This window comes from Rathayibacter iranicus NCPPB 2253 = VKM Ac-1602 (assembly GCF_003149025.1).
In the GTDB taxonomy this organism is placed as follows: Bacteria; Actinomycetota; Actinomycetes; order Actinomycetales; family Microbacteriaceae; genus Rathayibacter; species Rathayibacter iranicus.
Genome location: NZ_QGDV01000006.1, coordinates 1 through 170,188, shown reverse-complemented (window position 1 = coordinate 170,188; position 170,188 = coordinate 1). Strand labels below are relative to the sequence as shown.

The window sequence follows — 170,188 nt, the reverse complement described above, 5'->3', positions numbered from 1 at the left end:
GTTGTATGCTTCATGCGCGGCCGTTCTTTCTGTGAATTCAGTCTGGTAACTAAATTCTTACAAGAAAGAGCGGCCGCCCTCGTGAGGCGCGCCGACATCGCTCAACATGGCGCCTGAATAACCCTCCGTGTATGCAATCCCGGTGGGAAGGGTCATCGACTGCAGCAGAGCTCGATAACACAATGAGATTGCACGATATCGACTGGTGGTGTCCCAGAAGTGAGCACCAAACAGGCGGGCAGGCCTCGCGACGCATTGATCAGCCGTGCGCTGGTGCGTACGTCTGAGAGGCGAATGGAGTCCGGCGGGTTCAACAAGCTGATCGTGGACGGGATCGTCAACGAAGTCGGGACAACAAGGCAGACCGTCTACCGCAGGTACAAGAGTGTGTCGATCCTGGCGCTAGAAGTGTTGCTCGCACGGATCGGCGGCCAGGAGGAGATCGACACCGGCAACCTGGAGTCCGATCTTTTGGAGCTGCAGCGCAGCGATGTGGCGATGATGACCACCGCTCTCGTCCAGAAGAACCTGCCCGGCTTGTTCGAGGTGATTCGCACGGATACCGAAGTTCGTCAGCTCTACTTTGAGAAGATGATCCGCCCGCGTCGGGAGAACGTCCGGCTCATGCTGATGCGCGCTCGAGAACGGGGCGAGATTACATGCGACGAGGTCGACTCTGAGTACATCTGCGATCTGCTCTTCGGACCCCTCCTCGCTCGTGTTCTCTTGCCGACGGATTTGCTGATCGACGATCGCTTGGCGGGACAGACCGTTGCTTCTGTTCTCAAGGACCTCTGTTGAGACCGCGGGTCCTTGAGGCTGGCCCGGGGTCTTCGTGCGCATACTGCCGGGCGTCGCTTGTCATGGTCGTTCGGCAACTATGGCGAGATGGCGCCGGCTCCCGACGATGGAGCGTGTATGCGCCTCGATCGTGCGAAAGCCCACAGCTTCGAGTGCGCTCGACAGTCCGCTTTCCGACCAGAAATATGCTGTAGTAATCGCATGGTCGAATTGCACACTCTGAGCACCTAAAAACGCGCCGATCAAAAGCGTGCCTCCTGGTCTCAACACTCTCGCGAATTCCTCAAATGTCGAACCCGTCTGATCGGGTTGCATATGGATGATCGAGTACCAGGACAGCACGCCGCCGAAATTACCGGCCTCGACGGGTAACGCTCGAAAGTCGCCGACTTCGTAGTCTGAGTCCGGGAATCTTTGCCGTGCAGAATCTACGAATGCCGGAACGACCTCGACTCCGCGAATCTCAGATCCAAGGGTACGAAGGTGCTCGGTCCAGTGCCCTGGCCCGGATCCCGCGTCGACGATCGGACCCCTTACGCTTCGCCCCCATCTAGATATGAGCGCGATATCGGCGTCGTCCATGTCGTCTATTGAACCAAGGGCGGAGATATATTCCGACGCTCGTTCCGAATAAGTTCGTCTAATCACTTCGGACATTCTTCCTCAATTGTTGAGTTTCGTACGGGCGTCCATCATGCGAGCGCCGTCTCTTCGGATGACGAACTCTCGGAGTATCACCACCACCGCGGCTGCAATAACCAAGAGGAATGCAACCATGAGAGTGAGCCGTAGCCCGTCAACGTATGCGACGCAGAGATCATCCATCATGCCGAAGACGTCCGCTGTATCAGTGCTTCGACAGCTCGATGCGCCCGCTATGAGACTGTTTGCGCTGAGCGAGGGATCTGCTCTCGACACGGTAAGCGACACGATGCTTCCGGCGATTGCCGCACCACCGGCGTTCGACGCGAGCCGAAGAGAGTTCACGAAGCCGGAACCAATCCCTCGCTGGGCGGGAGGGAAGGCGCTCACGGCAGTTTGGAGAGCGGCAGGCTGTCCGAGACCGACGCCGATACCAATGCAGACGAGCCCAACGAAGACAATAAGGGAGGGTCTTGCCGGGTCGAGAAACATTAAGATGATCAGTCCGATTGCGGTGGTTCCCAGACTCCAACACATCGTCATCCATGCGGGGAGTTTGTGGAGGAAATGACCCCCGAAGATTGCGGCGACGGCAATGCTGAGCGGCAGAGCCAAGATGTGCAGCGAAGCACTGAACGGATCTTGGCCCAAGGCGAGCTCGAACGACGACGGCAGCAGGAACAGCAGCACCGCCATCACCGTGAAGAGAGCTATGAGGACGAAGAGCGGAACGAGCATCGTTCCGCTCGTTAGGACTCCGGGATCAAGTAACCTCGGCCCCTTACCTCTCTGGCGGGTAAGGAATAGCCCACCAGAAACTACACAACAGGCCGTCAGGATCAGCGCGGAGAAGACGCGCTCGGCCCCAAACTCGATGAGGCCCGCTACACCCGACAGAAGCACCAGGCTGAGAAGAGAGATGCTCAAGACGTCGATCTTGTTCTTGTGCACTTCGCTTGATGCGGGGACGGTACGAGCGATGAAGATCACGGCGAGAGCACAGAAAGGAACGTTGATCAGAAAGATCACCTCCCAATCCGCCACGCTGAGCAGCCAGCCGCCCACCAGAGGTCCGACCGACAGACCGATGGCAGCACACGCCGACCATATTCCGAAGACTCGCTGCCTTCTAGATCCTTGGTAGTAAAGGGTGAGTGTTGCGATGCTTCCGGTGAGGATCGCCGCGCTCCCTAGTCCCATGATTACACGGGCGACGATGAGCGCTGTTGCGCTCGGGGACAGGGCTGCGAGAAGCGAGGACACCCCGAAGAGGAGTGCCGCACAAGACAGGACGCGCCGCGGTCCGTACTTGTCAAGCAGAGCACCCGAGGGGATAACGGCGACCGCCGCCGAGAGAGCATATGCGGCGATCACCCACTGCAGCTTGTCGTTCGTCGCATCGGGAACTCGTCCTAGACGCGGAAGCGCGATGTTCACAATCGTGATGTCCAGGTTCAGGATGAACACGAGGGCACATAAGGTCGAGGTTGCACACTTTCCGGTATCGTTTTGCACTTCTGCCTCCTGAGGACTTCAACAATGTGATGGATCTGGTGGAGCTGGACTTCATTCAGTTCTTTTGTGGAGTCCGGTGTCGATGCTTTGCTGCCAGTTCCGTCCGTCGAAGTCCGCCCATTTAATATCTTCCGCGAAATCGAGATCCAGACATCTCGCGTTCACGCTGAAGAAGCCCTCTGGGTGCGATCGAGGGCGGTAAAAGGGCATGATCCCGCAGACGACGCAGAACGTGTGGTCTGCTTTTCGATCGCCGAACCGGTATTCCTTGAGATAAATTCGGTCGGTCAGTAGCTCGAAGCGTTCCTCGGGGACGAGAAGTTCCTGATGCCCCGCACGGTGACAGATTCCACAGTTGCAGACGGTGATGAGCAAGCGTCGGGTAATAGCGACACGGAACAAGACGTTGCCACAGTGACACGACCCTTCATGCCACTCCAATTCCGTCTGAACGATGGGTTTCACGGTTTATGACCTCCTCGTATTCGAGTTTTCGCTGGGTGGGGTGATCGACACGGACGGCACAACTTGCTCGAGAGTCGAAGTGAACCGGGAGACCTCGGCGACCGACATGTTCGCGCGAAGTCGGACACGAAGACCTGCGTGCCCCCACATGACGACGGGATAAAAATCCGGTTCAACGTAGTAGCCCCGGTTCATCAGTGCCCTGGACAGACGAATGGTCTGCTTCTCGTCTCCGATGGGAATGAAGCGGACGGGGCTTGCAGCGTTGGCCGACTGGAGCGGATAATTTGTATCGAACGCCTCTCGCGCGACCCTTAGCTGGTCTTGTAGCGCCGGCAGCACGGCGCTCTCATGTAATGCGCATGACGCGATGATCGCCCCGAGCCCCGCGGTGTTGATCCGTTGTGACCACATAAACGGACCACCGTTTCTGAGAGCGCGTTCTCGTCTGCTCTTATCAGCTGTCGGGCCGAAGACGATCGCCCCGCCACTAGCCCCGAATCCCTTGTTGAGCGATGTGACGAGGATCGTTCGTCGATTGATTTCCCCCATCGCGTCAAGTGCCAGTCCTCTTCCCTTCGCACCGAGGACGGACGTGGAGTGAGCCTCATCGAGAAACAGGAAGAGCCCGTACTTGTCTTGGAGCTCGATCAGCTTCTCCATTGGCGCAGTCGTTCCGCCGGTACTGTAAACACTGTCCCCCACGTAGACGACCACCTTGTTGCTCTTGCAAATTTCCTCGAGTCGTTCCATGTCGTTGTGCCCGATTGTTTGGACTTCGGTCTCGACGGCGCAGAGGCCACGTATCGACTGAAGACAGAAATGGGCGAATCTGTCGAACACGACGATGGGACGGACATCGTCCGTCAAAAGGCCTGAAGCGATCAACGGCAACATTGCCCAGACCCCGGCAGCGCAGGATGTGACCGTCCCGACATCTGCGCGAAACAAGGAGGATAGTCGGTCTTCTGCTTCGCTCAGGGTCTTGAGGCGAACTCGTACTCGAGAAAGAGAACTGTTGAGCACGCCGGACTTAGCGATCTGTGTCTTCGCCGCTTCGATGATGTCGGCGTTCTCGTCCAGCCCGAGATAGGAGTAAGATGACATGTTCGAGAGTTCACGTCCACTGATCGTAAACATGGCATGTGAACCCGTCCGCGAGAGGTCGAGACCATGCACTTTAGCGGCAAGTGCTTCATCCCAAAAGGGATCGGCCATTCCTGCTCCGCGCGCCATAGGGGAAAACTTGGGGACAGGTTTCATTTTGGGACATCACTTTCGATGATCATTGATTGGGGAGCCGAATGTGGTCGTCCCTCGGCTTTGGGCTGACCACTCGGGCAAGAGATCGAAAACGGGTTCGTCAGCAATGTCATTCAGAATCCGTGCGCTTCTCCATGAGACGAGCCCGAGCGTTTGGCCGCCGACCCCTGCAGACATGCTGGGTCCCGAATGGAGGTAGAGACCGTTCGACGCGGGCCCGTCGAAACCGACACGACCGATGCTGTTAGCGACCAGCGCACCGTCGGAAGAGTCCAGTTTTGGCATGAGCGATGACAGATAGGGCGGAATGCTCTTTCTGTACCCCGTCGCGAGGATGACAGCGTCCATTCTTGTGCTCGACAGCTGTCCGCAGTCAACCTCGCGGATCACGACGTCGACTGTGCCGTCGGGCGCGGGCGTTAGATCGACTGCTTCCGAGCCAGCAAGAATTCCCTGATTCATCAGCGTTGGCTCGAACGCGTCGAGCGCATACACTCTGGCATAGAGTTCCTGAAGAACTTCGCGGCTGATTCCGGAGATCGCAGTATGCTGTCGCGCCACGATCTCTGGCTTCCGTTCGGCGGGGAGAGCTGAAAAGTACATGCCGTAGGACGGTTGGAAGAACTCGTCGGTAAAGGCGCTCTGGTCCAGTGGCAGGAGTCCACCGCGGCCGGTCAGCCAGATCAACTCCCGTGGACGTTCTTCTGGCGTGTCGACAAGATGCAGGAAGAGTTCCGCGGCGCTTTGCCCTCCGCCGACGATCGCCACCCTGTTGCCACTGGTTTGACGCGGCATCGATAGGTGCTCGCTCGCGTGCCAGACGTTCTTGATGGTGAGCCATTTATCGTTCGGTACAAAACGGATTGCCCCTGACCCCGAGACGATGTTCTTGGCACGCAGGGTTTGATGAGCGGATTCAATGATGAAACTGTCGCCGTCGAACGCGATGTCGACAACTTCCTCGGAGAACGATGTGTGTACTTGCTGTGCGACCCATTCGAAGTATCCGCTGAAGTCCACACGGAGCGAACTGTCCCGGTGAGCTGTGAGGAACCCATTGAGCCTTTTCATCACATGCAGGTAGTTGATGAACGAGTACTCGCTCCTGGGGTCCACCGGTGTCACGAGGTCGCGCAGGAAACTCCCTTGGAGACGCGAACGAGGAAGCAGTAAGCCGGGATGCCATGCTGCTGAGGATCGTGATTCGAGAACGCGGACGCGAGGCTCGAACATCGACACCGCCAGAGCAGCAAGGCTCAAGTTCGATGGGCCAGCCCCGACGGCCACGATTAGGCCTTCGGCCGATGGGTACTGGACGTCGGACCGCTTTCCGGACCGCGATATCGGCTGTGTCATTCGCCGATCCCCGGCCGGAGCACGAGCCTATTATTTGACCTATCCTGATCCATCGTCTTTCGCCAGGAGAGTTCTATAGGGACGGGAATCACAAGCAGAGCTGCGAGTTCCGAGTTCCGGATGGCTTGGCTGATGATCTCGGCAATGAGCTCGTCCGACCCTCGCGGCGCAATGATGCGGCAGTCGACATCCTGCAGTCCCACGGTGACGCCTGAACCTACGCCCAAGAACCCCCTGACGTCCTCGACCCCAGTCGACACAACGTCCCATGCCTGTCCCTCAATCGGTGTGCCGACCGAGTTCGTGAAGAGCAATCCCGCCATCTCTGCTGCGAGGCCGGCTAACAGGTACTCCTGCGGATTCGGACCCCAGTCAACACCCGTCAGCTGCTTCGGCGCGTCCGCGCGCAATGACGTACCCTCATCCCTTCCGCCGGTGATCACGAGACATTGCGGCCCGCTAATCCAGGATGTAGTGACGGGCTCGACGTGCGAGATCGGATTTGCAAGCGGTTCCCAGTGCTCCACGCGAGATCGAACGTGCGGCGGTAGATCAGTGACGATGTCAACGGGGGTTCCCGAGATCACACTCACGTAGTTCGGACTCTGTTCGGCCACGCGATCGACGAGCTGCTGGCACTGGCTGTCGTCGGACGACGTCGTGAGATTGAATTGAGCCGAGACGATGGCCTCGGCGAATCCTGACGTTGTGCTATCGCGAGAGGACAAGGTTAGAACCACGTCTGCACCCTCCAAATCCAGGTGGCGAGCGCTGGCACCGCCGACGAGTGTTGTCATCATGCAGGATCCGATGCCGGTGAGGAACAGGTCCTGTGGGGTGGGCAAGTGGACTTCTCCGAGCGGCACCTCCGCCCAGCTCTCTCTCAGTGAAAAGTTGAATCGCCGAGGTGACTTGACCGTACCCAGCAGGGCCGGCAGCACGTGGACGGATAACCCCGTCAATTTGCTGCGACGTCCTCTGACTGCGTAGACGAACTTCGCCTCTTTCGAATCGTTCGTGATCTCATGGACCACTTCACTGAATCCCGCGGTATTGAAGCCGTTACGCATCGGTTTCCTCTTTCTCCGAGGCGAGAGCCTTCTCGAGGTCCCGCAGGATGTCGGTCGTCCCCTCAATTCCGATCGACAGTCGGACTAACCCAGGTTGGATTCCTACGAGCTGCTTCTGACCGCTAGTAAGAGAGCTGTGCGAAGTGTTCGTGGGCATACTCACCAGCGATTCGACGCCTCCGAGGCTGGTGGCCGTCCGAGGGATCTCCAGCCTTTTCATTACGGCTAGAGCTGCCCGGTCACCACCCGATGCACGGAAGCTGACCACCCCGCCGAATCCTGGTGCTTCGCGTAGGAACGGCGGAATCGTCTCGGGATGGAGGGTCGGATAAGCCACCTCCAGCACAGCCGGATGCGTGTTCAGGTACTTAGAGATCTCCCCGGCTGATCGGTTCTGTTGCGCAACGCGGAGCGCGAGTGTCTTCATCCCCCTTTCGACGAGATAGCACGTCATCGCCTCCGCGCTGCCTCCAAACCTCAGGGCCTGTGCCCAGATTCGGTCCAGGTACTTCCTCGATCCGACGACAACACCCGCCGTGACATCGCTATGCCCGCTCAGGTACTTCGTCGCGCTATGCACGACGATGTCGGCACCGACGCGAAGTGGTCGGCAATTGATTGGGGTCAAGAACGTGTTGTCCACGACGAGAAGAATGTTGCTGCGTTTGGCAAGTTCCCCTATGGCCTCAATATCCGGGATCTTCAGTAGCGGGTTGGTCAGGGTCTCCAGCAGGATCATCTGGGTCTCTGGTCGAATCGCCGCCTGAATGGCGTCGAGGTCCAGGGGATCGATGAAGGTCACATCTCGCCCCGATCCGGATATATCCTCTCGGAGGAAGTTGTAGGTCCCGCCGTACACGTCGTACGCCGAAATGATGTGTCCCCCTTCGTTCGTCAAAGCGAAGACCGTGCTGGCCACGGCAGCCATTCCGGACGACGTGATCAGTCCACTCTCCGCTCCTTCGAGGGATGCGATCTTCTCTTGCACAGACCATTGGCTCGGGTTGCCGTATCTCGTATAGATCGGGACGTCTCGAAGCGCGCCGTCGGAGAACGCGCTGTAGCTGTCTGATCCGAGGTCAAACGTCGTGGTCGCGAAGATCGGCGTTCCCACTGCACCCGTGACAGGATCCTCGTACGTTCCGGCCTGCACCGCGAGCGTCTCCTGGGACATCTCGGCGCTGAGCGTGCGGTGATGGGGCGAGACGGGGCCGGTGCTGCGTCGACGTGTGAGATCTCCAAACCAGTCGACGTCATCTTGCAGTCCTTCGGTGAAACCCCGTGCGGCTCTATTGTTGCTTGACATGGGCACTCCCGTCGATATCCAGAGCGCAGCCGGAGATTCCGGTCTGCTCACATTGCGGATCTTCTTCTGAGCCGGCATCGGCGATGAGGGACAAGCACCTTTCGACCACGTCAGGGGCGCTGCCGAAGTTGAGGCGGAAGAAGCCCGCTCGTGGAGAGTCGAAATCGGCCGCCCCTAGCACGCCGAGCCGGGAGCGCCGGAGCAGGAGCTGAGCTGCCGACTCGTGGCTCGTATTCACAGCCAGCTCCATCCATGCGACGAACGATGATCTGGGCGGGACATAATCGCCTATTACCGATGACTGATCCACGAAGCGGTCCACGAGCTCCCGATTGGCCCTGAGTCTTGCGCGAAGAGCTTCCAGCCAGGGGCCGCCTTGATCGTATGCGACGATGGACGCCTGAACGCCGAGGGCAGTCACAGCGCCCTCGAGAAGCACGCGTCGTGCCTTCTCCTGCTCGTGTCGTGCCCGCCGATCGGTGGGCACGATGAGTTGCGTCACCCGTGCACCAGAAACTCCCCAAGTCTTGGAAGTGGACACCGCGGTCGTTGTGTGCTGACGGGCGAGGTTGGAAGAAGCGGCATACGGCAGATGCGGTTCGTCCTCGAGCCAAAGCGGGGCGTGAACCTCATCTGAGAAGACGGTGGCTCGATACTTGTCTACTACTGTTGCGAGCTTCTCGAGCTCTGCTTTTGAGGCAAGGTGACCCGTCGGGATATGAGGGTGAAGTAGAACTACGACGCAACCGCGGTTTTCTCGCAGGTGCGTTTCGATGTCACTTAGTGAGTACGCATATCCACCTTGGATGCGATCCACAGAGTAGTTCAGGGTCTCGAATCCGAGTGCGGATGCGACCCGCTTGAGCTTTGGGTATCCGGGGTTTGGAACAAGCACCCGGCTGTCTGCGGACGCCATCGTCAACAAGAAGTAGGCGAAAGCGCTCGCGATATCAGGAGCGGCGATGAAGTCTTCCGGCTGCGGTGCCCAGCTTAGGGTGCGCCTGTGCCACGAGGCTGCGGCATGCTTTAGCTCGACGAGATCCTCCGGCAGAGCGTATCCAAGTTGTCCGCGCCGTACGATGCTCCCCAGCCTTTCGGAGATCTCCTGTGCCGGCGCATAGTCGAGCTCAGCGGAGCCCGCGCCTAACACTCCGTGCTCGAACTCGCTCGCCTTCAGCCTTGCCGGACGAAACCTGAGCAAGGGCCGTTCCTGTCCTTGCCGGATCACAGGGCTCATCAGGCAAGCGCCGATCGGACTGCCGACTCGAGTTCGTCCATATCGTTCTCTGTCGCGGTGATCAGGAGTATCTCGGATCCATCCGCCAGATCGGATCTGGTTCCAAGGATCAGTGCTCCCGACCCGCGTTCGTGGGAGTAGTGCACGTCCGCTGCGATCAATCGGTCGTGAAGCACGGCGAAGTCTGCTTTCGGAGTGTCCAGCAGTGAGCGGAGCAGATGGGAACGAGAGTAGGAAGCACCTACGAGCCGCCGGCCGATGACGTCGTAGACGAGGCCGCCTCCCCAACGTGCGTTGATCTCCTGAAACACGGGTTCGCCGACCGGAGTCACTATGCCGTCGACGTTGAGCATTCCCTTGTACCCGAGTGCATGCACGGCGCTTACGATCAGCTGACCTTGGCTCACCGCGTTCGTTCCGTCGGTAGCTCCCAGACCGAAAGGGATGTCGAGTCCAATCCATTGCGGCGGGATTTCGGCGGACGGTTCGCCGTAGCGTATCGATCCGGTGGACACGAGTCGAGGTGCCTGATCACCGAGGTCGTACTCCAAATAGAAGCGTGCGATCGCCTCTTCGTAGACCTCGAGCGTCACCGTCGAGTAGGAACTGTCGGTGAGCTCTGACCAGAGCAGATTGGCGAGTTCTTCAACCGGTCGTCCGAGGCTGATGAACTCTCGTGCTCCTGGGAATTCTGATCGCACCGCATTTTCCGTAGACAAGATGAGGTTGCCGTGTCCACCGCCTGCGTGATCATGCTTCGCGATGAGCGGTCGATCGAGTTTCTGGAGTCGGATCAGTTCGGTGCAGAGCTCGCGCTTCGATCGGACTGCGCATCCCTGCGCGATCGGGACTCCGACTCCTGCCGCAAGCTTGCGGAATGTCGCCTTTGAGTTCAGCATGTCGACACCGTTCTCGTGGGCGAAATGGAGCCCCGGCTCTGCCACCGCTCCGAGAGCGCTTGCCAACGCCACTGTTCCACGCGTCTGTACGAAGGGCTGGACGCGAAGCACATTATTGCGATCAATGCTGTGCTTCAGGGTCTCGAGCATTCTGGGCCGAAGAAGGACGTCGTCGGTCAGCAATTCATTGACCTCGACGACGTGCAGCGTGTGGTGCGGCAATGCGAGCGTCTCTTCGACATAGGAAACGTATCGGGGATCGACTATTTCCGGGAGGACGATAATGTCGCCCGCGGACGCATGCCAGAGGAAACGCGATGTCGTATCCGATCCATCAGCAGTGCCTTTGACCAAGTCCGCTCGCGTGCGCACGCTGTCCGGGTAGTCAGCTCGCACATTAGCTATGAACAACGTGGTCATGTTCACTCCTGATCCTTGTGTTGGCGTTCATCCCGACGGACATCGATGTCACGACTCAGCCGATGCGTTTGCACTCGAACACTCCGTGCAAATGACGAACGCCATCGATGGTCATGTGCACTCGATTCCGAAAATGGTGGTCGTGATCGCTGGAAATCTCATCTTCGAAGAGCACAGGCCCTGTATCAGCTAGAACCGTCTCACCCACGAACGTGAGTGCTTCCGGGTGAAGGGGCTGCGCTGTGTGTTCGATCAGTGTGTTCCCGCGATCGTCGAAGTAGATAGCCGAGTACGCTTGACGCACCGGGTCCCAGCCGAATAGGTATCTTCCCCGTTGTCTTCGTGTGACCACTTCGTTCGGAGTCTGTTCGAAGGACCATTGGATCCAAGCGCCGTCCAAGATCGCGATTGCTTCGCCATGAATACGACCAGGTACAGTGCGCCCATCGCTTGCGTGCACTACCGTTTCGCCTTCCCAGCGACCAATGAGAAAAGCGAGGCGTTCCATCTCCTTGCCCGCAATTTTCGTTCCGTTGTTCGTCATCGGCCACGTTCTCTAAGTCGTCGTCAGTAAAGGCAGGTGGACAGTGAGTGGAACATCGAAGTTGGTCTCGTCGGAGTCGTACTCATGCGAGATATGCGTTGAAACGACCGGCTTGCGCGTGAACAGGATCAACATGTCTCGTACGGCCGGGGTATCCGGATCAGACGCCCTAACAGCCGAGACGCTGTGTTTACGTTCGTGGTCGACCACGATGAGGGTGTCCAGGGGATCTTGGTGCTGATGAGTGCCGAGGATATAGGCCGGATTCTCGTCCTGCCACTGCGTTCCGCTGACTTCGGCGTTGCAATGGAGCCGAGTTGTGGCACTCTCCCGAACCATGTTCGCGGATCCGAGGAAGATGGTCATCGTGTGATCCACTCCGTCTTGGTGTACACCTTCCAAGGCGGGTTCGCCGACGATCTCGGGAGTCGTGATGGTTCGGAGATGGAATGCAGTGGTGATCCACTTCGGCGATGTGTAGTCCAGCCCTGCGCGGTGTTCGACTTCACTTCTCTCGGTGATGAGAGCGTTGATCGCCAAGAGAGCTTGAAATGCAGGATTCGCCTGAGTGCTGGGGGTGACGCTCGCGAACTTCCTGACCTTCCCTGAGTCGTGCCGGACGAAGTCTTCCTCCGCCGTCAGCACGAATGACTGTTGTACGGTCCTGTAGATTCGTCGATCCTTCGGAACGAAGCAGTACCTTCCGTTGCGAGAACGCCGGAACGGCAAGGTCGGATCCGGTTGAAGTCGGTCGCTCTCTTTCTGAAGAGCTTGAAGATCTGAGGGAGTCGCTCCCAAGGAAAACACGAGCTCTTTCATCTCCGCGCTGGGGATAAAAATGCATCTATCTCGCAAGTAGCGATCACGGATCTCCACGATTCGCTCCAGCGCATTCTCGAATGTGAGCTGCGATTCCATCGCACGTCCTCCGAACCGATTGGGTATGTATGTGTATTGATAGTCCGCGTCTCGGGCGGCAGCATCGCCGACGGTTCTAACTGCTGCATCGGGGCGTCCCCGTCGCCCCTGAGGCACCCTATGCCAGCCGCGACGAGAGAAGGTCGACGTCGACGGCATGCGCGACGAAGTACCTCGCGACGGCCTCAGGCTCGCCGACAGGCTGTCCGTCCGCCTCGACCCATGCGTGGGCGATGAACGGCTCGGTGCCGAAGCCGGTACGCCAGTTCGGCGAGCTGCTGCGCATCCGGCACAGGACGACCACGGCGATGGAGCGCTGCACGCACCCCTGGCCGGCGCAGCGGCGGCTAGGGGCACAGACGATGTCCCGCGCCTTCTGCGTCTGCGCGATGGTGGCCGGTCGTGCGCCGCGGCTGATCCCGCGCATAAGAAGCTGCATGCGGTCGGGCGGAAGCCATGAGATCACACGCGCTGCCGCGATCGCGTCCCGAGCATCGAGCCCGAAAAATGGATATGAGCGATGCTGCATGGGCCCCCCCGTCACGCCTGCTCGACGAGCTGTGCATCGACGAGGGATGCGAGAAGATTCTCGAAGTCGCGCCGCACGAGCTCGACATCGAAATTCGCGCGCGACCTCCTGTGTGACCGTGTCCTCGGTTCGCCCCGCCAGCAGGCCCTGGATGAGCGTATCGGCGTCCGGCGCGAGCACCGTCCAGCGATCCGCGACGTCGGAGAACAGCCATGCGCGGCCGGAGGGGTGGGAGGCGACTTGTGCGAGACCGATGCCGCGAAGCGCGTCTAACAAGGCGTCCGGCGTCGCGAGCTCCGGCAGGACGGCGAACTCCATCTCATCTCCCAGGGGTGGTCGTGGTTGCTGTGCGGGGGCGGAGAGGGCGCGGGTTGGGGATCGCTCCCTCCACCCGCGCCGGTTCTCATCGATCAGGAGGGACCGATGAACGTGCGTCCGCCGAAGATGTCGCGGTAGTCCCATCAGGGGTAACCGTTCGTCATCTCACGGAAGGTGCCCATCCGCTCGAGCGCGGGGGCCGTGTAGATCTTCTTCATGATTCACCTGCTCTGCTGGCGTGGTGCGGACCAGCGGACAGCGGACCGCCAACAACGATGTGCCGGCGCAACCCGCTCGCTCCTAGCCTGCTCGGTCATAGTAGCAGTACCGTTACACCCCTGTCTATATTGAATCTTGCAATGGGCTTACTTGGACCCGTTCTGATGACTGATCACAGTGCAGGCGGCGTAACGTAATATCTGGAGAGCAGGATCGTACGGCGAAGATGAGCGATCTGCTCCGGATGCTCCGGGGCAGCGGACGGGTGATCGCGGTCGCGGCCGTCATCAGCGTTCTGGGGGCTGTGGTCTCTCTCGCTCTCCCGCTGGTGGTCAACCGTCTCGTGTCGGGCGTGAGCGACAAAGCGGACTCTGGGGGCCTCTTCGCTCCGACGGTGCTTGCGTGCGCACTGCTGCTCGCGTCAGGCCTGCTCAACGCCGCGCAACAGTACGTGCTCAGCCGGGTCGGTGTAAATCTCGTGATCACCGCGCGGCGGACCATGATCCGCGCGGTATTGCGCCCGCCGATCCGCGAGTTCGACGCGCGGCCCAGCGGCGATCTCGTCTCCCGGGTCGCCAGCGACACATCGGTGCTCCGGCAGGCGCTGACCCAGGGCGTGCTCGCAGCGGCCGGCGGCCTGGCCACGATGGTGGGCGCGCTCGTCGCCGTGTTCGTCATCGATCCGGTGCTGACGGCTCTCACGCTGGCCATCTCTGCAGTGTTTGCGCTCCTAACGTTCGTCCTATCCATCGTCGTGCGAGGGGCGAGCCGGACCCTGCAGCATCGGATTGGTCAACTGTCCGCGGCCGTGAGCCGCGCAGTGCTGGGCATCCGCACCATTCGCGCGGGCACTGCAACCGATCGCGAGGAACGCGCACTCGTGTCGGCCGCGGATCAGGCACGGATCGGGGGACTGCGCGTCGCGAAGTTCACCGCGCTCATCGAGCCCATGTCACTGCTGGCCGTGCAGGGTGCGGTGCTCGCCGTCCTCGCCGTCGGCGGCTACCGCGTCGCCGCCGACGAGCTCTCGATCGCCGATTTGATCTCGTTCATCATGTATGTCTTCCTGCTGATCGCCCCGCTCGGGGAGATTTTCTCCTCGCTGATCTCACTGAACGCCGCACTTGGCGTCATCGATCGGATGCGAGAACTCACGAATATCACACCTGAAACGGATCCTGCGGACGATCACGGGCGACCCAGGGGAGGAGGCGGCCCGATCGCCCTTGAATTCGAGGGCGTGAGCTTCGAGTATCCCTCCTCGGATCGGGCCCAACCCCTCGCCGCCCTCGAGCAGGCGTCATTCTCCGTCCCCGCGGGGCAGCGCCTTGCGATCGTGGGCCCGACGGGCGCGGGGAAGAGCACGATCCTCAGCCTGATTGTCCGCTTCTACGAGCCAACCTCGGGTCGGATCCTGATCGACGGCGTCGACACGTCGACCGTCTCGCGAGCCGGCCTCGCCTATGTCGAGCAGGATTCGCCGGTCCTGCCGGGCACCGTCCGAGAGTACCTGGTCATGCTGGCACCGGACGCGACGGACGACGAATGCTGGACGGCGCTGGAAGCGATGCGCCTCGACGACACGGTGCGCGCACTTCCTCGTCAACTCGAGGCGGAGGTCGGCGAACTCGGTGCGATGCTCTCAGGCGGAGAGCGGCAGCGCATCGCGATCGCCCGCGCTCTGCTCGTGGATCCGCGGCTGTTGCTACTCGACGAGTCCACGGCAAACCTGGACGGGCGGACGGAAGCTGTCATCCGCACGGTGCCGGACGAAGCCTATCGACGCTGCACGACTGTGATCGTCGCGCATCGCCTGGCCACCGTGCGTGACGCCGACGCGATCCTCGTCGTGGACCACGGCCGCATCGTCGCGCAGGGTACGCACGACGAGCTGATGACGAGTAGCCCTCTGTACCAGGAGCTCGCGCGTAATCGGTTGATTTCGCAGTAGTCACGGAGATGGCACCCACCTGGCCGGATCACAATCGAGCACTGCGCGGAGCGGGCACGATGAGCCTGCTCTCGTAGGCGGCGATGACGAGCTGGGCGCGGTCGCGGGCAGCGAGCTTGGCGAGCAGGCTGCTGATATGGGTCTTGACGGTGTTGTGGGAGAGGGTGAGCTCGGCGGCGATCTCGTCGTTCGGCAGGCCCCGGCCGATCAGCGCGAGGACCGCCCTTTTCGCGCGCGGTGAGCTGGGCGAGCGTCTCTGCTCCGTTCGACGACCCATCGGCTCGGTGGTCGAGGTAGTGCTCGACGAGAGCCGTGAGGATCGATGGCGCGAACAGCGACTCGCCGCGGTGAACGCGGCGGATCGCGTCGACGAGTTCCCCGGGGTGGGCGTCTTTCAGGACGAATCCGCTCGCGCCTGCCCGCAGGGCCCGTAGAGGTACTCGTCGAGCTCGAACATGCTGAGCACCAGGACGCGGGTCCCGGAGAGCGCAGGGTTGGCGGTGATCTGCCGGGTGGCCTCGATGCCGTCCACCTCGGGCATACGGATGTCCATGAGCACGAGGTCCGGGCGGAGCTCGCGGGCCCAGCGGATCGCGTCCGCGCCGCTGTCGGCTTCGCCGACGACGGTCAGGTCCTTCTCGCGATCAATGGCGATACGGAGGCTGTGGCGCAGCAGCGTCTGGTCATCGACCAGCAGTAGCCGCACGGGCGCGGTCTCGGTCGTCTCGGTGCCCTGCTTCTCGGCGACGGTCGGGATCTCGGTCATGCGGTCTCCCCGGGGACGTGCGTGACAAGGTGGAACCCCGAAGGCGCAGGCCCCGCTTCGAGGGTGCCGCGGTGGACGGCCAGGCGCTCACGGAGCCCGCGCAACCCGGTCCCGGGACGGGGTGACCAGCCCGGGGCGGGCCCCTCGTCCTGGACCTCCACGTCGATGCCCGTTCCTCTGCGTTCGATCACGATCCGGGCGCGGGTGGGTCCGGCGTGCCGCAGCGCGTTGGTCAGAGCTTCGCGAACGACAGCGCAGACGGTCAGCTGCGCGGTGGCGCTCACCTGCCCGAGGTCGCTCTGCTCGAAGGCGACGGCGAGCCCGGCGCGGCGGGCCGCCTCGACGATGCCCGGCAGGTCGGCGAGGGAGCTCGCAGGGCACAGCGGCGCAGGAGTGTCCGCGCCGCCGCGGAGCAGGGCGAGCATGCTGCGCAGCTCGGCGGTCGTCTCGCGGCTGATCCGTTCGATGTCTTTCAGCGCCTGACGGCGCTCAGCGTCTCCTGCGCCGTACTCGTCGTCGTCCACGAGGTTCGCGGTGGCCGCGCGGACCGTCATCAGCCCGAGGCCATGGGAGGCGAGGTCGTGCAGGTCACGGGCGATCCGCAGCCGCTCGGTCTGCACGGCATTGTCGGCGGCCCATCGAGACAGCTGCTGCTCATAGGCTCGGCGCGCCCGGCGCGAGCTCAGCAGCGCCCAGGTCGTAACTCCGACCGCCGAAGCAACGATGAGCACGATCGCGATCATCACGTAGGGCGCGTCCTGCCCGAGCGCGAGCAAGGAAAGCACGAGCACGACGACGGCGCACGCGGCGATCAGCCAGGCGCGCGAGATGGTCGGGCGTTCGACGTGCTCCACGGTCTCATTCTAGAAATCGAGGACGACGATGTCCTCACCCCCTGGTACGAGTCGCTGCCGAAAGACCACCCCTGGCTCCGGTGCGCTCGATCGAGCCGCCTGCTGGCATAGGAGCATGCTGACTTTCCAGAACGTGAGCAAGCGCCGCGGTTCGCGCGCGATCCTCACAGATATCACCTTCACCGTCCGTCCGGGACGCGTCACCGGGTTCTTGGGACCCAACGGCGCAGGCAAGTCCTCGACGCTGCGCATCCTGCTCGGACTTGACCGGCCCACCTCCGGGGAGGCTCTGGTGGATGGGCAGCGGTTCGCCACGCTGCCCGACCCGCTGCCCGACCCGCTGCCCGACCCGCTGCGCAGCGTCGGTGCGCTGCTGGACGGCTCCGGCGCGCACCGCTCGCGTACCGGACGCGCCCATCTGCGATGGGTCGCGAGGGCTGCGGGGATCAGCAACGCCCGCGTCGAGGAGCTGCTGGAGACCGTGGGAATCGCCGACGCCGCCGGCAAGCGCGTGAGCACCTATTCCCTGGCCATGGGGCGAAGGCTGGGACTGGCCGCCGCGCTGCTGGCCGACCGCGCGGCGCTCGTGCTCGACGAGCTGGTCAACGGACTGGACCCTGAGGGCATCCGCTGGATGCGGGAGTTCCTGCGCGCGCAAGCTGCGGAGGGGCGCACCGTACTGCTGTCCTCGCACCTGATGGGAGAGCTCGCCGAGACGGTCGACGACGTGGTCGTGATCGCCGACGGGCGGATCGTCGCCGACGGCGCGCTCGCAGAGGGAAGACCGCCGACAAGGTGCCCCAATCAGCTGTGCGCAAACGAACGGTTGCGAACAGCTCAGGAACGGGGCAGTTCGAGCAGCCTGCGATATGACTTTTCGTCGGTGCCAAAGAACCGCGCCGCGAAGGAGAAATCATGGCCAAGATCCGCCTCAAGAGACCGAGTGCTCGGAAGAAGCAGCCGACCACCGACGAGCAGACTCAGCTCTTGCTCGATTCCGGCATGTTCGACGATGGGCAATACGACACGCACCAAGTTCCGATTCAACGTCTGACCAACGCGTCGGTCCACGCCGTTACGAGGGCGCGTAGTCCCTCGTTACTTACGGAGTCGGCTGGAACAGCGCGCGCCAAACGAATTTCCTCTCGGTCACGTTAGACGACGCAGCTGCCGTGGAGGGGAGCCGGTATCGGCCGATTCAGCAGCACTTTCCGGAGGCATATACTTCCGCCCATGCCGACGGAACCTCACGACACCGTGTGGCACCTGCCTCCGCGTGAAGAGTGCGACGAAGATCGCATCTCGATTCCGCTCGATGAGTTCTAGATGCTTTATTAGCGTCGCGTGACGTGGCACGGGCGACTCGTTGAATATGCGCGCGTACTCTCGACACGCGGATCGACCGACAACCCGCGGACGAAAGTGCCGTCGATCGACACGCAGCATCATGGATGTGTCCCTCGCCACGACGGCCCCGACCACGCCCAGCCGTTCACCCATCTGAGGGATATCGACTCGCAGGCGGACGTGCAAAAATCGTTCGATTCCTCGTACGACACCGTCTACAACGAGTATCTCCGCAGAACTGGACAGGATCCTCTGAGATGAACCGCCACGAAGCGACGCGACGTGTCATGAAGACGATGGCCATGCAGCCGGCAGGTGGCTTGCCGATCGTCTCGGACGACGGAAGCCGGCCACTCGTGGTGACGACGCCGAGCGAGTACCTGAGCGACGTTCTGAAGCGCATCGAAGCCGTGGGTGGTAGCGCGAGCGTGGCTCTCGCTGAGACGAAGCAGTTCGTCGTTTTCACTATCGAGGGAACCGGAACGAACGCCGGGGACGACCAATCCGAACCCAGCGATCCCCTCAGCGATGACATGTCGATGGGGATGTTTCACCTCCGTTACTCGCAGGCGAAGAAGCAGGGGCGAAGCTTCCACCTGAAGGGCTCGGGTCTGACGGTCTCGCTCGAGGCGAACGAAGTCCAGTACGCGTAGGCAGATCTGACTGGTTCAGCTCGTACCGCAGAGAAGCGCGTGGTCGAGCAGCACGCTGCTGGCAAGAGCACCGAGCAGATCGTCTGCAATGTCTCGTCCAGTCGTGCGCTACCTCCGCCGGAGTTCTGACCAGCGACGGGCCTCACTCGACCCGCCGCTGAGCGTCACGGCGGTGCGCCCGCAACCTGGCGCTGCCAGGCTGGAGTGTCAGGACGGTGTCGGGACAGAGTTCCGCTTCACTGTGTGAGGTGACTGAGGACCAGGAGGCGTGAACGAGCGTGCAGGGCAGCGATGACGAGCAGCAGCGGATCCTCCGATTCTGGTGGATGCTTGAGTTGTTCAGTCCGCAGGGAGTGCCACGTCTCACGCCTCGTGCGACGCGGGTGGCCGACCGGCAGGTGATCGCCTGGAAGCCAGGGGACCGGTTGCCGTGGGAAGTACTGCCGCGTCCCGGGCGACTGGGTGGCACTGATCGGACGTGGCAGCACACCGTGTACCTCGGTGTCTACGATCTCGAATCGACGCACGGGAGCCTGCATCGCGCGTTCGGGAGCGACGAGGACGCGTACGACGAACGCCCGGCAGGGAGGAGCGCCGGGGCGGGGGTGCTCGTCGACGGCAAGGGTCGGCTGGTGGCTGAATCCGCCATCCTGTCCTCGGCTCTCTGGGCCGTCGGTCGGATCGAAACGTCTGGCGTGGGCGCTTCCGGCTGGGCCGACGGCTTCCCCGACGCGGCGAAAGCCTTCCAAGAGGCGGTCGATGAACACGAAGGAGACCGACGGGACGCCTGCGGCGATGCTGCGGCTCCTGCGCAAGACGGGGAATCACTCACGGCGCTCTCTCGTCTCGCACACGAACTGACGGGAGTGGTCGGAAAAGCCGATCTCGCGACGCAGGTGATCGTCATCCGGTCGGTTGCCGTGTCGCTGCGACGCCAGGAGGGCGCCGGCGATATCGACTTCCTCAACAGCTTTTTCCTCGACGATTTGAAGGCCGTCCGCGTCGCCCTCGCAGAGGGGCTTGGTGGCGGCGCCGCGTTGGCGAGCTATTTGACCAGTGACGACGTGCTCGACGACAGCGCGCGGGTCGACGTGATGCGGAGAGATGAGGAGGTGAACAGCGGCGTCGCCGTGGAGCGTCTTCCGCGTGGGCGCTGGCCGTCCAATCCCAAGCACAGTCTGTCTCTGCGTCAGCAGTTCGCGGTGAATCGCGCGCTCGTCGATCTCGGTGGCGGGAGCGGGCTCATGGGGGTGAATGGGCCGCCTGGCACGGGGAAGACGACGATGCTCCGCGACATTCTGGCGGGCAACGTCGTGGAGCGGGCACGGCGCCTGGCGGGACTGGAGCGAGCCGAGGACGCGTTCATATCTACGCCCCTTACCTGGTCGGCTGGAGACGGGTATCGGCGGAAATTGTGGCAGTTGCGTCCGGAGTTGACCGGGTTCGAGATGGTGGTCGCGTCTGCGAACAACGCGGCTGTCGAGAACGTGACCACGGAAATTCCGGTACGCAAGGAGATCGACTCGCGATGGAGCGACGAAGCTGACTACTTCGCCGACATCGCTCGAGAGGTGCTCGCCGCTACAGATGCGCGGAAGGACCGCGAGAAGGTCATCGACGCATGGGGTCTGGTCGCCGCGCGACTCGGCAATAAGCGCAATCGGGGTGCCTTTCAGTCCGCTTTCTGGTTCGACAAGAAGGAGCCGACCGAGGAAGCGACGCAGGGCGCCGTTCCGCGGATGAAGACCCGTCTCGCGCAGTGGCGTGACGGCGAGGTCCCGCATCGGACATGGCGAGAAGCACGGGACGTGTTCACACGCGCCGAAAAGCGTGTCGACCTGCTAATCGCGCAACGGAAACGGATGCAGGAGCGCCTGGTTGGTTTCCCGCACGCTGTCGAGGCCGAGCGTCGTTGGGCGGGAGCCGTTGCTCGGCTCGGTTCCGATCTGGGCGCCGCGGAGAAGGACCTGCGCGTTGGCCGGACTGCCAACGACTCGGCGTGCCGGGCGTCGGAGCGTGCGGCCACCGCTCGTGATCGCCATGTGGCAGAGAAGCCGGGTGTGCTGGAGATGATCCTCACCCTCGGTGGTGCGATACGCGACTGGCGCGCAGCTCTCAAGCCATTGGACGATGCTCTGAATGCGGCGACTACCGCCCAGAACCTCGCGCAGGCGCAGCTCTCGCAAAGGCAGGAGAGGTACGTGGCGCTCACAAGCGAACTCGCCGGGGCGGAGGGTGATCGGGCGCGGGCGGCGGCATCCGTTTCGGACCTCAGACAGGGAATCGTTGCCGACGAGAAACTGCTGGGGTCGGGATATCCGGGCGAGGCGTGGACGGGACGTGCTCGCGAGTTGTACGCGCCCTGGCTCGACGAGCGCCTCGACGAAGCACGGTCCGGGTTGTTCTTGGCTGCGCTGACGCTTCACCAGGATTTCTTCGCGAATACGGCGGACGAGATGTCGCACGGGTTGCGGGCGGCCCTCGAGATCGTCGTCGGTGGTGGACCGCAGGGCCTCGAACCGCACAAGCGACGCGCTGCGTGGCAGCTGTTCTTCCTCGTTGTCCCCCTCGTGTCGACGACCTTTGCCTCGCTAGGTCGGATGTTCGGGGATATCGGTCCAGAGAGCATCGGTTGGCTTCTCATCGACGAGGCCGGCCAGGCCTCTCCGCAGTATGCCGCAGGAGCGATATGGCGTGCCCGTCGAGTCGTGGCGGTCGGCGATCCCCTCCAGCTCCAGCCTGTGGTTACCATTCCCAGAAAGGTGCAGCGCGATATCGCGTCCGCCTACGGCGTGAGTGACACGTGGATACCGCCACAGGCGTCGGTGCAGACTCTCGCGGATAGGGTCTCCGTCTACGGCACGATGCTTCGACAGGCCGACCGCAAGGTGTGGGTGAGCGCACCACTCACCGTGCACCGCCGTTGCGACGATCCGATGTTCAGTCTCTGCAATGAAATCGCTTACGGCGGCATCATGGTCAATGGCGTGAAGCGGGAGCGGAACAATTCGGAGCATCCCGATCTCTTTGACAGCGAAGCCGGTCCGCGTATCGTCTCGAGCCGCTGGGTCGATGAACCCGCTCCAACACCGGGTACTCACCTCCAGGAGAATCAGATTGCCCGCCTCGAGAGTGCACTTGCTTACCTTGATGCGAAGGGCGTGCCTGCGTCACAGGTGATCGCGATCTCGCCCTTCCGGGCCGTCGCCGACCGCCTTGCGGCGTTGTCGGCGAGTTATCCGGAACTCACCGCGGGTACGATCCATACGGCCCAGGGGAAAGAAGCGCCGGTGGTGTTCCTCATCCTCGGAGGAGACCCGAGTTCGCCCGGTGCGAAGGCATGGGCGGCATCCTCCGTCAATCTCGTCAATGTCGCGGCGAGCCGAGCGAGTCGTCGGTTGTTCGTCATTGGCGACCGCGACGCGTGGAAGCAGTACGACTACTTCCACGATCTCGCTATCTTCCTGTCGACGGGCGCGGCGGCCGAGGGGTGACGGAGACGGCCTGCGGTGGGTGTCCAGATGTGCCCTCTAATCACCAAACGAGCGTGCAGTGCGGCGGACGGCGTGCGCAGCAGCGCTGAGGCGGAGAGCCGGGCGGTCACGGCACGCCGGTCCGGAGTGCGGCCGCCGCGCAGCCAGCGGACATGCTGATAACCGGCGCGTCTAGGCTCGATCCATGACTCGTCTCGACGGTGCCGTCGTCCTTGTTCTCGGTGCCTCTGGCGGGCTCGGGCGCCTTCTTGCCGACGGGCTGGATGCGCGGGGCGCGATGGCGGTGCGTTCGGGGCGTCGTCCGGCTGGTCTCGGGGAGGCTCCGCTCGTTGCCGACCTACGCGGGGAGGACGCCGGGCGTCGTCTCGTCGCGGAAGTCATGAAGCGCCACGGGCGCCTGGACGGGGTCGTCGTTGCGGCGGGCGTCGTCGCGTTCGGTCCCTCCGCCGAACTCGATCCGGCCGTGCTGGAGGAGCTGGTCGAGGTGAATGCGCTGGCGCCGATCCGGGTGCTGACGGCGGCCCTTCCTGCGCTGACCGGCTCGGCGAGCGAGGGCCGGCAGCCGTTCGCGCTGACGATCAGTGGAGTTGTGGCCCAGGCACCGACCGCCGGGCTCGCCGCCTATTCCGCCTCGAAGGCCGCTCTGCACGCCTTCGTGCGGGCCACGGCGCGCGAGTACCGGCGTGCGGGCGTTCTGCTGCTCGATGCGCGCCCCGGTCACACCGAGACGGAACTCTCCCGGCACCCGATTGCGGGGGAGGCGCCGCGCTTCGGTGCTGGTCTGGCTCCGCAGTCGGTTGTCGACCGACTCCTTGCCGGGATCGAGGATGGGGAAAGCGATCTGGCTCCCACAGCTTTCGGTGAGTGAGGACGTGCGCACTCGAGGCTGAGGCGCGCGGAACGGTTCGCTTTCCTCGCGGCGCTTGACCGTGGTGGCGCTCCTCGATGGCTGGTTACCGCCCGTTCACCTGCGCGTCGCTCGGTCGTTCTAGCGTTCCCGCATGCTCGCCACCGGCGACGCGATTTTCCGCCGTGACGAGGCGCAACTCCGTGTGCTCATTTGGGACGACTCCGGGGTTGTGATGCGCTACGAGCATGTCGCCGTCTGCTAACCGGGGGAAGAACAAGGGGGGAAGAGAATGGGAGAGCAGGAGATTGGCGCCGATCTGCCGGGTGTACACCTGCGCTGGTTGTCGCTGAACGAGCAGAGCTTGGACGCGGAGCGACTGCTGCCGATGCTGAGCCGTGAGGAGCGTGAGCGCTACGCGCGTACGGCGGCCGCGCCGACGGCCGAACGCTTCGTGTTCGGCCGGGTGCTGCTGCGGATGCTCGCCTCCGAACTGACGGGCGTGTCTCCCGCGGCGGTTCGGGTCCTCGCCTGCTGCGCGCGCTGCGGAGGATCCCACGGCCGTCCCCGCCTGGAGGGCCCCGACGACAGACTGGCGCTGCTGTCGGTGAGCATCGCGCACTGCGCCGGGGCTGTGGTTGTCGCGGTGAGCAGCGCCGGGGTGGTCGGAGTGGACATCGAGCCAGTTGCCGGGTCCACGGCGCACGACGAGCGGCTCGCGGTCGTCCCATTCGCTACCGGAGCGGTCCGCCCCGCCGATCCGGTCCTGCAGTGGACGCGAATCGGAGCAGCGCTGAAGGCGGATGGACGCGGATTGGAGAGGGACCCGCGGCGTGTTCACGTCCACGAGTCGCGCTTCGCGGCCGAGGCGCGGATCGACGGCGTGCGCTTCCGTCTTGCTGAGCCGACCCTCGATCCGGCGCTGCGCGTGAGTGTGGCGCTGGGGCCGATGGTCGAGGAGGGTGCCGGGCCGATCATCGGCTGGCGTCGCGAGCACGGCAACGCACTTGCCGATTCGGTGGAGTCGGCGGGCCGACGATAACCGTTCGCCTTCGCGGTGAGGTGGAGGGGAACCGTACGTCAGGCCCGCCGGGACGCTCAGTGCGCCATCGGCAGTGGCGCGTCGGACTCGGCGGGGCGTCGCACGAGGAACGCGGCGACGATCGCGACGGAGGCGATCGAGGCTCCCCAGAGGAATGCCGAGTGGATGCCGCCGGCCGACGCGGTCACCTGGTCGGCGCCGCCCTGTGCGAGCGCCGCCGACTGGATCGAGAGGACGGTGACGAACAGAGCAGTGCCCGCCGCGCCTCCAAGCTGCTGCACCGTGCCGATGATGGCACTGCCGTGGGAGTAGAGCGCGGGTCGGACCGAGCCGAGACCGGCCGTGAACAGCGGAGTGAAGACGAAGGCGAGCCCGAGGCTGAGGATCACGTGCAGCGAGAGCACGAACCAGGGCGATGAGTCGGCGGCGAGCAGGGTGTACCCCCAGAGCGCACCGGCAACGATGATCGAGCCGGGTACGAGCAGCACTCGCGGACCGAAGCGGTCGTAGCCGCGGCCGACGAACGGCGCGAGCAGGCCCATCAGCAGCCCGCCCGGGAGCAGTAGCAGGCCGGTCTCGAGCGGGGTGAGGCCGAGCACGTTCTGGGTGTAGAGCGGCAAGAGGATGAGCGTGCCGAAGAGGGCCGACATGCTGACGGCCATCATGACGATGACGATCGTGAAGTTCGCGGAGGAGAAGGTTCGCAAATCGAGCAGGGCGCGGTCGGTTCGCTGCAGCAAGAGCTGGCGGCCGATGAAGCCCGCGAGGCCAAGGCCCGCCACGACGAACGGTACCCACGGCGCGACCACGGCCTCGCCGCCCTCGCCGAGGCTCGACAGGCCGTAGACCAGGCCGCCGAAGCCGAAGACGGAGAGAACCACCGAGAGGGAGTCGATCGGGATCGAGCGCGGCTCGGTCACGTTCTCGACCTTGCGTAGCCCGAGCAGCAGGGCGCCGATCGCAATCGGCAGGACGATCCAGAACATCCAACGCCAGCTGAGGAAGTTCAGGATGACGCCCGAGATGGTTGGGCCGACTGCGGGAGCGACGGAGATGACGATGGAGATGTTGCCCATCATCCGGCCGCGAATTGCCGGCGGCACCAGCGTCATGACGGTCGTCATGAGGAGCGGCATCATGATGGCCGTGCCGCTGGCCTGCACGACGCGCGCGGCGAGGAGGACGGCGAACGTCGGCGCCAGAGCGGCGGCGAGCGTGCCGAGGCTGAACAGGGTCATCGCGGCGGCGAACAGAGTGCGGGTGTGCAGCCGCTGGATCAGGTACCCGGTGATCGGGATGACGACGGCCATCGTCAGCATGAACGCGGTCGAGAGCCACTGGCCGACGTGCGCCTCGACGCCAAAATCGCGCATGAGGTCGGGCAGCGCCACGCTCATGATCGTCTCGTTGAGGATGACGACGAACGCCGACACCAGCAGCAGGCTGATGACGAGGCGGCTGCGCGGCTCCAGGGTCGCGGCGGCGGCGGGAGCGGCGGGCCGCGTGCCGGGAAGGGTGCTGCGATCGGTCACGGGGGGACTCCGGTCGTGAAGGGGATGGGGGTGGCTTGGCGCGGGGGGCGGGGCGGGGTGCTACGAGGGCGCGTGGCTTGGGGCGCATCGTCTGCTTGCGTCTGGGGCACAGTTGCGCGGCACCACAGTTGCGGTGCACCACAGATGCGGGTTCGGACGAAAGAACGATGGCAGGCACCTCCGACATTCCCAATCGTCGAGAATCCGCTGCGAGTCCGTTCAGAAGTGTGCGAGGAGCGCGGCGGACCCGGCTGCCGCAGCGTGTGCTTCCGGAAGCGCCGCGCCCGGCCCGTGATGAGGGGCGGGAGTCCCGACCGCCCGCACGTCGTCCGCCCGCTAGGCTGACCGGACAACCGAATACCGGGCCGCATTACGCGACGCGGGAGAGCCGACTCCGGTCGGCACCGAAGGAGCAAGCCTCCCCGCCAATCTCTCAGGTCTTTGTACCGCGTCGAACTGGCCACTCTGGAAAGCGATCCGCTCGGATCCGCCCACGGTGAAAGCGCACGACCCTCCAGGGCGGCGCGAATCTCTCAGGCACCACGACAGAGGGGGAGTTCCCACGGCACTGCTGTGCTCTGCCGCCGTGAGCGGCGCGAGAGACGCATTGCGACGAATTGGAGAACTCATGTCCGAGACCCCGACGACCCCGTCGACCAGCCCCGAGGCCCGCTACTCGCCCCTGCACGAGGTGCATGTTGCCGCCGGCGCGAGCTTTACCGACTTCGCGGGTTGGCAGATGCCGGTCCGCTACTCCGGTGACCTCGCCGAGCACCACGCCGTGCGCACCGCTGCCGGCCTCTTCGACCTCTCGCACATGGCCGAGATCCTCCTGGTCGGCCCCGAGGCGGTCGATGCCCTCGACTACGCCCTCGCGAGCGACCTCTCCGCTGTCGCCGTCGGGCGCGCCAAGTACACGCTCCTCCTGGAGCGCACTGGCGGCGTCATTGACGATCTGGTCGTTTACCGCACCGGCGAGGACCGCTTCATGGTGGTCGCGAACGCCGCGAACCGCCACATCGTCGTCGAGACGCTGCGCGACCGCACCGCGATGTTCGAGTGCGAGCTCTTTGACGAGAGCGACGACATCGCGCTCATCGCGCTCCAGGGTCCCCGCTCGCTCGAGATCCTGCAGAACGTGCAGGGCCTCGCGGTGGAACACGGTGAGGAGCCGGTGCTCGACACCGACGCGGCGGCGCGTCTGCTTGCCGAGCTGCGCTACTACCGTGCCGTGCCCGCGACCTTCGAGGCGCATCCGCTCCTCATCGCCCGCACCGGCTACACGGGCGAGGACGGCTTCGAGATCTACGTCGCGCCCGAGACGGCTCCCGCTCTCTGGCAGGCGCTCGCCGAGACCGGCGCAGGAGCGGGCCTTGTCCCCGCCGGGCTCGCCGCGCGCGACACGCTGCGCCTCGAGGCCGGCATGCCGCTCTATGGCCACGAGCTCTCCCTCGATGTGTTCCCTGCGCAGGCTGGCCTTGGCCGCGTCGTTGCGCTCGGCAAGTCGATCGACTTCGTCGGCCGCGCCGCGAGTGAGGAGGGTCCCGCAGGCGAGGCGCCCGTGCTGGTGGGCCTTGTCGGCGAGGGTCGCCGCGCCGCCCGCGCCGACTACCGCGTCCTCTCCGGTGACGACGAGGTCGGAGTGATCACCAGCGGCGTCCTCTCGCCGACCCTCGGCGTGCCGATCGCGATGGCCTACGTTGCCCCCTCCTCCGCGCAGCCCGGGACGACGCTCACCGTCGATGTTCGCGGCAGCAGCCTTGCGATGACCGTCACCGAGCTTCCCTTTTACTCGAGAAAGAAGAACTGACATGGCCGTGCCCTCCGAACTGCAGTACACCTCCGACCACGAGTGGATCCGTGTCGACGGCGACGTTGCGACCGTCGGTATCACCGCTTACGCCGCTGACAAGCTCGGCGACGTCGTCTTCGTCGAACTCCCCGAGGCGGGCTCCCGCGTCGAGGGTGGCAGCATCGTCGGCGAGATCGAGTCGACCAAGTCGGTCGGTGAACTCTTCGCGCCGGTCGATGGCGAGGTCGTGGAGGTGAACCCGGCCGTCGTCGAGAGTCCCGAGCTGGTCAACTCCGACCCGTTCGGCGAGGGCTGGCTGATCCAGGTCCGCGTCGAGGCGCTGCCGGACGGGCTGCTCGACGCCGCCGCCTACGCCGAGCTGGTCGGCGAGTAGATGGCCGCCCCTCGGACCCCCGGCGCTTTCGAGTCTCGCCACATCGGGACCGACGCCGACGCCCAGCGCACCATGCTCGCGACCCTCGGCTACGACTCGGTCGATCAGCTCGTCACTGCGGCCGTCCCCGAGTCGATCCGGATGCGGGATCTCGACCCGGTTCTCCCCGCACCGGCCACCGAGACAGAAGCCCTCGCCGAGCTGCGGGCCCTCGCTGCGCGCAACACGGTGCGCCGCCCGCTGATCGGCCTCGGCTACTACGGCACGCACACGCCCGCTGTGATAAAGCGGAATGTGCTCGAGAACCCCAGCTGGTACACGGCCTACACGCCGTACCAGCCCGAAATCTCGCAGGGGCGCCTCGAAGCGCTGATCAACTTCCAGACGATGGTCGCGGACCTCACAGGGCTCGACACCGCGGGTGCGTCGATGCTCGATGAGGGCACTGCGGTCGTCGAGGCGATGCTGCTGGCGCGCCGCGTCTCCAAGGCCCGCACCGATGCGTTCGTCGTGGACTCTGACGCGCTCCCACAGACACTCGCGCTGCTCCGCGGCCGGGCGGAGGCGGTCGGGATCCGCATCGTGGAGGTGCCGCTCTCGCGCACTGCACCGGAGGAGGTGCCGGAAGCGTTCGGCGCTCTCGTGCAGTATCCCGGCGCGTCGGGTCACCTGTGGGACCCCTCCGCGGTGCTCGCCGCAGTGAAGGCGCGTGGCGGGCTCGCCGTGGTTGCTGCCGACCTGCTCGCGCTCACCCTCGTCCGCTCGCCGGGCGAACTCGGCGCCGACGTCGCGGTAGGCACCACGCAGCGCTTCGGTGTGCCGCTGGGCTTCGGCGGACCGCACGCGGGCTACCTCGCCGTCCGCACGGGGTTGGAGCGCCAGCTGCCCGGGCGCCTCGTCGGCGTCAGCCAGGATGCCCAGGGCCACCCCGCCTACCGTCTGTCGCTGCAGGCGCGCGAGCAGCACATCCGCCGCGAGAAGGCGACCTCGAACATCTGCACCGCGCAGGTGCTCTTGGCCGTCATGGCCGCGATGTATGCCGTGTACCACGGGCCGGAGGGGCTTGCGGCGATCGCCGAGCGCGTGCACACGCGGGCCGCGCTGCTGGCGCGCCTCCTGCTTGACCGCGGCCACTCCCTCCGGCACGCCGACTTCTTCGATACGGTCGCGGTCATCGTCCCCGGGGGAGCGGCGGCGGCGGTCGCCCGCGCCCGGGAGGCCGGATTCGACGTGCGCCTGGTCGACGCGGACACCGTCTCGGTGTCGATGGACGAGACAGTCACCGACCTCGAGGTGATCGCCGTCGCGACCGCGGTCGGGCAGCTGGATTCGTCCTTCGGCTTCATCGGCGGCGCAGCGCGAAGCATCCCTGCCGAACTCGACCGGCGGACTCCCTTCCTCGTGCACCCCGTTTTCAACTCCCACCGCAGTGAGACGTCGATGATGCGCTACCTCAAGCGCCTCGCCGACCTCGATTACGCGCTGGATCGCGGCATGATCCCGCTCGGCTCCTGCACCATGAAGCTCAACGCCGCCACCGAGATGGAGGCGGTCAGCTGGCCCGAATTCGCGAATGTGCACCCCTTCGCCCCCGAGTCCGATGTGCAGGGCTCGCTCGCGCTGATCGACCAGTTGGAGGGGTGGCTCGCGCACCTCACCGGTTACGACTCGGTGTCGCTGCAGCCCAACGCGGGCTCGCAGGGCGAACTCGCGGGGCTCCTTGCGATTCGCGGCTGGCATCGCTCGAACGGCGAGGCTCACCGCACGGTCTGCCTGATCCCCTCCAGCGCGCACGGCACGAACGCGGCGAGCGCGGTCCTCGCGGGCATGCGGGTCGTGGTGGTGGCCTGCGACGAGCTCGGCGACGTCGACCTCGACGACCTGCGCGCGAAGATCGCCGAGCACGCCGGCTCGCTCGCCGCACTGATGATCACCTATCCGTCCACGCACGGTGTGTACGAGCACGAGGTCGCCGCGATCTGCCAACTCGTCCACGGGGCTGGCGGTCAGGTATATGTGGACGGCGCGAACCTCAACGCGCTACTGGGCTTCGCCCGCTTCGGCGACTTCGGCGGCGACGTCTCGCACCTCAACCTGCACAAGACGTTCTGCATCCCGCACGGTGGCGGAGGGCCGGGCGTCGGCCCCGTCGCCGCGAAGGCGCACCTCGCTCCGTTCCTGCCCGGGCATCCGCTCGCCCAGCGGCTCGAACACAGCCTCGGGCAGCACGGTGATCGGATTGTCCACGGCGGCGCCCCGGTCTCGGCGGCCCCCTACGGCAGCCCGGGCATCCTGCCGATCTCGTGGGCGTATGCCCGGATGATGGGCGAGGAGGGGCTGCGGGCTGCGACCGGGGCCGCCGTCCTCTCGGCGAACTACGTGGCTGCGCGGCTCCGCGAGCACTACCCGGTGCTGTACACGGGCGAGAACGGACTGGTCGCGCACGAGTGCATCCTCGATATCCGGCCACTGACGGCGGCGACCGGAGTGAGCGTGGACGACGTGGCCAAGCGGCTCGTCGACTACGGCTTTCATGCGCCGACCATGAGCTTCCCCGTCGCGGGGACGCTGATGGTCGAGCCGACCGAGAGCGAGGACCTCGCCGAGATTGACCGGTTCATCGACGCGATGATCGGGATCAAGGCCGAGGCCGACCGCGTCGGCGCGGGGGAGTGGCCGGCGGACGACAATCCGCTACGCGGCGCCCCGCACACGGCCGAGTGCCTGGTGGCCGAGGAGTGGACGCACCCGTATTCCCGTGCGGAGGCCGTCTACCCGGTCCGCTCGCTCGTGCGCGGGAAATACTGGCCGCCAGTTCGCCGGATCGACCAGGCCTACGGCGACCGCAACCTCGTCTGCGCCTGTCCGCCGATCGACGCCTTCGCCTGATCGTGTTCGCAACCGAGGTTGAGTCGGCCGCTGGAGTGGTTTTCTGCCTTTCCGCCGAGTCTGGACCTCGGTTGCGAACATCGGAGCCTCCTCCACAGCCCCGCTGAGGCCTCCGAGTGTCGCGGAGGAGGGCTTCGGCGCGTTCGCGCGGCCTGTCGGTGGCCATCGTGGAGTGATGGATCGGTTGTGGCAGGTGCTCCTCGAGCAGCACGGGGTGGCGACGACGGCGCAGTTCGCCGCGTCAGGAGTGTCGGTGCGGACGTTGCAGGGCGCGGTCCGGGAGGGTGCCGTCCTGCGGCTGCGGCGCGGCTGGTTCGCTCTGCCGTCGGTATCCGAGGACGAGCGTCGTGCCGTGTCGCTGGGCGGAGTGCTCACCTGCGGGTCGGCTCTCTCCGCGCGGGGCCTGTGGGTGCTCGATACGGGGCGGCTGCACGTCGCTGTCCCTTCGCATTCGTCCGAGCGCCGTGGAGGTCCGGGTGTGACGCTGCACTGGCGCCGGTTCGAGGGCTGCGGTGTCGAGACGGCGTCGCTTGACGGCGTGCGCACCTCTCTTCTGCACCTGGTGAGTTGCGTCGACGGTGAGGACGCGCTGATGACCCTGGACAGTGCGGTGAACTCGGGGACCATCCCTCTCGACGATCTCCTCGCCCTGCGCCCGCTCGCTTCCGCCGGGAGGCAGTGGGTCTTCGGCGAGATCGATCCGCTCTGCCAGTCCGGACTCGAGACGCGGATCCGCCGGTGTGGTCGGCGACTGGGCGTCCGGGTGCGCACGCAGGTCGTCATCCGCGACGTCGGGAGGGTCGATGTGATTCTCGGGGATCGGCTGGTCGTCGAACCGGACGGGCGCCGCTTCCACTCCGGGTCAGTGCAGATCGAGGAGGACTACCGACGCAGCCTCGAGCTGACGGCGCAGGGCTACCTCTGTCTCAGGCTGTCCTACCGGCAGGTGGTGTCGTCGTGGGAGCGGACGGAGGCGGCCATCGCGGCGATGCTTGCGCGCGGGGAGCACCTCTGGCCGGCTCGCAGACGGGTCGACCGTGAGTAACCGAGGTCAGACTGCTCCAGGAAGCGTGTTGGGGGCCGCTGCGCGCGGTTCAACCTCGGTTGCGAACAGTCAACCGGCCAGAGCGGTCCGGCGGCGCACCCGGATCATCCGTTCGAGATCATCGATGGACTCGATCAGCAGACGCGTTCCGGGCGCAGGCAGCACCCCGCGCCCGAGCAGGGCCCGGCTCCGGGCGAGGACGTCGTGCCCGTCGGTTGCGCCGAAGGGGAACAGCTGCTTCATCATCTGTCGGCCGATCTCGAACGAGCCGGCCCGCCAGATCTCGGGCAGCCGCTCGAAGAATGGGTCGACGAACGGATCGAGGAGAGCCGAGTCCCAGGCGATTCGGAACCCGCGGATCAGCCAGGCGCTCTCGGCGTTCGAGAGCTGTCCGGAGTCAACCGCGCGCCAGGCGTCAGCCTTCGCGTCCGGATGGGCCACCGCGGCGAGAGCCTGCCGCCCGCGCACGGCGGCGAGCGCCGACGGGACGCTCCGCCGCTCCGTCTCCACCCGGCGCGCTGTCTCGTCTCGGTCGGAGCTGCCCGCCGCGAGCCCGACGATCACGTCCCAGCGCAGCTCGGCATCGTCCGAAAGCGCACCCGCTCCGCCGTCGAGCAGGTCGGCTGCCCAGGCGCGGGCGGCGGGCGAGAGACAGAGATCGGCTGCGGCGTGCGCGAGCTGACGACGGTGGTCGCCGTCGGGCGGCGCGGCCGAGACCAGCCGGAGGAGGAGGTCGCCGCCCGATTGCGCGGTGTGGCGTCGCGCGGTCGAGGGCACCAGCTCGCGAAACGCCGGCCGGAGGACGTAGGTCAGCGCCGAGAGTGTGGCGCTCGTCTCGTGGAGGATGTTGCGTTCGAACAGATGGACAAAGGTCGCCAGATCCAGATCCGCGTCGCGGGTGGCGTCCCAGAGCGCGTTCCAGGTCACCGCCCGCTCGAGCGCCGACTCCACGCTCGAGAGGGCGGGCACGAGCGCCGCGATGCTCCTCTCGTCGAGGCGCAGGCGGAGGTAGGCGGCGTCGTCGCCGTTGAGGAGGACGGCGGCCGTCTCGGGCGGGAGCGGGGCGGAGTGCACGGCAGCCGCGCCAATCTCTAGCTGTTCGGTGCGCACAGGCCGTAGCCGGCCGGTGTCGAGCCGGTACGCGGTCGCCGTGAGGCTCTGCGGCGCGCGCACGGTGAGGCTGACCGGGAACGCCTGATCGAGCTGGAGGACGTCGCCCTCGTCCGTCGTGACGCGGCGCGCGCGCACGGTCCCGATCCCCGCCTGATGGAGCCAGGCGCCGGTCCACTGGTCGAGGTCGTGTGACGTCTGCTCCTGCATCGCGGCGACCAGATCGGCGAGTTCTGCGGAGCCCCAGGCGTGGCGCACGAAGTAGGTGCGCAGCGCCCGGTTGAACGCCTCGCGTCCGATTAGGGCTTCGAGGGAGCGGAGCACGCTCGCCCCCTTGGCGTAGGTGATGCCGTCGAAGCTGGTCTCGGCGTCGACGGCGGTCTCGACGGCGGTCGCGATCGGATGGGTGGTGGGGTATTGGTCCTGCCAGCTCGCCCACGACTTGTCCATCGTCGCGAAGCCGACCCAGCCGTCCCGCCACGCCGTGGCCTCGCTGAGCGCCTCGTAACTGAGCAGTTCGGCAAACGCCTCGTTCAGCCACAGGTCGTCCCACCAGCGCATCGTGACGAGGTCGCCGAACCACATGTGTGCCAGCTCGTGCAGCAGCACTTGCGCGCGGCTCTGCCGTCCGGCTTGGGAGACCGCGGAGGGGGAGAGGTGCTCGTCCTCGTCGAACGCGATCGCGGCCGCGTTCTCCATCGCGCCAGCGTTGAACTCGGGGAGGAAGACGAGGTCGAGTTTCGTGAAGGGATACGGCTGCCCGAACCGCCCCTCGTAGTAGGCGATGCCCTGCTCGACGGTGCTGCGCAGGTCCTCCAGGGGCGCGAAGGCGTGGAGATCGGGCCGGCTGATGATGCGCAGTGGGAGGTGGCGGGCGCCGCTGCGGATCGGATCGAGTTCGGTGACCGCGAGGTCTCCGGCGGCGATGGACACGACGGAGGTCGGCAGCGCAGGAGTCGGCTCGAAGATCCGCACGCGCGGGTCGTTGTTGGCGAGTGGCGTGTTCGACACCACGGTCCACGCGGGCGGCGTTCGGAGCGTCCACTGGAACCGTGCCTTCAGGTCCGGCTGGTCGAAGGCGGCGAAGACGTGGTGCGCATACGCGGGCTGGAGTTGGGTGTACAGCGTCACTCCGCGCTCGTCCTCCACGCGGTGCAGGCCCTCCCCATTTCGGCTGTAGGCGCAGCGACCGACGACGCGAACGACGTTCTGCTCGCGGAGGTTGTCGAGCGGGAGCCTGCCGCCGGTCAGGGTCTCTGGCGCGAGCGGCACGCCGTTCACCTCGACCTCGCGCACCTCGTCGGTGCGGAACTCGAGGAATGTGGCCTCGCCGGGCCGCCTGCAAGAGAAGGAGATCGTGCACGAGGAGACGAACCAGTCGGGACCGCACGAGACGTCGAGTTCGATCCGATAGCGGACGTCGTGGACGAGGTCAGCCCGCTCCCGCGCCTCGCCGCGAGTCAGTGGAGGCGGCGCGTCAGTCATCGCCGCCTCCCGACGTAGTGAGAAGTGCTGCGTCTCGGTGCCGCCGCTCGGCGCGCGCGGCGAGGATGATCGGCCCGGCAAACGACTGCGAGTCGAGTGTGGGGTCGAGTGACTTCACCTGCCCTTCAATGGCGAGCAGGGCCGTGAGCGGGAGGATGAACCCCGTATCGGCGTACGCGCCATAGCGCCGCTGGAGCGCGAAGAGGCGTCCCGCGAACGCGACGAGCGAGAAGTCCCGGGCCCGCAGCCCGGTCATCTCTGAGACGAGGACCGCCATCTCGCGCCGGAACGCGGCTTCGGCGTCCGGGGTCAGAGTGCGGGAGGAGGCGCTGAGCGCGCGGTCGGCGCACAGCTCGGGATCGTCCGAGACGACTCCGTAGAAGAAATCGGCGAAGCCGAGCCGGGTCTCGTCGTCGATCCTGTACGAGAATCCGGCGTCGACGATAGCCAGGCGGCCGTCGGGCAGGAGCCACCAGTTTCCCGGGTGCAGATCGCAGTGCACGAGGCCCGAGCGGAAGACCATCTCGAACACCGCCCGGGTCAGCGTCTGCGCCTGGTGCCGCCGCTGGGCGAAGGTCTCCTCGACCGGATCGTCCTGGCCCTCCAGCCACTCCATCACCAGGTGCTCGTCGTCCGACTCCGCCTCGATCACTCGGGGCAGCCGGACGGGCAGTCCCTCCTCGAGCCGCTGCAGCTCGGTCAGGGTGCGACCCTCCCGACGCAGATCGAGCTGGCCGAGGACGATGACGCAGAGGTCCTGGAGGAGTTCGAGGACCGGCGCGCGCAGCCAGGGCATCGCTGTCCGGGCCGCGCGGGCGAGCGAGGAGACGAGGTGGACATCGGTACGCAGCGCCTGGGCGGCGTCGGCTCGCAGCGTCTTGATGGCACGGGGGCCGTCGGGATGCTCCCGCTTCACGACCGTTGCCACCGAGCCGTGCTCGATGCCCGGCGAGTCGGCACCGGAGGCGGCTCCTCCGCGGGCGAGTGCTCGCTCTAGAGCCGCGCAGACGACGTCCGGGAGAACATCCCGGCGGGTGGACGCGAGCTGGCCCAGCTTGACGAACGCGGGGCCCGCCTCCCAGAGCACGAGGGCGAGAGCGTCGGTCGCTCCGCTGCGCCGGCGGACGGCGAGCACTCCCGACGCCACGAGCACACGGGCACAGGAGACGAGTAGCCCGACGGAGCGTCGCGCGAGCCGACCGCGGGAGGGGGTGGCGCCGCTCATGCTCGGGCTCTCCGGTACTCCTCGGTCGCGACGCGGATCGCGGAGCGCAGCGAGTCGGGCACCGGAAGCGGCTTCGGGACGTCGTTGTGGTGGCTCCGGGACAGCCAGGCGACGGTCTGCTCGGAGGTCGCGACGAGTTCCTCGATCTCGCCGCCGACCCGCCAATAGTCAAAGCGCATCCGCATCCGGTTCTGCACCGGATCGTCCGCCTTGAGCCGGATCGCGACCCGGTCGAACGGCCAGAGTTCCGCGAGGAACTGCGCGCTCGCCGACACGGTGACCAAACTGACCTCGGCGCCGAGCGCGGCCAGGACCTCCGGCGCGTGCCCGACGAGGAAGAGTTCGCGCACGGTGCCCTGCCACTCAAATAGCCGCGCGAAGTAGACGTTGCCCGTCGCGTTCGTGTCACCGAAGGTCACCGTGTGCACGTGCTCGAAGGCCGGCGCGTCGAAACGATTCACGAGACTTCCAGCCGAGACGCCCGCAGGGGAGCGAGGTCGGCCGCCGACGGAGTCGGGACGGTCACGGCGAAGAGATGCTCCTCACGCTCGCGGAGGCGGACGGGTCGGGTGACGACGAGGTGGCTGCCGAGATCGACGACGACCACGTTCCCGTCCTCGCCGACCGAGGCGAGCGTCGCCGGCGCGTCGCGCTCGAGACCGAGCTTGATCCGGCACTCCTCGACCGCCCAGGCGCGGCTGCGGCTGGTCCGCCCCGGTTCTCCCGTCGCCGCGGCGATCTCTCGGGCGAGCTGCTGGAGCGCGGGCGCGAGCACATCCGTCGGCGCCTCGGAGCGCAGCGGGGTGACATCGACGCCGACCGCCCACGGAGCGTGGGCCACGAGGGACAGGCCCTCCGCGTGGGCGATGCTCACGCGCCCGCCGGCGGCGGTCAGGAGGGGCGCACCGTCGACTCTGCGGGTGAGCCCGGGCGCTGACCCGTCCAGGATCTCGTTCTCCACCCCGTCCGGGAGCAGTCGCTCCAGCGCCGTCTCGACGCGCGCCTCACGATCGGCGCCCGTCGTCACGACGACCCGCGTCAGGATCGACCCGGTCACTTCCTCCACACCGCGCTCCAGGAGCGGCCCCACCAGCGAGGGCGACCAGGCGGCGGGAACAGGAGTCGCGCCGACGGCGATGAGCCGCAGACCCTGCCAACTCTCGATCAGCCGACCATCCGCCGTGCTGCGGGTGAGGTCGACCACGAGCACACCGTCGCGATGTGAGCGTTGACGCGTGGTCAGCACGGTGGGCTCTGTCCCCTCGTCGCGGGCGGGGCCGATGCGGATGCTCTCGATGGCAGTCGGCAGCATCCTCGCCTCGGGAACGGATGCCTGGGAGGCGTGGATCATCGCATCGCGGATCCCGGGGTCGCCCAGGATCAGGCGGCTTGGGAGGTATGCGGAGAACCACGAGGGCGCCCCGCCGGCCGCGATTCGTGCGGTCGTGACGTCGGCGTGGATCCCGGCGAATCCGGTGACGTGCCGGAACCGTGGGCCGTGGAAGAGGAGGTCCTCGTAGAACTCGTCCGGGACGTCCTGCGCTGCTCGCGGCACTGTCCCGAGTGGGCGCGCCGCTCCCGTCCCCTCGTCGCGTGTCGAGCCGCGCACCAGGACTCGGGCGCCGGCGTGGTCAACGGCGAAGCCCGTCTCGTCGGTACGGATGCGGATGTCCACCAAACCGTCCGCGCCGGCGAGAGCGGCGACGCGCAGGCGGCGGCGCTCGCCGTCGGCCACCGTTACTGCGCGGCTGAAGCGGACGTCGGCGAATCCAGTGGGGCGCTCGCCGGTGAGCCCGAGCACAGCCTGAGCCATCGCCTCGAGGAGCAGTACCCCCGGCACGACGGCCGTGCCGTCCGGCGTGTGCTCGGCGAGGTAGGGGTCGGTGCCCCAGGAGAGTTCCGCCTCCGTGACGAGTTCGAGACCGGCGGTGTGCACGAGGGGCTGTTCGAGGAAGCGCAGGACGGGGAGCGAGGCGCTGGGATCCGGAAGAGTGGGCGGCGTGCCGAAGCGCGAGGCGAGGACGACCGGGGGTCGGTGGCCGGTCTCGAACCGCCGCAGCTCATCGAGGAAGGCCTCGACGCCGTGCTCGACGCTCAGCGGAGTCACGCCCGCGCGGGCGAGCTGATCGAGCACCAGCAGCGACGAGCCCATTCCGTCTCCGGACCACGCGCTCCACTCGATCGTGCCGATGCCGGCTTCGGGCCAGGCCGCCGAGAGCGTGGCGAGAGAACTCTCCAGCCAGCCGTTCGCGAGCGCGTAGTGCGCCTCGCCGTGCAAACCGATGCGCTGGATGATCGAGCCGAATCCGACGATCACCGAAGGCGCCCGCGTGAGCATGCCCGGCAGCAGGTCGAGGGCGCCGCACTTCGCGGCCACGGTGCGCTCGACCTCGTCGCGGCGCAGGCCGTCCAGGGCGGTGGGCGTGTTGACTCCGCTCGCCCAGACGATCCCGGCGACGCGGCCCAGCTCGGACTCGATCCGCTGCATTGCGTGCTGAAGGTGCGCCGCCTCGGCGACATCGGCGCGGTAGTAGTGCGCCTGCAGGCCCTCTGCGCGGGCACTCGCAAGCACGGCGGCAATGTCGGGATCGTCGGGGTTGGTGCGCCCGATCATCGCAAGCACCACGCCCAGGCTGCGCGCGGCGGCGAGCCCGCACGCGAGTCCGATGCCGCGAGCGCCTCCTGTGACGACGAGGACGTCGCCCGGAGCGAGTCGTCCCCTCCCCGGGGCGGGCCGGTCGCTGCCGATCCAGCGCAGGTCCGACTCCTCCAGGCTGCCCGCAGCATCCGCTCGCAGCTCGACGAACCCTGTCGCCGATTCCACGCGGTGGCGGGCGGCCGTGAGCGCGTCGCGCACGACGCTGGCGCTCGCGCCTTCGAGCGCGGAGACGTCGAGCGTCGCGGCCACGATGTCCGGATACTCGTGCTGGAGCGACTTCACCGCTCCTGCGCCGTCGCCCGGATGCAGGACGAGTAGCCGCGACGGGCGGGCCGCAGCGGCGCGCGTGAGAGCGGAGAGGTACGCCCAGGCCGCGGCCGGGGTGTGCTCGGAGGGGGCGGAGAGGACGATGGCAGTGCGCCCGGCGGAGCGGGAGCCGCTGAACACGGAGGTGAGGGCGCCGGCAAGGGGACCTGTGGCGTCACGTCCGCTCTGCTGGATCGTCCAACCCTGGTCCCCGCTGGCCATCGGGGTCGACGGCGTCCAGCGCGCGGCGAACGGCTCCACCCAGGAGCGGACGCCGCTGACCGTCTGCACGACCTCCGCTCCCGCCGCTCCGGCGAGCAGATCGGCGAGTTCGGCGACGCTCGCTCCGACGACCTCTCCCGGAGCGAGCGCCGACGCGACGCCGAGCCGACGCGCGGCTGTTGCGGCGATGGAGGCCGCTGTCAGCGAGTTCAGGCCAAGGTCGGCGAGGAGGCGGGAGCCCGGCGTGATTGCGGATCCGGGCAGTTCGGCGATCTCGGCGATGACCTCGGTCACCACGCGCAGCGGATCCGCCGCCTCTGCCGCCGCGGGCAGGGGAGCGTCAGCGACAGGCGCGAGCCGCGGGAGAAGAGGAGCCTGGGCCACCGGGGCGTCCACGACAGGAACCTCGAACACGGGCGCGTCGAGCACCGGCGCGAGCGGCACCGGAGCATCCCGCGCGGCACCCGGAGCGTCGAGCACCGGCGGGTGCTCCGCAGCGACAACCGGAGCCGCCGCAGCGGCGCCCACGCGCGACTCGCACGGGTTGACGAGGTACTCGTGGGCGCGCAGCGGATCGACGGCGCTCGCCCGACGGAGGGGAAGCAGCTGCGACCAGTCCACGTCGGATCCGACGACGTAGGCCGCGGCGGCGACGACGAGCAGTTCCCGCGCCGATTCGCTCCCGATGTCGGTGCTCACGACCGGCACGCCGACCACACCCTCGGCTAGGCGGCCAAAGACGCTCCCCGGCCCCGCCTCGATCACGAGATCGGCGGAGCGAGCAGCCTGCTCCAGCGCAGCCTCGAACAGCACCGGAGCGCTCACCTGGCGTGCGAGCAAGTCCACGAGATCGGTGTCCTGCGCCAGGTCGTCGCCGGTGACGCTCGAGACGACTCGCCGGTCGAGTGCCGCAAAGGGGATCTCGGCGAGCGCGGCGGTAAAGGGGGCGACCGCCGGAGCCATCAGCGGCGAGTGGAAAGCATTCGACACACCGAGCCGCGTGGTCCCGATGCTGCGGCCCCTGGCCCGCATCTCGAGCGCGTCGAGCGCCTCGGGCGGGCCGGCGAGCACCGTGCGTCGGCGTCCGTTGCGCGCGGCGACGGTCAGCGGGAGGTCGCCCGCGAGGGTCAGAGCCGTGGCCGCATCGGTCTGCACGTCGGTCATTCCGCCGGGCTCCGTGCAGAATTCGGCCATTGCCGCCCCGCGGCGTGCGGCAAGTGTGACGGCCTCCTCGTCGCCGAGCGCTCCCGCCCACGCGAGTGCCGCGACTTCGCCGATGGAGTGCCCGACCGCGCTCGACGCCGCGATGCGGAGTCGTTCGAGGATCCGTGCCGCGCGCAGACTCTGCCGGACGATCGCCGGCTGAGCGACGGCAGTGCTGGCGCCGGGGAAGGAGGGGGAGGCCAGCCCCTCGACGCGAGGCCCGCCGAAGCGACGCCCGGCGAAACCATCACTGCTGCGCACCGGTGCCGCCTGCCCGGGGAACAGAAGGACGATCTCCGGGTCGGGCCGGGCCACGCCGAGGAAGACTCCGCCGACCGGATCGATGAGTGTGGGGCTCTCGAGAGTTGCGACATCGGCCAGTGCGGCGAGTCGGTCCAGCGCGGCGCCCGTGTCCATCGGTCCGCTCACGAGGACGGCACCGCGGACGAAGCCGCCGCCGGGGCCTCCTGAACGCACCAAGAAATCGTGTACCTCCGCCATGCTGCGATCGGCGAGGCGTCGAGCGGTCTCGCGGGCATGCACCGCGAGGTTAGCGAACGAGACGGCGCCGAAGGCGATCACCTCGACGTCCTGCGGGTCGATCCGGCGGCGGCGGGGCGCGGGAGTGCGTGACCCGGCCGAGCGCAGGGCCACGTGCGCATTGATCCCGCCGAAGCCCATCGAGCTCACTCCCGCCCGAATCTCCCGGTCCTCTGGCGCGGGCCGAGGCTCGCGCGTGATGCTCAGGGCCGACCGCGGGTCGGTGAGGATCGGCAGCGGATCGACGCAGGCGGTGGCCGGCGGGATAGTGGCCGAGTCCAGCGCCGCGATGGTCTTCATCATGCTGGCGATTCCAGCCGCCGCTTTGGTGTGTCCGATGTTGGCCTTTACCGAGCTGATCCAGGCCGGCCGTGCCCCGTCACCGCGCGCGTTGGCGATGGCCCGCAGCTCGGTGGCGTCACCGACGGCGGTCCCCGTGCCGTGCCCCTCGTAGAAGTCGACGGATGCCGGCTCCCAGCCCGCGCGGGCGCAGGCCTGCTCGATGGCGCGGGTATGGCCCTCGTCTTCTGGACGGGTGGTGCCGCCCGCGCCGTCGGAAGTCACTCCCCAGCCCGAGATGATCGCGAGCGGACGCACGCCCGCGCGTTCGGCGTCCTCCGCTCGCATCAGCGCGAGAAAGCCCGAGCCCTCCCCGGGCCAGAAACCCTGCGAGCGCCGGTCGTAGACGCGCATCAGCTCCGGAGCCAGCGCTGTCGCGCGCGAGAAGCCCACCAGCTCGTATGGGTCGATGCTCAGGTCGACGCCGCCGACCAGGGCGATGTCCATCTCGCCACGGACCAGGGCTGTGGCGCCCGTGGTGACCGCCAGCAAAGAGGAGGAGCAGGCGCCGTCGACGGTGTAGCCGCCGCCGCCGAAGTCGAACACGTTGCAGATGCGACCAGCGATCACATTGGCCATACCGCCCGCGAGAGTGTCGCTCGTCGGCTCGGCGAACGACTGCTTGTAGGTTGCCTCCGTCGCCGCCACGAGCCGCTCGCGCTCGGCGGCTCCCACTCCCTCGGCCGCGAGCGCGGTCGCCAGCGACCGGGCGACGTACGGCCAGCGCAGCCGCAGCGTGTTCGCCCGCGCGAACTCGCCGCCCATGCTGTTGCCGACGATGACGCCCACGCGCTCCTTCGGCACCGTGCCGAGGACGCCGTCCAGCTTCGCGACGACCCGGCCGACGACGTCGAGCGCCAGCCACTGCGTCATATCCGTGCTTCGGAACGTCTGCCCGCTCACCTGCTGGGCGAGGCGGTCGAAGGAGTAGCCGGTCAGTAGGGCCGCCACGGGGGACGAGATCAGATCCGCGTCCTCGGCCGTGCCGAAGTACTCCGGAGCGAGGCGCTGCGGCGGGATGCGTCGGAACGAGCGCCGCTGCTCCAGCGCGTTCGTCCACAGCTCGGCCGGCGAGGAGGCGTCCGGGTACTCGCAGTCCATGGCGACAACGGCGATCTCGTCTCGGTGCATGCTCTCTCCTTCGGGGGTGGGCACGGGCTGGTCGGTCAGCGCCGCGTGCGGGTCGGCTCGGCGGTGCGGGTCGGGGCGCTGCCGCTCTGGCCGCTCCGCTCGGCGTGCAGGAGCGCCTGGCGCACCCGAAGCTGCCAGCGGCGATAGGCACCCGGATCGTTTTCGGGATCCAGCCCCTCGAGCGCGCGATCGTGCAGCGCGAGTGCGTCCTCAAGAGGCAGGCCGATGAGCGCTGCGCCCGTCCCCTCCATCGCGGCCGAGCCGACGCCGCCAAAGGAGCGCGCGCGGGCGGCGCGGAGAGATCCGACCGCCACGTCCACGCCGTGCTCTCCTGCGGCGAGGCGCAGCGAGGACGCGGTCGCGACCGGGCAGCCCGCGTATGTCAGGGCGAGGCCGAGTCCGGTCCAGAGTTCGCCGCGCCGCTCGGGAGCGACGGAGGCGATGGCGGCGGGAATCTCGTCGCCGTCGAGGACGAACCACAGTGCCCGGCCCACCCCCTGGTCGACGTGGATCCGTCGCAGATCGGAGGCAGAGCGCGGGGCGCGGACGCTCGACCAGTGCTCGGCGCCCCGGGCGAAGACGCGGGAGAAGCCCCAGCCGTCGTCGATCAGCGCGCGCAGCAGCGGGTCCCAGCCCCGCCCGGGCTCGGGCGGACGGCGGCGCAGGCGGTCGTAGGCCCAGCCGACACCGGCGTGGAGCGTGTAGGGATGGGAGGAGCCGAACTCCTCCAAAAGCGCCCGTGCCCGCGGCCCGGCACCGGCCGTCAGGGTCGAGCGGGGGTCGAGCAGGTCGAGCATCGTCCGAGCCATGGCCGCGCCCTCGACGGCAAAACCGAGGTTCTCGCTGGCGACGACGGCCTCGAGCCGCGAGTGCAGGCCGCCCGGGCGTGCGCCGAGAGCGGCCGTGTAGCCGGCGGCGAACGAGACGGCGGCGGTGTCCGCGGCGGCGATCTGCGTCGGGTTCCGCAGCGTCGTCGAGCGTCCAGAGACCCGGACGGATTCTGGTCGGAGAGTGAGAGCGTCAGAGAGCTTTCGAGCGCCAAAGACCTTTCGAACCCCAGAAACTTGTCGCACAAAGACGGAGTCCGAAGAGAAAATTCTCGCGACAGCCGATGTTCCTCTGCGCCGAGTAGTCGACGAATAACTCACGGACATCCCCCGATCTACTGTCCGAAGGCATCCCCATTCGGCTTGTTTCGGCCTATGTCTATCGGCGCTCTCTCGGCCTGTCAAGACGACGGCCATGTCCTGTCTCTTTTCTTCGAGAGGCGGGGGAGTGGCTGTCTTCACAGTGGAGGGAGATCAATGTTTCGGCCCTGTGAACAATCTATGCGAACGAATAGAACGGCAAAAAAGTTCTTGACTCTGGACTCGATGTCCCAGCACTCTGGAGCCCACGCTGAGCGCAGAGGGGTGCTCTAGGGGGGAATGGTCGAAATGGTCGGACTGCTACGCCGCAATACTGCTCGGCTCGTCGCTGTCGGGACCTGCGCTCTTCTGGTTTCCGCGGTGGTTGCACAGCAGGCTCCGGCCGCGGTCTCCTCCGACTTCGCCTTCTCCGCCCAAGACCTCCAACCGATCCGTCACGGCATCTGGCAGAGCGTTCGCGAAGTGCCGCCCGCCTTCGACCACGTCGCGGGCTGGGTCTCGGCAATCGGAGCGGCCGTCAGCCTCTCGGACGCCGACGGCGACGGGCAGGACAACGACTCCTGCCTGGTCGACCCGCGCACGGACACCGTCACTCTCGCGCCCGTCCCGGGCACGGCGCAGCGATTCGCGCCCCTGGAGCTGCGCCCCGGCGGCGCCGTCCCCTACGAGCCGGTCGAAATGGCCCCCACCGGCTGCCTCCCCGGCGACTTCGACGAGGACGGCAGGATCGACTATCTCGTCTCGTACTGGGGCCGCTCGCCCGTCCTCTTCCTCCGGGCCGCCGCAGAACTCGGCCCTGAGGCCTTCGTCGCTCAGGACCTCGTGTCTCCGGCCGAGGGCTGGGCGACCGAGACGGCGACCTCGGCCGATCTGGACGGTGACGGTCACCTCGATCTCGTCATCGGCAACTACTTCCCGGACGACGTCGACCTCCTGGGTCGTACCGGGAGCGGGCCCGAGGAGGCGGCGCACGCGATGCCGACCTCAATGTCCGCGGCATCGAACGGAGGCGTCAACCGGGTCTTCCGCTTCACCGGAGCCACCCCGGCGACCGAGTCGACCCCGCCGTCGGTGGCTTTCGAGGAGCAATCGGACGCGTTCACCGAGCAGGAGGCCAGCGGATGGACGCTCGCTCTCGGCGCCCAGGACCTCACCGGCGATGCGCTCCCGGAGCTCTATGTCGCCAACGACTTCGGGCGCGACTACCTGCTGCACAACGTCTCCACCGTGGGCCGGATCGACTTCGACTCGGTGGAGGGAGCCCGTACCGTGGACGACCCCAAGTCGACGATCCTCGGCCACGACTCCTTCAAGGGGATGGGCGTCGACTTCGGCGACCTCAACGGCGACTCCTGGACCGACCTGTTCGTCAGTAGCCTCGGCTCGCCCTACGGGCTGGTCGAAACGCACCTAGCCTGGGTCAACGACGGCGAACCGGAGCGGATGGCCCAGGGCGCCGCCCCGTTCACCGACCGGGCGACACAGCTCGGGCTGGCCAACTCGGGTTGGGCGTGGGACGCGAAGTTCGGCGACTTCAACAACGACGGCCCGCAGGAGCTCCTGCAGAGCACGGGCTTTGTCCGCGGGGACAAGCGCAGCGGCTGGCCGCAGCTCCAGGAACTCGGGACTGCGCAGGACGGCCGGTTCGAGGACGTAGCCAACTGGCCGGACTTTAGCGCCGGTGTCGACATTTCGGGGAACGAGCCGGATGCCTTCTTTACGAGGAGCAGCGATGGCATGTGGGCGAATGTCGCCGCGGCCGCAGGCCTGGACAGCCGCGTCCCCAGCCGGGGCGTCGCCACCGCAGACGTGGACGGCGACGGCGATCTGGACGTGGCGGTTGCCAAGCAGTTCGCCCCCTCGACTTTCCACCTCAACGAGTGCCCGAACTGCGGGTCGGGCCTGAACCTGCGCGTCGTGCTCGAGCCAGGCTCGGTCGGAGACAGTGTCCGCGCGGTGCCGCGGGCCGACGCGGGCGGCATCCTCGCCTCCCCGGCGGTCGGCGCCGTCGTCTCGGTCCCGGATCGCGCCCCCCAGCAGATCGACGGCGGGAACGGACACGCGAGCGTCCGCGCCCCGCAAGCGCACTTCGGGCAGGGCGATGCCGATGGCGACACCGAGGTCACCCTGTCCTGGCGGGATCGCGACGGCAGCCGGCAGACGGGGACGATCACGCTCCCGCCCGGCTCCTGGACGCTCGTACTCGGATCGGAGACAGGACGATGACCACTCTCGATGACTCCCGCGTCGACGCGGCACCTCGCGCCGCAGCCGCGCCGCCCGCACCGGTCGCCCAACGCCCGCCCGCTGCCGCCCCCGCGAAGGACCTCCGCGTCGCCGCGCTGGTGCGATTCGCGGTCTCGATCACCGTGCTCACGGTCGTCGGGCGGGCCTTCCTCGGCTTCGAGCAGTCCTGGACGCAGTGGCTGGTGTCCCTCGCCTCCGCCTACGCATTCGAGCTGGCTTTCGAGGCGATCGACGCGAAGGCGACAGGGAGGCGACCGGCGTTCGCGGGCGGTGGCCGTGCCCTCGTCGTCTTTCTCCTCCCCGCGCACATCATGGGCTCGGCGATCGCCCTACTGATCTATCCCGGTGACCGCTACCTCGAATTCGTCCTCGCGAACGCTGTTGCGGCGGCCTCGAAGCTTCTCTTCCGCGTGCCCGTGGGAGGTCGCTGGCGCCACGTCCTCAACCCCTCCAACGCCGCGATCTCCGTCATGCTGCTCTTCTTCAGCTGGGTCGGACCGGCGCCCCCGTACCACTTCACCGAGAACGTCTCGGGGATCTGGGACTGGATCGTGCCGGCGATCCTGCTCAGCACCGGCCTGCTGCTCAACATCAAGCTGACCCGGAAGTGGCCGCTGATGCTCGCCTGGTTCGTGGGTTTCGTGCTCCAGGCCCTCGTGCGCGACGTATTCCTCGGCGACCGCTTCGCGTCGATCATGTCGGTGCCGATGGGCACGGCATTCGTGCTCTTCACCTGCTACATGATTACCGACCCGGGGACGACACCCACGAAGCCGGGACGGCAGTGGCTGTTCGGGCTCTCGATCGCGGCGGTCTACGGCGTGCTCGCGGCACTCGGAGTGCCGTACGGGCTGTTCTACTCGCTCACGCTGGTCTGCCTGGGTCGGGGGATCGGGCTCGGAGTCCTCGCGCTCGTGCGTCGCCGACAGGCGGTTCCCACCCCCGCCGCGACGTCCGTGCTCGCCGTTCCCTCGGCCCGCCCCACACCCCTTCTGGTCCGCGAGTGAGCGTGCACCCGAGGGTCCGCCGGCTCCCGATGCGCGAGCTGCCGACGACGATCCGCAGGATGCGCGGGGATCTCCCCGCGGCGTTTCGTGACCTCTCTTCGCGCTTCCCCGAGGGAGTTGCTCTGCCGCTTCCCGGCAAGGACATCGTGGTACTCGGCTCGGCAGGCGCGCAGCGGCGAGTGCTGATCGAGAACGCCGCCAACTACGTCAAAGGGCTGGGCCAGGCCGAGATCGGCGCGCATCTCGGCCCGGGTGTGCTGACCGCCGACGGCGAGGTGTGGCAGCGGCACCGCTCGCCGGTCGTCGCGCGGCTGCGCTCCCGGCGCGTCGCCGAGATGAGTGGGACCGTGCTCGCCCTCGCCGAGCGCTCCATCAGCAGCCTGGTTCCCGAGGGGGAGGCGGAGGCGGTCGTCGACCTCACCCTGCCCCTCGCGCAGTACACGCTGGACTGCCTCAGCGCAGCCTTTGATCTCCCGCCCATCCCCGCTGCCGAGGTCGTCGAGGCTCTCGATGTGTTCCAGGACGCGGCCATGTTCGAGAGTTTCACTCTCGCGGCGGTCCCGGCTCGCTGGCGCCGGCGCGCAGACGCTCGACTGCGCGAGGCGGACGCCGCGCTGCACGCTCTCTGCTCCGACCTGCTCGCGGGGCTGGGACCACAGGCGCGGAACGAGGGCTGGGCCGACGAGCCGGGCCTGCGCTCACTACTGCTGGCCGGCTACGAGACCACGGCCACCTCGCTCGCGTGGGCGGTCCTCGAGCTTGCACAAGCGCCAGAGACCCGTCACGCGATTGCTCAGGAGGCGCAGTCCGCAGTTCCCGTGCTGGAGCGTCGTGTCGCGGCGAGGTTCTTCGCCGAGTCGGTGCGGGCGCGACCGCCGGTCTGGCTGATCTCGCGGCGGGCGATGGCGGATGACGTGGTCGACGGGCACACAATCCGCGCGGGCGACGAGGTGGTCCTCCCGGTCGGCACGCCGCAGCACGAGGCCCAGGCCATCGGTCAACCAAGCGATCTGACGTTCGGCCTCGGTCCGCGCGGCTGCCCAGGAAAGCGCCTCGCCGACGTCGAGGGAACAGCATGGCTGTCCGTCCTCCTCGGGCGCTACGAGATCGAGGACCTCTCCTCGAATCCTCTCCGCGTGCAGGCTCGAATGACCCAGATACCTCGTGGAGGAGTCCGAGTACGACTCCGCGGAAAAGAAGTGCCGGGACTTATCAGCGATTCCGTGAATGGCATTGACGGAAGAAAGGATTGTCCTCGACACTGACAGCCGAAGAAGCATCCGCACTGGAGGGGGAGGGCCCCTGCGGACGACGACTTCTTCGACGGCGGATGATGCACTCTCGCATCACTCCGCTTGCGCCTCCCCGTCGGCAATGACCAGGCAACGACGAGAAGACAGGAATGAATTCATGGCAAAGACGATGATCGACAGGCTGCTCGAAATGGCGGCCCATCAACTCCCGCGGCGACGCATCTCGGACGGCACCTTTGGGTACTTCCTTGAGGCGAAGACCGTGCTCGATGTTCGAATGGGGGCGGACCCGTTCGATGAGACCGCGCCCACCGAGACCTTGGAGCTGTACACGACCGAGTGCGAGGTGCGTGTTCCCGATCCGACCATGACGGCCGACGGAACGCTCCGCTACGACCTCGAGATCTACCGGCTGATCACGGTCGGCCGCAGCCGGACCCTCTTCGGCAAGGACGTGCCAGTGAAGCTACTGGTCGGCCGCGGTGTCGACCCGATGATCCGCCCGACGTTCGGCCGACTCGAGGTGGCCGAGGACGTCGCCTTCGGCACCGAGCCCGTGACGAGCACCCAGCTGGTCAACCTGGTCCTCGAGACGCCGATGGGCTACATCCACAACCGGGAGGCGGCGGTGATGCAGTCGCAGGTCACCCACATCCCGCCGGTGAAGCTGCCCTATGTACAGCAGGGCATGGTCCCCCTCTACCTCGAGGGGAACGAGACCACGCCGGTCGCCGTCAAGCGCAAGGCCTCGAGCACGCTGGCGAGCACGATAGAGCCGGCAGAGGGGATCATCTCGGAGATCGAGGAGTTCGCCCACGCCTCTGCGGTACAGGGGGTCTGACATGGTGGACCACGCGCAGTCCCCGGTCGTCGGGTCCTTCATCGCCGGAGCGGTCACCGTCGGGATCCCCGTGCGGGATCTCGAGGCTGCCGTCACCTGGCATCAGCGCTGGATCGGACGCGAGCCCGACCTCGTGCCGATGCCCGGCATGGTGGAGTGGCGGATCAACGACGGGTGCTACCTCCAGTTCTTCGAGTCAGCGGAGGCTGCGGGGGCTGCGGTGGTCCGCCTCTCCGTCACGGATGCGCAGGTCGCCCACGAGGCGGCCCTCGCCGGCGGACTGGATATCGATCCGATCGAGGACTACGGCTTCGTGAAGTTCACGGAGTTCCGCGACCACGAGGGCAACCGCTTCGGCCTGGTCCAGGAGGACCCGAGCGAATGAGCGCCCCGGCGGCCACGGCCTCCCTCTGGTCCGACCGGCGCATCGCGGGGCTGCGGCCCGGCGGTGCGCCGGCGGCTGCCCCGGCACTGCCGGCGGAGGCGGCGGTCGTGGTCGTCGGGTCGGGCCTCGCGGGGAGTAGCACGGCGCTCGCGCTGGCTCGGCTCGGCGTCGATGTCCTGCTGCTGGAGGCGGCGGCCGACTCCTCGCCGGCGGAGGCGGGAGCAGGGATGCTCGTCCCAGCTCCCGAGGGCTGGGTGCACGCCCTGCTCCAGGGCGACGAGGAGCGCGCCGCCCGCGTGCTCGCCGTCGTCGGCGAGTCGATCCGCGCGCTCGCCGCCGAGCCGAGCGCGAGCGCCGCCCCGGCCCTGCACGTGGCCACCTCCGATCGCGAGCACGAGTTCGGGCCGATGCTCGCCGCGGCGCTGCGGCAGGAGGGGTGGCCGGCCGAGATCCTGGACCGGTCGGGTCTGCGCCGCTACGTCGACTCCCCGCCGTCCGCTCTCGTGCGCGGAGGGCTCCTGCTTCCCTCGGCCGTCGCCGTCGATCCGGCCGCGCTGCTGGCCCGTCTGCAGCTCCTCGCACGGGCGCAGGGAGCCCGGATCGCATACTCGGCCCGGGTCGAATCCCTCCGCGTGGGGGAGGAGAACGTCATGCTGACGACCACCGCGGGGACGGTGCTGGCCCGGCAGTGCGTCATCGCCGCAGGAGCGCGCAGCGCGGCCCTCCTGCCCGATGCAATGCTGCCGGTGACCGTGGCCTCCGCGCAGATGCTCGCGACCGTGCCCGCCAGGCCCGTCCTGGGGGCTCTGGTCACCAGCTCGCTCGGCGAGAACGGCGAGTACCTCCGCCAGCTCGCGTCCGGCGAGATCCTCATCGGCGGCTGCCGACGGCCCGAGGACACCCTCTCAGCCGACGAAACAGCCTCGGTCACGGCGCCCACCCAGGAGGCCATCGAGCAGGTCCTCCCGCGTCTCTTCCCCGACATCCAACTTCCGCCCGTGCGCTCGCGCTGGGCCGGCGCAATGTCCTGGCTCCCCGACGGCCTCCCGGTCGTTGACCGCGTCAGACCCGGGCTCTGGCTCAGCGCGGGCCACTCCGACGGGCTCGCCTTCGCGCCGGCACTGGCGCGCTCTCTCGCCGACGCCGTCGCCGCCGAGGACCCGGCCCTGCTCACTCCCGACTTCCGCCTCGACCGCTTTGCAGCCGTCGCGCCCGCCGTCCCGTCCGCCGAGGAGATCCTGCGATGACCAGACCCACCAGTCCGTTCGCCTACCCCGCCTACCGCAACCTCTGGTTCTCGCGGTCCGTGTCGATGCTCGGAACCGGCCTGGTGAGCATCGCGATGGTCTTCGCCGTCCTCCAGATCGGCGGCGGGCCGGCCGACATCGGGATCGTCCTCGCCGCACGCATCCTGCCGACCGGTGTCATGCTCCTCTTCGGCGGCGTCTTCGCCGACCGCCTCAACCGCCGGACGCTGATGGTCTCCGCCGACACGGCGCGCGCTCTCGTGCAAGCGACCGCGGGAATCCTGCTACTCACGGGGTCCGCGACGGTCCTCTCCCTCGCCCTGTTGAACGTGCTGTTCGGGGTGGCGACCGCGTTCTTCAACCCCTCCGCCACCGGCATCCTCCCGCATACCGTCCCGCGCGAGGTCCTGCAGAAGGCGAACGGGATGATCGTGCTCACCACCGGCGTCACCGACATCGTGAGCCCCGTCGTCTCCGCCACCGCGCTCGCCCTCGCCTCGCCCGGCGTCGTGTTCCTCGCCGACGCAGCCACCTTCGCCCTCAGCGCGCTCGCCCTCTCCCGGATGCGGATCGCCCAGGCACAGGCGCGGGGCGACCGGCCCACCTTCGGCCGCGACATCCTCGCCGGCTGGCGCCTGGTCTCCGGGACCCGCTGGCTGTGGGCCGGCATCCTCACCGGATCCGGGTACTTCATGCTCGTGGTCGCTCCGCTCTACGTCCTCGGCCCGGTCATCAGCACGACCCGCTTCGACGGTCCGTGGAGCTGGGCCGCGATCGCCGCCGCCCTGTCCGCGGGCATCCTGATCGGAGCGGTCTCGTCGATGGCCGTGCCCACCCGACGGCCCCTCCTCATCGGCACGGCAGGGCTGCTGCTCCAGGCGGTGCCCTCCGCGCTGCTCGCACTCGGCGCCGACCTGCCGCTCGTGCTCGGGGCGCAGGTGCTCGGCGGCATCGGCATCGGCTACTTCGCGACGATCTGGGACACCCTCCTGCAGAGCCAGGTGCCCGAGGGCTCGCGCTCGAAGGTCGGCGCCTACGACTGGGCGGGAAACCTCGTGGCGATGCCGATTGGTTTGGCGCTGGCCGGCCCGGTCGCCGATCTGATTGGCGTCGAGTCGGTCTTCTGGCTTGCCGCCGCCTTCGCCCTCGTGCTGATCGTTCCCCTGCTTTTCCTTGTCGAATTCCGCACCCTGAACACGGAGTCGCCACCGCTGCCCGAGGCCGAGGTGCTCCTGGAGCAGGCAGAGCGGAGCCACGCATGAGCGCCCACCGCCCCCGCCGCATCCCGCGGGTGATCCTGGTCAACGGCCTCCTCGCGCTCGTCGTGTGGTCGATCTGGAGCGTCTTCTTCGGCCCCCGCTACGCCGACCTCCTCGGCGAACACTGGCCCGTCGCCCTGACGATGGCGTTCGGCTCGCTCGTCGGCGGCGGCACGAGCGAGGGCGGGGGAGCCATCGCGTTCCCCGTGCTGACCAAGCTCCTCGCGGTGCCGGCGGACACCGCACGCACCTTCTCCTTCGCCATCCAGAGCATCGGGATGACCGCGGCCTCGCTCTCGATCCTGCTCTGCCGGATCCCCATCGAGCGCAGAGTGCTCGGCTGGGGTGCCGTGCCGGGAGTGGCCGGCGTCCTGGTCAGCACGACGCTGATCGCCCCGCTGATTCCGCTGCCGGTGGTGCGCGTCCTGTTCACGATGCTCCTTGTCTCGCTCGCCGTCGCGCTGATCCTGCAACTGCGCTCCCGGACCTACCGTCGCCACCTCGAGATCCCCGTCTGGGGAGCGCGGGAGCGGATGCTCGTCGCCGCCGTCGGCCTCGCCGGCGGACTGCTGAGCGGAGTCGCGGGCGTGGGCGAGAACACCGTGATGTTCGTCCTCCTGGTCCTGCTGTTCCGCGTCTCCGAGAAAATCACGACGCCAACGACCGTGGTGCTGATGACGATCGTCTCGATTGCCGCGTTCCTCTCCCACGTCTTCCTCGTGCAGGACTTCGAGGGCGTCGTGGTGGAGTACTGGATCGTCGCGGCGCCCGTCGTTGCCCTCGGGGCACCGCTCGGCGCGTACCTGTGCACGCTGATGTCGCCGACGACCGTCCGTGGAGTGCTCATCGTGCTCATCGCCGCCGAACTCGTCAGCACCGTCGTCTTCGTTCCCTTCACGCCGGTGCTCGCCCTGGTGAGTGCGGCAAGTCTCGCGGTGCTCTGCACCTGGTTCGCCGTCCTGCTCCGCTCGGAACGCTATGCGCGCTCGGGTGGGAGCGAATCCGTGTTCGTAACCGAGGTCGAGAGAGCCGATCGGGCGCTGTCGAGCCCTCCAGTGGCTTCTCCACCTCGGTTACGAACGCGCGGGAGCGCTGAACAGCTCCGGCCACAGGCCGACCGCCAGCGGATACCCCACGAACGAGACGATGTCGATGATCGAGTGCGCGATCACCAGGGGTAGCGTGCGCCCAAAGCGCTGATACACCAGGCCGAACACCACGCCCATCACCACGTTGCCAACGAACGGCCCGATGCCCTGGTAGAGGTGATAGCTGCCCCGCAGCAGCGCGCTGGTGACGAGGATCTGCCAGCGTCCCCAGCCGAGGTCTCCTAGCCGGGCATACAGGTAGCCGATGACGATCACCTCCTCCTGCACCCCCGCGCGGATCGCCGAGAGCACGAGGACAGGGACCGTCCACCACCGCCAGTGCTCGGGCGCGGCATTCACCGCCACGGTGATGCCGAGCGCGCGGCCGACGACGTACAGTCCGATCCCGGGCGCGCCGATGGCGACGGCCAAGAGGGTCCCGGCGCGAAGGTCGCGCAGCGGACGCGTCACGTCCAGCCCCAGCCGCCCGAGCGGCCGCGCCGAACTCTGCCACAGCAAGAACGCGCAGAGCGCCACCGGCACGAGGTCGAAGAAGAGCGCCAGGAGCTGGTAGATCAGGTCGAACGTCGGCCGATCACTCAGGGAGCCGTTGAGCGTCGCGGTCTGGTCGGCCAGCGAGGTGGAGCGGGTCAGCCGATTCGTGATCGACACGATCGAGTACACGGCGGAGGCTCCCAGCGAGAGCCCCAGCACGAGCAGGATCTCCAGGCTGAGTCTCCGCCGTGCGTCTGCGGACCCTGCGTCGTGAGCGGACACTCCGTGGGTCTCCTTCATGTCGATCTGTTGCGCATTCTGGTCCTCCGCGCAGGTTTTGTGCGGAAGAGCGCCAGGATTCCGCCGCACTGTTACCGCTGTGTAACGGTTTCTCCACGCTTTTGTGCAGATAGCAAGTCAATACATAGTGTCGTTCTCGGCATCCGCGCGACGGCCACCAGTCTCGTGTGCCGACGCCGTCGCCACGCGCACGGCACTCCACGCGTCAGAGAAATCATTTCTCGCGCGCCCCCCCACCACTGGAGGAATAGTGAACATCAGACGTTACGGACTCGGGGCTCTGGCGCTCGTCGCCGCGAGCGCGCTGGTCCTGGCCGGCTGCAGCAGCTCGAACGACTCGGGCGGGGGTTCTTCGGGAGGCGACGCCGCCGCGATCATCTCCACGAACGGCTCCGAGCCGCAGAACCCGCTGGTCCCGACCAACACCAACGAGACCGGCGGCGGGAAGATCCTCGATGAGATCTTCGCCGGTCTGGTCTACTTCGACGCCAAGGGCGCCCCCAAGAACGATGTGGCGGAGTCGATCCAGTCCGACGACGCGCAGAACTACACCATCACGATCAAGCCGGGCCTGACCTTCACCAACGGTGACCCGGTGACCTCCAGCTCGTTCGTGGACGCCTGGAACTATGGCGCGAAGTTCTCGAACACGCAGATCAGCTCCTCCTTCTTCGCGAACATCGAAGGCTTCAGCGACACCGAGGACAGCGAGCTCACTGGCCTGAAGGTCGTCGACGACAGCACCTTCACGGTGGCCCTCAAGACCCCGCAGTCGGACTTCCCGATCAGCCTCGGCTACTCGGCGTTCTACCCGCTGCCCGCCGCAGCGTTCGCAGATATGGCCGCCTTCGGCGAGAGCCCGATCGGCAACGGCCCGTACAAGCTCGCGGGCGACAACGCCTGGCAGCACGACGTCCAGATCGACCTGGTCAAGAACGAGGGCTACACCGGTCCCCGTGCGGCCCAGAACGGTGGCCTGAAGATCGTCTTCTACGCCACCCAGGACGCCTCCTACGCCGACCTGCTCGCCGGCAACGTCGACGTGATCGACCAGATCCCCGACTCGGCATTCGGCACCTTCGAGAACGACCTCGGCGATCGTGCGGTTAACCAGCCTGCCGCGATCTTCCAGTCCTTCACCATCCCGGGGCGCCTCGCGCACTTCAGCGGTGAAGAGGGCACGCTCCGTCGCCAGGCCATCTCGATGGCCTTTGACCGCAAGGAGATCACGGACGTGATCTTCGAGGGCACCCGCACCCCCGCCTCCGACTTCACCTCCCCGGTGATCGACGGCTACAGCGACGCCCTCACCGGCGCCGACGTGCTCCAGTACAACCCCGACAAGGCCAAGGAACTCTGGGCTCAGGCCGACGCCATCAGCCCCTGGGATGGCACCTTCACCATCGGCTATAACGCCGACGGCGGACACCAGGGCTGGGTCGACGCGGTGACCAACTCGCTCAAGAACACCCTCGGGATCGAGGCTGCGGGCGAGGCCTACCCGACCTTCGCCGAGGCGCGCACCAAGATCGTCGACCGCTCCATCCAGACCGCGTTCCGCACCGCCTGGCAGGCCGACTACCCGAGCCTGAACAACTTCCTCGGCCCGCTGTATGTGACCGGCGGCTCCTCGAACGATGGCGATTACACGAACCCCGAGTTCGACGCCCTCGTGCAGAAGGGCCTCTCGGACGCCAACGCCGACTCGGCGAACCAGACGTTCCAGCAGGCGCAGGAGATCCTTCTCCAGGACCTCCCGTCCCTGCCCCTCTGGTACGCCAACGTGACCGGTGGCTTCAGCGAGAACGTGTCGAACGTCGCGTTCGGCTGGAACTCGGTGCCGCTCTACTACGAGATCACCAAGAAGTAAGCTCGATCCATCGGGGCGCTTCGCCCGTGCCATCGGCCTTGTGGTCGCGGCACGGGCGGGGCGCCCTGTTTCGGTCACAATCGAATGAGGTCTCCATCCATGCGACTCCGGAACCGGCTGGGCTGACATGCTCGCTTACATCGTCCGACGCATTCTGCAAGCCGTCCCCGTGCTCATCGGCACCACGTTCCTCATCTACTTCATGGTCTTCTCCATGCCGGGGAACCCGCTCCTGTCGCTCTTCGGCGACAAGACTCCGAGCCCCGCCCTCCTCGCCCGCCTGGAGGAGCAGTACCACCTGAACGAGCCGTTCTTCGTCCAGTACCTCTACTACCTGGGCGGCGTCGTCCGCGGCGACTTCGGCATCTCGTTCTCGGGCCAGTCGGTCAACGAGATCCTGGCGCGCACCTTCCCGGTGACCCTGACGTTGGCGATGATGGCGATCATCATCGAGATCGTTCTCGCGCTGACCATCGGTCTGATCAGCGGTCTGCGCAAGGGCAGCTTCTTCGACGCGAGTGCGCTGGTCGTCAGCCTCCTTCTCGTCTCGGTGCCGATCTTCGTGCTCTGCTTCATCGCGCAGTCGTTCTTTGCCGTGCAGCTCGGCTGGTTCCCGCCGACGGTCGGATCCGATGCTTCGTTCCAGAGGTTGCTCCTGCCGGCGATCGTGCTCGCGTTGTTCGTGGTCGCCTCCGCGATCCGCCTGACCCGCGGCTCGATCATCGAGACCGCCGGCTCCGATTTCGTCCGCACCGCATACAGCAAGGGGCTCCCTCGCCGCCGCGTGATCCCCGTGCACATCCTGCGCAACTCGCTCATCCCGGTCACCACGCAGTTCGGAGCCGACTTCGGCCTCCTGATCGTGGGCGCGACGGTGACCGAGGGCATCTTCAACGTTCCCGGAGTTGGGAACACGCTCTACCAGGCGATCATTCGAGGAGAGCGACCCACCGTCGTCTCCTTCGTCACGGTCATGGTGCTGTTCTACCTCGTGGTGAACATCCTCATCGACCTGCTCTACGCCGTACTCGACCCGAGGATCCGCTATGCCCACTGACATTCCCGGCGGCGCGCAGAAGGCCCGCCGCATCGACCACTTCGTGGCACCGCTCGAGGAGACGCCGATCGCGTCCATTGATGCCGTCAGCCTCGACGACAAGCCCAGCAACCTCTGGACCGACGCCTGGCGCGACCTCCGCACGCGCCCGATGTTCTGGATCTCGGGTGTCCTGATCCTCGTGGTCATCGCGGTCGCGCTCTTCCCCGGCCTTTTTACCTCGGTCGATCCCCGGCAGTGCGCACTCTCGTTCAGCAACCGGGGCCCGGGGGACGGCAGCGTGCTCGGCTACACGAAGCAGGGCTGCGACGTCTACTCGCGGATCATCCACGGCACGTCGACCTCGCTGACCGTCGGCCTGATCGTGATCATGATCACCACCGTGTCCGGAGTCATCGGCGGCGCGCTGGCCGGCTTCTTCGGCGGCTGGGTCGACACCGTCATCATGCGCCTCGGCGATATCTTCTTCTCGATCCCGTACATCCTCGCCGCGGTCGTCATCATGTCCGTCTTCTCCGAGCACCGAAACGTCTTCGTGATCGCCCTGGCTATTGGCGCCTTCGCCTGGCCGACGACAGCCCGCGTGCTGCGCTCCGAGGTCCTCCGCGTGAAGCAGTCCGACTTCGTCGGCGCGGCCACGGCGACCGGCCTCTCGCGGATGGCAATCCTGTTCCGGCACGTGCTACCTAACTCGATCGCTCCCGTCATCGTCGTCACGACCATCTCGCTCGGTGCGGCCATCACGGCGGAGGCGACCCTGTCGTTCCTGGGCGTCGGCCTACCTGGTTCGGTCATGTCGTGGGGCAACGACATCAGCCAGGCGCAGCGCGACCTCCGCACCAATCCGCAGACGCTGATCTACCCGTCGATCGCCCTGACGGTGACGGTTCTGAGCTTCATCCTCCTCGGCGAATCGCTCCGCGACGCGCTCGATCCGAAGGCGAGGGCTCTTCGATGAGCGCCACCACACCGAACGCCCCGCGTGGTCCCCTGCTCGCGGTCACCGACCTCGAGGTCGGCTTCCAGACCGGCAGCGGGCTGGTCCCCGCCCTGCGCGGCGTGAGCCTCACCATCGAGCACGGCCAGACCGTGGCGATCGTGGGGGAGTCGGGCTCCGGCAAGTCGACGACCGCCGCGGCGATCATCGGCCTGCTCCCCGGCACCGGCACTGTCACGGGCGGCTCCGTCCTCTTCGATGGTAAGGATCTCGCGAAGGCGACGAGGACCGAGCTGGAGGACATCCGCGGCCGCCGTATCGGCTACGTCCCCCAGGACCCGATGTCGAACCTCAACCCGGTCTGGTCGGTCGGCTTCCAGGTCGAGGAGACGATCAGGGCCAACGGACTCGCTTCCGGCCGCAAGGAGGTTCGCGCCAAGGCGATCGAGGTGCTGCAGAACGCGGGCCTCGCCGACGCCGAGAAGCGGCTCAAGCAGTTCCCGCACCAGTTCTCCGGAGGTATGCGCCAGCGCGTGCTGATCGGTATCGGCCTGGCCGCCGCCCCTCAGCTGCTGATCGCCGACGAGCCCACGTCGGCGCTCGACGTCACCGTCCAGCGCCGCATCCTCGACCACCTCGAGACGCTGACCAAGACCGACGGCACCGCGCTGCTCTTCATCACCCACGACCTCGGCCTCGCTGCCGAGCGCGCCGAGAAGCTGATCGTGATGTACAAGGGCCGGATTGTGGAATCCGGGGCCTCGGTGGAGGTGCTGCAGAACCCGCAGCACCCCTACACGCAGCGCCTGATCGCGGCTGCGCCGAGCCTAGCCTCGCGTCGCATCCAGTCCAGCGCGGGCATGGCGACGGAGGCGGTGCCCGGCGAGTCCGCTGCCGTCCGCGAGGTCGACCTGGTCGGCGCCGCGGGCGTGCACCAGGCCGCGGGAGTGGTCTCCGGCGCACCAATGATCGAGGTCGACGGCCTGACCAAGGTCTTCAAGATCCGCCGCGGCGGGCTCAAGGCCGAGGACTTCACCGCGGTCGACAGCGTTTCGTTCTCGATTCCGAAGGGCACTACTACGGCGCTCGTCGGCGAGTCCGGCTCGGGCAAATCGACCATCGCGCGCCTCGTGCTCGGCCTCGACACGGCGACCTCCGGAGCGATCTCGATTGCCGGCCGACGCACCGAAAAGCTCAGGGGCCGCGACATGCTGGCGCTGCGCCGCTCCATGCAGCCCGTGTTCCAGGACCCGTACGGTTCACTCGACCCGCTGCACAACATCGGCAACACGATTTCGGAGCCGCTGCGCGTGCACAAAGTGGGCGACCGCACCTCGCAGCGCGAGCGAGTCCTCGAATTACTCGATCAGGTGTCCCTGCCGCGCGTAATCGCGAGCCGGTACCCGAACGAACTCTCCGGCGGCCAGCGCCAGCGGGTGGCGATCGCGCGCGCGCTCGCGCTCAAGCCCGAGATCGTGGTGCTCGATGAGGCGGTCTCGGCGCTGGACGTGCTGGTCCAGGCGCAGATCCTTCGCCTACTCGCCGATCTGCAGGCCGAGCTCGGGCTCACCTACCTCTTCATTACGCACGATCTGGCGGTGGTCCGCGTGATCGCCGACGACGTCTGCGTGATGCAGAAGGGGCGGATCGTCGAGCACGCGCCGACCGACACCGTGTTCGATTCGCCGCAGCAGGAGTACACCCGCGAACTCCTGGCCGCCATCCCCGGCGCGGGCATCGAGTTCGCGGTCTGATCCGCGGGCCCCGGCCCGTGCGCGATGCCCCTGCGCAGGACATCGCGCACGGGGATCCGGGGCCCTTCGCCGTCCGGACGCTCCGCTGCGGTACGATAGACAGTCCCCTTTCTGCACGAGAACACGAGACGAGTCCGTATCCATGGCAAGTGCCACCCGCTCCGACCTGCGCAACGTCGCGATCGTCGCCCACGTCGACCACGGCAAGACCACGCTGGTCGACGCCATGCTCAAGCAGACGAACTCCTTCGATGCGCACGCCCATGTGGACGAGCGCGCGATGGACTCGAATGAACTCGAGCGCGAGAAGGGCATCACCATCCTCGCGAAGAACACCGCAGTCTCCTACAGCGGCAAGCACGCGACCGAGGGTCCCATCACCATCAACGTGATCGACACCCCGGGCCACGCCGACTTCGGCGGCGAGGTCGAGCGCGGCCTATCCATGGTCGACGGCGTCTGCCTCCTGGTGGATGCGTCCGAGGGCCCGCTCCCGCAGACCCGATTCGTCCTGCGCAAGGCGCTCGAAGCGAAGCTCCCCGTCATCCTGCTGGTCAACAAGACCGACCGCCCCGACGCCCGCATCGACGAGGTCGTCGCCGAAAGCCAAGACCTGCTGCTCGGCCTCGCCTCAGACCTCGCGGACGACGTCCCCGACCTCGACCTGGACGCGATCCTCGACGTCCCCGTCGTCTACGCCTCCGGCAAGGCCGGCCGCGCCTCCGCGAACAAGCCAGAAGACGGCTCGCTGCCCGACGCCGAAGACCTCGAGCCGCTCTTCGAAGCGATCCTCAAGCACATCCCGGCGCCGACCTACGACGACGATGCCCCCCTCCAGGCTCACGTCACCAACCTCGACGCCTCGCCGTTCCTTGGCCGCCTCGCGCTCCTGCGCGTCTTCAACGGCACCATCAAGAAGGGCCAGACCGTCGCCTGGGTCCACCACGACGGCACGCACACCAACGCCCGCATCACCGAGCTGCTCATCACCAAGGCGCTCGACCGCTACCCGGCCGAGTCGGCCGGCCCCGGCGACATCGTCGCGATCGCGGGCTTCCCCGAGATCACTATCGGCGAGACCATCGCCGACCCTGAAGACATCCGTCCCCTGCCGGCCATCACGGTCGATGACCCTGCGATCTCGATGACGATCGGCACCAACACCTCTCCGCTGGTCGGCAAGGTCAAGGGCCACAAGCTCACCGCACGGATGGTCAAGGATCGTCTCGACCGCGAACTCATCGGAAACGTGTCGCTCAAGATTCTCGACATCGGGCGCCCGGATGCCTGGGAGGTTCAGGGCCGCGGCGAACTTGCGCTGGCGATCCTGGTCGAGCAGATGCGTCGTGAGGGCTTCGAGCTCACCGTCGGCAAGCCCCAGGTAGTCACCCGCCAGGTCGATGGCAAGACGCACGAGCCCTTCGAGCACCTGACCATCGACGCTCCGGAGGAGTACCTCGGCGCGATCACGCAGCTCCTCGCCGCCCGCAAGGGCCGCATGGACGGCATGTCCAACCACGGCACCGGCTGGGTCCGGATGGAGTTCATCGTTCCCTCCCGCGGGCTGATCGGCTTCCGCACCGAGTTCCTCACCACCACTCGCGGCACCGGCATCGCGAACGCGATCCTGCACGGCTACGAGCCGTGGGCCGGCGCGATCGTCACGCGCAACAACGGCTCGATCGTGGCCGACCGCTCGGGCGTCGTGACGCCGTTCGCGATCATCGCGCTCCAGGAGCGGATGACCTTCTTCGTGAACCCCACCGAGGAGGTGTACGAGGGCATGGTCATCGGCGAGAACTCGCGCAACGACGACATGGATGTCAACATCACCAAAGAGAAGAAGCTGACGAACATGCGTCAGTCGACCGCGGACAACTTCGAGTCGATGACGCCGTCCCGCCAGTTGACCCTCGAAGAATGCCTGGAGTTCGCCCGCGAGGACGAGTGCGTCGAGGTGACTCCCGAGGTCGTCCGCATCCGAAAGGTCGAACTCGACGCGAACGCCCGCGCGCGCATGACGAGCCGTCTGAAAAAGCAGGGCTGATCTCGTCAGGGCGCTGCACGACGGGAACGGCCGGAGCACTGCTCCGGCCGTTCCCGTCTGTGCCGTTCCCGTGTGGGAACAGCGGCGACGGGCGTCAGCCGGCAGGGGCCGGCGACTCCGCCGCGAGCGTCGAGGTGACGAAGGTCGCGAACGCCGACGCGTCATTGGGCGCGCCCGTGTACTGCTGCCCGTTCACCAGCACGGTCGGCGTCGATGCGAGCTTGGGGAGGGACGAGTTCGGCAGCGGTCCACCCGTCGCCCGCTGCGTAGCCGCCGCCACCCAGGGCCGGAACTCGCCGCTCGTGATACAGGCGCGCACAGCGTCGTTCGTCACTCCCGCGTCGACGACGAGAGAGCGCAGTGCGTCATCGTCCAGCCCTGGCGTCCTCTCCGCCGGTTGCCGCGCGAACAGTGCCGCATTCACCGCGAGGAAGCGGTCCGGATCCTCGTCCGCGACGCAGGCCGCGGTGTTCGCGGCGCGGCTGGAGTAGGCGGATCCGGCGGAGGACGCGTCGAGGATGGCCACCGGGTGGAACTCGAGGGTGATCGACCCCTGCGTCAGCCAGCTCTGCAGCTGCTCGGCATTCGCCTTCTCAAACTCGCTGCAATAGGGGCAGAGGTAGTCGGCATAGACGTCGATGGTCGCGACTCCGGCCGCGCGCGGGCCGCTCTCGTCCGTCGGCTGGGGTGACGCCTCCGGAGCGAGGGCCGCGGTGGTCTGCACGGCCGCGGCCGACCCGTCGCCGGCGAGCACGATGCCGTCGCTGAGCATGTTGGCGGGACCGGCACTCGCCACTTCCTGCTGCGACCAGACGTTCCAACAGACCAGCGCCACGACCGCGAGAACGCCGAGTACCGCCCCGCCCTGGCCGAGCAGCCGATTCCGCTTCCGTCGCCTCCGCTCGGCCTCCCGGCGCTCCCGCGCTTCGGCTCGGGCGCGCTCTTGACGCTCGCGCTTGGTCAGACCGCTTTTCGCACTGTTTCCGGACATCGCGACCGAGGGTAGGAGTGCCTCCTCTGCGCCCGCTCTGCACGTCCGGCGAGGACGCTCTCACGCGCCTGGGACCGGCTGCGCATATCCTCAGACAAGCCGACCGTCTCAGGCGAAAAGCCCCGAGCCGAAAAAATCGTTGTCATCCCGCACGCCGGGCGGCACCGCGAAGACTGCCGAGCCGACATGCTTCACGTACTCGTTGAGCGCATCCTTCGCGAGGCTGCGCTGGACCGTGATGAACTGCTCCGGCGATCGCTGGAACGACAGAAAGAACAGTCCCGCGTTCAGACGCCCCAGCTCGTCATTGCCATCGACGAAGTTGTAGCCGCGCCGCAGTAGCCGGGCCTCGCCGTTCACGTGCGGGTGCGCGAGGCGTACGTGCGCCGCCTTATCGATGAGCGGAGCGCCGGTGGCGCCAGCCGCGGTGAAGTCCGGCTCGGCGAACTCCGCGCCGCCCGAGAGGGGTGCGCCGGAGCCCTTGCTGCGGCCGATCACCCGCTCCTGCTCGCCGAGCTGGCTGCGGTCCCAGGTCTCGATGATCATCCGGATCTTGCGGGCCACGAGGTAGCTGCCGCCGACCAGCCACGCGGGGCCGTCGGAGTCGGGGACCCACACCTGCTCCTGCACGGCGTCGGCCTCCTCGGACTTGATGTTGGCCGTGCCGTCCTTGAAGCCGAAGAGGTTCCGCGGCGTCGCCTGCGCGGTCGAGGTCGAGGACGTGCGGCCGAAGCCGAGCTGTGACCAGCGGATCGAGGCGCGGCCGAAGGCGATCCGGCTGAGGTTGCGAATGGCGTGCACGGCGACCTGGGGGTCGTCGGCGCAGGCCTGGATGCAGAGGTCGCCTCCGCTCGCCGCGGGCACGAGCGCGTCGCCACGGAAGCGCGGCAACGCCTGGAGTTGTGGGGGTCGACGGTCGGCTAGGCCGAAGCGGTCGGCACCGGTCCCGTCGACGAAGAGCGTCGGGCCGAAGCCGACGGTGATCGTCAGTGCCGCCGCGTCGAGCCCGAGTGCTTCGCCGGTGTCCTCGGGAGGCGCGGTCTCCGGCCCATCGACGGCTCCGGTCTCGCCCACCTCGAGTCCCTGCGTCATTCGGGAGGCGGCGATCGTCCAGTCCTGCAGCAGCTCGATCAGCTCGGCTCGGGTGGTGCCTGCGGCAAGGTCGAAGGCCGCGAAGTGGAGGCGGTCCTGGGCCGCAGTCGTGATCCCGGCCTGGTTCGCGCCGAAGAACGGCACGGTGCGCACGGGGGAGGAGGCGGTTGCGCTCGAGAGGGCGAGCGTCCCTCCGATGCCGGCCGCGAGCCCCGCAGTGCCGGCCGAGACGAGGCCGAGCAGCCCGCGTCGCGAGAGGCGGCGGGGCTGCTCGGCGGGCGTTTTGCCCTCGGAGTCCGGCGACGGCCCCGTGCGCTCCTCGTCGGCCACTATGCGGTCGGCTTCTCGACGCCGAGCACCGTGTGGGTGAGCTGCGAGAGTGGCTCCGAGAGGGCGTTGACCTGGTCCGAGAGCTCCTTCTTCTGCTCGGCCGTCAGCGTCGAGTAGGCCACGAAGCCGGAGTCGATCGAGCCGTACTTCGCGAGCAGGGCGTCGAGCTCACCGAAGCGCTGGGTGATCTGCGTCGTCAGGTCGGCTCCCTCGGTGCCGCGGGCCGTTGCGATGGGCTCGACGTTGCCGAAGGCGACCTCCGCGCCCTGCACATTGGCGGCGAAGTCCGTGAGGTCGGTGCTCGACCACCAGTCCTCCTCACCGGTGATCTTGCCGGCGGCGACCTCGTCGAGCAGGCCGATGGCGCCGTTCGAGATGTCGCCGACCGAGACCGTGAAGTTGGGTGTGTTCACGAGGTCGTACAGGCTCTGCACGTCGGTCACGAGTCCCTGGCCGAACTGTGCGCGCTGCTCGGGAGTGGAGGGCGCCCAGTCGAGGACGGCGCTGGTGCCGTCGGAGTTGAGGGCGCCGTCCGCGGGCAGCCACAGGTCCTTTTCGATCCGGTGGAAGCCGGTCCAGTTCAGACCCTCGGCGACCGCGTCGACCTCGCGGTAGTCGATCTTCGGATCGAGGTCGCCGAACGCCTCGGCCGTGGGCTCGATCCGCTCGTAGAACACTCGGGTCGACGCGAACAGGCCGCGTGCCTTCTCGTCGTCCCCCGACTCGTAGGCCTGCGCGAACTCTTTCACGGCGGGAAGCAGCTCACCGGCCTGCGACTTCACGTAGGAGACGTAGTTGGTCACGGCCGCATCGGTTGCCGCCTTCTCGTCGGCCGACTGAGCCGTCGCTTCGCCGGTGACGGTGAACTCGCTCATGCCGACCGGGGCGCCGACCTGCTGGAACTTGCAGGCGGTGTAGTAGGTGCCCGGCTCGAGCTGCGCCACGTACGACACGCTCTGGCCCGGCGTCACGTTCTCCTTCTCGCCGACGATGCGCAGCTTGTCCGCCGCAAGGATCTCGAACTCGTTCACGTCGGTGCCACCGTTGGTGAGCGAGAACCGCACGGCTCCGGCCTCCGTCGTGGCCGCGGACACCTCGCACGCGTCGTCGCTGATCGCCACGTCGAGGGCGGCGGCCGAGGACGACGCCGCAGTGTTCGGTACGCATCCCGCGAGAAGCAGTGCGAAGGCACCGGCCCCGGCGAGGCCGAGGGTGACGCGGGGGAGGCGGACAGGACGAGCGCTCACGGACATGGTTCTCCTGGAATCGAGGGCGGTTGCGCGGCGGCGCGGATCAGACGGATGAGGACGTGGTGACGGTTACCGGGGCCGCGCTGCCCCGTCCCGGGCCACGGAGGCGGACCTGGCGGATAAAGAGCACGCCGACGACGACGAGGTAGACCAACCAGGCCGCGAACTGCAAAGCGGTCGGCTCTGGCGTGTAGTTGAACAGGCCTCCGACCACCGCGGTGAGGGTCGGCGGGAGGATCGGGCCGAGCGAGAACAGCGGCGCGCCCCAGCCCGGCAGCAGCGCGGCCTCCTGCAGGTCGCCGATCCCGTACGAGAGGACCCCCGCCGCGACAAGGATGAGAAATCCGCCCGTCCAGGTGAAGAAGCGCCCGAGGTCGATTCGGACGAAGCCGCGGAAGATCAGGTACGAGACGACGACCGCGCTCAGGATGCCCAGCAGTGCGTGGACGGTGCCCTCCCAGGCGTTAGAGCCGGAGGCTGCGCTGCTCGAAGAGACGCTCGCCCAGACGAACAGGGCCGTCTCGATCCCCTCGCGCCCCACGCTGATGAAGCCGAGGAGGACGATGCCCAGGGCCGAGCCGGCGACCGCGCCGTCGAGCTTGGACTCGAGTTCTCCCTTGAGGCTGCGGGCGTTCGCGCCCATCCAGAAGATCATCCAGGTGACCAGTCCGACCGCAAGGATCGAGAGGCCACCGCCGAGGATCTCCTGCGCCTGGAAGGAGAGCGTGGACGGACCCCAGGTCAGGATCGCGCCGATCGTCAGCGAGATGACGATGGCAGCGGCGATGCCGATCCAGAGCCTCGGCAGCACGTCGCGTCGGCCGAGCTTGGTCAGGTACGCCACGAGAATGCCGATCACGAGGCCGGCTTCGAGGCCTTCGCGGAGGCCGATGAGGTAGTTTGCGAGCACGCGTGTTCTCTTGGTCGACGGTGGACGAGGAGGGGGCGGCTCCCGCCCCGAGCCGACCGGGACGGCGGGCCCGAATGGTTCGGTAAGCCTTGCCTTACCTCGGTCGACTGTAGTGTGCCGCGCGGCCGCTGTCCAGAAGCGCCGCGCGTCGTACGCCACGCCGGACGAGAGGCGAAGAGTGGACGCGGGCCGAGACGCAGCAGTCGAGCGGGTGGTGGCGGTGCATGCGCACCCCGACGACGAATCAATCACCATGGGCGGCACCCTGGCGCGACTTGTTGCGCAGGGCGCTTCGGTCACTGTCGTCACGGCCACCCGCGGCGAATGCGGCGAGGTGATTCCGGAAGACCTTCGCGCGCTCGAGGGCTCGGCGGAGCTGGCGGCACACCGGACGACCGAGCTGGTCGTCGCCCTCACCGCGCTCGGAGTCGCCGATCACCGCTTCCTCGGCGAGAGCAGCGCCCGTGCGCCCGGTCTCGCCCCGCGCATCTACCGCGACTCCGGGATGCAGTGGGGCCCCGCTCGGGTGCCCGTACCGCTCGAGCCGGTGCACCCCGACTCCCTCACCGCCGCCGCGGAGAACGAAGAAGTCGCCGATCTCGTCGCTGTCCTCCGTCAGGTCGACGCCGGCATCGTCCTCTCCTACGACGCCGGAGGCGGCTACGGTCATCCCGATCACGTGCGCACCGCCCGGATCGCGGAACGCTCCGCCGAGCTGCTCGGCCTCCGCTTCCTCGCCGTCCTGCCCGAGTCTGCGCCGCCGCTGCCCGAGGACATCGTGATCGAACTCTCACCCGCCGATTACTCCCGCAAACGTGCCGCCCTCCAGGCGCACGCCACTCAGCTCGTCGTCGATGGCGACGAGGCGCGGCTCTCCAGTGGCCCGGCATTCCCTGTCGGGCGCATCGAGCGTTTCCGTCCGGCCGATAATTCCCGGGCCACCGACGCGGTCGTCCTCGAACGGCCGACCCTCGGCTCCCGCGCGCTCTCGGGGGTGGTCGGCGTGCTCCTCGGGGCGGTCGTCGGAGCCATCACCACTGTCGCGCATCAGAGCACCGTGACGATCGCGGGGATGCCGCTGCCGATCGGTCTCGTCGCCGCGCTCGCCGGCGTCCTCCTCCTCCTGCTCGGTCTGCGGCTCGTGCTCATCGACCGCTTCGTGGCGTTCTGCACGGCGATGGGCCTGCTCGGGATGATCGGGCTGCTCGCCCTGCGCAGCGCCGGTGGCTCCGTGCTCGTGCCGGCCAACGGTCTCGGTGTCGCGTGGACCTTTCTCCCTGCTCTGATCGCCCTCGTCGTGATCGCGTGGCCGCGGCTGCGCGACCCGGCGCCCGCCGCCGTGCCCGACGCCGCCGTACCGCCCGCCCCCGTACGATAGAGACACTGTTCGAAGGGACCTGGAGCACCGTGACCTACGTGATCGCACTTCCGTGCGTCGATGTCAAAGACCGTGCCTGCATCGACGAGTGCCCGGTCGACTGCATCTACGAAGGCGAGCGCTCGCTCTACATCCACCCCGACGAGTGCGTCGACTGCGGCGCCTGCGAGCCGGTCTGCCCCGTCGAGGCCATCTATTACGAGGACGACCTGCCCGAGAAGTGGTCGGACTACTACAGGGCCAACGTCGAGTTCTTCGACGAGATCGGCTCCCCGGGCGGAGCCGCGAAGGTCGGCGTGATCGCGAAAGACCACCCGGTCATTTCCGCGCTCCCTCCCCAGAGCCACTGAGGCGCTCCCCGTGGCCCTCGGCACGCTGCCGGATTACCCCTGGGACCTGATGGCACCGTTCGCCCGCGTGGCGGCCGAGCATCCGGACGGTCTTGTCGACCTCTCGATCGGCTCGCCGGTCGACTCCACCCCGGGTCCGATTCGCGAGGCGCTGGCCCGCGCGACCGACGCGCACTCCTACCCGACCACGGTCGGCACGCCGGCGCTGCGCGAGGCGATCGCCGCCTGGTACGCCCGTCGCCGCGGCGTCCCCGGGCTACGCCCCGACGAGGTGCTGCCGACGATCGGCTCGAAGGAGTTGGTCGCCTGGCTGCCCTTCCTTCTGGGCCTTGGCGACGGTGATGTGGTCGTGCATCCGCGCGCCGCCTACCCGACGTACGCGATGGGAGCGGCAATCGCGGGGGCACAGGCATTCGCCTCGGACGATCCCTCCGAGTGGCCCGAGCGGACCCGACTCGTCTGGCTCAACTCGCCCGGCAATCCCGATGGCGCTGTTCTTGACGTCGCCGCCCTGCAGCGCGCCGTGGCTCGCGCACGCGAGCTGGGCGCTGTGATCGCCGGGGACGAGTGCTATGCCGAGCTCGGGTGGGAGGAGCCCTGGGCCACCGAGCCGATCCCGAGCATCCTCGATCAGCGGGTCGTCGGTGAGGAGCGCCGCAGCGTCCTCGGTGTCTACTCGTTGAGCAAGCAGTCGAACCTCGCGGGCTACCGCGCCGCCTTCATCGCCGGAGACGCGGCCCTCATCTCGCGGCTCGTCACCGTGCGCAAGCATGCGGGCATGATCGTCCCCGCGCCGCTGCAGGAGGCGATGGTCGCGGCTCTCGGCGACGACCATCATGTCGCCGAGCAGAAGGAGCGCTATCGCTCCCGTCGCGCCCGCCTCCGCCCGGCGCTCGAGGCGGCTGGCTTCCGCATCGACCGCAGCGAGGCCGGCCTCTACCTGTGGGCGACCGAGGGTCGCCCCGCCTGGGAGTCGATCGAGCGCCTCGCGGGTCTCGGAATCCTCGCCGGCCCCGGCGTCTTCTACGGCGACGGCTTCCCCGAGCACGTCCGCCTGTCCCTGACCGCCTCCGATGAGCGGATCGCCGCCGCCGCCAAGCGCCTGTCCGCCGGTCTCTGACCCCCGTCCGTGCGGGTTTTAGCGGGTCTGAACAAGGGTGGGGCGCTAGTCCTGAACGATGTCACAGTGCCCAGCCTTTGCCCATAGGCTGTATGCGGTTCGGTCGACGGCGCCTCATACGACCTCGGCCGTACCGCGATCCAGACCCGGTGCAGCTCGTTCCGCGAGCGCCTCCGGGTGCGACGGCGACGACCTGGGAGGCGTTGTGACTGAATCCGGCACGCAGAGCGAGGGAACCACGACGGCAGGTTCCTCGGAGCCCGCCACCGAGGAAGCGACGCGGCCGGCCGCAGCGACGGCGAAGCAGCAGCTCCCCGAGAAGGTCACCCTGACCTTTGGCGAACGAACCGTGGAGTTCCCGGTCCTGCGCAGCGCCGACGGCGCCTCGAGCATCGACTTCTCGACCCTGACGAAGCAGACCGGCTTCATGTCGCTCGACTACGGCTTCGTCAACACCGCGGCCACGAAGTCGCAGATTACCTATATCGACGGTGATCAGGGGATCCTGCGCTATCGCGGCTACCCGATCGAGGAGGTCGCCACCAACGCGACGTACCTGGAGGTCGCCTGGCTCCTCATCTACGGCGAGCTGCCGACGGCCGATGAACTCGCGGAGTTCGACGAGCGGATCCGCCGTCACACCCTGCTCCACGAGGACCTCAAGCGTTTCTTCGATGCGCTGCCGCACAGTGCCCACCCCATGTCGGTGCTCTCGGCCGGAGTCTCCGCTCTCTCGACTTACTACGAAGACAGCTCCAATCCCAAGGATCCGCAGGCGGTGGAACTGTCCACCATCCGTCTCCTCGCAAAGCTGCCGGTCATGGCCGCCTATGCGCATAAGAAGAGCATCGGCCAGGCATTCCTCTACCCGGACAATTCGCTGAGCTTCGTCGACAACTTCCTGAGGCTGAACTTCGGCACGATGGCCGAGCAGTACCAGGTCGACCCCGTGCTCTCGAAAGCCCTCGATCGCCTCCTCATCCTGCATGAGGACCACGAGCAGAACGCGTCGACCTCTACTGTTCGCCTCGTCGGCTCGACCGAGGCGAACCTGTACGCCTCGATTTCGGCGGGCATCAACGCCCTCTTCGGCCCACTGCACGGCGGCGCGAACGAGGCCGTGCTCACCATGCTCGGACGCATCCGTGAGTCGGGCGAGAGCGTCTCGACCTTCGTCGAGCGCGTGAAGAACAAAGAAGAGGGCGTGCGCCTGATGGGCTTCGGCCACCGGGTGTACAAGAACTACGACCCGCGCGCCAAGCTCGTCAAGGAGAGCGCATCCGAGGTGCTTCAGGCTCTCGGAGTGAAGGATCCGCTGCTCGACATCGCCATGGAACTCGAGGCCCTTGCGCTCGAGGACGACTACTTCAAGGAGCGCCGTCTCTATCCCAACGTCGACTTCTACACGGGCGTCATCTACAAGGCGATGGGTTTCCCGACGCGGATGTTCACCGTTCTCTTCGCCATCGGCCGTCTCCCCGGCTGGATCGCGCACTGGCGCGAGATGAACATCGACAAGCAGACGAAGATCGGCCGCCCCCAACAGCTCTACACGGGCTCGCCCGAACGTCCCTGGCCGTCAGTCCGCTAATCCCCACCGTCTGGACTCCCGCGAGCGTCGAGGCGGGCCGAGGGTCAGGCGTGGAGGGTGGCGTTCAGCTCGATGCCGGCACCGGTGCGGGGGAGGACCTCGACCGCACCGGTCAGCGAATTGCGGCGAAAGAGTAGGTTCGGCACGCCAGAGAGCTGCACGGCCTTGAGCGTCTGCGGTCCACCGTCGGCACGCGGAGCACCTCCGACCACCACGACCTTGGTGCCCGCCGTCACGTAGAGGCCCGCCTCGACCACCGTGTCGTCGCCGAGAGAGATGCCGATGCCCGAGTTCGCACCGAGAAGCGCTCGTGCGCCGATCGAGATGCGCTGCACTCCTCCGCCCGAGAGCGTCCCCATGATCGAGGCTCCGCCGCCGATGTCCGAGCCGTCGCCGACGACGACGCCCTGGGAGATCCGTCCCTCGACCATCGAGCTGCCGAGTGTGCCGGCGTTGAAGTTCACGAATCCCTCGTGCATCACCGTCGTGCCCGGCGCGAGATGCGCACCGAGACGAACGCGCGAGGTGTCCGCGATCCGCACCTTCTCGGGAGTGACGTAGTCAGTGAGCCGGGGGAACTTGTCGATGCCGGTTGCCTGGATGCCGTGGCGCCGGAGCGAGGGGCGCAGGCGCGTGAACGACTCCGGTGAGACGGGACCCGCGTTGGTCCAGACGACGGTCGGCAGGTGGGCGAAGACTCCGTCGAGATTCACCTCGTTCGGCCGCACCAGCAGATGCGAGAGCAGGTGCAGGCGCAGGTAGGCGTCCGAGGTGGAGGCAGGGGGCGCCTGGATGTCGATCTGCAAGGTGACGATGTCAATACGGACGTCGCGCCGCGGGTCCTCTCCTGCCTGCGCCTCGAACTCCGCCGGGACGATCCACGGGTCCCGTCCCGCGGGGATCGTGCCGAGACGCGGCTCCGGGAACCACGTGTCGAGAACGGTGCCGTCTGCGGCGATCGTGGCGAGTCCGTATCCCCAGGCGGAGGCGGGCGTGGGGGAGTCACCGGAGGGATCAAGGGTCATGCCTTTCAGGGTATCGCGGAGGATGTCGCCGCTACCCTGGGGCGCATGTTCGATGCGACCGCTGCCCCTCCGCTCGATCTCGGCACCGATCCGGTCGCCCTCACCCGAGCGCTCTGCGACATCCCGTCGGTCTCGGGCGACGAGCGTGCGATCGCCGACGCCGTCCAGTGGGCGCTCGAGCAGTACGAGCACCTCGAGGTGATTCGGGATGGCGACACCATTGTCGCCCGGACGAATCTCGGCCGCCCGCAGCGAGTCGTGATCGCCGGGCATCTCGACACGGTGCCGATCAACGGCAACCTCCCGGTGGTTGCCGAGACGATCGACGGCGTCGATTATCTGGTCGGCCGCGGCACGGTCGACATGAAGGCCGGAGTCGCCGTCCAGCTCGTGCTCGCCGCCGAACTCGTCGACCCCGCAGTTGATATCACCTGGATGTGGTATGACAACGAAGAAGTCGACTCTGACCTCAACGGCCTCGGTCGCCTCTCCCGCCATCGCCCCGATCTCTTCAGCGCCGATTTTGCGGTCCTCGGAGAGCCGACGCACGGCGACGTCGAGGGCGGCTGCAACGGCACCCTCCGCGTGGACGTCGTCACCCGCGGGCTCCGCGCCCACTCGGCACGCAGCTGGGTCGGCGAGAACGCCATCCACGCGGTGGCTCCCGCCCTCGAGCGCCTCGCGGCCTACGAGCCGCGCGAGGTCGAGGTCGAAGGTCTGATCTACCGTGAGGGCGTCAATGCTGTTCGCATCTCGGGCGGAGTCGCCGGCAACGTCATCCCGGACCTCTGCATCGTGCAAGTGAACTACCGTTTCGCGCCTGACCGCACCGGCGAGGAAGCCGTCGCGCACATCCGCGAGCTCTTCGACGGCTTCGAGGTCGAGGTCGCTGATCTAGCGGAGGGGGCCCGCCCCGGCCTCGACGCCCCGCTCGCCCGCGCCTTCCTGACTGCCGTCGGGGCCGCGGTCAAGCCGAAGTACGGCTGGACCGACGTCGCCCGCTTCTCGGCGATGGGCATCCCGGCCGTCAACTACGGACCCGGCGATCCCCTCCGCGCCCATGCTGACGACGAGCGGGTGGCCGTTGACGAGATCACGGACTGCGCCGCGGGACTGCGCCGCTGGCTCTCCGTGTCCGCATGAGCGCCACCACGGCCGTTGCGCCGCGGGGCTCCGTTCTCCGGCGGATCCCGTGGTGGGCGCAGGTTCTCTCCGTCTACCTCGCCACCCGCGTCGTTACGACGGTGATCCTGCTGCGGTTCGCTGCGGCTCAGGCCGCCAATCCCTGGACTGGCCCGTCACCCTCCTATTCGGCTTTCGCCACGCTCTGGGATAGCCGCTGGTACGAGATCATCGCCGTCGGCGGCTATCCGCAGGTCCTGCCGATCACCCAGGCAGGGCACGTCGCCGAGAATGCCTGGGCTTTCATGCCGCTGTACCCGGGAGTGGTGCGGCTGCTCATGGAGGCCACGGGTCTCGCTTGGGCACCTGCTTCCGTTGTCGTGTCGGTGCTCTGCGGAGCGGGCGCCTGCCTCGCGCTGTTCCGCCTACTCCGGCACTCCCTCAGTGGGTCGCAGTCGCTGGTCGCCGTTCTGTTCTTCTGCGTGGCGCCGACGTCGCCGCTCCTGCAGCTCGGCTATGCGGAGTCGATGGCGATGATGCTGACCGCGATCCTGCTGCTGCTGCTTGTTACAGGGCACTGGCTGTTCGCTGTTCCCGTCGTGCTCCTGCTCGGCCTCACCCGGCCGAGTGGCCTTGCCTTCGCCGCCGCCCTGGGTCTGTACGTCGTGGTTCGGGTCCTGCGTCGCTCGAGCACGCCGTTCCCGCGGAGTCAATGGCTGCCCGCTGTCCTGCTGACCGCCTGGGGGCTGGTCGTGGGCCTCCTCTGGCCGGTCATCGCCTGGGCCGTGACGGGATCGATGACTGCTTACACCGACACCGAACTTGCCTGGCGCTCGGTGTACATCGGCTACCAGGAGCTTTTCCCGTTCACCCCGTGGTTTCAGGGCGGCACCTGGTGGGGCTTGTGGTGGTTCGGCGAGCCGGTATTCGGGATGATGGTGGTCGGGCTGCTCGTGGCAGTTTTCATCGCGATCCTCGCGGCACCGTGGACGAGGCGCCTCGACCTTTTCAGCCGCGTCTGGATCGCCGGATACGGGGTGTACCTGTTCGCGTTCTTCTTCCCTCAGTCGAGCACGTTCCGCCTGCTCGCGCCGATGTTCCCGCTCGTGGGAGCGCTTGCCGTGCCGCGCTCCCCGGTATTTCGGGTCTTCTCGGTCCTGCTCGGGATCGGCGGTCAGATCGCCTGGATCTCGATCTGCTGGGCGGTCAACGGCTCCGACTGGACACCACCGTGATCCCTCGCGGACGCGGCTCCTCCACCGGCGAAGGGATGGTCGGTGGCTCGCTCCCTGGGGCTACGCTCGGATGGGGGGCAATCCGCGGCGGCTTCCTCCTCTCTCACGCGGGTACAGTAAATTCAATGTGTCTCCTCACACCAGCCGGTGAGCCGCGACGACGATGGTCGTTCCTTCAAAGGTTGATCCGATCGTCCGATCCCCGTTCTGTGGCCGGTCCGTACGTCCATGGCTCGGTGCGCTGCTGGCTCTCCGCGTGAGTGCCGCTGAGATTGTGACGCGGCCAACAGAGACTGCCGGTGCGCGCTCGCTCTGGAGGTGGCTGGGGGCACTGCCCTGGTGGATCCGAGTGCTCGCGATCTTCGCGGTATCCCGCGTGATCACGACCGCAATCATGCTCCGCCTCACACCCCTGTCGGGGGAGTCGACGGACCTGCGCGACATCTACGTCCGCTTCGCGACGACGTGGGACAGCGCGTGGTATAAGAGGATTGGCATGACCGGCTACCCGTCGGTGCTGCCGCTCTCGCCCTCAGGCGGGGTCGAACAAAACCCGTGGGCATTCATGCCGGTCTACCCCTTCACGGTCCGCGGTCTCATGTCCGTCACTGGCCTTGATTGGTCGAGCGCCGCGGTGCTGGTCGCGGTTCTGTGCAGCGCGGCCGCTTGCCTGGTGATCTACCGCCTGCTCAGCGTCTCGCTCAGCGAGAGCCAAGCGCTGATGGGCATCGTCTTCTTCTGCGTCGCTCCCACGTCGCCGATCCTGCAGATCGGGTACGCCGAGTCAGCCGCGATCCTTCTGACGGCCGTTCTGCTTCTGCTTCTGCTACGGCGCCGGTGGGCTTGGGCCTTCCCCGTCGTGCTCGTTCTCGCGTTGCTGCGCCCGAGCGGTCTCGCCATCGCGGCGATGATGGGCCTCTACTTCCTTTACCGGGTCTGGCGGCACGTCCGCGGAACCGAGACGTTTCCCCGCTCGGAGTGCATTCCCGTGGTCGCCCTGACGGTCTGGGGTCTCGCGGTGGGCTTCGCCTGGCTCCTCATCGCCTGGGCGGTCACCGGCTCCCCGAGCGCCTACACCGACACCGAACTCGCCTGGCGCGCTGTGTTCCTCGGTAAACACGACCTCATCCCCTTTACCTCGTGGTTCGCCGGCGGAGCCTGGTGGGGCGACCTGTGGTTCGGCTCGCCGATCGTCGGCATGGGCGTCACCGTCATCGTGGTGCTCGGATTCCTCGTCGTCCTGCTGTCCCGAGCCACGCGGAGTCTCGACATCTTTTCGCGCCTGTGGGTGAGTGGTTACGCGATCTACCTCTTCGCCTTCTTCTACCCGCAGTCGAGCACCTTCCGCATCCTGATGCCGATGTTCCCGCTAGCAGGTGCGCTCGCTGTACCGCGATCGGCTCTCTTCCGGGTGTTCGTCGTGGCGGCGTCGATCGTCGGTCAGGTCGCCTGGCTGCTGCTGTGCTGGGTCTTCACGCCCGGCGACTGGACTCCGCCGTGATGCCGTGGGCAGGTCGGCTCACCTCGCGGTTCTGAACGACTCCGCGGATACGGGATAATAAGAGGCATACGTCACGAAAGGGGAACTCTATGGCGGCCATGAAGCCGAGGACCGGAGACGGACCGATGGAGGCTGTTAAGGAGGGGCGACTCATCGTCGTGCGTGTTCCGCTCGAAGGAGGCGGACGCCTCGTCGTCTCAGTCAACGATGCAGAGGCGAAAGAGCTGCACGATGCGCTCGCGTCGGTGGTGTCTCCCGCCTGAATCGCACCGTCGAGAACGCCCGTCGCGCACCGTGCGGCGGGCGTTCCCTCATTCGTGGAAGTCGGCCGTGTCGCGTGGCTCGTTCCGCCGACGGGTCAGGCGCGGCGTTTGTTGGCCTGCAGCAGGCCGTCGCCGATAGGCGAGAGCACGCTGACCACGGCGGGCGAGGCGCAGACCTCGGCGACCAGAGTGCGGAAGGCGGTCGCGCTCTCGTCGCGCTGCGCGGGATTGGCTACACGACCGCGCCAGAGGGCGTGCGGAATGAGGACGGTTCCGCCCGGTCGAACCATGCGCAGCGCATGCTCGACGTTTTCGATGACCTGGAGCGGGTCGCCGTCGACGAAGACGATGTCGTAGGAGTTCTCGTTCATCCTCGGGAGCACCTCGAGGGCGCGGCCCGGGATGAGGCGGAGGCGGCCAGGCGAGATTCCCGCCTCGTGGAACTGGGCGCGTGCGTGCTGCTGGTGCACCGCCTCCGAGTCGATGGAGGTGAGCATCGCCTCCGGCGCGCCATCGAGGAGCCACAGGCCGCTCACTCCGGTACCGGTGCCGATCTCGATGATCGATGTCGCGCGCGCGGCGGCGGCGACCAGCGCCGATTGCGCGCCGATCGAAGGAGAGACGGCATCGATGCCCAGCTCGACCGAGAGCCGGCGGGCCGAGGCGATGGCCTCTGACTCGACGATCGCGTCCTCGGCGTACTTCCAGTTGGCATCCTTATCGGACACAGGTGGGCTCCTCTGATCGGTGCGCCGGACGGGTCGCGTGCGGCACGGTCAGGCTACGGTGGCGCGCGGGCTCCGCCGCGCAGGCGCGGCGGGTTAGTGTTGTCCTCGTGTTCGGTTTGACGTTCGACAAGCTCCTCATCATCGGCGTCATCGCCGTCTTCGTGCTGGGGCCAGATCGCCTTCCGTACTACGCAGCCCAGCTCGGGCAGCTCGTGCGCAGGGTTCGCGGATTCGCCTCGCAGGCACGCGAACGCGTCAAGGACGAGATGGGCGACGAGTTCAACGAGGTCGACTGGCGCAAGCTCGATCCGCGACAGTACGATCCTCGGCGCATCATCCGTGACGCCCTCCTCGATGACGAGCCGACGCCGGCCGTCAAACCACCCTCGACGGTCGCGGCCCCGGTCTCGCCCGGCGGCACTGGCGCGGCGCAGGACAGCTACTACACCACGATGCAGCGCTCCGTCGGAGCGGGCTCGCTCGCGAACGTGCCCCCGCCGCCTATTGATTCCGAAGCCACTTGAGTTCCACGTCCCGTGAGACTCAGCCGCGCGCGATCGGCAGTCGCTTGCCCGTGAGTCCACGGGGCCTTGCGGCAAGAGTTGTGGCCAGCTCATCGATCGCCTGAGCGGCCGGATCCGCGGGATCGCTGACCACGACGGGGATCCCGTCGTCACCGCCGGATCGGAGCGCCACGCTGATCGGCAGCGAGGCCAGGAGCGGAACCGTCTCTCCCGATGCACTCAATCGTCGGGCCACCTCGGCTCCACCGCCGCTGCCGAAGAGGTCGAGCACCGAACCGTCGGCCTGCAGCAGCCCCGACATGTTCTCGACGACTCCGATGATGCGCTGACCGGACTGACGTGCGAGGGCTCCGCTTCGTTCCGCAACGTCGGCCGCGGCCGGTTGCGGGGTAGTCACGATCAGAACCTCGGCGTGGGGGAGCAGCTGCCCGATCGAGATGGCGACGTCCCCGGTACCGGGGGGCAGGTCGAGCAGGAGGACGTCGAGATCGCCGAAGTACACGTCGGTGAGGAACTGCGAGATCGTACGGTGCAGCATGGGGCCGCGCCACGAGACGGCGGCGCCTCGGGTGTCGCCCTCGAGGAACATCCCGATGGAGATCACCTTCACGCCGTGCGCGACGGGCGGGAGCATCAGTTCACCCACCCGGGTCGGGCCCGCGACACGTCCGTCGTGCATCAGGCCCAACAGCCCCGGGATCGAGAAGCCGTGCACGTCGGCATCGACCAGCCCGACCGCCAGGCCGCGGCGGGCGAGGGCGACCGCGAGGTTGGCGGTGACGGTGGACTTGCCGACGCCGCCTTTGCCGCTGGTTACGGCGTATACGCGGGTCAGCGAGTCGGGGCCGAAGGGCATGGCGCGCCGGCCCCCCTGCAGGCGCTCGGTGAGCGCAGTCCGCTGCGCCGGTGTCATCACGCCGACCACCACGTCCACCGAGGTCACCCCGCGCACTGCCGCGGTGGCCTCCCGGACGTCGCGCTCGATTGCCGAGGCGGCCGGGCAGCCGACGATCGTCAAGCAGATGGCGACGCGTACAGCACCGTCGTCCGACGCCGTCACAGACTCCACCATGTCGAGCTCGGTGATCGGCGTGCGGATCTCGGGGTCGGCCACGCGCGCGAGTGCTGCGCGCACTGCCGCCTCGAGAGCGGCGAGTTCAGGCATCGCGGCGCTCAGGCTCCTGGGCGCGATCCTTCTCCAGCTCCTCGAGCAGGCCGCGCAGCTCCGAGCGGATGAAGTCCTTACTGGCCATGTCGCGGATCGCCAGACGGAGCGCCACGACCTCCCGCGCGAGGTACTCGGTGTCGGCGAGGTTGCGTTCGGCGCGTTGGCGATCCTGCTCGATCTGCACGCGGTCGCGGTCGTCCTGTCGGTTTTGAGCGAGCAACAGCAGCGGGGCGGCGTAGGACGCTTGCAGCGACAGGATCAGCGTCAGGACCGTGAAGCCGAGCGCTTGCGAGTCAAAGCGCGCGTCGTCCGGTCCGTAGGTGTTGAACATGAGCCAAAAGACGCAGAAAATCGTCATCCCGACCAGGAACCACGGGGTGCCCATTCCGCGAGCGAACGACTCCGTGAGCCTGCCGAAGCGGTCGCTGCTCTGGCGGTTGCGGCGCGAGAGCACCCGGGTGCGCAGGCCCTTCGGCGCGTCGAGTCGGCGATCCTGCTTGCGGTCCCTAGCCACGCGCACCTCTAAGTCCTCGTCGTGCTCTCCTTGTCGCGGCCACCGCTGGCGGCGCGAGCGGGATGCCGTGCGTCGCCGTATTGACCGGTGTCCGCGGTTCGTCGTCGTCGCCGTGGCTGCGCCAGTCGTCGGGGAGGAGGTAGTCGAGCACGTCGTCGATGGTCACCACTCCGACGAGGCGGTGAGCGGCGTCCACGACGGGGACCGAGACGAGGTTGTAGCTCGCGAGGATGCGCGCGACCTCGGCGGCGGAGGTCTCGGGGGTGATCGGATCCATGCTCGCGTCGAGGAGGGTGCCGAGGCGTTCGTGCGGCGGATAGCGGAGCATCCGCTGGAAGTGCACCATGCCGAGGAAGCGGCCGGTCGGCGGCTCGTAGGGCGGCAGGGTGACGCAGACGGCGGCTCCCAGCGCGGGCGCGAGTTCATGCCGTCGGATGAGCGCGAGCCCCTCGGCGACGGTCGCCTCGGCCGAGACGATGATGGGTTCGGTGGTCATCAGGCCGCCCGCTGACTCCGGCGCGTAGCTGAGGAGCATGCGGACGTCGTCCGCCTCCTCCGGCTCCATCAGTTCGAGCAGCGCCTCGCCGCGCTCGGCCGAGAGCTGCGCGATCAGGTCGGCCGCGTCGTCGGGCTGCATCTGGTCGAGCACGTCGGCGGCGCGGTCGTCGTCGAGCTGACCGAGGATCTCGACCTGCTCGCTCTCGGGCATTTCTTCGAGCACGTCCGCCAGGCGGTCGTCCGAGAGTTCGCCGGCGACTTCGAGCATCCGCTGCTGCGGGAGATCGAGGAGAGTGCTCGCGAGGTCGGCTGGCTTGAGTTCGGAGAGGCTGGCAACGTACTGCTCGGCCGACTGCGCCTGCGTCGAGACGCTCTCGCGGACCTCGCGCCAGCCTGCGAATGCGGTCGCGCCTTTGGCGAAGGGGGAGGGGCTGGTCTTGGGGCGGCGGACGAAGAGCTGTGCCAGTTCCCACTCACTGGGCGCCGCTTCCTCGATGGCGACGTCTTCGACCGTCGCATCGCCCGAGCCATCGACGAAGCTGACGCGGCGGCCGAGGAGTTCGGCGATGACCCGCACCTCGCCGCCGCGCTGTTCGAAGCGGCGCACGTTGATCAAGCCGGTCGTGATGATCTGCCCGCTGCCGATGCTGGTCACCCGCCCGATCGAGACGAATACGCGGCGCCGACCGGGGATCTCGACAACGAGTCCGACGACGCGAGGCGCGTCGTTCTGCCGATAGACCAGGAGAACGTCGCGGACCTTGCCGACTCTGTCGCCGGCGGGATCGAAAACGCTGCATCCGGCCAAACGCGCGACGAAGACTCTGGCGGAACTCACGGCTATAAACCTAGACCCGTGGGGGCGGATGGACGCCGAGCCCTCCCGTCTCGGCACGCTTCCAGGAGCGCTCAGAGACCGTCAAGCCGGCTGTGCGACCCTAAAAGGGTGACTCAGCAAACGCCGTTCAACGGTCGAGGGCCAGCCTTCCCGACAATTCCGCGTGGCGAGATCCTCGCGACTTTCGAGACGTATCAGGAGGCGCAGGCCGCGGTCGACGCCCTCGCGCGGGCCGATTTCCCGGTGCGTCAGCTCGCCATCATCGGCAACGAGCTGAAAAGCGTCGAGCGGGTCACCGGCAAGCTGACCTGGGGCCGCGTCGCCCTCGCGGGTGCCGCGTCCGGAGCCTGGCTCGGCGTATTCCTGGGGCTTCTGCTCATCATTTTCTCGCCGACGACCGAATTCTCGTTCCTTTTTGCTGCTGTGCTCCTAGGGGCGGGCTTCGGGATGCTGTTCGGTCTCGCCTCCTACGCCGTGAACCGGCGCCGTCGCGACTTCACCTCGACGATGCAGGTCATCGCGACGAGTTACTCCGTGCTCGTCGACCCTGAGGTCGTGAACCGGGCGCGTAACCTGCTCGACGGCGCGCCGGCCGAGGCTCCGCAGGCCGTGTGGGCGCCGCCGCCTATCGGCGAGCCGCAGCCCGTCCGGCCCGAGGACGACCCGCGCTGACGCTCCGCCTTCTTCTTCGGCGTTGGCGAGATGGTCCTGAACGGACGAGGAAGAACTTTTCGGCGGTGTGTCTCGACCAGGCGGAGGGATCTCGCGACATTTCGCGGCTGAACGTCGGGCGGGTGAATGTCAGGCGGAGCCCGTGGGTGGAAGCACGATGTCGACGGCAAGGCCATGGGGTGTGCGATTGCTGAGGGTGACGGAGCCACCGGCCGAGAGCACGGTGGTGTGCACGAGCGCCAGCCCTAGGCCGCTGCCGCCCGACGCGAGGGCGCGCGAGTGATCCGGGCGTGAAAAGCGGTCGAAGGCGACCGGAATGAACGAGGCGGGCATGCCGGGTCCGTCGTCCGAGACTGTCAGGAACAGTCGCCCGTCGAGTTGGTTCAGCGCGACGACGACCATGCCTCCGCCGTGCAGTGCCTGGATCGCGTTTCGCACGAGATTGTCGATGACGCGGCCGAAGTCCTGGGTGGCCACCGCGTAGAGGCGGGCAGGCTCGCGCTCGTCAATCTCGTAGTCGATCTCCACTCCCGACTCCGAGGTGATCAGACGCGTACGATCGACGGCCGCGACCAGCTCGTCCACGAGTTCGGCGAACGTCGCGGCGGGCCGGACGGTCCGGCTTTCGATGCGCGAGATGTCGAGCAGGGCGGACGCGAGTCTGACCAGTCGGTCGACGCTTTTTTGCGCATCGAGGATCACCCGATCCACGGCTGCAGCGTCTTCGACCCGGTGATGTGCAATCTCGAGCTGGGCCGAGAGAGCCGCCAGGGGTGTCCGTAACTCGTGGCTCGCATCCGACACCATCTGCTTCTCGCGGGCGAGGGAGGCGGTCTGTTTGGTCAGGAACGCGTTGAGCGTCACTGCCAGCTCGTCGATCTCGTCCCGGGTGCCGACGACCGGGAGCTGGTCCCCCTGCCCGGGATCGGCGGCGATCTCATCGGCGCGTGCGCGCATCCTCCGCACTGGCGCCAGGGCGGCGCCCGTCAGGATCCACGACGCGAGACCGAAGGTGACCACCAGGAAGATCGCGGCGTAGACCAGGACGTGCGCGAAGTCGTCCAGGACGAGTTGCGAGGCAGCCTGGTCGCGCGCGGTCGCGACCTGCCAGACGCCCTGCTCGCCCTCGACCTCCGCGATGCGCACGAGGTAGCGAGCGTCGGACGTCGACACCTCGCTGTAGCGCGGAGTCGTCTCCGCGGGGGAGGTCCTGAGGGTGAGGAGGACGTCCCCGCCGAGTCGCGAGGGCATCGTCGAGGTGCGCACGCTCTGATCGGGCGCCAGAGCAAGGAACAGACCGGACGAGGACCCTTGCGCGCGTGGGGAATTGCCCATCGAGATATCGCGGCGCACCTCCTCCTCGACAGATGCCAGGATGGTGCGCTCGCTCCGATCAACGATGCCCGTGACCACCTGATAGAAGAGCAGAGCCGAGAGTCCGAAGAGCACGGTGGCGACCGCGACCGTGCCAGCGGTGATCCGCGCACGGATCGAGAAGGCTCCGCTCCGACGGGGTTGGGGGCGCGCCTGCGTCACCGGCTACTCGACCGGTCGGAGGAAGTAGCCCTTGCCGCGCACCGTGACAATGCTGACGCCGGTGTGCTCCGTCGGCAGCTTCTTGCGGAGGTAGCTGACGTACTGGTCGACGATGTTGTTGTCGACGATCTCGCCGCCACCCCAGATCTCCGCGAGGATGCGCTGACGAGTGACGACGGAGCCGACGGGCGTAATCAGCAGCTTCAGGAGTTCGAGTTCCTTAGGGCTGACGTGGATGCGGGATCCGTCGGCGGTGCGGCGGATGCTCGATCCATCGACCGTGACCAACCCGACGTCGATCGATGTCGACATCAAGGAGGGGCTGCGCCGCAACAGGGCCCGGAGGCGAGCGTTGAGTTCGGTGAACGCGAACGGCTTCGTGAGGTAGTCGTCCGCGCCGGCGTCGAGGCCGAACACGCGGTCCTCGATCGCGTCGCGCGCGGTGAGCAGCATGATCGGCGTCGGTCTGCCCAGCTCGCGAATCCGCCGACAGATCTCAAAGCCGGACATCGCCGGCAGCATCACGTCGACTATGGCGGCCGAAAAGTCGGCGTTGGTGAACGCGACGAGCGCGTCAATGCCGTTTGTGGTGAGCACGGACTCGTATCCGGCGTCTTCGAGGCCGCCGACGAGGGCCTCTCCCATGGCTGGATCGTCTTCGACTAGCAGGATCTTCACGCGCTCACCCTACGTGGCGGCATTCGGAATCACCGCCTCGAGACAAGCATTTCCGCAAGACTGCGAGTCACGTCAAACGTAAGAGAGGAACGTCTCAGCGCATTCCTGCAAGGCTTCCCATCCTGCAAATAGGCGTCGTCGCGGACATCGTCCGTTCTCTCCGCGGTATCCGTTCGGTGCGTCCGCGGTCTGCATTCCTCGCAGAGGGGATGGCTGCTACACAGGAGTTGCGACCGGTCAGACGAGTCGCACATCGTGCTCGGCAGCTCCGGCGGGAAGAGAGACAACCGGGCCGAAAAGAAATGGTGCCCCCAGTAGGATTCGAACCTACGCCCCTGCCTCCGGAGGGCAGTGCTCTATCCCCTGAGCTATGGGGGCCAGGAGTGCCTGACAACATTAGCACCCGGATGCGGCGGCTCCCGACGGCGAGAGCGCGCTCCGTGCGTGCCACGATGGAGCCATGCTGCGCACTGTCTCCACGTCGCTGGACCTGCGTCTGAGTGGGCCGACGGACCTGGTGTTCCTCGTGGCGGCGACGCCGACGGGCGAGGCGATTGACGACTCTTTCGTGGTGTACCTCGATGATCGGCCGGTTTCCGTGCGGGAGTTCTCCGGGCGGCACGGGGCGCGGATCCACCGCGTCGCCGGCACCGAGGGCGACATGCGAGTCGACTATCGCGCGAGCGTCCGCGGCCACGGCGGGCCGGACGAGCCCAGCGAACTCGAGCTGGTCGAGTACCTTCGGCCCAGCCGTTACGCCGAGGCGGACGTGCTCAGCGGGATCGCACGGCGCGAGTTCGGGCGTGCTCGCGAGTTCGAGGCGCTGACGGCGGTGGAGGAGTGGGTGCACGGTCACCTCTCTTACGTCGTCGGATCGACGGTCGCGACGGGAGGGGCGGCGCAGGTCATCGAGAGCGGGCAGGGCGTCTGCCGAGACTTCGCGCATACCGTTGCCGGGCTCCTGCGCGCCCTTGACATTCCCGCGCGGGTGACCGCGGTCTATGCGCCGGGCCTGGCGCCGCGGGACTTCCACGCGGTGGCGGAGGCGTGGTTGGGCGGTGCCTGGCACATCGTCGACGCGACGCGGCTTGCTCCGCGCGGGTCGATGCTCCGGATCTCGTCGGGGCGGGACACAGCGGACACCGCGTTTCTCAGCAGCTACGTGACGACCCTGGAGCTGACGGGCCTCAGCGTCGAGGCGACGTGCGACATCGCGCTCACCGACGATCACGTCTCGCCCGTCCGCCTGGGCTGACCGATCGCGGCTGAGAGGCCCGGCTGGCCGGCGGCTTAGCCCGCGAGCGCTGCCAGAGCAGAGCGCACGAGCGGTTCGGGGTCACCCGGCTCGATGAAGGAGGCGCTGGACGTCTCGATCCAGTAGTCACCGACGAAGGCATCCGCGACTCCGCGGCCGTCGGTGACCTGGTAATAGCCTTCGATCTCGGGCGGCCTCCCATAGGTCGGGACGGCCTTACTCGTCGTGAAGTACTCGTTCTTCAGAGCCTCGATCACGTTCGGAGCGAGGTGGGCGACCGCGAGCTGTAGCTGCGTTCCGGAGTCGTCGCTCCAGCCGCAGACACGACCGTCGTACTGAGCGATCTCGGTGGAAACAGCGGTCCGCTCGACATCGTCGGTGGGAGAAAACCCGGCCCACGCGCCCTGGAGCGCAGAGGCGGGCACGAGCTGCTCGCACGCCAGCGGGACGGGAGTCCCGGCGACATCGTCGCTCGCGGCCGGTGCCGGGTCTGCGGTCGGAGCGCACCCCGCGAGGGCGAGGACAGCGGCGGCGAGCAGGAGGACGGCAGGACGGCGCATGCGACGCACCCTAGCAACGGCTGCCTGCTGAGCAAGCCCGCGGCGCGAGGGGGGAGAGGAACGACGGCCGGTAGAATCGCCTTCCGTGACTCCCGAACAACTCGCCTCGTCCCTGCACGCCCTCGTCCTCGACGCCGTGCAGCGCCGAGGGAGTGACGTGGGCGTGGAGCTGACCGACGTGGTCCTCGAGCGACCGAAGAATCGCGACCACGGCGACTGGGCCTCGAACATTGCGATGAAACTCGCCAAAAAGGCGGGCGCGAACCCGCGCGAACTCGCGGCCGAACTCGCCGAGGGGCTGGGCGAGGTCGAGGGCGTCGCCTCGGTCGAGGTCGCCGGGCCGGGCTTTCTCAACGTGCGTCTCGATGCCGCCGCCGCGGGCGCGCTCGCCGGCGTGATCGTCGAGGCGGGCGCTGCATACGGCACCGGTACCGCTTACTCGGGCGTACGGATGAACCTCGAATTCGTCTCGGCGAATCCCACCGGCCCCATTCATATCGGTGGCACCCGCTGGGCCGCGGTCGGCGACAGCTTGGCGCGGATGCTGATTTCTCAGGGCGCCGAGGTCACCCGCGAGTACTACTTCAACGACCACGGCGCGCAGATCGACCGCTTCACCCGGAGCCTGCTCGCGGCGTACCGCAGCGAGGCGACCCCCGAGGACGGCTACGGCGGCGCCTACATCGGCGACATCGCCAACCGGGTCGTGGCCGTCTACCCCGGCGACCTCACTGTCCTCCCCGAAGACGAGCTCGCCGAGACGTTCCGCTCGATCGGCGTCGAGTTGATGTTCGGGGAGATCAAGCAGAGCCTGCACGAATTCGGCGTCGACTTCGATGTCTACTTCCACGAGAACGCGCTGCACGAGTCGCGGGCGGTCGACCGAGCGATCACGCGCTTGCGCGAACTCGGCCACATCTTCGAGGCGGATGGTGCGACCTGGCTGCGTACCACCTCCTTCGGTGACGACCGCGACCGCGTGATCATCAAGAGCGATGGCGAGGCTGCGTACATCGCGGGAGACCTCGCCTACTACCTCGACAAACGCGAGCGCGGCTTCGATCGCGCAATCATCATGCTCGGGGCCGACCATCACGGCTACATCGGCCGAATGATGGCGATGTGCGCGGCGTTCGGCGATACCCCGGGGGTGAACCTCGAGATCCTGATCGGCCAGCTGGTCAACCTGCTCCGCGACGGGGAGGCGGTGCGGATGTCCAAACGCGCCGGCACTGTCGTGACGATGGAGGATCTGGTCGAGGCTGTCGGTGTCGATGCCGCCCGGTACTCCCTGGTGCGCTCCTCCGCCGATTCGACTCTCGACATCGACCTTGACCTGCTGACCAAGCGCAGCAACGACAATCCCGTGTATTACGTGCAGTACGCCCACGCCCGCACCCGCCAGGTCGCGGCGAAAGCGACGGCGTCAGGAGTGCCCGCTGAGCCGTTCGCGCCCGAGACGCTGGTGCACCCGACCGAGTCGGCGCTGCTGGGTGGCCTCCAGGAGTTCCCGCGGATTGTCGCGCACGCCGCCGAGCTGCGCGAGCCTCACCGCGTCGCCCGCTACCTCGAAGAGATCGCCGGGCTGTATCACCGCTGGTACGACAACTGTCGCGTGGTGCCCCAGGGCGAGGATCCGATCGAGATGGTGCACTCGACTCGACTCCGTCTGAACGAGGCGACCGGGCAGGTGCTCCGCACCGGCCTCTCTCTGCTGGGCGTCGCCGCTCCGGATCGGATGTGAGCACGACGGAGGTGCCACCTCGGCGTCGGCGCGGAGGGCGAGTGCTCGTCGCCCTCGTGGTCGTGCTCGCGCTGCTCGTCGTCGCCGCCGTGGTTGGCGACGGTGTCGCCCGTCGCGCTGTGGCCGACCGGGCAGCGGCGAGCCTCCGCGAGGCACTCGCGCTGCCCGCCGACCGCGCCGTCGACGTCGACGTGGTCGGCTGGGCCGTGCTGCCGCAGCTCATCGCGGGTCGGCTGGACCGGCTCGACCTGCGCAGCTCGGACGTTTCGTTCGGTGAACTCGACGGCGACGTCGCGGTGACGCTGGTGGGTGTGCCGGTCAGCGGGGAGGGACCGGTGGACGCCGGTACCGCAAGCGTCGCTCTCGACGCCGACTCCGTCTCGCGGCTGGTGATCGAGCGCAGTACCGTTCCTGTCGACGCGGTGACGCTCAATCCACCCCTCGTCCGGGTGCATGCGAACGTGGGCGTGCTGGGCCTCTCGATCGGGGCCGGAGTCGGCATGCGTCTCGCGGCTGTCGACGGCGACATCCTGCTGACGCCGGACGAGATCTCGGTGGCAGGCGCCACCTTCTCGGCGAGCGACTTCCGCGAGCGCTTCGGTGCGGGCGTGGGTAGTGTGCTGGCGCCAACTTCGATCTGCATCGCCGACTCCGTGCCGCGCGGCCTGACCCTCACCGCCGTCGAGGTCACCGACGCGTCCCTGAACGCCTCCTTCGTGCTCGCGTCAACCTTCCTGAGCGATTCCTTGGAGCAACAGACCGGTTCCTGCTCCTGAATCGGCACGGACCCCGAGGGCGCGACCGGTAAGATCGGAGCCCTGTGCCGGCGTCTTCCGCGGGCAGGATCACTCGCATCGCCGGCTTCAGGGGTCAATCCGGACCCGCTCGCCCCGCAGCGAGGCTCCGACTCTCTTCTGTGCTCCGAAACTTCTGTGCTCCGAAACGTCTGTGCTCCGAAGCTCTTCTGGGCTCCCAGTCTCTTCTGTGAGGTCTCATCCGTGGACACTGACGTCGCCCGCGCCCCCCGCCATCCGCTCGCTCCCGAGTGGCTGCGCACGCCCGACGACGCGAATGCGCTCGCCGAGGGCGTCTGGTCGGACGGCGTCCGGCGTGATGAGCACGGCACGCTCAGCGTGGCCGGTGTGTCGGTCGACGCGCTTGTCCGCGACTACGGCACTCCTCTCTATGTGGTCGACGAGACGGATGCGCGCCGCCGGGCTGCCGAGATGCGTGAGGCCTTCGCCCGCGAGTTCGGCCGCATTGGGACGGGCGTCACCGTCTACTACGCGGGCAAGGCGTTCCTCTCGACCGAGGTTGCCCGTTGGATGCGTGACGAGGGCTTGAACCTCGATCTCTCGAGCGGAGGTGAGCTGGCCGTCGCGCTGGCCGCGGGCATCGAGCCTGCGCGCTTCGGCCTGCACGGCAACAACAAGTCGCTCGCCGAGATCGATCGGGCCGTCGAGGTGGGCGCGGGCACGATCGTGCTGGACAGCCTCATCGAGATCGAGCGCGTCGCGGCCGCGGCCGAGCGGCACGGCCGGGTGCAGGCCGTCCGCCTCCGCGTGAACAGCGGAGTGCACGCGCACACCCACGAGTTCCTCGCCACCGCGCACGAGGACCAAAAGTTCGGCCTCACGCTCGGCGATTGCCCGGCCGCGGTTGCGCGCATCCGCTCGCTCCCCTCGCTCAGACTGCTCGGCCTGCACTGCCACATCGGGTCGCAGATTTTCGGCGCCGCCGGGTTCGCGGAGTCGGCATCCCGCCTCCTCGACGTGCACGCGGCTCTGCTTGCCGACGGGCCAGTGCCTGAACTTAACCTCGGCGGTGGCTTCGGCATCGCCTACACGAGCGCCGACGACCCGACGCCGATCGGTGAGATCGCAGCGGCCGTGGCCGACGCGGTGGCCGAGCAGTGCGCGGCGCGCGGGATCCCGGTGCCGCACATCGCGATCGAGCCGGGGCGCTCCGTCATCGGACCCGCGGGCTTGACCCTCTACGAGGTCGGCACGGTGAAGGATGTGGTGGTCGGCGCGGCGGGGGCGACCGCGGTGCGCCGCTACGTCAGCGTCGACGGCGGCATGAGCGATAACGCCCGTCCCGCCCTCTACGGAGCCGACTACACGGCGCGGATCGCGAATCGCTGTTCTCCCGCACAGCCCGCGCTGGTGCGAGTCGCCGGCAAGCACTGTGAGTCGGGCGACATCGTCGTTCACGACGACTTCCTGCCGGCCGATGTGCGGCCCGGCGACCTGCTCGCGGTCGCGGCGACCGGCGCCTACTGCTGGTCGCTCGCGAGCAACTACAACTACCTCGGCCGACCCCCGGTCGTTGCTGTCCGCGGCGGTCGCGCCCGCGTCCTGGTCCGCGGCGAGACCGAGGAGGATCTCCTCCGCCGCGATGCCGGCATCGAACGAAAGGGCACCTCCCGATGATCGAGTACCGAAGCCTCCGCGTCGCCCTCCTGGGTGCCGGGTCCGTCGGTGCCCAGGTGGCGCGCCTCCTCCTCGATCACGGCGACGAACTCGCCCAGCGCGTGGGGGCACCGCTGGAACTCGTCGGCGTCGCCGTGCGCACTCTTGACGCTCCCCGCAGCGCCGACATACCGCGCCATCTGCTGACCACCGACGCCGAATCGCTGATCCTCGGCGCCGACATCGTCGTCGAGTTGATCGGCGGCCTCGAGCCGGCCAGGAGCCACATCCTCGCCGCGATCTCGTCCGGAGCGGACGTCATCACCGCCAACAAGGCGCTGCTCGCTGCGCACGGCAACGAACTCTTCGAGGCGGCCGACCAGGTGGGGGCGCAGCTGAACTACGAGGCGGCCGTCGCGGGGGCGATCCCGATCATCCGCCCGCTGCGCGACAGCCTCGCGGGCGACCGGGTGCATCGGATCCTGGGCATCGTGAACGGTACGACCAACTACATCCTCGACCGGATGGATACCGAGCACTCGAGCCTCGAGGACGCGCTCGCCCGCGCCACCGAGCTCGGCTACGCGGAGGCTGACCCGACCGCCGATATCGAGGGTTTCGATGCCGCACAGAAGGCCGCGATTCTCGCCCGCCTCGCCTTTCATACCGATGTGCCGGTGACCCTGGTGCATCGCGAGGGCATCACCGGCATCACCCGCGCGCAGGTCGACCAGGCGCGCGAGTCCGGATACGTCATCAAGCTGCTCGCGATCTGCGAGCGGCTGACCGATGCGAAGACAGGGGAGGAGGGCGTCTCGGCCCGCGTCTATCCGGCGCTGGTGCACCGTTCACATCCGCTCGCCGCGGTGCATGGCGCGAACAACGCTGTCTTTGTCGAGGCCGAGGCGGCCGGTGACCTGATGTTCTACGGAGCAGGAGCCGGCGGCATCGAGACTGCCTCGGCCGTTCTCGGCGACGTCGTGTCGGCCGCTCGCAGGCACGTCGTGGGCGGTCCGGGTCTGGTCACGAGCGCCAGCTCGGGTCTACGTGTCCTGCCCATCGGCCGCGTGATGACGCGCTATCAGGTCACCCTAGAGGTGCTTGATCGGCCCGGCGTGCTGGCGCAGATCGCCGGCATCTTCGCTGAGCACGGTGTTTCGGTCGAGACGCTGGTGCAGACCCCGCCGAGCGCCGATCCGCTACAGGTGGCGGGCGGTGCTGAGGGGCACGAGCCGACCGCTACCCTGGTCATCGGCACGCACACGGCAGCGGAATCCGATCTGGCGGCCACCGTCACCGCCCTCGATTCTCACGGGTTCGTCGGCGCCGTGACGTCCGTCCTACGAGTTGAAGGAGCCTGAGATGGCCAAGCAGTGGCGCGGAGTCCTGCACGAGTACGCGGACCGCCTCGATGTCACCGAGGCGACTCCGGTCATCACTCTCGGCGAGGGCGGCACGCCGCTCATCCCCGCCGCGGCCCTCTCGGCACGCACGGGCGCGAAGGTATGGGTCAAGTACGAGGGGATGAACCCGACCGGCTCCTTCAAAGACCGCGGCATGACCATGGCGATCTCGAAGGCCGTTGAGCACGGCGCGAAGGCCGTCATCTGCGCCTCGACCGGCAACACCTCGGCGTCGGCCGCCGCCTATGCCACCCACGCCGGCATTACCGCTGCTGTGCTCGTGCCCGAGGGCAAGATCGCCCTCGGCAAGCTCAGCCAAGCGATCGCGCACAACGCGCAGCTCCTCCAGGTGCAAGGCAACTTCGACGACTGCCTCGACATCGCCCGCGACCTTGCGAAGAACTACCCGGTACACCTCGTCAACTCGGTGAACCCCGATCGCATCGCCGGCCAGAAGACCGCGGCGTTCGAAATCGTCGAGGTCCTCGGCGACGCTCCCGACTTTCACATCGTGCCCGTCGGCAACGCGGGCAACTACACCGCTTACTTCCGCGGCTACTCGGAGGAGTTGGAGCGTGGTGGGTCGACCCGTCTCCCGCGCATGTTCGGCTTCCAGGCCGAGGGCTCCGCTCCGATCGTGCACGGCGCGCCCGTACGCCACCCTGAGACGATTGCCAGCGCCATCCGCATCGGCAACCCCGCCTCGTGGGAACTCGCGCTGAACGCGCGCAGCGTCAGCGACGGCTATTTTGGCGCGATCAGCGATGAGAAGATCCTCGAGGCATACCGCATCCTTGCGGGCGAGGTCGGCGTCTTCGTCGAGCCGGCGTCCGCAATCAGTGTCGCCGGGCTGCTCGAGCGCGCCGAGGCGGGGGCGATCCCGAGGGACGCCACCGTCGTGCTCACGGTCACGGGTCACGGACTCAAGGACCCGCAGTGGGCACTGCGCACTGCTGACGGCGCCGACATCACTCCCACCGTCGTCCCCGTCGACACCGCCGCCATCGCGGGCGTGTTGGGGCTGGCCGGCGCATGACCTCGGCGGTTCCCGTCGGCCGCACCGTCCACGTCAAGGTCCCCGCCACCTCGGCGAACCTCGGTCCGGGTTTCGACACGCTCGGCCTCGCGCTCTCGTTCTACGACGAACTCGACGTGACGGCAGTCTCGGCTACGGGTGCCCGGGTCACCGTCCACGGGGTGGGGGAGGGGGAGGTGGCGACCGACGAGACGAACCTCGTCGTGCAGGCCATCGCCTACACCTTCGCCGACCAGCGCCAGGAGATGCCGGGCATCGAGGTGATCGCACGCAACATCATTCCGCACGGCCGCGGGATGGGCTCCTCTGGGGCGGCGATCGTTTCAGGGATCATGGCGGCGAAAGGGCTGCTCGAGGGGATCGTCGAGCTCGACTCCGATGACCTCCTCCGCATCGCCACCGAGATGGAGGGCCACCCCGATAACGTGGCCCCCGCTCTCTTCGGCGGACTCACTATCGCCTGGGTGGAGCCGGATGTCGGTGGCACCGACGACGCTCCGCTGCGTCCGCGCTCCAAAAAGCTGATGGTGCACCGCGGAGTATCGCCCGTGGTGTTCGTCCCTGAACACACGATGTCGACGCGGCTCGCCCGCTCGCTTCAGCCGCAGAGCGTCCCGCACGAGGATGCGGTCTTCAACGTCTCGCGCTCCTCGCTCCTGATCGCCGCCCTCATCCAGAGCCCCGAGCTGCTGTTCGCAGCGACCGAGGACAAGCTGCACCAGAACTACCGTGCGGCGGCGATGCCGGAGACCTCCGTGCTGATCGCGCTGTTGCGCTCGCACGGCTACGCGGCTGTCGTGTCGGGGGCCGGACCGAGCGTCCTGGTGCTGTGCAGCGACCCTGCCCAGCGCCTCGCTGCAGCCGATCTGGTCGAGAAGGAGGCGCCGACACCGTGGCGGGCGCACATGCTGGCCGTTGACTTCAAGGGTGCTACAGTGGGGACCGCATCCCGAGGAACCGCGTAACGAGCGGACTCTGTCCGACGGATCGTCCCGACAACCACGGCCATCACATCGTGCGAAGGGTGCCCCTGCACTTCTTGCAGACCGGCGCCTGGTTTCCGGGCCTTCTCTGCGCTTTCTTCGGCAGTCGGCCTCGGTGGCCGAGAGCATCGCGTGGATCAGAACACGCGATGGCACCGCACGGTCGATGTGCTCTCCCGGTGAGCAGTCGTTCCCGGGGGGAAGGAACCCTCTCCAGTGACAGATGTCAACACCCACGGCTCGACCGTGGATCTCACGGCCGATCTTTCGGTCCTCCGCGTCGCCGAGCTTCAGACGCTCGCGACGCGACTCGGCCTCGGCGGTGCCTCCAAGCTCCGCAAGGGCGAACTTGTGCAAGCCATTTCGGACCTCCGGGCCTGGACGGCGGCCGAAGCGGCGGCCAAGCCCGACGCCGTCGCTTCGGAGACCGAGACGACGAGCAGCGCTGTGGAGCCTGACGCCGGCAGCGTCGCTCCAGAGATCGATGCCACGACTGTCGAGGCCGAGCCGGCCGACATGGCCGAGCAGGCGACTCCCGAGCCCGAGGCGCCGGCCGATCTGCCGACGTCCGTCGAGAGCACGGAGGCCGAGACTGCCGACGTCCTCGAGCAGGCCGCGCCGACCGTCGAGGAGACGGCTGCATCGGTCGCTGAGTCGGCTCCGGTCGAACTCGAACTCCCCGCGGCCGCCGAGCTTGTCGGTGAGCCCGCGGAGCGCACCCCGCGCCGCCGCAGTTCGCGTCGCGCCTCCAGCGGCACCGTCGCCGCCGGTGAGCACCTCAACGTTCCCGGAGGGTCTGGCGTCGAGTCGCTGATCCCCGACCTCCCCGTCATCGAGCAGGACCGTGACGCTGAGCCGGCCGCGAAGCCGGTCATCGAGATCGAGTTGCCAAACGGGCCCGAGTCCGACGACTCGTCTCGCGACGGCGGCCAGCGCGAGCGCCGCGGACGCCGACGCAGCCGCGGCGGCAGTGCCGAGCAGAACGGTGACGGCGAGTCTTCACCGGCCGAGTCCGAGCCCGAGGCCGATACCTCCGAGCAGCAGGAGCAGCAGGGCGGCGACCAGCAGGGCACCGGCCGCGGTCGCAATCGCCGCAACCGTAACCGCAACCGCGGGGACGATCGCCAGAACGACGCTCCCCAGAACGGCGCCGCGCAGAACCAGCCGCAGAACGGCCAGGGCTCGCGGACCGCACAGGCCGAGGGCCAGCAGACCCCGCAGCAGGGCGGATCTGGGCCTCAGCAGAATGCTCAGCAGGCCGAGGGCGAGGACGGCCGTCGCAGCCGTTACCGCGACCGCAAGCGCCGCGGCGGAGCTGTCGGCGATGACATCGAGCCCGAAATCAGCGAGGATGACGTCCTCATTCCGGCTGCCGGCATCCTCGATGTCCTCGACAACTACGCCTTCGTGCGCACCACCGGTTACTTGCCCGGCGTCAGCGACGTCTACGTCTCGCTCGGCCAGGTCAAGAAGTACAACCTGCGTAAGGGGGACGCGGTTGTCGGCGCCATCCGCCAGCCCCGCGAGAGCGAAGGCGGGGGACGCCAGAAGTACAACGCGATCGTCCGGGTCGACTCGATCAACGGCCAGAGCGTCGACGAGGCGGCAACGCGCGTGGAGTTCCAGAACCTCACTCCGCTCTACCCGACCGAGCGCCTGCGCCTCGAGACGGAGCCGGGCAAGTTGACCCAGCGGATCATCGACCTGGTCGCCCCGATCGGGAAGGGCCAGCGCGGCCTGATCGTCGCTCCGCCCAAGGCCGGCAAGACGATCGTCCTGCAGCAGATCGCCAACGCGATCGTCCAGAACAACCCCGAGGTGCACCTCATGGTCGTCCTGGTCGACGAGCGTCCGGAGGAGGTCACCGACATGCAGCGCACCGTGCGCGGCGAGGTCGTCGCCTCCACCTTCGACCGCCCGGCCGAGGACCACACCACCGTCGCCGAACTCGCCATCGAGCGCGCCAAGCGCCTGGTCGAGCTGGGCCACGACGTGGTCGTGCTTCTCGACTCCATCACTCGCCTGGGTCGCGCCTACAACGTGACCGCGCCCGCCTCGGGCCGCGTGCTCTCGGGCGGCGTGGACGCCTCGGCGCTCTACCCGCCCAAGAAGTTCTTCGGCGCCGCGCGCAACATCGAGAATGGCGGCTCCCTCACCATCCTCGCCACGGCGCTCATCGAGACCGGTTCGAAGATGGACGAGGTGATCTTCGAGGAGTTCAAGGGCACCGGCAATATGGAGTTGCGTCTGTCGCGTCACCTCGCCGACAAGCGCATTTTCCCCGCGGTCGATGTGAACGCCTCGGGTACTCGTCGGGAGGAGATGCTGCTCAGCGCGGACGAGGTCAAGATCACCTGGAAGCTGCGTCGCGCCCTCGCCGGGCTCGACCAGCAGCAGGCGCTCGAGATCATCCTGTCGCGCTTGAAGGAGACGACCTCGAACGTCGAGTTCCTGATGCAGGTCTCGAAGTCGGCCGTCGGCCCCACCACGGCCGGTCACACCAACGGCCACCACTAGCGCCCCGACGTCCGCGGTCGCCCCTTGAGCAGGGGTGGCCGCGGACGTTTTCGCGTCCCGGGGCCACCGTGCCCGTGTCATTACTCCGGAAGCCAGGCCACCTCATGTTCGAATCCGTCAGCGTCCTTTTCGCCGAGCACGAGGATCTGCAGACGCAGCTCTCCGATCCGGCTCTGCACGCCGATGCCGCCCGCGCTAAGAAGGTGAACCGTCGGTATGCCGAGCTGAGCCAGATCAAGTCGGCGCACTCTGCATGGATCCAAGCCGGCGAAGACCTCGAGGCCGCACGAGAGCTTGCCCGCGAGGACGCCGCATTCGCTGAGGAGGTCCCCGAGCTGGAGGAGTCGCTGCGCGTGGCGCAGGAGAAGCTGCGTCGGCTGCTTATCCCGCGCGACCCCGACGACGGCCGCGACGTGATCATGGAGATCAAGGGCGGCGAGGGCGGAGCCGAGAGCGCACTGTTCGCGGCTGACCTGCTCCGGATGTACCTCCACTACGCCGAGGCGAAGGGCTGGAAGACCGAGATCCTCGACCGCGACGAGTCCGACCTCGGCGGTTATAAGAACGTGCAGGTCGCGATCAAGAGCACCGCCACCGACCCGTCGCAGGGCGTCTGGGCGCACCTGAAGTACGAGGGTGGCGTGCACCGCGTGCAGCGCGTCCCCGTCACGGAGTCGCAGGGCCGGATCCACACGTCGACCACCGGCGTCCTGGTGTTCCCCGAGGTGGACGCGCCCGAGGAGGTCGCAATTAACCAGAATGACCTCAAGATCGACGTCTATCGCTCCTCCGGACCCGGTGGACAGTCGGTCAATACGACCGACTCCGCAGTGCGGATCACCCATCTCCCGACCGGGATCGTCGTCTCAATGCAGAACGAGAAGAGCCAGCTGCAGAACCGCGAGGCGGGCATGCGCGTCCTGCGCGCCCGGATTCTCGCCCGTCAGCAGGAGGAGATCGCGGCGGCCGCCTCCGACGCGCGCAAGACGCAGATCCGCACGATGGACCGCTCCGAGCGGATTCGCACCTACAACTTCCCCGAGAACCGGATCGCCGATCATCGCACCGGCTATAAGGCCTACAATTTGGACGGCGTGATGAATGGGGCGCTCGATCCGGTCGTCGAGAGCGCTATCCAGGCCGATGAAGAGGCGCGCCTGGCCGACATCGGCTCAGAGGAGTCGTGAGCGGCGACGCCTGCGCCGTGCTCGCCGAGGCTGCCGACCGGCTGAGGGCGTCTCGCGTACCGTCTCCGGAGGTCGATGCGGAGCTGCTCCTCGGGCACCTGCTCGGGCTCGGCCGCGGTGAGCTGCAGGCCCGCCTCATTGCCGGCCTTACGGTGCAGGAGGAGGTACGGGACGCCTTCGACCAGGCCGTCGAGCGTCGGGCCGCGCGCGAGCCGCTGCAACACATCACCGGAATCGCGCCGTTCCGCACGCTCGAACTCGCTGTTGGGCCCGGGGTCTTCGTGCCGCGCCCCGAGACCGAGGGCGTCGCGCAGATCGCCATCGACGCTCTGCGGGCCGTCGCCGATCCGGCACCCGTCGCAGTCGACCTCGGCACCGGCAGCGGGGCGCTCGCCCTGGCGCTTGCGCACGAGGTCCCGCATGCGTCGGTAATTGGCGTCGAGAACTCACCCGAAGCATTTATCTGGGCGCGGGGAAATCGCGACCGCCTTGGTCTTCAGAACGCGCGCATCGTCTTCGACGACCTCGCTCGCGCGCTGCCTGAGCTCGACGGCACCGTCTCCGTGGTCGTGTCGAACCCGCCCTACATTCCCGCCGCCGCGATTCCGCGCGACCCGGAAGTGCGTTTCTACGATCCGCCCGCGGCCCTTTACGGCGGTGAGGACGGGCTCGACGTCGTCCGTGCGCTCTCGACAACCGCGAGGCGGTTGCTGCGGTCCGGGGGAGTGCTCATCATCGAGCACGGCGAGCTACAGGGCGCCTCGATGCGTGAGCTGCTGACGTCCGACGGCTGGCGCGGTGCGACGACCCAGCGTGATCTCGTGGGCCGGGACCGGGCGACGGTCGCGGTGCGCTGAACGGCGCGGCGCTTCGCGACAGGAACTCCGAGTCGCGAGCGACAAGGACTACCACGGAGTCAGTGACGGGCTCTCAGAACAATTCGTGCCCAACTGCGTCGCGTTGGGGATTCCTTGCAGAGGTTGGAGCCACGCTCGCAGCCGGAACCTGGAGTGCGTCAGATGAAGTGGCGCTGAACGACACCTCCGAGGCCGCTGCGAGGTCAGAATGGCCGCCGCACTCTCGTGCCCAACGAACTCTTCGATCCCGGCTGCGAATCGTGCGAAGTCTCGTGCGCCCCGAATCGGCAAGGTGCTGCGACCGTGGTTGACGATGCCGCGCCTGAGCCGAGCGTCGCCGCTTCCGGCGGTGAGGCCGGCGCCCGTCGCTACGGGCGCCGGCCTCACCAAAGTTCGCGGCAGCTTCGCTTGTGGTAGCAACTCGGAGCGGACCGGTCGCCAGCGTGCCCCTCGGGCGCGCCTACGACTCGGTGTCCTCCGTCGTGCTAACTCCGGTCGACGCCAAGACGCAAGCGCTCGGCCTCTCCGTGTCTGCCTCACAGACGGGTTTCACCGTCGGAGCGACGAACCCGACAGCGGCTTCCGTGTCGGTACCCAGCGGAGCGATCGGCGAGGCTGACCCGGTCACCTCCATCGTCCTTGCGAAAGAGATCGGTGAAGCCCCGCGTCCCTGCCGAGGGAGCCCGTCACGCGACGGGGACGGGCCGTGGACGGGTGATCCTGGCCGACAGGTCACCCGTCCCGAACTCGACATTCGCGAAGTCGAGATCCACCTTGTTCGTCTCAGGGTCTGCAACGTCCCCGTTCGTGCCGGATGTGTAGGCGCCGTACATAAAGCCGAGACCCTCGGTCCGGGAGTAGCCGACCGGAATCTGGGCGTTCGGATCAGAGATCTCGACGCCGTTCAGCCACCAGCGGACGGAGCCACCACCTGATCTCGAGAAGGTCGAGGAAATGACGACGTTGTACCAGGAACCCGTCTCCAGCGGCGTGGGGGCGCCGATATTGTTCTCGATCAGCGTCGGCGGCTTCGAATTCGATGAGTAGTCCGCAAACCCTCCGTCACTCCGGGCCGTGACCTGCGCCCACGTGCCTGTCGGGTGCTTCGCGAGGACGAGGCTCAGGTCAGGCGAATAGTGCGAGCTATCGCCCTTGTCGCCAACGCAGTGCCATTGGCCGGTGATGCAGAAACCCCTCTGCATCTGCTTGTTGAGCCGGATTGAGAACGATGTCCAGATCGGGGTGGAGTAGGGACCCAGTGGCAGGTCCGCTCTGATCTCGGCCCGCCGCTGGTCGACGGCATTGTCCCGAGGTGCGACATCGCCCTGAACCAGTGTGAAGTTCGTGAAGTTCCGGTCGAGAGCCGTCCGGATGGAGCTGGGCTGCGCGGAGCCGACCTGGGAGAACGTGTTGACCATGACGTGGCGTGCAGTCCGGAGCGCACCGACGGGGTTGTCGTTGGGCACGTTCGTGAGCGCGGGCGTCCCGAGCCCGCGAATCTGCTTCGCGACCTCTGCCTTATCGCTCGAAGGAATAGCCGTGACTTGCCACACTCTCCAACTGCCCTCGAGTGCCTTCGAGAGATCAATCCCGTTTCCACCGACGGCGTCCACCTCGGCGGTGATCCACTCGTTCTGATCGTCAGAAGACGTGCCGACGTTCTTGCGCACTTTGGCGAAGAAGGTGTACTGGCCGTCTGGGCACCGTAGTGAGGGCGCCGTGCGACTCCACGATGTCTTCGTATACGGGCCCTGGTAGTTACTCTCCCACCCGGACATCGGTGAGGCAGTCATTGTCAGGTCCTTGACCCGCATCTCAACGGTCGCGTCGGGCAGCGCGGACTGGTCGCGGGACTCCACGAAAAGGACCAGCGTCCTCTGCCCTTCGGGGGCAGGAAGAGTTGCGGCGCACGGCCACTCGGAGGGGGTGTCGATGTTTGATGACTGCGGCTTCGTCCTTACTGCGGACGCTGCGAACAGAGGGGTCTTAACGCTGATGGTGTTCGTTCCGGCATCCCACCACCCGGCCATGATGGTCGCGTCGCTGGAGGCGGGCACTCCGTTCAGCGCGACGCGCGCCTGCACGAGGACAGCCGACTGAGGGTCGAAGGGCGACGTCCCGCGTAGCCCGCCGAAGGAGGTGGGGACAGTTGTGCTGCGTTTCGATGCGACCGTAAAAGAAGTCGAGTCGAACTTGGTCACGTGAGCAGAGGCGTTCGGGTCGTGGACCGTCCATCCAGTCGGCGAGCCTGTCCCATCGTCGACAAACCGAGGGTTAGGTAATTGCTCGGCCCTGGTGACCATGAGGTTGGCAACCGACAGATACGGCTCAGAGTCGAGGGAGACTTCTCTGTGATTCGGGTAAATGCCGATGACCAGGCGCCTCGGACCACCAGGCTTGTTCATGCGCATACTGATCCGTGTAGAGGCTTCCTCGTCCTTCGTGCGGTAGACCGTACACGGGTCTGAGAAGGAGCCGTTCGTGGGGTCAAACCACGCGAAGAATGCCTCGTACACCTCTCCTGCCGCCACGTTGGACATACCGATGGTAGCGGTGACGTCGACCCTTCCGTCGATCGTCTCCACGCTCCTGAAACCGCCGTAGCCTCCCGGGTCCTTGGTCACGGCCTTCATTCCGAAGGTGATAGCTGAGCCATCGCCACTGATGGAGATCACGCGCTTGGTACTGCTCGAATGGCTCTGCCAACTGCGGGTAGTCGGGGTGAGGGAGTTGGTGAAGGTGGCGCTGTCGCGAAGGATGTTCGCGCTGGATCGGAAGACCTTGAGGCCGGTCCCTCCACCGAGGATGTTCGGATCGGATGTCGAAATCCACGGTTCGTACGGCGTGGCGACATCGTTGACCCAGCACATCGGCGTGGCGTCGTTGAAAGTCATCGTGACCGACGGCAGGGCAGCGGCGCTAGCGGGGGAGCCGCCACCGGTCACCGCGGAGGTCGCTGCGACCGCGGCGGCACCCGTGAGCGCGCCACGGACGAGCGTTCTGCGAGAGATCGGGGAGCGGAGGTGGGGGAGGTTCTCCACAGGAGACTCCTTCTGTGTAAAAGTGGTGGAAAGGTGTCGTTTGAAGTGAGGATGCTACGAATCACCGGAGAGCGTCGGCCTTGGCGCGATATCGACAGCGGCTCGGCTCGTCGTCGGCGGACACATGTCCGCGGGCGACAAAGGTGCTAAAGGCACCGTCGTCGATCGCTGTTCTTGAGCCCTGCCCGAACTTGGCGTAGTTCGGATCGCTTCCGCGCGGTGAGCGGCGACAAAATGGCGTGCTTGGACGCGGAGGCCTAAAAGGCTACGCCGATGGGAGAGCTGTTGACGGCAGACCGCTGGCACGAGACGATACCTGGTGGCGCGGAACCCGTTGAGGACATCGACGCGCTGACCAGGTCGCGTGACCCGCTCCTAACAACGGACAATTCTGCGACAGAATCACGTGCCCTCCGCCGCCGCGAAGCAATGATCCGAGAATGAAGCTTGTTCACTGTGGCGCGATTCGGCGTCATTTCCCCTTTCGAGAGGTCCCTGGCGGTCGGATGGGATATTGTCGGCGTGCCGGAACGGTTCGGCGTGCCTCGTCGAAGTGGTCTAACTCCGTCACGGCGGTGGCTGCGAACGGTGCCCGTTCCTTCGTCCGGAGTTGGGATGACTTCACTTCCTGCCTTCGCTCACCGCGCAGGTCCCGGAGAAGTACGCGCCGCCCAGTCCCGTGTCCACTGATGAGGATAAGAACGAAGGAAGTGCCGACGTGCGCCTGGATTTCGTGCTGACGGGATGGGCAAGACGCCCGAAGGGCGGATACAAGGTCATCTACGAGTACGCCAACGAACTCGCGCGAGGCGGAGACGAGGTCACGATTCATCACTGCGCGGGGCTACTCGCGTCCGTCCCTGGTAAGTCGTTACCGAGTCTGTTCTGGCTTCGGGCCATCCGAGCGACCGTGGAGCCATGGGCACGTCGGCTCGTCGGGAGAGCGCCGATCCCCTGGATGGAGATTGACTCGCGCGTGCGCCTGCGCTTTCACCTGCGAGCGCCGCACCGCTTGAGAACGGATTTGGTGATCGCAACCGCGGTCGACACTGCGCCGACCGTCGAGAGACTTGCTCGTCGAGCGAGTGCACCCGGTGTCTACTTCATTCAACACTTTGAGGATTGGGCTGCGCCGAAGGAGTGGGTCGAGCAGACCTGGAGGCTGCCGCTGAAGAAAATTGTCATCTCCGACTGGCTGTCGTCGATCGGAGACGATTTGGGCGTGAAAACCACTTTGGTACACAACGGTTTCGCTGCCGAACGTTTCCCACGCGGCGCTCCGATCGCCGAACGGCCTCGGCTCGTCCTTTGCCTCCTGTCGACGACTCCCTACAAACGTCCGGACCTTGTCCGAGCAATCTTCGAACGGTTGCACACCACTGACCCCTCCATCGTATGCGCCGCATTCGGCGTCTCTGAGAGGCCGTCCGACCTCCCCCCACATGTTGTCTACCGCCGAAACCCGGCCCAAGCCGAGCTTCAGCGGCTCTACCAAGATGCACGGGTCTTTATCTGCACGAGCGACTATGAGGGATTCGGTCTTCCACCCGCTGAGGCGTTGCTGTCGGGCGCGTCGGTCGTGTCGACGGACATCGGCGGCGTGCGGTCTTATGCGCGTAACATCTTTATTTTTGCTCCTGTTGGCTCGGCGGAGGCGCTCTCCGCAGCCGCACTTGATCTGCTCGGCGATCCCGAGCGGGCGCAGAGCATGGTGGATGCAGGCTACCCAGTGCTCGCGGCTAGGACTATTGAAGCGGCTGCGAGAGAGTTCCGTGCCGCGCTGGTCGAAGCTGTATCCTCGGCGACGACCGAGACGAGCGTCCAATGACGGGCCGTCGAACGCGCAAAGACCGGACCGAATCAAACGCGCTTATCCGCCGGCTTTCAGGATTTACAATCCTTCCGCTCATCTCGGCGCTCTCACCGTTCTTGCTGTTGCCGATCGTCGCGAGGCTCTCCACACAATCCGAATGGACGGTCATCGCAGTCGGTCAGTCCGTTGGGGCCTTCTGCGGGACTCTGGTGTACTTTGGCTGGAACATTGTGGGACCTTCTCAAATAACACTCGCCCGATCATCCGAGGAACAGGTCGCTATCTATTCGTCCAGCTTCTGGTCGCGGATTGTGATCCTCGTGCCCAGCGCCTTGGCGGGTTGTGCGGTGACGGCTCTTCTCTCGGGTGGTCAGCACCTCGAACTGGGCTCGCTGATGTGTCTCTCCACCCTTCTCGTCGGTATGAGCGGCGCCTGGTATGCGATCGGCGTCGGATCGCCTCGTCTCGTCGCAACATACGAGGTCCTTCCTCGAGTCGCCGGAATCCTCGCTGCAGTGCCGACGATCTTGCTCCTTCGAAATGCAATTCCCTATCCGGTGATCCTTCTCCTTACGACTCTCATCGGTCTCGTCCTGCTCAACCGACACCTTGTCGGCCGTGCCTTTCCTCGGTGGGTGGGATGGCGTTCGGCCGGCCAGAGCATCGCATCGAACGTTGTCCCCACGCTCGTCACATCTTTCGGGTCGGTTTACACATCCGCGCCCGTGCCCCTTGCAACCGGACTATTCGGCGCAACTGCGGTCGCATCGGTGACCTCCGCCGATAAATTGTATCGCTATTCTCTTTTTGTGGTGGCCGCCCTCGCGAATGGTCTACAGAGCTGGGTAGTAGGGTCGAGCAAAGGGATGTTCGATCGACGATTCCGCGCGAGCCTCCTCGCTCATGTGGTTCTCGGCCTGCTTGGAGCGGGAGGTCTGGTGGTGCTCGGTGACCTCGCAACCTCAATTCTCTTCGGTAATGAACTTCGATCAGGGCTAGCGCCCATGATCGGTCTTGCGCTCGCGTTCCTATCGGTGTGCACGGCGACACCATTTGTACGCTATGTACTTATTCCGCTCAACAAGAACACTTCTGTGCTCATCGCGAATGTCTGCGGCCTCGGTATCGGAGTTCTGTCCTTGTTGGTGACTCTTCCGGCCTTGGGGCCCGCGGGTGTGACAATGAGCCTCGGAGTGACCGAGTTCGGCACGCTGGTCGGATCCATGTTCCTGGCTGTTCAGGCAGTTCGTAGGGCTCAGCGAGTTGGCTCGCTCATCAACATCCCAATCGATACGGACGAGGATCTCGATGCGGTGCGCTGAGGTCTCTCCAAATTTCTTTTCGACAACCGACTGCGAGGGTCCTGCATGAATCTCATAGCGATCGCGCTCGCCGCTAGCGGCATTTTATACATCATTTTCGGCAAGCGCGAGGCCGTCTTGAAGAGGGCGAACGTTTACGTGCTCGTCTTGATCTCGATCGTACCGCTATATGCTGCGCCTAATAACGTAGTTGTCATCACCTTCGGAATAGCGAGCCTGGTGCTCTTGCTTGTGTGCGTGCAGGCCAGCGTGCGAATTCGGATTGACTTCACCATTCTCCCCATTCTCATTTTGCTTTCATTGGAACTTTTTTCGAGATTGCGAGGTGGATCGCCTCAGCTTGCTCTATTCAACACGGTCATCATCGTTTTCGCATTCCTGGCAATCTTGGTATGCGCCACTGCCGTGCGTGAGTCGGGTTGGTTCACATTCGCGATGACTCTCGCGGTTCTGTTGCCCTTTCATCTTGTCGTCTCGGTTCTCGAACAGGGGGGCGTCGTCTCGACTCTTTGGCCGAGGGGTACAGAAATAGACGACATTTCCCACCGGCCGAACCGCCTTCTCGAGATTCTGCCTGGACGTTCGATGTCGACGCTCGGGCATCCCATCGTTCTCGGCTTTATCTGTGGTGTGACGGCGATCCTCGCTCTGCACTATTTCTTAAATTCGAGCAGGTGGTGGGGCGTCGTCTTTCTCCTCGCTGTCGTGATCTCCGGGTTGTCGGGAGCGCGCAGTGCTTTCTTCGCAACTGTGGTCGCTTGCCTTTACTTGTTCCTACGCTCGCGAAAATCGGGAACGCGCGTCGTGATCATGGGCTTAGCGCTAGCAGTGGGTGTTCTGTTATACCAGGGTGGCTACTTCGCTGAGGACACATTCTCCGAGGTGGAAACACAGTCGTCCTACACTCATCGACTCAGCGTTACGACCGGCGTCCAGGACTACATCGGGCAGGCCTCTCCCGAAAGCCTCGCGTTCGGCCGCGGAATCTACGATTACCTACAATTCCTTACTAATGGAATCTTCGGCTCTCGTGAAGACTTGACATCCTTCGACAATCAAATAGTACGTTCTCTTGTTGTAAGTGGCCTCGTCGGAGTCGCGGCCGTCGTTCTGACCATGGTAGTCGGATGGGTACGCGGGAGCGGAGTGGCCCGCGCTACGCTCGTCTACTCAGCGGTTCTAATGTTCAGCTTCGACATGTTTACGTGGATCATCTCCCTTGTCATTTTTGGAATCGCCACGACCGCTGGCACACAGCAACGGGACGATAATTCCCCGTCACCTTCTCCGCTGAAAACGTCGACTCGGCGGACAGCAGTATCCCGAGCTAGATCCTGATGCGGGTCGCGTTGGTAACTCCGTCTCGATTGAGCAACTCACTGGGAAGGACTTACGTGCATTGGGAATTGTGCCGGATGGCGAAGTGGGAAGTCTTGACGATCGCCGCTGACAGCGAGGAAATCTGGCCACCCCTGCGTTCATCGGAGTTTGGGCAGTCGGTCCTACCTGCGGATTCGTTTGCCGAAATCATTACCTTCCGACCGGACGTCGTCATCTGCGTGAAGCCGCTCATCGAATCGATGGATCTCGCTCGAAGAATCAGTGACATTGTCTCCGCGCCCGTCATCGTCGACATTGATGACCCGGATCTCTCCGCGTCACTCGCCATCGGTTCTCCCTTTCGCGCTGCTGTGAAGTGGATGTTGTATCCAGCATTCATGCGGGCTACCTCCGCTCGCCGTCGCCTTGCAGAGGCTGGCTCAGTGATCGTCAGTAATCCCACGCTTCGTGCGGCCCATGGAGGGGTGATGATCCCTCACGCAAGGGAGATCGGGGTGACGGGGAATGCGCACGAGACGTCAGCGCCTCTGATTGCCTTCATTGGGACCAATCGCGATCACAAGGGCATCCCTGAGCTGAGAAAGGTTGTGGAACGCCTCCATGCGGAGGCCGGATTCCGACTGATCGTCACGGACGACCCCCCGACCGATGCGAAGGACTGGGAGAGCTGGATCGGTCAGACTTCTTTCTCTGATGGGATGGCCCTCCTTCGTTCAGCAGATATTGTCGCCCTCCCTAGCCGGAGAGTACCGTTCGCGCGGGGCCAGCTTCCGGCTAAGCTCATGGATGCAATGTTCGCAGGACGCGCGATCATTGTCTCTGATGTTGCTCCGCTACCCTGGGCAGTTGGAGATGCGGGACTCGTCTTTCGCGCAGGTCGGACCGATGAGCTGTACGAGCGGTTGAGTCGCTTTAGAGACCCGCAGACTCGAGCCGAGTACGGCCGTCGTGCACGCAATCGCGCTATCAGCATGTTCTCCTTCGAGGCGCTCCTTCCGGCCTATACCGAGGCGCTCAAGGCGGCTCGACTCTAGACGCCGCCGCAAACTTCATTCATTTCCTAAAGAAAGAGTGTCCAGTGAAAGTCCTATTTGTCGATCATTCCGGGCATCTCGGAGGTGGCCAACTCGGTCTTCTTCGGTACCTCGAGCAACCCGCGCCCTTCGAGCGGGAGCTGCTTGTCCTCGAAGACGGTGAGCTCGTACGGCGGGCGCGGGCTCTCGGCATACACGTTGTCGTACTCGGTGCCGCCGACTCGTATCTCTCGAAGATCGCGATTGCTCCGAAGGTGCGGCGAGCGATCGAGGCCCTCCGTCCGGACATTGTCGTGGCCAATAGTTTGACGGCGGCAAATGTAGTGGGACTTAGCCCGTGGCGCGGTGCTGTCAACATCGCCTATCTCCGCGAAACTTTATCCGTCGATTCGGTACCGTCGGGCCCCAAGAGGGCGCTGATGCTGTACCGGACTTTTGCGGCGTTCGACGGCTTCATCGCGAATAGTGCGGCTACTCGAGCATCGATTCCGGCGCCGCTTGCTCGGATCCCTGTGAAAGTCGCCTACCCAGTGTCGGGAATCGGAACGGTCGTCGATGGAGCACCTTTAGGCTCTACTCATCGTTTTAGAGTGCTCACCCTAAGCCGACTGGAGCACTGGAAGGGCGTTCATGTTGTGGTGGACGCCTATGAGGAGCTGCAGCGTCGGGGCGTTCAGGACGATTTCGAACTTCGAATCGCCGGCGATGCGACTCTGGGAGACCCTGCATATCTCGCGCGAATTGCCACACAAGTGGCACGTCTCGGGCCTTCCGCCATCCTGCTGGGCCGCCTTGACGACGTACAGAGCGCTCTCGATGACGTTGATGCTGTGGTGATCCCGACGCTGCGACCTGAACCGTTCGGTCAGGTGATGGCTCAAGGTATTGCGAGGGGTCGCTTAATCATCAGCTCCGGGGGAGGAGGGCCGACGGAGATTCTTGGCCCGACTGCTGCCGCGGTTTTCGTGCAAGCCGGAGACATTGAGGCGCTGGCCGACGCGCTCCAATTTGCGCACGCAGATCTAGCTGCGTCGGGGGCCATCGCTCATCGGGGGCAGGCTCGGGCAGAGCTGTTCCTTGACCATCGGACGACCGCGGCGCTTTCTGACGCGATCCTGGCGCTCGGATCCGGGGTACAGCGGTGACGAGACATGTCGGGCTGACCACCGGCGCCAACAGCGGTCAGAGGTCCGGAATGGCCGACAGAACGCCAAGTTTCGCAACGTCCCGCAGTACGGATCGCACGTCGGAGTCGATGTCCTCCGGACGGACCTTGTATGCGTCGCTCAGCTTCGCGACGGTCGCCTCCACCGAACCCGTATGGTTGAAAGCCTGGATGATCGCGAAGGCGGTCTCATTGAACATGCGAGGTGTCAGAGCGTGCGGTCCATCGAGTGGCATGACATATACATCGTGACCGTGGCGTTCAACCGCAAATCGAGACATAATCATCCTTCCGATTCGTCATTACCTGCGGATCGTCAGTCGCAAGGGGGGAGCCTCTGATGGTATCAGAGGGACCAGTCGACGTCCTTCCTCTCGCAGTAGCAACTCGGCTTGCGCACGTGCTCGTGCACGAGGTCGGCGCGGCGAAGCGGGCAAGGGTGTTGTCCATCAAGGGACCGGTGAATCTGCACTACGAACTTACGCCGCCGTATTCTCCGAGCGACGCCGATGTGCTCGTCTCGCCTGACGACTTCGAGGTAGTAAAGGAAGCGCTTCTCGAGAGAGGATGGGTCGAAAGGGACTCGGATGATGATCTGCCCAGAATGATGCGCGCCCATGCCGTCACTTTGATCAATCCCGAGTGGCCATGTGACATCGATCTGCACAACAGCTTTCCCGGTCTGCTCGTCGCGCCTGCAACCGCGTTCGATGCGCTGTGGGAGCGCCGGACTGCCATGGAGTGCGCCGGCGTAGATATCACGGTTCCCGACTACGACGGCGCCTTCATCCTTTGTCTTCTCCACGCCTACAGGGACAGGCACGAGTGGTCGAAGAGAAACCTCATTCAGAGCCTTCTGGCGATCGGAGACGCGGGACCGTTCTTCGATCGAACGAAAGGTGGTCTCCCAGAACTCACCGTACGGACCGGTGCTTCGGTCGCCATGCGGGACTTGCTAGCGAGCCGGATTGAGGGAATCGACGGTCCTACCCCTCCGATTGACGAGGATCTGCTGCTCGCCTGGAGAGTTCGGGTGTCCGCGGGTATTGGTATGCTTCCGCCCATTCTCTGGACGGCGCTCTCGGGTCGGCCGCTCGTCGCTGCGCGAATGTTCGCCGTGGCGCTTTCGCACCGCGTCGAGCACGCGGGGATGAATGAACGCCCGACGGTGCGAACTATCGTCGCCGGGCTCCTCCCTTCCGTCCGACGAGCCCCCGGCGTGGTTTTCAGGACGATAGCAGAACTACGAGCTGTCGCACTCGAACGCCGCCGCCGCCGCGGCCGGCGGAACGCGTAGGGTCTCCTGCAAGAACGTCAATCATTTCTCAGCACGTGGTGCGGCCGGAGAAGCCGGGTTCTCACTCTGCGGGCGGAGTAAGAGCCGACTTGGTGACTTTGACCACGAAGAGATCCTGCGGCGAGGTCGGCTTCCCGTTGTCACGGTCGTTGTTTCCCGGATAGCTGGTCCACACGAGCATCCAGTCTGCCGCATCTCCAGTGCTTGAGCCGTCGACGAAATTCCATTGGTAGGTAGAATCCGGCAGCAATGGAAGCATCGGAAGGCGACTCGCGCGCTCTGTCTCGAAGAGGACATCGAGCGACGCTCCGTCGAGAATAAAGTACCTCCCCGTCTTTCCATACCGATACGACACGGCGAGGTAGTTCGTGCCGCGTGGCACTACTGGTGTGTCGATGGACATCTGGAACTCAACGCTCGACGTCCCGGAGGGTTGCCAGTGTCCGTACCAATCCGAGACCTGCTTGTTCAGCCAGCTTCCGTTAGACCATCGACTCACATAGAGCTGATTGCTTCCATCTGGGCCGCAGGAGTCGAGCTTGGAGTAGACCACGATTGGTGCAGAGGCGCTGTCGAAGCCGAGCTGTACCAGCCCATTGGCTAGGCCGCAGCCCTCAGGGACGTCGTCAACGATTGCCTTTGTATCGTCGTAGGAGATCGGTGACGATAGTGTGCTGCCGTCGGCGGCGCGCCAGGTTTGCAGGTCGTTGCTGACCGCGAACGAGACGCGAGATGACTGCGAAACATCGGTCGATGTTCTCCAGTTCCAGGCGACGTAGTAGCGTCCGTCCGGCCCCTTCACCGGCCCGTCCGGGTAGGCGCTCACGGTGCGGCCGGCAAGCGTTCGGTCGCCGAAGATCCTGCTCAACCGGGTCCACGATGATCCGTCGAACTGGAAATACACCCAGCTACCGTCACCGCTGCCTCCTGCTCGGAAGCCGAAGACGAGTGGGGAGGAAGGACCATCAGCCGCCGATGAAATGAAGCGAGGGTACGTGATGTAACTCTCATCTTCTGGAAACCCAAGGGATTTGACTTGACTAAAGCTGGTCAGACTACCGCTCGTATCGGTCATGAAATAGAGGAGGGAGCGTCCGTGCATGTTCCCGCTAACGTGTATCCGACCGTCTTTGTCGACGGCTATAGCAATCAGGTTATGCGTGTCGCTCGCCGTGCGCAGGTCGGATGGATTTCCGGGAAGTCGCCGCTTCTCGCCCTCATCGAAAGTCTTATCCAGTGGTCGTACCGCCACGGACATGTAGCCCTCGGAGTCATAGTATGCGACGTACTGTTTACTCGCTGTGGTAAGGAGGGCCTGTGGCACGGGAGAGCGAGCGAAAGTCTTGTCCACGACGAGTCGCTCATCGACGGTCGGGCGATTGTCGACGAGCGGACTCATAATCGTCGCGGTCTTCGGCTCCCAGGCGAGAGTGGACGTCGGAATCGGTGCAGACGCTCCGGCTTTCGTGTCGTAAGTGTAATTGTCGAAGGAAGCCCCACCAGTGCGTGTCCACAGCCCTGGCTTTCCAGTGTCGAAGAGGCTAGCATCGACCGAGCCGGCTCCCGTTGCCTGTGATCCTCCGGCGCCGATCACAACTGCCTCTACAGTATCAGAGTCCTTCTTGTGCATCATTCTCAGCGTCAGAGATGCGGTCCCTGCGACAGGGATCGTTCCCTGCTGAATGAGGGTCTCCTTGTTCTCGATGATCTGAACGAGCCGCCAGGCGGCGGAGGGCGACGTCGTGCTGGGAAGAGATGCGAATAATCCGATCTGGTTGTAATTCCAGGCAGCGGTTCTGATAGAATTAGAGACAAGCCCGGACTCACCGAGAGGGTTTGCAGAGCGGTCCAGCAGGATATCGGTGCTAGTGTTCCAGTCGGTATCTGTCGTTGCTGGACGCGTGACGACGGCGATGGCGCGTTTGCTGCCAGCGGGATCCATCGCAGCCGGAACGAGCCGTCCATTCTCGATCTTCCATCGTCCTCGCTGCGCCTGCATATTCGGCCCCGGAGTGCCTTTATCCGGAGTTGAGAATGATGAAACCACGGAGAAGGGACGATCGGTGCCGACATTTTTCCGTACGAAGGCAGTGACTGTCGGCTTTGAGTCGACTGCATAGATTCCCGCAACTCCTCCGCGCGGGATGATCGATGAAAGCCCATTAAGGGAAAGTCGAGTTAATTCTCTATTAGTGTCCAATCGGGTGACTCTTGCAACCATCGATGACGAATCGGTGACGGCTAGCGAGAGGCGGAACTGGGTTCCTGCGTTGGCTCCCGAAAACGTTCCCGAGTTGAGCAGGGTCGCGCTCGTCAGTGCCGGGGCACTGCGGTGAAGCTGCCAGCGCCCGATTTCTCCCGACGCATCGAAAGAGATTCTAAAGACGAAGCCTTTCGGTGAGTCCTCTGCCCTATCGTTGGTGGCAAGGCCGAGCCACTGACTTGACGCCCCAGACCGGTGACGCCCGTCAAGGGAGATTTCGTACGACGCAGCGAGAGAGTCAGAGACCTCGTACGCGGTAGCAGACTTTCGCGAGTTCGGCGCAAGTGATACGCCACCACTGGCATTGGATGTCCACGCGGAGTCGGACCAAGCTCCGCCGAGAACGGCCGCAGTATCAGGCAAAGCGTTCGCTGTCGTGAAGCTGCTAAAGGTGGCGGTGGTGTCTCGGACGATTAAGCCCCCTCGGGTCCCAATACCACTCGCGCGCGATGTCCAGTCGACGGCGGTTGAAAGAACTGGCTTGTCGTCAGCAGCGACCATCACAGAAAGCTGTGTGCCAACAAGGTTAAGGCCTAGTGTGAATGTGGAGGCGGTTGTAGGGACCTGTTCCGTTCCTCCGCGGACCATCGTGGTCCCATCAAGGGGGAGACCCCTTCCGTCATGAACTTGCCAGGACAGTGAGTTCGAGGCCACGCGTATTCGCAGTGCTCTTACGTCACCGTCTACGTCCTTTTGACTGATACCCACCCAAGACGTGGCGTCCCATTTCGATACGGAAAACGTCGACTCTATCGACGCGCCGCTGTCAATAGGGGCGTCGCTGTATCCATTAGCGGCCTGTGCTTGAGCGACCATTTTGCCCTCCGAGGCCGACCAGGAACCGGCGCCAACCGTCCACTGAAGACCCGCGAAAACGATGGCCGTGGTCGTACCGCTGACGAACCCACCGAGGGACAAAGCTGTTGCAATAGATAGCGCAACCATTTTAGATGGCATGAGCGTCTCGCCTCCCTGCGATAGGTCAAGATCGACCGCTATCGCCCTCGCAAGGGTAGTTGGAGACGAGACTATCAATGCCCCCCGCAAGGGAGTCACCGGTAACGAATAATGCTCGATCGAAAGCGCTACTTCGCTGAGAGCAGTTCCTCGATAAGATTGTTGAGCTGACGTGCAGAGCTGGACCACGAGTACCGACGGACGTTCGAGTAACCCTTGTTTGTCAATTCGGTGCGGAGTGAGCTGTCGGTGGCGATGTCTTCGATCCGAGACACCATGTCTCCCGCCCTCGACGGGTCAAAGTAAAGTGCGCTGTCCCCCAGAGCCTCTGGAATCGCCGCGGCATATGCGGCGAGGACTGGTGTGCCAACGGCCTGGGCTTCGAGCGGCGGAATACCAAATCCCTCGTAAAGTGAAGGGAAGAGGAATGCGGTGGCGCTTCTATATACCTCGACAAGTTCATCGTCGGACAGGCGACCGAGATAGTGGACTCGAGCCAAATTGTGCGATTGAGCCGCGCGCGAAAATGATGCTGACTGAGTGCCGACAATCTTTAGTGAGAAGTCGGCGGGAATATTGGCCTGCTCGAAAGCGTGAACCATCGCGTCAAAATTCTTATGTTTGTTCGGTGATGAGACGGCGAGGAGGAAACGCTCCGTTGAACGCGTGGAGCCGGGCGTGAAGATCCCACTTACCGCATTAGGTACGACGGTGATTTTTTCAGAAGCAATGCCGTAGTGACCGCTGATCTCTTGCCGTGAGAATTCACTGACAGTCACGATAGCCCGAGATGATCTCAGTGACGCAGGAGTCAGAACTCCGTAGAGGGTTCGAAAAGACCACGAAAAGCTGTCTGGATGACGCACGTAGGTGATGTCGTGGTGAGTCATGATCTGGTTGCGATAAAGGGCGGGCGCAGTACTCATGAGGTTCACGAGCAGAGGATGCCCACGGGCATTAAGGAAGAGGGGTAACTCTACCTGCTCCCAAAGGTGTCCCCGGAGTCGCCCGATCTGAAGGACTGGAAAACTCGATTCTTGAAGATCACCTTGAGGAGCCACGAACACCACATCTTGCCTTAGCTCGCTGAGGCGCTCGCAAATCTGGTGGGCGAAGCGTTGCACGCCTGTCGTCGCCTGGGTCAGGTGTCGGGCGTTGACCACGACCAAAGGCTTTGATCTCATTGGTTGACGGCAATCTTGTAGGCGTGCTGAAGACGGGCGGTCTGTACATCCGATCGGTTGTCGGCGAGCGCCGACCGAAGGTGCCAAATCCGCTCCTGCCACGCCTGATCACTTGCGAGAAGAGCGATGACCTCGGCTGCAGCGTGATGCGGGGTCGCCACTCGACCCGGAATATCGATTCCGCGATAGAGCGGTAGCTCCCGGATCACGGCGGGCACACCGGCCTTCGCCGCCTCGAGGATCGAGAGGGGGAAGCCCTCCCAGAGCGCGGTGTGAAGGTAAATAGACGGCGCCGAATTGTATGCTGCGCGCGCCTGTGCGAACGTGAGCCACCCTGTGACGTGTACTCCTGCGAGTTCGAGCTGGCGACGGAGCTTTGGTTCGCCGTCGCCGATCCATGTAGCTGTGATGTGAGAGTGCCGAGCGCGAAGGGCCATGACAGTGTCGGCGAAAAATTGTGGGTCTTTCTGCGGTGCGATGCGCCCTATACCTAGGATCCGCACCGCCTTGTCCTGCCCCGGATGGGGCTGTGCTAGACGCACGTCGCCGGCGCTCACGTTGGGGACGTACACGGCTCGTGCCGATGATCCGCCAATAAAATTCGAGGTGACAATCGTCTCGTAGGGGGAGCAGCCGGCGAAGACTGTCGTATTGACGGCAAGGAGGTTTTCAAGGATCCGAATTGCGGCACGAACGGAGCGAGACAGGTCGCGCCGCTCGAATGCGAGGCAGTGTGGAGTGTAGACGATTGGCACCGAGCGCCGGGTTCTCGCCAGGCGCACATAGGTGCCTGCATACGAGGAGTGCGCGTGCACGAGGTCGAAGCGGCCACCGGCCGTCAAAGTCCGAATGGCGCGGATTCGACGGAAGTGACCCACCGGAAGCCGCTCGATGCCCGTGAAGAGAGCAAGCGCGGATTCATCGATTGGAGCCTCCGCTCGTTCACTGAACGCGAGGGAGTGCTCATGCTCGGGAAGTGCGGAGACATACTGCTTAATGGCTCCCGCAGTGCCGGCGCCAAATGCTTCTGTGACGTGCAAAACACGCATTGTCTTGCCGTCTCCCTGTATCGCTTGTCGATGGAATCCTCTTATGCGGCGCTCGTCAGTCCGTTGCCGCTGTGTACTACGCAGTCTGGGCCGAGTACTTCGCTTCGGTCGCCGCCTTTTGTGGCCGCCACCACGCCTCGTTCTCGCGGTACCACTGCATTGTCGCGGCCAGGCCCGACTCGAAGTCGGTGTAGCGCGGGGTCCAGCCGAGTTCGGTGCGCAGGCGCGTCGAGTCGATCGCGTAGCGGAGGTCATGCCCGGGGCGGTCGGTGATGTGATCGAAGGCGTCCTCGGCCTGGCCGAACTGGGCAAGGATCAGTTTCACTACCTCGAGGTTGTTTTTCTCGCCGTCTGCTCCGATGAGGTAAGTCTCGCCGATCTCGCCGCCGTCGATTATTGCCCAGACACCGCTGTTGTGGTCATCGACGTGAATCCAGTCGCGCACGTTTTCCCCGGCTCCGTAAAGCTTCGGACGAAGCCCATCAATGAGGTTGGTAATCTGGCGGGGGATGAACTTTTCGACGTGCTGGTAGGGGCCGTAGTTGTTAGAGCAGTTCGACAAGGTTGCCTTCACGTTGAACGAGCGAACCCAGGCACGAACCAGCAGGTCGCTACTGGCCTTGGTCGACGAGTAGGGGCTTGATGGGTTGTAGGCGGTCTGCTCGGTGAATTTTGCCGGGTCATCCAATTCGAGGTCGCCGTAGACCTCGTCGGTCGAGATGTGGTGGTAGCGGACGTCGTGCGCGCGCACCGCCTGGAGAAGCGTGAAGGTGCCGATGACGTTCGTCTTGAGGAACGGGGTTGGATCGTCTAACGAGTTATCGTTGTGCGACTCTGCGGCGAAATGCACGACGAGATCGCTCTCGGCGACCAGGCGATTGACGAGTTCGGCGTCGGCCACGTCTCCCTTGACGACAGTGATGCGGTCGGCAACAGAAGCCAGCGATGCGAGATTGCCGGCATACGTGAGTTTGTCGAGCACGGTGATGTGCGCATCCGGACGTTCGCGAAGTGTGAGGTGAACGAAGTTGCTTCCGATGAAGCCGGCGCCACCGGTGACGAGAATCCGCACGTGTGCTCCTACAGTGTCGAGAAGAGAAGAGAAGAAAAGGGGGCGAGGAGGGGAGTGCTCGCCCGGACGACGCTAGCGCACGCTTGGAGTGCGCTAATTGTCAGCGTCCTAGTGACATCGTGGACAGGGCGAGTAGGCGTTGGAGGTATGCGCCGTATCCGCTCTTGGCGAGCGGAGTCGCCAGCTCGGCGAGGCGGGTGTCGTTGATCCAGGAGTTACGCCAAGCGATCTCCTCGATGCAGCCGATTTTAAGGCCTTGGCGCTGCTCGACGACTCTCACGAACTCCGTCGCCTCGATCATCGAGTCAAAGGTGCCGGTGTCCAGCCAAGCGGTACCGCGATCGAGGACCTGCACGTTAAGCGTGCCGGCCTCCAGGTAGCGCTCGTTGATCGTCGAAATCTCCAGCTCGCCACGGGCGGAAGGAAGAATCGTTTTCGCAATTCCTACGACGTCGTTATCGTAAAAGTAAAGTCCGGGGATCGCGTAGGTGCTCCGAGGATGTTCCGGCTTTTCCTCGATAGACACGGCGCGGAACTCATCGTCGAACTCGACGACGCCGTACGCTCGAGGATCGGCGACCTGGTAGGCGAAGATCACGGCTCCCTCGACGGACGTGTTGGCCGTGAGGGCCGTGCCGAGCGCGGTGCCGTGGAAGATGTTGTCACCCAGGATCAGCGCGACCGAGTCGTCGCCGATGAAGTGCTCCCCGATCAGGAACGCCTGCGCCAGCCCGTCGGGCGAGGGCTGCACTGCATACGTGATGCGCATCCCCAGGCTCGATCCGTCGCCCAGCAGTGCACGGAACTGGGCATTGTACTCGGGGGTGGTGATCACGAGGACCTCGTCAATGCCCGCCATCATCAGTGTCGACAGAGGGTAGTAGACCATCGGCTTGTCGTAGATCGGCATCAGCTGCTTCGAGATGCCCTTGGTGATGGGCCAGAGCCGCGACCCGGAGCCGCCGGCCAGAATGATCCCCTTCATGCGCCGACTCGGCCTGCGCGCGCTGCAGCAGTCAGGGCGGCGAGGACTCTCTTGCGGGCGATAGGTAACGGAAGGATCTGCACGGTGCAAAACCCTAACCGCTGCCCGTGTCTGGTGAGGTGGCGCAGTCGCGAAGGGACGTCTTTCCAGGCGCGAATGTGCCCCCCTTTCGGATGACACGCGACAATCATCCGCCGCGCGGGTGGTGCGCCGGTATCATCGTTTCGTTATGGCACGCATCTACGACTGCTCCGTCGACACGGACCTCCTGACCGGCACCCGTCTCGCTCGGACGGCCATCGCCCGCGGCGAGCTCGTCGTGATCCCCACTGACACTGTCTACGGTGTCGCGGCCAACGCATTCGATGCTTCCGCGGTGCAGCGCCTGCTCGATGCGAAGGGTAGGACCCGGCAGTCGCCGCCGCCCGTCCTCATCGGCGACGTGGCCGCGCTCGATGCGCTGGCTGAGAACGTGCCGGAGGCGGTGCGCGATCTTGCCCGAGCCTTTTGGCCGGGCGGCCTGACCATCGTGCTGCATGCGCAGCCGTCCTTGATCTGGGACCTCGGGGAGACCCGAGGCACCGTTGCCCTGAGAATGCCCGACAACCCGGTGACGATCGAGCTGCTCGCAGAGACCGGCCCCCTCGCAGTCTCGTCCGCGAACCGGACGGGGCAGCCCTCAGCAACCACGGCGCAGGATGCGCTGGATCAGCTCGGCGACTCCGTCGACGTCTACCTCGACGCAGGCACCACGGGTTCTCGCTACTCCGAGCGCTCGACGGGCGCGAGCGAGGCGTCGACGATCGTCGACGCCACCGCGCTCAGCTTCGATGGTGGCACGCTGCGCATTCTGCGCCAGGGCGTCGTCTCAGCCGAGCGAATCCGCGAGGTCGTCGGTGAGTTGCTCGCCGACCCGGATGTCGCTTCGACCGAGGCTGGCGCTGCGTCGACCGATCAAGGCGCTGCTTCGACGGATCAGGAGATCGAGGAGACGGGTGGATCCATCTCCGATTCCGCGCAGCCCGCCGCCGCCCGCCCGGACTGGGCCTCGGGAGCGCGCCTGCAGGACGCGACGACGACGGACGGCGCCCCGCGCAGCGACTCCGCCCCGGGTGAGTAACCCGTGATCACCTTTGCGCTCGTCTCGCTCGCCGTCGCGCTCGTGACCGGAGCGCTGTCGTGGGTCATCTGGAAGCTCAGCTTGAAGTACCGGCTGTACCCGAAGATCAGGGTGCGCGACATGCACACCCGGCCGACCCCGCGCCTCGGCGGCATCGCGATGTTCCTCGGGATGCTCGTTGGTTTCGGGATCGCCTCTCAGCTGCCCTACTTCCGTTTGGTTTTCGCAAACCCCACGCCGATCCTCGCGATCCTCGGGGCGAGTCTGCTGATCGTGATGATCGGTGTCGCCGACGACATCTGGGATTTGGACTGGACGACCAAGCTCGCCGGCCAGATGATCGCCGCGGGGCTCATCGCCTGGAAGGGCGTGCAGATCGTGTCGCTGCCGATCAGCGGTCTCACCGTCGGCTCGCCGTGGATGTCGCTCATCATCACCGTGCTGGCGATCGTCCTGGTGACCAATGCCCTGAATTTCATCGACGGCCTCGACGGTCTCGTGGCTGGCGTCGCGCTGATCGCCAACGGCGTCTTCTTCCTTTACAGCTATCTGCTGGTGAAGCAGACCTCGCCGACCGACTACTTCAACCTCGCGTCGCTGATCGCCGTGGTCCTCGTCGGGGCGTGCGCCGGTTTTCTGCCGATCAATTGGCGTCCCGCGAAAATGTTCATGGGGGACGGCGGCGCACTGCTGGTCGGGATGCTGATGGCGACGTCAGCGATCGCGGTCACGGGCCAGATCGATCCGGCGCAGCTGAAGGCGAAGGAGCTGCTGCCCGCCTTCATCCCGATCATCCTGCCGTTCGCGATCCTCGTGGTTCCCCTTATGGATTTCGGACTCGCGGTGATTCGCCGCCTGCGCGCCGGCAAGTCGCCGTTCAGTGCCGATCGCAAGCATTTGCACCACCGCCTGCTCGATATGGGGCACTCGCACCTGCACGCCGTGTTGATCTTCTACGCCTGGACCGCTGTGGTCGCGGTCAGCTGTCTGCTGATGTTCGTGGCCGATGTCCTCTGGGTCCCACTGGTCTTTCTCGGCGTCGGACTTCTGGTGTGTACCGTCGTCACGCTCGCTCCGCTCAGCCGCCGCAAGAAGCTCGAAGCGGCCGCGCAGTCCGCGGAGGCGTCTCCTGTGCTCGATCCCCTCGACCGCGCGTCCTCGACGGAGCGGCATCGTCCGTCCGTTGACCTCCAAGACGACCGGCCCACGACAGCGTCGCCCGTGGCGCGGAAGGAAGCATCATGACCGGAGCCTCCCCGGCCACTCCCCGCCCGCAGCTCGCCTCCGTGCCTGTGCTGCGGCGCACTCTCGTCGTCGGAGGGCTTTTCGTGCTTGCCCTCGCGGTTGTCGGCACCATTGTTGGCGGGCTCGCCGCCGGGGGAGAAGGCGCTGTCGGAGCGCTCGTCGGCGCGATCGTGGGCGGCGCGATGGTCTTGCTCACTGCGGCGAGCATCCTCGTTGCTAACCGGCTCGACATCGGCGGCTTCTTCGCCGTTGTCCTCGGCACCTGGCTCGCTAAGTTCGTACTGTTCGTCATCGCCGCGCTGGTGCTGAGGAATCAGCCCTGGTTGAACAGCACGGCGATGTTCGTCACGATCATCGTCGCCGTGCTTGGATCGCTGGTCATCGACGTCGTCGTGGTCTCGCGTTCGCGCCTCCCACATGTCAGTGACATCGCTCGATGAGCACGCGCCGAACGCTCCCTGAGAGAATCACGATTCGGCTCCCAGGCCGTTCTGTTGCTACAGTAGAACAAATCCCGCAGGCGAACGTGCCGCCAGGTCGTCTCATCGGTGATGTCGGTCGTCGAGCACGAACGCCGTCCGAGCGGAAACCCCACCTTTCGTCGTCGCGAGAGCGTTGCATCCAAACGATTCGATTCGTTCGGTTGCACCGTGCCACGCCCCGAATTCCAGGAGCTAGCGCTGTTTGCTAACGCTGTGAACCTGTTGGTCTCGTCCTCGACCGGTGAGAGTGACTTCCACACCCCGTCGATCTCCGAGTTCTTCCCGCCCGGTTTCCTCTTCGAGGGGACCCCCTTCGAGATCAATCGCGTCATGCTGGTCCGCTTCATCGCGGTCATCGCGCTGATGCTGTTCTTCTGGCTCGGAACGCGCAAGCTGCGCCTCGTGCCTGGCCGTTTTCAGAGCGTCGTCGAGATGGCCTTCGATTTTGTGCGCATCACGATCGCGAAGGACATCCTCGGCGAGAAGGATGCTCGGCGGTTCCTCCCCATCCTCGTGACGATCTTCTTCGCGATCATCTCGATGAATCTCACCGGCGTCGTGCCATTCCTGAACATCGCGGGGACGTCCGTGGTGGGCATGCCGCTCTTCCTCGGACTGGTTGCGTATGTGACGTTCATCTACGCCGGCATCAAGGACCGCGGGATGGGCTTCTTCAAGAACGCGCTGTTCCCGCCCGGAGCGCCGTTCTTGATCTACTTCATCCTCACGCCGATCGAGCTGCTGCAGACCTTCATCATCCGTCCGCTGTCGCTCGCTCTGCGGCTCGTGATGAACATGATCGTCGGGCACCTGCTTCTGGTGCTGTGCTTCTCGGCCACGCAGTTCTTCCTCTTCAGTTCTCAGATCGACCCGGGCTTCAAGCTCTTCGGCGTCGTGACCTTCGCCTTCGGCGGTGCGTTCACGCTGTTCGAGCTCCTCGTCGCCGTCCTTCAGGCCTACATTTTCACGCTCCTCACCGCGGTCTACATCCAGTTGGCCGTCGCCGAGGAGCACTGACCCCACTACTCACGGGCTCCCGCCCGTTCTCACGACCACCCCACTGAAAGGACCCACTCGTGGACTCAGTCACCGTTCTCGCCGAACTCACCGGCAACATCGCGACGGTCGGTTACGGCCTCGCAGCGATCGGCCCCGGTATCGGTGTCGGCATCGTCGCGGGCAAGACCGTCGAGGCCATGGCGCGCCAGCCCGAGATGGCCGGCCGCCTCCAGACCACGATGTTCCTTGGCATCGCGTTCACCGAGGTGCTCGCGCTCATCGGCCTCGCCACCTACTTCATCTTCGCGGCGTAGTCGTGTTCGGCACCGCTGTGAACATCGCTGCGGAAGAAGGTGACGTCCCCGCGGTCATTTTGATCCCGGAGTTCTACGACTTCTTCTGGTCGGGGGTGATCTTCCTCATCCTGCTGTTCTTCTTCTGGAGGCTGGTCCTGCCGCGCTTGCAGAAGATGCTGGATGCTCGCTCCGCCGCGATTGAGGGGAACATCGCGAAGGCCGACGAGGCCCAGCGACAGGCCGAGGCCGCCCTCGAGAAGTACACCGCTCAGTTGGCCGAGGCACGCGCCGAGGCCGGAGTCATTCGCGAGAAGGCGAACGCCGACGGCAACGCGATCGTGGCGGCGAAGAAGGAGCAGGCGCAAGTCGAGGCCGAGCGCATCCTCCAGAACGCGCACGCCCAGATCGAGGCGGACCGTCAGGCCGCCGTGGTCTCGCTCCGCTCCGAAGTCGGAACCCTCGCGATCGATCTCGCCTCGGGCGTGATCGGCGAGAGCCTCAGTGACGACGCGAAGGCGTCCGCAATCGTGGACCGATTCCTCGCCGACCTTGAGGCCTCGGAGAAGGCGAGCAACTGATGGGTAGCGCGTCCAGACAGGCGCTCGCGGCCGCGAAGGCGGAAGTCTCCGCTTTCTACGGCTCCGTGCCGCTTGAGGCGGCGCAGCAGCTCTTTGAGGCGGCCCGAGTCATCGACGGGCAGGCGCAGCTCCGCTCCGCCCTCGTCGATCCGAGCGTCGAAGCAGGTACCAAACGTGCTCTCGTCGCCCGCGTCTTTGGGCGCTTCGATACTTCGGCAATTCGACTGCTGACCGTCATCGCGGGTCATCGCTGGTCGAGCGCCGACGAGCTCATCGCTGGCATCGAGGAGGTCGGGATCCGCGCGATCGTATCCTCCGTCACCCCTGGAGTCTCGCTCGATACGGAGTTGCACTCGTTCGGCGCTGTGGTCGCGTCGGACGCGCAGCTCGAGCTTGCACTCGGGAGCAAGCTGGCCTCGGCCGACTCAAAGCTTGCCCTCGTGCAGCGCCTGCTCGAGGGCAAGGCGTCCGCGGAGTCGTTGGCGATCCTCCGTCAGGTGATCGCGCACCCGCGCGGTCGACGGGTGCCGGAACTCATCCGGTTCGCTGCAGGCCTCGTCGCTGACCAGGGCGGGTACATTCTCGCGACGGTCTCGGTCGCGGGGCCGCTCTCGTCACACCAACTGGACCGGCTCCGCACGGCCCTCACGCGTCAGTACGGTCGTCCGGTCTCCGTCACCGTCGTGATCGAGCCTGACCTTCTCGGCGGGATGCGCCTGCATGTCGGCGACGAGGTCATCGACGGCACCGTCTCCGCACGGCTGTCCGACCTGAAACGTCAACTCGCGTCCTAGCGGGCGCACGTATCCTCAGAGGGCGCTGCCCTCGACCCTCCGCACCATCCAGGTCAGGCCCCGACGACCTCTTCGGCTCGCACGGACCCAACGAATAGGAATTCCCATGGCAGATATCACCATCAGCCCGGATGAGATCCGCGACGCTCTGAAGGACTTCGTCTCGTCGTACGAGCCGGGCAAGGCTTCCACCACTGAGGTCGGCTACGTCATTGACGCCGCCGACGGCATCGCACACGTCGAGGGCCTCCCCGGCGTCATGGCCAACGAGCTCATCCGCTTCTCCAACGGTGTCCTGGGCCTGGCCCAAAACCTTGACGAGAACGAGATCGGCGTCGTCGTCCTCGGCGAGTTCTCCGGTATCGAGGAGGGTATGGAGGTCACTCGCACGGGCGAAGTCCTCTCTGTCCCCGTCGGCGACGGTTACCTCGGCCGCGTCGTTGACCCCCTCGGAAACCCGATCGATGGGCTTGGCGAGATCGTCTCCGTCGGGCGCCGCGCTCTTGAGCTCCAGGCCCCCGGCGTGATGTCGCGCAAGTCGGTCCACGAGCCGCTGCAGACCGGCATCAAGGCCATCGATGCGATGATTCCCGTTGGTCGTGGCCAGCGTCAGCTCATTATCGGCGACCGGCAGACCGGCAAGACGGCGATCGCGATCGACACGATCATCAACCAGAAGGCCAACTGGGAGTCGGGCGACACGAACAAGCAGGTCCGCTGCATCTATGTCGCTATCGGCCAGAAGGGCTCGACCATCGCTTCGGTGAAGGGTGCGCTCGAGGATGCCGGAGCGATGGAGTATACGACGATCGTCGCGTCCCCCGCGTCCGACCCCGCCGGCTTCAAGTACCTCGCTCCCTACACCGGCTCGGCCATCGGCCAGCACTGGATGTACGGCGGCAAGCACGTTCTGATCATCTTCGATGACCTCTCCAAGCAGGCCGAGGCCTACCGCGCAGTTTCGCTCCTTCTGCGCCGCCCGCCGGGACGCGAGGCGTACCCGGGTGACGTCTTCTACCTGCACTCCCGCCTGCTGGAGCGTTGCGCGAAGCTGTCCGACGAGCTCGGTGCCGGCTCGATGACGGGTCTCCCGATCATCGAGACCAAGGCGAACGACGTCTCGGCGTACATCCCGACCAACGTGATCTCGATCACCGATGGCCAGATCTTCCTCCAGTCCGACCTCTTCAACGCCAACCAGCGTCCGGCGGTCGACGTGGGCATCTCGGTCTCCCGGGTCGGCGGCGACGCTCAGGTCAAGTCGATCAAGAAGGTGTCGGGCACGCTCAAGCTCGAGCTGGCGCAGTATCGCTCGCTCGAAGCCTTCGCGATGTTCGCCTCGGACCTTGACGCTGCCTCGCGCCGTCAGCTTGCCCGCGGAGCCCGCCTCACAGAACTGCTCAAGCAGCCGCAATACTCGCCGTACCCGGTGGAGGAGCAGGTCGTCTCGATTTGGGCCGGCACCAACGGCAAGCTCGACGAGGTGCCGGTGCCTGACGTCCTGCGCTTCGAGCGCGAGCTCCTCGACTATCTGGGCCGTAACACCCAGGTCCTCAGCACCCTCCGCGACACAAATGTGCTCTCCGACGACACCGTCGCCGAACTCAACCGTGCCGTCGATGGCTTCAAGCTCGAGTTCCAGACCGGTGAGGGCAAGCCGCTCGCCTCGGTCGGACGCGAGGAGCACCAGGCGATCGCGGCCGACCAGGTCGGCCAGGAAAAGATTGTCAAGGGTCGTCGCTGACCAGCGCCATCCCGACGATTCGCCACTTTAGGACAACAGGAGACACATGGGAGCGCAACTTCGGGTCTACCGGTCGAAGATTCGTTCGGCCCAGACGACCAAGAAGATCACTCGGGCCATGGAGCTGATCTCGGCCTCGCGCATTCAGAAGGCGCAGAACCGCGTCGCTGCCGCGGCGCCGTACTCGAACGCGATTACGCGTGCTGTGTCCGCCGTCGCGACCTACTCGAACGTCGAGCATCCGCTTACGACCGAGCGGGAGAAGCTGGACACAGCCGCGATCGTGATCTTCACGTCTGATCGCGGCCTGGCTGGCGCGTTCTCGTCGAGTGTGCTGAAGGAGGCCGAGGAGCTGGCCGCCCTGCTGCGCAGTGAGGGCAAGGAGGTCGTCTTCTACCTCGTCGGCCGGAAGGCGAATGCATACTTCTCTTTCCGGAAGCGGGCCAGCGTCCGCGTTTGGACGGGCGGCACCGACCAGCCCGTGTTCGAGACGGCGAAGGAAATTGCGGACGCGGTCGTTGACTCGTACAACCTCGATGACGAGGAGGGGGGCGTGGATGAAATTCATCTCGTCTACAACCGCTTCGTCAGCATGGTCACCCAGCAGCCGACCGTCGTCCGACTCCTTCCGCTCGAGGTCGTCGAGGGGGCGGAGGAGCAGAACAGCGAGCTTTATCCGCTGTACGAGTTTGAGCCCGACCCCGAGACGGTCCTCGACCGCCTCCTGCCCGTGTACGTCGAGAGCCGGGTCTTCAACGCGATGCTGCAATCGGCAGCCTCGGAGCACGCTGCTCGCCAGAAGGCGATGAAGTCGGCGAGCGACAACGCGGACACGCTCATCAAGACGTACACGCGACTGGCTAACAACGCCCGCCAGACCGAGATCACGCAGCAGATCGCCGAGATCGTCGGCGGCGCCGACGCCCTGTCCTCCTCCAAGTAGGACGACTCCCCGCAGTTTCGACTCCGCCCTCCGGGTGCGGTGAGACCACAGAAGGAAGAAGCAATGACACTGACCGCACCTGAGGCGGCGACCGGGACGTCGGGCGGGGCCGTTGGCCGTATCGCCCGCGTCACCGGCCCCGTCGTTGACATCGAGTTCCCCCACGACGCTATTCCCGAGGTATACAACGCCCTGTATACGCATGTCGCGGTCGAGGGCGTCTCGAGCAAGCTGACCTTCGAGGTCGCACAGCATCTGGGCGATGACCTCGTCCGCGCCATCTCGCTGAACCCCACCGACGGACTCGTCCGCGGCCAGGAGGTCCACGACACCGGCCTACCGATTTCGGTCCCGGTCGGCGACGTGACCAAGGGCAAGGTCTTCAACGTGATCGGCGAGGTGCTCAACGCCGATGCTGACGGCAAGATCAATGGCGAATCGTTCGAGATTACCGAGCGCTGGCCCATCCACCGCAAGCCGCCCGCGTTCGACCAGCTCGAGTCCAAGACCGAACTCTTCGAGACCGGCATTAAGGTCATCGACCTCCTCACTCCGTACGTCCAGGGCGGCAAAATCGGCCTGTTCGGTGGCGCAGGTGTGGGCAAGACCGTCCTCATCCAGGAGATGATCCAGCGCGTCGCGCAGGACCACGGTGGTGTCTCGGTGTTCGCCGGCGTCGGCGAGCGCACGCGTGAGGGCAACGATCTCATTGCCGAGATGGAAGAGGCGGGCGTCTTCGACAAGACGGCTCTCGTCTTCGGCCAGATGGACGAGCCGCCGGGAACGCGTTTGCGCGTCGCTCTGTCTGCGTTGACCATGGCGGAGTATTTCCGCGATGTGCAGAAGCAGGATGTGCTGCTCTTCATCGACAACATCTTCCGTTTCACGCAGGCCGGCTCGGAAGTCTCGACCCTGCTGGGCCGCATGCCCTCCGCGGTGGGTTACCAGCCGAACCTCGCCGACGAGATGGGCGTGCTCCAGGAGCGCATCACCTCGACGCGCGGACACTCGATCACCTCGCTGCAGGCGATTTACGTTCCTGCCGACGACTACACCGACCCGGCGCCGGCGACCACGTTCGCGCACCTCGATGCAACGACCGAGCTCTCGCGCGAGATCGCGTCCAAGGGCCTCTACCCGGCCGTCGATCCGCTGACGTCGACCTCGCGCATCCTCGACCCCCGTTACCTGGGCGCCGATCATTACCGGGTGGCGACGAATGTGAAGCAGATCCTGCAGAAGAACAAGGAGCTGCAGGAGATCATCGCGATCCTCGGTGTCGATGAGCTCTCGGAAGAGGACAAGATCACGGTGTCCCGCGCGCGCCGAATCCAGCAGTTCCTCTCGCAGAACACTTACATGGCGAAGAAGTTCACCGGCGTCGAGGGCTCCACGGTCCCGCTCAAGGACACGATCGAGTCGTTCGACGCGATCACGAAGGGTGAGTTCGACCAGGTGGCCGAGCAGGCGTTCTTCAACGTCGGCTCGATCTCGGACGTCGAGGAGAAGTGGTCGCAGATCCAGAAGGAGAACGGCTGATCATGGCCGGGATTCTCAAGGTCAGCGTGGTCTCTGCCAATGCGGAGGTGTGGTCGGGGGAGGCGAAGCAGCTCACGGCCCGCACCGTCGAGGGCGAGATTGGCATCCTTGCCGGCCATGAGCCGCTGCTCGCGATCCTCGCCTCGGGCGAAGTCCGGGTCACGGCCGCGGACGGCACCCGCTTCACTGCGCGGGCGGAGGACGGATTCCTCTCTGTCGAGAACGATGTCGTGACCGTCGTTGCTCGCGAGGCGGCGCTCGCCTGACGACTAGCCGCTCATCGCGGCGACGGAGGGACCGGGCGATCGACGCGATCGTCGGGTCCCTCCGTCGTGTGTCCTGTTGTTGCTCGAAGGAATTCCGTGCAGATTCTGCTCCCTCCGTCGGAGACGAAGCGAGACGGTGGCACCGTGCCGTTCGCGCTCGAGGCGCTCGCCTTTCCTGAGCTGGTGGAAAAGCGGCGTGCCCTGCGGGACGCGCTTATCACACTCTCCTCCGATCGAGAGCTTTCGGCCACGGCGTTGAAGCTGGGGCCACGGCAGCTCGGCGAGGTCGATCGCAATGCGGCGCTGGCATCTGCACCGGGACTGGCGGCGGCAGACCGCTTCGATGGCGTCCTCTTCGATGCCCTTGACGCCGCGAGTCTTGACGCGGGCGGGCGCGAGGCGCTCGGACGAAGCGTCGTCATCCAGTCTGCTCTCTGGGGACCGGTCGGGGCTCTTGACCTGATCCCGGCTTATCGGCTGTCGCACGACTCCCGAGTGCCCGGGATGCCGCTGCGACGGTGGTGGGCGGCGGAGGCGGGGCGGGCCCTGTCGGCGCACTCCGGGCTCGTCCTCGATCTGCGGAGTGAGGCGTACGCCGCGTTGGGACCCCTCGAGGCGGGGGAGCGCCGCTTCTTCGTTCGGGTCTGCACACGGGATGGAGATGGACGATTGCGTTCGCTCAATCACTTCAATAAGCGCGGTAAGGGCTGTTTCGTCCGGGCTCTGGCGCAGGACCGCGTCTCTACTGAGTCGCTCGACGAACTGTCGGAGTGGGCTTCGTCTCGCGGATTCACGCTTGCCCGCCAGCGCGACTCGGGTGAACTCGATCTCGAGGTTCCGGAGGTTGAAAGTCTCCGAGGCTGAGGAGGGATCACCGACGGCGTGCGCAGCCCGTGAGGTGATTGTCGACGACCCCCGTGGCCTGCATCAGCGCGTAGGCCGTGGTCGGCCCGACGAAGCGGAATCCCTCCTGTTTAAGAGCCCGGGCGAGAGCGACCGAGGCGGGTGTTGTGGACGGGACATCGCCGAGGCGGACGATGTGGTCCTCCTCGCCGTCCTGGTGGAAGGACCAGACGAGACGGTCGAGCGCTCCGACGCCGTCGCGCTCGATGAGCGCGAGGGTCGCGCGCGCGTTGTCACGGGTGGCCAGGATCTTCGCGCGATTGCGAATAATTCCACTGTCGTCCATGAGCCGTTCGACATCCTGCGCATCAATCGCGGCGACCACCTTCGGATCGAAGCCAGCGAAGGCCTCGCGGAAGCGCGGCCGTTTGCGCAGGATCGTGAGCCAGGACAGCCCCGATTGGAATCCTTCGAGGCAGATCTTTTCGAGAAGCGGCCGATCGCCGTGCAGTGGAGTGCCCCACTCTTCGTCGTGATAACGGATGTACTCCGGGTCCGTGCCACTCCAGGCGCAACGCACGATCCCGTCCTCGCCGAGGCGTAGGCCGTCGACGGAACTCATCGGTGCGCAATTCCCTCATGATCGAGCAGCCACGCCTTGGTCGTGATGCCCTCACCTGCGCTAAAGCCGGTGATGCGGCCGTCGCCGGCGAGCACTCGGTGGCAGCCGATGATGATCGGCACCGGATTCGCGCCCACTGCTCCGCCGATCGGGCGGCCCGAGTGCTGGCGGCCGGTCGCTGCGCCGAGTTCGCCGTAGGAGGTGATCTCGCCGAAGCCGAGCCTTTGAAGCTGGTGCCAGATCTCGAGCTGGAAGGGTGTTCCCTGCAACGCCACCGGAAGGTCGAAGGAGCGTCGCACCCCGCCGAAATACTCACCCAACTGTTCGATCGCCCGGTCCAGCACCGAGAGCCGCGACTCCGGGAGGTGTTCGTGCGGGAGCCGACCGGCTTGCTCGATGAAGAGCGAGACGATCGACTCGCCATCACTGCCGACCTCGATGCGGCCGAGCGGGCTGGAGGCACGTTGCACCTGGAGTGGAGTGGTTCTCATGCGTCGAGAGTAACGGCGGCGCCGCGGCCTGACCGATGGAAATCGGACTCTGGTGGAGAGAGTGCCGAATTCTTACCTGTGGAGGGACGATTAGCCGTTGAGGACGGCCACTGCGGCGTTGAGGGTTGCGGCAAAGAGTACCCAGGCGAGATAGGGCACGAGCAGTGCGGCAGCCGGCCTGGAGTGCCGCGCAAAGGCCACCAGCGTGAGGAACACGAGCACGTCGAGGGCCACGATGACCACGAGGCCGATCCAGAGCGCCGACGGGCCGATCAAGGGATAGGCGCCGAAGAAAATCGGCGTCCACAAACAGTTCACGACGAGCTGCGCGACGTAGAGCGCAAGGGCCCGACCCGCGCCCCGCTCATCACGTCGTCGCCAGACAAGCCAGGCGGCGACGGACATCAGGGTGTAGAGAACTGTCCAGACGGGCCCGAATAACACGTTCGGGGGAGACCAGGGAGCCTTCTCGGCAGTGGCGTACCAGCCGTCGACGTTGGAGAGGGTGGACACTGTGCCGAATCCCGCGACCGCGAAGGAGATCGCGAGGAAGGCGATGAGGACCAGGCCAGATGTGAGGCTGCTCGTCCTGTCCTTCGACCTCAGGGGTGTGGTCTGGTGGCTCATGAACGCTCCTGTCGTCGTCTCTCGACGGTACGCGGCGGCGCGACCGCTCCCCAGGAGTTGCTTCACGACAACCGGTGGGTTAGCTCCCTCCACAACCGGCGAATAGGGCACTTTCTCCGACGACCGCGTCACCGCTTTCGCACGGGCCTCTTCTTCCTGGGCAGGATCGGCACATGACTCCATCACTGCTGCGCTCCTCGTCTCCGTTCGCCCACTTCCGCACTGGCCTGCCGTTTCGGTCAGGCGATCCCTGTGTGTCGTCGGTCGTCCTCCTCTCGGAGGAGAAACGCGTCCTCTGCACTCGTCTCGCAGCGCTCGGGCGGTTCGACTACGTTGACTGGAGGCCGTCGGCTTTCCGCCCTGGCATCGAACCGGAGGATGTGTGCGGGCGCCGGACTGCTTCCTCTGAGAGGCAGGGACGCTTTTCTTCTGGGCCGTCGGATCCGCGGGCGGCGCAGCGGAGGGGCGGTGAAGCGAGCGACACCCTCGAGGGCGGAGCGACGCTGCTGGTTCCCGAGGTCGATCGCGAGGAGTCCCTTGCGGTTGCCGCCGCGGTGGACCGACTCCTCGACCGGCATCCGCGAGCCGAGCTGCCGAAGGCGATCCTCGCGGGCGTGGACGACTTGGTTCGACGCGCCGTCGAGGGGCCGACGGGGCCGGTGCAGACAGCGAGCTCGGCCGCTCTCATCGTCGCGGTTCAGCGCGGCGCAGGAGCCGATCGAGTGCTGCTCCTGAGCCGCGCCGCAAGCCCTCGTTTCTCGCGGGCCGAACCCTCACTGGTCGAACTGCTCGCTCGTACGGCGGCACTCGCGCCGGAGACAGAGCGTGCCGCCGTGCTTGTTGTGCTCGCCCGCCTACTCGCGGGGGACGGACGCGCCGACGAGGCACGGAGGCTCGCGCACGACGCAGTGCGATTGGACCCGCACCATGTCGGCGCTCGGCGCCTCGCCGCTGCCCTTGGCGGGAATCTCCCGGAGACGCAAGCGGTTCGAGCCCTACCGCCCCGTTACGCCGCATGATCGGCGGCCCTCCCCAGTGCCTACAAGCGCGTCCATGCCTCGGTGAGAACGCTCCGCAGGATCTGCTCGATCTCATCGAACTCGTTCTGCCCGATGGTCAATGGAGGAGCGAGTTGCACCACCGGGTCTCCACGGTCATCCGCCCGGCAGTACAGGCCCGCGTCGAACAGCGCCTTCGAAAGGAAGCCCCGCAACAGCCGCTCAGACTCGTCTTCGTCGAAGGTTTCCTTCGTCACCTTGTCTTTGACGAGTTCAATTCCGAAAAAGTAGCCGGCGCCGCGTACGTCGCCCACGATCGGCAGGTCGAGGAGCTTCTCGAGCGTGGAGCGGAAGCGAGGCGAATTCTCTCGCACCCTCTCGTTGAGACCTTCCTCTTCGAAAAGGTCGAGGTTCTCGAGGGCGACCGCAGCCGAGACGGGGTGCCCGCCGAAGGTGTACCCGTGCGGGAAGACGACCTGACCGTGGCGGAAGGGCTCGTAGATCCGATCGCTGACGATGGTCGCGCCTATGGGGGAGTAGCCGCTCGTCATGCCTTTGGCGCAGGTGATCATGTCTGGCACGTAGCCGTACTCGTCGCAGGCGAACATATGCCCGATGCGCCCGAAAGCGCAGATGACCTCGTCCGAGACGAGGAGCACATCGTGCTTGTCGCAGATGTCGCGCACTCTTTGGAAATAGCCGGGCGGAGGCGGAAAGCAACCGCCGGAATTCTGTACCGGCTCGAGGAATACGGCAGCGACAGTGTCGGGGCCCTCGAACTCGATCATTTCCTCGATGCGGTTCGCCGCCCAGAGTCCGAAGGCCTCGAGGTCGTCGGCGTGCTCGGGCGCGCGGTAGAAATTCGTATTCGGCACCCGGAACCCCCCGGGGACGATCGGCTCGAACATCGACTTCATGCCGGGGATGCCGGTAATAGCGAGCGCGCCCTGCGGGGTGCCGTGGTAGGCGACAGAGCGGGAGATCACTTTGTGCTTAGTTGGCTTGCCCTGCAACTTCCAGTAATGCTTGGCGAGCTTGAACGCCGTCTCGACGGCCTCTCCTCCTCCGGTCGAGAAGAAGACGCGGTTCAGGTCGCCGGGAGCGTGATGAGCGAGGCGGTCGGCCAGCTCGATGGCCGAGGGTGTGGCGTACGACCAGAGCGGGAAAAAGGAGAGCTCGGAGGCTTGCTTCGCTGCTGCCTCCGCCAGACGTTTGCGTCCGTGGCCCGCATTCACGACGAAGAGGCCGGAGAGCCCGTCGATGTACTTCCGGCCAGTGCTGTCCCAAATATGGTGACCCTCGCCGCGGGTGATGATTGGCACTCCCGCACCGGAGTCCATTGTGGACTGCCGGGTGAAGTGCATCCAGAGATGGTCTCGTGCCTTCTTTTGCAGCGAGGTGTCGTCGATCCCGCTCGGTGCATCGGCACCGCGGATGGGCTCGCCCGACGCAAGGCCGGAAGTCGAGAAGGCTGTCTCGGTGGTCATCGGTTACCGCGTTCCCCAGTTATAGAACTGCTTGTGGAGCTTGAGATAGACGAACGTCTCGGTCGAGAGGATGCCCGGGAGCGAGCGAATCTCCTCGTTGAGCAGGGCGATCAGGTCGTCGTCGTTCTCGCAGACGACCTCGGCGAGGATGTCAAAGGAGCCGGCCGTCAGCACGACATAGTCGACCGCAGGCATCGACGCGAGCCGGTCGGCAACGTCGCGGGTGTCTCCCGTGACTCGCACCCCGATCATCGCCTGACGATAAAAGCCGAGCTGCATCGGATCGGTCACCGCGACGATTTGCATGACACCCGACTCCGTGAGCTTTTGGACCCGCTGCCGAACGGCCGCCTCGCTCAATCCGACCGCTTTTCCGATCTCGGCGTACGAGCGCCGACCGTCGGCCTGCAGCTGCTCGATGATCGCCTTCGAGACCTCGTCGAGCTGAGCCGGGCGCTGAGAGGAAGGGCGGGAAGGCGTCATGTGGTGATTCTGGCAGTCGTCAGAGGGTCGGGCAAGTGAATCCGCACGAAAGGACCGCTCCGGATGTTGGAATCGGCTGTCGCGGACCCGTCAATGCGAGTGCCGTTCTGCACTGTCATACCCGCTTCACTTCGCGACGACGGGCACGAACCAGCCGATACGATCAGGAGCAGGCGAGGACCCGGGGCGCCTGGGTGAGAGCGAGGAGACGCGATGACGCAGATCGGCCGCAGCCGAGCGTCCATCACCGTCCCCGTCTCGGCCTGGACCTCGGACGCCCCCTCAGCGGAGGTGACTCTCGGCTGGGCAGCCCGAACCGAGACAGGGTTCGTCCGCAGCGCCAACGAGGACAGTTACCTGGCCAAAAGCCCCCTCTTCGCGGTCGCCGACGGGATGGGCGGGCACGCGGCCGGCGAGGTCGCGAGCGAGGCTGTCGTTTCACGACTCTCGACGGCGGCACTCGGGGCAACGGTCGGGGCGGAGGAGATCGACCGCGCATTGCGCGAAGCGGTCGGCGACATCGCCCGGCAGTCACACACGGCGGATGGCGGCACCGGGACAACCGTCACTGGAATCGCGCTCACCGTCGTGGGAGGCGAACCCTACTGGTCCGTCTTCAATATCGGCGATTCGCGGGTCTACCTCAGCTTCTCCGGAGCGCTGGTCCAGCTCACGGTCGACCACTCGATCGTCCAGGAACTCGTCGACGCCGGCCTGATCACTCGGGACGAGGCCGACGTGCATCCGCACAGCAATGTCATCACCCGAGCGGTCGGATTCCACGAGGCGCCGATTCCCGACTACCGGCTCGTCCCCGTGCTCGCCGGCTCACGGCTCCTCGTCTGCTCGGATGGACTGACGAAAGAGCTCACCGACAATGGGCTCGGGCACCTCCTCGCTGTCGGTGGCTCGGCTCAAGAGACGGCGGACGCGCTCGTCGACGCGGCGCTCGAGAACGGAGGTCGCGACAACATCACGGTGATCGTCGTCGATGTGCTCGCGGTAAGCGGCGACGAGGACCCCGACTCGACGGTATGAGAGGGCTCGGTAGGAGCCGCACGCGCCCACTTCACGATGTCGGTTCGCGTCGGGAGAGGCGCCCCCGGCAGTCGGCTGCACCGCGCTGGGTACGATGGGGAGAGGAAGGGCGTTCTCGGTGATCTGCAGTACGTGTGGCTCCACCCTCGCTCCCGGAGCAATCCTCTGCGGCGAGTGCGGAGCATCGGTGGCCGCGCATGCGGCTCACGGCGCCTCGCGCCCGGCCTCCTCCGGGGACACCACCGTCCTCGACCCCTCCCGTCGAGCCTGGCTGCCGGGTCTCGCGCCGGGCCGTCACCGCACGCCGGCACCGGGAGCCCCGATCGCTCCGCCGTCGGAGGGCCTCGCACGCCTGAGCTTCGCCACGGGTCAGCGCGCCGTCGTCACGGGCAGCGGGCTCATCGGGCGCGAGCCGCTGCCGGATCCGAACGAGACGTTCCGCCACATCCTCTCCGTTCCCGACCCGTCGCGGTCACTGTCCAAGACGCACCTGGAGTTCGGCTTCGACGAGGTCGGGCTCTGGGTGCGCGATCGCTGGTCCGCGAACGGCTCGGTGCTCGTCGCGCCGACCCAGGCGCCCCTCCCGCTTGAGGCAGGCCGCCGCTACCGTGCGAAAATCGGCAGCCGCCTCCTCCTGGCCTCGATCGAGATGGCGGTCGACCGGGTCGACGACTCCGCCGACCGTTCCGGACGTTCGCCAACCGGACGCTGAGCCCGCGTCCCATCACTCGGGCCTCGTAGGCCCGGCTCCCTTCTGTTCGAAGTGGCCGAATCGACCGTCATCGCATCCACTGAACACGGATTCCGTGACGATTATGTTTCTGGATGACTGTTTTCCTCCGTTTGCCGTGACAGGCGGACGAACGCTGTGCCAGTATTTCCCCACGTTCACGCCGGTGGGCACGAGCACCGACGCAGTCAGGAGTTCCCGCCATGACCCGTCCCCTCCCGAGAGATCCCGTCCTCCGCGACGCTATCGCCGTCGCCCGCTCGCACGAGCGTGGGCGCCGGGGGGTCCTGTCGCGGCGAGCGGTCCTCGGAGGCGTCGGGCTTGGCGTCGGTGCACTGGCCCTGTCCGCGTGTGCGCCGATGACTCGGGCCGCTCCGACCGCGGCCGCCGATCGCTCTGCGACGGATCCGCGTCTCGTCTGGGACAACTGGCCCGCCTACATGGACGAGGACGACGACGGGAACTACCCCTCTCTGAGGAGCTTTGAGGAGCAGAGCGGCATCTCGGTGACCTATAACGTCGCTGTCGATGACAACAACTCCTACTACGGCAAGGTCAAGGACCAGCTCGCGCTCGGACAATACATCGGCTCCGACACTGTCTGCCTCACAGAGTGGATGGTCTCGCGCCTCGTCCGTCGTGGCTACGTCCAGGAACTCGATCACGCGAATATCCCGAACATCGCCAATCTCACCCCCTCGCTCGCGAATCCCGATTTCGATCCGGGCCGCACGATGTCCCTCCCGTACCAGGCCGGATTTTCGGGCATCTGCTGGAACAGGGAGAGGCTGCCGAACGGGATCGCCAGCATCGAGGACCTGTGGGATCCATCGCTGCGCGGTCGAGTCGGCGTCCTGAGCGAGATGCGTGACACTATCGGGCTGATCATGCTGGCGCAGGGCACAGATATCGCCGGGCCATGGGGCGATGACGAGTTCATGACCGCGATCGACGTCTTCCGCGAGCAGGTCGATGCCGGCCAGATTCGCACGATCAAGGGCAATGCCTACCTCAACGACCTACAAAACGAAGACACCCTTGCGGCTATCTGCTGGTCGGGCGACATCACGCTCATCAACGCGGAGGCGGGCGACAAATGGGAGTTTGCCTTTCCCGATTCGGGCGGCACGCTCTGGAACGACACCTTCGTCGTGCCGATGGGCTCGCAGCGCAAGGCCAATGCGGAGGCACTGATGAACTATTACTACGAGCCCGAGGTCGCCGCCGAGGTCGCCGCCTGGGTCAACTACGTCACGCCTGTCGACGGAGCGAAGGACGTGATGGCGAGTATCGATCCGGAGCTCGCCGAGAACCAGCTCATTTTTCCCGACGAGGAAACTCTCGCGCAGACGCGCGTCTTCCGGACCCTGACGGCTGCGGAGGAGAAGGAGTACCAGGCCGAGTTTCAGAAGGTGCTTCTGGGTATCTAATGGCTACCGGAACCTTCGCCGAGAGCGGCGCCGACCTGCAACTGGTCGGGATCAGCAAACAGTACCCGGGCTTCACGGCCATCGACTCGCTCGATCTCACTATCCCCGCGGGCTCGTTCTTCGCTCTCCTCGGCCCCTCGGGCTGCGGCAAGACGACGACACTCCGCCTGATCGCTGGGCTGGAAGCGCCCTCGGCCGGGCGGATTCTTGTGGGTGGCCGCGACGTCACCGCGACCAAGACCTATCAGCGTCCCCTCAACACGGTCTTCCAGTCGTACGCGCTGTTTCCGCACATGTCGATCCTCGAGAACGTCGCTTTCGGGTTGAAGCGGCGCAGGATCGCCGACCCGGTCGGCAAGGCACACGAGGCCCTCCGACTGGTCGAGCTCGATCACCTGGCCCAGCGCCGGCCAGCCCAACTCTCGGGCGGACAGCAGCAGCGGGTTGCTCTCGCCCGCGCCCTGGTCAATCGTCCGGCGCTCCTTCTGCTCGATGAGCCGCTGGGAGCCCTCGATCTCAAGCTGCGCCGGCAGATGCAGCTCGAGCTCACGTCGATCCAGGAGGAGGTCGGGCTCACCTTCCTGCATGTCACCCACGACCAGGAGGAGGCCATGACGATGGCCGACACCGTTGCGGTGATGAACAAGGGCCGTATCGAGCAGATGGGCGCCCCCGAAGCGCTGTATGAGCTGCCACGCACGGCCTTCGTAGCCAACTTCCTCGGGCAGTCGAACCTCTTTACTGGCGAGGTCGTCAGCGTCACCGATCACGCGCTTACCGTCGCCGCGGGCGGCCATCGCATCATCGTTCCGACCGCGCGCTGCGCCCGCACGAGTGGCGAGATCACGGTCGGTGTGCGTCCCGAGAAGCTCCTGCTTCTCACCGAGGAGCCGCCGGCGAGCTCGGACCGCAACGTCCTCGGCCCCGGCCGGGTGACCGGCGTCTCCTTCAGCGGAGTCAGCACGCAGTACACCATTCAGATCCCGGCGCTCGGGCCCGTGGTCGTCTTCGCGCAGAACATGGTCTTCGGACCGGTCGTCTCGGAGGGTGCCGAGGTGTGGGTGGGCTTCAGCACCGAGCACGGCTTCGGTCTCGCTGACGAACCGGGGACGGTGTCGCGCTTCGAGGCCGACGACTCGACCAGCGCGATCGCGCTCCAGCGCCGGGGCCTGTTCGCCGGCCGTCGGGCGGGGGCGTAGGCGTGGCCTTCGCTGCCTTCGCCTCCGGAACGGCACCGGCGCCGATTACTTCCATCCGCAGGCGTTCCACGGTCGCCCTCGTCCTGTTGTTGCCGGGCATTGCGTACATGCTGCTGTTCTTCCTGGCTCCGCTGATCTCGCTCGTGCTGACCTCATTCCAGGTTGAGATGTCGGACGGCGATATCGGCGAGTACGCGCCCGGCTTCGCTTGGCAGAACTACCTGGTCGTGATGGCCGACTATTGGCCGCACGCGGTGCGCTCCTTCGGCTATGCGCTGAGTGCAACAGTTCTCGCGCTGCTCATCAGCTATCCGCTGGCGTATGTCATCGGGGTGAAGGCCCGGCCGTGGCCGCTCCTGCAGAATCTGCTGCTCACGCTGGTCATTGCCCCGTTTTTCATCAGCTTCCTGCTGCGCACGTTGGCTTGGAAGCAGATCCTTGCCGACGAGAGCCCGCTGGTGCAGGCGCTCAAGACGGTGTCCCTTCTGCCCGGCGACGGTCATCTCACCGGGACGCCGATCGCAGTGGTATTCGGCATCACTTACAACTTCATTCCCTTCATGACCCTGCCGCTCTACACGACGCTCGAGCGGTTGGACGTGCGCTTGCTCGAGGCCGGCTCGGACCTCTACGCCCATCCGATTTCGGTGTTCTGGAGCGTGACGGTTCCGCTCTCGATGCCGGGTATCGTCTCGGGGACACTGCTCACCTTCATTCCCGCCGCCGGTGACTACATCAATGCGAGCCGCGACTTCCTCGGGTCGTCACAGACCTCAATGCTGGGCAACGCAATCGAGGCCAACTTTCTCACGCTCGAGAACTACCCGGCTGCCGCCGCCCTCTCGATCGTCTTGATGGCCGTGATCCTGGTTATCGTCGGCTTCTACGTGAAGCGCAGTGGAACGGAGGACCTCCTGTGACCGCTACCGCCGACCGTCCGGTTGCGAGCGCCCAGGAAGCGCTCGGCGCACCCGCTCCATCTCCCGGGACCAGGCCTCGGCGCTTTCCGGGACTGGGCCTCGGTGTCTACACGGTGCTGGCGCTGATTTTCCTGCTGATTCCTATTGGCTACACGGTCGCCTTCTCGTTCAATGACTCGGGCAAGAGCAATCTCGCCTGGCGCGGCTTCACCTTCGATAAGTGGGTGTCAGCCTGGACTAGCGAGGAGGTGATGACGGCCTTCGGCACCAGCCTGCTCGTCGGCGTGATCGCGACTGTGCTCGCCACGGCGTTGGGCACGATGATCGCCATCGCCTTGGTGCGGTTTCGCTTCCGGTTCCGCTCGGCGATCAGCCTGCTGCTGTTTCTTCCGATGGCGACGCCGGAGGTGGTGCTCGGCGCGGGTCTGGCCGCGCAGTTCCTCACCGTGGGAGCGGAGAAGGGACTCGTCACGATCGTGCTGGCGCACACGATGTTCTGCATCAGCTTCGTCGTGGTGACGGTGAAAGCGCGGGTGGCGAGTCTGGATCCGGCGCTCGAGGAGGCGGGCCGCGACCTCTATGCGTCGCCTGCCCAGGTGTTCTGGCGGATCACCTTTCCGCTGCTGCTGCCGGGCATTTTCGCCGCGGCGCTACTCTCGTTCGCGCTGAGCTTCGATGATTTCATCATCACGAACTTCACGTCCGGATCCGTCACCACGTTTCCGAAGTACGTCTACATCGCCGCGGCGCGTGGCATCCCAGCGGAGGCCAATGTGATCGCGTCGGCGGTGTTCATGCTGGCGATCGTCGTCGTCGTGCTGACGCAGGTGGCCTCGGCGTCGCGGGCGAGGCGCCTCGCGCGGAATCGGGAGGGCTAGACGTAGGAGGCGCGGATCGCACCGACCGGGCGCCCGCCGCCCATGACGACCGGATCGAGGCGCACGAGGACGTCGTTGGCGGCGGCGCGATCGACGATCTCGGCCTCGACGAGGAGCTTGAGCGCCACGACCGTCGCCGCACGCAGGCTCCCGTCGAGCATCTTCAACGCGACGGTCGTGCCGTCGGGTGCGGCCATGACCAGCACGCCCTCGGCGCCGAGCTTGGCGACGAGACCGAGTCGCTCAATGACGACCGTGTTGTCGCGGCCCGGACCGTCGATGGCCCAAGCGTTCTCGAGGATCGCGGTCGTCAGCACGCCGGCATGCCGGTACAGGCCAAACGGCGAGGCGGGGGAGGAGGAGACGATTCGCGAGATCCCCTTCGCAAGTGCCGTCAGCGGGAGAGCATGCACCGGGGCGCCGCAGCCGTCGATCCCGCTGGCAACGACGCGCTCGCCGATTAGCCGCTCAATCGTGTCGACGATGTGCTGCTGCAGCGGATGCGTTCTCTCGAGGTAGTCCTCGGTGCTCCAGCCGTTCTGCACGCACGCGAGCAGCATCGCTGCGTGCTTGCCAGAGCAGTTCATGTAGAGCGGGTTCGGGGTCGCGCCTGCGCGAAGGAGCTGAGCCCGGGTCGCGGAGTCGCCAGGCCAGTCGGCTGGGCACTGCAACGCTGTGTGGTCGAGGCCGGCGCGCATCAACAAGTTCTGCACCAGGGCCACCTGCTGCGGGATGCCGGCATGGCACGCGGTGGCGATGACCGCCTCCGACCCGCTCAGCTCGACGCCCGCGGTCATCACCGCGAGGGCCTGGAAGGGCTTGAGGCAGGAGCGCGGGAAAACTGGTGCAGTCGGGGTGCCAAGGCTGCGGGCGACGCGTCCGTCGGCGTCGAGGAGTACGGCCGACCCTGCGTGTCGGGACTCGATGAAGCCGGAGCGCTCGACGACCGCTAGCTCGACGGACTCGGCAACGGTGAAGGTTCCTGCGGACATCCCTCCATCTTGCCCGACGCGCCGCCCCTCCCGATCCGCCCCGTCGGCCACCGCGAGAGGGCCAGACCTGGGTTCGTGCGGGACGGACGAAAGACGAAGTGGCTAGAGGGTGGCGAAAGCCTCGGCGATGACCGAGAGGGCGTCATCGAGCAGGTCATCGGTGAGGACAAGGCTCGGCAAAAACCGGACGACGTTGCCGTAGGTGCCGGCGCTCAGCACGAGGACGCCGTGCTGAGCGGCGTAGTCGATGATCGCCTGGACGGCAGCGGTGTTGGGCTCCTTGGTCGAGCCGGCGGTGCCGGGCTGGACGAGTTCGATCGCCATCATGGCGCCGATCCCGCGAACGTCGCCGATGATCTCGTACCGCTCCTGCAGTCGGTGCAGGGCCGCTCCGAGGCGGGCACCGATCCGGTCGGCCTCGGCGAGCAGGCCCTCACGCTCGATGCGTTCGAAGACTGCGACGGCGGCCGCAGCGGCAACGGGGTTGCCACCGAAGGTGCCGCCGAGCCCGCCGGCCTGAGCGGAGTCCATGATCTCGGCTCGGCCGGTGACGCCCGCGAGCGGGAGGCCACCCGCGATGCCCTTGGCGGAGAGGACGAGGTCGGGAACCAACCCGAGGTGCTCGCTGGCGAACCAGGCGCCGGTTCGGGCCATGCCCGACTGGATTTCATCGGCGACGAAGACGATGCCGTTCGCCGTACACCACTCCTGCAACGCGGGGAGGAAACCCTGCGCGGGGACCATGAAGCCGCCCTCGCCCTGAATCGGCTCGACAACAAGGCAGGCCAGAGCGGAGGCGCCGACGGTTTTCTCGAGGTAGGAGATCGCGCGGTCGGCGGCCTCGGCTCCCGAGAGGCCGTCGTGGTAGGGGTACGAACTCGGCGCGCGGTGCACATCGCTGGCGAACGGGCCGAAGCCCAGGCCGTAGGGGAGGGCCTTGAAGTTCATCGCCATGGTGAGGTTGGTGCGGCCGTGGTAGGCGTGGTCGAGGACCGCCACTCCGGGGCGGCCGGTGTACTTGCGGGCGATCTTAACGGCGTTCTCGACGGCCTCGGCACCGGAGTTGACCAGCACGGTCTTTTTGGCGAAGTCGCCCGGAGTGTGCTTGGCGAGGAGCTCTGCCACGCGGATGTACGGCTCGTAGGGAGTGACCGTGAAGAGAGTGTGGGTGAGTCGCCCGAGCTGCTCGGTGGCGGCGGCGACGACCGAGTCGTCGGTGTGGCCGATCGTCGTCACACCGATGCCGGCGCCAAGGTCGATGAAGCGGTTGCCGTCGACATCGACAAGGATCGCGCCGTGCGCGCGGTCGATATAGACGGGGAGCGCGGTGCCGACTCCGGTGGGGACGACGGCGAGGCGACGCTCGTGCAGGGCCCGGGATCGCGGTCCGGGGATCTCAGTCGTGACCAGCCGCTCTTGGGGGACTGCGGGCGTGGGAAGCTGGGGGGCGAGCGTGTCCGTCATGGTCCTCGGAGTCTAGCCGCGGGGGGTCAGCCGCCCAGAGGTCCAGACCGGCTCGACCGGCCTGATCCATCGCCTTCGAGAAGGAGCCACGATGAAGTCCGAGCACGAGTATGCGGTGTCCGTCGTGTGGGAGGGGAACCGCGGGACAGGAACGAGCGGCTACCGCGAGTATGGGCGCCAACTCGTGGTCTCGGCGGGGGCGCCTACGCCGATCCTCGGCTCGGCCGATGTGCCTTTTCGCGGCGACGCGGACCGCTGGAATCCGGAGCAGCTGCTCCTCGCGGCACTCGCGCAGTGCCACCTCCTCTCGTACCTCCACGTTGCCGTGAAGAACGCAGTGGTCGTGACCGGGTACACCGACGACGCGATCGGCCGCATGGTGCAGCAGGGCGAAGGTGGCCGCTTCACGTCGGTGACGCTGCGGCCCCGCGTCACGGTAGCGGACGAGTCGATGCTCGCCCTCGCGCAGACGTTGCATGCGGAAGCCTCGCGACTGTGCTTCATCGCCAACTCGGTGAACTTTCCCGTGGCGCACGAGCCTGAGGCGTTCGCACGCTGACCCTCAGCGGCGTTCGTGCGGAAATGCTCGGCGGATGCGTTCGGCCGTCGTGGTCGGCGGCGACTCGTTGTAGGCGCCCGCGAGTTCCTGCTCCGAGAGCGCGTGGATGGCGCCCATCACCTCGTCAGTGGCGCGGCGCCTGGCGCGGCCGGAGTCGGCGGAGCCATGCGATGAGAGATCCAGCGGCGCACCGAAGCGCACGGTAATCCGGTGCAGACGGGGGACACGCGTGCCGACCGGCTGTAGCTCCTGTGTGCCGATCAGGCCGACCGGCACGACGGGTGCGCCGGTCGTCAGGGCCAGCCACGCGACTCCCGTTCGCCCCTTGTAGAGGCGCCCGTCGCGCGAGCGCGTGCCCTCTGGATAGACGGCGAACGCCTCGTCGCGTTCCAGGATCGCGCGGCCGAGGTCGAGCGCCTCCTGCGCGGCCTGCCCGGCGCCACGCTCGACTGCCACCGCGCCGACCGCTGTGAAGAAGGCGCGCGAGAAGGCTCCGCGTGCGCCCGTGCCCGTGAAGTACTCCGACTTCGCCAGGAACTGCACTGGCCTTGGTGCGAGAAGAGTGAGCACGGGGGAGTCGATGAACGAGAGGTGGTTGCTCGCGAGGATCACGCGGCCCGAGGCCGGGACGTTCTCGCGTCCCTCCACGACGGGCCGGTAGATCAGACGACCCACGCCGCCGATGCTGAGGCGCGCGAGACGCGCGGAGAGGCCGATCCCCGGGGGAGTCGGCCTCTCATCGTCGCCATTGATCCGCATTTCGACGAAGATACCGGCGCGTTCATGCCGCACCGGCTATGGCTCAACCGAACTGAGCGAGCGCTTCCTCGATCACGCTCGCGGCGTCGTCGAGGAGTTCCTCGCTGATGACGACGCTCGGCATGATCCGCAGCACGCTGTCCCAGCTGCCCGCGTCGAGCACGATTACGCCATTCGTCGTGGCGTGCTTCAGGATCGCGGTCAGCGCCTCCGGATACTGCCTCGTCGTGCCGGGATGGACGAGTTCGACGCCCCACATGGCGCCCTTGCCGCGCACCTCGCCCACGACGGCGAAACGTTCGGCCCAGTTGCCGATCCGCGCCTGGAGCAGGCGCTCGACGCGCTGCGCCTCCTCGAGGAGGCCCTCGGATTCGATGGCCTCGAAGGTCGCGAGCGCCGCCGCGGTCGAGACAGGGTTGCCGCCGAAGGTGCCGCCGATGCCGCCGGGCTGCACGGCATCCATGATCTCGGCGCGGCCGGTGACAGCCGCGAGCGGGAAACCGCCGGCGATGCCCTTGGCGGTCGTGATGAGGTCGGGGACGACTCCGTGGTGCTCGATCGAGTACCAGGTGCCGGTGCGGGCGATACCGGCCTGGATCTCGTCGGCGACGAAGACGATGCCATTCTCAGTGCAGAACTCGGAGAGGCGACGGAAGTAGCCCGGCGCCGGGATGATGATGCCACCGTCGCCCTGGATCGGTTCGACGAACAGCGCCGCGAGTTCCTGCGCACCGATGTGGGTAGTGATGTAGTCGATGGTGCGCTCGGCCGCCTCCTCGCCCGTCATCCCCTGCGGGTCGCGGAAGGGATAGCTGGTTGGGACGCTGTAGATCTCGCCCGGGAAAGGGCCCATGCCGGCGCGCTCGGGCCAGGGGCGGTAGGTCATCGCCATCGTGAGGTTGGTGCGGCCGTGGAAGGCGTGGTCGAGCGTCGCCACCGCGCGGCGGCCAGTGTATTTCCGGGCAATTTTGACAGCGTTCTCGACCGCCTCGGCACCGGAGTTCACCAGGATCGAATGCTTGTCGAAGTCACCGGGAGTGATCTCGGCGAGCTTCTCGGCGACCCTCACGTAGTTCTCGTAGGGAGTCACCGTGAAGAGGGTGTGCGTCAGCTTCTCGGCCTGCGCGGCCGCGGCGGCGGCGACCGCGGGGTGCGCGTGGCCGATGGTGGTCACTCCGATGCCGCAGCCGAGGTCGATCAGGCGGTTGCCGTCGACGTCGACCAGGACGGCGCCCGAGGCATGGTCCATGTAGATGTTCGCGAGCGTCCCTGCGCCGCGGGAGACGCTAGCGACGCGGCGCTCCTGCAGGGCGATGGAGCGCGGGCCGGGGAGCTCAGTGACGAGCTCTCGGGACTGGGGGACCGAGAAATCACGCATGCCCCCGATGGTAGGCGAACCGGGCCTGAGCAGGCGCGCTCGGCGTCCAGCACCCCCCGAGGCGCGTCCGCCAGGATGGGTTCATCCCCCGAACACTCTCGGCCGCTGCCGGTCAGGAAAGGTGCCCCTGTGCGCAGAACTCTCGCGATCCTCGCCGTCCTCGGCGCCTCCCTCAGCCTCGGGGCGTGCACCGCTGCAGCACCGGACGCAGCGGCCACCGCCTCTTCCGCTCCGCTCGACTGCGCCAGCGCGGGTGACGCGACTGCCGCGGTGCAGACCAGCGGCGAGTTCGCCTCGAAGCCGGTCACCGTCTTTCCGAGTCCGCTGACCGTCGAGGCGACCGAGCGCTCGGTCGCGATCGAGGGCAGTGGAGACGAGGTCGCGGAGGGCGACACGGTGCTCGTCGACTACACGCTGTACAACGGGACGAGCGGCTCCGAGTTCTCGGCCAGCAGCTACGCCTCGGGTGGGCGCGCGGCCTTCAAGGTCGACACCGACCAGTACCTCGCCGGGCTGGTCAAGGCCGTGAACTGCGCGACCGTCGGCTCCCGCGTGATCGCCGTCGTGCCGCCGTCCGACGCATTCGGCGACGCCGGGCAGAGCCAATTCGGCATCACCGCCGCCGATTCGATCGTCATGGTCATCGACGTCGAGCGGATCGTCCCCACTGCGGCGGACGGCGAGCCTCAGACTCCCCTTGACGGGCTGCCGACGGTGGCGCTCGCTGAGGATGGCGCTCCGACCGTCACCATTCCGGCGTCCGACCCGCCCGCCGACCTCCAGCTCGCGGTCCTCAAGAAGGGCTCAGGGGCGACCGTCGCCGACGGCGACCAGCTGATCGTGCAGTACCAGGGCGTGGTCTGGGGCACCGGTACGGTCTTCGACCAGAGCTGGGGCAAGCCTGCTCCCGCATCGCTTGGCACCGGCGGGGTAATCGAGGGTTTCAAAGAGGCAGTGGTCGGCCAGACCGTCGGCTCTCAGGTGCTCGTGACCATCCCACCGGCGAAGGGCTACGGCGACGCCGGCAATCAGAAAGCCGGGATCAGCGGCACCGACACCCTCGTGTTCGTGATCGATATCCTCGCGGTGACCTGACCCCGGAAGTGCCCGTCCACCGTGCCAGTATGAGCAAATGCGCAGGGTCATCATCCTCGGTTCGACCGGGTCCATCGGCACGCAGGCCCTCGACGTCATCGGGGCCCATCGTGAGCGGTTCGACGTGGTCGGACTGGCGGCCGGCTCCAACCGTGCTGTGGTCGCCGAGCAGGCGGCGACATTCGGAGTCGAGCACACCGCGTTCGGGGTCGAGGAGGCGGAGCAGCTGATTCGCTCCGTCGAGGCGGACGTGGTGCTGAACGGCATCACCGGCTCGGTCGGCCTCGGCCCCACGCTCGCCGCCCTCGAGGAGGGACGGACGCTCGCGCTCGCGAACAAGGAGTCGCTGATCGTCGGCGGCGAGCTGGTCACCTCACTCGCCGCGCCCGGGCAGATCGTGCCCGTCGACTCCGAGCACTCCGCTCTCGCGCAGGCGCTGCTGGCCGGCGAACACCGCGAGGTACGGCGTCTCGTGCTCACCGCCTCCGGAGGACCGTTCCGCGGGCGCGATCGCGCCTCCCTCCGCGACGTCACCCCTGCGCAGGCCCTCGCTCACCCGACCTGGGACATGGGTCTGGTCGTCACCACGAACTCGTCGACGCTCGTGAACAAGGGTCTCGAGGTGGTCGAGGCGCACCTGCTCTTCGACGTGCCCTACGAGCGGATCGACGTGACCGTGCACCCGCAGTCGGTGATCCATTCGATGGTCGAGTACGTCGATGGGTCGACCATCGCGCAGGCATCGCCGCCGGACATGCGGCTCCCGATCTCGCTCGGCCTCGACTGGCCGCACCGGGTCGCCGAAGTCGGGGTGCCGCTGGACTGGACCCGCTCGCACGCCTGGACCTTCGAGCCGCTTGACGAGCAGACGTTCCCCTCCGTTCGTCTCGCGAAACGCGTCGGTGTTGCGGGCGGGTCCTACCCGGCCGTTTTCAATGCCGCCAACGAGCAGGCGGTGCAGGCGTTCCACGGTGGCCGGATCGGCTTTCTCGACATCCTCGCGACCGTGGAGGCGGTGGTTGACGCGCACAGCGCTGAGGGTGCGCTGACTCGGGAGTCGCTGGCCGCGGCGGAGGAATGGGCACGGCGCGCGGCGGACGCGTGGATCGCGAGGGCGTGAGCGGCCGACGCATCGTCAGCTGAGACGTGGTCTTCTCCGCCCGCATGGATGGAAGAAGACTCTTAGCCGACAACGCGCGCGACTCATCGCGATTGTGCAGGCGCACTCCAGCGTGGATGGCCAGGCCCGGCCTACAGTGTGTCGGTGGAATCCGTACTGCTCTTCGTCCTCGGCGTCGTCATCATCGCCGTTGGGGTCGCCCTCTCGATCGCGCTGCACGAGGTCGGACACCTCGTTCCGGCCAAGCTCTTCGGAGTCAAGGTCACCCAGTACATGATCGGCTTCGGCCCGACGCTTTTTTCTCGGCGCCGGGGTGAGACGGAGTACGGGGTGAAGGCGATCCCGCTCGGCGGTTACATCGCGATGATCGGGATGTATCCGCCCAAGCACCCGGGGGACCCCGTCACGGAGTCGCCCGTCGGCATCTTCCAGGGGATCGGCTACGAATCGACGCAGAAGCGTGAGGCGAAGCGACTCTCGATGATCGATGAGGCGCGGGCTGCGAGCGCCGAGACCATCGGCGAGGGCGAGGACCACCGCGCCTTTTACCGCCTCCCGGTTTGGAAGCGGGTGATCGTGATGATCGGCGGACCGGTCATGAACCTCGTGATCGCGACGGCCCTCTTCGCAGTGCTGCTCTGTGGCATCGGTATTCCGCAGAGCACGAGCACACTCGCCGCCGTCTCGCAGTGCGTGGTCCCGGAGTCGCAGCGAGCCACCGCGACCTGCACCGCCGACGATCCGCTCGCCCCGGGCGCCGCGGCCGGTCTACTTCCTGGCGATACGATCACCGCGATCGACGGGACGCAGGTCAGCACCTGGAGCGACCTCACGCCGATCATCCAGCGCTCTGCGGGCGTGCCGCTGAGCGTCGACGTGGAGCGCGACGGTTCCCCGCTGACGCTGAGGATCACCCCGGCTGAGAATCAGGTCGCGGTGACGGATGCCGCCGGTGCTGCCGTGACCGATGCCTCGGGTGCGGTCCAGACGCAGACCGTCGGCTTCATCGGGATCTCGCCCACGTCGGCCCTCGCGCAGCAGCCGCTCACGGCGGTGCCCGGGACGGTCTGGCAGAACATCACGAGCGTCGCCCATGTCATCCTCAACCTGCCGCAGCGGTTGATCGACGTCGCTCAGGCCGCGTTTGGCACCGAAGCCCGCGACGCCAACGGCCCGATCAGCATGGTGGGCGTCGGGCGCATCGCGGGTGAGATCGCCGCCTCCGACCAGCTGCCGATCGTGTCGAAAGTGCAGACCATGGTCGGCGTCCTCGCGTCGCTGAACGTGGCGCTGCTGGTTTTCAACCTGGTGCCGCTGCTGCCGATGGACGGTGGCCACATCGCCGGCGCCCTCTGGGAGGGGCTTCGCCGCCGGATCGCGAAGCTCTTCGGCCGCCGTGACCCCGGCCCCGTCGACATCGCCCGGCTGCTCCCGCTGACCTACGTGGTCGTCCTGGTTCTCGGCGGGATGAGCGTTCTGCTCATCTACGCCGACATCGTCAAACCGATCACGCTGTTCTGAGTGTTCGTGCACGCCGGTCCCTGCCCGGCGTGCCGCGGTCGGCATGGCAGGGCGGTGGCGTGGGTGGAGCGTCGGGCGTGCGGCTAGCGGGAATCGCTGACACGCGATTCCCCCGTGTGCCTCGGCCTTGGTTCTCTGCCGGCGCCTCTGGCGCGCGTCGCGGCGCGGGCGAGGGAACCCCGGATCGGCGGGGGAGCCAGAAGTTGCGGGCGCCCTGGCCGGTCGGGGTTCCCCCCGGCTGCCACGGCTGGGAAGACGCGGCGAGCGGTCGGCGTGTCTCGTGGCGCGCGTACGATGGGGCGCGTGCCAGCAGTGAATCTGGGTCTTCCCAAGGTCCCCATGACCCTTGCCCCCCGCCGCAAGTCCCGCCAGATCAAGGTCGGCAAGGTGCTTGTGGGCGGTGACGCGCAGGTCAGCGTCCAGTCGATGTGCACCACTCCGACGACGAACATCAACGCGACGCTCCAGCAGATCGCCGAGCTGACCGCCTCCGGTTGCGACATCGTTCGCGTGGCGGTGCCGAGCCGGGATGACGCGGAGGCATTGCCGATCATCGCGAAGAAGAGCCAGATCCCGGTCATCGCCGATATTCACTTCCAGCCGAACTACGTATATGCGGCCATCGACGCGGGCTGCGCTGCCGTCCGCGTGAATCCCGGCAACATTCGGAAGTTCGACGACCAGGTCGGCAAGATCGCCGCTGCCGCAAAGGCCGCGGGAGTCTCGATCCGTATTGGCGTCAATGCCGGCTCGCTGGAGCCGAGCATTCTCCAGAAGTACGGCAAGCCGACCCCCGAGGCACTTGTCGAGAGCGCCGTCTGGGAGGCCAGCCTCTTCGAGGAACACGACTTCCACGACTTCAAGATCTCGGTCAAGCACAACGACCCGGTCGTGATGGTGAAGGCCTACCGTCAGCTCGCCGAGCGCGGTGACTGGCCGCTGCACCTCGGCGTCACCGAGGCGGGCCCGGAGTTCCAGGGCACCATCAAGTCGGCGACGGCATTCGGCATTCTGCTCGGCGAGGGGATCGGTGACACCATTCGCGTGTCCCTGTCGGCTCCGCCGGCGCAGGAGGTCAAAGTCGGCCTGCAGATTCTGCAGTCGCTCAACCTCCGCGAGCGCAAGCTCGAGATCGTTTCGTGCCCGAGTTGCGGGCGTGCCCAGGTCGATGTGTACACGCTCGCGAATGATGTCACTGCGGGCCTCGAGGGCATGAGCGTCCCCTTGCGCGTCGCGGTCATGGGCTGCGTCGTGAACGGTCCGGGCGAGGCCCGCGAGGCCGACCTCGGTGTCGCCTCGGGCAACGGCAAGGGCCAGATCTTCGTCAAGGGCGAGGTCATTAAGACCGTGCCCGAGGCCGAGATCGTGCAGACGCTGATCGAGGAGGCCAACCGGTTGGCCGCCGAGATGCCGCCGGAGGAGACGTCGACCGGTGCGCCGGTCGTGACTGTCGGCGCGAACTGAGTCGGGGGCGGATCACGATGGTCCGCCCCGCATTGCGTCTCGCCCTCGGCGTGGTGGCGGTGACCCTCCTCGCCTCCGGAGTCGCCGCGCTGCGCACCGGGCCCTCGTCGCAGGCCGGTGAGTGCGTCGAGAGCCGCACTCCAGCGAACCCCTTCGGCTGCGATCGCTGGGTCCTGACCGCGGCGTCGGGGGAGACCCCCTACACAGCCTGGGTCGAGGACGCGCGTGTACGCCTGCGCTCGGAGCGGGTCGGTGGCACACCCACCCTCGTGGTCGGCACCGACTGCCTCGTTGTCCGCGCGACGTACCAGATCGACGGCAGAACTCTCGCGCCGGGTGCCGAGGTGACCGGCTTCGACAGCTGCTCCGACGCTCCCAGCCCCGCTGCCATCCGCCTGCGCGCGCTGCTGCCCGGGCCGATGAGCGTCGGAGGCACAGCGGACGACATCCTGCTCGAGGGTACGGGTGGGGCGCTCGTCTTCTCGCGCATTCCGCAGTGAGAGCCGCAGAACGCTCTCGCGGGCCGGGAGAGGACTGCCGATAGGATCGTCCTTTGTGGTCACCCGTCTCTCGCATCTGTTCGTCCGCACGCTCCGGGAGGACCCGGCCGAGGCGGAGGTCGCGAGCCACCGCCTCCTTGTGCGCGCCGGCTATATCCGTCGCCAGGCGCCGGGCGTCTTCGCCTGGCTGCCGCTGGGCCTCAGGGTGAAGCGCCGCATCGAGCGGATCATCCACGAGGAGATGGAGGCGGCTGGCGCCCAGGAGGTGCACTTCCCCGCGCTCCTGCCGCGAGAGCCCTACGAGCTGTCGGGTCGCTGGACCGAGTACGGCGACGGCGTGTTCCGCCTCAAGGACCGCAAGGACGCGGATTACCTGCTCGCGCCGACTCACGAGGAGTTCTTCACGCTGCTCGTGAAAGACCTCTACTCGTCGTACAAGGACCTACCCCTGTCGATCTACCAGATCCAGGACAAGTACCGCGATGAGGCCCGCCCCCGTGCTGGCCTCCTGCGTGGACGCGAGTTCACGATGAAGGACGCGTACTCGTTCGACGCCACCGATGCTGGGCTCGACGCGAGCTACCAGCGCCAGCGCGACGCATACGAGCGGATCTTCGCTCGCCTCGGACTCGAGTACGTCATCGTCCAGGCTGACGCGGGGGCGATGGGCGGTTCGCGCAGCGAGGAATTCCTGCACCCCACCCCGGTCGGTGAGGACACCTTCGTCCGCTCGGCCGGCGGCTATGCGGCGAACGTGGAGGCCTATCGCACTCCTGTGCCCGCAGCAGTACCGATCGAGGGGCAGCCGGAGGCGCGGGTGTTCGATTCGCCCAATACTCCGACCATCCAGACGCTCGTCGATCTCGCGAACGAGATGCAGCCTCGCCCTGATGGTCGCGCCTGGACTGCCGCCGACACCCTCAAGAACGTCGTACTCGCGCTCACCACGCTCGACGGCAGCCGCGCACTCGTGATCGTCGGTCTCCCCGGTGACCGCGACGTCGATCTCAAGCGCGCCGAGGTCGCCTTCGCTCCGGCCCTGGTCGAGGCGGCGTCGGAGGAGGATTTCGCGAAGCATCCCGGACTGGTCAAGGGCTACATCGGCCCGTGGTCCGCCGACGGCGCGGTGCTGGGCGAAGACTCGGTCACCCGCATCCGTTATCTGCTCGACCCGCGAGTGGTCGACGGCACTGCCTGGATCACCGGCGCGAACGTCTCGGGGCAGCACGTCCTGGACCTCGTGGCGGGCCGCGACTTTGCAGGCGACGGCACCGTCGAGGTCGCCGACGTGCGCACCGGGGACGAGGCGCCCGACGGCTCCGGGCCGATCGAGACCGCCCGAGGCATGGAGATCGGCCACGTCTTTCAGCTTGGCCGCAAGTACGCCGACGTCCTGGGCCTGAAGGTGCTCGACGAGAACGGCAAGCTCGTCACCGTCACGATGGGCTCCTACGGCATCGGAGTGACCCGCATCCTGGCGGTCATCGCCGAGAGCACCCACGACGAGCGCGGCCTGCTCTGGCCTGCGAACATCGCTCCCTTCGACGTGCATGTGATCGCGACCGGCAAGGATGTGGCGGCCCTCGAACTCGCGGAGTCGGTCGGCGTCGCGCTGGAGACGGCGGGTCGTGACGTTCTGATCGACGACCGTCCCAAGGTGTCGCCGGGCGTGAAGTTCGGTGACGCGGAGCTGATCGGCGTCCCGGTCATCGTCATCGCCGGACGCGGGGTGGCCGACGGCGTCGTTGAACTGTGGGATCGCCGCTCGGGAGAGCGCGAGCAACTCCCCGTCGCCGAGGCGCTCGCTCGCCTCGGCGCGTGAGCCGGCCCCCTCGGGCACCCGGCTCGTCGGGTAAGCTCAATGGTCCCGACGCCCGGACCGCGTGCATCAGCAGCGTCTGAGTCGGAGACGGACTTCGACGTGGTCGCGACTCGCGACGCCAAGTGAATAGAGAGAAAGGCCCGCCGTGGACATCGACCTGAGCGTTCTGCGCCTCATGGAGCGCGAGCGCGAGATCCCCTTCGAGGAACTCGTGCAGATCATCGAGCAGGCGATCCTTACCGCCTACCTCAAGCACATCGGCCAGGGGGATGACGCCGACACGTCGACCGCGGTCGATCCCCGAGTGCACCTCGACCGCAAGACCGGCCACGTATCCGTCTTCGTGCCCGAGCTCGACGACGAGGGCGCCGTGATCGGCGAGGCCGAGGACTCCCCGCGCGATTTCGGCCGCATCGCCGCCTTTGCCGCGAAACAGGTCATCAACCAGCGCCTGCGCGATATCGCCGACGAACATGTCCTCGGCGAATTCAAGGGGCGTGAGGGCGACATCGTCGCCGGCGTCATCCAGCAGGGCCCTAACCCGCGGATGATCCACGTTGACCTCGGCTCCATCGAGGCGATTCTCTCGCCCGAGGAGCAGGTTCCCGGCGAGGACTACAGCCACGGCCGCCGGATTCGCGTCTACGTGACGAGCGTCGGCCGCGGGGCCAAGGGTCCCTCGGTCCAGGTCTCGCGCACCCATCCGTCCCTGGTGCGCAAGCTGTTCGCGCTCGAGGTGCCCGAGATCGCCTCCGGAGTGGTCGAAATCGTGTCGCTCGCTCGCGAGGCGGGCCACCGCACCAAGATCGCGGTGCGTGCGACCGAGCCCGGCGTCAATGCCAAGGGCGCCTGCATCGGAGAGCTGGGACAGCGCGTCCGCGCGGTCACGGCTGAACTCAACAACGAGAAGATCGACATCGTCGACTACTCCTCCGACCTGCCGACCTTCGTCGCCAGTGCCCTCTCACCCGCCAAGGTGACCAGCGCATTCGTGATTGATCAGAGCCTCAAGGCGGTCCGGGCGCTCGTCCCCGACTACCAGCTTTCGCTCGCCATCGGCAAGGAGGGGCAGAATGCCCGTCTCGCCGCGAAGCTGACGGGCGCCAAGATCGATATCCAGCCGGATTCGGTGATGGACGGGGAATGATCCGGGAGCATCAGCCGGTCAGGGGAGCGCTCCCGCGGACGAGGGGGTAGGGTGGAACCCGTCAGAACGTGCGTCGGCTGCCGTCTGCGCGCCCCTCGGGCCTCACTTCTGAGGCTCATCCTCCACTCGAATGTCCTCGCGGTTGATCCGCGTGCCGTTCGGCCTGGTCGGGGAGCGTGGCTTCACGACGACGCCGATTGCTTCGAACGTGCGGTCAAGCGCCGCGCATTTGGCAGGGCGTTCCATACGCGCGAGAGCGTGGACACGAGCGAACTAGAGCAGTACATCATGCGCGTTCCGACCGGCTCGGCCCCTCATCCTGAGGAGCCGGTGCAGCGCACGATCAACCAGAGAGAACAGGCAGAACGGCCCGTGAACTGATCATGAGCGAAAACTGATGAGCGGCTCGAAATGAGACCCGTCCGTTCGTGACGCCTGCTCCCGTCTTGGGTGCAGGCCCAAGACAGGAGAGAAGTGGCAAAACCACGCGTACACGAGATCGCATCCGAACTCGGTGTCGATAGCAAGGTCGCACTTGCGAAGTTGAAAGAGCTCGGCGAGTTCGTCAAGGGACCGTCCTCGAGCATCGAACCCCCGGTCGCCCGCAAGCTTCGTGAGGCCCTGCAGGGCCAAGGCGGAGCGAGCGCCGGCACGTCGTCCACGGCGACGACCCCGTCCGCTCCCGCCCGCCCGGGAGCGCCGCGTCCTTCGAGCGCCCGCCCCTCCGCGCCGACGCCCGGTCCTGCGAAGCCGCCCGCTCCGGCGCCGGCCCCGCCGATGTCCGTCGCCGAGCGCCAGGCGCAGGCGCAAGCCGCTCAAGAGGCTGCGGCGGCACAGCGCGCCCAGGCCGCGAAGGATGCTCCGGCCGAGTCCGAGACGTCGGTTCCGACCGAGGCTCCGGCGGCAGCCGACAAGCCGGACTCCGGCCCCATCACGCCCGGCGGACCCAAGCCCGCGACCCCGCGTCCGGCTCCCGTCGCCAACACCCCGCGCCCCAGCGGCGCCTCGGGCGGCTCCAACCGCCCCGGCGGCACCCCCCGCCCGGGCAACAATCCGTTTGCCAGCAACCAGGGCATGGGACAGCGTCCCGCCGCCCCGCGCCCCGGCAACAACCCCTTTGCCAGTTCGCAGGGCATGGGATCACGTCCGACCCCGGGCAACATCCCCCGCCCCGCTGCTCCGCGTCCCGGCGTGCCCCGTCCCGGCGGGCCCGGAATGGGTCAGCGCCCAGCCGGCTTCGGCCAGCGTCCCGGCGGTCCCGGCGGTGGCGCCGGACGTCCCGGCGGTGCCGGCCGACCTGCCGGCGGCGGTTTCCAGCGTCCCGGTGGTGCGCCTGGTGGTGGCGGTGGCTTCGCACCGCGTCCCGGTGGCGGCGGAGGTCGTGGTCGTGGTCCTGGCGGTGGCACCGCTGGCGCCTTCGGTCGCGGTGGCGGCAAGAGCAAGGCCCGCAAGTCCAAGCGCACGAAACGTCAGGAGTTCGAACTCAGGGAGGCTCCGTCGCTCGGCGGCGTCAGCGTCCCCCGCGGCGATGGGAAGACGATCATCCGTCTACGCCGCGGCGCGTCGATCTCGGACTTCGCCGACAAGATCGAGGCCATGACCGGCGTGCCGGTGCCCCCCGGCAACCTGGTCACCGTCCTCTTCGCCCTCGGCGAAATGGCTACGGCGACCGAGTCGCTCGACGAGGCCACCTTCGAGGTGCTTGGCTCCGAACTCGGCTTCAAGATCCAGGTCGTTTCGCCCGAGGACGAGGACAAGGAGCTCCTCGAGGGCTTCGGACTCGACCTCGAGCAGGAACTCGACGACGAGACGGACGAGGACCTCGAGATTCGTCCCCCCGTCGTCACCGTCATGGGTCACGTCGACCACGGAAAGACGCGCCTGCTCGACGCGATCCGCAACGCCAACGTTGTCGCCGGCGAAGCGGGCGGCATCACGCAGCACATCGGTGCCTACCAGGTCGTCGCGGAGCACGAGGGCATCGAGCGCCCGATCACCTTCATCGACACCCCGGGTCACGAGGCGTTCACCGCCATGCGAGCCCGCGGTGCCCAGGTCACGGACATCGCGATCCTCGTGGTCGCGGCGGACGACGGCATCATGCCGCAAACCATCGAGGCGCTGAACCACGCCCAAGCGGCCAATGTGCCGATCGTGGTCGCGGTGAACAAGGTGGACAAGCCCGAGGCCAACCCGGCGAAGGTGCGCCAGCAGCTGACCGAGTTCGGACTGGTCGCCGAGGAGTACGGCGGAGACGTCATGTTCGTTGACGTGTCAGCCCGTGCGGGCACCGGCATCCAGGACCTCCTGGACGCCGTGCTGCTGACCGCGGATGCCGGACTCGACCTGCGCGCCAACCCCAATAAGGAAGCACGCGGCGTCGCGATCGAGGCGAAGCTCGACAAGGGACGCGGTGCGGTCGCGACCGTCCTCATCCAGTCGGGAACGCTGCGCGTCGGTGATGCGATCGTCGCGGGAACGGCCTACGGCCGCGTCCGTGCGATGGCGGATGAGAACGGCAACGCCGTGCTCGAGGCCGTCCCTTCGCGTCCGGTCCAGGTGCAGGGACTCTCGTCCGTGCCCCGCGCCGGCGACACCTTCCTCGTCACCGAGGAGGATCGCACGGCACGCCAGATCGCCGAGAAGCGCGAAGCCGCTCAGCGCAACGCCCTGTTGGCCAAGGCCCGCAAGCGCATTTCGCTCGAGGACTTCACCCGAGCTCTCGAAGAGGGCAAGGTCGAGTCGCTCAACCTCATCATCAAGGGCGACGTCTCCGGTGCCGTTGAGGCGCTGGAGGAGTCGCTCGTCAAGATCGAGGTCGACGACTCGGTGCAGCTGCGGATCATCCACCGCGGCGTCGGTGCGATCACGGAATCGGACGTCAACCTCGCGACGATCGACAACGCGATCATCGTGGGCTTCAACGTCCGCCCCGACCCGAAGGCGCGCGAGCGTGCTGCCCGAGAAGGAGTGGACATCCGCTTCTACTCGGTCATTTACAACGCGATCGAAGAGGTCGAGAACTCGCTCACGGGCATGCTCAAGCCCGAGTTCGAGGAGGTCCAGTCCGGTGTCGCCGAGATCCGTGAGGTGTTCCGCTCCTCGAAGGTCGGCAACATTGCGGGTGTCATCGTCCGCTCCGGCACGATCACCCGCAACTCGAAGGCGCGCGTGATCCGTGACGGCGTTGTGGTCGGGGACAACCTCGCCATCGAGTCGCTGCGTCGCTTCAAGGACGACGTCACCGAGGTGCGGACGGACTACGAGGCCGGTATCGGTCTCGGCAAGTACAACGACATCCAGATCGGCGATGAGATCGAGACAATCGAGATGAAGGAGAAGCCGCGAGGCTGATCCTGATCCACGGAAGGCCCGGGTCCGCCCGGGTCTTCCGTGCGTTTCCTTGCGTCTGTTCTCTTGTGGGGATCGGGAGGGGGACTCTCGTCCTCTCGCGCCTTCCCGCGGGCCTGCGGCCCGCCCGCCAGGCCCGAGCCAGGCGCGAGAGGACGAGACCCCCTCCCTCCCTGTGGGAGGAATCGGAGGGGGCACCGTTGTTCCGGAGGGGTGGACCCTCCAACGGGCGCTACCGCAGCTCCGAGGGGGAGCCGTAACGAAGCCCCACACTCACGGGCATCGACGTTTCAGGAACACGAGAACCGGCGGCCCTGCCGGGGAGTGGTTAGATGGCGAGCCGAACGGTTCGTCGAGAGAAAGGTGAGGACCAGCCATGGCAGATCCGGCACGGGCGAGGAAGCTCGCCGAACGTATCCAGGTGATCGTTGCCAAGCGGCTCGAGCGCGGACTCCGCGATCCCCGACTCGGCTTCGTCACCATCACTGACGTTCAGGTCACCGGTGATCTGCAGCACGCCTCCGTGTTCTACACGGTGTATGGCACTGACGAGGAGCGAGCCGACTCGGCCGCCGCCCTCAAGGCCGCCACCGGCATGCTGCGCACCGAAGTCGGGAAGAACATCACCGCGCGACTCACGCCGTCGCTCGAGTTCATCCTCGACGCCCTCCCCGAGAACGCGAAGCACATTGAGGACCTGCTGGCCACCGCGCGCAGTCAGGATTCGCAGGTGCAGTCGCTCGCCGCGCAGGCAGACTACGCGGGCGACGCCGACCCCTATGTAAAGCCGCGCGAGGACGAGGAGTAGGCGCCGAGTCCGACAACCGCGGAGCCTGTGGCGACGTCGACCGATTCAGGACGACGACACAGGCTCCGTGCGGCGTCGGGAGCGCTCAGGAGCCGGGGAGCAGGTAGCCCTCATCCGGTCCGCCCGTGGCGAGGCCGTCGGCGAGCAGCCCGGCCAGGGCGCGACTCCGCTGGTCTGCGTCGGTCCAGACAGTCTCGATCTGTGCCGCCGTTACCGGCCCGTGCTCGGCGCGGAGTTCGGCCAGGATGAGGCCGCGAACCTGGCGGTCAGAGCCCTCGAACCGCTTCTGTCGGGCCTTGACCGGGCCGGTGTGCTCCGGGTAGCCGTCGGCGCGCCACCGGCACAGATCGCGGATGGGGCAGACGTCGCAGCGCGGGCCCCGTGCCGTGCAGACGGTTGCGCCCAACTCCATCATCCCCGCGTTGAAGGCCGCGGCTTCGGGAAGTGGCTCGGGGAGCAGTGCGGCCATGGCGGCGAGGTCCGGCTTCGTGCGCGGCGGCCCGGGTTCGGCGGCTCCGTCGACCGCTCGGGCGATGACCCGGCGGACATTGGTGTCGACGACCGGATGCCGACGGCCGTAAGCGAAGACGGCGATCGCGCGCGCCGTGTAGTCGCCGATGCCGGGCAGCGCGAGCAGAGCATCGACATCGTCCGGGACCACGTCGCCGTGCTCCTCGGCGAGAGCGACCGCACAGGCGTGCAGACGAAGCGCCCGGCGCGGATAACCGAGCGACTGCCACGCCCGCACCGCCTCTCCGGGGGGCACGGACGCGAGGGCAGAGGGCGTCGGCCATCGCTCCAGCCACTCGGCGAGCCGCGGAACCACGCGGACGACGGGGGTCTGCTGCAACATGAATTCGCTGACCAGTGTCCCCCAGGCGGGGAAGCCCTCCCGGCGCCAGGGCAGGTCGCGTGCGCTCGTGTGGAACCAGGCGACGATCGCGTCGGCGAGGGCGGGAGGCACCTGATCACCCTAGGTGCTGCCGCGTATCGTGGACGAATGACCAGGTGGGCTCCCCGGAAGGCCGATGTGCTCGACGCTCTCGCGGCGGAGGTGCTGCACAACTACGGGCGCGGACGGGTGGCCATCGGTATCGACGGCGACGATCCGGCGGTGAGCGGCCCGTTCGCCGTCGAGCTGGCCGAGGCGTTGCAGCGGGCCGGGCACGACGCGATGGTCGCCCACCTCGCCGATTTCCAGCGGCCACGGGCCGAGCGCGACGACCACGCAATGCCTGAGGAGCAGCGTGCGTACCTCAGTTGCTACGACTACGAGCTGTTTCGACGGGTGCTGCTCGATCCGTTCAGGCTCGGCGGTAGTACCGGCTTCGTGCTCGCGGGCTTCGACTCGGTCCGCGACGAGGTGCGGCAGGCTCGTTGGCGAACGGCTGGGCGCGATGCGGTGCTCCTGGTCGACGGCCAGTTCGCGCTGCGGCCGGAGTTGCGCGGTGCCTGGAACACGAGCATCCGCCTCGACACGCAAGAGCCGCCCGTCGATGCGGCTTACCGGGCGAGCACCGACCCGCGCCGACTCGCGCCGATCCTGGTGGACATCCGCGACCCGGAGCAACCGCGGCGTCTCTTCGCCGACTCCTGCTGAGGGCGGCGTCGGGGAGCCGGTGTTCGTTACCGAGGTGGAGAGCCAGAATTCTCCTCTCCAGGCGTTCGTTTCGGCTTCTCAGCCTCGGGAACGAACGCGACGGCACCGTCAGATGTCGGTGGCCCGGCGAATGACCTCGGCGGGCGGGAGGAAGGCGCCGGAATGCTCGACCTCGTGCACGAGTTCGACCAGTAACTCGTTGACCGGAGCTTCGCAGCCACCGCGATGGGCCGTGCGCACGATCGCGCCGGCCAAGTGGTCGATCTCGCTCGGCACGCCGCGGCGGACGCTCTGCAGCGTTGATCCGGGGTTCGGCACGTCGCCCATCCGAGCGGCCATCCGACGGGGGAGCAGCTCGACGAGGGGTAGCGGAGCAGCCGCCAGCGCGCGGATAAACCCGTGCGTCAAGCCTTGCAGGTCGCCGAAGCGCACTCCCGCGGCGAGGCCGACGCGCGCCGCCTCCCGCAGCGCCCGTGCGAGGACTCGGCGCAGACCCGGGTCGGCAATGGTCTCTTGCACAGGGAGGCCGGTGATTGCGGGCAGAGCGTTGACTTCGTTGATCAGGAGTTTCGTCCATTGCGCCCCGAGGAAGTCGTCGGATATCGCCGTCGGCACGGCCTCCCCGAGGATGGCTGCAGCGCGCCGGACGTCGTCGTCGGCGGGTCGGCCAGGGATCCCCAGTGTCGTTGCGGCCGGGGTGGTGACGCTGACGCGGCCCGGCTCGAGGTGGCTCGCCGCGAAGAGTGCCAAGGCACCGACCAGCCGCGCCTCGCGGACCTGCCGGGCCGCAGCCGCGAGCCCGTCGAGGCCGTTTTGCACCACGACGACCAGCGTGCCGTCGATGGTCCGCCGGTTCGCGCGCAACGCGTCCTCGGCATCCTGCGCCTTCGTGCACACGAGAGCGAGGTTGGGGACGAGGTCGAGGGTCTCGCCGCAGCGGACCCAGGCGGTGTGCTCGCCCCAGGCGCCGTCGAGGCGGAGGCCCGACCGGCGGATCGCAGCGAGATGTGCCCCCCGGGCGGTCACTTCGACGTCGTGCCCTGCGCGGTCGAGAAGAGCGGCGATCGTCCCGCCGATGGCGCCCGCTCCGAGTACTGCGATTCTCACCCGCACAGCCTAGGTCGGGTGGACACGGTGGGCGGCGTCAGGCGGGAGAACTCGCGATCCGCCGGTGTATCGTCACACCCGTGCTCGAGACCCCCCTCCCGGCTTCAACGGCGCCGACTGCGTCGACACCTCCGTCCGCGTCAGTGGCTCCGAACGGGATTCTCCTGCTGGACAAGCCCGGCGGCATCACCAGCCACGATCTTGTCTCGCGGACCCGTCGTCGCGCCGGCACGCGCAAGGTCGGCCATGCCGGGACGCTCGACCCGATGGCGACCGGGCTGATGATCCTGGGCCTCGGCGCCTCGACGCGGCTGCTGACCTACCTGGTGGGGCTCGACAAGCAGTACGAGGCGACGATCCGCCTCGGCGCCTCGACCACCACCGACGACCAAGAGGGCGAGCTGCTCGATTCCGCCGAGCCCGGTCTCGCCGCCGCACTCGCCCCGGAGGCGGTGGCCGCCGCGGTCGCGGCCCTTACCGGCGCGATCGAGCAGGTCCCGAGCGCCGTCAGCGCGATCAAGGTCGACGGCCGCCGCGCCTACGCTCGGGTTCGGAACGGGGAGGAAGTCGTGCTCCCGGCGCGCCCCGTGACGGTCTCGGGCTTCGACGTTCTCGCCCGGCGCGAGGTCGACGGCTTCCTCGACCTCGACGTGCGCGTCACCTGCTCATCCGGCACCTACATTCGCGCCCTCGCCCGCGATCTGGGTGCCGCGCTCGGCGTCGGTGGGCACCTCACCGCGCTACGCCGGACGGCGGTCGGACCCTTCACCGTCGCGCAGGCCGGTGACATCGACGAGCTCGATGTCCCCGCATCCCTGCTGCAGCCGATCGTCGTCGCAAGTGAACTCTTTCCGCTCCTGCGCCTGGACGCCAGGGTGGCGGCAGACCTCGCCAACGGCAAGCGCATCCCGGTGCCGCAGGAGGCCGTCGGCGTGGAGGGCCTGCTCGCTGCCGTCGGCCCGGGGGAACGCCTGATCGGCCTTGCCGAGCGCCGCGGCACTCAGCTGAAAAGCGTCGTCAACTTCCCGACCGGCGAGGTCCGGACGGACGCGTCGTGATCGAGTGGTTCACGATGCTCCAGGTGGGGATCGCCGTTGTGGCCGGCCTGCTCTGCCTCCTGCTCGGACTGCTCGGTCGGCGCCCGTCCGATGTCTCGGTGGGGGCAACGGCGATCGTCGAGCTTCTGCTGATCGTGCAGCTCGCGGTCGCGATCGTCTCGCCGCTGGTGGGTAACCGGCCCTCGGGCAGTCTGCTGGAGTACTACATCTACCTGATTTCGGCCCTGCTGCTGCCGCTGGCCGCTGGCTTCTGGGCGCTGATCGAGCGCAGCCGCTGGAGCACGGTCATCCTGGGCGTCGCCTGCCTGTCGATCGCGGTCATGGTCTTTCGGATGCACCAGATCTGGTTCGTCCAGATCGCCTGAACGGGCGCCACCGCCGAGCCGCGCTCAGCGAGCGCCTAGCATGGAGGTGCGATGTCGAAACCAGCTAGCGATGCGTCCGGACGGGCCACTCACGACCCCCGTAGCCCCGTGGCAGCCGGAAGCGCCGACCCGAGCCGAGCACCGCGCTCCGCTCGGTCGCGTGGGCTTGGCAGCCTACTCGTCGTCGTCTACGGGATCCTCGCGCTCGCCGCGACGGGACGCTCGGTCTTCCAGATCCTCGACCGCTTCGATGAGGCGCCGCTCGCCTTTTCGCTCTCGGCGTTGTCGGCGGTCGTCTATCTCGTTGCAACCGTTGCTCTCATCGCCCCGGGCCGGGCCTGGCAGCGGATCGCCTGGGTGACTATCACCTTCGAGCTGGTCGGCGTGCTCGTGGTGGGTGCGCTCAGCCTCCTGGCGCCGCACCTGCTCGGCTTGGCCAGCGCCGACCCGTTCGGCCGTCAGTCGACCGTGTGGGCTGCGTTCGGGGCGGGCTACCTGCTCATCCCGCTCGTACTGCCCGTGCTCGGGCTCTGGTGGTTGCGCGCCCAGGGGCTGCGCGCCCAGCGAGCGGCCGTCTGATGCGCGTCGAGACCCGGGCCGGCGATCTCACGGGGATCGGCCCCTCCGCGGTCAGCATCGGCAAGTTCGACGGTGTGCACTCGGGCCATCGCGCGGTGATCGGGACGCTGCATGAGCGCGCCCGTGAACGTGGCCTCGCTGCGGTGGTCGTCACGTTCGATCGCAATCCTCTCAGCGTCATCGCCCCCGAGAAGTGCCCGCCTGCGCTCGTCGGCAACGAGCAAAAACTCGAGCTGCTGGCCGGGACCGGCGTCGATGCAACGTTGCTCCTTACCTTTGATGAGGAGTTCCGTGCGCTCTCGCCCGAGGAGTTCGTGCAGCACGTTCTCGTCGATGCGCTTGAGGCGCGGGTGGTGCTCGTCGGCTCAGACTTCCGCTTCGGCGCGCGCGGTGCGGGTGACGTCGAGCTGCTTCGCTCGTTGGGTGCGCGGCAGGGATTCGAGGTCGAGCTGATCGATGATGTGCGGCCGGAGGACGGCCGTCGCGTCTCGTCCACGTGGATCCGCGAGTTGCTGGCTGAGGGCGACGTCGAGCATGCGACGCGGCTGCTCGGACACGAGCCGGTCGTCCGCGGCGTCGTGGTGCACGGAGCCAAGCGCGGACGCCAGCTGGGCTTCCCGACCGCCAATCTCTCCCCGCAGTCCCAGGGGCTCATCCCCGCGGACGGCGTGTACGCGGGACGGCTCACGACCAACGGCGTGACCCATCCCGCGGCCATCTCGGTGGGGAGCAACCCGACCTTCACGGGGGTGCCGCCGAAACAGGTTGAGGCCTACGTGCTCGACCAGATGCTCGAGACTTTCGATCTCTACGACCGCGTGGTCGATGTGGCGTTCGTGGGGCGCATCCGCGGGCAGGTCGCCTACGAGGGCGTCGAACCGCTGATCCGGCAGATGAACGATGACGTGCTGCGGGTGCGCGAGGTGCTCGGGATCGTCTGATCCCACTCGCCCGCAAGCACTGCCTAGCAGGGGGCGGAGGCACGCACCAGCCGGAGAGGTTGCGGGGTCGCCCGCGTAGCGTGGCCCTATGAGCGCACCCCTTTCCGACTCCGCAACGGCGCGCCCTCTCGCACTCGTCACCGGCGCGACCGGCTACATCGGCGGTCGGCTGACGCCGCGCCTGCTCGAGGCCGGGTTCCGCGTGCGGGTGCTGGTGCGCGATCCGCGCAAGCTCGTCGACGTGCCGTGGGCGGAGGAGGTCGAGGTAGCCCAGGGTGATCTTGCCGATCCGGAGTCGCTGGTCGCAGCGTTCGAGGGCGTCGATATCCTCTACTACCTGGTGCACTCGATGGGGTCGGGGAGCGATCACGCCCACTTCGAGGAAATCGAGAGCCGAGCCGCGCAGAACGTCGCTACCGCGGCGAAAGCCGCCGGCATCGGTCGCATCGTCTACCTCGGTGGACTCCACCCCGAGGGCCAGGAACTCTCGAAGCACCTGCGCTCGCGGGCCGAGGTGGGCCGGATCCTCCTGGAATCGGGAGTGCCGACGATCGCGCTGCAGGCCGGCGTCATCATCGGCTCCGGCTCGACCTCCTTCGAGATGGTCCGCCACCTTACCGATGTGCTGCCCTACATGCCCGCGCCGCAGTGGGTGCGCAACTTCATCCAGCCGATTGCGGTGCGTGATGTGTTGCACTACCTGATCGGCGCCGCCGTGCTTGAGGACCGCACGCTGAACCGCACCTTCGACATCGGCGGGCCTGACGTGCTGCGCTACGGCCAGATGATGAACGGCTACGCCGTGGAGGCCGGCCTGCGGCAACGTCCGATCGCGTCGCTGCCCGTGTTCACGCCGTGGCTTGCCTCTCAGTGGGTCAATCTGGTCACGCCCATCCCGCGCTCGCTGGCAGTGCCGATTATCGCCTCCTTGCAGTACGACTGCGTGGTGCACGAGCAGGACATCCGCTCGCTGATCCCCGACCCCGAAGGCGGGCTGACCTCGTACCGCCGCGCGGTCCGACTCGCCCTGGGCAAGATGCAGGCCGGCGAGATCGAGACGAGCTGGCAGAACGCCGAGGTCGTCGGCGCGCCGAGCGATCCGCTGCCGAGCGACCCGGAGTGGGCTGGCCATACGGTCTACGTGGATCTGAAGGTGCGGCGCACACATGCCGACCCGGCCAAGCTCTGGCGCGTGATCGAAGGGATCGGCGGTACCAACGGCTGGTATTCCTTCCCGCTCGCGTGGGTGATCCGCGGATGGATGGACCGCCTCGTCGGGGGAGTCGGCCTCCAGCGCGGCCGCCGCGACTCCGTCCGGCTGCACGCCGGCGACGCATTGGATTTCTGGCGAGTGGAGGCTATCGAGCGACCGACGTTGCTGCGTCTGCGCGCCGAAATGAAGGTACCGGGAGGTGCGTGGCTGGAGATGCGCGCGGAGCCCTCGGACGACGGCGGCTCGCTCTACACCCAGCGCGCGGTCTTCTTTCCGCAGGGTCTCGCTGGCCGGCTCTACTGGTTCGCGATCCTGCCCTTCCACGGCATCATCTTCAACGGTATGGCTAACCGCATCACGGCGACCGCGGCCGACCTGCCGGACTCCGGCGGCGAGCGCTCCCCTGGCGGGCGCCGGGTGCAGCGGTGACAATGGGAGGGTCCGTCGGTGGCGATGCTGCTGTGGACGCTGATGAGAGGAGCACGATGAGCGAACGGTCCGATACGGACGCGGGGTGCGATCTCCGGCTGGGAAAGGTCCTCTTCGTCGGGGACAGCATCATCCAGGCGGGAGCCTGGGACGAGTGGCTGACGGAGTCGACGGTCATCGACGAGGGTGTCGGCGGTGCCACCACGGCGGACGTCGTCGCGCGGCTGGCCGATCTCGTCGCGCAAGAGCCCGACACGGTCGTCCTCCTGGTCGGCACCAACGATCTGGCGTGGCACCGCACCACCGAGCACATCGTTCGCAACATCGAGACGATCGTCGCGACCTTCCGTCGCGACCTCCCGGACGTGCGCCTCCTGGTCACGTCGGTGTTGCCGCGCGGACACGAGTTCGCTGCACAGATCCGCGACATCAACCGCCACCTCTGGCAATTCGCTCCGACGGCGCACGCGGGATATCTCGACCTCTGGCCTGTGCTCGCCGGCGAGGATGGCGGTCTACTCGAACGGTTCTCACCCGACGGCCTGCACGTCAACGAGGAGGGCTACCGCGTCTGGCGCGAGGCGCTCGGTCCGGCACTGGAGGCGGTGCTGCGGATGCCTCCACGGACGCGGCCCCTCACTCTGCCGTACGACGAATTCGCGCGGCCGAGAACGGCGTAAACGCACGCGAGGGGGGAGCTGACCGGATGGTCAGCTCCCCCCTCTTTGCCCCGTGTTTAGGATCGCGCGGCCTTCTCGGCGAGAGTCTCGCCTCCGACTGCCCAGCTGTCGCGTTCGATCTCGGTCACCGTCGCCCAGACGCTCGCTGGCTTTGCTCCCGTTGCCGAGATATATGCGTCGGTGACCGCGCGGAGGATGGCCGCCTTCGTCTGCGGGTCGGTACCCGGGGTCTGAGAGATGGAGATGAGGGGCATGGTCGTGTCCTTCCGGTCGGTGAGGAGGTTCACGAGCCACCGTACGCAGACTCGTCGGCGCCGTCTCAGACGCATTCGTTGCACCGGCGAAGGCGATTACCTGGGTGTGGCTCTGAGCCTCGCGACCAGCGCGCCCGCACTGGTGCCGCGCAGTGCCACGAGGGCTAGGTGCTCGAGGGGTGGATCCTCGTCGAACGGCACCCAGCAGAGCGGAGCCTCGGATCCTCGCGTGCTTGCCGGGCGCAGCGCCACGAGGGAATCGTCGGTCATGAGTCGGTGCTGGAACAGGGCGTGGCGGGCAGGTCCGTGCTCTCGTGCGGGCGACCAGCCATTCCGAGCGAGGTGAGCGAGGATTTCAGCGGCATAGCGCGGTGCTTTTTCGTCGTCGAACCAGAGCAGCGTAGAACTCCGCAGCTGCTCCCAGGAGATGGTGGATTCGCGGGCGAGGGGATTCCGCGGTCCGACGACGACCCCCAGCTCATTGCTGGCGAGAGACGCGTGGACGAGAAGGGAGCCGCCGACCGGGGTTCGCACGACGGCGAGGTCCAGGGTCCCGCGTTCGAGCGCACGGATCATCGCGCTGGAGGAGTCGGAGCTGCACTGCATCTGCGCGTCAGGCTGCACGCTGTGCAGGGCCGATTCCACCTCTGCGACGACATCAAGGCCGAGCCCGGGGCCGATCCCCACTCTCCACGGGCTGCCCACTCCGTTCAATCGCGCCGCTGCTTCTTCGAGCCCTCCGAGAAGAAGCGAGACGGTCTGGAGGAAGTCCCGCGCTTCGGGAGTGACGGCCAGGCCGGTCCTCGTCCGCTCGAAGAGGGGCATACCCAGGCGTGCCTCCAGCTTCCTGATCTGCTGGCTCACACTCGGCTGAGCGACGCGCAACTTCTCGGCGGCTCCGGTGATCGATCCGGCCGCTTCCACGGCCAGCGCGTACCGCAAATGCCGCACTGAGATGTCGTCAAGTCGTGCAGTCATCTGTCTCTCCTCCTCCGCGGGCTTCGCCGACCCAGGCGGACCCCTTTCTCACCACTGCGTTCTGCTCTTCGACTTGTGATCCGACGTGAGGATAGTGTGCGGTCCTCACCTCCGGCTGAAGGGATGGGGGGAATTTTGCGAGGAGAGGAAGCCATGACGACCCATGATGAGTCGATACCGCGACGGCGCCGAGCGCCCTACGTCGTCGTCGCAACGGCCCTTGGCATCACCCTTGCCGCGAGCGGTGCCCCCTCGCCCGCCTATTCGGCGTTTCAGGCACAGTGGTCACTTCCAGCGGGCGCGATCACTCTCGCGTATGCGGCATACGCCGTGGGTGTGATCGCGGCTCTCCTGACCGCCGGCGGAATCTCGGACCGAGTTGGCACGAGACCGGTTCTCGTGGCGGGAATGCTCGGTCTCTCCCTATCGATGGTGGGTCTTGCGCTGGCTCCAGACCTGCCCGCTCTGATCCTTGCCCGGCTGATCCAGGGAGTCGCGACCGGCATCGCGACCGGCGCCGCCGGCGCAGCACTGTCCGAGACGCATCCCCGCTCGGACCAGCGCGCGGCGGCAGGGATGAATAGCATCGTCAGCACCCTCGGCATAGCGGCCGGAGCGCTGGCGAGCGGGCTGATCCTCGACTGGGGTGGGCCTGTTCCATTTCCCTTCGAGATGTTCGCCTGCGCGAGCCTGCTCACTGCGGTCGGAGTCGCGGTGCTGTCGCCCCGGACTGCTCGGGCGACAGGTACTCGACTCCTCCAGGTGCAGCGTCCGTCGGTTCCGCGGGGGATGCGCCGAGACTTCGCAGTCGCGTCGTTCTGTGTCACAGCCGCGTGGTCTGTCGGAGGGCTCTATCTCGCCCTCGGCGGAACGCTCGCGAGTTCTCTGCTGGGCGTTCACGGACACGTCGTCGCCGGAATCGTGGTTCTCGCCGTCCAGGGCGTCGGCGGCGTGGTCCAGGTCGTCTGGATGCTGATCGCCCGAACGGTCTCGCCGCGGCGGGCGGCGACGTGTGCGATGTTCGCGCTTGGGATCGGAACCGCAATGACCGCGGCGGGCGCCGTCGTCGCGAGCGCACCGCTCGCCGTTGCAGGAGCAGTGCTGAGCGGGGCCGGCTTCGGCCTGTCCTTTCTGACGGGTACGCGTATCGTCACGCTCGCCGCTCCGGCGTCGCAGCTCGGCGCGGTACTCGCGGCCTACTTCATCGTGGCGTACCTCGCTCTCTCGGTGCCTGCTCTCGCTGTGGGATTCCTGGCCGCTGCCATTGGAGACAGCGCCGCCTTCGTCCTGTTCGCCACCGCGGTCATCGTGCTCTGCTCGGCAGCGCTCGTGCTCCTGCGCCCACAGCGTGAGGCCGATCGTTCCGCCTCCGGCAACGCCGCGGGCATCCCCTCAGTACGTCCATAACTCTTTAGGAGCTCATGCTGTGATCACCAACATCGATGTCACCCTCCGCGATGGGGGTTACCGCAACTCCTTCAACTTCTCCCCCGAGTACGCGCTCGCTCACGCGCGTTCCAGTGTCGCCAGCGGATTCGACTGGGTAGAAATCGGATACAGGAAGGGGTCGTCACGGCCGGAACTGACGGACGGCCTGACCGCGCACTGCGATGACGAGTACATAGCGGCCATGGCTCGCGAGGTCGGCCCGGAGCACATTGGGATCATGGTGCACCCGGGAAACCTCGGCGAACACGACTTGGATGAAGCATGGAGCGCAGGCGCGCGGCTCCTTCGTATCTGCTTTTCGCCCTCAGATCCGCGGCGCAGCCTCGAGTGCGCTCAGCGCGCCGTCGAAATTGGTTACGTCGTCTGCATCAACGTGACGAGAATCAGCACCGTCGCGCCGAAGCGGCTGCGGCGGATTATCAATGCGGTCAGCGGCCTCGGTGTTACTGCTCTCTATCTCGCGGACTCGAACGGCAGTCTTCTTCCCGACGAAGTGCATGCGCTAGTCGAATCGTTGATCTCTGGACACGAACTCGCTGTCGGCATGCATGCGCACAATCATCTCGGCTTGGCACTCGTCAATACCATCCGCGCGGTCGACGCGGGGGCGACATGGGTGGATTCAGCGGTCCTGGGCATGGGAAAAGGGGCGGGTAATCTCGTTGCGGAGCAATGGCTGGCGTATCTTTCGCAACGCCGCGCCGGATCCGACCGATTCGATTTGGGTTCTGTGCTCGAACTTTCGACGAGACTCGGTGAAAGCGTCGTGGAGGCGGCTCCTCGTCTCGATGTGACCGATATGCTGCTCGGCTATTTCGATCTCTCGATCGAGCACAGTCCTCGGCTGGCCGAGATCCCGGACCGTCATGCGCAGGTGCGGGCCGCAGGCCTTCTCGCCGGTGCAGACTCGTGACAGGGCTTGCGATCTCTTTCGAGCCGCTGCACGTCCTCCGTGAATTCCGCGCTTTTCCGGGAGCGATCGGCGCGCAGCTCGAGCAGGCGGGCTTCGACGTGCTCTCGCTCGACACCTGCGCTCCGTTCGAGGACGGTGCGACGACGATCAGGGAGGTCGCCGAGTACTGGAGAGCGGAGTGCCCCTCGCTCGCCGAGGCCTCGCTCATTCTCGGGAACGCGCTGGGCGGTGTAGTGGCGCATGAACTCGGTCCTCATCTCAGCGACGGCGTCGTCACCCTCACTGTGTCGGCGCCGAGCAAGCCAACGGAGCGCCTCCGGGCTCGATTCGCGGATGTCATCGCCGCCGTGGCACGCGATGGAATTGGTCCGGCTGCCGGCCTTCTCGAGAGCCTCGCTGGCGGCATTCCTGCCCCGAGAGAGGACGATGGGTATCGAACCGAGCGTGCGATGAGGGGACGTCTTGTCAACGGGCTGCAGGCGCTAATGGAGTACTCGTGCGAGCATTCCGGGGGCGGCGGTCGGCATATCGCGGTCGTGGGAAGCGAGTCGCAATTGGCGGGCAGGGACGATGTGTGCCGCTGCGATTCTCCCAAGCTCATCGAGCTGAGCGGCGCCGGAATGCGCGCTCATCTCGATCGGCCCGACCGGGTCGCCTCTGTCGTGGGCACGGTGCTGGAGAAGGATCTGCGATGAGGGGAACGAAGAAGTCGATCGCCGTTCTTCCGGGAGACGGGATTGGCCCCGAGGTCATGTCGGCCGCTCTGCCGGTCCTGGAGCGGCTGTGTCCGAATCTCACGCTCGTCGCGGCCAAAATCGGATGGGAGTGCTGGTGTGAAGCCGGTGATCCAGTCCCGGCCAAGACCTGGGAGTTGGTCAGGTCCTCCGACGCGACTCTGCTCGGTGCGGTCACCAGCAAACCGGCGAGGGAGGCGGTGGCGGAGTTGGCGCCTGGGCTCGATCCCACTTCTCTCGCGTATGTGTCCCCTGTTGTTCAGCTTCGTCAGCAACTCAGCCTGAATGTGAATATCAGGCCAATCCTCGACCTTCGCGGGGAAGCCTTCGATTTCGTTGTCGTGCGCGAGAACACAGAGGGTCTCTACGCGGGTTACGACCGGTTTCCGCTGACCGAACCCCTCTGGTCGGTCGTCGCCAATCACCCGAACGCCGTCGCGTCTGGACGTCCGGGGACATCGGCGACAGTGCGGCTCCAGACTCGGAGTGGGCTCGAATCCCTCCTGCGCCGAGCCTTCGAACTGGCGTCATCGCGACGGGGATTCGTCTCCGTCGCCGATAAGCCGAATGTTCTCCGGCAGAGTTCTCGCCTCGTAAGGGAGGTCCTCGAATCCGTCGCTGGCGATTTCCCCGGTATCGAGAGCGAGATCATCAATGTCGACGCGGCGGCAATGTGGATCGTGACTCGACCGTCGCGTTTCGATGTCCTCGTCGCGGAGAACATGTTCGGAGACATCCTCTCCGATGTCGGTGCCGGTGTGATGGGTGGCCTGGGTCTTGCCTCGAGCAGCAATATCGGCGCGGAACACGCCTACTTCGAACCCGTGCACGGCAGCGCGCCGCGTCTTGTCGGCACCGGTCGAGCTAATCCGATGGCGATGTTCCTCACGATGGCGGCGATGCTCGATCACCTCAGCGAGACGGCGAGCGCGAAAAGGATCAGGCGGGCCGTCGGCGACGTGTTGCGGGAGGGACGGTTCGTCACCTACGACCTGGGAGGAAGCGCTTCCACCCTGGATGTCGCGCGAGAGGTGTTCGAGAAAATTTATCGAGAGGATGACGAATGAGTGGGTCCGGATGGCGCGGATCACGTGTCGATACGGCGAGTGTCTCCGATGCGTTGGATGGGCTGAGAGAACCGAGCACCTGGCTGCCGAGCATTGTTGCCCGGTCGCCCGGCACCCGTGTCGCCGGTCCAGCATTCACCGTCCGATACGCACTCCTCGAGACGACGGGGCAAGAATTCCGCAGCGCCGCGGAGTACGTGGACGATGTCCCTCCGGGATCGGTGATCGTCTCAGTCAATCCGACCGGACGTGAGTGCACGACCTGGGGAGATCTCCTGACGGTGACCGCTCAGGCACGAGGAATCGCGGGAACGATCGTGTCCGGCTTCGCTCGAGATGTCGCCGGCATCCGTGCGCTGGGTTATCCGCTCTTCAGCGCGGGCACCTCGATGGTCAGCGCGAAGAATCGGCTTCGATTCGATGCAGTGCAGATTCCCGTTGTCGTCGATGGGATCACCGTGAGGCCGGGGGACTGGATGATTGCCGACGACAACGGCGCGATGATGGTTCCCGCTGACCGGATGGAGACGGTTCTCGCCATGGCGGAGTCCGTCGAGGAGACGGAACGCCGGATCGCGGCGGCCGTTCGAGGAGGGAGTTCTCTCGCCGACGCGCGGAGGTCGTTCGGCTATGCCACGCCGTGGAAAGGTTCCGATGGCTGATCGTTGGCCGGTCGAGTTCATCGACTCTCACTTCCACGCCGGCACGGATGCGGTGCGCCGCAGAACGTCGATTGCGGGAGCCGTGAGGGAGTACGGAAACGAAAACGGCGCCGTCTGGGTCAAGCGCCACGACGGGGAGACCCTGTCCTCCACCCGGCAGTGGAGGTTGAACGGGGTCCCGGTTGGAGGAGTCGCCGTCATCCAGTGGGCGGATCTGGTCGATTCACGCTCGCTTGAACGGCTGCTTCGGCGTGAGCGGTTTCGCCCGCGGCCCATCGTCTCGCTCCCGACGCGCGACATCAGGAGTCTTCTTGATCATCTGACCAACAGACGGGTGATTACCGCGCTGGAGGAGGTCATCGAGATGGCCTGGTCCTGCGGTGCGGTCGTCGCGACTGGCCACCTCCCTGCCGAGCGGATATCGGCGCTTCTCGGCGCAGTTGCAGCTCGTGGCGATGCAGGGAGAGTTCTCGTGACGCATGCGTTCCATCCGTTGGTGAATGCGAGTCCTCTCGTGCAGGAGCTGACCGAGGAGTTCGACGTCGCCTTCGAGCACACTGAGCTGACGCACCTGCTCGGCCGAATCGGCACCGACGCGCATCTTTCGGTGCTTCGTGAAGTGGGCAATCTTCTCTATTCGTCGGATTTTGGCCAGCCGACATCGCCGACAGTGGGCGAGTGGCGTACTCTCTCTGAGCGCTGGTTCACGGAAGCGGCGCTCACCGGCCTCCGGCGGAGGGAGATCACGTTGACCGCTGCGGCCGACCTCCTTCTGCGTCCATAGGTAATTTGACACGCTCGGAAATTCCCGTCCGTATCAACCTGGGAGTATCCGTTCCAGTACACGCCGATCGCGGTCTGGAACGTGGACAGGCACACCAGCAGCGACTGCACGATCGGGACATGCACTCCCCGAATATACGCGCGCATCGCGTCAGCACTCTGACCACTGATATTCCCCGAACCCATCAGACTCTCAAGCTCCTGCAGGAGCGCATCAAGGGCCTCAATCCGGTCCGCGAGACTCCTTTGCAACCCCGAAGAAGACGCCTGCCACGAATCCGCAGAGAACTCCATCACATTGAGGCTTATGCAAAATCCGATTGATCGAGATGGATTCGTGCGTGTCGGTCACGGATAACACGGGCTGGTCCGCTGTGATTGAAGAGCAACCTTCGACAGAAACTCTTCGCAAAGGAACCAGCCGGTGCGCACACAGACTACTACGGGAATGACGGCCGAGCACTACGCGATCCTCGCCGAACGGATCGAGAACGAGTTCACGTGGCGTCGGCGTCGAGGACGGCCACGCACACTCTCGCTCGCGGGGGCACTGCATATCACTCTTCTTTATTATCGCCAGAATGTCACCGA

Annotated in this window: 148 protein-coding genes, 1 tRNA gene and 2 riboswitches; of the genes, 93 read left to right on the top strand and 56 right to left on the bottom strand. The window is 66.5% G+C overall.

The genetic code is table 11. From position 1 onward, the window contains the following. Nucleotides 1-219 precede the first annotated feature (219 nt). The gene (locus B0H03_RS08820) at nucleotides 220-801 is read left to right on the top strand and encodes a TetR-like C-terminal domain-containing protein (RefSeq protein ID WP_104264290.1); all 582 of its coding nucleotides are present in this window, start codon (nucleotides 220-222) and stop codon (nucleotides 799-801) included. Between the two features lie 60 nt (nucleotides 802-861). Here the strand turns inward: B0H03_RS08820 and B0H03_RS08815 are convergent, their stop codons facing one another. The 13 genes from B0H03_RS08815 to B0H03_RS17450 form a co-directional block, all read right to left on the bottom strand. After that, nucleotides 862-1,383 carry a class I SAM-dependent methyltransferase gene (locus B0H03_RS08815; protein ID WP_237399439.1) on the bottom strand — a complete coding sequence of 174 codons (522 nt, stop codon included), beginning with the start codon at nucleotides 1,381-1,383 and terminating at the stop codon, nucleotides 862-864. An 81-nt stretch (nucleotides 1,384-1,464) separates the two neighbouring features. Continuing rightward, on the bottom strand, nucleotides 1,465-2,910 hold the full coding sequence (locus B0H03_RS08810; protein ID WP_160487299.1) for an MFS transporter: 1,446 nt from the start codon (nucleotides 2,908-2,910) through the stop codon (nucleotides 1,465-1,467). Nucleotides 2,911-3,009: 99 nt separating this feature from the next. After that, the gene (locus B0H03_RS08805; RefSeq protein WP_202130020.1) at nucleotides 3,010-3,423 is read right to left on the bottom strand and encodes a GFA family protein; all 414 of its coding nucleotides are present in this window, start codon (nucleotides 3,421-3,423) and stop codon (nucleotides 3,010-3,012) included. Nucleotides 3,424-3,426: 3 nt separating this feature from the next. Next, nucleotides 3,427-4,659: an aminotransferase class I/II-fold pyridoxal phosphate-dependent enzyme gene (locus tag B0H03_RS08800; RefSeq protein ID WP_258061932.1), complete on the bottom strand. Its 1,233-nt coding sequence runs from the start codon at nucleotides 4,657-4,659 to the stop codon at nucleotides 3,427-3,429. Nucleotides 4,660-4,695: 36 nt separating this feature from the next. Then, complete coding sequence (locus B0H03_RS08795) at nucleotides 4,696-6,042, bottom strand: SidA/IucD/PvdA family monooxygenase (RefSeq protein WP_104264294.1); 1,347 nt, start codon at nucleotides 6,040-6,042, stop codon at nucleotides 4,696-4,698. After that, nucleotides 6,039-7,112, bottom strand: coding sequence for an OsmC family protein (locus B0H03_RS08790; protein WP_104264295.1), 1,074 nt, complete (start codon nucleotides 7,110-7,112; stop codon nucleotides 6,039-6,041). The genes B0H03_RS08795 and B0H03_RS08790 overlap by 4 nt, the downstream gene beginning before the upstream one ends. After that, nucleotides 7,105-8,418 carry a trans-sulfuration enzyme family protein gene (locus B0H03_RS08785; protein ID WP_202130019.1) on the bottom strand — a complete coding sequence of 438 codons (1,314 nt, stop codon included), beginning with the start codon at nucleotides 8,416-8,418 and terminating at the stop codon, nucleotides 7,105-7,107. Before B0H03_RS08785 ends, B0H03_RS08790 begins: the two co-directional genes overlap by 8 nt. Next, nucleotides 8,402-9,619, bottom strand: coding sequence for an aminotransferase class I/II-fold pyridoxal phosphate-dependent enzyme (locus tag B0H03_RS08780; protein ID WP_160487296.1), 1,218 nt, complete (start codon nucleotides 9,617-9,619; stop codon nucleotides 8,402-8,404). Before B0H03_RS08780 ends, B0H03_RS08785 begins: the two co-directional genes overlap by 17 nt. 35 nt (nucleotides 9,620-9,654) lie before the next feature. After that, entirely contained in the window at nucleotides 9,655-10,974 is a 1,320-nt protein-coding gene (locus B0H03_RS16555) for a preATP grasp domain-containing protein (RefSeq protein WP_160487295.1), read from the bottom strand. A 55-nt stretch (nucleotides 10,975-11,029) separates the two neighbouring features. After that, complete coding sequence (locus B0H03_RS08775; protein WP_104264297.1) at nucleotides 11,030-11,518, bottom strand: DUF1579 family protein; 489 nt, start codon at nucleotides 11,516-11,518, stop codon at nucleotides 11,030-11,032. A gap of 12 nt (nucleotides 11,519-11,530) precedes the next feature. Beyond that, nucleotides 11,531-12,436 carry a 2OG-Fe dioxygenase family protein gene (locus tag B0H03_RS08770; protein WP_202130018.1) on the bottom strand — a complete coding sequence of 302 codons (906 nt, stop codon included), beginning with the start codon at nucleotides 12,434-12,436 and terminating at the stop codon, nucleotides 11,531-11,533. A gap of 118 nt (nucleotides 12,437-12,554) precedes the next feature. Continuing rightward, complete coding sequence (locus B0H03_RS16905; protein ID WP_202130017.1) at nucleotides 12,555-13,283, bottom strand: lasso peptide biosynthesis B2 protein; 729 nt, start codon at nucleotides 13,281-13,283, stop codon at nucleotides 12,555-12,557. Nucleotides 13,284-13,426: 143 nt separating this feature from the next. Further along, entirely contained in the window at nucleotides 13,427-13,501 is a 75-nt protein-coding gene (locus tag B0H03_RS17450) for a lasso RiPP family leader peptide-containing protein (protein ID WP_109714866.1), read from the bottom strand. 227 nt (nucleotides 13,502-13,728) lie between these two features. On the opposite strand from B0H03_RS17450, the gene B0H03_RS08755 reads away from it, so the two are divergent. Continuing rightward, nucleotides 13,729-15,453 (top strand): ABC transporter ATP-binding protein, encoded by a 1,725-nt coding sequence (locus B0H03_RS08755; RefSeq protein WP_104264298.1) that lies wholly within the window; start codon nucleotides 13,729-13,731, stop codon nucleotides 15,451-15,453. 28 nt (nucleotides 15,454-15,481) lie between these two features. On the opposite strand, the gene B0H03_RS17335 is transcribed toward B0H03_RS08755, so the two are convergent. The 3 genes from B0H03_RS17335 to B0H03_RS08745 all read right to left on the bottom strand — a co-directional run bounded on the left by B0H03_RS17335 (nucleotide 15,482) and on the right by B0H03_RS08745 (nucleotide 17,073). After that, entirely contained in the window at nucleotides 15,482-15,730 is a 249-nt protein-coding gene (locus tag B0H03_RS17335) for a response regulator transcription factor (protein ID WP_337189965.1), read from the bottom strand. A gap of 117 nt (nucleotides 15,731-15,847) precedes the next feature. Continuing rightward, a complete protein-coding gene (locus B0H03_RS17330) occupies nucleotides 15,848-16,219 on the bottom strand; it encodes a response regulator (protein WP_337189964.1) in 372 nt (123 codons plus the stop codon). Continuing rightward, entirely contained in the window at nucleotides 16,216-17,073 is an 858-nt protein-coding gene (locus B0H03_RS08745) for a sensor histidine kinase (RefSeq protein WP_104264299.1), read from the bottom strand. The genes B0H03_RS17330 and B0H03_RS08745 overlap by 4 nt, the downstream gene beginning before the upstream one ends. 133 nt (nucleotides 17,074-17,206) lie before the next feature. Here B0H03_RS08745 and B0H03_RS08740 point away from each other — a divergent pair, with 133 nt between their 5' ends. The 5 genes from B0H03_RS08740 to B0H03_RS08715 all read left to right on the top strand — a co-directional run bounded on the left by B0H03_RS08740 (nucleotide 17,207) and on the right by B0H03_RS08715 (nucleotide 24,456). Continuing rightward, nucleotides 17,207-18,127 (top strand): ATP-binding cassette domain-containing protein, encoded by a 921-nt coding sequence (locus B0H03_RS08740; protein ID WP_243411138.1) that lies wholly within the window; start codon nucleotides 17,207-17,209, stop codon nucleotides 18,125-18,127. Between the two features lie 550 nt (nucleotides 18,128-18,677). After that, on the top strand, nucleotides 18,678-19,073 hold the full coding sequence (locus B0H03_RS08730) for a hypothetical protein (protein ID WP_104264300.1): 396 nt from the start codon (nucleotides 18,678-18,680) through the stop codon (nucleotides 19,071-19,073). 278 nt (nucleotides 19,074-19,351) lie between these two features. After that, nucleotides 19,352-22,567: a DEAD/DEAH box helicase gene (locus tag B0H03_RS08725; RefSeq protein ID WP_241560415.1), complete on the top strand. Its 3,216-nt coding sequence runs from the start codon at nucleotides 19,352-19,354 to the stop codon at nucleotides 22,565-22,567. Nucleotides 22,568-22,751: 184 nt separating this feature from the next. Beyond that, nucleotides 22,752-23,435, top strand: a complete 684-nt coding sequence (locus B0H03_RS08720; protein ID WP_104354307.1) for an SDR family NAD(P)-dependent oxidoreductase — start codon at nucleotides 22,752-22,754, stop codon at nucleotides 23,433-23,435. A 271-nt stretch (nucleotides 23,436-23,706) separates the two neighbouring features. After that, nucleotides 23,707-24,456 carry a 4'-phosphopantetheinyl transferase family protein gene (locus B0H03_RS08715; RefSeq protein WP_104264302.1) on the top strand — a complete coding sequence of 250 codons (750 nt, stop codon included), beginning with the start codon at nucleotides 23,707-23,709 and terminating at the stop codon, nucleotides 24,454-24,456. A 56-nt stretch (nucleotides 24,457-24,512) separates the two neighbouring features. Here the strand turns inward: B0H03_RS08715 and B0H03_RS08710 are convergent, their stop codons facing one another. After that, the gene (locus tag B0H03_RS08710) at nucleotides 24,513-25,988 is read right to left on the bottom strand and encodes a DHA2 family efflux MFS transporter permease subunit (RefSeq protein WP_104264303.1); all 1,476 of its coding nucleotides are present in this window, start codon (nucleotides 25,986-25,988) and stop codon (nucleotides 24,513-24,515) included. A gap of 370 nt (nucleotides 25,989-26,358) precedes the next feature. Beyond that, a riboswitch (glycine riboswitch) is annotated at nucleotides 26,359-26,447 on the top strand. A 1-nt stretch (nucleotide 26,448) separates the two neighbouring features. Continuing rightward, nucleotides 26,449-26,544: riboswitch (glycine riboswitch) on the top strand. A 72-nt stretch (nucleotides 26,545-26,616) separates the two neighbouring features. Here B0H03_RS08710 and gcvT point away from each other — a divergent pair. The 4 genes from gcvT (at nucleotide 26,617) to B0H03_RS08690 (ending at nucleotide 32,108) form a co-directional block, all read left to right on the top strand. Then, nucleotides 26,617-27,798 (top strand): glycine cleavage system aminomethyltransferase GcvT, encoded by a 1,182-nt coding sequence (gene gcvT / locus B0H03_RS08705; RefSeq protein ID WP_104264309.1) that lies wholly within the window; start codon nucleotides 26,617-26,619, stop codon nucleotides 27,796-27,798. A gap of 1 nt (nucleotide 27,799) precedes the next feature. Further along, on the top strand, nucleotides 27,800-28,174 hold the full coding sequence (gene gcvH / locus B0H03_RS08700) for a glycine cleavage system protein GcvH (RefSeq protein ID WP_104264310.1): 375 nt from the start codon (nucleotides 27,800-27,802) through the stop codon (nucleotides 28,172-28,174). Continuing rightward, entirely contained in the window at nucleotides 28,175-31,063 is a 2,889-nt protein-coding gene (gene gcvP, locus B0H03_RS08695) for an aminomethyl-transferring glycine dehydrogenase (protein ID WP_104264311.1), read from the top strand. Nucleotides 31,064-31,238: 175 nt separating this feature from the next. Further along, the gene (locus B0H03_RS08690) at nucleotides 31,239-32,108 is read left to right on the top strand and encodes a type IV toxin-antitoxin system AbiEi family antitoxin domain-containing protein (RefSeq protein ID WP_104264312.1); all 870 of its coding nucleotides are present in this window, start codon (nucleotides 31,239-31,241) and stop codon (nucleotides 32,106-32,108) included. Nucleotides 32,109-32,177: 69 nt separating this feature from the next. Here B0H03_RS08690 and pepN read toward each other — a convergent pair whose 3' ends face one another. Genes pepN through B0H03_RS08665 form a run of 5 tightly spaced genes read right to left on the bottom strand, consistent with a single transcriptional unit; the run spans nucleotide 32,178 to nucleotide 43,401 of the window. Then, the gene (gene pepN, locus B0H03_RS08685) at nucleotides 32,178-34,703 is read right to left on the bottom strand and encodes an aminopeptidase N (RefSeq protein ID WP_104264313.1); all 2,526 of its coding nucleotides are present in this window, start codon (nucleotides 34,701-34,703) and stop codon (nucleotides 32,178-32,180) included. Beyond that, nucleotides 34,696-35,928, bottom strand: a complete 1,233-nt coding sequence (locus tag B0H03_RS08680; RefSeq protein ID WP_104264314.1) for an AarF/UbiB family protein — start codon at nucleotides 35,926-35,928, stop codon at nucleotides 34,696-34,698. Before B0H03_RS08680 ends, pepN begins: the two co-directional genes overlap by 8 nt. Continuing rightward, a complete protein-coding gene (locus B0H03_RS08675; RefSeq protein ID WP_104264315.1) occupies nucleotides 35,925-36,389 on the bottom strand; it encodes an acyl-CoA thioesterase in 465 nt (154 codons plus the stop codon). Before B0H03_RS08675 ends, B0H03_RS08680 begins: the two co-directional genes overlap by 4 nt. After that, the gene (locus tag B0H03_RS08670; RefSeq protein ID WP_104264316.1) at nucleotides 36,386-42,328 is read right to left on the bottom strand and encodes a type I polyketide synthase; all 5,943 of its coding nucleotides are present in this window, start codon (nucleotides 42,326-42,328) and stop codon (nucleotides 36,386-36,388) included. The genes B0H03_RS08675 and B0H03_RS08670 overlap by 4 nt, the downstream gene beginning before the upstream one ends. Before the next feature lie 35 nt (nucleotides 42,329-42,363). Beyond that, complete coding sequence (locus B0H03_RS08665) at nucleotides 42,364-43,401, bottom strand: DUF1702 family protein (RefSeq protein WP_160487293.1); 1,038 nt, start codon at nucleotides 43,399-43,401, stop codon at nucleotides 42,364-42,366. A 363-nt stretch (nucleotides 43,402-43,764) separates the two neighbouring features. On the opposite strand from B0H03_RS08665, the gene B0H03_RS08660 reads away from it, so the two are divergent. The 8 genes from B0H03_RS08660 (at nucleotide 43,765) to B0H03_RS08625 (ending at nucleotide 52,896) form a co-directional block, all read left to right on the top strand. Further along, nucleotides 43,765-45,702 (top strand): CRTAC1 family protein, encoded by a 1,938-nt coding sequence (locus tag B0H03_RS08660; RefSeq protein WP_133248940.1) that lies wholly within the window; start codon nucleotides 43,765-43,767, stop codon nucleotides 45,700-45,702. Next, complete coding sequence (locus tag B0H03_RS08655; protein WP_104264319.1) at nucleotides 45,699-46,730, top strand: RnfABCDGE type electron transport complex subunit D; 1,032 nt, start codon at nucleotides 45,699-45,701, stop codon at nucleotides 46,728-46,730. The genes B0H03_RS08660 and B0H03_RS08655 overlap by 4 nt, the downstream gene beginning before the upstream one ends. Beyond that, nucleotides 46,727-47,995, top strand: a complete 1,269-nt coding sequence (locus B0H03_RS08650) for a cytochrome P450 (RefSeq protein ID WP_127843930.1) — start codon at nucleotides 46,727-46,729, stop codon at nucleotides 47,993-47,995. The genes B0H03_RS08655 and B0H03_RS08650 overlap by 4 nt, the downstream gene beginning before the upstream one ends. Nucleotides 47,996-48,140: 145 nt before the next feature. Further along, the gene (locus B0H03_RS08645; protein WP_104264321.1) at nucleotides 48,141-48,824 is read left to right on the top strand and encodes a hypothetical protein; all 684 of its coding nucleotides are present in this window, start codon (nucleotides 48,141-48,143) and stop codon (nucleotides 48,822-48,824) included. A 1-nt stretch (nucleotide 48,825) separates the two neighbouring features. After that, the gene (locus tag B0H03_RS08640; RefSeq protein WP_104264322.1) at nucleotides 48,826-49,209 is read left to right on the top strand and encodes a VOC family protein; all 384 of its coding nucleotides are present in this window, start codon (nucleotides 48,826-48,828) and stop codon (nucleotides 49,207-49,209) included. Beyond that, the gene (locus B0H03_RS08635; RefSeq protein ID WP_104354304.1) at nucleotides 49,206-50,456 is read left to right on the top strand and encodes an NAD(P)/FAD-dependent oxidoreductase; all 1,251 of its coding nucleotides are present in this window, start codon (nucleotides 49,206-49,208) and stop codon (nucleotides 50,454-50,456) included. The genes B0H03_RS08640 and B0H03_RS08635 overlap by 4 nt, the downstream gene beginning before the upstream one ends. Then, on the top strand, nucleotides 50,453-51,718 hold the full coding sequence (locus B0H03_RS08630) for an MFS transporter (protein WP_104354303.1): 1,266 nt from the start codon (nucleotides 50,453-50,455) through the stop codon (nucleotides 51,716-51,718). The genes B0H03_RS08635 and B0H03_RS08630 overlap by 4 nt, the downstream gene beginning before the upstream one ends. Continuing rightward, complete coding sequence (locus tag B0H03_RS08625) at nucleotides 51,715-52,896, top strand: sulfite exporter TauE/SafE family protein (RefSeq protein WP_104264325.1); 1,182 nt, start codon at nucleotides 51,715-51,717, stop codon at nucleotides 52,894-52,896. Before B0H03_RS08630 ends, B0H03_RS08625 begins: the two co-directional genes overlap by 4 nt. On the opposite strand, the gene B0H03_RS08620 is transcribed toward B0H03_RS08625, so the two are convergent. Further along, complete coding sequence (locus B0H03_RS08620; protein ID WP_104264415.1) at nucleotides 52,789-53,598, bottom strand: CPBP family intramembrane glutamic endopeptidase; 810 nt, start codon at nucleotides 53,596-53,598, stop codon at nucleotides 52,789-52,791. The two genes, B0H03_RS08625 and B0H03_RS08620, sit on opposite strands and share 108 nt — an antisense overlap. 250 nt (nucleotides 53,599-53,848) lie before the next feature. Between B0H03_RS08620 and B0H03_RS08615 the strand changes: the two genes are divergently transcribed. From B0H03_RS08615 to typA, 5 genes are all read left to right on the top strand, one after another. Next, complete coding sequence (locus tag B0H03_RS08615; protein WP_104264326.1) at nucleotides 53,849-55,468, top strand: peptide ABC transporter substrate-binding protein; 1,620 nt, start codon at nucleotides 53,849-53,851, stop codon at nucleotides 55,466-55,468. 127 nt (nucleotides 55,469-55,595) lie between these two features. Next, entirely contained in the window at nucleotides 55,596-56,525 is a 930-nt protein-coding gene (locus tag B0H03_RS08610) for an ABC transporter permease (RefSeq protein WP_104264327.1), read from the top strand. Further along, nucleotides 56,515-57,483: an ABC transporter permease gene (locus B0H03_RS08605; protein WP_104264328.1), complete on the top strand. Its 969-nt coding sequence runs from the start codon at nucleotides 56,515-56,517 to the stop codon at nucleotides 57,481-57,483. The genes B0H03_RS08610 and B0H03_RS08605 overlap by 11 nt, the downstream gene beginning before the upstream one ends. Beyond that, on the top strand, nucleotides 57,480-59,216 hold the full coding sequence (locus tag B0H03_RS08600; RefSeq protein ID WP_104264329.1) for a dipeptide ABC transporter ATP-binding protein: 1,737 nt from the start codon (nucleotides 57,480-57,482) through the stop codon (nucleotides 59,214-59,216). Before B0H03_RS08605 ends, B0H03_RS08600 begins: the two co-directional genes overlap by 4 nt. A 142-nt stretch (nucleotides 59,217-59,358) precedes the next feature. Beyond that, complete coding sequence (typA, locus tag B0H03_RS08595) at nucleotides 59,359-61,263, top strand: translational GTPase TypA (protein ID WP_104264330.1); 1,905 nt, start codon at nucleotides 59,359-59,361, stop codon at nucleotides 61,261-61,263. A 94-nt stretch (nucleotides 61,264-61,357) separates the two neighbouring features. On the opposite strand, the gene B0H03_RS08590 is transcribed toward typA, so the two are convergent. From B0H03_RS08590 to efeU, 4 genes are all read right to left on the bottom strand, one after another. Beyond that, on the bottom strand, nucleotides 61,358-62,254 hold the full coding sequence (locus B0H03_RS08590; protein WP_104264331.1) for a DsbA family protein: 897 nt from the start codon (nucleotides 62,252-62,254) through the stop codon (nucleotides 61,358-61,360). Nucleotides 62,255-62,362: 108 nt separating this feature from the next. Further along, nucleotides 62,363-63,676: an iron uptake transporter deferrochelatase/peroxidase subunit gene (efeB, locus tag B0H03_RS08585; protein ID WP_104264332.1), complete on the bottom strand. Its 1,314-nt coding sequence runs from the start codon at nucleotides 63,674-63,676 to the stop codon at nucleotides 62,363-62,365. Continuing rightward, nucleotides 63,676-64,929 (bottom strand): iron uptake system protein EfeO, encoded by a 1,254-nt coding sequence (efeO, locus tag B0H03_RS08580; protein WP_104264333.1) that lies wholly within the window; start codon nucleotides 64,927-64,929, stop codon nucleotides 63,676-63,678. The genes efeB and efeO overlap by 1 nt, the downstream gene beginning before the upstream one ends. Before the next feature lie 40 nt (nucleotides 64,930-64,969). After that, a complete protein-coding gene (gene efeU / locus B0H03_RS08575; RefSeq protein WP_104264334.1) occupies nucleotides 64,970-65,836 on the bottom strand; it encodes an iron uptake transporter permease EfeU in 867 nt (288 codons plus the stop codon). A gap of 178 nt (nucleotides 65,837-66,014) precedes the next feature. Between efeU and B0H03_RS08570 the strand changes: the two genes are divergently transcribed. From B0H03_RS08570 to B0H03_RS08555, 4 genes are all read left to right on the top strand, one after another. After that, a complete protein-coding gene (locus B0H03_RS08570; RefSeq protein WP_104264335.1) occupies nucleotides 66,015-67,214 on the top strand; it encodes a PIG-L family deacetylase in 1,200 nt (399 codons plus the stop codon). A gap of 29 nt (nucleotides 67,215-67,243) precedes the next feature. Then, the gene (fdxA, locus tag B0H03_RS08565; protein WP_104264336.1) at nucleotides 67,244-67,564 is read left to right on the top strand and encodes a ferredoxin; all 321 of its coding nucleotides are present in this window, start codon (nucleotides 67,244-67,246) and stop codon (nucleotides 67,562-67,564) included. Between the two features lie 10 nt (nucleotides 67,565-67,574). Beyond that, nucleotides 67,575-68,684, top strand: coding sequence for a succinyldiaminopimelate transaminase (gene dapC / locus B0H03_RS08560; protein ID WP_104264337.1), 1,110 nt, complete (start codon nucleotides 67,575-67,577; stop codon nucleotides 68,682-68,684). 328 nt (nucleotides 68,685-69,012) lie between these two features. Then, nucleotides 69,013-70,275 (top strand): citrate synthase, encoded by a 1,263-nt coding sequence (locus B0H03_RS08555; RefSeq protein ID WP_104264416.1) that lies wholly within the window; start codon nucleotides 69,013-69,015, stop codon nucleotides 70,273-70,275. Nucleotides 70,276-70,319: 44 nt separating this feature from the next. On the opposite strand, the gene dapD is transcribed toward B0H03_RS08555, so the two are convergent. Then, nucleotides 70,320-71,300, bottom strand: a complete 981-nt coding sequence (gene dapD, locus B0H03_RS08550; RefSeq protein ID WP_104264338.1) for a 2,3,4,5-tetrahydropyridine-2,6-dicarboxylate N-succinyltransferase — start codon at nucleotides 71,298-71,300, stop codon at nucleotides 70,320-70,322. A 45-nt stretch (nucleotides 71,301-71,345) separates the two neighbouring features. Between dapD and dapE the strand changes: the two genes are divergently transcribed. The 4 genes from dapE (at nucleotide 71,346) to B0H03_RS08530 (ending at nucleotide 75,421) form a co-directional block, all read left to right on the top strand. Beyond that, a complete protein-coding gene (gene dapE, locus B0H03_RS08545; RefSeq protein ID WP_104264339.1) occupies nucleotides 71,346-72,443 on the top strand; it encodes a succinyl-diaminopimelate desuccinylase in 1,098 nt (365 codons plus the stop codon). After that, nucleotides 72,440-73,657 (top strand): hypothetical protein, encoded by a 1,218-nt coding sequence (locus B0H03_RS08540; RefSeq protein ID WP_237399437.1) that lies wholly within the window; start codon nucleotides 72,440-72,442, stop codon nucleotides 73,655-73,657. Before dapE ends, B0H03_RS08540 begins: the two co-directional genes overlap by 4 nt. Nucleotides 73,658-73,913: 256 nt before the next feature. After that, entirely contained in the window at nucleotides 73,914-75,158 is a 1,245-nt protein-coding gene (locus B0H03_RS08535) for a hypothetical protein (protein ID WP_127843929.1), read from the top strand. 89 nt (nucleotides 75,159-75,247) lie between these two features. After that, nucleotides 75,248-75,421: a DUF3117 domain-containing protein gene (locus B0H03_RS08530; protein ID WP_068208299.1), complete on the top strand. Its 174-nt coding sequence runs from the start codon at nucleotides 75,248-75,250 to the stop codon at nucleotides 75,419-75,421. A 95-nt stretch (nucleotides 75,422-75,516) separates the two neighbouring features. Here B0H03_RS08530 and B0H03_RS08525 read toward each other — a convergent pair whose 3' ends face one another. Beyond that, nucleotides 75,517-76,149 (bottom strand): O-methyltransferase, encoded by a 633-nt coding sequence (locus B0H03_RS08525; RefSeq protein WP_104354302.1) that lies wholly within the window; start codon nucleotides 76,147-76,149, stop codon nucleotides 75,517-75,519. A 107-nt stretch (nucleotides 76,150-76,256) separates the two neighbouring features. On the opposite strand from B0H03_RS08525, the gene B0H03_RS08520 reads away from it, so the two are divergent. Next, a complete protein-coding gene (locus B0H03_RS08520; protein ID WP_104264342.1) occupies nucleotides 76,257-76,673 on the top strand; it encodes a twin-arginine translocase TatA/TatE family subunit in 417 nt (138 codons plus the stop codon). Between the two features lie 19 nt (nucleotides 76,674-76,692). Here the strand turns inward: B0H03_RS08520 and B0H03_RS08515 are convergent, their stop codons facing one another. The 3 genes from B0H03_RS08515 to B0H03_RS08505 are packed head-to-tail and all read right to left on the bottom strand — an operon-like array spanning nucleotide 76,693 to nucleotide 79,691. Next, nucleotides 76,693-77,838 (bottom strand): Mrp/NBP35 family ATP-binding protein, encoded by a 1,146-nt coding sequence (locus B0H03_RS08515; protein ID WP_104264343.1) that lies wholly within the window; start codon nucleotides 77,836-77,838, stop codon nucleotides 76,693-76,695. Further along, entirely contained in the window at nucleotides 77,831-78,355 is a 525-nt protein-coding gene (locus B0H03_RS08510; RefSeq protein WP_104264418.1) for a DUF1003 domain-containing protein, read from the bottom strand. The genes B0H03_RS08515 and B0H03_RS08510 overlap by 8 nt, the downstream gene beginning before the upstream one ends. Continuing rightward, nucleotides 78,348-79,691, bottom strand: a complete 1,344-nt coding sequence (locus tag B0H03_RS08505; RefSeq protein WP_104264344.1) for a magnesium transporter MgtE N-terminal domain-containing protein — start codon at nucleotides 79,689-79,691, stop codon at nucleotides 78,348-78,350. Before B0H03_RS08505 ends, B0H03_RS08510 begins: the two co-directional genes overlap by 8 nt. A 108-nt stretch (nucleotides 79,692-79,799) precedes the next feature. Here B0H03_RS08505 and B0H03_RS08500 point away from each other — a divergent pair, with 108 nt between their 5' ends. Further along, nucleotides 79,800-80,363, top strand: coding sequence for a YflT domain-containing protein (locus B0H03_RS08500; protein ID WP_237399436.1), 564 nt, complete (start codon nucleotides 79,800-79,802; stop codon nucleotides 80,361-80,363). 129 nt (nucleotides 80,364-80,492) lie between these two features. On the opposite strand, the gene B0H03_RS08495 is transcribed toward B0H03_RS08500, so the two are convergent. The 3 genes from B0H03_RS08495 to B0H03_RS08485 all read right to left on the bottom strand — a co-directional run bounded on the left by B0H03_RS08495 (nucleotide 80,493) and on the right by B0H03_RS08485 (nucleotide 82,955). After that, nucleotides 80,493-81,899 (bottom strand): sensor histidine kinase, encoded by a 1,407-nt coding sequence (locus B0H03_RS08495; RefSeq protein WP_104264345.1) that lies wholly within the window; start codon nucleotides 81,897-81,899, stop codon nucleotides 80,493-80,495. A 3-nt stretch (nucleotides 81,900-81,902) separates the two neighbouring features. Continuing rightward, nucleotides 81,903-82,577 (bottom strand): response regulator transcription factor, encoded by a 675-nt coding sequence (locus B0H03_RS08490; protein ID WP_241560412.1) that lies wholly within the window; start codon nucleotides 82,575-82,577, stop codon nucleotides 81,903-81,905. A 303-nt stretch (nucleotides 82,578-82,880) separates the two neighbouring features. Beyond that, a tRNA-Arg gene (locus B0H03_RS08485) sits at nucleotides 82,881-82,955 on the bottom strand. 82 nt (nucleotides 82,956-83,037) lie between these two features. Between B0H03_RS08485 and B0H03_RS08480 the strand changes: the two genes are divergently transcribed. After that, on the top strand, nucleotides 83,038-83,832 hold the full coding sequence (locus tag B0H03_RS08480; RefSeq protein WP_104264347.1) for a transglutaminase-like domain-containing protein: 795 nt from the start codon (nucleotides 83,038-83,040) through the stop codon (nucleotides 83,830-83,832). Between the two features lie 35 nt (nucleotides 83,833-83,867). Here the strand turns inward: B0H03_RS08480 and B0H03_RS08475 are convergent, their stop codons facing one another. After that, nucleotides 83,868-84,392 carry a hypothetical protein gene (locus B0H03_RS08475; RefSeq protein WP_104264348.1) on the bottom strand — a complete coding sequence of 175 codons (525 nt, stop codon included), beginning with the start codon at nucleotides 84,390-84,392 and terminating at the stop codon, nucleotides 83,868-83,870. Between the two features lie 85 nt (nucleotides 84,393-84,477). Here B0H03_RS08475 and argS point away from each other — a divergent pair, with 85 nt between their 5' ends. The 9 genes from argS to prmC all read left to right on the top strand — a co-directional run bounded on the left by argS (nucleotide 84,478) and on the right by prmC (nucleotide 96,530). Beyond that, entirely contained in the window at nucleotides 84,478-86,136 is a 1,659-nt protein-coding gene (argS, locus tag B0H03_RS08470; protein WP_104264349.1) for an arginine--tRNA ligase, read from the top strand. Between the two features lie 41 nt (nucleotides 86,137-86,177). Continuing rightward, nucleotides 86,178-86,912, top strand: a complete 735-nt coding sequence (locus B0H03_RS08465) for an LmeA family phospholipid-binding protein (RefSeq protein WP_160487292.1) — start codon at nucleotides 86,178-86,180, stop codon at nucleotides 86,910-86,912. A 222-nt stretch (nucleotides 86,913-87,134) separates the two neighbouring features. Then, the gene (gene lysA / locus B0H03_RS08460; protein ID WP_104264419.1) at nucleotides 87,135-88,568 is read left to right on the top strand and encodes a diaminopimelate decarboxylase; all 1,434 of its coding nucleotides are present in this window, start codon (nucleotides 87,135-87,137) and stop codon (nucleotides 88,566-88,568) included. Beyond that, the gene (locus B0H03_RS08455; protein WP_104264351.1) at nucleotides 88,565-89,908 is read left to right on the top strand and encodes a homoserine dehydrogenase; all 1,344 of its coding nucleotides are present in this window, start codon (nucleotides 88,565-88,567) and stop codon (nucleotides 89,906-89,908) included. The genes lysA and B0H03_RS08455 overlap by 4 nt, the downstream gene beginning before the upstream one ends. A gap of 1 nt (nucleotide 89,909) precedes the next feature. Further along, the gene (gene thrC, locus B0H03_RS08450) at nucleotides 89,910-90,986 is read left to right on the top strand and encodes a threonine synthase (RefSeq protein ID WP_104264352.1); all 1,077 of its coding nucleotides are present in this window, start codon (nucleotides 89,910-89,912) and stop codon (nucleotides 90,984-90,986) included. Then, nucleotides 90,983-91,951, top strand: a complete 969-nt coding sequence (gene thrB / locus B0H03_RS08445; protein WP_104264353.1) for a homoserine kinase — start codon at nucleotides 90,983-90,985, stop codon at nucleotides 91,949-91,951. Before thrC ends, thrB begins: the two co-directional genes overlap by 4 nt. A 234-nt stretch (nucleotides 91,952-92,185) precedes the next feature. Next, nucleotides 92,186-94,486, top strand: a complete 2,301-nt coding sequence (rho, locus tag B0H03_RS08440) for a transcription termination factor Rho (RefSeq protein ID WP_104264354.1) — start codon at nucleotides 92,186-92,188, stop codon at nucleotides 94,484-94,486. 104 nt (nucleotides 94,487-94,590) lie between these two features. After that, nucleotides 94,591-95,673, top strand: coding sequence for a peptide chain release factor 1 (gene prfA, locus B0H03_RS08435; protein ID WP_104264355.1), 1,083 nt, complete (start codon nucleotides 94,591-94,593; stop codon nucleotides 95,671-95,673). Further along, nucleotides 95,670-96,530, top strand: coding sequence for a peptide chain release factor N(5)-glutamine methyltransferase (gene prmC, locus B0H03_RS08430; protein ID WP_104264356.1), 861 nt, complete (start codon nucleotides 95,670-95,672; stop codon nucleotides 96,528-96,530). Before prfA ends, prmC begins: the two co-directional genes overlap by 4 nt. Before the next feature lie 686 nt (nucleotides 96,531-97,216). On the opposite strand, the gene B0H03_RS08425 is transcribed toward prmC, so the two are convergent. Continuing rightward, nucleotides 97,217-99,571: a heparin lyase I family protein gene (locus B0H03_RS08425; protein WP_104264357.1), complete on the bottom strand. Its 2,355-nt coding sequence runs from the start codon at nucleotides 99,569-99,571 to the stop codon at nucleotides 97,217-97,219. 718 nt (nucleotides 99,572-100,289) lie between these two features. Here B0H03_RS08425 and B0H03_RS08420 point away from each other — a divergent pair. From B0H03_RS08420 to B0H03_RS08400, 5 genes are all read left to right on the top strand, one after another. Continuing rightward, nucleotides 100,290-101,399: a glycosyltransferase family 4 protein gene (locus tag B0H03_RS08420; RefSeq protein ID WP_104264358.1), complete on the top strand. Its 1,110-nt coding sequence runs from the start codon at nucleotides 100,290-100,292 to the stop codon at nucleotides 101,397-101,399. Continuing rightward, the gene (locus B0H03_RS08415; protein WP_104264359.1) at nucleotides 101,396-102,706 is read left to right on the top strand and encodes a lipopolysaccharide biosynthesis protein; all 1,311 of its coding nucleotides are present in this window, start codon (nucleotides 101,396-101,398) and stop codon (nucleotides 102,704-102,706) included. Before B0H03_RS08420 ends, B0H03_RS08415 begins: the two co-directional genes overlap by 4 nt. A gap of 45 nt (nucleotides 102,707-102,751) precedes the next feature. After that, complete coding sequence (locus tag B0H03_RS08410) at nucleotides 102,752-104,044, top strand: O-antigen ligase family protein (RefSeq protein ID WP_104264360.1); 1,293 nt, start codon at nucleotides 102,752-102,754, stop codon at nucleotides 104,042-104,044. A 77-nt stretch (nucleotides 104,045-104,121) separates the two neighbouring features. Beyond that, nucleotides 104,122-105,081, top strand: coding sequence for a glycosyltransferase family 4 protein (locus tag B0H03_RS08405; RefSeq protein ID WP_160487291.1), 960 nt, complete (start codon nucleotides 104,122-104,124; stop codon nucleotides 105,079-105,081). Between the two features lie 44 nt (nucleotides 105,082-105,125). Next, complete coding sequence (locus B0H03_RS08400; protein ID WP_127843927.1) at nucleotides 105,126-106,226, top strand: glycosyltransferase family 4 protein; 1,101 nt, start codon at nucleotides 105,126-105,128, stop codon at nucleotides 106,224-106,226. A gap of 37 nt (nucleotides 106,227-106,263) precedes the next feature. On the opposite strand, the gene B0H03_RS08395 is transcribed toward B0H03_RS08400, so the two are convergent. After that, on the bottom strand, nucleotides 106,264-106,446 hold the full coding sequence (locus B0H03_RS08395; RefSeq protein ID WP_160487290.1) for a PqqD family protein: 183 nt from the start codon (nucleotides 106,444-106,446) through the stop codon (nucleotides 106,264-106,266). A gap of 200 nt (nucleotides 106,447-106,646) precedes the next feature. Between B0H03_RS08395 and B0H03_RS08390 the strand changes: the two genes are divergently transcribed. Next, the gene (locus tag B0H03_RS08390) at nucleotides 106,647-107,543 is read left to right on the top strand and encodes a nucleotidyltransferase family protein (RefSeq protein WP_160487289.1); all 897 of its coding nucleotides are present in this window, start codon (nucleotides 106,647-106,649) and stop codon (nucleotides 107,541-107,543) included. A gap of 61 nt (nucleotides 107,544-107,604) precedes the next feature. Here the strand turns inward: B0H03_RS08390 and B0H03_RS08385 are convergent, their stop codons facing one another. The 5 genes from B0H03_RS08385 to rfbA form a co-directional block, all read right to left on the bottom strand. Further along, the gene (locus tag B0H03_RS08385; protein ID WP_160487288.1) at nucleotides 107,605-110,307 is read right to left on the bottom strand and encodes a BNR repeat-containing protein; all 2,703 of its coding nucleotides are present in this window, start codon (nucleotides 110,305-110,307) and stop codon (nucleotides 107,605-107,607) included. A gap of 584 nt (nucleotides 110,308-110,891) precedes the next feature. Then, nucleotides 110,892-111,926 carry a glycosyltransferase family 4 protein gene (locus B0H03_RS08380; RefSeq protein ID WP_202130014.1) on the bottom strand — a complete coding sequence of 345 codons (1,035 nt, stop codon included), beginning with the start codon at nucleotides 111,924-111,926 and terminating at the stop codon, nucleotides 110,892-110,894. A gap of 17 nt (nucleotides 111,927-111,943) precedes the next feature. Continuing rightward, on the bottom strand, nucleotides 111,944-112,996 hold the full coding sequence (locus B0H03_RS08375; RefSeq protein WP_104264366.1) for a glycosyltransferase: 1,053 nt from the start codon (nucleotides 112,994-112,996) through the stop codon (nucleotides 111,944-111,946). Nucleotides 112,997-113,072: 76 nt separating this feature from the next. Further along, complete coding sequence (gene rfbB / locus B0H03_RS08370; RefSeq protein WP_104264367.1) at nucleotides 113,073-114,068, bottom strand: dTDP-glucose 4,6-dehydratase; 996 nt, start codon at nucleotides 114,066-114,068, stop codon at nucleotides 113,073-113,075. 100 nt (nucleotides 114,069-114,168) lie between these two features. Beyond that, complete coding sequence (rfbA, locus tag B0H03_RS08365; protein WP_104264368.1) at nucleotides 114,169-115,053, bottom strand: glucose-1-phosphate thymidylyltransferase RfbA; 885 nt, start codon at nucleotides 115,051-115,053, stop codon at nucleotides 114,169-114,171. Between the two features lie 229 nt (nucleotides 115,054-115,282). On the opposite strand from rfbA, the gene B0H03_RS08360 reads away from it, so the two are divergent. From B0H03_RS08360 to B0H03_RS08305, 12 genes are all read left to right on the top strand, one after another. After that, nucleotides 115,283-116,173 carry an L-threonylcarbamoyladenylate synthase gene (locus B0H03_RS08360; RefSeq protein WP_104353988.1) on the top strand — a complete coding sequence of 297 codons (891 nt, stop codon included), beginning with the start codon at nucleotides 115,283-115,285 and terminating at the stop codon, nucleotides 116,171-116,173. A 3-nt stretch (nucleotides 116,174-116,176) separates the two neighbouring features. Further along, the gene (locus B0H03_RS08355; RefSeq protein ID WP_181075042.1) at nucleotides 116,177-117,418 is read left to right on the top strand and encodes an MraY family glycosyltransferase; all 1,242 of its coding nucleotides are present in this window, start codon (nucleotides 116,177-116,179) and stop codon (nucleotides 117,416-117,418) included. After that, entirely contained in the window at nucleotides 117,415-117,858 is a 444-nt protein-coding gene (locus B0H03_RS08350) for a Cg1360 family ATP-synthase-associated protein (RefSeq protein ID WP_104264370.1), read from the top strand. The genes B0H03_RS08355 and B0H03_RS08350 overlap by 4 nt, the downstream gene beginning before the upstream one ends. A 210-nt stretch (nucleotides 117,859-118,068) precedes the next feature. After that, nucleotides 118,069-118,917, top strand: a complete 849-nt coding sequence (gene atpB / locus B0H03_RS08345) for a F0F1 ATP synthase subunit A (RefSeq protein ID WP_419956902.1) — start codon at nucleotides 118,069-118,071, stop codon at nucleotides 118,915-118,917. Nucleotides 118,918-118,976: 59 nt separating this feature from the next. Beyond that, complete coding sequence (locus tag B0H03_RS08340; RefSeq protein WP_055794702.1) at nucleotides 118,977-119,213, top strand: ATP synthase F0 subunit C; 237 nt, start codon at nucleotides 118,977-118,979, stop codon at nucleotides 119,211-119,213. 2 nt (nucleotides 119,214-119,215) lie between these two features. Then, nucleotides 119,216-119,773: a F0F1 ATP synthase subunit B gene (locus B0H03_RS08335; protein ID WP_241560411.1), complete on the top strand. Its 558-nt coding sequence runs from the start codon at nucleotides 119,216-119,218 to the stop codon at nucleotides 119,771-119,773. Further along, complete coding sequence (locus B0H03_RS08330) at nucleotides 119,773-120,567, top strand: F0F1 ATP synthase subunit delta (protein WP_104264372.1); 795 nt, start codon at nucleotides 119,773-119,775, stop codon at nucleotides 120,565-120,567. The genes B0H03_RS08335 and B0H03_RS08330 overlap by 1 nt, the downstream gene beginning before the upstream one ends. 106 nt (nucleotides 120,568-120,673) lie before the next feature. Then, nucleotides 120,674-122,311 (top strand): F0F1 ATP synthase subunit alpha, encoded by a 1,638-nt coding sequence (atpA, locus tag B0H03_RS08325; protein WP_104264373.1) that lies wholly within the window; start codon nucleotides 120,674-120,676, stop codon nucleotides 122,309-122,311. A 46-nt stretch (nucleotides 122,312-122,357) separates the two neighbouring features. Further along, complete coding sequence (locus B0H03_RS08320) at nucleotides 122,358-123,254, top strand: F0F1 ATP synthase subunit gamma (protein ID WP_104264374.1); 897 nt, start codon at nucleotides 122,358-122,360, stop codon at nucleotides 123,252-123,254. Nucleotides 123,255-123,317: 63 nt separating this feature from the next. Further along, nucleotides 123,318-124,793, top strand: a complete 1,476-nt coding sequence (atpD, locus tag B0H03_RS08315) for a F0F1 ATP synthase subunit beta (protein ID WP_104264375.1) — start codon at nucleotides 123,318-123,320, stop codon at nucleotides 124,791-124,793. Between the two features lie 2 nt (nucleotides 124,794-124,795). Continuing rightward, nucleotides 124,796-125,059, top strand: a complete 264-nt coding sequence (locus tag B0H03_RS08310; RefSeq protein ID WP_104264376.1) for a F0F1 ATP synthase subunit epsilon — start codon at nucleotides 124,796-124,798, stop codon at nucleotides 125,057-125,059. Between the two features lie 96 nt (nucleotides 125,060-125,155). Beyond that, nucleotides 125,156-125,923 (top strand): YaaA family protein, encoded by a 768-nt coding sequence (locus B0H03_RS08305; RefSeq protein ID WP_104264377.1) that lies wholly within the window; start codon nucleotides 125,156-125,158, stop codon nucleotides 125,921-125,923. Between the two features lie 7 nt (nucleotides 125,924-125,930). Here B0H03_RS08305 and B0H03_RS08300 read toward each other — a convergent pair whose 3' ends face one another. The 3 genes from B0H03_RS08300 to B0H03_RS08290 all read right to left on the bottom strand — a co-directional run bounded on the left by B0H03_RS08300 (nucleotide 125,931) and on the right by B0H03_RS08290 (nucleotide 127,642). Continuing rightward, nucleotides 125,931-126,524 (bottom strand): DNA-3-methyladenine glycosylase I, encoded by a 594-nt coding sequence (locus B0H03_RS08300; RefSeq protein ID WP_104264378.1) that lies wholly within the window; start codon nucleotides 126,522-126,524, stop codon nucleotides 125,931-125,933. After that, a complete protein-coding gene (locus B0H03_RS08295; protein ID WP_104264379.1) occupies nucleotides 126,521-127,015 on the bottom strand; it encodes a methylated-DNA--[protein]-cysteine S-methyltransferase in 495 nt (164 codons plus the stop codon). Before B0H03_RS08295 ends, B0H03_RS08300 begins: the two co-directional genes overlap by 4 nt. A gap of 90 nt (nucleotides 127,016-127,105) precedes the next feature. Beyond that, nucleotides 127,106-127,642 (bottom strand): TspO/MBR family protein, encoded by a 537-nt coding sequence (locus B0H03_RS08290; RefSeq protein WP_104264380.1) that lies wholly within the window; start codon nucleotides 127,640-127,642, stop codon nucleotides 127,106-127,108. 173 nt (nucleotides 127,643-127,815) lie between these two features. On the opposite strand from B0H03_RS08290, the gene B0H03_RS08285 reads away from it, so the two are divergent. Next, entirely contained in the window at nucleotides 127,816-128,661 is an 846-nt protein-coding gene (locus B0H03_RS08285) for a hypothetical protein (RefSeq protein ID WP_104264381.1), read from the top strand. A 20-nt stretch (nucleotides 128,662-128,681) separates the two neighbouring features. Here B0H03_RS08285 and B0H03_RS08280 read toward each other — a convergent pair whose 3' ends face one another. Then, nucleotides 128,682-130,127: an aspartate aminotransferase family protein gene (locus B0H03_RS08280; protein ID WP_104353987.1), complete on the bottom strand. Its 1,446-nt coding sequence runs from the start codon at nucleotides 130,125-130,127 to the stop codon at nucleotides 128,682-128,684. A gap of 3 nt (nucleotides 130,128-130,130) precedes the next feature. Then, the gene (locus tag B0H03_RS08275; protein WP_104264383.1) at nucleotides 130,131-130,610 is read right to left on the bottom strand and encodes an Lrp/AsnC family transcriptional regulator; all 480 of its coding nucleotides are present in this window, start codon (nucleotides 130,608-130,610) and stop codon (nucleotides 130,131-130,133) included. A 213-nt stretch (nucleotides 130,611-130,823) separates the two neighbouring features. Between B0H03_RS08275 and B0H03_RS08270 the strand changes: the two genes are divergently transcribed. The 6 genes from B0H03_RS08270 (at nucleotide 130,824) to B0H03_RS08245 (ending at nucleotide 136,805) form a co-directional block, all read left to right on the top strand. Next, nucleotides 130,824-131,648: a PP2C family protein-serine/threonine phosphatase gene (locus B0H03_RS08270; RefSeq protein WP_104264384.1), complete on the top strand. Its 825-nt coding sequence runs from the start codon at nucleotides 130,824-130,826 to the stop codon at nucleotides 131,646-131,648. 187 nt (nucleotides 131,649-131,835) lie between these two features. After that, nucleotides 131,836-132,360, top strand: a complete 525-nt coding sequence (locus B0H03_RS08265) for an FHA domain-containing protein (protein ID WP_104264385.1) — start codon at nucleotides 131,836-131,838, stop codon at nucleotides 132,358-132,360. A gap of 221 nt (nucleotides 132,361-132,581) precedes the next feature. Next, on the top strand, nucleotides 132,582-133,808 hold the full coding sequence (locus B0H03_RS08260; RefSeq protein WP_104264386.1) for an ABC transporter substrate-binding protein: 1,227 nt from the start codon (nucleotides 132,582-132,584) through the stop codon (nucleotides 133,806-133,808). Beyond that, complete coding sequence (locus B0H03_RS08255) at nucleotides 133,808-135,007, top strand: ABC transporter ATP-binding protein (protein ID WP_104264387.1); 1,200 nt, start codon at nucleotides 133,808-133,810, stop codon at nucleotides 135,005-135,007. Before B0H03_RS08260 ends, B0H03_RS08255 begins: the two co-directional genes overlap by 1 nt. A 2-nt stretch (nucleotides 135,008-135,009) precedes the next feature. Next, on the top strand, nucleotides 135,010-135,927 hold the full coding sequence (locus tag B0H03_RS08250; RefSeq protein WP_104264388.1) for an ABC transporter permease: 918 nt from the start codon (nucleotides 135,010-135,012) through the stop codon (nucleotides 135,925-135,927). A gap of 92 nt (nucleotides 135,928-136,019) precedes the next feature. Then, nucleotides 136,020-136,805, top strand: coding sequence for an ABC transporter permease (locus tag B0H03_RS08245; protein WP_419956903.1), 786 nt, complete (start codon nucleotides 136,020-136,022; stop codon nucleotides 136,803-136,805). Here B0H03_RS08245 and B0H03_RS08240 read toward each other — a convergent pair. Together B0H03_RS08240 and gabT (B0H03_RS08235) are read right to left on the bottom strand one after the other, a co-directional pair. Next, nucleotides 136,802-137,797 (bottom strand): asparaginase, encoded by a 996-nt coding sequence (locus tag B0H03_RS08240; protein WP_104264389.1) that lies wholly within the window; start codon nucleotides 137,795-137,797, stop codon nucleotides 136,802-136,804. The two genes, B0H03_RS08245 and B0H03_RS08240, sit on opposite strands and share 4 nt — an antisense overlap. 102 nt (nucleotides 137,798-137,899) lie before the next feature. Continuing rightward, a complete protein-coding gene (gabT, locus tag B0H03_RS08235; RefSeq protein ID WP_104264390.1) occupies nucleotides 137,900-139,261 on the bottom strand; it encodes a 4-aminobutyrate--2-oxoglutarate transaminase in 1,362 nt (453 codons plus the stop codon). A 91-nt stretch (nucleotides 139,262-139,352) separates the two neighbouring features. Here gabT (B0H03_RS08235) and B0H03_RS08230 point away from each other — a divergent pair, with 91 nt between their 5' ends. Beyond that, nucleotides 139,353-139,820 carry an OsmC family protein gene (locus tag B0H03_RS08230; protein ID WP_104264391.1) on the top strand — a complete coding sequence of 156 codons (468 nt, stop codon included), beginning with the start codon at nucleotides 139,353-139,355 and terminating at the stop codon, nucleotides 139,818-139,820. Between the two features lie 3 nt (nucleotides 139,821-139,823). On the opposite strand, the gene B0H03_RS08225 is transcribed toward B0H03_RS08230, so the two are convergent. Both B0H03_RS08225 and gabT (B0H03_RS08220) read right to left on the bottom strand, forming a co-directional pair. Further along, on the bottom strand, nucleotides 139,824-140,579 hold the full coding sequence (locus B0H03_RS08225; protein ID WP_104264424.1) for a lysophospholipid acyltransferase family protein: 756 nt from the start codon (nucleotides 140,577-140,579) through the stop codon (nucleotides 139,824-139,826). Between the two features lie 43 nt (nucleotides 140,580-140,622). Further along, a complete protein-coding gene (gabT, locus tag B0H03_RS08220) occupies nucleotides 140,623-141,957 on the bottom strand; it encodes a 4-aminobutyrate--2-oxoglutarate transaminase (RefSeq protein WP_104264392.1) in 1,335 nt (444 codons plus the stop codon). 129 nt (nucleotides 141,958-142,086) lie between these two features. Between gabT (B0H03_RS08220) and B0H03_RS08215 the strand changes: the two genes are divergently transcribed. The 10 genes from B0H03_RS08215 (at nucleotide 142,087) to rbfA (ending at nucleotide 154,785) form a co-directional block, all read left to right on the top strand. After that, nucleotides 142,087-143,052 (top strand): FKBP-type peptidyl-prolyl cis-trans isomerase, encoded by a 966-nt coding sequence (locus tag B0H03_RS08215; protein ID WP_160487287.1) that lies wholly within the window; start codon nucleotides 142,087-142,089, stop codon nucleotides 143,050-143,052. A 37-nt stretch (nucleotides 143,053-143,089) separates the two neighbouring features. Further along, nucleotides 143,090-144,172, top strand: a complete 1,083-nt coding sequence (locus B0H03_RS08210; protein ID WP_104354301.1) for a 1-deoxy-D-xylulose-5-phosphate reductoisomerase — start codon at nucleotides 143,090-143,092, stop codon at nucleotides 144,170-144,172. Between the two features lie 144 nt (nucleotides 144,173-144,316). Continuing rightward, a complete protein-coding gene (locus B0H03_RS08205) occupies nucleotides 144,317-145,693 on the top strand; it encodes a M50 family metallopeptidase (RefSeq protein WP_104264395.1) in 1,377 nt (458 codons plus the stop codon). 303 nt (nucleotides 145,694-145,996) lie between these two features. After that, a complete protein-coding gene (ispG, locus tag B0H03_RS08200) occupies nucleotides 145,997-147,157 on the top strand; it encodes a flavodoxin-dependent (E)-4-hydroxy-3-methylbut-2-enyl-diphosphate synthase (RefSeq protein WP_181075040.1) in 1,161 nt (386 codons plus the stop codon). Nucleotides 147,158-147,174: 17 nt separating this feature from the next. After that, complete coding sequence (locus tag B0H03_RS08195) at nucleotides 147,175-147,657, top strand: hypothetical protein (protein WP_104264397.1); 483 nt, start codon at nucleotides 147,175-147,177, stop codon at nucleotides 147,655-147,657. Nucleotides 147,658-147,712: 55 nt separating this feature from the next. Next, complete coding sequence (locus B0H03_RS08190; RefSeq protein WP_104264398.1) at nucleotides 147,713-149,479, top strand: proline--tRNA ligase; 1,767 nt, start codon at nucleotides 147,713-147,715, stop codon at nucleotides 149,477-149,479. A 145-nt stretch (nucleotides 149,480-149,624) separates the two neighbouring features. Next, nucleotides 149,625-150,626, top strand: coding sequence for a transcription termination factor NusA (nusA, locus tag B0H03_RS08185; RefSeq protein ID WP_104264399.1), 1,002 nt, complete (start codon nucleotides 149,625-149,627; stop codon nucleotides 150,624-150,626). A 51-nt stretch (nucleotides 150,627-150,677) separates the two neighbouring features. Next, nucleotides 150,678-151,007, top strand: a complete 330-nt coding sequence (locus B0H03_RS08180) for a YlxR family protein (RefSeq protein ID WP_104264400.1) — start codon at nucleotides 150,678-150,680, stop codon at nucleotides 151,005-151,007. Between the two features lie 93 nt (nucleotides 151,008-151,100). Continuing rightward, a complete protein-coding gene (gene infB, locus B0H03_RS08175; RefSeq protein WP_104354300.1) occupies nucleotides 151,101-153,980 on the top strand; it encodes a translation initiation factor IF-2 in 2,880 nt (959 codons plus the stop codon). Between the two features lie 373 nt (nucleotides 153,981-154,353). Then, nucleotides 154,354-154,785 (top strand): 30S ribosome-binding factor RbfA, encoded by a 432-nt coding sequence (gene rbfA, locus B0H03_RS08170; RefSeq protein WP_104264401.1) that lies wholly within the window; start codon nucleotides 154,354-154,356, stop codon nucleotides 154,783-154,785. Nucleotides 154,786-154,870: 85 nt separating this feature from the next. On the opposite strand, the gene B0H03_RS08165 is transcribed toward rbfA, so the two are convergent. After that, complete coding sequence (locus B0H03_RS08165; RefSeq protein WP_241560409.1) at nucleotides 154,871-155,749, bottom strand: HhH-GPD family protein; 879 nt, start codon at nucleotides 155,747-155,749, stop codon at nucleotides 154,871-154,873. Between the two features lie 36 nt (nucleotides 155,750-155,785). Between B0H03_RS08165 and B0H03_RS08160 the strand changes: the two genes are divergently transcribed. After that, nucleotides 155,786-156,385: a nucleoside/nucleotide kinase family protein gene (locus B0H03_RS08160; protein WP_127843925.1), complete on the top strand. Its 600-nt coding sequence runs from the start codon at nucleotides 155,786-155,788 to the stop codon at nucleotides 156,383-156,385. A 108-nt stretch (nucleotides 156,386-156,493) separates the two neighbouring features. On the opposite strand, the gene B0H03_RS08155 is transcribed toward B0H03_RS08160, so the two are convergent. Further along, nucleotides 156,494-157,492 (bottom strand): ketopantoate reductase family protein, encoded by a 999-nt coding sequence (locus B0H03_RS08155; protein ID WP_104264426.1) that lies wholly within the window; start codon nucleotides 157,490-157,492, stop codon nucleotides 156,494-156,496. A 143-nt stretch (nucleotides 157,493-157,635) separates the two neighbouring features. Between B0H03_RS08155 and truB the strand changes: the two genes are divergently transcribed. The 6 genes from truB (at nucleotide 157,636) to B0H03_RS08125 (ending at nucleotide 162,757) form a co-directional block, all read left to right on the top strand. Next, nucleotides 157,636-158,550, top strand: a complete 915-nt coding sequence (gene truB / locus B0H03_RS08150; RefSeq protein WP_104264403.1) for a tRNA pseudouridine(55) synthase TruB — start codon at nucleotides 157,636-157,638, stop codon at nucleotides 158,548-158,550. Continuing rightward, complete coding sequence (locus B0H03_RS08145; RefSeq protein ID WP_104264404.1) at nucleotides 158,547-158,915, top strand: hypothetical protein; 369 nt, start codon at nucleotides 158,547-158,549, stop codon at nucleotides 158,913-158,915. Before truB ends, B0H03_RS08145 begins: the two co-directional genes overlap by 4 nt. A 51-nt stretch (nucleotides 158,916-158,966) precedes the next feature. After that, nucleotides 158,967-159,494 (top strand): hypothetical protein, encoded by a 528-nt coding sequence (locus B0H03_RS08140; RefSeq protein WP_202130013.1) that lies wholly within the window; start codon nucleotides 158,967-158,969, stop codon nucleotides 159,492-159,494. Beyond that, complete coding sequence (locus tag B0H03_RS08135) at nucleotides 159,494-160,435, top strand: bifunctional riboflavin kinase/FAD synthetase (protein ID WP_104264406.1); 942 nt, start codon at nucleotides 159,494-159,496, stop codon at nucleotides 160,433-160,435. The genes B0H03_RS08140 and B0H03_RS08135 overlap by 1 nt, the downstream gene beginning before the upstream one ends. Nucleotides 160,436-160,523: 88 nt before the next feature. Further along, on the top strand, nucleotides 160,524-162,077 hold the full coding sequence (locus tag B0H03_RS08130) for an SDR family oxidoreductase (RefSeq protein WP_104264407.1): 1,554 nt from the start codon (nucleotides 160,524-160,526) through the stop codon (nucleotides 162,075-162,077). Between the two features lie 56 nt (nucleotides 162,078-162,133). Then, nucleotides 162,134-162,757 carry a GDSL-type esterase/lipase family protein gene (locus B0H03_RS08125; protein ID WP_104264408.1) on the top strand — a complete coding sequence of 208 codons (624 nt, stop codon included), beginning with the start codon at nucleotides 162,134-162,136 and terminating at the stop codon, nucleotides 162,755-162,757. A 56-nt stretch (nucleotides 162,758-162,813) separates the two neighbouring features. Here B0H03_RS08125 and B0H03_RS08120 read toward each other — a convergent pair whose 3' ends face one another. Beyond that, on the bottom strand, nucleotides 162,814-163,011 hold the full coding sequence (locus B0H03_RS08120; protein ID WP_104264427.1) for a tautomerase family protein: 198 nt from the start codon (nucleotides 163,009-163,011) through the stop codon (nucleotides 162,814-162,816). A gap of 96 nt (nucleotides 163,012-163,107) precedes the next feature. After that, nucleotides 163,108-163,989: a LysR family transcriptional regulator gene (locus tag B0H03_RS08115; RefSeq protein ID WP_104264409.1), complete on the bottom strand. Its 882-nt coding sequence runs from the start codon at nucleotides 163,987-163,989 to the stop codon at nucleotides 163,108-163,110. Nucleotides 163,990-164,142: 153 nt separating this feature from the next. Here B0H03_RS08115 and B0H03_RS08110 point away from each other — a divergent pair, with 153 nt between their 5' ends. Genes B0H03_RS08110 through B0H03_RS17070 form a run of 6 tightly spaced genes read left to right on the top strand, consistent with a single transcriptional unit; the run spans nucleotide 164,143 to nucleotide 169,598 of the window. Further along, a complete protein-coding gene (locus B0H03_RS08110) occupies nucleotides 164,143-165,396 on the top strand; it encodes an MFS transporter (protein WP_160487286.1) in 1,254 nt (417 codons plus the stop codon). Beyond that, nucleotides 165,338-166,351, top strand: coding sequence for a beta/alpha barrel domain-containing protein (locus tag B0H03_RS08105; RefSeq protein WP_165827981.1), 1,014 nt, complete (start codon nucleotides 165,338-165,340; stop codon nucleotides 166,349-166,351). The genes B0H03_RS08110 and B0H03_RS08105 overlap by 59 nt, the downstream gene beginning before the upstream one ends. Next, on the top strand, nucleotides 166,348-167,046 hold the full coding sequence (locus B0H03_RS08100; protein ID WP_104264411.1) for a hypothetical protein: 699 nt from the start codon (nucleotides 166,348-166,350) through the stop codon (nucleotides 167,044-167,046). Before B0H03_RS08105 ends, B0H03_RS08100 begins: the two co-directional genes overlap by 4 nt. Continuing rightward, the gene (locus B0H03_RS08095) at nucleotides 167,043-168,152 is read left to right on the top strand and encodes an isocitrate/isopropylmalate dehydrogenase family protein (RefSeq protein ID WP_104264412.1); all 1,110 of its coding nucleotides are present in this window, start codon (nucleotides 167,043-167,045) and stop codon (nucleotides 168,150-168,152) included. The genes B0H03_RS08100 and B0H03_RS08095 overlap by 4 nt, the downstream gene beginning before the upstream one ends. Next, entirely contained in the window at nucleotides 168,149-168,814 is a 666-nt protein-coding gene (locus tag B0H03_RS08090) for an RraA family protein (protein WP_104264413.1), read from the top strand. The genes B0H03_RS08095 and B0H03_RS08090 overlap by 4 nt, the downstream gene beginning before the upstream one ends. After that, nucleotides 168,807-169,598 (top strand): DUF6282 family protein, encoded by a 792-nt coding sequence (locus B0H03_RS17070; RefSeq protein WP_104264414.1) that lies wholly within the window; start codon nucleotides 168,807-168,809, stop codon nucleotides 169,596-169,598. Before B0H03_RS08090 ends, B0H03_RS17070 begins: the two co-directional genes overlap by 8 nt. Nucleotides 169,599-170,188: the final 590 nt, after the last annotated feature.

Bases quoted from the DNA above. Each gene is read 5' to 3' on its own strand.
- B0H03_RS08815 (WP_237399439.1), bottom strand. From the start codon at position 1,383: ATGGACGACGCCGATATCGCGCTCATATCTAGATGGGGGCGAAGCGTA.
- B0H03_RS08800 (WP_258061932.1), bottom strand. From the start codon at position 4,659: ATGGCGCGCGGAGCAGGAATGGCCGATCCCTTTTGGGATGAAGCACTT.
- B0H03_RS08795 (WP_104264294.1), bottom strand. From the start codon at position 6,042: ATGACACAGCCGATATCGCGGTCCGGAAAGCGGTCCGACGTCCAGTAC.
- B0H03_RS08790 (WP_104264295.1), bottom strand. From the start codon at position 7,112: ATGCGTAACGGCTTCAATACCGCGGGATTCAGTGAAGTGGTCCATGAG.
- B0H03_RS08785 (WP_202130019.1), bottom strand. From the start codon at position 8,418: ATGTCAAGCAACAATAGAGCCGCACGGGGTTTCACCGAAGGACTGCAA.
- B0H03_RS16555 (WP_160487295.1), bottom strand. From the start codon at position 10,974: ATGACCACGTTGTTCATAGCTAATGTGCGAGCTGACTACCCGGACAGC.
- B0H03_RS08775 (WP_104264297.1), bottom strand. From the start codon at position 11,518: ATGACGAACAACGGAACGAAAATTGCGGGCAAGGAGATGGAACGCCTC.
- B0H03_RS08770 (WP_202130018.1), bottom strand. From the start codon at position 12,436: ATGGAATCGCAGCTCACATTCGAGAATGCGCTGGAGCGAATCGTGGAG.
- B0H03_RS16905 (WP_202130017.1), bottom strand. From the start codon at position 13,283: ATGGAGTTCGCCGTCCTGCCGGAGCTCGCGACGCCGGACGCCTTGTTA.
- B0H03_RS08755 (WP_104264298.1), top strand. From the start codon at position 13,729: ATGAGCGATCTGCTCCGGATGCTCCGGGGCAGCGGACGGGTGATCGCG.
- B0H03_RS17335 (WP_337189965.1), bottom strand. From the start codon at position 15,730: ATGGGTCGTCGAACGGAGCAGAGACGCTCGCCCAGCTCACCGCGCGCG.
- B0H03_RS17330 (WP_337189964.1), bottom strand. From the start codon at position 16,219: ATGACCGAGATCCCGACCGTCGCCGAGAAGCAGGGCACCGAGACGACC.
- B0H03_RS08730 (WP_104264300.1), top strand. From the start codon at position 18,678: ATGAACCGCCACGAAGCGACGCGACGTGTCATGAAGACGATGGCCATG.
- B0H03_RS08720 (WP_104354307.1), top strand. From the start codon at position 22,752: ATGACTCGTCTCGACGGTGCCGTCGTCCTTGTTCTCGGTGCCTCTGGC.
- B0H03_RS08715 (WP_104264302.1), top strand. From the start codon at position 23,707: ATGGGAGAGCAGGAGATTGGCGCCGATCTGCCGGGTGTACACCTGCGC.
- gcvT (WP_104264309.1), top strand. From the start codon at position 26,617: ATGTCCGAGACCCCGACGACCCCGTCGACCAGCCCCGAGGCCCGCTAC.
- gcvH (WP_104264310.1), top strand. From the start codon at position 27,800: ATGGCCGTGCCCTCCGAACTGCAGTACACCTCCGACCACGAGTGGATC.
- gcvP (WP_104264311.1), top strand. From the start codon at position 28,175: ATGGCCGCCCCTCGGACCCCCGGCGCTTTCGAGTCTCGCCACATCGGG.
- B0H03_RS08690 (WP_104264312.1), top strand. From the start codon at position 31,239: ATGGATCGGTTGTGGCAGGTGCTCCTCGAGCAGCACGGGGTGGCGACG.
- pepN (WP_104264313.1), bottom strand. From the start codon at position 34,703: ATGACTGACGCGCCGCCTCCACTGACTCGCGGCGAGGCGCGGGAGCGG.
- B0H03_RS08680 (WP_104264314.1), bottom strand. From the start codon at position 35,928: ATGAGCGGCGCCACCCCCTCCCGCGGTCGGCTCGCGCGACGCTCCGTC.
- B0H03_RS08670 (WP_104264316.1), bottom strand. From the start codon at position 42,328: ATGCACCGAGACGAGATCGCCGTTGTCGCCATGGACTGCGAGTACCCG.
- B0H03_RS08660 (WP_133248940.1), top strand. From the start codon at position 43,765: ATGGTCGGACTGCTACGCCGCAATACTGCTCGGCTCGTCGCTGTCGGG.
- B0H03_RS08655 (WP_104264319.1), top strand. From the start codon at position 45,699: ATGACCACTCTCGATGACTCCCGCGTCGACGCGGCACCTCGCGCCGCA.
- B0H03_RS08645 (WP_104264321.1), top strand. From the start codon at position 48,141: ATGGCAAAGACGATGATCGACAGGCTGCTCGAAATGGCGGCCCATCAA.
- B0H03_RS08640 (WP_104264322.1), top strand. From the start codon at position 48,826: ATGGTGGACCACGCGCAGTCCCCGGTCGTCGGGTCCTTCATCGCCGGA.
- B0H03_RS08635 (WP_104354304.1), top strand. From the start codon at position 49,206: ATGAGCGCCCCGGCGGCCACGGCCTCCCTCTGGTCCGACCGGCGCATC.
- B0H03_RS08630 (WP_104354303.1), top strand. From the start codon at position 50,453: ATGACCAGACCCACCAGTCCGTTCGCCTACCCCGCCTACCGCAACCTC.
- B0H03_RS08625 (WP_104264325.1), top strand. From the start codon at position 51,715: ATGAGCGCCCACCGCCCCCGCCGCATCCCGCGGGTGATCCTGGTCAAC.
- B0H03_RS08620 (WP_104264415.1), bottom strand. From the start codon at position 53,598: ATGAAGGAGACCCACGGAGTGTCCGCTCACGACGCAGGGTCCGCAGAC.
- B0H03_RS08610 (WP_104264327.1), top strand. From the start codon at position 55,596: ATGCTCGCTTACATCGTCCGACGCATTCTGCAAGCCGTCCCCGTGCTC.
- B0H03_RS08605 (WP_104264328.1), top strand. From the start codon at position 56,515: ATGCCCACTGACATTCCCGGCGGCGCGCAGAAGGCCCGCCGCATCGAC.
- B0H03_RS08600 (WP_104264329.1), top strand. From the start codon at position 57,480: ATGAGCGCCACCACACCGAACGCCCCGCGTGGTCCCCTGCTCGCGGTC.
- typA (WP_104264330.1), top strand. From the start codon at position 59,359: ATGGCAAGTGCCACCCGCTCCGACCTGCGCAACGTCGCGATCGTCGCC.
- B0H03_RS08590 (WP_104264331.1), bottom strand. From the start codon at position 62,254: ATGTCCGGAAACAGTGCGAAAAGCGGTCTGACCAAGCGCGAGCGTCAA.
- efeO (WP_104264333.1), bottom strand. From the start codon at position 64,929: ATGTCCGTGAGCGCTCGTCCTGTCCGCCTCCCCCGCGTCACCCTCGGC.
- dapD (WP_104264338.1), bottom strand. From the start codon at position 71,300: ATGACCCTTGATCCCTCCGGTGACTCCCCCACGCCCGCCTCCGCCTGG.
- dapE (WP_104264339.1), top strand. From the start codon at position 71,346: ATGTTCGATGCGACCGCTGCCCCTCCGCTCGATCTCGGCACCGATCCG.
- B0H03_RS08540 (WP_237399437.1), top strand. From the start codon at position 72,440: ATGAGCGCCACCACGGCCGTTGCGCCGCGGGGCTCCGTTCTCCGGCGG.
- B0H03_RS08530 (WP_068208299.1), top strand. From the start codon at position 75,248: ATGGCGGCCATGAAGCCGAGGACCGGAGACGGACCGATGGAGGCTGTT.
- B0H03_RS08515 (WP_104264343.1), bottom strand. From the start codon at position 77,838: ATGCCTGAACTCGCCGCTCTCGAGGCGGCAGTGCGCGCAGCACTCGCG.
- B0H03_RS08480 (WP_104264347.1), top strand. From the start codon at position 83,038: ATGCTGCGCACTGTCTCCACGTCGCTGGACCTGCGTCTGAGTGGGCCG.
- B0H03_RS08475 (WP_104264348.1), bottom strand. From the start codon at position 84,392: ATGCGCCGTCCTGCCGTCCTCCTGCTCGCCGCCGCTGTCCTCGCCCTC.
- B0H03_RS08455 (WP_104264351.1), top strand. From the start codon at position 88,565: ATGATCGAGTACCGAAGCCTCCGCGTCGCCCTCCTGGGTGCCGGGTCC.
- thrC (WP_104264352.1), top strand. From the start codon at position 89,910: ATGGCCAAGCAGTGGCGCGGAGTCCTGCACGAGTACGCGGACCGCCTC.
- thrB (WP_104264353.1), top strand. From the start codon at position 90,983: ATGACCTCGGCGGTTCCCGTCGGCCGCACCGTCCACGTCAAGGTCCCC.
- prfA (WP_104264355.1), top strand. From the start codon at position 94,591: ATGTTCGAATCCGTCAGCGTCCTTTTCGCCGAGCACGAGGATCTGCAG.
- B0H03_RS08415 (WP_104264359.1), top strand. From the start codon at position 101,396: ATGACGGGCCGTCGAACGCGCAAAGACCGGACCGAATCAAACGCGCTT.
- B0H03_RS08410 (WP_104264360.1), top strand. From the start codon at position 102,752: ATGAATCTCATAGCGATCGCGCTCGCCGCTAGCGGCATTTTATACATC.
- B0H03_RS08405 (WP_160487291.1), top strand. From the start codon at position 104,122: ATGGCGAAGTGGGAAGTCTTGACGATCGCCGCTGACAGCGAGGAAATC.
- B0H03_RS08395 (WP_160487290.1), bottom strand. From the start codon at position 106,446: ATGTTCAATGAGACCGCCTTCGCGATCATCCAGGCTTTCAACCATACG.
- B0H03_RS08385 (WP_160487288.1), bottom strand. From the start codon at position 110,307: ATGGTCGCTGCTGACGACAAGCCAGTTCTTTCAACCGCCGTCGACTGG.
- B0H03_RS08375 (WP_104264366.1), bottom strand. From the start codon at position 112,996: ATGCGTGTTTTGCACGTCACAGAAGCATTTGGCGCCGGCACTGCGGGA.
- rfbA (WP_104264368.1), bottom strand. From the start codon at position 115,053: ATGAAGGGGATCATTCTGGCCGGCGGCTCCGGGTCGCGGCTCTGGCCC.
- B0H03_RS08360 (WP_104353988.1), top strand. From the start codon at position 115,283: ATGGCACGCATCTACGACTGCTCCGTCGACACGGACCTCCTGACCGGC.
- B0H03_RS08350 (WP_104264370.1), top strand. From the start codon at position 117,415: ATGACCGGAGCCTCCCCGGCCACTCCCCGCCCGCAGCTCGCCTCCGTG.
- B0H03_RS08330 (WP_104264372.1), top strand. From the start codon at position 119,773: ATGGGTAGCGCGTCCAGACAGGCGCTCGCGGCCGCGAAGGCGGAAGTC.
- atpA (WP_104264373.1), top strand. From the start codon at position 120,674: ATGGCAGATATCACCATCAGCCCGGATGAGATCCGCGACGCTCTGAAG.
- B0H03_RS08320 (WP_104264374.1), top strand. From the start codon at position 122,358: ATGGGAGCGCAACTTCGGGTCTACCGGTCGAAGATTCGTTCGGCCCAG.
- atpD (WP_104264375.1), top strand. From the start codon at position 123,318: ATGACACTGACCGCACCTGAGGCGGCGACCGGGACGTCGGGCGGGGCC.
- B0H03_RS08310 (WP_104264376.1), top strand. From the start codon at position 124,796: ATGGCCGGGATTCTCAAGGTCAGCGTGGTCTCTGCCAATGCGGAGGTG.
- B0H03_RS08300 (WP_104264378.1), bottom strand. From the start codon at position 126,524: ATGAGTTCCGTCGACGGCCTACGCCTCGGCGAGGACGGGATCGTGCGT.
- B0H03_RS08295 (WP_104264379.1), bottom strand. From the start codon at position 127,015: ATGAGAACCACTCCACTCCAGGTGCAACGTGCCTCCAGCCCGCTCGGC.
- B0H03_RS08290 (WP_104264380.1), bottom strand. From the start codon at position 127,642: ATGAGCCACCAGACCACACCCCTGAGGTCGAAGGACAGGACGAGCAGC.
- B0H03_RS08285 (WP_104264381.1), top strand. From the start codon at position 127,816: ATGACTCCATCACTGCTGCGCTCCTCGTCTCCGTTCGCCCACTTCCGC.
- B0H03_RS08280 (WP_104353987.1), bottom strand. From the start codon at position 130,127: ATGACCACCGAGACAGCCTTCTCGACTTCCGGCCTTGCGTCGGGCGAG.
- B0H03_RS08275 (WP_104264383.1), bottom strand. From the start codon at position 130,610: ATGACGCCTTCCCGCCCTTCCTCTCAGCGCCCGGCTCAGCTCGACGAG.
- B0H03_RS08270 (WP_104264384.1), top strand. From the start codon at position 130,824: ATGACGCAGATCGGCCGCAGCCGAGCGTCCATCACCGTCCCCGTCTCG.
- B0H03_RS08260 (WP_104264386.1), top strand. From the start codon at position 132,582: ATGACCCGTCCCCTCCCGAGAGATCCCGTCCTCCGCGACGCTATCGCC.
- B0H03_RS08255 (WP_104264387.1), top strand. From the start codon at position 133,808: ATGGCTACCGGAACCTTCGCCGAGAGCGGCGCCGACCTGCAACTGGTC.
- B0H03_RS08240 (WP_104264389.1), bottom strand. From the start codon at position 137,797: ATGTCCGCAGGAACCTTCACCGTTGCCGAGTCCGTCGAGCTAGCGGTC.
- gabT (WP_104264390.1), bottom strand. From the start codon at position 139,261: ATGACGGACACGCTCGCCCCCCAGCTTCCCACGCCCGCAGTCCCCCAA.
- B0H03_RS08230 (WP_104264391.1), top strand. From the start codon at position 139,353: ATGAAGTCCGAGCACGAGTATGCGGTGTCCGTCGTGTGGGAGGGGAAC.
- B0H03_RS08225 (WP_104264424.1), bottom strand. From the start codon at position 140,579: ATGCGGATCAATGGCGACGATGAGAGGCCGACTCCCCCGGGGATCGGC.
- gabT (WP_104264392.1), bottom strand. From the start codon at position 141,957: ATGCGTGATTTCTCGGTCCCCCAGTCCCGAGAGCTCGTCACTGAGCTC.
- B0H03_RS08210 (WP_104354301.1), top strand. From the start codon at position 143,090: ATGCGCAGGGTCATCATCCTCGGTTCGACCGGGTCCATCGGCACGCAG.
- B0H03_RS08195 (WP_104264397.1), top strand. From the start codon at position 147,175: ATGGTCCGCCCCGCATTGCGTCTCGCCCTCGGCGTGGTGGCGGTGACC.
- rbfA (WP_104264401.1), top strand. From the start codon at position 154,354: ATGGCAGATCCGGCACGGGCGAGGAAGCTCGCCGAACGTATCCAGGTG.
- B0H03_RS08160 (WP_127843925.1), top strand. From the start codon at position 155,786: ATGACCAGGTGGGCTCCCCGGAAGGCCGATGTGCTCGACGCTCTCGCG.
- B0H03_RS08140 (WP_202130013.1), top strand. From the start codon at position 158,967: ATGTCGAAACCAGCTAGCGATGCGTCCGGACGGGCCACTCACGACCCC.
- B0H03_RS08135 (WP_104264406.1), top strand. From the start codon at position 159,494: ATGCGCGTCGAGACCCGGGCCGGCGATCTCACGGGGATCGGCCCCTCC.
- B0H03_RS08130 (WP_104264407.1), top strand. From the start codon at position 160,524: ATGAGCGCACCCCTTTCCGACTCCGCAACGGCGCGCCCTCTCGCACTC.
- B0H03_RS08125 (WP_104264408.1), top strand. From the start codon at position 162,134: ATGAGCGAACGGTCCGATACGGACGCGGGGTGCGATCTCCGGCTGGGA.
- B0H03_RS08120 (WP_104264427.1), bottom strand. From the start codon at position 163,011: ATGCCCCTCATCTCCATCTCTCAGACCCCGGGTACCGACCCGCAGACG.
- B0H03_RS08115 (WP_104264409.1), bottom strand. From the start codon at position 163,989: ATGACTGCACGACTTGACGACATCTCAGTGCGGCATTTGCGGTACGCG.
- B0H03_RS08110 (WP_160487286.1), top strand. From the start codon at position 164,143: ATGACGACCCATGATGAGTCGATACCGCGACGGCGCCGAGCGCCCTAC.
- B0H03_RS08095 (WP_104264412.1), top strand. From the start codon at position 167,043: ATGAGGGGAACGAAGAAGTCGATCGCCGTTCTTCCGGGAGACGGGATT.
- B0H03_RS08090 (WP_104264413.1), top strand. From the start codon at position 168,149: ATGAGTGGGTCCGGATGGCGCGGATCACGTGTCGATACGGCGAGTGTC.
- B0H03_RS17070 (WP_104264414.1), top strand. From the start codon at position 168,807: ATGGCTGATCGTTGGCCGGTCGAGTTCATCGACTCTCACTTCCACGCC.